The following is a 230,686-nucleotide window of genomic DNA, read 5'->3' on the forward strand; positions in this document are numbered from 1 at the left end:
TGGCCACCCCATCGCGATACAATGACCCCTCGCCACCCATGCCCAAATGATCATAGTGCGCCCCGATGATTACGGTTTTGTCAGCTTGATTATCAAGATACCCCATAACATTCGTACCGGTAATCGTGCTATCGCCAGCAGTATATTTAACCTCTTGATGCGGGTCATTTTTGGGTTTGAAGCTGAACGTTTGAAAGTATGTGCCGGCCTTGCCCTTTGGTTGAAGCCCGACAACATGCATTCTTTCTTGAAGGTATCCAGCCGCCATTAGTTCTTGTGCTGTTCCCGTTTCTCGGCCCAAGAGACTGTCATTGGCCAAAAAACCGACATCCTCCGCGATAGAAAAGGATTGTGGTTTTTCTGTTTTACAGGATAAAAAAATGAAGGTGACTATGTATAAGAAAGTTCTATTCATGATATTTGTAATCTTTTTAGCAAAGATAATATATAAGCATCCCATGAAGAAAATCTTAATTCTGGCCGCAATAATAGCATTTATCGGTTGTAAGACGGAAACTAAAAAAGTGGAAGAAACCATAGAAGAGACCACTTCGCTTATGGCAGGTTCGGACACGTTGATTTACGAAGGAGAAAAACATTTCAAGTCAATTCGCCAAATAACATTCGGCGGGGACAACGCGGAAGCCTATTGGAGTTGGGATGACAAGCAAATGATCTTTCAATCAAATTATAAAGATTGGGGATTGAATTGTGACCAAATGTTCTTGATGAACATCGAAGAAAATTTCAAGGATAAAAAACCGCCCTTGGTCAGTACGGGCATGGGGCGTACGACCTGTGCCTATTTTCTGCCGGGTAACAAACACTTTGTATATGGGTCTACGCATTTGGTGGATAAGGAATGCCCCGAGGTACCATTACGCAAAAACGGAAACTATGTTTGGCCGGTATACGATTCGTTCGACATTTTTGTAGCCGATATGGAAGGAAATATCACAGCGCAATTGACCGATGAAAAAGGATATGACGCCGAAGCCACCGTTTCACCCAAAGGGGATAAAATTGTTTTTACCTCGGATCGGAGTGGCGATTTGGAATTGTACACGATGAATTTGGATGGTTCTGACGTGAAACAGGTTACCGATGAGCTGGGTTATGATGGTGGAGCATTTTTCTCGCCCGACGGAACCAAATTGATATTCCGAGCTTCACGTCCAAAAACACCAGAAGAAATCAAGAAATACAAAGACCTGCTCGCCGAAGGTCTTGTAGAACCCACCGAAATGGAACTTTTTATTTGCAATGCCGATGGCAGCGATTTGAAGCAATTGACCTTTTTGGGCAATGCGAATTGGAGTCCATTTTTTCATCCTTCAGGAGAAAAAATTCTCTTTTCGAGTAATTTCGAGGCCGAAAAAGGCTTTCCGTTCAATCTTTATCTCATCGATTTGGATGGCAAGAACCTTGAGCGGGTAACGCATGGGGAGACTTTCGATGCCTTTCCGGTTTTTTCAAATGATGGGAAATACTTGGCGTTTTCGAGCAATCGGAACAATAGTGGTACCCGTGATACCAATTTATTCATTGCCGAATGGCAGGATTAATGAACTACCTCTAGGCAGAGCCTTGGGGTATTCTATTGACTAAATTCTATTCCGTTCGTCGACGCGTTTCGACTTTTTGTTGTCCCTAATTTTGGTATTTCCGAATTTATATCGGAAACCAAATGTAAACAAACGATTTTCAGGACGGAATGAAGAGGTATTGTTCTGATTTAGAAAATTCCGCGACTCGAAAAGGTTGGCTTGTTTAAATACATCGGCTACACCCATTGAGATACTTGCCTTTTTGTTCCATAAGGTCTTTCGAAGCGAGAGATCGAGTTTGTTCCACGATCTACGAACGGCATTACCATCTACAATAGGTGAATAATAGATAAAATCTACGTCTACCGCCAAACTTTTGTCTTTCAACAGAGAAAACGAATTATTCGCCCGAGCAAACCATGACCAACGGCCGTTCTCGACCAATTGCCCTGAATCAAAATCGGAAAATTGATCTTCCCGATAATACCCGGCAAAAAAGATATAGGTATACCAAAAGTTCGTAATATCCTTATTGACCCAAATATCGATTCCGTAGGAAATATCCTGAATCAGGTTTCTGTTTAGAAAGCGCAAAAGGTTAGATTCATTGTCTTGAAAAACCAATTCTTGATTCTGGTTTTTTTGATTTTTGTAAAAGAATTCTAAAGTGTAGGTACGATCGAAAGTATATCCGGCGGCTATATAGTTACGTGTTGCGGGCAATAGATTCGGATTGCCCTCAATTACCGAATTATTGCTTTGAAAAATCTGAAAGGGATTGATACTATTGTACCTCGGCCGTTCGATTCTTCGGTAATAGTAAAGATTGTACTGATGTTTTTTGCTAGGTGTATAGTCCAAAGAAAACGACGGAAAAACTTCTAAATAGTTGTTTTCGCTAGGTTCAAGGGCAATGTCAAGATCTCCTAAAGTTTCGGTGTATTCGGCTCGAAGGCCCGATTTGAACCTCCATTTGTCCCATTTTGAATCCATGCTCACATAGGCGGCATAAATACTTTCATCGTATTTGAAAATTCCCGCTTCGGTAGGGTCGATTCCGGGCTGGGTACGGTCGAAACCCTGTTGTGTTATACTACTTTCCGAATCGATGCCTGCATATCGGAGTCCGGTTTCAAAACGGGATGATTTTCCTATTGGGGTGATATAATCAAATTGTACATTATAAAGATCAATTCGTTGCATGGATCGGGTGGTAAAGTCGTTTTCACCGGTGACCGTTCCGTTGCTATCTAAAAAATCGGTTTTCGAGATCTTGGCCACGATTAGAATCGTAATAGGTGTAGTGTGCATTGGTCGACAGCTCGGCTCCTTCTTTCTTCAATTTGTGCGTCCAGTCCAAATAAAAAGAACTATTGACCAAATCTTGATCCGATTCGTTGGTAGTCACAAAACTGGTCGGCAATGTTCCGTTGACTTCTTCGATTACGGTTTCGGTATCGTAAAAACGATTTATATCAGGGTTGAACATATTAATAGTCGAAAGGCCCAAATGGTTTCTTTCGTCGATTTCGTAGTCAAAAAAAGCGCTCAGATTATGTCTTTTTTGACGTCTCGTATATTCTTGTTCGGCGGTCCAGATACTTGATGAATTCGCATCATCCAAAAAGGTGGTCGCGTCGGTATATCTCGTCAGGTCCTTACTTCTATTAAATGTATAATTTACTGAAAAATCAGCTTTTTTACCTTTGAAATAATGATCGGTGCCGACCGAGTGTTTGGCGAAAACACCCTGCTCGTAACGATTGAAAATGGCACCGTTATATCCCGAGATCAAATTTCGGTTCATTTTTATATTGATGAGCATGCCGCCTTCGGCACTGTATTTCGCAGGTGGGTTGGTAATTACCTCAACGGACTCCACATTACTTGCCGAAGTACCTGACAACAAATTGATGATATCTTCCTGTGGCAAGTTTACCATTCGATCATTGATCATGACCCCGATATTCTTGCTCCCTTTGATAGAGAGTTCGTTACCAATGACCACAACACTTGGGGTTCGCTTTAGCACATTCCAGATATCAATATCGGCCAAGGATGTATTGGCGATACTAAAGACCAGCCGGTCAACTTTCCGTTCCAATTTTGGTTTTTGGGAAATTACAACGACCTCGTCCAACGCCTGTGATTCTTCATTATACTGCACATCACCGAGATCGACATCTGCTGAAATGTCAACAGAAGTAAGTGGCGACCGGTTGCCTAAATAGCTAATCGTTAGAAAATAGTTTCCTTGCGCTACCGAAGTAATTTTAAATTTGCCCAATTCATCGGAAGAAGTACCCTTTAGCACAGTGGAATCTTTACTTTTTAGAAGTAACACATTGGCATAAGGCAGGGGGGTATCTTCAGAATTTTTTACGACTCCTGTAATTTGGTATTCCTGGGAAAGAACGCTGTGGGCTGCAAACAGGGCAAAAAGTGACAGAAAAAGGCTGTTCTTCACAATACGGTTAGGTTAAGTTCCAAATTTAACCAAATTTTTACGTAGAATCCTACAAAAACTACTCCTCGATTATTAAAATTTTGAATTGCTAAGACTCAGATTCAAATAGAATGAATTTTACCCTTGGCCCACTATCATAGACTACCTCGAGCGTTGGGGTCTTATCGATTACCCGAACATTTTGATGCCTGGCCTGACCGAAATAACCGATCCAAATGAAATTTTTGATAAATATGTTTCGGTTAATGACCATGGCGATTATCGTAAAATCAAAATGATAATCTTCGGAAAGTTTCAATCGATGATCTGTGCATAGTACAAGATGAATACCTTTATAAAGAAGTCCCCAATTTTGGACCTGCGACAAGAAAAAATTGAATTTTGTATCTGGTTTTAACATAGGGGACATGTAATACCATTTAAAATTCCATTAATTTTCACAAGACAAGAAATCGAATCCGTTACGAAAACGGTAATCGTAACTAAGTCAATGGTTCAAAGCGTTGCCCTATGCTTTTAGATATCCTCATCTTTACAGGAATCCTATTTTCATTTTTGACCGCATTTCTTATATGGTTTCGGTTTACGCCAACGACCTTCAATACACATTTAATAGCCAGTTATCTTTTTCTCAACGCCCTATGTACAAGTTTTTATCTTCTGATTGTTTACGGCATCATCAATTACTTTCCTTTCCTATATAAAATACCTGCCCCTATAAGTTTTTTAATTCCTCCTATTTCCTACATCTATGTACGGGCCGTGTTGTACAATCAACACCGCTTTAAAAAGGTGGATTTCGTTCATTTGATTCCTTTCATGTTTTTCACAATAAACTATTTACCCTTTTATATGATGGACATGGCTGAAAAAAGTCGGTTGGTTCTAAAGGTTACCCAAGATTTCGAACTCACCTATATAATACAAAATGGACTGCTTCCCGAATGGGTCAATATTGTGGCTCGGTCATCTTTGGCTTTTTTATATATAGGCCTACAATGGAAATTGATTTATTCATTCTTCAAAAAACATCGAAAAGCCAATTCGAAACAATTTAACGCAGTAAAGAAATGGGTCTATGATTTGAGTATCATGCAGACCTTGTATCTTTTTGCTCTACTTGTCGTATATATGGCTAATGCATTTCTCGTGGTCTATTCCACGCCTATTGATGATTTTATTCGTATTTCAGCAGGTTTTTTGGTCGGGGCTACCTTGTTGTGTATTTCAGGTTATCTCTTATGGAACCCTAAACTATTAATGGGGATGCCAAACTTGGCTATACGTGATAATGAAGTTTCAAAACCTCCAAGAGAAATACCTTCCGGTTTTGATTTTGAAGCTTTGCACCAGTATTTGGAAGAACATCACCTTTTTTTGAATGCGGACCTTAAAATTCATTTGCTTTCGGAAACAGTCGGTATATCGGCAAGAAAAATATCGTACGTCATCGGGGAATCGGAATATAACAACTTCAATGATTACATCAACCACCTTAGAATCGACTATGCCACTTCTAGGATACAGAACGATTATTTGACCCATTATTCCGTAGAGGCGTTATCGGAAGTTTCTGGGTTCAATTCAAAAAATGCCTTCTATCGTGCTTTTAAAAAGGTACATGGGCTTACCCCGGGGCAATATCAGTCAAAAAAATAAACTGTCTTTTAATTGATATTTAATTTAAATAATTAATTCTAGAGCAATTCTTCCAATTTATTTTTTCAGCAAAGTCCTGATTCTCGACAAGAGCTTGTCAACAACAAAAGGTTTGGCAATAACATCAGCAACGCCAATGCGCATCGCTTCATCTATAGTCTGTTCCACCTGACCCAAAGCAGACAGTACTATAATCGGAATTTCCTTATATTTCTTTTTAGCAATAGATATAACTTCCATACCAGATTTGTAGGGAAGCATAATATCCATAAGTATCAAATCGGGTTTAATATTTTGCACCGCCTCTGCACCTTTGTTACCATCTCTAGCTACAACCAATTGAAAGCCTTCTTTTTCCAATAGGATTTTAAGAAGCGTTATGACCATTTCGTCATCTTCGACAATCAGAATTCTTTTTTTTGCCCTCATAGTTTATATTGTAACGACATAAAAACATCGAATTGATTTTGCTTCTTACCTACCACATATTCTTGACGGTTAAAAATCAGCTGGAGGCCTAGTATGAAATGGTCGCTAAAAAGTTTATTGTAGGCCATGCCAAATCTGTAGGAGTCCAATGACGCGCGCTCATCGAATTGAATGATGTTCGCACTTTCATCGGGTGAACTTCCATATCCTGATAGAAGGGCCAAATAATCATATTTGGTGTTAAAATAATATCTGAAAATTCCGTTAATAGCTGGATATGTTTGCCCATTGTCGAAGAATAAAAACGACTGTAGGTACAACCACGAGGAACCAAAATATTTACCTATGCCAAGTGCCGATACATAAATATCAGTGTCAACACTTGTTTTGATATAACGACCCCCAAGATCGGCCTCCCAACCAGAATCGAAGTAATAAAAATAAGAGGCCGAGAGCAGTAATTCTGGAAATAAAACATCACTACTATGATAGGCGGCCAAATAGGAAATTCCTTTTTTGCCGGTCTTAATGTACGATTCCAGGCCGTATTGATAACCTGACCTTAGGCTTTCGCCTTGCGAGCGTCTATCGGAATAATTTATTCTTCCTATCAAGGTCAATGGCTTACGTTCATGAATGTATTGGAGCCCTGTCAAATGCCAAGGGCCAACCCCGTCTCTATTAAAAATGGAATAGCTATGATCTATGCCTATCCGTTCTGAGGAATGTTTAGACTTTTCATCCCTTAATAATTTTTGTAATCTACCGTCTGAAGGATACTTTTCGACCAACTGTTCTAGATAGGCCGTTAAAGCCTCATCATCTTCCTTAAGCTGTAGCACCTTTAGTTTGCTCGAGTAAAATTCTTTATCACCAGGGTACTTTTCCATGGCCTCTTGAATGGTTTGCAAAGCATCTTCATAGTTTTCAGCCTCTATTTCCAATTTGATGGAATTGGTAAAGGCATCTTTGTAGACCGGAGCATTTTCGATAACCTGCTTAAAATAATATTGGGCACTTTCTATCTTCTTCGTCTTTGTAAAGACACGGCCTAGCAACATATGAAAATCATAGTAGTCGGGCGAAAGCTTAATACCCAGCCTTCCTTGTTCGATAGCCTTTTCATACTCCTGCGACTTTAGGCTTTTCGTCGCCTCTATTAAGAGGCTATCGGTATTGATTTTTTGCCCGAAAGAAGACAAAGTAAAAGAACTGCTTAGGATTAATAATACGATGTATTTCTGCATAATTATTTAACAGTTTTAAATCCTTTACGAACCATGACGCCCCATTTCTGTTTTTTGTTCACTAGATAGTGTATGTATCCCTTAATGGAGGCAAAAACGTTCAGGGGATGGTATACTATTGGTTCAATGAAAACGGTGAGAATCAAAGACAGCATTTCTTTGACGCTTGCATAGTGTTTATAAAAAAGTTGGTCCACCAAGACAGAGAGCAAGGTTATCGATGCATAGAATAAATAGACTGCAAGTGCAACGTACATCATGGTTCCAAAATCTATATCAAAATAGAATATGTTTATTACAAGCACAATGATTCCAAGCATCTCGATAATAGGTACGGCTAATTCAAAGAATACGAAATATGGGAAAGCGATACTGCCAGTTCTACCATATTTGGGGTTGAACATGATGTGTTTGTGAATATTCAAAGTCTGGATCAAACCACGGCCCCATCTTGTGCGCTGCCTTATAAAAACTGGCAAGGTACTGGGCACTTCTGTCCAGCATAAGGTCTCAGGTACATATTTAACAAGGAATTCTTCATTTTTGAGATGCATCAATTGGCGCATGCGCAAAATCAAATCCAAGTCCTCCCCTAAAGATTTATGCCAATATCCTCCGGCCTCTATTGCAGTTTCTGTATGGAACATTCCAAGGCCGCCCGATACCAATAAAAGGCTGTTGATTTGAGTCCATGCCATTCTTCCATATAAATAAGATCTTATGTATTCAAGCTCTTGAAAACGGGCAAAAAAATTTGTCGGAAAATGTGATTTATACAACATGCCATCCTTGAACTCACAAGCATTTGATATGCGAATCATTGCACCGCTGGCAATTACTTTCTCCGTATTTTCAATAAATGGTTTGACTAGTGTTGAAATGGTGTCTTTTCTCAAAATACAATCAACATCGGTACAAATGAAAATCGGGTACTTTGCCGAATTTATTCCTGCATTGGAACCATCTGCCTTACTACCCCCATTTTTCTTATCGACTACCAACAATTTTGAATACACCGGGTTGGTCGACCGGTAATGCCCTTTTACCGGTTGTGTAACTATTTTTTCCTGATAAAAAAAGTTAACCTTTACCAGACTAAATTCTATTATGAGTTTTTGAAGGGTATCATCGGTACTTCCGTCATTAATTATTACCACTTCGAATTTCGGGTATTCCTGCGAAAGTAACGATTTTACGTTATAGACAATCGTTGTGGACTCATTGTACGCCGGTGCGACAATCGACACGCCCACGGTATGGTTTGATTTTATCAAAACCTTTTTGTTCAAAAAATACTTCGATCGGTAATACTTCTTAATGGCCTGATAGGCCAGTATGCCAAGTATAAGGTATACGGTGATATAGGCCGATGCATAAAATACCCCGAAGATTTCAAACCCGTTGATTATTTTCTCTAGTAAGTTCAAATCAAATATAGGTCTTTAACGTGTTTCACCATGCCCTCTATGGTCTTGTCGTTCGGGATTTTTGGCTCTAATGAACGTTCAAAAAAGTCAGGGTCCAGGGCATTGATGCTACCGACCATTTCAAATTTAATGTCCGAATCTTGCTCTTGTTTCAAAAGGGACTTCAAAAAGTTCGCCGCTTCTTGGTTACCGATATTTTTAAGGCTTTTTAAAATATTGACCTTTACAGCCTTGTTCTGTTCGATACTGTACTGGGTAATCAATAATTCGTTCGCTTCCGTCATATTAAGTTTCCCTACAGCCTTTATAGCTTCACCTCTTACTCTAAAATTCGAGAACCATATCAACTTGCATATTTGTTTCAAAGAAAGTTTTGCTTTGTAGAGCACCAAAAGCTTTATGCCCAGCACCACAATCGACGTGTTTTTGCTCTTAAGAAGTTTCTCGGTGTTCTTTGGCATTTCAGGGCGGCTTTGGTAAATAATGTCTAGAATTTTCATTTCATCGGCCTTGGTCAAGGGCTCGTCAAAATCCCGTAACGCCGCGAATTTCTCTGGTGCCAAGGTTACCAAGGCAATCAATGCATTTGATTTGAGTTCGGGGTTGTCGTCATGTAAGAAAGTTCTTATTTGTTTTCTTTTAGAACGATCCATCATTCGCTGTAGTCGATAAATACCCAATGATTTGTAATGCCATTTTTTATGCCTAAGCAATTGGTAGCTGACTTTATCGAACCCGAACAATCTGAAAATTTCGCGATGCTGTTCACTGTCGACCTGAAAAATCAGGTTCATATCAAGGATTTTGGTCAACATATAGTCATTGCACCATTTTTTATGAAAGGGAATCAGGTGTTTGAATTCTTCTATTTTCTCTTTCATTTGACTTTTACTTGTCGTGGAAAAAATAAGCTCCATCAGAAGTGTGTTCGTGGCATCTTCAATACTCTTCTTCCTTTTTTCAAGTTCAATACCCAGATATTGATTGCGGAGTAAAAGCAGTACGGCAACGATCGTCAATACCAATAAAAAGGGAACGATTATGAATTTTACTATGGCAATGGGCAAGTCGTTTTCATCAAATGATGCAGGTAAATATAGACTGACGACCGATACAGAGTTCGACGAAAAGCCCAACCAATAATTAGATTCCGAAAAGAATTCAAGAATCAGAAGTAGTTTAAAAAACGGCTGGTAAAATACGAATGGAATGCAAGCTATCTTCACGCAACATAGGGTTCAATTACTTTGACTTTGATGCTTTAGAAGGGGGAAAGCGGCTGCAAAGATAAGATATATAATTTATCTTTGAATGTTTGGAACCAAAGGAAAACGGTATTTCATCGAAATATGAATATCCAATGAATCGGTAATTTTCCTTTTGATTAGATTTTGTGAATGACATAACTAATTGGTCCGCCTCAAATTAGTGTATCTTTGCAGGCTTAAATACTGTTTTTTTGCTATGAAGAACATTCGAAATTTCTGTATCATTGCCCATATCGATCATGGTAAAAGTACCTTGGCCGATCGCTTGCTGGATTTTACGGGATCGGTAACCGAACGTGAAAAAAGAACAATTATTGGACAGTATGGATCTTGAGCGTGAGCGTGGTATTACGATCAAGAGCCACGCCATTCAAATGGACTATACCTATCAGGGCGAGCAATATATCCTAAACCTAATCGACACGCCAGGGCACGTAGATTTTTCCTACGAAGTTTCGCGATCTATAGCGGCCTGTGAGGGGGCTTTGCTAGTTGTAGATGCGGCCCAAAGCATTCAGGCCCAGACCATTTCAAATTTATATTTGGCTCTTGAAAACGACCTAGAGATCATTCCTGTTTTGAATAAAGTGGATTTACCAAGCGCGAGTCCTGAGGAAGTTACAGATGACATTGTCGATCTTTTGGGGTGTAAGCCTGAAGAGGTAATCCCGGCCAGTGCCAAGACGGGTATCGGTATCGAAGAAATACTGACTGCGATTATTGAACGTATTCCAGCACCAAAAGGAAATCTTGATGAGTCGCTACAGGCTTTGGTTTTCGATTCGGTCTATAATCCGTTTCGCGGTGTGGAAACTTATTTTAGGGTCATCAACGGAGAAATCAAAAAAGGACAGAAAATAAAATTTGTCGCCACAGATAAAAGTTATTTCGCCGATGAGGTCGGTACTTTAAAACTCGTGCAACATCCAAAGCAAAGTATCAAGGCGGGTGATGTAGGCTATCTGATTACAGGAATAAAGGATGCCCGCGAAGTAAAAGTAGGCGATACGATTACCGATTCTGCAAACCCTACAAAAAACCCGATCGAAGGTTTTGAGGATGTAAAACCCATGGTATTTGCCGGAATCTACCCCGTAGATACTGAAGATTTCGAAGAGCTTCGTTCCTCCATGGAAAAATTACAGTTGAACGATGCCTCGCTGGTTTTTACACCTGAAAGTAGTGCCGCGTTGGGCTTTGGATTTCGTTGTGGTTTCCTAGGAATGCTACATATGGAAATCATTCAAGAACGTTTGGAACGCGAATTTGACATGACCGTCATCACCACGGTGCCCAACGTAAGCTATCATGCCTATACGAGAAAAGATCCCGAGACACCGCTTATAGTGAACAATCCCTCAGATCTTCCAGACCCATCGACTGTCGACCGGGTAGAGGAACCTTACATTAAGGCCACCATTATTACCAAATCTGATTTCGTTGGCAATGTAATGTCTTTGTGTATCGATAAACGAGGCTTGATTACGAATCAAACTTATTTAACTACCGATAGGGTGGAGCTGACTTTTGATATGCCCTTGGCGGAAATCGTTTTCGACTTCTACGATCGATTGAAAACTGTTTCAAAAGGATATGCGTCGTTCGATTATACCCCCATCGGAATGCGTGTTTCTAAACTCGTACGTGTGGATATCCTCTTAAACTCGCAACCCGTGGATGCCCTTTCGGCTTTGATACACTTTGATAATGCCGTGAATATCGGTAAAAAAATGTGCGAGAAGTTAAAGGAGCTTATTCCTAGGCAGCAATTCGATATACCAATACAGGCGGCTATAGGCGCCAAAATTATTTCGCGTGAAACAATAAAGGCCTTGCGAAAAGATGTGACCGCCAAGTGTTACGGTGGCGATATTTCACGTAAGCGAAAACTGCTCGAAAAACAGAAAAAAGGAAAGAAACGTATGCGTCAGGTGGGCAATGTGGAGATTCCGCAGCAGGCGTTTATGGCAGTACTGAAGTTGAATGATTAATTTCAATACCATATTCAATATGAGGATTTTTGTTTTCATACTCGTTGCCATATTGAGTTGGACCGTTCCCGCTCATGCACAAAATAAAAATCAATCTTTTCAGAATGACATTACGAATGAGATGGATGGATGGACTTTAATTTGGGAGGATAGTTTTGATAAAAAGCGTTTAGACCGATCCAAATGGAATATCATTGAGCGCAATAAGGCTGATTGGGGCAATTATATGTCCAGCAAAAAAGGGCTCATTCGCATAAGAGACGAGAAATTACACTTGCGTGGTATTGTCAATAAAAAGAGAAAGCATGATACGGTGCCCTTCTTGACCGGGGGAATAGACAGTAAAGGCAAATTTGCCTTCCAATATGGAAAAATAGAGATTCACGCTAAACTAGAACAGGCACAAGGCGCTTGGCCTGCTCTATGGATGTTAGCGAATAAACCAAAATATGGGGAATATCCGAGAAATGGGGAAATAGACTTGATGGAGCACTTGAATTTCGAAAACAAGATATATCAAACTGTTCATTCATACTATACCCTCGAATTGAACGGAGAGGGTAATCCTCCAAATTCAGCTACTCCAGAGGCAAATACTGCCAAGTTCAATACGTATGGCATGGAATGGTATCCAGATAAATTGGTCTTTACATTAAATGGTAAGGAAACCTTTACCTATCCGAAGTTAGAAAATGTTAACGCTGCACAATGGCCCTTCGACCAGCCTTTTTATATCATGATGGATATGCAACTTGGTGGAAAATGGGTAGGTCAAGTTGAACCCAAAGACTTACCTGTTCAGATGATAATTGATTGGGTGAAGGTCTACAAGCAAAAATAGGAAGTTGAAATTTTTTCCTACATTTTTTATAGTCCGATACAATTTTTAAGCCCGGTTCCAGTTTTAAATAGGTAGTATTTAGTTCCCAAATCAATGACAACCTATATTGCCCAATTTGTTGCTAGGCATCGCCTGATTCAAATCGAACAGAATTCCATTTTTACGTGGAGACAAGAAGGAGGAGAAATCGATGAATCACTTCTTGTGGAAAAAATCAAAAGGGAGTCTTCCCTCTTTTTCTATCAACTTGTTGCCGGAAAAAATTATGAAATATCATGGGAAGATATTTCGATTACCGTCTGGAAAACCCAACCCTTTCTAGGGTAGTAATCTCAATACCTACCTATTTTATATTTATATTCATCCTCTAAATCAAGAGGATGAAATCATTTCTTATCGGACTTGTTCTATACATATTTCCCATGGAGATTTTGGGTCAAAATAAGGTGCCCCCTATTCAACAATGGATGGTACACGAGATTACGTTGACGGCCGAGAAAACCTATGGGAATCCGTATACCGAAATCGATGTTTGGGCCTTATTCACTAATGAAAAGGGAGATAGTTTGAAAAGACCTGCCTTTTGGGACGGGGGTAACACATGGAAAATCCGTTTTGTACCAATCGATACCGACGGTCAATGGCAATGGGTAACCTATTCGTCGAACGAAAAAGACACCGGACTTCACAAAAAAACCGGGCATTTTAATTCAATCCCGAATGTCGGATCGAACCGGCTGCTCAAAAACGGCTTGTTAAAAATGTCTGCCAAAGCTCGAAATGTGGTACACCATTCGGGAAAATCGTTCCTCATGGTAGCCGATACTCCATGGGCGTTACCGTTTCGGGCGACAAAAGAGCAGGTCGCTATCTATGCTAAAGACCGTCAAGAAAAAGGCTTCAACACCGCCTTAATGATGACGGTACAGCCCGACATGAAGGCGGAAGGTCCCAATGATCGAAATACCGAGCAAGGTTTTAAGCGTGCCTTTAAGGATTTATCGAGTGGCCATCTCAATCAAATGAACGTCGATTATTTTCAGTACTACGATGCGTTAGTGTTACTGTTACTCGACCATGAAATCGTTCCGGTTTTTCAACCTATTTTTCATGGCTATGGATGGAAGGGCCTTGAAGCACTGGGAAGAACCATCGAACCCAAAGAATATGTTCGTTATTGCAAATATCTCTTGGCGCGATATGGTGCGCAACCGGCTTTTTGGCTGTTGGGAGGCGACCATAATGGAAAAGACCCTGGTATTCTCGAAAGTGGAATGATGCTTCAAGAATGGGATGCATATGCCCAGCCTACCGGTATACATTACAACCCATGTGACGATTATTTAGCGTCATGGGCCAATGGTGAACGCGAACATTGCTTTCATGAAAATAAGACATATCAAGATGAAGAATGGCTTGATTTTCAATGGGCGCAGACCGGCCATGATAGTGAACATCTCTACCATAAAGTAGCGCGCATGTATGAAAACCTGCCTACAAAGGCCGTAGCAAACGGCGAGCCTACCTATGAAGGAATGAACAACGGTAAAAACGGACTCGGTTGGTGGCAAGGAGAAGAGGCTTGGATGCAATTGATGAACGGTGGAACGATGGGGGTGGTTTACGGGGCGGCCACTTTGTGGCAATGGAAAATCAGTACGACCGAAGAAGGTTGGCCAAGCTGGACAGATCAACAGACTTCTTGGTATGAGGCCATGCATATGAAAGGTTCAAAATATGTAGGCCTCATCGGGAAAATATTGGGCGGGCTGAATATTGCAGACATAGAAAAACACTGGGATTTGGCCAACGGAAAACCACTTTTGGCAATAAAAGGCAAGCTCTACATTTCCTTTTTGAACGAAGGCGGAGAAATAACCATTCGAAACCTGCCCGATAACTTGAACTATTGCTGGATAGATCCGAAAACGGGAATACCTCAACAGATAGGAAAGGTTACTGTGGATACATTCAAAGCTCCGAACAAAAATCCGTGGGTACTTTTATTAAACTGATAGCTTTTTAGACTTCGGCAGTTTCCTCGTCAACGTTCGTAACATCGCCTTCAAAACTTTTCCCTAAATAAACCAATCGGTATCCTTCTGTGATGTCGTTGAACTCCGTACTGAAGGAAGAAATAATCTTTAGGTCCCCGTCCAATGATTTGAGAAAAAGCGGGATAATATTCTCATCGGCCTTGGTAATCTCTATCAGGCCTTCGTATTGTTCTTTATCTTTAAGTGTTGTCTCGTGAATGGCAGGGTATTTCCGTACCGTCTCGGTCAACTTTATAAAATCGTCAGTATGCGAAAACAGGCCTTCCTTAGGATTGTTCTCCGGGTCGTTCATTTCATCTGAATTTACCAATCGAAACGACCCGTTTTCCCCAAACTCTTTTCCGAATTTCTCGACTGCATAGTTATTGATATCTGAGTTTCCCGTTAGTGCCATTAAATATCCCACATCATTCAATTCAATGTGATCCGAGAGCGCATCGGAATATACATTGGCCGTAAACGCTTCAAGTCCTATTTTTTTTGCTTTGTTCACATTAGCCTGGTTGTTGTCTATCAATACAACGTGGCGATTGTTCTTATGCAAATACTCGGCGATAAGTCGAGATACCTTTGAAGCCCCGATGATTAAAATACCTTCGGAGTTTCTTAAAAATACTCCGACGATTTTAGCAAAAAAGCGTGCTGTCGTGGCATTGAGTAATACCGACCCAAGAACGATCACGAAGACCAAAGGAGTTATATATTCTGCACCCGGTTCACCTCTAGAAACCAATTTTGAACCAAAAAGGGAAGCAATACCTGCCGCGACTATACCCCTTGGTCCGACCCAACCAATAAATAACTTTTCGTTTAATTTAAGATTAGAACCGGCCGCACTTAAAAATACTCCCAAAGGCCGAATCAGAAAAACGATGGTTGCAAAAAGAATAGCCGTCTTCCAATTGAAAATCAAATCAAGATCTGTAATATTGATATTTGCCGCCAAGAGTATAAAAAGAATGGAAATCAACAACACACTCAACGATTCCTTGAAATACAATAGCTCTTTCAGATTGGGCAAATCGGTGTTACCCATGACCATGCCCATGACCACTACGGCCAATAAACCTGATTCATGCGCAAATAAGTCTGATTCCACAAAAACCAATAACACCACAGACAAAGAGACCACATTCAATAAATAGTGGGGAATAAAATTCTTTTTTATCGCAAAGGCCAATCCGTGGGCAAAAGTGAAACCAAAAGTAAACCCGAAGAGTAATATTTTTCCGAATTCGATAAGCGCGGTCAATGTATAGCCTTGCCCCTCACCTACACTAATAAATTCAAAGACCAAAACCGCGGCCAGGGCCCCAATAGGGTCAATAAGAATACCTTCCCACTTCAGTACCGTGGAGACATCTTTTTTTAAGGGAATGTTCCTTAATATAGGTGTTATCACGGTTGGCCCAGTTACAATTATCAAGGCCGAAAAAAGAAACGAAATCTGCCAGCTTAGGCCGAAAATGAAATGTGCCGCGATACCGGCACCGAAAAAAGTGACCAAACTTCCCAACGTTATCAATTTGGTAATGACGGGTCCCACATTTCTTATTTCCGAACGTTTTAATGTGAGCCCCCCTTCAAAAAGAATGATACTTATAGCTAACGAGACAAAATAGTATAGCCCTTCACCAGGAAATAATCCTTTTGTTCCGTTCCAAATTGGTTCTATTAATTTCGACCCATCCTCGGTATATAATGTAGAGATGGGTCCGACCAACAATCCGATTAGAATCAGGGGTAAAATTGCAGGCAGCTTTAGGCGCCATGCGACCCATTGGGCTATGATCCCCAAAATGATGATTCCAGCAAGTTCGACCATGCATTTGATTTTGAGCTAAAATAACACATTTAATGCGAGTATCATCTTAAATCCAAGGTCATGATAATTCGGAAAGTGATATTTCCAATAAGCTATTGTATGAAGAAACATTTACTTAATTTTGAAGTATGCAGCTTCACCCTGTAGAAACGGGAAACTTTAAATTGGACGGCGGTGCCATGTTCGGTGTCGTGCCCAAGACCATTTGGCAAAAAACCAATCCAGCGGATACCAATAACCTCATCGACATCGGAGCGAGAAGCTTGCTTATTGAAGATGGTAAACGCTTGATTCTTATAGACACTGGGCTTGGCAACAAGCAATCGGACAAGTTCTTCGGATATTACCATCGCTGGGGAGATCATACCTTGGATGGATCCTTGGCAAAACTGGGATTTCATCGTGACGACATTACCGATGTTTTTATGACCCACCTGCATTTTGACCATTGTGGCGGAAGCATTCAATGGAACAAAAATCGCACGGGACATGAACCGGCATTTAAAAACGCCCTTTTTTGGACAAATGAGAACCATTGGGAGTGGGCTACAAAACCTAACGCCCGCGAAAAGGCCTCTTTCTTATATGAGAATCTTTTGCCCATGCAAGAAAGTGGGCAGCTTCAGTTTATTCAAAGAGACGATACAGCATTTCTTGAGGAATCTGAGTTAGGATTTGGCATTCTATTTGTTGATGGACATACCGAAAAACAAATGATTCCCCATATCAAATACAAAAATAAAACCTTGGTGTATACCGCTGACCTAATTCCGACGGTCGGTCATATTCCCCTTCCGTATGTCATTGGGTACGATACGCGTCCCTTACTGACATTATCCGAAAAAGAAGTATTTTTGAACACGGCCGTGGAAAACGAACATTATTTGTTTTTTGAACATGACGCCCACAATGAGATATGTACGCTACAGCATACCGAGAAGGGTGTGCGGCTCAATGAAATATATACCTTCGATGAACTTTTTTCCTAAGATTTTCAAAACTATACTTTTCGGTATTTTCAATTGTTTTGTTCTGATTTCCTGCAAAGCACAAAAAATTGCGAGTACTGATTTTGTCGAAGAATTCGCGTTTACCAAGGGCATCGAAGGTCCGGCGGTCGATGCAGCGGGCAATCTTTATGCGGTCAATTTTAAGGAAGACGGTACTATTGGTATCGTAGATTCAAAGGGCAATACAGAAATTTTTCTAAGGCTTCCCGGTAAAAGTATTGGCAACGGTATTCGATTCGATCAAACTGGAAATATGTTCATCGCAGATTATGTGGGTCATAATGTGTATCGGGTGGAAAAAGGTGAGGGGACTCCAGAAGTCTTTGCCCATAATCCTGAGATGAGCCAACCAAACGACCTGGCCATTGCACCGAATGGAACGATTTACCTCAGCGACCCCAATTGGGCCGAAAACTCCGGTCGAATCTGGAGGGTCGGTAAAGACCAGAAAATCACCCTTCTAGAAGAAAATATGGGCACTACCAATGGCATAGAAGTGAGTCCTGATGGAAAAACTCTTTATGTCAACGAATCCGTACAACGCAATGTCTGGAAATATGAAATCAATGCCGATGGAAGCCTTTCCAACAAAACCAAATTCATGGAATTCAAAGATTTCGGCATGGACGGAATGCGGTGCGATGCAAAGGGCAATCTATATATTACCCGATACGACAAGGGAACCGTGGTCATTGCATCTCCGGAAGGTAAAATCATAAAAGAAGTTAAATTAAAAGGTAAAAAGCCATCGAATATTACCTTTGGTGGCCGAAACGGAAAAACCTGTTTCGTGACCATGGCCGATCGAGGTTGTTTTGAATCCTTTACGGCCTTGAACGAAGGAAATTATTATAATCAAGTACACTAACGTAAAGCAATATTATGAAATGAGCCATAACAAATCTTGATGATAACTCAGATATTGATGGGCGAATTACATATGACCTATTAAAAACAAATCACAGAAACTTATGAATTTCAAATTCAAGAATTCCCTCTTTGCCCTTTCGGCAACGGTACTACTAATGGGTTGTGGAGCGACCGCCCTGGTAAGCACACCTATTGAGAATATTGACACAACTCCCTTAAAGATTTCCGATCTCACTGAGGCGGAAAAAAAGAATTGGGGTCATCTAGATCTGGTGTCCGACACCATTCCCGGTATGAGCGTCGATAAGGTCTACCAAGAACTTATTGGCAACAAAAAAGGCCAAAAAGTAATCGTTGCAGTTTTGGATTCAGGTGTCGACCTGAAGCATGAAGACCTCGATGACGTACTCTGGACGAACAAAGACGAAAAACCCGGAAACGGCAAAGACGATGATAACAACGGGTATGTAGATGACATTCATGGATATAACTTTTTGGGCGATTCGTACAACGAGCAGTTGGAAGCGGCCCGCATCGTAAAACTCAAATTAGGTGATGCGGCGATACAGGCGAAGGCGAAGGCGAAGGTTGATGAGGGCTACAACAAAGCGGTTCAGAACAAACAACAATACGAACAGATTCTACAAGCCGTGAAAAATGCGGATGCCGCCGTGAAAAAGCATCTGGGCAAGAACAACTACGCCAAAAAAGACGTGGCCGGTATCAAACCATCGGACGAGACGATGCAACAACATGTTGGGGTCTTGATGCAGATGTATACCTTCAAGGATACCATTCCGGAGGTAATCGAAGAATTAGGCGAGGGCATCAAATATTTTGCAGATCAAGCCAATTATAACTACAACGTAAATTTTGATGGAAGAAAAGTCGTTGGAGACAAACCATACGACATCAATAGCAAGGGGTATGGCGACGGCAACCCGCAAAGCCGCTCGGAAGACGAGAGCCATGGCACCCATGTGGCCGGTATTATCGCTGCGGAACGGAATAATGGAAAAGGTGCGAACGGCGTAGCGAACAATGTGGAAATCATGAGTATTCGTGCCGTACCCAACGGCGATGAGTATGACAAGGATATCGCCCAAGGCATTCGCTATGGGGTCGACAACGGTGCCAAAATCATCAATTGCAGTTTCGGAAAATCATTCTCACCTAATGCAGAATGGGTCTATGATGCGATTAAGTATGCCGCCAAAAACGATGTATTGATTGTTCATGCCGCCGGCAACGAAGGCGATAATATCGATGATACAGGCAATCCGAATTTCCCGAACGACCATATGCAAAAAAATACTCCAGAAATTTCGGACAACGTCATTACGGTCGGTGCATTAGCACCTAAATATGGATCCGAGATGGTCGCCGTGTTTTCGAACTATGGTAAAATAAACGTCGATATCTATGCCCCTGGCGATGAAATCTATTCGACCATGCCAGGTAGCAAATACGATTATCAAGGCGGGACCTCGATGGCGGCTCCCGCCGTTGCTGGATTGGCGGCTTTGATCCGTTCTCATTATCCTAAATTAACGGCTCCGCAGGTAAAGCATATTATCATGGAATCGGGTCTTGCGCCGAAGGCCAAAGTAATTTTGGGAGGCGATGCCTCAAAATCGGACAGTCTAGACAAAATTTCCGTTTCAGGAAAAATGGCAAATGCCTATAATGCCCTGATCATGGCCGATCAGGTAAATAATGGTAAATTAAAAATATAGTTTTATGCGATTCAATTCCGTTTCCCTATTCAAGACTTTTATGTTCTTTTTGGTGGCATCTACCTTGGTAAGTGCCCAAAATACCTCCTATTGGCAGCAACATGTCGATTATGCAATGGAAGTCGATATGAATGTCGAGAACTTTCAATATACCGGCACTCAAAAATTGGTCTATACCAACAATTCCCCTAATGAGCTGATACGGGTATATTACCATTTGTATTTCAACGCTTTTCAGCCCGGTAGCGAAATGGATATGCGTTTGAACAGCATCGCAGATCCAGATGGTAGAATGTGGGTCGATGGTAAAAGTAGAATCTCACAACTCTCGGAAAGCGAAATCGGATATCTGCATCCCACAAGCCTTGCACAAGATGGAAATCCTGTCAATTATTCTGAGGAAGGCACCGTACTCGTTGTAGAACTCGCAAAACCAATACCTCCCGGAGGAAAGACTACTTTTCAAATGGAATTCAAGGGTCAGGTGCCCGTTCAAATCCGTCGGTCTGGCCGAAATAATAAAGATGGCGTGGCATTATCCATGAGTCAATGGTATCCAAAATTGGCGGAGTATGATTTTGAGGGCTGGCATGCCGATCCCTATATCGCTCGGGAATTCCACGGAGTCTGGGGCGATTTTGATGTAAAGTTGACCATTGACAAAAACTATACGGTTGGTGGTACCGGGTATTTACAGAATCCGAACGAAATCGGACATGGGTACGAAGCGCCAGGTACAAAAGTTCCCAAGGTCAAGGGCAAGACCTTGACTTGGCATTTTAAGGCCCCTATGGTACATGATTTTATGTGGGCAGCCGACCCCGAATATGTACATGATTCACTTCAAATGGAAGATGGCCCGACGCTTCACTTCCTATATAAAGACGACCCCAAGTTCAAGGATACTTGGACCAAAGTGCAGCCCCTGACCGAAAAGGCCATGCGGTTTTTCAATAAAAATATCGGGGAATATCCCTACGAACAATATTCGGTCATACAGGGTGGCGACGGAGGTATGGAATATGCCATGGCCACCTTGATTACTGGCGGTGATAAAGAGGGTAGCGTCATCGGTACCATGATTCATGAGCTCGCGCACTCGTGGTTTCAACATGTGCTCGGTACGAACGAGGCCAAACACGAATGGATGGACGAAGGATTTACTTCGTTCGTTTCGGCACTTTGTAGCAATGAAATTAGGGAACAGAACAAAGCGAATCCGTTCGAGAATTCATATAACGGCTATTACCATTTGGTCAAATCGGGTCAAGAAATGCCGCAGGCTGCCCATGCCGATCGCTATGTGAACAATATGGCGTATGGCATTTCGGCCTATAGTAAAGGTGCGGTATTTCTATCGCAATTGGGCTATGTGATAGGTCAAGAGAAATTGATGGAGACACTTCGTAAGTATTATGAAGATTTCAAGTTCAAGCATCCCGTGCCGAACGATATCAAAAGAACGGCCGAAAAAGTTTCGGGCATGGAACTCGATTGGTATCTAACGGATTGGACACAAACCACCAATACCATTGATTATAGTATCAAGGAGGTTGCCGCCGATGGCGCAAAAACCAAGGTCTTCCTAGAACGTATCGGTTTGATGCCGATGCCGCTCGATATTCTTATAGTCTATAACGATGGTGCCCAAGAAACGCTTTACGCCCCATTACGAATGATGCGTGGCGAGAAAGAAAATCCGTATCCCCAATTAAAAAGAACGGTACTTGAAGACTGGCCTTGGGCCTCACAAAACTATGGTTTTACCATAGACAAGCCCTTGGAAAGCATAAAGGCGATTATGATCGACCCCTCACAACTGATGGCCGATGTGAATCAAGAGAACAACGTCTGGCGGGCCGAGACGTTAGAAACAATGCCGAAGGATTAGGAGATAGCCTGAATTTGTCCAGATTTTTTTGATTAGCGTTTTTAGAACCACCATTCATTGGTATACATCGAGTTCTTCGCTTTGCGCTCTCGATTTTGCATAATGATATGGTTTTTATCAATGGCGTGGTTACGATACCCTAAAAGGTGGAATATTGCTTTTGCATAAAATCGTGCGATTTTTACGTTTACCTCCAAACTCTCTTTTTTACTATCCTTCCAACGAATACCGGGCAAAAGTGTTAAAAAATTATCGAACCTCATTCTTCGAAGGAATTTCGATAATTTCAAGGCCCAAATTGGAATCTGTTTTATCAAGAAAAACCCCTCTTCGCCTTGTTTTTGGTACAAGGGCATGAAAAGCATACTATCTTTTTCTGTACTAATTTTCTTTTTATTATGCCGCGCTAATAAAGTGCCTTTCTCTATTTCTTTAAAGCTCTCAAATCCGGGGAGCATTTGAAAATTATCCGATTCTTCTAGCGCATGGCGATGTAACACTTCATAAAAGTCCGATATGCCTTGAGCCGCATTTTTTAGTTGTTCGAAATATACCTTTTTAAAAGAATGGTCAATCGGCACTACTACTCCGGTATAGGTCAAAACCAACCAAATAAAGGCCACGGCATTATCTATCGCACTCTCTTCGACATGTTGACCCGATTCAAAGCCAAGTGAGACATACCCCTCTTGGTTCATATGGCTCAATAACGGACCTTCCAAGTATTCTTCGATGCCCAAGACAATAGGAACTGGAAAGAGGCTAGAGAAACTACGATTAATCATTGCATCGTTTATAGTAATAAAAGGTAAGGTCTTACTTGATGTGGTGTGCAGATCAATGAAATAAAAAGGAGGTGAATGCGTTTCAACACAGTTTGAAACCAGTTGGTATATTTCAAAAAGTTCCTTTTCTTCAGCGTTTTGGGTCGATGTTTGCTTTGAAAGAATTTCGGCTATATTTTTTTTCGTCCACATGCGGTTTAGGTCTTGGTCTATGAACCTTTTTCCTTGTATTTGTGCAGGTAGATTCCCGCGAATGCCAAGCATATTGCCTTGAATAGAAACGGTTTCGGTACCTAATTGTTCAAAAACAAGGTCCAAAGCCTTGACCCCGGCCATTTCATTACCATGAATACCCCCAAAAAAGAATACGGTGGGACCCTCTTTCTTATCTCCTATTTTCCCGATTAACCGGTCTAGCTGTTTGGTCCTGGGCACTTCAATAGTTTTGGAAAGCATTCAAATATCTTTTGAAGTAATAATTCCCCTAAGTTTCGTTCCACTAACAACGGGAAGGCAATTTATTTGATGTGCCTCCATTAAATCTCGTGCTTCTTCTAACGAGGTATCCGCCGATATTGTAATTAGGTGGGTTCTCATAATACTTTTGATACTTTTGTTCATCGCTTTGGCCTCGTTCAAATACGTTTCGATATCGGTCCAAGTAAGCAATCCGACCAAATTATAGTGTATGTCAATTACGGGTACATGATGGATGTTTTTCCACAACATCATTTTTAAGACCAGTTCTGCGCTATCGTTCTCCTGTGCCGATATTATTTTTGTGTTCATGTGTTGACGCACCGTTTCGGTAGCGCTTTTCATGGGTTGTTCATCACCCCGAACCAGCTCCCAGGCGTCAACGGCATATCCCTTCTGTTCCCGCTCGTACATGGCGGCGTTTAAAATTTTCAACGCTTCCGGAGTTTTATTATGCTTTTTCAGCTTGCGATAGCTCGCGACCATCCATTGTGCGCCATCCCTATTCTTGATACGGTTCTCTATGATGGTCAAATAATGTTCAACATCTTTTGGGTCAACGTTCATGTCGTAGAGACCTCGATATGCTAAGGGTAGTAGGTAATCAAGCAGTAATTCCTTGGAAGGCACCAAACCGCCGTCCCAATAAAATTGTGCGGCCGCGCCATATCGAGCGGCATTATAGAAATTACTTTTGGCGTCCTTAAAGTCCATTTTAGTGTGTATGGCCTCGAATCTTTTTGGTTTTCCCCGCATTACCCCCACCCAAAACATCAAATTGGCGATTTCATCTTGGGTCGTTGGGCCTGAAGGCATATATCGGTTTTCAATACGTATGTGAGGTTTTCCCTCGGTTACTCCATAACAGACCCTGTTCCACTTATAGACCGTGCCATTATGAAGGCCAAGGGCCTTTAATTTGGGAATATTTCCGTTTTTCAGTTCGTTCAGGCTATCCTTTTCGAATTCTGCCGTCAACAGACTTCTGAAACTGATGATATGATCCTTGAAATAATCAACGGCCGAACCTTGTGCCCAAGCACTTCCAAAACCAACGCGCGCCTCACGCTCATTAAGGTAAAAAGTACTTGCCCGGGTATCGACACTTTGAGTAAAAAGCGCAATACGCGTCTCTTGCCAAAGTTCACGGCCCATTAAAAGTGGCGAGTTGGTACAGCACGATAGAACCGGACCCGCAATGGCCTGCGCCCAATTATAACTATCGGCAAAGTCTTCGATATCGATCTGCAAGTGCGATTGAAAACTCGTATTGCAGCCCTCAAAAAGTATAGAATCATGGTGTAGGTTTATTTCATCAACACCCTTGATATGCAATTCGAGGTCGGTACCGCGCAAATCACGAATCGTTTGATCCAATATCGCATACCTATTTACGGGTGTCATGTACGACAACTTTAAATGCCTTGAGTCGATGGTCGGTAAAATTCCTGTTAGCAATACTTTCAGGTCTAGTTCGTCAGCGGCGGCCCTCGCTTTTGTTAGGAGATCATCCAATTGTCGGTGCATGGTCGAAAAGCAATCTCCTGTCAGTACCAAAGGGTCTAAATTGGTTTCGAGGTTGTATAATGCCAATTCGTTGGTAAAATAGGGGTCGTTCAGGGCTTTTAAGACTTCCATCGCCTTATCTGAAGGGTTCCAGTCGGCATCGACCAAGCAGAATTCTTGCTCCGCCCCGATTCGAATCGGACTTTTTTCGAACATACTCTCTTCGTACATTTCTTCCAAAGCCTGGATATCGTTCAATAACTGCCTGATATATCTTGCTTTCTTTTTACCTCCTTTTAATTGTTCAACCTTTAATTCGCCCATGGTACTAAAATATCGGTCCGGCCTGTAAACAGGTAAATTGTGATGGTTCAATGTATAATCTTTCAAGGGGGTGAACAATGACAAATATCATAATCGGCAACTGTCGTTTTTATTTTACTTTTACGTTTAAATGAGTTCGATGCCAAATACCTTCCCAAAAAAAGAAAAGCTAAAAAGCAGAAAACGTATCGATCGCTTGTTTTTAGAAGGGAAGAGCATTTCTAAATATCCGCTTAAGTTGATTTACCTTAAAACTGCTCTTTTGGAAGATGTAAAAATTCAAGCGGGAGTGGCGGTTCCAAAAAAACTTCAAAAGCGCCGTAAAAAGAAACCGCATTAAACGCTTGCTTCGGGAAGCCTACCGATTGAACAAACACCTCGTTTTTAACAATAGTGAGGGTGAGTTTGCGTTTCTATTTTTATACCTTGGGAAGGAAATGCCCACGTCTTCGGATGTGGAAAAGAGCATGAAAAAAATTCTTCAAAAATTTATCGAAAAGATAGCCCATGAAAAAGATGATTAGAAAACAAGTTTTGATTCCTGTGCTAGCGATTACTTTTTTGGTGGTCGGAAGCAGTTTTAAAAGTGATTTCTTCGAAATCGCAAAACAAATCGAAATCTTCACGACCCTGTTCAAAGAACTGAACATGAATTATGTCGACGAGACCAACCCCGCCGAATTGATGGATACGGCCATCAAAAATATGTTGGACGACCTCGATCCCTACACCAAGTTCTTGAACGAACAAGACGTTGAGGCCTATAAAATCAACAATGCAGGCGAATACTCCGGTATCGGAGCCTTAGTTCGTTCGTACAATGACCGACTGGTCGTTATCGAGCCTTATAAAGATTACCCCGCAGACAAAGCCGGACTCAAAGCGGGTGATGAAATTATCAAAATCGGTGATATCAATGTCTCCGATTATGACGACAATGCTACCGAACTTTTAAAAGGAGCCAACAAAACATCTGTTGACGTAACCTATAAAAGACAGGGAGATACCAAAACAACCACCATAAGTCGAGCCGGGGTCGAAGTCGATGCCGTACCTTTTTACAACATGGTCGATGATAAGACCGGGTATATCGTATTGGCAAAATTCAATGCCAAAGCATCGGAACAGACCAAGGCAGCCTTAATCGATTTGAAAGGCAAGGGGGCAGAAAAAATAATATTAGACCTACGGGGCAACCCTGGCGGTCTACTTTCAGAGGCCATCAACGTTACCAATCTTTTTGTGGACAAAGGCGAGCTCATCGTGACAACCAAATCAAAGGTCAAAAAGTTCAACCAAGAATATAAGACCAAGAACAAAGCGGTGGACACCGAAATTCCATTGGTAGTTTTGGTCAATGGTAGCAGTGCTTCTGCGAGTGAAATCGTCTCCGGAAGTTTGCAAGACCTCGACCGTGCCGTCGTCATGGGTGCCCGAAGTTTCGGAAAAGGACTCGTACAACGCCCTTTGCGATTGACGTATGGTACACAACTCAAAGTGACCATTTCGCGTTATTACACGCCCTCGGGAAGGTGCATACAATCGCTCGATTATTGGAACCGCGATGAAGATGGCAATGCCGTTCGCAATGCGACCTATAGCGATTTTAAGACCCGAAACGGCCGTAAGGTACAAGATGGTGGCGGGGTTTTGCCAGATATCGAAATCGCAGCGTTAAAATCCAACGAATTGACAACGGCCCTGTTGAACAACCATGTCATCTTTGATTTTGCGACGGACTACTATTACAATAACCAAGTAGCCGACCCTAATAGTTTCAAATTCTCAGAAAGCGATTATAATAACTTTAAAAACCACGTGTCAAAAAGCGATTTCTCTTTTGAGACCAAAACCGAAAAAGTATTGAAGCAAGCGTTGACCGACCGCGAAGAGGTCATTTTCAACGATGCCATCGAAAAAGACTTTACCACCCTATTGGCCGATATCAACAAAAGCAAAATGGCGGCTTTGGACTCTTACCAAAAAGAGATCCGCAAAAACCTAGAAGATGAAATCATCAAGCGATACTTCTATCGTGAAGGGCTTTTCGAATACTACCTGACCCATGACGAGGCGATTTTGGCTGCTACGGAGTTGTTAGGGAATAGTCAGAAATATCAGGGGATATTACAATAATCCTTGTTTGAAAAAACATAGGCATGACCACCAAAATTGTGCTAAATCGAATTATCTCATGCTCCCGCTAGTCTGTGACTAGTAGCCAAAATGAGTGGGCATGTCGAAAATCAAATTTACTACCACAATAAAGCTCTGCGCCCACCAATTGCAAACTGACAAAAGCAATAAAACAATCCTTTATTCAATCTTGAACAATTTAAAGCGTATTATTCTTAGAATATCCCGGAGGTTGAATACCGTTCATTCGCAAATACCCGATTGCTTGTGCCCTGTGATGTGCCGTATGGCTTTCGCTCCGTAGAATAAGATCCAAGTTGGAATGACCTTCTAGATACCAAGGTTTCTCCTTGTTTTCTCCTCTCGCTAACATTTCATCACTTAGGTTGGCTAGACTTGAAATCACATAATCGAAAGTGTCTGCCACATATTTCGATACCAAAGCTTTGTTTTCTTTTGCATCCCTTATCTGGAGGTTGTCCGGTTGAAATAGGTTGATGGGGTCAGGGCGCTCAAGAAAGAAATTTGCTTCCATAAGCGCCTCAAAATCGGGATAGGTTTTGGAATCCATCAATATCCCTATAAAAGCATTGTTCGTAAAGCCAATATGCATAAATTGTTGGGCAAAACTCATTTGTTCTTTGGTGGGTTGGAACTCCAAATCATCCTCAGGCATTGCTTCGAGAACGATCATAGTATACTCCTTGGACTTTTTCCATCTTTTGATAAGAATGTTTATAATCGGGTTATTAGCTGGTATTTTAGAAGAAATCAGTGCTAACGGGCTGAGTCCGATCAAACCTAATAGTAGCCTTCGATTCATATCATTTTTTTAGGGTTACATGCTTCATAAATGTATCCAATAAAAGACGAAACAGGAAGAATGCCTGAGCGAAATAGCACTAAAGTCTTAAAAATCAAACGGGACTAGTACCTTTTTTGAGCCAATATTTAAAATATCATAACCCGTTCGTAAGGGCTGACATGAGTGTCCCGGTCGTACTTTTTACCATCACCTTCAAGAGTTTTCCAAAATTCCGTACTTTCATCCTCCTGCTATTGTAAACAACACCATTGAAATATTTAAAGCACCTCATAGTCCTACTTACCCTCTACAGTTGTAATGAACATGCAAACTCAAAAATAGTAGCACAAAATACCATCGTAGAAAATTTTAGAGAGCAGCATGTGTTGGGTACAGATATACTGAAATATATCGAATACGATGAAAAAGTCATTGCATTGACCCATGCCGCGATTATCGATGGCACAGGAAGTACAATAAAGGAAAATCAGACCGTTCTTGTGGTCAATGGACAATTTTACGACATCGGGGAGGAGGACGAAATTACAATTCCAAAAGATGCGGTTAAAATTGATTGTAAGGATAAGACCATTATACCTGGTATTATTGGTATGCATAACCATCTTCATATTCCCCAAGTTCCGTTTACGGGTGAGGTCGCGGCAAAATTATATTTAGCCTCGGGCGTTACGACCATTCAAACCTGTGGTTCGGTATCCACCGAAAAAGAAATCCAATTGTCAAAAAAATTGAAGAAGGGATCTTAATAGGCCCTGTTATCGTTACCAGTGGCCCCTATTTTAACGGAGCGGGAGGCAATCCGAACATGGTTATCCCACGCGATGACAAGCAAATTCGGGATACTATTGCGTATTGGATCAAAAGAGGGGTACGCTGGTTCAAGGTATATCGCGACACTTCTCCAAAAGACTTAGAAACCATCATATTTGAAGCGCATAGGCACAATGCCAAGGTAACTGGGCATCTGTGTTCAATTACATTTGAAGAGGCAGCCAATATGGGCATCGATGGTATCGAACATGGTCTGAACAGTACAAGTGATTTTAGAAATGACAAAACCTACGGCATTTGCAACGGGTCTAGGGAATATATTGACACGCTCGATATAACGCGCGAAACAGTTAAAGATTTGATTCGCCTTATGGTCGAAAAAAATGTTTTTATGACATCGACCTTGGCCATTTATGAATCGAGCATTTCAGGAAGGGCCTTGGCCGATCAAAGAACTTTGGATGCCATGGCTCCCTTTCTTGTCGATCAATATAAAGAGAGAAGAGCCCAGTTTAATAGTCTTACCTCAAATGATACTATTCGAGAGAATCGACTTAAGCGAATCATGGCCTTCGAACGTCGATTTTTCAAAATGGGCGGAACCTTAACGGCAGGTGTCGATCCAGGAAGACATGTACTCCCTGGTTATGGTGACCAAAGAAATTTCGAACTGCTCATTGAAGCCGGTTTTACTGCCGAGGAAGCCATAAAAATTATGACAAAAAATGGGGCGGATGTACTTTCAAAAACAACTATTGGGTCAATAGCCCAAGGAAAGCGTGCCGACTTTATTATTCTGAACGGAAATCTGAAAGAGAATCCAACTGTTATCAGAAATGTTGACATGGTTTTCAAAAAAGGGTATGGGTATGATCCAAAGTCCATTTTAGAAGAGGTCAGAGGAAAGTTCGGAGAGCGATAAGCTAACTCCGGTGGCTTTTTTACTGTTTGTCTTGTTATTTCGGATTTTCAAATTTCATTATCTTCCAGCTGAATTAAAATCATGTCAACTATCAAAACCAATAAGGCCCAATTATTATATAATGCCAACGCCATCTTGGGCGAAGGCCCGATATGGGATTGGAAAATGCAACAGCTTTTCTGGGTCGATATCGAAGGGTGCGAATTGTATCAACACGACCCATCCACAGGAAAAAACAAAAGTTGGTCATTTAATGAAATGATCGGTGCTGCTTTATCCATGCAAAACGGCAATCTACTTCTGGCAATGGAAAAGGGCCTGGCATCTTTTGATTTAGAAACCGAGCAATTGACGAAACTCGAGGTTCTGGAGAATTCTAATCCAAAAATCCGTTTTAATGACGGAAAAGTAGGTCCGAACGGAAATTTCTGGATTGGCACGATGCACAAGGAATTCGAACCACAAACAGGCAGTCTTTATCGGGTTACTAAAAATTTAAAAACTTCAATAGCAGTTCCAAAAACAACGATTTCCAACGGTATGGCGTGGTCTTCAGACCGAAAAAGATTCTTTTATATCGATAGTCCAACTTTTTCGGTTCAGGTTTTTGATTTTGATGCGGAAAATGGTTCCCTTTCTAAAGGAAAAATACTTTTTAAAATTCCTGAGGAATATGGGAGTCCTGATGGCATGAGCATCGATACCGAAGATAGGCTTTGGATTGCCCACTGGGGCGGCCATTGCGTACGTAGATGGAATCCTGAAACGGGCGAGGTCTTGGAAAAAATAGAAGTCGACGCACCACACGTAACTTCCTGTTGTTTTGGTGGAAAAGATTTAAAAACGATGTATATTACTTCGGCAAGAAGCGGACTGACCCATGAGCAATTAGAGAAATTTCCGCAAAGCGGCGGACTTTTTGTTCATAAAACCACAGTTCAAGGAACCCCAATACGTTATTTCTTATGCAATACACCGGAATAAAAAATAAAACAGCTCTAGTGACCGGTGCCGGAGAAGGTATTGGACTCGCCATTTGCGAATTATTGCTCAAGGCCGGAGCGAACGTAGTACTTAATGATGTTGATGAAGAACTGGCCAAAAAAGCATCTTCGAAATTGGATGCCATGCATACCGGAACCTGTCTTTCTTTTTTCGGGGATGCCGGAAATATCGAAACCATTAACAAAATGGTCGATTTCACGCTTGAAAAGTTCAGCAAAATCGATTTTGTGGTGCCCAATGCCGGAATCACGCTCTTCGGGGATTTTTTGGAGTTCACGCCCGATTCCTTTCAGAAAGTCATACAATTGAATTTACAAGGAGCTTTTTTCTTGGCACAAAGAGCGGCCAAAGAGATGATTCGGCAAGGAATTGGCGGTAGAATGGTCTTAATGTCTTCCCAAGTTGGCCTTCGGGCCTATCATAACTTGACAGCCTACGGTATGACGAAGGCGGCCCTGCAATTTATGGGTCAAAATTTGGCATATGGTCTGGGCGAACACGGCATTACGGTCAATACCATTGCCCCAGGGGCCACTTTGACCGAACGAACCGAAAAAGAGCAGCCTGATTACGAAGGTACATGGAGCAAATTGAACCCCAATAAACGTGTTGGGAGACCCGAAGACATTGCAAATACCTGTCTTTTTCTACTTTCCGATGAAGCTTCCCATATCAACGGACAGGTGATACCTGTAGATGGAGGTTGGACTACTGCGGGCAAATATCCTGAGGATTTATAATCATTTAACTTTTTAGCATGCACTTAAACAGTATCCATCATATTGCCATCATCTGTTCCAATTATCAAAAATCAAAGACTTTTTATACGGAAGTGCTAGGCCTGACCATTATAAAAGAAACGTACCGAGCGGAACGGGAATCCTATAAATTGGATCTCGCCTTGAACGGAGCATATGTCATTGAACTCTTTTCTTTCCCGAATCCACCAAAACGTCCATCAAGGCCTGAATCATGTGGTATGCGTCATCTTGCTTTTGAGGTAGATAATATCGAAAAATGCATTTCAGAACTCAATTCCAAAGATATTTGGCCCGAACCGATTCGCATCGATGAGATGACCCAGAAAAAGTTTACCTTTTTCAGCGATCCTGACGATCTTCCTATAGAACTTTACGAAATGTGAATCATCTAAAAACGGACTCCGTGGTCGGTATGGTGGTATCTTGTCGAGAATGAAGCTAAATATGGCCTTTTTATCGATGTTTTTTGGCTTTAAATCTTTTAATAATCCGGTTTTCAGGCCCATAATCAAAAGGGATTACCAACTAGGCAGTCGGTTTGATGCATTGAGACATCCATCCATTTATACCTTGAAATACACCTTCTTTTGGTCCAAAAAGTAGGTGATGTACCAAAAGATAAAGAGTACAAATAGGGCGTTGATGACCATGATCCAATCTTCCGGAACGCCCAAAGGAGCCAGTAATCCTTCCGTCCAAATTTGACCGAATCCCCTGAACCATTGAGCCCCGACGGTTTCAGCAAATAGGTAGATGAAAATGGAGTTCGTGCCTACCACGGAAAATATTTTTAGCCATTTCTTTTTGTATCCCTTTACATCGATAACCCAATAGAAAAGGGCCAAGGTCAGTACGGCAAACCCGCCAGAGGCCAACGTAAATGAAGAGGTCGCGATACGCTTTATAATGGGGGTGATGTTAAGCAAATCCATGGCAAACCCCAATATCAGTATGGCAGCTCCCCAAACAAGAAAAGGCTTTAATTTCTCTTGTGCCGATTTTCCGGAGAGTAAAACTTGCCCACAGATGACACCCCAAATCGTATGCGCCGCGGTCGGAATAAAATTGACAAACACCCAATATCCTCCATTAACCTTACCCATGGTCAACATATCGAACCATGCACCGAAGCTTTCGTGACCCTGAGCATAGGGTGCCTCGGGGTTATAAGCGCGATACAGTATTTCTGTCAAAACCAACAATCCGATCGAAATGCCGATTTGGGCTTTGTGTGATAGATTCATGATGGCATAGGCAATCAAAATGGTAAAGGCCAACTGTACCAAAACGTTCCAAAGTTCCCAGACTAAAGCGTGTTCATAAACACAATGTAACAAGACCCCAAAAGCGAAAAGTAGAAAACAGCGCCTCAGAATATGTCGTGTAGCGGCGACTCGGCTGCCCGTAGCTAAGCGTTTTTTCAGTGAAAAAGGCATGGCGACCCCAACGATGAACATGAAGAAAGGTTGTATCAGGTCCCAAAACCGAAGTCCGTTCCAAGGATGGTGGTGTAATTGGTGTGCTAGGCCTGAAAACGCCGTTCCGTCGGTCAGTTCGGTAAAGTTATGGTGAAAGCCCGCTGCTTCGGCTACAAGAAGAAACATGGTAAGTCCTCGGAAGACATCCAAGGAAAAAAGACGTTTTGAAACGGTATCGGCTAGTTGTGACATGTGAAAGAGGTTTCAAATTTTTAGGTTACAGGACTTATTTCCAAGGATTGGCTTGAAATAAAACCGTGCATGCCCAAAAATTATGGTTGATTATTCCCCTAATGTAGAAAAAATATTGTCATTCTGTTTGTCACTGATAAATCTTCCAAAACTGCCCTTTTATATATATCTTAGTTTTTATGATTTTTCGTAGCAGTACCATTTCGATATTAGTTTTAGTAATATTCTTAACATATTTCGATTCGCTATCATCACAATCGGCAAATACACTATGGTACGACCGTCCCGCGGAACATTTTGAAGAAACCTTGGTCTTGGGCAATGGCAGAATGGGCGCTTCTGTTTTTGGGGGAATCGAAACGGATTCAATTTACCTCAACGATATCACACTTTGGTCCGGTGAACCCGTGGATCCCAATATGAATCCTGATGCGCACACCTATATTCCAACGATTCGGGAGGCCCTGAAAAATGAGAACTATGCCCTAGCGGATTCGTTACAGCTAAAGATTCAGGGTTCTTTTTCACAATCGTACATGCCATTAGGTACTATGAAGCTCCACTTTGAGCATGAGGGAAGTCCTTCGAACTATCGGCGCGAACTGAGTCTGGAAAATGCAATCTCAAAAATTTCCTATTCCATAAATGGGGTTGAATTTACCCGCGAGTATTTCGTTTCGCATCCCGACAAGGTAATGGTCATCCGGTTGAAAAGCGCTCAAAAAGGAAAACTTTCATTCCAGATCGATTTCAACAGTTTATTGAAATACGAGGTGGCAATCGATGAAAACATTTTAGAAGCTTCAGGTTATGCACCCTATCATGTCGAACCGAATTATCGTGGCGACATGCCCAATGCCGTGCGCTTTGACCCTGAAAGAGGAACTCGCTTTTCGGCTTTGTTCCATATTAAAAACACAGATGGGGAAGTGACCGTTACCGACAACTCCGTCGGATTGGAAAACGGTACGGAGGCCTTGATCTTCATTTCTATTGCCACAAGTTTTAACGGTTATGACAAAAATCCTGCAACGCAAGGTCTGGACCATCAAAGCATTGCCAAGAATCAATTGACCGGAGCTCTGGACAAATCATTCGTAAAACTTCGCGCCCTACACCTTCTTGACTATCAAAACTTTTTTCAAAGGGTACATTTGAATCTAGGTCAAACTTCAGCTCCCGACCTGCCGACAGATGCCCGTTTGAAGAGCTATGCAAAGGGAGAGGAGGACAAAAATCTCGAAGTACTCTATTTTCAATATGGGCGCTATTTGTTGATTTCCAGTTCCCGAACCCCAAAAGTTCCTGCCAATCTTCAGGGTATTTGGAACCCCTATCTAAGACCTCCGTGGAGCAGCAATTACACGACGAATATAAACCTGCAGGAAAACTATTGGTTGGCCGAAAACGCCAATCTTACCGAAATGCACATTCCACTGTTATCCTTCATAGAAAACTTGTCCAAAACAGGAGCGGTAACCGCCAAGAATTTCTATAATACGGATGGATGGGCGGCCTGTCATAATTCGGACATTTGGGCTATGAGCAACCCCGTAGGTGATTTCGGCGAGGGAGACCCCAAATGGGCGAATTGGAATATGGGGGGTGTTTGGCTCAGTACCCACTTATGGGAGCATTATGAGTTCACACGATACAAAGAATTCTTAGGAAAATTCGGGTATCGTCATTTAAAAGGTGCAGCGCAATTTAGTCTCAATATGTTGGTGGAGGATGAGAATGGTTATTTAATTACTTCACCCTCGACTTCTCCGGAAGCAGCATATATTACATCAGATGGGTACGAAGGGCAGACCCTTTACGGGGCAACAGCGGACCTTGCCATGATTCGGGAATGTTTTGAACAGACCATTGCCGCCTCCAAGATTATGGGAATCGATACCGATTTTCGCGCACAATTGGAAAAAGCACTTGAGCGGTTATATCCCTATCAAATCGGGAAAAAGGGGAATTTACAGGAATGGTATCACGATTGGGAAGATGCATATCCCAAACATCGGCACCAGACCCATTTGTACGGCCTTTACCCCGGCCATCACATCACACCGGAAAAAACGCCGGAACTTGCAGAAGCTTGTCGTGTTTCCCTTGAAATAAAAGGAGATGACACCACAGGGTGGTCAAAAGGATGGCGCATCAATCTCTGGGCACGACTTTGGGACGGTAATCGGGCCTATAAAATGTATCGTGAACTGTTGCGCTACGTCGAGCCCGATGGGGTAAAAACAACCTACGCTCGTGGTGGCGGTACTTATCCCAATTTGTTCGATGCGCATCCGCCATTTCAAATCGATGGAAATTTCGGCGGTGCCGCAGCAGTTATAGAAATGTTGATGCAGTCTACGGTGGATGAAATCCGTTTGTTGCCGGCACTTCCCGATGCTTGGCCAGAAGGTAACATAAAGGGAGTTATGGCCCGTGGGGCTTTCGAAATGGATTTAGAATGGAAGGATAAAAAACCGGTGAAAATAGTGGTCAGATCACCAAAAGGGGGAACTACAACCCTAATCCATCAAAACAAACGAAAAACCATTACCGTCAAGCCTAAGGAAAAAGTTGAAATAAACTGGTAAAATCTATAACAACAAGACATGAAAATGAACAATAAAATAGTGCTTTTCACTTTACTTTTATGCGCCCTGACAATAAAGGCACAGGACGATAAAGAGAAAAAAACCGTAAAACCAATTCCAAAACCAAAATCATTTATAACCAGCCATCAAGGTGTTTTCGGCGGTAAAACAATCAACTATACGGCTACGGCAGAAGAGACCTTTTTAACGAATAAGGAGGGTGACTCGATTGCTACATTTTGGTCCGTCTCCTATACCAAAAACCCTGAGGGCGATGTTACCAAAAGGCCGGTGACCTTTGTTTTCAACGGTGGGCCGGGTTCCGCATCAATGTGGTTGCACATGGGGTTTTTCGGGCCCAAAGTGGTAATGGTAGATTCCGATGCGAAGCAAGACGATGGCGCAGCGCCCTATAACTTGGGCAAGAATGAACACGGACTACTAGATTTAACAGATTTGGTATTCATTGACCCAGTGGGCACCGGCTATAGTCGACTTGTTGGAAAAGGAAAGGGAAAGGATTTTTATGGTCTAAAAGAGGATGTGGATTCTTTTGCGCAATTCATACGTAAGTGGGTGACCGAAAAAGAACGTTGGTTCTCGCCCAAATACCTCGCCGGTGAGAGTTACGGAACCACCCGTGCTGCCTATTTGGGAAAAGCTTTGGAGGGTTCAGGCCAGAATATGGCTTTGAACGGCATGATCTTGATTTCCCAAGCTTTGGACTATGCCGGGTCTACCTCGGTGCACCACAATATGACCTCCTACATTACCTATTTGCCCAGTATGGCGGCCACGGCATGGTACCATAAAAAGGCGGGTGTGGGAAAGGCTTTGGTAGACTTTGTGGAAGAATGTAGGCAATTCACATACGATACCTATACACCCGCACTGTACAAGGGAAATCTTTTAAGCAAAACGGAAAAAGATGCTATTGCGGATAAATTGGCCTATTTCACCGGCTTGGACAAAAAGTATATCCTTCATTCCAATCTTCGCATACTTATGGGGCGTTTTCAAAAGAAACTATTGGAAGATGAAGGGCTGGCTGTGGGTCGTTTGGATGGACGGTTTATGGGCGATGAAGTCGATAAGGTTTCAGAGCGCCCACATTTAGGTGATCCCGCAAGCTATCAAATCAGCTCGGCCTACACCGCTGCTTTAAACCACTATTTTGCTTCTGAGTTGAAAGTCAAAATGGATAGGCCCTATATTACTTCTGGTGGAGGTAGTAGCTGGCGATGGAGAACGGTACCCGACGGTCAGTATTGGGAACCCATGCCCGTAAACACTGCTCCTCACTTGGGTGAGACTATGAGACGAAACCCCGCAATGAAAGTAATGGTTGCCAGCGGTTATTATGATTTGATCACCCCCTTTTTCGATGCGGAATACACCTTTGCCCGTAACGGTATCGCGACTAAGCGCGTTGAAATGACTTATTATGAAGCGGGTCATATGATGTATACACATCAACCTGATTTAATAAAATTGTCAATGGATATTCGCGCTTTTCTCACAAAGTAATAAGTAGTTCCGGTTTGAAAAAATATAGCATATTCATTTTCTCTCTTGCAACAAGCTTTTTTTCTTGTGGTCAAGCCTCCGAGAATAACGGAAAAAGCCATTCAAATACAACAACTACATCTAAAGTTGCTTTGGTAATTTTAGGTACGGCACAGGATGCAGGTTCTCCCCATATCGCTTGTGAAAAAACTTGTTGCGCAAACTTGTTTGAAAATCCAGATTATAACAGAAAGGTAGTTTCTCTTGGGATTATAGATTCAGAAGCCAAAAAAACATTCCTCTTTGAGGCTACGCCTGATATGACCGAACAACTAAAAACATTGAAGAAGTCTGCGCTTTGGAATGCCACAGAAATACCGAACGGTATATTTTTAACCCACGCCCACATCGGGCATTATACGGGGTTAATGTATTTGGGCAAGGAAGCAACAAATGCCGATAAGGTTCCTGTGTATGTTATGCCCAAAATGAAATCCTTCTTGGAAAAAAATGGGCCTTGGTCCCAACTGGTTTCCAATAAAAACATAGACATCAAATCTCTAGAAGATGGGCGAGAAATAAACCTTACCCCGCAAATAAAAGTGATTCCGTTTACAGTGCCGCACCGCGACGAATATTCAGAAACCGTAGGCTATAAAATTATAGGGCCGAACAGAAGTGTGCTTTTCATTCCGGATATCGATAAATGGCAGAAGTGGTCCGCGAGTATCGTTTCCGAAATCGAAAAGGTAGATTTCGCTTTCTTGGATGCCACCTTCTATGATGCAGCGGAAATCAACAATCGGGATATTTCCGAGATTCCACATCCATTTGTAATTGAGAGTATAGAACTTTTTGAAAACCTCCCTACATCCGAAAAGAAAAAAATACATTTTATACATTTTAACCATACCAATCCGTTATTGAATAGTGAAAGCGAGCAATCAAAGGAAGTTTTGGAAAAAGGATTCAACATTGCTCGTACCTTTCAAAAAATTCAGCTTTAAATGAAACTATTTCCTCTTATTGTCGGCCTATTGATGACGACTGCTTTGGTTGCCCAGAAAAGCTCTATGAGCGATATCCTTTGGACGGAGGCCGGCGGATACATTGATATCAATAAAGACAACGGTGGAAGCTATGATATCGTAGACGAAACTAAAAATGGTTATTTAAAAATCGCCTTTACCGAACAAGGTTGTGGCTGCTATTACGAGACCACTATTGGTGCTTATAAAAACTCCATTGGTAATTTCACCACATTGAAAATGGATTGGGATGGCTGCGGATCGCGCAAAACATTATCCTCTAACAAAGGCCTGACCCCAATATTGCCGGAAGATTTTGGTTTACAAACGTTTTTGCCTAAATCGAAAGAAACGGAGTATCAGATTACCTCAGCGGTATTTTATCTAGAGGCTGAAATCCCTAGAAAGGGAACCGATACACGACTCAACCTATCATATATCCCCTTTGGAATTCAGATGGCTCCCAAGAATAATATATTGGCCTATGAATACAAACAGATAAGCGAACACGGCAGAACCAATTTTCTCTATTCATATGCTTTGAAATCTATGTTGCGGAAAATATCGGATGAAAATACGGCACAATGTATTCTTGAACGATCGATCGATGATATAGTCCCCGAGGACAAGAAATTAGTTGAGAAACTTTATGGGGAAAACAAACCCTTCCGCGGAATAGACGAATTGGCGGCACAAATACACCAATTAAAGACCATCTACGAAATAGCTAAAGATATTGAATACGAATCCGTGATTCTGGGATGGGATCGTGACAAGGCCCGTTTCTACATCAGAGAAAAAATAAAGAACGAAGCGTCAGAACTTTCCTTTTTAGAATTTGTTAGGCAACTCCCTTTTTTAATGGCGGTTTGCTGAGTAAATTTATGATATGGACAAAGATCTAAAAGCCCATATCGAATACTTGCTATGTATTAAAATTGAACAAGTCCAACCGGTTTCCGGCGGAGATATCTCAAAGGCGTATTTGTTAAAAACCGAGAGCGAACGTTTCTTTTGCAAAGTCAATCAGGGGAAAGATGCCCATAAAATGTTCTTGGCAGAAAAGAGGGGTTTGGAAGCCATCGCCCAAACCAAATCGATAGCCGTGCCGAAAGTCTTACTCTGCGAAAAGCAGGAAGTAAGTGGTCTTTTACTCATGGAGTACATTGAATCTAAAAATGCTTCCCAAAAAGAAATGGAGTTATTGGGGCATCAACTGGCCGCTCTACATAGGTTTTCGGCCTCGAAAAACTTCGGATGGGAAACCGATAATTTCATAGGAAGCCTTCCGCAATCGAATAAAGAACATTCTTATTGGACGAAATTTTATGTGGAAGAGCGGTTGTTGCCACAATTGAAATTGGCACGCGATTCAGGAAAGTTGAATACCGGCGAAATCCCATCTGAAGAACGGATTATTAAATCCTGTGAAAACCTATTTCCTGATATCAAACCCGCTCTTTTACATGGTGATCTATGGAGTGGCAATTATCTCATTTCAGAAAAAGGGGAACCCTTTCTTATTGATCCAGCCACATATTATGGTCATTTTGAAGTCGATTTAGCGATGACACGATTGTTCGGGGGTTTGGCAGTTTATTTTTTGAAGCACATTCGGAACATTTTCCAAAAATCGGTGGCGAGACAGCTCGGATTGAAATCTACCAGCTTTATTATTTATTGGTACATTTAAATTTATTCGGAAGTTCATATAAAGGAGCTGTTACGATTATTTTGAATAGGTATTTTTAAGTACTTTTAAGAATCACATCTCTTCTAACTATGGTTTCTTGCAAGTACACTTATGTATTACTGATTTTATCTTTGGCCATTTTAGGCTGTAGCCCTTCCGAAGAAAAAAACTCCAAAAAAGAATATGTTACATGGTCGACCTATTTGGGTGATCCGGGTCGAAGCCACTACTCTACCCTATCACAAATTACTCATGAAAATGTCAAAGACCTAAAAGTTGCTTGGTCTTATGAAGCGGCCGATTGGGGACAAATGCAAATGAATCCCTTAGTTGTCGATAGTATTTTGTACGGAGTGACCGCCGCGCTTCGGGTAGTCGCGCTGAACGCCGAAACCGGAAAAGAAATCTGGCAATTCGGAGATTCCGTCAAAGTGTGGCACTCAACTTCCCGAGGCCTGTCTTTTTGGAAAAAGGAAAAGGACAAACGTATTTTAGTAACACGCGGCCCCTATCTTTTTGCTTTGGATGCCCTTACGGGAAAACCGATTACGACCTTTGGCAATAATGGAAAAATTGACATGCGTTCCGGAATGCCCGAATCCGCCAAGGAAAAATTCGTGATTTCCAACACCCCCGGAACAATATACAAAGACATCATTGTGATGCCACTCCGTCTCTCGGAAGGAGCCGGGGCGGCACCGGGAGATATTATGGCATTCAATGTCATCACAGGAAAAGTGGAATGGGTATTTCATACGATACCGCATCCCGTAGAAGAAGGCTATGATACTTGGGAAAATAAAGAAGCATATAAAGACGACCTCGTTGGCGCCGCAAATAATTGGGCCGGAATGGCGGTTGACGAAGAAGCAGGTATCATCTATATTCCGACTGGTTCCGCTGCACCGGATTTTTATGGGGGAAACCGTCTAGGAAGCAATCTCTTTTCGAATTGTCTATTGGCACTTGATGCAAATACGGGAAAACGAATTTGGCATTTTCAACTGACCCATCATGACCTTTGGGACCGCGATCCTCCAGCCCCATCTAATCTTTTGATGGTCGAGCGCGAAGGGAAAAAGATTCCCGCAGTGGCCCAAGTGACCAAGCAAGGCTATGTTTATGTTTTTGATAGAATGACAGGCGAACCACTTTTTGATATTGAAGAAGTGCTCGTACCTTCTTCTTCCTTAGATGGAGAAAAGGCCTGGCCCACACAACCCATTCCTGTCAAACCGAAACCCTTTGCCCGACAATCGCAAGATTTGACGGAAGCGGATATTAGTCCGTTTGCAGAAAACCAAGACGAGCTATTGGCGTTTTTCAAATCTGCTGACAAAAGGCAATACGCACCGCCCAACTTGACTCCTAATTTTTTGTTCCCAGGCTACGACGGAGCTGCTGAATGGGGCGGAGCGGCCGCAGATCCCGAAGATGGAATTCTATATGTCAACGCCAACGAAATGGCCTGGAACCTTCAAGTAGTGCCGGAGGATGAAACCTCTGAAAGCACGCCTATTGGCGAAGCCAGTTATCAAAAATATTGCGCAAGTTGCCATCAAGCCGATAGAAAAGGGTTGGCGGCAAGCGGATTTCCATCCTTGATTGATTTAAAATTACGTATGGAAAGTTCGGAAGCGGCAAGTATCATCACTCAGGGCAAAGGCATGATGACGGGTTTTCCACAATTAAAAAAGGAAGAAAAAGAGGCACTTCTAAAATTCTTATGGGGACAGGAAATACAACACAACGTTGTTGAAAAAGGCATAAAAAAAGAGGAAGACAATAAGGGCTACAAACATACGGGATACAACAAATTCCTAGATAATAAAGGACTTCCGGGTATTTCTCCACCGTGGGGCACCATGCATGCCATCGATTTAAATACCGGAGAGTATATTTGGTCGATTCCTTTTGGGGATACACCTGAATTAGGAGGAAAAGGTAAAGGCACGGGCACCGAAAATTATGGTGGCCCCGTAGTGACTGAAAACGGACTCCTATTCATCGGTGCGACCCGCGACGGTTATTTTAGGGTTTTCGACAAACATACAGGAGAAAAACTATGGGAATATAAACTCCCGGCTGCTGCATTTGCAACGCCTGCCATGTATGAGGTCAATGGTAAACAATACATCGCTATTGCCTGTGGTGGCGAAAAATTGGGTACCGAAAAAGGGAATCAGATTATCGCCTTTTCTTTACCGTAAGAACAAACGACTATAAAATTACTTGCTTGGACCTCTTGAAGCCAACATTGCGATTTGGCCCATGTGATTGGCTTGATGCTCCATTACATGAAACCAGGCCCAGTGATGATTCATGTGCTCGTTCATGGTTGATGCAAACCATTCATCGTCCTTTGTTTTTAAAGTGGCAAGGGTTTTCTCTCGTACCTCATCCCATAAATCTAAATAGTATTTTATAGGTTTTCCTTTAAGCTCTTCCCTGGCTTTATCCCCGAGATTTAATGCCGTATTCCATTTTTCTTCCTCCTCTTTGTTAAACTCGCTGCCTTCAAAAGATAACTTTTGATAGATAGCCTCAGTAGCGGCCAAGTGCATAATCATGGCTCCGACCCGATTCGCCTTATCATCTAGGAGAAAGTCAGTTTGTTCTTGATTTGCATTTTGAACCCTTTTGGTAACACGGTTTTTTAAGTCGTCAAGCATGTTGACCATAATGCCAATATTAGGGGTATATCCTTCCCTTGAGTTGATTGTGTTTTGCGCGAAAGTCAGCATACTGGTAAACAGAACGGAAAGAATTACAAGCTTTTTCATATTCGTGTTTTACAAAATTGTTTGTCTAAAAATAGTCATTTCGCCCTTAGATTTATAATTTTAATGCTCTCTTGTCAAAAACATCAAATGAAAACTAAAATCTTAGTCGTCGGCTGCGGAAATATGGGTACATCGCACGCCCGTGCATATCACCAATTGGAAGGTTTTGAAATCGTAGGTCTTGTAAGTCGAAAGGCCGAAGGCCGAGAAAGACTATCGCAAGAACTGGGTGGCTACCCCACTTTTGGTAATTATGAAACCGCTTTGACCGAAACGAAGCCTGATACCGTTTCCATTAATACTTACCCCGATACACATGCCGATTATATTCGAAAAGCTTTGAACGCCAATGCCCATGTTTTTGTGGAAAAACCATTGGCCCTGACCGTTGAAGATGCCCAAAGTCTAGTTGATTTGGCCAAAGCAAAAAACAAAAAAATGGTAGTGGGCTATATTCTTCGGGTACATCCGGCATGGGCCAAATTTGTCGAAGTGGCACGCACACTTGGTAAACCCTTGGTCATGCGAATGAACCTCAACCAACAGAGTTCTGGCGATAATTGGTATACCCACAAACAGTTGATGAATTCCATGTCGCCCATTGTGGACTGTGGCGTACATTACGTTGATGTAATGTGCTTGATGACCCAATCGATGCCTGTCAGTGTAAGTGCCATAGGGGCACGACTTTCCGATGAAATAGATTCGAAAATGTACAATTACGGACAGTTGCAAGTCCGTTTCAAGGATGGTTCCGTTGGATGGTACGAGGCTGGCTGGGGTCCTATGATGAGTGAAACCGCATTTTTTGTAAAGGATGTTATAGGGCCAAAAGGTTGTGTTTCGATCGTTGATGAGGCAAAAGGAGATTCCGATAGTGTGGACGATCATTCCAAAACCGGCGCCTTGAAATTACACCACAGCGCCACCGATGAAAATGGAAATTTCATGAAATCTGATGAAATTATCGACACCTCCGACGAACCCGATCACGACGGACTCTGCCTTTTGGAGCAGGAGTATTTTCTAAAAGCCATTTTAGAAGATTTGGACTTGAGCGACCATTTACGAGATGCCGTCAATAGTTTGAGAATCGTTCTGGCCGCGGATGAATCTTTCAGAACTGGTAAAACGGTTGAATTGTAGCATCCATGATTCAACTCTTAGAAAGATCCAAAAATTTCAAAGACCGAACGGCATTAGTTTCCAACGGAAAATCATATTCCTACGATCTACTTTCAGAGGCTTCCCAAAATGTTGCGGCTAATCTTCTGAACGGAAAAGCGGACCTCAACGAAGATCGGATTACTTTTTTGGTGCCACAGTCTTTTGAATATACTGCGGTGCAATGGGGAATTTGGGCTGCGGGCGGAATTGCAGTTCCTTTATGTGTTTTGCATCCGTTGCCCTCTATTCAATATGTTTTGGAAGATACGCAGGCTGAAATAGTTATTGCGCATTCCGATTATTTTGAATTCTTAAATCCTTTGGAGGTAGCAATTGATATTTCTGTAATTCCTTTGGAATCCATTCTCCAAGAAAATACTTCTGTATTGCCGGAAGTCGATTCCACCAGGCGGGCCATGATCTTATATACCAGCGGAACGACAAGCAGGCCCAAAGGGGTAGTTACGACACATGACAATATCGAAGCTCAAGTAACAACACTCGTAAATGCCTGGGAATGGGAAAAAGACGATCATATTCTCAATATTCTACCCTTGCATCATGTGCACGGTATCATCAATGTGATGAGCTGCGCACTTTGGTGCGGTGCTTGCTGCGAATTCTTGCCCAAGTTCGAGGCCGAGAAAGTTTGGGAAATCATCAGGTCGGGTAGGCTCACTCTATTTATGGCGGTACCGACCATTTATTATAAACTGATTTCTTATTGGGAGAACGCTAATTCCGAAAAACAAAAAAAATTATCTGGTGCTGCCTCGAAATTGAGATTAATGGTTTCAGGCTCCGCAGCCTTGCCGGTTCCCGTACTTGAAAAATGGAAAGAAATCACTGGTCAAACCTTGTTAGAACGATATGGCATGACCGAAATCGGCATGGGACTTTCAAACTCCTATCGAGGAGAACGAAGACCCGGCCATGTAGGATTGCCGTTACCGGGGGTCGAAATGCGGTTGGTAGATTCTGAAAACAATCCCGTCAAAGAAAACGAACCCGGGGAATTCCAAATCAAAGGACCAAGTGTTTTTAAGGAGTACTGGCAAAAACCGGAGGCCACCCAAAAGGCATTTACCCATAATGGGTGGTTTATTACTGGGGATATCGGAATGTTAAATAATGGTCTTTACAAAATTTTAGGCCGCGATAGTGTTGACATCATTAAATCCGGCGGCTATAAAATCTCCGCTTTGGAAATCGAAGATGTGCTCAGAAAACATGAACTTGTAGATGACTGTGCAGTGGTCGGGCTACCCGATGAGGAATGGGGCGAAGTGGTTTCGGCCTGTGTTGTTTCCTCTCAAACTGTAATTGACACGGATTCCATTTCCGATTGGTTGAAAGAACAACTGCCAGTATACAAGGTTCCGAGAAATTATATCGTGCGAAAAGAACTGCCCCGAAATGTTTTAGGGAAAGTGACGAAGAATGAGTTGAAGAAAATGTTTTGAATCCTTTTGGCACCTCCCCTCAGCTAAGGGGAGGTGGATTCCCGCCTCAGCGGGAAGACGGAAGGGTTTGAAATAAAAAAAGTACACGCCCCCTTAACCTGCCTGCAGACAGGTCCCCTCTTTTTATAGGGGAAACTGATACGAAAACACTATTTTGAGCTATGGATTTCCTAACCCTCATCCCCTACATCGGTATCATCGTTTTGGTGGTCATCAATGCGTTATTGGTCGTCAAACGTGATATCACAGTCGATGGCAACGGCCATAATCCCGAACATTGATGGAATATTTCGGCGAACATTATGTTACACTTATTCTTACCACCATTTATGTGGGAGGATGTCTTTATATCGGATGGTATTTTAAAAAGAAGGCTTCCGAAGGAGTCGAAGGGTATTATGTGGCAAAAAGGGAAATCCCCGGATGGGTTATTTCTTTGGCATTTTTCTCTACCTCAGCCAGCACCAACACCTATATCGGTCAAGCCGGAAAATCATTTCAATACGGACTCTCTTGGGCATGGATGGGTTTGATTTGGACCATTTTCTGCATTATTTCATGGCAGCTCTTAGGTCCGAAAATGCGCTTTCAAACAGCTCGCTTGAAGTCATTTACCATTCCCGATTATTTTCACTTGAGATACAAGAGCAATCTAGCGAAAAGTATACGGGTGCTTTCTGCTGTGATTATTTTGTTTGCTACCCTTTGGTATATGATCGGTATTGCGAAAGGGTGCGCCCATGTATTGACCTCGGTTTTGGATATTCCTTATGAATACGGGGCCTTTGCCATTATCGCGATTACTTGTGCCTATACCATTTGGGGCGGTATGTACAGTGTGCTTTGGACAGATGCTGTTCAAGGCATTATCATGTTCTTTGTTGCGATTTTGATGCTGGCTATTCCGTTTATGTTTGTTGGTGGTGCCGATAACCTCATGGAGGCTATCAGTAATACCGACCACTTAGCGAAATCTGGAGAACCTATTAAATCTGGCTTGGTCACTTTCGGAGAGCTGGTCTCATTTCTATATATATTGGGAATAGGACTTTCCATTGGGATGAAACAAATATCGGAACCGAAAAACCTTATCCGGTTTTATTCCATTGACAATGCAAAAAGTATGCGCTTCGCCATGATTTGGACACCTGTCTTTCTAGGAATTTCACTCGTTTGCGTGATGGGTCTGGGCGCTTTGGTTCATGGAATGGCCACTCCTGAAGAGGCAAATTATCTTATCAACAATACTGATGAGGTTATCGGTTTTATGCTCGATAAATTTGACAACAAATTCGTTAGCGGAATTTGTATTGCCGGACTTTTCGCAGCGGGAATGTCATCTTTGGCATCGGTCATCATTATCATCGGGACCGCTTTTGTCAAGGATATTTGGCATGTTGCCAAGCCAATGCCAGAAAAGAAAATCATTCCGAGAACAAAATGGTTTATGGCTATTTACTGCGTCATCGTGTATGTGATGACACTTTACCCTATGGCCGGTATTGTGGAACTGACCGCTTTTGCCGGGGCAGTTTTTGCGGCTAGTTTCTTTCCTGCGATTTTTGGGGGGCTGTATCTGAAATGGGGAACGGATTTAGGAGCCATGGCCTCCATGGTCGTAGGAATGTTGGTCAATATCATTTGGCGTTTTGCCTTCCGCTTCGAATATGAGGCCTTGAAAGATATTCACGAGATTATTCCCGCCTTTTTGATTTCGATGTTGACCTATGTCGCGGTTAGTTTGGCAAATAGAAATCGTGCTCCGAACGAAGAGCATTTGGATGTCGTTTTTGGGAGGAATAAAAGATGATTTTTGTCATTCCGACGCAGGAGGAACCTCTTACTCGTAAGCACCTTATAATAGTTGCGTTGGATTCCTAGTTCCTCGGAATGACATAACGGTCAATCCTTAAAAAAACGCGTCTGCGTCAAATCAATCAGCCCTTTACCTTTTTGTTTAAAAACACGTTTGGTTCGCAAGTAGCGGTTCAAATTATACTCGTCATAGTTTTTAGAACCCTTGTTCATACTACTAACGCTTACTTTTCCTGAGGAATGAATAAATTCGTTATTGCCAATCCACATACCTACATGGACCACTTTTTCGGCAGTGGAATCCGTTGCTTTTCTTCCGAAGAACAATAAATCACCTTTTTGAAGATTTTCAAAATTCCGTGTCGAATCAATTGGTTTGCCCGTATGTACTTGTTGGGAAGCATCGCGGGGAATAACCATTCCATTTAGAAAATAGACAGTTTTGGTAAAGCCACTGCAATCCACTCCTTTCGCCGAGGTTCCGCCCCATAAATATGGAACCCCCATAAGCCGTTGCGCAGTGGAAACCAATGTTTCGTTGGATGCGTTCAGGTTTTGTAACCATTCGTTATATGGCATTGCTTCATTTCTCCGAACATAGGCATTCCGCCCATCAGGAAATCTCACGATAAAATTTTCAGCTTCTGATTTAACGATGGTCAATAGATTACCTGCCGTTAAATCAGAAACAATCGAGGCATCGTCATATGGGCCAAGATAGGCATGACCGTAGGTTTGGGTGTAAATCATTTTTTCATCACTGTTCCAATTTTCAGCTTTTTGGCTATCGGCCAATTCGATTCCCCCATCGTCTACCCAAGCCAAATAGTCGTCAGGCGTTTGAACATAGTACCAGTTATCCTCTTTTTTATAAACATTTACAATTGTACCCAAAGTCGCCTGGGTCGCCAATTCAGAGGAATGACCAGGATTGCTTCTTAAATTCGCTACGGAAATATTAATGATCGCCTTAGTGTTTTTACCAAGATAATCAGCCGGCAATACCTGAACACTATCAATAAAAGGTATGCTGTCAACGGCCAAGCTTCGCTTCAGGGCGCTAAGTGCATCTGGTAAATTTGTTTCGCCCTTTAAAATATACTTTTCAGTATTTTTTGTGGCGGCCACATCGAATAGCGCCACTCGCTTATCTGGGGCGAACTCATTTTTGATTTCGGCCAGCTTTATCTCAATAGGGTCTTTGGCCTTGTTCGGGTCGTCTTTGCAACTTGTTATAATCAAAAGGCCCAGCGCGATTGTGCAAATGCCAGATAATGATTTCATTTGTTCGAAATTTTTTGTAAAAGTAGTCATATTCGCTTATCAACACCTTCATCATCCCGACGAAAAGGGCGGGATGCCACGAGGCTGCCTAAAAAAGTCTGTTCTCCTGTCTTTTCGAGCGGAGTCGGGGTACTCTCGATGTGACAGAGAGATAACTCTCGTGCTTTTTAGTCAGCTTCAAGAAATTGCGCTTTTATTTTACCTTTTTGATTAAATTCGTCATCGATGAAAAAACTTAAGGTCTTAGAACTTTTTGCGGGTGTTGGTGGTTTTCGTCTTGGTCTTGAAAATACGGGAGATTATGAAATCGTTTGGAGCAATCAATGGGAGCCTTCGACCAAAACGCAACATGCTTCAATGGTCTATGAAGCCCGTTTTGGGAGTGCTAACCATACTAATGAAGATATTTCAGAGGTTCCAACTTCCGATATTCCCGATGCGGATGTATTAGTGGGCGGATTTCCATGTCAGGATTATTCTGTGGCGACTACACTTCAAAATTCGAAAGGCCTCATCGGCAAAAAAGGGGTGTTGTGGTGGAGCATCCATCGCATACTTTCTGAAAAGGCAATTCCCCCAAAATATCTTTTTTTAGAGAATGTAGATCGATTGTTAAAATCTCCATCGAACCAACGCGGACGTGATTTTGCCATCATGCTCAAAAGTTTGGATAATCTAGGGTATGCGGTGGAGTGGCGCGTTATCAATGCCGCCGATTATGGTATGCCGCAGCGGCGCAGGCGCATTTTCTTTTTAGGATATCATAAATCGACTTCCATTTATAAAGATTTACAGCAAACAATTCCGACCGAATGGATGAGCAAAAAAGGAATTATCGCCGAGGCATTTTCGGTTAAAAAGGATACAAAAGATGCAAAAACCGTCGAAATTGAAGGAAATTTGGTGGAAATCTCTGAAAAATTCAACAAAAATGGCAGATTATCGCCTTTTGAAAATACAGGCATTTTTATCAATGGAACCGCTTATACGGTCAAAACTGGTCCTGATTTTGATGGAAAGCGAACGGTTTTGGCCGATGTACTGCAAAATGGCGAAATGACCGATGATTTTTTTATCGATTCGAAAGATTATCCGAAATGGGAATACCTCAAAGGTGCAAAAAAGGAACTCCGTACCGCAAAAAACGGATTTACCTATAACTACAGCGAAGGCGGTATGATTTTTCCTGATGCGCTAGACAATGCCTCGCGCACCATCATTACGGGCGAAGGCGGTAAAAGTCCGTCGCGTTTCAAACACGTAGTACAAACTTCGAAGGGATTGCGCAGATTGACCCCTGTTGAATTGGAGCGATTGAATATGTTCCCTGACAACCATACTGCACTTGATGGAATTTCAGATGCCAAACGTGCCTTTTTTATGGGGAATGCATTGGTAGTAGGCGTTGTAGATCAAATAGGAAATGCATTGGCAAAAAAATACACTCCTAAAGTGTCTCTACAAAGCTTCTTTCAATCAGATCTTGAAAAAGAACAAAAACTTGCAGCTTTTTTGGACAAATACTATAAAAAGCATTTAGTGTACTATGAGTTTGAGCGCATTTCGGACAAAAATCTTCAAATGCAGGGTATTGACCTTGTTTTTACCCATACTCGTTCTGGGGGAAAGTTCTTTGTTGATGAAAAAGCACAGCTTGATTATATCAACGAAGAACTGCCCACGTTCGCTTTTGAGTTGTGCTACCTAAAAAATGGACGGCAAAAAAAGGGCTGGTTCTTCGATACGGATAAAAAAACCCATTTCTATGCGCTGGTCACTTCCATTTTTTCCGATCAGCCCGATACTTTTACTTCCTGCAAGATTACGTTCGTCAATCGGGAAAAGTTGATCACCTTTCTGGCTTCTAAAAATATAACTGAAAAAGTGCTCGGTTCAAAAATTCTGGAACATCCCCAAAAGAAAAACAAATTGGAAATAGCAGAGTTGCATCCTCGAAAAGAAGGTTATCTATATTTTTCCTCTCAAAATAAAGCCGAAAAACCGGTTAACCTCATTCTTAAACTTGATTTCTTGATTAAAAACGGTTTGGCCAAACGTTTTGTATAGATCGATTGACAAACTATTTGGTCGGTATTCTCTCAACTACTTGATTTGTTTCGGAAAATTGAGTACTTCAACGACTTGGGTTGTTTTTTGTCTACACTATTCTATACCAAATTGATCCTTAAATTTTGTCAACCGACCAAGTGGTTTGTTGTCTTTTAGGGAATGCCAAAATTTTTAAAACCTATTCATCCTTGATTTACGTATATTTAAGAAAAAAATCTTGTGATGAAAAAGTACCTGTTCTTACTATTTTCTTTCGTAATGATACTATCATGCGGAAGCGACGACAATCAGGTTCCTCCCAATACTCCGAACCCAGAATCCCAAGAGCCCAAAACCCCTGTGCCGGCCATCGAAGAAAACAGTGAAAACCTTCTTTTACAACTTGACGGTGCCCAATTGGTCGATGCCAACAAAAACCCGATGTACCTACAAGGGGTCGCCTTTGGTAATTTTGTATGGCAAAATACTACATCACCGCCCGAACATCACACCGAAGAAGATTATAAAAGGGTCAGTGATATGGGCATGAACGCCATTCGTTTTTATATGAACTATTCCTATTTTGAAGATGAAACCAATGCATATGCCTACAAACAAAGCGGTTGGGATTGGCTAGATCAAAATATCGCCTGGGCAGAAAAATATGGAATCTATTTAATATTGAACATGCATGTGCCACAAGGTGGCTATCAATCGCAGGGCGAAGGCGATGCCTTGTGGGACAATGTCGAAAATCAAAACCGTTTGGCCGCACTTTGGAAAGAGATAGCAAGGCGCTACGTGAACCAAGTGCAGATTGCGGGGTTCGGCCTGTTAAACGAGCCTGTCCCCAATACTTCCATAAATCAGTGGAGCCAACTGGCACAAAGACTTATCAACGATATTAGATCAGCAAACAAGAATCATTTAATCTTTGTGGAAAAGGCCATCTATGTCAAAGGAAGGGAGCCCGATGAAAATTTGGATTTTCCCTCGGTTACCGGCACTAACTTGGTCTATGAGTTTCATGGATACGACCCTTATTTCTACACACATCAACTACTGGATTTTGCGCGTTTGGGCGATGGTGGAAGGTATCCTGATGAAAATGTCATCGAAACGGGCAATACGGAATGGTATACGGCTACTTTTGACAACCCTAGTCTTGCTTCGGGCACGACCGACTGGACATTTTTTGAGGGAATTCCTTTTATCGTGAACGACCCTGAGATAAAGTTGGCCCTACCTGCCCTTGTTGCAGATAATGTTGGGGGAAAAGTGTATTTCGACGACATCACTGTCAAGGAGTACGACGAAAACGGCAACTTTGTACGCGATGTTTACGAGGCAAACCTCGATGCCTTGGCAAGTTGGCTTTTTTGGAGCAGAAACGAAAGTGGTGCCAACGGCCTTTCAATTTCCGAGGGCCATAACGACTCGAGCAGTCTTTTTATCGAGAATACTACCGATGATAGCAACATGAGCAATTATGGGCAGCTTTTTGAGGTACGGCAAGGTTATTCGTATCAAATCAGCGGTTGGATGAAAGGAGAAAACGTAGCCAATGGTACCGGCACTAAAATACGGCTTGACTTTTTGACCACCGATTTTCCTGTGTTTAAAAGAAACAAGGATTATATGGCATCTGTGACACAACAAATCGTCGATTGGGCCCAAACTAAAAATACCGTGTTGTATATGGGCGAGTTCGGTGTCGGAAATCCATGCTTTGAAAATGATAAAGGAGGATTACAATGGGTTACAGACATGGTCGACATTCTAAAAGAGAACGATATTCATTTTACCTATCATACCTATCATGAAGATGCCTTTGGTCTGTACTTAGGAAACGGGCAGCCCGACCCCAATAATGTAAACCAGCCTTTGATAGACCTTTTTACGGAGCTGTTGAACTAGCCCATTAATTCCTTAAACTGGTGTTAATCAATCCTGAAAATTAGGATATCTCAGAAATTCTGCTATCTTATCGTTTATGGTAAAAATAGACAAGTCAGAAAACACAGCTTTTTTAGAGAAATCGATTCAACATTTAGAAGCCACAGGGTTTGAAAATATCAGGGCCGATATTGAGGGCTATGATACGCCAAAATCATACATACGAAAAGTCAAGGGGGGCGATACAAAGATAACCCCGGACATCGTAGCCATAAAAAACGGCAAGAAATATTATTTTGAAATTAGCCTGAAATCCGAGAAGCCTAGATTACTGAAGACAAAATGGCTTTTCTTAGACACATTGAGTCGAATGAATTCCGATGCCTTTCGTATAATTACGACAAAGGGCCACTACAAGTTTACCGATACCATGTTGGAGGATATCAACCTAACAAACAAGACCCCAATAAAAATATAAGCCCGAAACCGTTTAAATATTATCAAAGGTGCGTTACGAACGCACCTTTTTAGTTCCTGACCATAGCAATATGCGGAATGCCATCTTCTAAATACGTTTTCCCTATTTCCGTAAAGCCCAGTGAATTATAGAATTTCTTCAAGTACGTCTGAGCCGAAAGATGAATACAGGTTTCTTCGAAATGCGTATTAACCGCTTCAATCGACGCGTTCATAATATCGTAACCATAACCGAAATGTCGTTGGTCTTGCTGTACTACCACCCTACCGATACTGGCTTTGTCAAAATAATCTCCAGGACCAAAAATACGGGTATAGGCAACAATCTGCCCGCCTTTGCTTCCTATGACATGTAGTGCCATAGCATCTTTCCCGTCCAAATCTTGATAGACACAATCCTGTTCCACTATAAAGACCTCGCTCCGTAGTTGCAATATTGCATAAAGCTCATCTATAGAAAGTTCTTTGAATTGTTTGACAATAATTTTCAACATTAGTCCTGAACAATAACGTGCTTACTATCGCACTTGCCGAATTCCGGCTGAATATTTACATGGTTGATTCCATGGTTGTGATAAACTTCTTCTTCGATCTGTTCTAAAATAGTATCGAATTCTGAAAGTTTGATATCCTCATTAAAATCGATATGGGCCTCGAGATGTACCTCATCTTCGTTGAGTTGCCAAATATGAACATGATGAACGTTCTTGATGGGTTTGATTTTTCCTATGGCTTCTACAATCTGCTGAACTTGAATGGTGTTCGGGGTGAAAAGCATCAAAACCCTTGTTGAATCTTTCAACAGATCAAATCCCATGTAAATCAAATACAATGCAATGGCCAAAGTTAATGCGGGGTCTACCCAATACATCTGATAGAACTTCATCAACAGCCCACCAATCAATACTGCAACGGAAGCCATCATATCGGTCAACAAATGGAGGTACGCAGATTTCATGTTCATATTACTGTCAGCATCTTTTTTAAGCAATAGCACACTAAAACCATTTGCGGCTATGCCTAATAACGCTAACCAAATGACCAAATCGGATTCTATTTCTTGAGGGTCAAAAAATCGTTCTATGGCCTCTTTGATCAAAATGATAGCTACTATCATCAATGTGGCCGCATTCACAAATGCCGCAATAATCTCTGCTCGTTTATAGCCAAAAGTTTTGTTGGTCGAGGCCTTTTTCTTGGACAGTAAGTTTGCCATATAACTTACGATAAGCGATAATACATCGCTAAAATTATGCAGCGCATCCGATAGTAGGGAAAGGCTCCCAGAAATCAATCCCCCAATAACTTGGGAAATCGTAATAAGTATATTGAGGAGGATGGAAATAATGAGGTTTCTCCCCTTTAAATCAGGGTGCGAATACCCATGTGAGTGAGAATGATTGTGATGGGAATGAGCCATGTATAAGGTTCAAGATTTAAGGTTTAAAGTCTTTGTTGTAAAGTTAATGAAAACTTGAACTTTAAACTTTGTAGAAAGACAAGCGGGGGTATTTATATACACGGAATTTTTTCAATACGCCGCTCATGCCGACCCCCGGCAAAATCGGTTTTAAGAAAAACCCGAACCATTTCCAAAGCCTGGGGCAACGAAATAAAGCGTGCCGGTAGACTTAAAATATTGGCGTCGTTATGTTCTCTTCCCAATGCTACGATTTCCTTGTTCCAACATAGGGCACAACGTATTTTTTGGTGTTTGTTGGCCGTCATCGATGCGCCATTACCACTACCGCAGATTATAATGCCGTAATCTACCTTTCCTTCCTCTACATCTTTTGCCACGGGGTGTACAAAATCAGGGTAATCTACGCTATCAGTGCCGTCTGTACCATAGTTATTCACTTCGATATGCATAGATTTCAATAGTCCTATAACAGCAAGCTTATACTCCGTACCCGCATGGTCGTTTCCTATAGCTATTTTCATGTCTGAAGATAATGGTTTGTACTACAAATGTACAACAGATAAGCGTACACAACAACATTGGTACAGTTCACTTCATTTTGTGAAAAATTAATAAAAAAGGTTGTTGATTTGTATCGGATTCAAAGGAATATATTGTTCATAAAGTGCCAACAAAAAAAGGTCTAAAGATTTGACTTTTCCATTTTAAAAGTGCTTTACTAAACTTCATCGTCAATCCATAATTTACTTCTCATAAAATAGAAAAAAGATATAAAACCCTTTTTCCAAGAAGTTAACAATGATTTTATTTTTATTTATTCCATTATACCTGTTGATAGAGGTTATCAATAATGGTTGATAAAATTCTTAACCCATTGACCTTTACATCAATCATATCCATTTAAATTGTCAATAAACTTACAAACCAGTTGAAAGCAAGTATTCTTTACTTTTTTTATCGCCACTATTAACAAGCTATCATAACCATCATTTTATTTTAAAAATTAGAAAGAAAAATATAATATATGATTATATGTTCATAAGTGAACAAGACGTGTTATGCATAACCCTGAAAAGACGGGTAATGGATTATAATTCGTAATTTTCCCACCAAATTGAAAGAATTAATGTCGAAGCAGAAGAAGAAAGTAAGAAACCATAGAAAGAACGAAATTACAAGAGGTATTTTTACCGTACTTGAAAAAGAACCCAAAAAAAGTTTTAACTACAAACAAATAGCGGCCAAAATTGGGGTTATAGATGCCCATGACCGAAATTTGTTGATTAAAAGATTGGCACAGTTAAAAGAAGATAAACGAATAGTTGAAGAAGGTCGCGGTAATTACAAAGTGACCCCTTCGACTAAAATATATCATACCGGAACAGTGGATATTACTGGCCGAGGTAATGCCTACATAGTTATTGAAGGCATAGATGACGATGTTTTTGTACCTTTTAATAAGCTAAAGAAAGCGTTCCATAGAGATACGGTAGAAGTCTATATCTTTCCAAGAAGAAACGGAAAAAAGCTTGAGGGAGAAATTACAAAAGTCGTTGAAAGAAACAAGATGACTTTTGTTGGTATTGTTGATATGCAACCGAATTTTGCCTTTATCCGTCCCACGGATTTTAGGATGTATACAGATATTTTTGTAGGAAAAGATAAAATAGGTAGTGCCAAAGACGGTGATAAGGTTTTAGTGGAAATCACGGAATGGCCGGATGATGCAGATTCACCATTTGGAAAAGTTACCGAGGTGTTAGGTAAACCAGGTGAGCATGATACGGAAATCCATTCCATTTTGGCGGAATACGGACTGCCTTATACATTTCCTGTTGAGGTGGAGCGTTTTGCCGAAACCCTTGATACCAGTATTAAACCGGAAGAAATTAATAGACGAAGGGATATGCGCGATGTATTGACCTTTACTATCGATCCAAAAGATGCCAAAGATTTTGATGATGCGCTCTCTTTTAAAGTTTTAGAAAACGGTAATTACGAAATAGGTATTCATATAGCCGATGTTTCCCATTATTTGGAAATCGATACAGTTTTGGATGATGAAGCATATGAACGGGCCACTTCGGTATATTTGGTAGATCGAGTGGTACCCATGTTACCGGAAATATTATCGAACAATGCTTGTTCCTTACGTCCCAATGAAGAAAAATATACGTTTTCGGCCATTTTTGAACTGGATGAAAATGCAGGAATCAAAAACCAATGGTTCGGAAGAACGGTAATCGATTCGAACGAGCGTTTTGCCTATGAGGAAGCGCAATATATCATTGAGAATAAGAACGGCAATATTCCTAAAGATATTTCAATTCGGAAAGATGGGTATTCCGTATCTCAGGAAGTTGTAGAGGCTACCTTGACAATGGATCGGTTGGCCAAAATAATGAGGAGTAGACGCATGGATCAAGGTGCTATTTCCTTCGATAAGGTAGAGGTTCGCTTCAATCTGAATGAAAAAAGCGAACCAGAAGGGGTCTATTTCAAAGAATCAAAAGATGCCAACAAATTGATTGAGGAATTTATGTTATTGGCCAATCGTAAAGTAGCCGAATACATTGGAAAACAAAAACCAACAAAAACATTTGTATATCGAATTCACGATGACCCCGATGAAGACAAATTAATTGCCCTAAACGGGATTATATCCCGTTTTGGACATAAGTTGGTGTTCAAGGATAAAAAATCCATCAGCGCCTCACTAAATAAGCTTCTTGAGGATGTCAAGGGCAGAAAAGAACAGAATTTGGTAGATACATTGGCTATTCGAAGTATGAGCAAGGCTATTTATACGACCGACAATATCGGGCACTATGGTCTGGCATTTGATTATTACACCCATTTTACCTCTCCTATACGTAGATATCCTGACGTTATGGTCCATCGTCTTTTACAACATTATTTAGACGGCGGAAATTCGGCAAAGGCGGAAGTCTACGAGCAAAAATGCAAGCATTCCTCAGATATGGAATATCTGGCCTCAAGTGCCGAACGCGATTCCATCAAGTATATGCAGATAAAATTCATGCAGGATAATCAGGACCAAGAGTTTGTAGGGGTTATTTCCGGGGTTACAGAATGGGGCATGTATGTCGAGATTATCGAGAACAAATGTGAGGGCATGGTTCGTATTCGGGATATCAAAGGCGATTATTATATCTTTGATGAAAAGAATTATGCCATAGTGGGCGAACGCACCAAAAAAACCTATACTCTTGGGGATGAGGTGGTGGTTATGGTAAAAAATACCGATTTAATAAAGCGCCACCTTGATTTCGCCTTGATAGGAAAGAATGAATAGTACAATTTTTTGGAATGGAATTTGTTTAAAGAAGGTAGCAACCTGCTAAAAACTGATATGATACAAAAAATAGGATTTCTTCTTGTGCTGCTATTTGGCCTACAAGTCGCAAATGCCCAAGATGAAAAAATAACCAAGAACCTGGAGACTTTTAAAGAAATAAAGGCTTTCGATGGTTTGTCGGTCAAACTTATCAAGTCCGATGTTAACAAGGCCGTAATTTCGGGCGAAAATATAGATAAGGTCGCCATCGTAAATAATGATGGGGTATTAAAGCTGCGCATGCAAATTGGCAAGATATTCAGCGGATATAAAACCTTTGTCGACGTGTATTATTCCGATAAGATAATTATCATCGATGTGAACGAAGATGCTAGAATCTCTTCCGCTGACATTATAAAACAAGACGTACTTGAGCTAAAGGCGCAAGAAGGCGGTGAATTGGATATTAATGCAGAAGTTGAACAGATGCTGATAAAGACCGTGACTGGCGGGGTCATTGAGACTTCAGGTTCTTCAGACCTGCAAGACGTGGCGATAAATACCGGAGGTGTTTATGAGGGCAAGGCCTTCAAAACTAAATTTTCAACGGTAAACGTAAATGCGGGATCAAAAGCAGAAATATATGCATCCGACTATGTGAAAGCCACAGTAAAAGCCGGTGGTGAGGTTCTTGTCTACGGGGATCCCGCAAAAATGGATGAAAAAACAGTATTTGGAGGAAAGATTACCCGAATGTAACCCAGTTATTTAATTTAAAAATCGAGCACCCAATATGTGGGATGATATACAGGCAGCGATTCCCTTGGGCTTTTTTTTAAGCTTTATGATCGGACCTGTATTCTTCGTATTGCTCGAAACTAGTGCAATCAAAGGTTTTAGGGCCGCCCTGGTTTTTGATTTGGGCGTGATTCTAGCCGATATTCTTTTTATTACAGCTGCCTATTTCAGCAGTTTTCAACTTTTGGAAAACTTGAGCAATCAACCTGGGCTTTACGTTTTTGGTGGGGTTATTCTTTTGGTATATGGCATCACGACGATTGTAAAGAAAGAAGGCAAGGCCAAAGTGGCAAAGGGAGCTGAAAAAACAGCAGTAAAAGTAAATAAGGGCTATCCAGGGCTTTTTCTTAAGGGTTTTTTACTCAATTTTATCAATATAGGGGTGCTGGTCTTTTGGTTAGGTGTTATTATTGTGGTGGGCCCCAGTCTGGACAATGACTCCAACCGCATTATCACTTTTTTCAGCACTATGGTCATCGCCTATTTTGTAACGGATATTCTAAAAATTCTTTTGGCAAAACAATTGAAGCGTAAACTTACCGTGAGACGCATACGATTGATAAAAAAAGGTTTGGGAATTATTCTAATGATATGTGGAGTGGTGCTTATTGTCAAGGGGTTTTTGCCCAAAGACCGGTTTAATATAGAAAAAGGCATCGAACGCATCGAACATATTAGGGAATGACCTCGGCACCATCATAAGGACTAGCCAGTTTTTCGAGAGGCATCGAGCGCCCCGAGACTTCGGGGGCACCGCTGTACAATATCCTAAATAAAAAAGCCCCCCAAGTCTAGGAGGCTTTTGGGAGGCATCGAGCGGATTCGAACCGCTGTACAAGCTTTTGCAGAGCTGTGCCTAGCCACTCGGCCACGATGCCATTTTAAGCTGCAAAGGTAATGTGTTTTTAAATATTGAAAAACTTAAGCCGTTCTTTTTTCTTTTAGGATAACGGTGACGTTTTCTACGTCGCCGCCAATAGGAGGGTTTATTTTCGATACCGATACCTTGGCTTTGGAAACTTCTCGTAGCTCAGAAAAAATGCGATGTAAGATTCTTTTTGCCACATGTTCCAAAAGTTTCGAGGCTATTTTCATTTCTTCCTTGACAATGCGGTTCAGATGAACGTAGTCGACCGTGTCTATCAAGCTATCGGAAAGTGAAGCTTTCTTCAGGGGCGCATTGACGGAAATGTTTACCAAGTATTCGCTTCCTATAATAGCCTCTTCCTTTAAACATCCATGATGTGCATAGATTTTAATATTCCTGACCTTTATTTTACCCATGCCGAATAATATTTGGGCAAACTTAAACCAATCTGATGAAAAATCACCAATAGCGAACTATCCGATAAACTGGTCGAAGGAAAAAAGCTCAATAACCTTAGTAAGACTGTATTGACATACAATGAACAAGAAGTAAGTAAATTTTTTCTAACGTCTAACAGCGAAGCGGTCTAACATCTTTTTAATAAGTACACCTACAATTACTAATACCTTGAAAGAGATCAACACCAATGGTAATGACATGCGTTCCAGTACTATAGCCCAATATTTCGTTCAAAATGATTTGATAACTGTATCCAAAGTAGAAATTACTCTTTTTAAGTCCTGCCAAGGGCGCAACATAAAGCGGCGAACCTATTTGATCGTTCAGAAAACGATAGTTGACCCCAAAGTAATAGTAGTCCTCGAACTCATAGACACGAAATTTCAGGTTTAGGTCCGTTTCGGAGCGTCCATCACTTTCGAACAGTTTGAAAAGAATGGAAGGTTCAATCTCTAAACGGCTATTCTTATTTTTCATGTAGCGATATCCCGTGTAGACATAATAATTCCTTAGCTCGTTCGGTTCATCGATATTGAAGGTCAAGCTTCTAGGATCTTTGTTGATGAGGTTGGATGCATTTAAACTAAGGTAGAACTTATCATACCGATAAAGCGCCCCAACATCAAAGTTATGGTTCGTGGTCTGTCGATTGTTTACGATACCACCGTCAGGAAAGTTGATCAAATCAAACTTGTCGATATCGATGCGAAACTGGTTAAAATTATAGGACAGCCCGAACGAAAGAAACTCATCCTCATAACGGTCAAGTGTCAAGTGATGTGCAAAAGAAATGCGCGCCCCCTGTTGTTTTGTGTATCCGTTACTGTCGTTATAAAGAAACAGACCCACACCAGATTTTTCACCTAATCGCATATCTGCTGCCAATGACTGGGTTCTAGGCGCATCTTTAATACCGACCCATTGTGCAAGTCCGTTCAACCGTATTTTGATATGATCACCGATACCGGCATAGGTAGGCGACAGAACAAAAGGGTTGTCGGCTAGATATTGTGAGAGTTGGGGCGAGTTAAGCTCTTGACCCCAAGAAAAGAAAGTACAAACAAACAACGTTAAGGTCAATACTATTTTACGCATGCTTTTTAGGTTAAGTTTTAACGATAAAGGGTAAAATGTCCTACAAATTCTCTGTCATCTTCCTCTCCTTTGAGTTTTATTACGTACCAATAATCTCCAGAAGGCAATTCTTTGCCTTGGTAGATACCGTTCCATCCTTGGTCGTTGTAGCCCAATCTGTAAACCTCTCTACCATAACGATCAAATATGATGGTTAGTATTTCTGGAAAGGCTTCCATGTTTTTCGGTTTCCAAGTATCGTTTAGGCCGTCACCATCGGAAGGCGTAAAGAAATTCGGAATTTCGATGTCGATGAATTCCATATATATACTGGTTATGGCCTCACAATCGTTTTCATCGACGACCCGTACCTCGTACGTATCGCTTCTACGGATTCTGAACGTATTGTCCGCACCATTGTTCTCATCATCGAAATAGAACGTATATCCTTCTTTTCCACCCGAGGCCGTTGCCGTTATTTCATTAAGATTTAGCTGCTCGGCAGTGACGGTCAAAGGCTCGAAATTCTCGATTTCAAAAGGAATGGTAAGGATACACCCATTGGCATGTGCAATGACAATATAATGGCTGCCCGGTGCAATATCCCTAAAATCAGGATTCAATTGCATATCGGCTGTATCTTCTGAATCCAAAGCATATAGCACATCACCGATTACGGATTCGTCTTCAAGGGTAATGTTCACATAATTGTTCGGAGTATCGCCTGTACATTCGTAAACGGGTTCCACAAATGCATTTAGGTTAACACCTTCTTCAACCTCTACCACAATATTCGTTTGGCAATCGTTTGCATCCCTAACAAATAGTACGTGATTGCCTGCTGGCAAACCAGGAAATTCGATTTGGTCCAGCGTAACAGGCACAAAGTCAGTTGCCGTATTTGAGTTGAATGCAGCGCGATACGGTGCGGTACCACCAAGTATCGTCAATGTTATGGTGCCGTCCTCGCTTCCTGCGCAGATTTCGGGTGTTGCCACTGCACTAACGGTCAAAACTTCTGGAGCGCCTATTGTTTCCGTAAACGATTCGAAACAGCCATTTTGGTCTTGGGCGATGATTGTATAAGTTCCAGGTGCCAAATCGTCAAACACGTTGTTCGTATCGAATTGGTTGAGGTTGGGTGAAATAGCATAGATATATCCACCCGCACCACCGGAAGGAGTTACCGTAATACTTCCATTTTCATCCCCAAAACACAATACATCAACTACATCTCTTGTAAAGGCCAGGGGTTCTGGCTGACCAATTACGACCTGCTCCGCGCCTGTGGTACAATCCTCACTAATGACGGTCACATAATATGTTCCGGCCAGTAAGCCTCCGAATTCGCCCGTAGGTTGAGCCGAACCGGTAACGCTGTTGGTCAATGCCGCATCCGTGAAGAGCTCGAACATATAGTTGCCCATACCAAATTCGGCACTAGCATAAATAATCCCTGTGCTATCACCATTACAATTGACGGATACAATTTGGTCAACAGTCAACACCAATGGAATAATCTCATTTTCGGTAATGGCGTTCGAAGCTACCGATTCACACAAGTTGACCGCATCACGCACATAATACTGATGTGTACCTGCTCCCAAAGTGCCGGAAGCCGGCAAAGGCATTGGATTACTCGTCATCGGAGACCAATTGGTATTGTCTACACTATAATCATAAGATCCACTTCTACCGCCTGTAGCAGTTAGCTCAAACTCAACTCCTGTTGCACAGGTCAATGGATCTGTACGGATCAATGAAGCCGAAACCTTACTAGGCTCATCGATGATGACCTGATTGGTTTCCACATCGCAATTCCACCCATCGGAAACGGTAATGCTATAGATTCCACCAGCAAGACCTGTAAAAGTGTTATTGGATTGTGGCCCGGAACTGAAATCGATTGTAGTGCCTGCGGCATCATAATAGTTTAATTGATATTGATAGGTACCACTACCACCACCGGCAACATTGGCAGTTACAGTTCCGGTGGTATCGCCGAAACATGCCAGATCGGTAGTCAACGGTGTCGCATTGGCCACTATTTGTGAAGGTTCGACTAGAATTTCGGTATCAGTTATGACACAACCCGGTGTACGGGCACTATCTGTTATCGATACCGTATAGTTTTCTGCTGAAAGCCCCGTGAACACAAAACTCAATACATCATCAGCGGTATAGACCTGACCAGTATCCGTATTGGTCAACACGATATCATAGGGCGCAACTCCACCACTAGGATCGACAAGAATCTCGCCTTGATCGTTGGTACAAGTTACATTCGCTAACGGATCAACGATTGCGGTCAACGGCATATCGGGTGAAATAATGGTAATTACATTCGAATCGTCCGAGCAGCGTGTACTGGTAGGGTCGGTTTCGACTACGATTACATAGTAATTTCCTCCAGAAAGTCCATTTATCGTCAATGGATTTGTTGCCGTGTTCCCAGAACCTGTTTGTGCACTTGTTCCGGCTTGGGTAAACACTTCAAAATCGTAATCTCCAGAACTGCCGGTCAATCCGGTCACATTGATTTCCAAAGAACCATTATTATCACCAAAACAGATTACGGGATCTATGGCAGTAGCCGTTACTTCGATTAGGTCGTACAGCGCGATCGTATAAGTAGCCGTATCTACATAACATCCTGTTGTGGTATCGGTAATACGGAAGGAATAATTACCCACATCGGTCAAGTCGAATGTTGCAGTATTGCCCGTACTGGCCGTCTGTGTTCCGTTTGGATTGCCTAATGGTAACAATTCATACGTATAGGTATGGGGATTGCCATCATCGGTAACGGCAATGACCACTTCTTCGCGACCATTTACACAGGTTATCGCATCTGAAAGCGCAACTGCAGCGGTGAAAACGTTCAATGGGTCGATAACCTGTGTAGGTATCGTAAACAAACAACCGTTGGCATCACGAATAACGATATCATAATTACCCGCAGTATTCACAGTATGAGTAAACACATCTCCGCCGGTTGGCAAGAATGAACCTCCGTTAACACTATAGAAATAATTCGGAGTTCCTGTTCCAGTTGTAATGGTAACTTCAATTGTGGCCGATTGTTCCGCATTATTCATATCACAAGCAAAGGGCACTACATTCGTTATGGCCGCTGCCAAAGCAATTGGTTCACCAATAGTCACTTGGTCGACAGCAACACAATTTCTATTCGACATTACGGTAATATCCCATGTACCGGCCGTTAATCCAGTAAATAGATTGATATTGGTTTGGGTAAACGTGGATGTGCCATCGGTAATCTCAAAGATATATGGTGGGTTATCGTTCACCCCGGCACTTGGCGCTTCCAAATTAACGGTAATCGAACCATCGGAAGCTCCGGCACAACTTACATCCGTTTTGCTCGGAGTCAACAAGGTAACTGGAGTTGGTTCCTCCAGGGAAATTGGCGCGTCGGCAAAACAATTGGGCGTGCCCAAGGTGTTGTCCGTAATCCGCACAATATAATCTCCGAAGGCGACTCCTGTGAATTGGTTGCCAATTGGAGCAATTCCAGTTGGAGTCAAGTCGGATCTCAACAATTCGGAGGTATATGCCCCTGAACCACCCACAACCGTGAATTCGATGACTCCATCATCGGCCGCACAAGTGGGTTGTGTCAATACAACAGTACTTGCCAAAAGCTCAGGTTCGATGGTAATATTTTCGGGATCTTCACAGCCGTTAGCATCACGAATTGTTATCGTATGCCCCCCTGCATTCAATCCGGTATAGGTATAAGGGAAACTCACAATACTTTGAAAAGTCCCTCCGTCGATACTCATAGTATACGGAGCAATGCCAGTATTTACGGCATCCAAGGAAACGGTAACTCCGAAACTTCCTTCATCGGCACATTCGTCATCGATGGCCAATGTAATATCGGGAGTCGTATCGGTATCAATCGCAACCGCATAGGGTACAACAATGATACATCCGTTGACATCCTGTACATAGATGTCCCAGTTTGGGTTGACCGATGGATTTAATTCAACGGTGTTGTCGAATGGGAAGGATCCTGGCACTCCAGCTCCGCTTTGAGAAGCTCCATAAGTATAGGGCCCTGTTCCACCGGTAGCTTGAATGGTTACTATCGCATCTGTCACAGTACAATTGGCATTCACATTATCCACCAATTGCAAGGCCAAAGGCTCTGGTGCATCAATGGTAACATTGTTCGAAACCGAAGTACATTCTGGAAATGCAGTTTCGGTAATTTCAACTGAATAGGTTCCGGCCGCAAGTGTTGTAGAAACATTGAATGTATATGGATCAGTTGTCGCATTATTGGAAGCCGATGTTCCGACGACCAGGGCTCCGGTATTGTCCAATATTTGATAATCAAACGTTCCGGTATAGCCGGTTATGGTCACTTCAATGACTCCATCAGCACTATCGCTACAGGTCGCATCGGTCGTTACGACGGCGGTTACATCTATTAGGTCGTATGGTAAAATAGTATGCTCGACGGTTACCTTACAATTGGTAATGGTATCAAGTATTTCATAAACATAGGTGCCCGGAAGGGTCAAAATGATATTGGTCGGATCGGCCACTATGGCGCCACCTGGTAGTGCTGTGTACGTATAAGTTCCGGATCCGTTGGAAGCCACAATCTCGATAATTTCCTCCCCGTTACTACAATCGATAGCCTGTAACCTATTGATTACAGCCATTACTCCTTGTCTTGCGGGAATAGGCACAACAACCGCATCCGTACAATGATTAGCATCCTTCACGACAACATTGACATCTGGTGAACCAAAAGGCACGTCATAGGTATTACCTGGCTGATAGTTTAATCCGTTATCAAAGCTATACACGAACGGCCCTGTTCCAGAAGGATTACCAGGGGTGGCATCGTTCACGGTTACGGTAATCGTGCTAGCGGCATCGTCACAGCTAAACGCTGAAGCGGTTGCTGAAACATCCAATACCGTCGGTTCGTCGACATCGATGGATTGCGTGTCCATGCATCCCTTGTCAGAAATCACGGTTACATTATAGGTACCCTGTGTCAATCCTGGGAATACATTCGTTGGCTGCCTCGTGGTACCACCATCCAAACTATATTCGTAAGGGATATCGCTGTTGCCCGCAAGTAGATTTACCGTAACAGAACCATCGCTCCCACCATTGCAGCTGACATCAACGGCATCTAAGGTAAACGCTGGAATAGCCGGTGCAGGCAAGGTAATTGTTACTTGCTCCGTGCAATTGGTCGTTGTATCCTCTACTTCAAAAGTATAGGCCACGGAGTGTGTCAAACCTGTAAAAATTCCGGTTCCGTTGGATGGACCAGCTGGTACGGTTTGTGTATAGCTATACGCACCCGAACCTCCATTTGCGGTAACGGTAACCTCTCCGGCATTGGCGGGCACACAAGTTTCATCTGCTGAAATATTGGCCACAATGCTTACCGGAGGATAAATCATAATATTTTCGGTCTCGCCACATCCGTTGTTATCTAAAATCTCGATAGAATGCGCGCCAGAACTCAAATTCGTAAGCGTCATTACATCGCTGGCATTGACTAAACCGTTGGCCGGTTGTGGCGCACCTCCATCAACACGGATGGTGTGTGGCGTAATCCCGGCAACATCCAAAGTAATGTCTATAGAGAACCCCCCTCATCCGAAGTACATTGATCTGTAGTTGCCAAACTGATTTCCGGAGAAGGATCGGTAGGAACGTTCGCAGTATCAAAACGGATACAATTATTGGCATCCTTGATATATACGATATAGTTTCCGCCTTCTACGTTAAATACATTGGCCGTACTGCCCGCCCACGTCAATGCTGTCGGAGCAGGATCGGTCGAAAGCGCAATTTGATATTGGTAAGGCGCAGTACCGAACTGGCCTATGGCGGAAACTTGTCCCGCATTTAGGTTACAGTTGTCATTTTTATCAACGGTCGCGGTAACGGCTAAGGTATTGGTCGATTCGGTGATGGTGAACTGAGCCGAGGCAACTGTACACCCATTGTATGTTGTGCCGCCGTTTTCGGTAAACAGAATATAGTACACACCTGGAGATAATGGACCTAAGTTGGAAACGGAAACCCCGGTTCCAACAGCAGGTGGATTCACGGCTGAAGAGCCGCCGATACCCGTTGTTACATTTGATTGTGAATTGAATATTTCATAGTCAACGCTTGTCGCATCCCCTTCATAATTATCAAATGAAAAGCTCACATTACCATCATTGCTACCCGTACAGGTTACGTTGTTGATTGCATCCAAAGAGGAGGTCAGGCTTGAGGGCGAATCTATAGGAGTATCCGCTGTTTCAAAATAGTAACAATTGGTGGTCAAATCATGAACCACGAAAGTATAGGTAATCCCCGGAGTGAGTCCCGTAAATGTGGCCGTATCACCTCCAGGAGCATCGGCAAGAACATAAGATGAGGAATACGGAGATATATATGTTTCCAATATCGCAAACTCATAATTTCCACTACCTACGATAGACGCAACGGTAATGATCGCTGTACCTCCAGTAGTACAATCCGGGGTAGCTGTAGAGACGTCGATATCCAAATCGTTTGGAGGGGAAGCGATGATATTGGTAGTTCGAACCGAACAACCGTTCGAATCGATCACATCTACCTCATAGATGCCGAATTCCAAGATGGCAAAAGTATGGTCTTCACCACCAGTGGTAGTGGTATATGTTGAGCTATATCCGTTATTTCCTGTCAAATGATACGTGAATTCTGCAATTCCGCCGGCAACATTTTCGACCGTAATCGAACCAGGGTCGGTACCTGTGGCCGCATTACAAGTTATCGGAACCAAGTTTACATCATAGGTAATGGCTACAGGTTCTCCAATGACAATCGTCTCCATGTCGGTACACGATTTCGCATCGGTTACGGTGACCTCGTAGCTGCCAGCCGGAAGCCCCGAAGTCTGAGTTCCATAATTTGTTACGGTCGTAGTATTGACTACGGATATAGTAAAAGGAGCCAATCCCTGTGTGTTGTCTAGATTGACCTGAATCGTCGCTCCGGCATCCCCATTACAAAGAATGGAAACCGTCTCGATCAATGATGTTATATCGGGGTTGGTAATCGGGTCGACTACCGCCCGAGCTATTACCTGACATCCTTGATTATCAGTAATCCTGAAATCGTATGTTCCGGCCGTGGAAGCCGAGTAGGAAAACGTATTTCCCACTATGGACGTAGTTGCCGACCACGTGGTTCCGCCATTGGTGCTGACCTCATATGTCGTATAAGGCAAATAGCCGTTATTGATGGTCACATCGATGACCGCATCCGGAGAGACGGTACAGTCAAGTGATTTTGTAACTATGGCGGATGCCGTAAGCTGCGGTTCGATGGTCACACTTGACAATACATTCGAAACACATCCAAAGGCATCGGTAACCTGAATATCATACGTACCCGGAATCAAATTAGAAATCGTAAAAGGATTCCCCACTACAGCGGTTTGCCCACCTCCATTGATACTATAGGTGTATGGTGCAATACCATCCGTAATGTTGATAACCAATGAAGCCTGATCTGTGCCGTCAAAGCAATAGTCCGAAGTTGCATCGATCGCAATCGATGGGGCTTGGGCCGGATTTATGGTAATTGGCCTTATGACAACGCAATTACCGGCATCTCGAATATAGATATCGTATGTGCCTGCAGGGACATTCGCAAATGTATTCGCACTTTGGTACGCATATACTATAGCGGGTCCAGCAGTGTTTTCCAACTGATATTCATAGCTGCCCCAACCACCTATCGGTGTAACTGTAATCGTGGAATTTTCGGCACAGGTAACCGGGGTGTTGGTAAAGGTAAAATCCAACGCCGCAGGTGGGTTCTCAATCGTCATCGAAGTTGTAGCGGTACAATTCGTGGTATCGTCGGTGATAGTAACGGTATAGGTTTCTGCCGCTAATCCTGTTACTGTAATCGGTGTTGCTGTATTGATGTTATTCTGTGATTGCACAACAGCCGCGACACTGTTCGTCACGGCATAGCTATAGGTTGAGGCAAAATCACTTACTGTGAACGAGAACGCACCATCGGAAGCTCCAAAACAGCTAACATTATTGGTCAATTGTGCCAGTACGGCAACACGATCTATATCGGTTACAGTATAGGTTCTTTGAATCGTACACTCTTTGTCATCGGTAATTTCGAATGTATAGGTGCCTGGTGCCAGGCCTGTAAATACATTGCTTGACCCGTTATCGATTACACTCCCTGCTGGAGCTGTAATCTCATAGTTAAAAGGAGCCGTTCCACCGCTTACCGTAACGGTCACATCGGATACAATGGACGGACAGGTAGGTGCAGTCTGGGCAAACGACAATTCGGTAGGAGGATCGCGCGGGTCAATGATAATAGCCGGAGTTTCTTCCGTACAGTCATTCGCATCTTTTACCGTGATGGCGTATGTGCCCGCGGTGATTCCCGTATTGAATGTATCGGCACCTTGAAAATTGACTCCATCAAGACTAAAGGTATAGCCTGGAGTTCCTCCAGAATAGCCGGTTACCTGAATTGTTGCCGAAGTATTATCGCAACGATAATCGGTTACTACAGTTATTGTTCCTGGATTAATCACCGAAGGAGCGGTCAAAGTCACATTATCCGCGAATACACATCCTTTGGAGTCGGTTACGGTGTAGTTGTAGGTTCCATCTGCAAGTCCCGGATAGGTCGTTTGAGCCGAAGACGCACTACCGTCAAATACGATTTGGTAAGGCGGTAAACCACCTGAAATTTGCAATTCGGCGATACCGTCGGCACTTGTATTACAAAGTGGTTCGGTGATAACTTCCACCACGGTTGGAGGACTATTGTCAGATACAATTATTTGATTGGTCGTTACCGTACAACTTTCAGTATCGGTAATTACGAATTCGTAGGTTCCGGCCGTGTCAGTGAAATACGAAAACGGTATACTGGGTACAGGTGTACTAGCCTGAAAGGATGCTCCATTTAGGAACACCTCATAGCTAAAGGTAGGATTGCCGCCAGCAATGTTGATGCTGATTTCAGCATCGGGGGTAGCAGTACAATCCAAGTCTTTAACCAGGGCTGCTGATGCGGTAAGGGTCGGGAATACATCGATACTCGCTGTGCCCATACAATTTTTGCTGTCGATTACTTCTAAAGCATAACTTCCTGGGCCCAATCCGGTAAAAGTTGCGTTGGTCTGGTAAGCACCGCCGTTCAAACGATATTGAAAAGGACCCACTCCACCAGCGGTTACGTTGGCCGTCAAGGTCAATCCGGTTGTGCTGTCATAGCACAGGCTATTTGCGCTCACTTCCAAGGTTGGAGCGACGGTCGAGGTCAATGAAAAAGTATCGGTTATTACACATCCTCCGGCATCGCGAACTGTCACTTCATAATTTCCTGAAGTGTCGGTAAGCCCTGTAAACGAAGTGGTCGATTGTGGACCTCCAACTAAGGTTCCGGATGGGTCACGAAGCTCGTATTCGTAACTTCCCCATCCGTCCGAGGCAGTGATCACCACAGATCCCGGTACCGTTCCACTTGTGGAACAGCTAAGATCTGTTACATCCAAATCAGAAATGATCAAGGCGGCAGGTGGTGCGGCGATGGTAACATCGACAGTGGCCGTACAGTTTGTATCGTTGTCCGTTACGGTAATCGTATAGGTGCCTGCCGCCAAACCTGTCAGCGGTATCGCATTGGCTGTTTGCGCAGTTCCCGAGAAAGGCGCTGGACCTGTTATCGAATAGTCGTACGAGGCACCATAATCGGAAACGTTGAAAGTAGCCCCTCCATCGGAAAGACCAAAACAAGTAATATTATTATCTAATTGACTAGTGACACCAATCTGGTCAACGGGGTCAATTCTGAAATCTTCGGTATATACACATCCTTTATCATCGGTTACCCTGAAGGTATAAGTATTCGGGGCCAGTCCATTAAAATCGGCGGAACTTCCCGAAGTAGAGGTGGCCGCAATGGGCGATGGCGCCATGATATCGAAGGTAAACGGTGTATTTCCGTTGGTTACCGTTACGGTAACATCAGAAGTTAGTGAAGGACAGTTTGGCGCACTCGCCACAAAAGTAAGATCACTAGGTTCATTTAGGGGGTCAAAAATAACGGCGTTTGTCGTAAATGTACAATCATTGGCATCACGTATGGTAATCGTGTAGGTGCCGTCAGTAAGGTTGGAAAAAGTTTCTGCTCCTACCCCACTGAAAAAATTGACTCCGTCGATACTATATTCGTATGGCGCGGTACCGCCAGTAACATTTTGGGCTTGAATACTTCCGTTTTGGTCACAGGTGTAGTCCAATAAAATGGCGGCTGTACCACTCACCCCTTCTGTTGGTCCGGCAATGGTAAATGTTTCCTCAATTTGACAAAGAACAGTGCTACTGGTCTGAACGATAGCCAGTGTGTAATCGCCTTGTGGGAGATTTGTAAAAGTTCCAGAAGTATTACTGTCCGTTGTGGTATCCGGATAGGTCAAAAGATAGGATAGTGAGAAGCCTGCGTTATCGGTCACATTTACCGAAATCGATCCGTCGGCCGCACCAAAACAAGTTTCGTCGGTAAAACTTGTAGTATAGGCGATGGTAGGTTCCATTATCGTAACGGTGTTGGAAATATAGGAACAATTGTTTTCGTCGACCACTACAAAACTATATTCTCCAGGAACCGTAATGTTGAAATCGGTATTGGTTTGGTATTCTCCGGGGGGAATGGAAGTTACATCCGGGTAGGAGGTAATTGTGGTCCCGCCCTCATCCACAAAGGTCCAAATGGCATAGGTATAATCAGGTTGACCCCCATTCGGCTGCATGTCTATGATACCATTTCCACAGATGATCGGTTGCGTAACATTGGCGGTGAGGCGTAAATCGTCGTTATCGACAATGATTACCGATTCGACATGGATACATCCATCGGCAGTCTTGGCAATCGCAAAATAGTCACCCGGTATTAGATCACTGAATGTAAAATTATTGTCTGGTTGGGCCGTTTCGCTATCCACCAAAGTTCCGCCTGGATGTTGCCCATAATAAGGGTCGTTTGGCGGCGGTGGAGGTGGTGGAGTACCATCATCCAATCGGATTTCATACTCATAATCAGGGTCCACACCACTTACTTGAAGGTTTATTGTTCCCAAGGCGATACAGGTTGTCGGGGTAACGGTAACCGAAGTAGACATGTCACGCTCCAAAATACCTATCGCATTGGTGCTAAAAATACAAGCGTTGGGTATGGGCTGACCAGAACCGTCCAATTGAGTTACCTCTACGCGATAGCCACCATTTTCACCGGTTGCAAAATCGAAAGTATTGTTGGTTGAGAAAGGAACAATTACATTTCCGGTCGCATCATCGACCAATCGATATCCGTAGCCCGTGGTCGGATTGGTAACGGTGATGTTACCGGGCGTACCGCAAATAATGTCTCGCTTGTTTGCCTGTACATCGAGGGTATTTTGAAAAACATTGAAATAGAAGCGGCTGGTACAACCGTTTTGATAGGTAACCTGCAATCGGTACTTTCCAGCGCTATCAACTGTATAATTATTTCCTATACCTACTTGGTTCCATGTACAGGTTAGATTTTTATTGGCGCAGTTATCCCCTAGTTGAGTACAACTTCCTTCATCCAATTGTTCCCAAACAATATTCTGGGCGTCTAGAATATCGACCTGTATACCCCTTGTGTCGTTCAATCCGCAAAGAAATAGTTTTGGCAAAGGAGTACCGTCATTACAATCGGGAACAATCTCTCCGGCCAAATCATTGGTAGGGTCCGTATCGGCGTTAACGGAATTAAAATATTCGATGACCGGATTAGGAATCGTTCCAGAACCGTAAGGCACTACATGAATGATTTCCTTGAACCCTTTACAAGGGTCGGCAACGATTTTATCCACAATATAGGTTCCTACTGTGGTAACTTGAATCGTACTTGGGTCGTTATCGGGATCGCCATCGTTAATGGTGGTATCACTTGCATCGAAAACACCATTGTCATTGTCATCCCTTTTCCAAATATATTCATCGAATCCATCCCCGGCATCCAAAATCGCGGAAGCACCACAAAGCTCTACGGTGCGTTCGAAATTACAATCGGAAAGGTCATCCAAAAGAAAGTTTGTTGCCCCGGGAATTACAAATCCGCAGGCATCAAAGTCGGTAACACTTTCATCATTGGAAATCAAGGCACTGTTCTCGACACCCCGATAACTTGAAAAGGCCAAGTTTTGGATAAGGTCAGAACATGCATCGATAAAGTCAAAACAATTTTCGGCAACGTCGACTCGCATGCGAATCGAATATGCGGGATCATTTTCATTGACAAGGTCGTCGGGCACATAGAAGTATATGGTATGTGTGGCAACATCGTAGCTGTACTCAACCCCGGCCGGCAGGGTAAGATCCGCTGCGGTAAAATCGTTTCCGTTGGGTGGGTGTACATTTACAGGAAGTACGTCGCGAATGGTATACCAAGCCCCAGTTTGTGGCCCATTTCCTGGCCCCGGTCCGGTGGCATCATCGTTACCTATATTTTGGAAAGTCAACACATAGTCCAAGGTTTGCCCAAGATTTACGCCTAGACCTGTGATATCGGTCCCTCCGATATCTTCGACACGCTTTTCGAGCACCACATTGGGGGCAATAATCTCTACGTCAAAAGCCGTAAAGAAAATATCATATTTATCCTGCGACGAACTTGCTCTGAGTATGGCACTTGTTGCGTCATTGGGAATGACATTGTTAAAGTTGTTTACAACGGGAAATAAGTCGGTATCCCACCCCAAAGTGTTCACACTGTTCGGGTTTCTTGCGGTAAGAATATTGGGATCAATCGAGATGTTCGAGTTAAAGAAGTTGTTGGCAGGGTTTACCGTACTGCTTAATGGGGTAAAAGGATTCCCTCCGGAACTTATCGAGAGGCCGTCACCCGGAATGTTATTATCACCTTCAAGAGCGGCGACAGCGATGTTTGCATTAACATTGAAAGGTGCAGGGAGGGTGGTAAATCCGCTAATCGGAATATCAGTAGTTTCACCGGATTTAATTCCTGCATAGCCGTCAAAAGTAGTGATGTATTTACTTCCGGGAAGATTTGGATTTTCATAAACGACGACCATAGTCCATCCTCCTGATATACCTCCCTGTATTCCCCCGCCTAGGCTGGCCCTAACGTTGGCTACAAAATAGTCTCCGTCAGGATTCGGAAGTGCCGTCAATATTGAAGTTACGTCCTTATAACAGGCATACGGACTGTAATTGCCGAAATCGGCATCTCCATCGCCGTCGAAGAGAATTTCATCCGCTGTAATATCCTGATAGGCCCCGCCGGGCACTTGAAACTTGATCTGGTCGATGTTGCTTCGATCCGGATTTACGTAAACGGCGCCCCAATAGAGACCTGCATAGCGGATTAATGAACAGCTTTCATCGGGCACATCTAAAGTGGCGCTACTGGAACTAAATGTAGTGGCATCACCGTCAATGTCGATGTACTGCATGTTAAGATTGTCATTGTACTGAGAGGCGCCCCCTGTTGCGTTATAGGGATCATTGGGGCTTGCTGCCGGGTAGTTCACCCAGCGTCGTCTCCACCTGTTCCCATTCCAGTACCACTCCCATCCAGAAAAAGCATCTTGCTGCCTATTTACTATGTTGTTGGCAATAAAGGTGAGTTCACCTCTAATATCCGCCGAATAGCGAACATCAAAGTCGTTTTTTACCTGTGAAAAGACGGAAGAAAGCCCCATAAAGAAGATAAGGGCCAATAAAAACTTTGTGGTTGACTTTATAAACATCAGGTCGGTTAAGTTTAGTTTTACCAATAGACAGCCTATTTGTACTTTAATTTGGTCACGATAGTCTTCCTAGTGACAAAACATGGCAATGGAAAGCTATCAACAACAAATATTAGTCATAATATTGAGAGCTTGAATTTAATGTTGTAGCCTATTGGTATTATGTTGTGAAATGCGAATTAAGCAAGGTGTATAGATTTGTAAATCACCCATTTTGCCAAGCCTAGTCGTTGGTCAAAGGGAATATGGCTTTAGTCGAGAAAAGGGTATTTTGAGAAGGAAACGGCCGATTGATTCTTCTAGGAAATATTCGAATTAGCGATAATTGGCCTAAATCGTTTTATAAAAATCAAGTCATACAATGCTTCTAACAGAGCATATTCTATCACTTTGATTTTGGATTTCTTCATGGATTAAAAAATTCAATTAGGTTCGCGTTCAATGAGCTGGTTACAGATTAGGGAACTGGCTGGGACAACTTTTTCTTCGAGCAGTTTCCTTTTTTAGAGGCGAAGTGTCCTGAGTATGTTGGGACAGGAAATTGAGTTTGTGACCTGGATTGAAATTCACGACCAATTGAACATGACACTAATATACTGGTAACCTCCGCCTCTGAAGAAGGATTATGCCACGTAATAAAAAAAGGTAGATTTTTTTGTTCTCTTTCGCTCTGAAAATACCAAATAAAGGAAAGAAAGTAAAGGTTAGTTATCGGAAAAAGCGTATCCTGTTTAAAAAAGTTTAGTCAAATACAATGTTAACCAAATTAGTATTCTATTTTCGAAATTTGGCATCTGCCTACCTACAGGTTTAGAATTTTGTGCCTAAAAAGATCTGGCCAGCTTGTCCCCAAAATAGCGATTAGTTACCTGGTTAAGCCATATTATTAGGCGATACCCGCATGATCCACATTTTATCGTCATACGCGTCGTTTAGTTTTGAGTAGTAAGAAATAAGGGCATTGTTCCATGATTCGTGGCGCTTTAGGTAGACGTATCTCCAGTTGTTTTCCGGGTTTACGAAGTAACTGGCGCTTAGCCCATAGGAATTTAAAAGTTCGATGAAACGTGTGGCGTTTTTAGGGTTGGCGAATACATTGGCAATAATATAATAGCCCGAGCCTACCCCATCGATTTTGAACGTTCTCGGGTCGGCCCCATTGTTCTCAATCTCATCGTTTACTATCACGTTTTTCTGTAGCACATCGGTACCATACTTTTCAGATTTTTCTTTGATTTTATTAGCGTTGCTCGCGTACCGTTCGTTGCTGTAACGGTTGTCAACGTTCATGATCCATAGATCACCGTCATAGGTGCCATCGACCTTTGATTCATGGGCGGCAACGGCTTCGTCCCAGGTATCATAGCGTTGTAGGTATACATATTTTAGACCGTTGTTCGGGTTGTCGATATAGTCGGCCGAAATACCTTTTTGGCCGAGGTCATCGATAAACTTATCCAAATAATGTCCGCCTTTGTAAACGTTGGCCACGACATAGTAACCATCTTGTACACCTTCTAGATTTCGGAACTTTCTGCTTTTTACCGGACTTTGCTGTGCAACGTCTTGGGCGTTCGCTATATTTTGTGGATTCGTATTGTCTTGTGCCGACGCGCGCTCCACTCTTGTGGCCAAGCCATCCTCTGTTTTTCGGCTGGCATTTTGATTTTGGCTTATACCGCCATCATTGGTATCGTTTCTTTGGGCAACTTCAGGTTTGTCCTCGCCGGTTAGAAAGAGTTCTTCCGCCCTTTTTTCAAGGTCCGGACGTTCGCCCTTGGTTTCGCTTTTGACCATTTTCATGACCATTTCAAAGCGACGCTCCAAATCCTTTTGGCGATTGGCCTCCAGCGAATCTTGACGGAACATTAATTCGGCCAAGATGGCGTCATTCTCGGCAAGTTTCTTTTTGAGTTCTTCGATTTCGTCGCTTGATGCCAGGTCATCTTGGGTCAGCTCTTCATTTTTTACAAGTTCCTCTCCGTTTTCTTCAAGCATTACCCGGTCCTCCGTCAAGTTTGGCGTAAAGGCGTACGCAAAGGAAATCTCGTGTGTGACACCAAGATTGATAAGGTCGGAGGCATACCCTTTTTCCATGGTGTACCCTAAAGACAATCTTTTATTTAGATTGAAACCAACTCCGGCCGAGGCACCATAGAAACTATCGTAGCCTCCTTGTAACCATCCCAATTTCGGTAGGTCGAGAATCAAACTTCCTCCGAGGGTCAAGTCATCTTGATTTCCCAAGACCGGACTATCCTTGGCATTCATACGTACACGGGCCAAAGGCATCAAACGTGCATTTTCCATAATACCGGAACCATTTTCAAACCGATGGGTATATTGCAAATGACCGGCATAAGACTTATCCTTGAATTCGGTAAGTTGTTGACTGGTCTTTAGATTGTAATCAAATAAGTTTTCGGCATAGGCCCCGAAGTCGAAATTGCCAAAGGACAAGTTGAAACCCGGTTGAAAAGATAGAATGTTGCTGTCAACTGTTCCAAACAAAGTTTGGTCGTTCGGATCTAACGGGTTGGCATTATTTCTGTCAAAACCGGTATTGTAGTACGCAAGGTTCGCACCGAACGTAAAATTGCTTTTGTCGCTTAACTTGACCCCATACGCATAATTCGCCATCACCCCGATATTGGACACAAGGCCTACACGCTGAGAATATACACTGAGACCCAATCCGCTGCGGTCCCCTATTCTACCGCTATAGCTCAAGAAATAGGTCTGATCGTTATTATCAAATTGTACCGATTGGTTTCGGTGTAAAAAATTAATATATGATTTGTCTTCTTGAACCGTAGAGAAGGTCGGGTTAATCAAGAACCTATTGTACTTCAATAAATTTTGAGGTGCTACCTTAAGGGGCAATATAGGATCTTCGTTTTGGGCATTGACCGACGTCATTGCCAAAAAGGCGACCAAGCATAGCGATATGATTTTGGTAAGTTTCATGGTTGTTATCGGATAACGGTTATGGTTCCTTGTTTTAGGGTTTCGTTGGCGTTCTTTATGACATAGTAGAAAACCATATTCTGTGAGGGAAAGGTCATCGATGATTCCGGCCAGTTGTTCCTGTAGTCCGTAACGTTCAATAATTCGATACCCTTATCATTATATATGATTACGTTCACGTCGGTTTTGTTCGAATACGAATTGGGCAGTACCCATTGGTCGTTCGAGCCATCTCCATTAGGTGTTATTACATTGGGCACTTTGAAAGTATCAAGGTATTCAACGTTGACTTGTCTTGTGATTTCACAGTTGTCGATATTGGCGATGAGGGTATACGTGCCCTCTTCGGTAAAGGTCACAGAATCAGATATGCTGATTTCAACGTTATTGGCGTCGTACCACCTATAAGATGTACCACCACTAGCGGTAACAGTTCTTGAAGTTCCTTCAGGAAAAATAATATCGCCAATAGGGTCCATCGTAATCAAGTCAGGGTTCAACGGAGTGATATTGATTTCATTTGAAATAAGGTCGCATCCATTTTTGTCCACAACCAATCTATAGGTGCCGAGTTCGGTCACGTTCAATGTGGTATCTGTCGAATTGATATCCGTACCATCACGTTGCCAAGCAAAAGTTTCACCTGTTAGATCTGTGGTAGTACTGATGGTAACCGTATCTGTCGAGTTGCAATAGATGGTACTTGTACTGCTGATCGTTACTGTTTCGTTGGTCAAGAGTTGTACGGGCAGTGTGTTTGATGTAGTGTTATAGGTGCTCAAAACACCTTCGACGGCATAATCACCATTTTCCGTAGTCGCGGTCAAACTGATACTGGAGGAGGTGGCACCTGCTACGTTCGATCCGGTTCTTGTCCATTGATAGGTAAAACTTGAAGCAACATCGGTAGTCACATCGACGGTACTGTTGTCTGAAAGCACCGCATTGATCGTTTGTACTTCGAGTACGATATCGGTATTGGTACATGCCGTGTAGGCGGAGGCATAGTCTGCTATGAATTCAAAGGAAGCCGGAACGACCACCTCGGTCGTTTCCGAGTTTTTGATGGTGCCGGGGCAGGTACCTCCGCTTTGGGTCACTACTGCATAATAGGTTCCTGCTTGAGAGGCATCATAAGAAGTTCCTGTAGCCCCCACAATTTCTGTCCCGTTTCGATACCACTTATAGGTCGGTCCTATCGCATTGGTGGAAATACTTAATGTTTTTGTTTCTGAGGGAAGTAATACCATATTGGCATCGTTGACCCGTGTCACTGTAAAGTTATCGGCATTCGTAATGGCTATTGCGGCAGAACGTTCGGTACAAATAGAGGGGCTTGAAATCTCCACTTGGTAATCGCCTTCAAAACCAGGTACCGAAGCATCAACGGTATAGGTTGATGTTGTAGCGCCAACCATTTGGTTTCCGTCTCGATACCATTTATAGGTCCAACTCGGATCCGTTGTATTTATACTGAGCACTTCGGTGTCGCCCGAACATAGTGCGGTCTGCGTCGGTGGGTTGATAAAAATACCTTGACCCGTCGAACCAATGGTCACATCGACGAAATTGGAATCGGTGTTGCCCGAACCGGTACAGTCGTTGCCGTAAAAAATAAATGCTTGATAAATCCCGCTCTGGGAGACCGTTAAGGTGTGTGCATTTTCTCCACCTAATGGAGAGCCACTGCGATACCAAATATATTGATAAGTTTCCGGGTTGGGTATATTGTCGACTTGTAAAGTTATCGCCCCTACAGAGCAAATACTTCCAGGGGGCACACCATTACCGAGTTCGCTAATGTTGAGGTTCGTGGTAACATCCATATAGTACATGGGATAGGCTGGAGATTCATCCCCGATTTTGGCTGGATTGGTACTTCGCACTCTCATTTTATAACCGTTGCCACGAACGTCGGTCGTGATGGCAAAGTTTATATCGAAGTCGGTATTTCCATTTTGATCGTCCACTCGCGCAAGCTCGACGGCATTCGCGAAACTTCCGATATTGTCCGATAGTTCAAGAATGAATTCATTCCCACCATTTGCCGTACCAAACCAAGTCACGTTTACGAAATAGTCGTTGAACGTATCCGAGGCGCAGATAGCTGTCCAAGGGTCTGTACTACCGTTGTTCGTGTTGCCCGTGGGTTGTGGCGCATTGATAAATATTGCCTGTGCCGAGGCACCGATAGTTCCGAGCATTAAAAATGCCAAGGTTAAAAATCGTATAAAGGCGAATCGCTTTGGTTTCATAAGTAGTTGTAGTTTTGGGTGACTACACAGTTTGAATTTGGGCGAAAACCGATTTGGTCTTTCGTTGTTGGTATTTGCAACCTTCACTGTAACTATTCAAGTGAATCATTGCAGCATACAACCCAACAACAAATATGTTATTTAATTATAGGGTGATGAATTTAATGTTGTAGCCGTAATTAAATATGTTGTGAAAAGGGTTTATTGTGGAGTGAGCGGGTTTTGAAGACGACTATTACGGCATTTTCCCTACTTTTGTGCTTCCTAAAATATTGTGCGATGAGCGAGGAAACTAAATCGTTGAATTTTATCGAGCATATTGTCGAAGAAGACCTGGCCAATGGGTTTTCCAAACAAGACTTGCGTTTTCGTTTTCCACCCGAGCCTAATGGTTATTTACATATTGGCCATGCCAGTTCCATTTGCCTGAATTTTGGCTTGGGCCTGCGTTATGGCGCACCCGTAAATCTGCGATTTGACGACACCAATCCCGTGAAAGAGGAGCAAGAGTTCGTAGATGCCATAAAAAAGGACGTTGAATGGTTGGGATATAAATGGAATACCGAACGGTATGCTTCAGATTATTTTCAGCAATTGTACGATTGGGCGGTAGCATTGATTAAAGAAGGAAAGGCCTATGTAGATAGTCAGTCCTCTGAGGAAATGGCAGATCAAAAAGGCACCCCTAAGGAACCGGGAAGGAATAGTCCGTTTCGTAATCGCTCCATTGAAGAAAACCTAGTACTATTCGAAGGCATGAAACGAGGAGATTTTGAGGAGGGCCAACATGTACTCCGTGCGAAAATCGATATGGCTTCCCCAAATATGTTAATGCGAGATCCCATTATGTATCGAGTGCTGCACAAAGCACATCACCGAACAAATACCGATTGGTGTATTTATCCGATGTACGATTGGACGCATGGCGAGAGCGATTATATTGAACAAGTGTCCCACTCATTATGTACGTTAGAGTTTTTGCCGCACCGAGAGTTATACGATTGGTTTTTGAATCAAGTATATGATGCCGACAAGGTACGCCCGAAACAGCGTGAATTCGCAAGACGAAATCTGAGCCACACCGTTGTGAGCAAACGTAAGTTGATGCGTTTGGTTGAAGAAGGTGTAGTCAACAGTTGGGACGATCCCCGGATGCCGACCATTTCCGGATTGAGAAGAAGGGGTATACCCCTGAGTCCATTCGTAATTTTGCTGAAACTATCGGTATTGCGAAACGTGATAACCTAATTGATGTCTCTTTGTTGGAGTTTCATGTTCGGGAACACCTCAACAAAATAGCGCCTAGGGTGATGGGGGTTTTAAATCCGATAAAGGTGGTCATTACGAATTATCCGGAAGGAAAGGAGGAGTGGTTGGAAGCCGAGAACAATCCAGAGGATGAATCTGCGGGGTCAAGAGAAGTGCCGTTTTCAGGGGAAATCTATATTGAACAGGATGATTTCAGGGAAGAAGCGAACCGAAAATTCTTTAGACTGAAGTTGGGAGGGGAGGTGCGTTTGAAAAACGCCTATATCATCAAGGCGGAGTCTTGCACAAAAGACACCGAGGGAAATGTTATCGAAATACAATGTACCTACGACCCCAAAAGTAGAAGTGGCAGCGGTACGGAGGAAAGTTTAAGGAAAGTAAAGGGCACCCTACACTGGGTATCCATCGAACATGCCATCGAAGCCGAAATTCGACTTTATGATCGCTTGTTTACGGATGAAAGTCCTGATACGCATAAGGATAAAGATTTTATGGAATTTATAAACCCCGAATCCTTAAAGGTTATCACCGGATATCTGGAGTCAAGTCTGAAAGACGCAAAAGTTGGAGATCAAGTACAATTTCAACGATTGGGATATTTTTGTGTGGATCCCGATTCGACTTCCGAGAAATTGGTTTTCAATCGAACGGTGGGGTTGAGGGATACTTGGGCGAAAATTCAGCAGGAAGATTGATATAGAAAATACTTATCCCATTAAATATATCAATCGGTATTTTTTATGAAAAACGCTTTGTTTTAAAGCCTTCTGCGGGCTTTTTGAAAGTTTACAAATAGTTTCCCTGTTAAAACGAAAAATAGCTGTTCAAAAGGCTCGTTTGGGTTTTTCTATGATGTTCACTTCTATCGGAGCACCAATTTAGTTTCCCGTTTCGATTCCTTCACCTAGCGAGATAAGAAACTACGGTTATTATGATTACTATCTTTGCCTTTAGCTAAACATATATAATCAGATTAGGACTAACACAAAAACTACGAAGCAATGTTTCGAATTAGTGTATCAATTCGAAAGATTGCTTCGTAGTTTAAAATTTTCCCCATTGAGAAACTTATGCCTTGTACTTCTCGAAGACGTCTTAAAATTTACTCGATAATCGAGATTTGAATGCTCCGACGCTTGCGTCGAAATTAAACGTGAATTTCCTTTCAATGCCTCGTGGGCTTGCCCCCGAAGTAGTTTACTCCTTTTTCTTGACGTTAGTTTTTTTCATCGACTCCCCGATCATATTACTGGCTGTAAACGAGGCGACCATATTGTTCAACATGTCACTACCCGCTTGCGGAGAGTTCGGTAGTAAAATAAGATTGGTATTAGTTTCTTCGCCTATCGATTGTAACGTATCGTAATGCTGGGTAACTACAATGAGCGCTGAGGCCTCCTGTGAATTGATGCCTACTTTATTAAGAACTTCTACCGATTCTTCGAGTCCACGTGCAATTTCTCGACGTTGGTCTGCGATACCCTGACCCTGTAACCGTTTGCTTTCGGCTTCGGCCTTGGCTTTTTCAACGATGAGAATACGTGCGGCATCACCTTCGAATTGGGCCGCTATTTTTTCGCGTTCCGATGCATTGATACGGTTCATGGCCGCTTTTACCTGTGCATCTGGATCGATATCGGTGACAAGAGTCTTGATGATGTCGTAACCATAGTCAAGCATGGCATCCTGAAGTTCAGATTTTACAGCGATGGCGATATCATCCTTTTTGACAAAAACATCGTCCAATTTCATTTTAGGCACCTCGGCTCGTACAACATCAAACACATAAGAAGTAATCTGGTCATGCGGATATTCCAACTTATAAAAAGCCTCATATACTTTTTCTTTGATGACTACATACTGAACCGAAACTTTCAATTTAACAAAGACATCATCTAAAGTTTTTGTCTCAACGATAACATCCAACTGTTGAATTTTAAGCCCCAGCCGTGCAGCAATGCGATCAATAAGCGGAATTTTCATTTGCAGTCCCGACTGGCGAATGCTATGAAATCTACCGAATCGCTCAACAATTACCGCAGTCTGTTGCTTGACTATAAAAAAAGATGAAAAAAGAATGATTAGGCCGAAAAAAATCAGCGGAATAAAAATAAAATTTCCCATAGCGTTTAAATTTTAGTTAATGGTATCAATTTACGAAACTAGTTCTAGATGAGTAGGTATTTCGACAGATTTGTTACAATGGCAGGCTGATGCCTGCAAATTCTAATGGACAAATTCCAAATCCCGAGAATGTACCTATAAATATCCCCTTGAGGGGGTTATACGGGTATTGGTGGATTAAAACCAAGAATTTTTTATAAGGTATTCAGTGCTTTTTGAATTCTCGTAATACTTTCCTCCTTACCAATCAAAGACATAATGTCAAATAAATGCGGCCCTTTCATATCACCAACAATAACCAATCGTAAGGGCGGCATCACCCTGCCAAATGAGAGTTCTTGAGCGGCAATCCAAGTTTTTACTTGGGTTTCCACGACTTCGGATGAAAAATCGTCAATATCTTTAAGTGCTGATACCAATTGGTTCATTATCTCTGAGGTGCCTTCTTTCCACTGTTTTTTAACGGCTTTGTCATTATACGAGGAGGGGGCTATAAAAAAGTAACTCGATAGCTCCCAAAAATCGGAAACGTATGTCGCACGTTCTTTAATGAGGGAAACTACTTTCTCGACGTAATTTTCATTGCAAGCATCACGAGGAATTCCTTTATCAGCCAGCACCGAATTATATAACTTGGCCAATTCCCCATCACTTTTCGCTTGCAAATAATGATGATTGTACCACTTAGTCTTATCAGGGTCGAAACGAGCTCCTGATTTATTGACTCGTTCAAGACTAAAGGTCTGAACAAGTTCTTCTAAACTGAAAATTTCCTTTTCGGTGCCTGGGTTCCAACCCAAAAGGGCCAAAAAGTTGACGACGGCTTCAGGGAAATATCCAGCTTCTCGATACCCGATGGATTCCTTCCAGCTCAATGGAAAAATGGGAAACCCCATTTTCTCACCATCGCGTTTGCTTAATTTTCCCTTTCCTACGGGTTTCATAATCAATGGCAAATGGGCGAATAGCGGTGCTTTCCATCCAAAGGCATCGTATAGTTGCTGGTGTAATGCCAGAGAAGGTAACCATTCCTCTCCGCGGATGACATGGGTTATTTCCATCAAATGGTCGTCCACGATATTAGCCAGATGATAAGTCGGCATTCCGTCACTTTTAAAAAGCACTTTGTCATCGAGTATGTTGGTGTCGATTTCGATTTCTCCACGAATAATATCGCTGAGTTTCAACTTTTCGTCCTGAGGCGTCATAAAACGGATAACATAATCTGCTCCGGAATCTAAATGTGCCTTTACTTCTTCAGGACTTCTCGAAAGAGAATTGTCCAGCTTTAGACGATTGTGCCAGTTGTAAATAAAAGTCTTTCCTTTCGCCTCGTGATCTATACGGTGAAAGTCAAGTTTCTCGGAAGTATCAAAAGCATAATATGCGTTGCCGGTCGCAATCAGCTCATCTGCATATTTCTTGTACAAATGTTTGCGCTCGCTCTGTCGGTATGGGCCGAATCCTGAATCTTTGTTAGGTCCTTCATCATAGGGGATACCACACCAATTTAGGGCCTCAATAATGTATTGTTCAGCACCTTCAACATAGCGATTCTGGTCGGTATCCTCGATGCGTAATACAAAGTCGCCCCCATGCTTTTTTGCAAAGAGGTAGTTGAACAATGCTGTGCGAACACCGCCTATATGTAATGGCCCTGTAGGGCTTGGGGCAAAACGAACACGTACTTTCTCGGACATGATAAAATTTTAAGGGGTAAAGATACATCAAAGCAAGGCACGTGCAAATAGTAAGGTCATGGTCTTTTCGGGGTTTATAGGCTGTAATCGTAATTTCGTCTTAAAGTTTTCCGAGAAATGGCGCAAGCTTAATTTTTACCTTATCTTGGTAGGAAAAACTGCATAAATTGCAAAAATACTACAACATATTAGTAAAACTTAACCGCTTTACGAAGCGCTATTATACCAAAATGCTGGTCAAAGGCACTTTGTTGTTTTTGGTGTTTGGGCTGTTGTTTTTTTTCATCGCTTTGGGAGTAGAATATTTTCTATGGCTCAACTCAACAGGCCGCTTTTTGCTTTTGATGGCCTTTGTCGTTATCGAAGTTTATCTTCTCTTCCGATATATTTTGACCCCTGCGTTCTATTTGTTCAAAATCAAGAAAGGCATAAGCAAGAAACAGGCATCTGTAATGATTGGCATGCATTTTCCAGAAGTGGGCGATAAGCTTTTGAACTTGTTGGATCTCGCCGAAGATCAACGGCAAACAGAACTGTTGCTGGCAAGTATTGAACAACGCTCGGAGAACCTGGATCCGATACCATTTGTAAAAGCTGTCGATTTCAAAGAGAGCTGGAAATATTCTAAATATCTGGTGATACCGGCATTGATTTTAGGGTTGATATGGTTTTCCGGCAATATTCATACCTTTTTCGGTTCTTATGAGCGGGTGGTGAATTATGATATAGCTTACGAACCGCCCGCTCCTTTTAGGTTTACCTTATTGTCGCCAAAGTTGGATGTTTTGGAAAGCGAACCCTATACGGCTCAAGTCGTTACCGAGGGCGAGGTTAGGCCCGAGGATGTTTATATTGTTGTCGATGGACAGGAATTTTTATTGCAGGAACAAAGTGGAATGTATCAACACGTGTTTTCTCCGCCTTTAAAAAACGTCAACTTCCATTTTAGGGCGAACGGTATAAAATCAAAGGAGTATCGCTTGAATGTGTTAAAGGCCCCCTCAATCCAGGATTTTAAATTAGTTTTAGAATATCCGGGATATATCAATAAGCGAAGCGAAACCTTGAAAAGTACCGGAAATGCTACGTTTCCCGAGGGCACGAAGGTCACTTGGCAAATTGAGGGGCAACATACCGATGGGGTAGATTTGATTACCAAGGACACTACGGTGGCCTTTGAGAAGGATGCTGGAGAATTCGGGTTGTCGAAACGCATTTATGCCAACTTCGCGTATCAAATAGCAACATCGAACCAGAATGTAACCAATTATGAGAAACTTGAATATCAGTTTAGCGTTATCAAAGATGCATACCCTTCCATCAAGGCTAACCAAGTTTTGGATTCGTTGAATCCTAATGTTTCCTATTATGTAGGTGAGGCCTCCGATGATTACAAACTGTCCAAAATTCGACTTGTATGTTTTTCTAACTCAGTCGATGAGGATAAACAAACCATTGAATTGGCGGCACCCAATACTAATTTTGATCAATTCTATTACACATTTCCATCTGGACTCCAACTAGAGGAGGGGAAACAGTATAGTTTCTATTTCGAGGCTGTTGATAATGATGCAATGCATAAGGGGAAATCCTCCAAAAGCCAAGTGTTTACTACACAGTTGCTGAACGAAGACCAATTGCGCAATAAAGAACTCGAGTCGCAACAATCGATAATCAATAATATGGATAAGTCTCTAGAGAAGTTCAAGGAACAGAAAGAGACTCTGGAAGAAATTAATGCGGAACAGAAGGAAAAGAGTCAATTAAACTTCAATGACCAGAACCAGATTAAGGATTTTCTCAAGAAACAGCAGCAACAAGAAAACCTGATGCAGAAGTTCAGCAAGCAGCTCAAAGAGAATTTGGACAAAGAAAATACGGATGACAAGCTCAACCAATTATTGAAAGAACGTTTAGAGCGTCAGGAACTCGAAGCGAAGAAGAACGAAAAGCTATTAGAAGAATTGAATAAGATTGCTGACAAAATTGACAAGGAAGAATTGGCCAAACGCCTGGAAGAATTAGCTAAGAAACAGCAGAATAGCGAACGCAGTTTAGAGCAATTGTTAGAACTGACCAAACGGTATTATGTGACAGAAAAAGCATCGCAATTAGCCAAAGATTTGGAAAAATTGGCCAAAAACCAGGATGTTTTGTCAGAATTAAAGCTGGGTGAGGAGTTTTCCAACAAAGAACAGGAAAAACTGAACAATGAATTCGAAAATATAGCCGAAGAACTCGAAGAATTAAAAGAAGATAACAAAAATTTGAAAAAACCATTGGATTTGGAAGTTGATGAACCCAAGACCGAAAGCATCAAAAAGGATCAACAAGAGGCTTTAGAGGAAATTAACAAGCATCAGGGAGCGGAAGAATCGTCGCAATCGTCCGAAAAGCAAGAAAGTGCCAATAAGGCCAAGCAAAAGCAAAAGTCGGCAGCACAAAAAATGAAGGAAATGAGCGAACAGTTGGGCGCAACATCTTCATCGAGTGGCGGCGGTTCTACAACAGAGGAGGATGCTGAAATGTTACGCCAGGTATTGGACAATTTGATAACCTTCTCGTTTAAACAAGAAAATCTTTTCGAGAGCATAGAAACAGAAGACCGAGAGATCTCTCAATTTTCAGGAACAGTGCGCAAGCAGCAAGAACTGCGTGATTTGTTCGAGCATGTAGACGATAGTCTTTTTGCTCTATCGTTACGGCGTGCCGAACTGAGTGAATTTGTTAACGAGCAGATTACCGAGGTGTATTACAATATTGATAAATCACTTGAAAGTTTGGCCGAAAGTCAAATTTACCAGGGAGTTTCATATCAGAAGTACGTATTGAATGCATCGAATAGTTTGGCAGATTTTTTGGCCAAAATATTGGATAATATGCAGCAGAATATGCAAATGGGCCAAGGTGAGGGTGAAGGGCAAGATTTCCAATTACCGGACATCATCAAGGGCCAAGGCGAAGTGAAGGAGAAGATGGAGGGCATGGGCAAGTCAGGTGAGGGCAAGCCGCAGCAAGGCGAGGGAGAACCTAAACCTGGAGAGGGAAATCAACCAGGGGAAGGAGAAAAGCCGGGTGAGGGACAGAAAGGCGAGTCGGGTCAAGATGGACAAAAGGGAAACAATGGCAAGGATGGAAAGAACGGCAATGGCCAAACTGGGGGTCAAGATGGGCAGTCTGGAGGTCAGGGGGGTGAACAACCTAGCGAAGAAGAGTTGAAGGAAATCTATGAGATTTACAAAACACAACAAATGCTGCGCCAACAGTTGGAACAACAACTGCAGGATATGATCAATACCGGCGACCGAAAGTTAGGAGAAAAGTTGATTCGGCAAATGGAGGATTTTGAGAACGATCTGCTGGAAAACGGAGTGACCCAACGAAGTCTTAGTAAGATCAATAATATTCAATACGAACTTCTGAAGCTTGAAAATGCTGCTTTGAAACAAGGCAAGAAGAATGAGAGGGAGAGCAACACCAATGAAAATCGCTTTCAGAATCCGATTACTACGAAACCCTCATTGCTAGAGAACTATCGTAATGAAATAGAGATTTTAAATCGACAAGCCCTACCTTTGCGCCAAAATTTTCAGACCAAGGTCAAGGAGTATTTTAAGAGGGATGATTGATTTTAATTATGAGACAGATTTTAGCATTTCCAGCGAAACACATTATGCCGATTGGATTGGTAGGGTAGTTGCTTCTGAGGAAAGTATTGTAGGGCGGTTAGAATATATTTTCTGTGATGACGACTACCTGCTCAAAATCAATCAAAAGTATTTGAATCATGACGCTTATACCGATATAATTTCCTTCGATTATTCAACCGTGCAGGAGATTTCCGGCGACATATTTATTTCGGTTGACAGACTAAAGGACAATGCACGAAAGTATAGAACCAATTTTGACGAAGAGCTTCTCAGGGTGATGGCACATGGCGTACTGCATTTTCTTGGCTATAAGGATAAGTCGCACAAAGAAAAGGCTATCATGAGAAGCAAGGAAGAAGAAAAAATTAAAATGTTCCACGTGGAACAATAGAAGTTATGTTTGCAGAAGAGTATGACGTAATAGTCGTAGGAGGAGGTCACGCTGGTGCGGAAGCCGCCGCCGCCGCCGCCAATATGGGATCAAAGACTTTGTTGATTACCATGAACCTACAGACCATAGGGCAAATGTCATGTAATCCCGCAATGGGGGGAATTGCGAAGGGCCAAATCGTTCGTGAGATTGATGCGCTTGGGGGGTATAGTGGAATCGTTACCGACAAGTCCGCCATACAATTTAAGATGTTGAATAAGTCTAAAGGTCCTGCCATGTGGAGTCCACGTGCGCAGAATGATCGAATGCGGTTCGCCGAAGAATGGCGTTTGATGTTGGAGAATACCCCTAACTGTGATTTCTATCAAGAGATGGTTAAGGGCTTGTTGGTAGAGGGAGATAAAGTGGTCGGTGTGCGCACTTCTTTGGGCATAGATGTAAAAGGTCGTTCCGTTGTATTGACGAACGGTACTTTTTTAAACGGACTAATTCATATAGGTGACAAACAGTTTGGTGGCGGCAGAGCAGGCGAGAAGGCAGCCACTGGAATTACAGAGCAGCTTGCCGATATTGGTTTTGAAAGTGGAAGAATGAAGACCGGAACTCCGCCTAGGGTGGATGGCCGTTCGTTGGATTATTCCAAGATGATCGTTCAGCCAGGAGATGAACGACCTGAAAAGTTTTCCTATTTGGAGACTCAGTTTTTGACCAAACAACGAGATTGTCACATGAGCCATACCAGTAAGGTGGTGCATGATTTATTAAGAGAAGGCTTCGACCGTTCCCCAATGTTCAATGGCCGTATCAAAAGTATCGGCCCCCGATATTGTCCTTCCATCGAAGATAAAATAAATCGTTTCGCGGATAAGGATAGCCATCAACTTTTTGTAGAGCCGGAGGGCTGGGATACCGTGGAAGTCTATGTGAACGGTTTCTCTACCTCTTTGCCTGAAGATGTTCAATTCAAGGCATTGTGTTCTGTCAAAGGTTTTGAGAAAGTGAAGTTTTTTAGACCAGGCTACGCCATTGAATATGACTATTTCCCGCCGACACAGTTGAAGCATACCCTTGAAACCAAGTTGATAAACAACCTATATTTTGCGGGTCAAATAAATGGAACTACGGGTTATGAGGAAGCAGCATCCCAAGGACTCATGGCGGGAATCAATGCTCATTTAAAGTTAAACGAAAAGGATCCATTTATTCTAAAGCGAGATGAAGCGTACATTGGTGTTTTGATTGATGACTTGATAACAAAAGGCACGGAAGAACCGTATAGAATGTTTACCTCCCGTGCGGAGTACCGTACCTTGTTGCGACAGGATAATGCAGATTTAAGGCTGACGCCTAAAGGATTTGACATCGGATTGGCAAATGAGGAACGCCTAAAGCGTATGGAAACTAAGAAAAGGAATTCCGACGCTTTCGTCAATTTCTTCAGGGAAACAAGCATACTCCCAGAAGATATTAATCCAATATTGGAAAGTCTGGAATCTGCTCGGGTCAAACAATCGGATAAAATGTTCAAAGTATTTTCCAGGCCCAAAGTGACCATGGACCACATGCTTCAATTAGAGTCTGTTTCTAGCTTTGTCAAAGAACATGACCTTGATAGGGAGGTTTTGGAGCAAACAGAAGTTCAGGTAAAATATTCTGGATATATTGCAAAGGAAAAAACGAATGCCGACAAGTTACATCGTTTGGAAAATGTGAAAATCCCTGAGAATTTCGACTATTCAAAATTGAAATCCCTTTCTTTTGAAGCGCGCGAAAAGCTTAAGGCTATCCAGCCTGTTACAATTTCCCAGGCGTCCCGTATAAGCGGTGTTTCCCCTTCTGATATTAGTGTTTTGTTGGTGTTTCTCGGAAGATAAACCTACAATGTTCCACGTGGAACATTCATTTTCTCTAAATGTCACTCCGAGTGTGGCGAGGAATCTTCCATAGATTAAACTTTCATTTTGAACATGTTTTTATTGGCGTAATTTTTGATATGCACAATACCATATCAAATGGCCAACTTTATGAATAGAATAGTACTCGTAACCTTAATGCTTCTTCTTTTTCAATCTTGTATTCCCTTACGTATTGCTCCTGATATTGATGACTATAAAGTCACCAAGGGAAAGAAGTTCAAAAGAAGTCTTCCGAAGCGGCACATGTTCGTTTTCGAAGACACAAAGGATGCCGACCAGTTCTACCAATATGTCAATATCAAATTCGCCCTGAACGATGAAAATGTGTTTGACGATATTCCTTTTCGATTGAAGGGAGCACAATACTTCTTTTCTTTTTACGAGGTAGAGATACCCGATAAGACCCTGAATCTTTTTCCAGTATTATTCAGTGCAACTTTAAATGCCGCTTTGGGTAATGAAGATGAAGATATTTCAGAACCCACCGAAATACGCCGAGATAATTTTTATATCGCCATTGAAGTGTACAGCGATTTGGAAAACGATTGCCTCGGCATAGAATCACTTTCAAGGGAAGCCGTTTTAAAGTATCTTCGTACTTTAAAGAACGAATACCTGACCACCCACAATTACAATGAAGTCGTATTTAAGAACTAAAGACCATTCCGTTTCGCAGGAAGAGTTCGAACTGCTGTACGATGAAAATTCGGAGATGTTGGTCACGCGACCCATACCCGATAATCTCGAAGACTATTACAAAAGCGAAAGCTATATTTCGCATACCGATTCACGAAAGACCATGGTCGACAAAATGTACCATGCCATCAAAAGTTTTAGTTTGTGGAGAAAATTAAGTCTTATCGATAGGTATGCCCTGGGCACAAAAAAGATATTAGATGTTGGTGCTGGTACAGGGGACTTTTTGATGGCAGCAAAAAAAAGGGGTGGGAAATCTTTGGAGTTGAACCGAACCAAGACGCGAGAATGCGTGCTAGGGAAAAGCGGGTAGAGTTGCTGCCCAATATGGAATCGTTACCTGGTGGCGAGAAGTTTCAGATCATTACACTTTGGCATGTATTGGAACATCTGCCCGATCTTGAAAACCAAATCTTGAAATTGATTTGGCACTTAGAAGAAGGAGGAACTCTTTTCATTGCAGTGCCAAATTTTAATTCTTTTGACGCAAAACACTATCAAGAGTTTTGGGCGGCCTATGATGTGCCGAGACATCTTTGGCATTTTTCTAGAAAGTCAATGGACAGATTATTCTCGAAACACGGTTTTCAAGTTGTGAAATCCAAGCCGTTGGTTTTTGATTCGTTTTATGTATCCCTCTTGTCGGAAAAATATAAAACAGGAAAGCAGAATTTTTATAAGGCCTTTTCCATTGGGTTGCGTTCCAATATTAGCGCATGGACGACCAAGGAGTATTCTTCTGTACTATACATCCTTCAAAAGGATTAAAATTCATTTTAAAGCGATTTCCCGAGTTTTTGTACAAGTACCCAACCAAAACCATTTGAAGAAGAAAACAAAGTCATTTCGATAGATTTTACAAGGCCGTTTATGATAGTCAGAGGCTATAGCGACTACCAATAAATATAATTATTGTCTATTTGGCGTTTTTTGCATTGAATTTGAGATTTGGCACCTTATATGTTTTATCCTGGTAATTCATTTCGACCAGTTTGATGTCTCAACGTACAAAAAGAAAAATTGCGCGATAAGTTTAGAAAAGCTTTGTTACTTTTGCCCAACTTTTAAAGACCTAACGAACAAGAAACAAGAGGGTTTCTTTTCTATGGAAATAAAAATGGGAGTGATATGAAAAATGTATTATGGTTCGTGGTGATTTTGCTGATGGCATCCTGCGAACAACAAAAAATCGGATTCGTCGACAACGTAAAGTTGATGGACGAGTATCAAGAAAAAATCGATGTCGAGGCAAAATTCAAGACCAAGGCAGATGCGCTGACCAAGAAAAGAGATAGTATCTCACAAGCTTTTCAGATAGAAGCTCAGGCATTTCAGACCAAAGCCCAAAACATGTCTCAGACCAAAGCTCAGGAAGAATACAATCTGATGCAGCAAAAAGGTCAGTTTATAGGCCAACAGTTACAACAAGAGGATCAACAACTTCAGGCGTCTGGTCAAACTGAAATGGACAGTATCGTAAGCAAGGTTAAAAAAGAGATCAAGGCGTACGGAAAGACCAATGGCTACACCTACATCCTAGGCGGTGGAGACGGCGGCAGCGTTCTTTATGGTACGGACGCGAACGACCTCACCGATGAAATCATAAAAATCTTGAACGACAAATACAAAAAGTAAAATCGTTCCTCACAATGATACAAAGCCCCAACTCTCGTTGGGGCTTTTTTTACGACTGCAATAGAAAGACTAAAAATACGGCGGGTATAAAATAAATAACTATTGTTTTTGCCCCTTCGTAATCCTTCGCCATACGTTGACCGAATAAAAGCATTAAGAGCGAAATACAAGACGCAATCGCACCGTACAAGGCCATGTTACCTCCGCCGTCAAAAATAATTTGATACAGCCCGATTAAACAAAGTAAGCCGGCTAGTCCCTCTGCCAACAATACCGTAACGAGCATGCCCGGCACGATACCTTTCATTGGGGACTTCGAAAAATGATCCGTCAACCATGATACATTTCCCTTCCAATCCAAAATCTTGTCGATTCCGCTTTGAAGAAAGGTAATGACCAAAAAGAGAAGCAGAAGAATTTCGGCGGAATTTTCAATTAGGGTTTCCATAGTGTCTTGTTTTTCCGGTTTATGAATTCTATTAATGTCTCTTTTCTAACTTCCTTCTAAGGAAGCCTGTAAGACGGGCTTTTTATGAAGCAATCGCGTTAATTTTATGGAAAGGTCGGTCAATACCAACTTAGAGTTTCCGTTTCGCTCTATATGATAGATGGCATCCTCGATTTCATTGACAATATCCAATATATTGTTTTCGTGGACAAAAGGAGCAAACTTATCCAATTGAAATCCATCTACGTGAATCTTCATATAGGCCAAGTCCTTCGCGTTATAATTGATAAGTAATGCCTGACGCATCACCATTAGACAGTATTTTAAAAATTTCTTTTGCGTCTCGCGTCCGGTTTTCGCCACCTCCTCGCTCCATAGGATCAAATCGTGTATGGCCGCCTTATTGCCTTTCGCCTTAAAAGCGCTCCTTACCCATTGTACGAACCATTTTTCAAAGACCAAATCTTCGGAATCATTGTTCAATAGATCCAAGGCTTTATTGAAATTTCCGTTGGCTTCATGGGCAAGTTTGAGGGCTTCTTCACGCGAGCATCCTTTTTCGACCAATGCGCTGGAAATAGACTCTTCGGCCAATGCAGGAAAATGCAATACTTGGCATCGTGATCGAATGGTTTGGATGATTTGTTCCTCGTCCTCGGCAAGTAATAAGAAAATGGTCTTTTCAGGGGGCTCCTCAATAAGTTTTAATAGTTTGTTGGCAGCTGAGGTGTTCATTTTTTCAGCCATCCAGATTAGCATCACCTTATAACCCCCTTCATATGATTTCAAGGATAGTTTTTTGACGATGTCCTGTGCTTCGTCAACACCTATTTGACCTTGTTTTTTTTCGATTCCGATGAGGCGGTACCAATCGAACAGATTTCCATAGGGCTGCTCTTTGACAAACTGTCGCCATTCACTCATGTAATGGTTACTGACCGCATGACTTTTCACTTTGTCGGAATTAGCCACCGGAAAAGCAAAATGCAGGTCGGGGTGCGACAGGGTATTGAATTTAATATTACAGACCGCATTGCCGTCTACATTCTCAGCATTTCGGTTAGAACAAACAAGATATTGGGCATAGGCCAAGGCCATGGGCAATGTTCCCGAACCTTCGGGGCCGACGAACAATTGTGCGTGTGGAATACGTCCGGCATTGGCACTGGAAGCCAAGTGATTTTTGATGTAGGAAAGCCCTAAAATGTCTTTGAACAACATGATTCAAATATAGACTATTCAAACTTATTTTCAGCACGAATGGGAAATGGGAAAAATAGGCAAATCCTACTTTTTAAAAACAGACCCATTAGTCGGAAAACGATGTTTTTCCTCTTGAACGACTTATATATAGGCACTTTCGTCAATTTAGTCAGGAACGAAAATCTTTCGAATGTATAATTTGTCATATCTGCAATAAGATAGAACCGACCAAGAGGTCGGTTTTTTTGCGCCACATGGAAACAAGTAATATGGAAACCTCTTTATATGAAGCGCATAAATCTTTACATTTGGAATTCCAAAAAAATAGACCTGAATGAGAACGATAGAGCATTTCAATTTTGATAATAAAAAAGCATTGATCCGGGTTGATTTCAATGTGCCACAAGACGAAAATTTCGACGTAACCGATACCAGTCGGATCGAAGCCGCAAAACCTACGATCATCAAAGTTTTGGAAGATGGGGGAAGCGCCGTTTTGATGAGCCACTTGGGAAGGCCGAAAGGGCAGCGTAACGACGAAATGTCGTTACGACATATTTGCAAAACGGTTTCCGATGTTTTAGGAGTTCAGGTGAAGTTCGTTCCCGATTGCGTGGGCGAGGCTGCTGAAAAAGCTGTTGCCGAAATGGAAATGGGCGAAGTGATCCTGTTGGAAAACCTACGCTTTCATGCAGAGGAAGAAAAAGGAGACGAAAACTTTGCCGAACAACTTTCAAAATTAGGAGACATTTACATCAATGATGCTTTCGGAACGGCCCACAGGGCACATGCATCTACTACCATCGTGGCGAAGTTCTTCCCTGAAAGAAAATGCTTCGGCTATTTATTGGCCCAAGAAATCGAGGCGATTGAAAAAGTTATGCGAACTGGTGAAAAACCGGTGCTGGCCATTTTGGGCGGGGCCAAGGTCTCTTCGAAGATAACGATCATTGAAAATATTCTGGACAAAGTCGACCATCTCATCATTGGAGGGGGCATGACATTTACCTTTGTCAAGGCCCAAGGAGGCAAGGTGGGTGATTCTATTTGTGAGGATGACAAAATGGAACTTGCCCTTGATATTCTAAAACAGGCCAAAGAAAAAGGGGTCGAGGTACACATTCCTGTGGATGTCTTGGCAGCGAATGCCTTCGCCAACGATGCCGACACAAAGGTTGTCGATGTCAGCCAAATTCCTGACGGATGGCAAGGACTTGATGCCGGACCCAAAACCTTGGAAAACTTTAAAGAGGTTATTTTAAAATCGAGAACCATATTGTGGAACGGCCCCGTGGGCGTCTTTGAAATAGAATCTTTTGCGAAGGGAACCATTGCTGTAGGAAACTATATTGACGAGGCTACAAAAAACGGAGCATTTTCACTTGTTGGAGGAGGTGATTCCGTTTCCGCAGTGAAGCAATTCGGCTTTGAACACAAAGTGAGTTACGTTTCTACTGGAGGCGGCGCCATGTTAGAAAGTTTGGAGGGAAAAACACTTCCGGGAATCGCTGCAATAATGCAGGATTAAAGACGTTATCGATAAACGGGCACTCATCTTTTTTTATAGCTTTTCAACACGATTATTTTACGGTTTCCAAAAAAAAGACGATTTTAGTTGTCCGCGTTTAAAAATTGATAAGTCCCATGAAATCCATAACAAATAGGTTCTTTCCATTCTTCATTTTTATTTTCGTCGTCGTGCCAATATTCGGACAGCAGAACGATTCTATTCCCGTATCCATTATCAAGAAAAAGACCTCGCGATTACCACTTCACAAATCGATACGACCGAAATGGACATGAAGGGTGTGGAGCAGATGGAACTCATGGATGCCGAATCAGACTTGGAAGACAACCCTTTAGTATTTTCCGCAAAAGACAGTAAAGCCGAATATAATCTGAAGGATCATCCCTTGGCCGCAAAATATGATAGCCTTTGGATGAAAGAATTATATGAGGCCGCGGCATTGTACGATGAAATGTACGACGAGGTCACGACCCTTGATCCTGAAAAAGAACTGAAAGACGATGAAGACTATGTGTACGACCTACCTGTCGACACTTTGAAGGCAAGGCTTGCGAAATTGAACCAGAAAACACCATTCAATATTGCTTATAATCCTTCTTTGGAAAATGTAATCAAATCATTTTTGACACGTAAGAGGGGTTTAATGGAGCGTATGTTGACCATAAGCCAGTTTTATTTTCCGCTATTTGAGCAGACCCTTGATAATCATGACATTCCTTTGGAAATGAAATACCTGTCCATTGTGGAGTCTGCTTTGAATCCTAAAGCTCGCTCTCGGGTCGGTGCCACCGGCCTTTGGCAATTTATGTACGGTACGGGCCGTGAATTGAAATTGGAAATCAACAGTTATGTAGATGAACGCAGTGACCCGATAAAGTCGACCGAGGCCGCCAGTAAATACCTCAATCGATTATATGGAATTTACGAGGATTGGGATTTGGCCCTAGCTGCCTACAATTCAGGCCCGGGCAATGTTAACAAGGCGATACGAAGGTCGGGAGGATACAAGAACTACTGGAATATTCGTCGAAATCTACCTAGGGAGACAGCTGGATACGTGCCTGCTTTTTTCGCCACCATGTATTTGTTCGAATATGCCGAAGAACACGATTTGAAAGGTAAAAAAGTGGACCGCCCTTTCTTTGAGACCGATACGATCCATGTAAAAAGCTTGATTACTTTCGACCAAATTTCAAAACTTGCCGGAATCAGCGTGGAAGAATTAAAGGTGTTGAACCCATCCTATAAATTGAACGTAATACCTTTTGTGGAAGGCAAACCACATACTTTGAGACTTCCAAAGGATGTCATGGGGAAATTTGTTGCCAACGAAGTTCAAATTTATGCATTCGTCAAAAAAGAGTTGGAAAGTAAAGAAAGTCCGTTGCCGCAATTGGTAAAACAGGCTGAGGCGGAGCGAATTCGTTATCGGGTACGAAGCGGTGATTTCCTGGGTAAAATAGCTGCGCGATACGGAGTTCGGGTAAGCCAAATCAAACAATGGAATGGTCTACGCAGTAACAATCTTCGTATTGGGCAACGGTTGACCATATATCCTAGAAACCGTGGCGGTGGCACTAGCGTGGCAAAAACAAAAGTGTCTTCAACCCCAGTTAAACAGACCTTTTCGAAGGATGCCAAGATACATACGGTACAGAGTGGAGACTCACTTTGGACGATTTCTAGAAAATATCCAGGAATTACTGTCGATAATTTACGAGAATGGAACGGTATTAGTGGTAGTAAGCTACAGCCGGGTACAAAATTAAAGTTGTGCGACTGTTCATCGTAAAAGACTAAAACCATATGAAATCGAGACACTTAAGAACACTTTCATTTTTGCTTTTCTTAGCAATACTCTTTACAACTTGTAAGGACGGAAAAAAAGTAAATTATAAACCTACCTCCATCGGTGCGGTAAATTCACTGGCCGTTGTTATGGACAACGAGCTCTGGAAGGGCAAAGTTGGCGATAAGGTCAGGGAACATTTTGCGGCTACAGTAGTAGGTCTAACATGGGAAGAACCCTTATTTTCCATAAATCATATGCCTACCCAGGTTTTTCAGGATCGATCCAGAAACACAAGAAATATTTTGTACGTTCAGAAAGATTCTGTGGATGTCGCGCACATTAAGACAGACATGTACGCCCTACCTCAAAAAGTCGGGGTAATAAAAGGTAGGACCGAAGAGGAAATCATCGAAAATGTAGAGTCCAAGGCGGATGAATTTATTAATGCCTTTAAAAATTTGGAACTAACAGTTACCCAAAAAAACTTTTTGAAGTCATTGAACAAAGAAACGGTATTGCAAGAAAAGTTCGGCATTTCATTGAACCTGCCTTCGATTTATAGAATCGATGTTCAAAAAGATAATTTCGTTTGGATCGAGCGTCAGATTCAAAAAGGCACTGCCAGTATCATTGCGTACGAAATGGCAGGAGACTATTTCAAGAACGATTCTACCCTAGTAAAAGATATCGTCAGAATGCGCGATTCGATCGGGGCAACCTATGTCCCCGGACCGGATGTACCGAACAAGACTACCCACATGCGCACCGAACCTGCTTTTTCGCCTTCAGTCTTTCCTACGGAAATCGACGGAAAGGAAGCAATCGAGGTAAAAGGCATTTGGGACATCAAGAACTACCCCATGGCAGGCCCTTTCTTGACCTACATTATCAAGGATAAGGAAAATGACAGAATATTGGTTCTCGAAGGCTTTGTATTTGCCCCAGCAACGAATAAACGCGACGATATTTTTCAACTTGAGGCGATTATGAAGACAGTTAGGTTCAGCGCTACAAAAAGGCAACAATTTAATTAGTAATCTATTCAATGTAAAAAAGCATCCCATTTTTATGGGATGCTTTTCATATTCAGAGCTTATTTCTTATCAATCGAATGCGAAACCTGTCGATATTCGAAATACGAGTGCGTATAACGCAATCGCCAATAGGAAAAAACAAAACCAAGAGAACGCCTTAAAATATTTTTTAAGAAAGAGATTCCCTAAGTTTTTAAATGCTTCAAAATAGATTTCTTTTACGAGTAGTATTTTCTTCATACGTTCAACATTTTAATAGTTAAGGTACAAAGTTGACAGAATAAAACTAGATGGTATAATTAATCGGGCGAACTGTGTATAATATAGATTAGTGAATGCACGTCTTTTTATTACTCTTTCAATAGCACACTAATCCGTTAAAAAACAACATAAAAGTAATACTTGGATAATGGCAAAGAGAATCTGGCTCTTTTGCAAATAAAAACGCCTTAAGAGTACTCTTAAGGCGTTTCGTTGGTAAGGCCGGTTGTTTCTTTTTAATCAAAGGCAAAGCCCGTGGCAAGTCTAAAAATGAAGGCATACAGCACGATTAAAAAAGCTGTGAAGCAGAACCAAGAAAATGCCTTGAAATAAGACTTTATAAGATAGTGACCAAGGTTTCTGAAAGCCTCTAGGTAGATTTCTTTGATAAGTAGGGTTGTTTTCATGATTTGGGATTTTTAATTAAACACGTCTACTATATTAAACGTGTAATCGGATAAACAGGTATTTCTCCGACCGTCTTTGTTGTGTAAGGGCCTTACGGTGTTGTGGAATGTTATTTTTTGTTGTCAAAACAAATAGTTTCTTACAATTGTAGGATAAATTTACACTCGAGGTAAGCCCACCCAAACAAAAAACCGCTGTCCTTAAAAAGACAGCGGTTTCGCAAGTTGGTTTGTTTACTTCTGGTCTACATCTTCACAATGATGAATTCAGAGCGTCGGTTGAGATAATGTTTTTGTTCCGTACAGGCCACTGTGCCATCACATTCATTCAACAATCGTTCTTCCCCGTACCCAGTGGCGCTTTCGATACGTTCCGGGGCAATACCCTGTTTAATAATATAGTCACGAGTAGACTTGGCCCTGCTATCAGACAGGTAGCGGTTATAGGCTTTTTTACCTCGTGAATCGGTATGTGATTCGATTTTAATGACCATATCAGGATATTCGTTCATCACTTTTACCAGCTTATCGAGTTCTTCGGCCGCATCCGTTCTTATATTATACTTGTCAAAATCGAAATGAATCATTTCCGTTTTCAGCTTCTTGATTCCATCCTCTATGGCGATCATTTCTTCAAGACGTTTCATAGAAATATCGATAGTGGTTGTATCGTTTTGGGTGGTGATCACCTCTTGTAGGTTGTCAAAGAATTTGTCTTTAACGGTTTTAATAGTATATTTTGTATCATCGTCTAGATCCTCGAAGATGAAATTTCCATCATCATCGGTTACAACCTCTTTCAATTTGATGTTGTTTTTATCCAACAATTGAACAAGAGCTTGGGGCATTATATCGCCTGTAATCAATTCGGTCACGACCCCAGCTATGGCATTCATGTTTGTTGGAACTTCCTCTACAACCAATCTTTTGAACGAATAAATATCATCATCCCCTTTACCGCCTGCCCTATTGGAGGCAAAAATCCCTTTTGGGTCTCTTCGTCTACGATATATGAAAAATCGTCCAAATTACTATTGACGGGTCGGCCTACGTTGACTACCTCTTGGAAACCCTCTTCATCATCATAAGCTACTTCAAAAACATCCAATCCGCCAAGACCTGTGTGTCCGTTTGAAGAGAAATATAACTTCTTATCATTTATAAAGGGAAACATTTCCTTTTTTTCGGTATTGATTTCGGGGCCTAAATTTCTGGCTTCTGAGAAAGAGCCACCTTCAAGCACATCGACGACAAAAATATCGGTCTCGCCAATGCTTCCCGGCATATCGGAAACAAAATAAAGTTGTTTGCCGTCAGGGCTCAGGGCAGGATGTCCTGTTGAATAATCATCGCTATTGAAGGGTACTTCCTCCGCCTCTGACCATTCTCCATCAACTTTCGTAGATCGATATATTTTGAGGTGGTTCACACCATTTTTGTCCCTTTTCAATTTCTTGCCATAATTGTTTCTCGTGAAATACATGGTGCTATTATCGGGAGAAAACGTTACCGAAGCCTCATGGTACTTGGTGTTTATTTTTTTAGAGAACTTCAATGCATCTTTCAGGTCTTGCGATTCTTCGTTGATTTTGGCAACATAAAGATCCAAGTAGGGTTGATCGTTCCATTTATACCGCCTGGTATTAAAAAAGGAAGAATCTCTTGCCGAAGCGAATACTACTTGATTTGAATCTAAGAACATCGGCGAGAAATCAGAATATTCGGTGTTGACAGCCATGTTCTTGATATCGAAGTTCTTCTCGGTACTCAAAATATTATCCAGTACCATTTCGGTAGCGGTTGCGTCATTATCGTCGATATTGCTGACATCTCCGTTTTTTGTTTTACGATTGTACAAGCGCATCAATCGCTTGGCCCGGGCATATTTGCCAGTTCCTTTTAAGGTGTGGGCATATTTGAAGACATTGTCGGCCGACATGTCCTTTCCGTATTTATCGTATAAAATATCATACCATTGGTACGCCTTTTCCATATTGGTATTGAAATAATGGGCATCACCAACCTTTTGGATTATCTCATAGGAATAATTTTTTTCGTTTTTTTGCAGTGCCTGCTCATAGAGTTCGGCGGCTTCTGCATACCACATTTTGTCAAAGTAATGGTCGGCTTTTTGAACCAACTTACTTTTGCTGGCAGTATCGCTAATGGTAACGATCGATGTAGTCTCTTTGTCAAGGTCGTCCATGACGTCATAGGTGGTTTTATCCTTAACCTTGTTTTCAGAAACTATATCTTCTGAAAGATTTGGGGAATCGGAAGCCCTAGTCGGGTCTTCGAATTCTTGATCCATATTGCCCACTTTCAAAATCCAGACATCTTCCTCATAATTTCCATCAAGATCTGATATACAGGCGTCGATTGCCGCTCTCCATCCTTTACTATGTTTTAGATAGAGGTAGTTTAAGCCGTTATCCGGCTTGTTGATTACTCCGGAATCAAAGCCTTTCTTCTTAAATTTTTTGACAGTTTTGTCCAGACGTTTTCCACCTTTGCTATAGACTCCGGCGATAACATAGTATCCGCTATCGGCTCCTTCGAATGTCTCAAACGAACGATTGGGGATGTTGTTGGCCTTGGCCTCTTCTTCGAAGGTCTTATCTTTTTCAACGAATTCTTGTGTACTGTAGTTCGTTACGATTGTATTTGAAGAATCGGTTATATCATCGTTCACGAAACTATTGCCATCGTCTTGTGCCTGCATTGCAAAAAGACCCATCGAGAGCAATAGTGCGTAAGTTGTGATGCGTTTTTTCATTTGGATTATAGAATAGAAATCTTGGGTTTTGTTCATAAAAAACAAGATTTACATGATGGATAACTATAGGTTATTTACACCTTACAAACGTCGAAAATACTTCAACCGGTGCGATCCAAATATTATTTGTTGTGAAAAAGGCTATTTATGTCGTGTAGGTCTATTTTAAAGGGGTAAGATTCAATAGACGGTGGGAGATATTTGACAGTTCAGAAGAAATTTTTGATCTGAAAGGCAGATAATAAACAGAAAGACCAAACGGTACTAAAACTTGAAGATTTAAAAAAAGTCCGTATTTACGGACTTTGAGTAATTTATAAATTGGACTTTTTTAATCTTTCTTCTCTTCGATTTTCTCATCCTCTTTAGAGGCATCCTTAAATTCTTTGATACCGCTGCCAAGACCGCGCATAAGTTCAGGAATTTTTTTACCTCCGAACAAGAGAAGTACGACCATTACGACAATGGCAATCTGCCAAGGCCCTATTGCTAAAAATGTATGTAAAATTGCCATAGTTTATATTTTAATGGATAACAAATGTACTAAAAAAGTAATTACCATCCTGTTAATAGTAACGTAAGGTCTTTATTTTAATTGCTTGGGGCAAAGATTGTTTACATAGTGTTTTGCCCTTTACCACAATTAGTTAAGGCCATTATAAATTTTACAAGAAGGGTATCATAATTCAATAGCATGTTTATCTTTGTTTATTATGGCCAAAAAGGTAAAGAAAAGGAAGGAAATCAAAAGGAAACTTTTGCACAAGTATCGCTTGGTCATTCTCAATGAAAGTACTTTTGAAGAGAAGATTTCCTTTAAGTTGAGCCGTCTGAATGTTTTTGTGACAGGTTCATTATGCATTATCGGCCTTATCGGCCTTACCATTCTTTTGATAGCTTTTACCCCACTTCGCGAGTACATACCGGGATATTCATCAACAAAATTAAAAAGACAGGCTACGGAACTTACTTATAAAACGGATTCTTTGGTAAGGACTTTGGATTATACCAATCGTTACTTAGATAATATTCGTATGGTACTTCGGGGCGATATCGAGAACAATACCGTAAATCGTGATTCGCTTTTCGAACAGTACAAATTAGATCCTTCGACAGTAGACCTAACTCCTATCAAAGAGGATTCTTTGCTCAGGGCCGAGGTAGCTCTTGAAGACAAGTATAATCTCTTCGAACGTAATTTGGAGAAGGCCGAGGTTGTGTTCTTTCCCCCAGTCAGTGGTATCATCACACAGAATTATGATGCGGATAAACGCCATTATGCCGTTGACGTGGTCGCACCTAAGGATACTCCCGTAAAGGCCGCGGCAAACGGCATGGTAATTTTTTCCGAATGGACTTCGGAAACGGGATATGTCATCATCTTAAAACACAAAGATGGCCTGCTCAGCGCGTATAAACACAACGGCTCTTTGAACAAAGAACAAGGCGATATCGTTAGGGCCGGCGAGGTCATCGCTTCTGTCGGAAACACGGGAGAGCTGACGACAGGCCCGCATCTACATTTTGAACTTTGGGATAATGGCACCCCTGTGAATCCACTTGATTTCATCGATTTTAAATAGACCGTATGTCCCTAAAATCTTTTGCGGCCAGAATTTTTGCACGGCAAATTTCAAAAAAGACCGCAAAATGGGTCAAAGACCCCATAAGAACGCAAGAGCGGGTCTTTCAAAACTTGGTACACTCGGCCATCCATACGCAATTTGGGAAAGATCATAATTTCGAAGGGATAAGAACATATTCCGATTTTATAAAAAACGTTCCCGTGCGAGATTATGAAGAGCTCAAAATCTATGTGGAGAAGGTCGTCGAAGGAAATGAGAATGTGCTCTGGCCTGGGAAACCTCTTTATTTTGCAAAAACTTCGGGAACTACCTCTGGGGCCAAATACATTCCTATAACCGAAGAATCCATAAAACATCAGGTCGAGGCTTCTCGAAATGCGATTTTGAACTACATCCATGAGACGGGCAATGCCGATTTTGTGGACGGGAAGATGATTTTTTTGCAGGGAAGTCCTGAAATGCAGGAAAAAAACGGAATCAAATTAGGAAGGCTCTCGGGTATCTCTGCGCATTATGTTCCTAACTATTTACAAAAAAATAGACTCCCGAGTTGGGAGACCAACTGTATTGAAGATTGGGAAACCAAAGTGGATTCGATCGTCGATGAAACAATGAACGAGAACATGACGGTTATTGCCGGTATACCTTCATGGGTGCAGATGTATTTTGAAAAATTAACCGCTAGGACCGACAAAAAGGTTGGCGAATTGTTCCCAAAATTCCAATTGTTCATCTACGGCGGGGTCAATTATGAACCTTATCGCGAGAAATTCGAGCGACTGATCGGCCGAAAAGTGGCTAGTATCGAACTGTTTCCGGCTAGCGAAGGCTTTTTTGCCTATCAAGACTCCCAAAAAGAAAAGGGAATGCTCTTGCTTTTGGATTCAGGAGTATTCTACGAATTCATAAAAGCCGATGAATTCTTTGAGGAAGCACCGAATCGCCTGACGATTAAAGATGTAGAAATTGGCGTGAACTACGTGATGATTATCTCCACCAACGCTGGACTATGGGCCTATAATTTAGGAGATACCGTTCAGTTTATTTCTGTAAATCCCTTTAAAATAATTGTTTCCGGTAGGATCAAACATTTTATTTCCGCCTTTGGCGAACATGTAATCGCCAAAGAGGTCGAGTCGGCCATGCAAGAAGCCATTATTCAAACAGATGCGCAGGTCAACGAATTTACCGTTGCGCCACAAATAACTCCCGAAAACAATGAATTGCCCTATCATGAATGGCTTATAGAGTTTGAAAAGCAACCGACCGATATGTCAAAGTTCATCCAAACGTTGGATGAAACATTACAACAGCAGAATAGTTACTATTTCGACCTTATCGATGGCAAAATACTTCAAACGCTAAAAGTGACTCCCATCAAGGTGGGCGGCTTCCAAGAGTATATGAAATCGATAGGAAAATTGGGAGGTCAAAATAAGGTACAGCGTTTGGCCAACGACCGAAAGGTCGCCGATGTTCTCGCTAACTTCAAGAATAAATAATTTTAGTCGTAATTTTGTAGGAAACCACTAATGGGTAAAACAACCACTACAACAAGGGCGCAAGAATCTACCAATGCTATCGAACGGCTGTACATCACCATGCGCCATTTGTTCAATCGCGGATTCTATAAGCCTACCGGGGTCTCCGGAGAATCCATAAAAAATGCCCTCCTGCAACTACGCCCTGAAATCTATGGCTCGATTGCTGAAGAAAAATCGGAATTGAACGGATTGATATATGTTTTGGAACGCCTGCCCGAAGGTATCGAACAATGCCGATATATTAATCTAACCTCCGATGAAGGGTATAGCAAATCACATTTTCAGCCCATTATTCCTCCAAAACGAAGAAGAAACTGCTATCGCATTGACGACGAGCAGATGAATATTGAAATTACAAGAGGACGATCGGACATTTACGATATCTTGACGCATTTGACATTTCTCTTTGTCGAATCTCAAAAAATATGTAAAAAAGTACTGATAGAAGATACCGACAAGACCATTCGCGATTGGACGAAGTTGGAGGCCGCCGTAAAGAAAACAAAGCTCACCCAGGCGGAGAAAGAGGTTGCCTTGATCCATACCGCAAATATTTTAGGCAGGTCGTTCGAAGAGATTATCGAGGTGTATGGAAAATTCGCAACAAAAAAGAATCCTGATCGGTTTCTTCAAGTGATTTATTGGCTTGGCAAATTGGCCATAGAAGAAGAGGTTACCGGCGAAAAACGCGTAATAACTTTCAGTGCCGTACTTCGCGAACGTTTGGGCCATCATATTCATGGCGAAAGGTGGGCGAACACCATTAAAGAAATGCTAGTGAAACGAGGCCTATTAAAGCGACCTATTCATATCATAAGTGCCAATATGCACAGTGTAATGAATTCCCTTTTTGCGAAAAATGCGCTGAGTAAGGAATTTCCTGAAAATGGAAATCTTGAAATATATGAAGCGTTAAGCTCCAACAGCAATATGAGCCTGCGGCAGAAGGTAATCACGGTCGCCAAAAAGAACGGTATGATTGCCATCGATGATAAATCGGGTACGAATATCGATGTGCAGTTGTTCGATTTAGCCAAAATGGGTGATGATGCTTGTTGTTATGAACTTCCACCCGACCTTCGTGATGATGAAAAACCTGTTATCTTTGTGATGGACTATGCATTTGGCGAACAGGCGTACGAGACGATCGACGAATTTTTAAAACCTTATAAAGTCAAGAAAAACAAGGATGTTTTTCTCAATATAGCATCCATATCCATTATGGGAAAGGCAGGAATTTTGGAAGGCGGTAAAGGCGATTTGATGATTCCATCCGCCCATATTTTCGAGGGCACGGCCGATAATTATCCTTTTACCAACGAACTCTGTGCTGCCGATTTCGAAGGGCATGGTTTACAAGTCTTCGAAGGAACCATGGTATCGGTTTTGGGCACCTCTTTACAGAACAAGGATATTCTGAAATTTTTCCATCAATCGACCTGGAATGTCATCGGGCTCGAAATGGAAGGCGTTCATTACCAAAAGGCCATTCAATCGGCTTCCAAAATACGCAAGAGCATCAGTGAAGATGTAAAAGTACGGTATGCCTATTATGCTTCTGATAATCCGCTGGAAACAGGGAGTACTTTGGCATCTGGCGGCTTAGGCACCACCGGAGTAAAGCCAACATATCTGATTACCGATAAAATATTGGATCAAATTTTCAAATCATAACTATGGACAACCAACCGCAGAAACCATCCCAAACATCGGAAGAAATCGATTTGGGACAATTGTTCCAAATGTTCAGAAGAGGGCTGAACCGCATTTTCAGGGGTATTTTGCGTATTTTTCTATACCTCAAGAAAAATGCCCTCATCTTGGGATCTTTGATACTTTTGGGTCTGGCTATAGGGTATCTTCTGAACGTATTCGTCGACAAAAAGCTTAAAAGCGAGGTTATTGTAATGCCCAATTTCGAAAGCAAGGATTATTTGTACGATGTTGTCGAAGAAATACAGTCGAATATTCAAAATAAAGACACCCTATTTTTCAACACAATGGATATTGACATTAACGGACTTCGAGCCTTCGAAATAACTATCGAACCCATCGATGATGAAGAGGAGGATCAAGAAAAAATAAAGATGGCCAATGACTATTTGGAAATCTTAAAAGATTTCGAGGATAATGATTTTGTGCTCGACGTAGTCAAAACCGAACTTTTGAAGAAGACGATACTTACCCATCGCATTACATTTTCACATAAAAACCCCGTCATGGGTGAGGAATACGTTTCGAAAATTTTGGAATATATCAATGACAACCCTTATTTTAAGGAATTCAAGAAAGTCGCAATTCAAAACGCCAAGCTCCGAATCGATAAAAACACCGAACTTATTCGACAGGTAGACGACATCGTCATGAACTTCAATAAAAAACTGGCGACCAGTGGCGATTCGGGAAGTCGTGATGGCATTATCTTGCTGGAAACCGAAAGAGGGCTGAACCTACCTGCTTTATTGCAATTAAAGAACGAACTGACCAAAGAGATAGAACAAAAACAATTAGAGCTGGTAGAGCACAAAGATGCCATCAACATCGTCAACCAAGGAAAGACGCAGATTGTTAAAAAACAATTTTTGAACAAAAGTCTTTTGTGGCTTCCCGCCATATTCGTAGGCTTGTTTTTCGCATGGTCACTAGTACTTTTCTTAAACCGAAAGGCGAAAGAAATTATCTAAAATACCGATTGGAACATAAATAGAAATGTATACCACATGAACATTTTAATTACGGGGGGTGCTGGTTTTATTGGTTCTCATGTTGTTCGTAGATTTGTAACAAACTATCCAGGGTACTATATTTACAATTTGGACGCCTTGACCTATGCGGGCAATCTAGAGAATCTAAGGGATGTCGAAGATGCACCGAACTATACGTTTATAAAGGGTGATATCGTTGATGCTAATTTTGTCAATTCGCTTTTCGATAAACATAAATTCGAAGGGGTCATCCATTTGGCGGCAGAATCGCACGTAGACCGTTCGATTACGGATCCCTTGGCATTTGTTCGTACGAACATCATCGGCACGGTAAATTTACTGAACGCCGCGCGCGATCTTTGGAAAGACAATGCGGATTCCAAACGTTTTTATCATATTAGTACCGATGAGGTCTATGGCTCATTGGGTGCCGAAGGTCTTTTTACCGAAACGACTTCGTACGACCCTAATTCTCCGTACTCAGCTTCCAAAGCAAGTTCAGATCATTTTGTAAGGGCATACGGAGAAACTTATGGTCTTCCGTACGTGCTAACGAATTGTTCTAACAATTATGGTCCGAACCACTTTCCTGAAAAATTGATTCCCTTATTTATAAACAACATTATTGAAAACAAGCCCTTGCCGGTGTATGGCGATGGAAAATATACTCGCGATTGGCTCTTTGTGGAAGACCATGCCTTAGCGATAGATTTGGTCTTCCATAAGGGGAAAAACCACGAGACCTATAACATCGGTGGTTTTAATGAGTGGCAGAATATCGATCTGGTAAAATTGTTATGTGATTTGATGGATAAAAAATTAGGAAGGGATAAAGGAACCTCCGAGAAACTTATAATCTATGTGAAAGATCGCCCAGGGCATGATTTACGATACGCTATCGACGCAAGTAAAATAAATAAGGAGCTTGGCTGGAAACCATCGGTAACTTTTGAGCAAGGCTTGGAACTAACTATCGATTGGTATCTATCAAATGAAGAATGGCTCAAGAATGTCACATCGGGAGATTATCAGGCGTATTACGAAAAAATGTATAATTGACCACGTCAGGGCGAGCCACCAAGCAATCTGTTGAATATACCTAAAAGTTGAACAGATGGGATTACAAACACTCGCAATGACACATAAAAACAAGTCATGAAAGGAATTATACTTGCAGGAGGCTCTGGAACGCGCTTACACCCTTTGACCCTTTCGGTCAGTAAACAACTGATGCCGATTTACGACAAACCTATGATTTACTATCCCCTGTCAACCCTAATGTATGCAGGCATACGTGAAATATTGATCATATCCACTCCGAAAGACCTTCCCTTGTTCAAAGATTTATTAGGTGATGGCGCTAAATTTGGTTGTTCATTTTCGTACGCCGTACAAGAAGCACCCAATGGACTCGCTGAGGCTTTTATCATCGGTGCGGATTTTATTGGAGAGGATAAAGTGGCCCTGATTTTAGGGGATAATATTTTTTATGGTTCTGGGTTGGCGAAATTGCTTCAATCCAATAATGACCCAGATGGCGGGGTGATTTATGCGTATCGTGTCCATGACCCTGAACGTTATGGTGTGGTCGAATTTAATGAAGATGGAAAAGCTATTAGCATCGAAGAGAAACCGGTAGAACCAAAATCGAATTATGCGGTGCCGGGTATCTATTTTTATGATAACGATGTGGTCGGGATTGCCCAAAATATTAAGCCCAGTCATAGGGGAGAATTAGAAATCACCGATGTCAATAAGGTTTATCTTGAAAAAGGAAAACTCAGCGTCAGTATTCTAGATCGTGGAACCGCTTGGTTAGATACCGGTACATTTCAGTCCCTCATGCAAGCCTCGCAATTTGTTGAGGTTATTGAAGAGCGTCAAGGACTTAAAATCGGGGCCATCGAAGCTGCCGCTTATGAAATGGGTTATATTGATAAAGATGAATTCAAGAAGTTGGCCGAACCCTTGATGAAAAGCGGGTATGGTAAAAACCTACTTGGAATTTTAAACAAACATCAATGACCGAAACGGAAACGCAACTTAAGGGTTGCTTTGTTTTAGAGCCAACTATCTTTTCCGATGAGCGGGGCTATTTCATGGAGTCGTTCAATGCAGCAAGATTTAATAAATTAGTCGGTCAGGATGTTCATTTTGTACAAGACAACCAGTCTCTATCTTCAAAAGGGGTATTGCGTGGGCTCCATTACCAAGTGGGTGAACATGCACAGGCCAAGTTGGTCCGGGTCCTGCGCGGTAAGGTGCTCGATGTCGCCGTAGACCTTCGTAAAGACTCGCCCACCCATGGCCAATATGAGGCCATAGAATTAAGTGCTGATAACAAAAAACAACTTTTTATACCAAAAGGTTTTGCCCATGGATTTGTAGTGCTCAGCGAAACGGCCGAGTTCTTCTACAAATGCGATAATTATTATAACAAGGAGGCAGAAGGCGGAATTATCTATAACGACCCCATCTTGAATATCGACTGGAAACTAGCAGAAGAACAGTTAATCGTTTCCGAAAAAGACCGCATTTTGCCCACTTTCGAAAATGCGAGAGGATGAAAAAAGTTTTGGTAACCGGCGGAAACGGGCAATTGGCCTCTTGTATTAAAGACATTGATAAGACAGCCGAGGCGTATGAATTTATCTATGTCGACCTTCCTGAACTGGATATTACGGACAATGCGCAAGTCCGAGGCTTTTTCAATGCAAATGAACTATCCTACTGTGTAAACTGCGCCGCCTATACCGCTGTCGATAATGCCGAATCGGAACAACAGTTAGCGACATCGGTGAACGTATTGGGAGCAAAAAACTTGGCAGAGGCGTGCAAAGCATATGGTGCGGTCATGTTTCAGATTTCCACCGATTTTGTGTTCGATGGAAGACAGGGGCAAGTATATGCCGAGAACGACCCTACAAACCCACTTGGGGTATACGGACTGACCAAATTACAAGGAGAACAGGCGGTAGCCGATACCTTGAAAGCACATTTTATTTTACGAACGTCGTGGTTGTATTCCGAACACGGGCATAATTTCGTAAAGACGATGCTGCGGTTAGGGGCTGAGCGTGATACCCTGAATGTGGTGGGCGACCAAATTGGTACACCTACCTATGCAGGTGACTTGGCGCATTTGATTTTGCAACTCATTAGCCAAGAAAGCGATGGGTATGGCACGTACCATTACAGTAATGAAGGTGTCGCTAGTTGGTACGATTTTGCCAAGGCTATTTTCGATTTAGCAAAATTGGATTGTAACGTGTTGCCCATTCTTACAGAAGCCTATCCCACCCCAGCCAAAAGGCCTGCGTTTAGTGTGATGGATAAATCGAAGATCAAAGATAAATACAGAGTGCAAATCCCATATTGGCGCGAAAGCCTCGGCCGGGTTATCCAAAAATTAATATAGTCTAAACCAACCAAACGGATGAAATTAAGCGAATTAAAATATGATGAAAAAAGTCGGGTTTATATAAATCCTGAAAAGGTTATCGACTATAGTGATGGAGAAGAAAATGAGCAATATGTTCTAGATTGCCTTCGAAGTGCCGAGGATACTTCCATATTTTCTAAAGATCTTTTAAAGTCTATCAAAGACTGGCCAAGTGAATACCATTTCACAACGTATAGGCCGAATATTGTAAGACCTTTCAAAATTAAAAAAGGCCAAAAGGTATTGGAAATTGGCGCTGGCACAGGTGCGATAACACGATATTTGGGTGAAACCGGGGCCGATATCATCGCCGTTGAAGGGGGTTGCCACGGGCCAAGTGTATCGCCGAAAGATGTCGAGATTTGCAGAACGTCAAGGTTGTCTGCAGTAATGTTGAAGATGTTGAATTCGAGGAAAAATTTGACATAATCACACTAATCGGAGTTTTTGAATATACCGCCAAATATTCAAGCCACAAAAATCCCTTTCACGATGCATTAAAGAATTATGGGGATTTGCTAAAGCCTAATGGATCGCTGATCATTGCAATAGAGAACAAATTGGGATTAAAATATTTTTCAGGATATAACGAAGATCATTTTGGCCAACCTTATTTTGGCATTGAAGATAGATATGGCGCCAAGGATATTACAACCTTCGGTTATGAAGAAATCAAGGAAATGTTGGGTAACAGTGGTTATAAATCGGTTAAATTCCTTTTTCCATTCCCTGATTATAAAATACCTAAGGCGGTAATTACGGATAAAGGCGTTGAGAATAAGAAATTCAATGAGTCTGATTTAATACGGCTTACGAAGGAAAGACATTATGGAACTCGGCCTAAGGCCAATCTTCTAAATGAGTATCTTGCTTGGAAAGTGATTGCTGAAAATAAGTTGGTAAAAGACGTATCCAATTCATTTCTGATAGTGGCATGTAAAAATGGAGAAACCGAATTGATTAGCGATTCGGTTTTGGCGGAGTTTTATACTTGCGCTCGTTTCGAACCTTACAATACGGCTACTACATTCGAAGAAATTGAGCTCGAAAATATTGTAGTAAAAAAGAATACTCTTGGTAATAAAGAACAGCCTGAAAACAGAAACGATCTTGTACACAAATTCAAAAGTGAAACTGATTATATATCAGGACAGAACTTACATCACATAATTACGGAGACACTACTCAAAAATCGGTTTACGGAATATGAAAACCTAATGAAGCAATGGGCCACTTATATAACAACAAATACAGTGTTGAGCAAAGGGGACGGTTTGGTAAAACCAGAATATTTTGATGCACTTCCACGTAATTTTATAGTAGATAAGAACAATAACCTGCATCTCTTTGATCAAGAATGGACAATAAACCGACCATTTGATGTTACATTTTTATTGGTAAGATATTTGAGTGAGTATCGAAGAAAGAAGGGTATGTACTCAGGTTATGCTTCTAACTTTCTGGGTTTCGTGAATAAAACTCTAAATACATGTGGCTTAAGTCCGGTTTCCGGAAAAAGGCTGAATGAGATAATGAAGGAGGATGAAGAAATAAGGAGTAAAATACATCGACCGGGCGGTATTGCATCAAGGAAGGTTTTAAAGTCGTTTATTCAATTGTTTCTGAAGATGGCGAAGGATGTGAAAAGCTATATTTACTATGATATGTTTGCTCAGCGTTAGTAAAGCTTTGAGAATTTGGGAGCTTCCTGTCCTTCACCCCGAATGGATTAAATGTATTGCAAATGCACAGTTTTCCTCCCCAAAACAATATGCTCACGGCTTTCACAAGTCTGCAACACCTTGATATTAAAATGTTCCATCATTTGCGTCAAAAGACCGACATCAAAAACATGATGGTGCAGGGCCCTATTTTCAGGGTTTTTTAAAGACCGTTCCTTAAACTGTTCGGGTGTACCGGCCGGGGGATCTAGGCTGAGGTCATGAAGTTTTAAAATCTCATCGAGATGGGTCATATCGTCCTCGCCCATATTGCTTTTATAATCCTCCAAAAGATGTGAAAATGTTGTCACAGGGCGATAATGGTCAAAATTATAGGCCTTGTTGGGCAAGGCGAGCAATAAGAGTCCGCCTTTATTGACGACACGTACCCATTCTTCCAAAGCTTTCATCGGGTTGGCCACATGTTCGAGGCAATTCGAGGAAATGACGAAATCGTACTTGCCATCTGGAATTTCATTCAGATCGGTCGCTTCCGAAATGTACTGAATACCGGTTTTGCCTTTATGCCACGTATAGCTTTCCCCATCTTCGATAGTGCCTTCCCAAAGGGTCGTATTGGAGAAGTTGCAGCCATCAAGTCCGTAGATGACTTTGTACAAAGGCACAAAACCATCGTTCCGGAAAAGACCACTGGGGCCGCCGATTTCGAGTCCGGTTTTGCCTGAAAAAAGTTGATGAGTGTTTTCCAAGTTGGGTATGCGTTGGGGATTCATTTTAGAAACCCCTTTTTTAACGACATAGCCTACTCCTTTTCCTGTAAGACCTTGATGAGTTTACCCAGTGTTGACATCGTGTTTGTACATATTGGTTGGCGCAAAGATACAATTGCAAGTTTATTTTAAGGGTTTTCAAACCAGCCTTTTCTATTGTAGATGGAAAGTACTACGGGTAGCTTTGTGTATCTTTGAATAGTATTGGATAGAATATGGCTTTGATAATGATGGATAGTAAAAAAACGCCCTTGAGGATGGCGTCATGTTCTCGGAATTCCGTTAATCCTGTTGTTTTTCTTTTTCTTCTCCTTCTATTTTCATGTTCGAATTCAGAAACTGAACGGTCTTCCCTAAAAATCAAAAACTTTCCCGAACGAACCCACGACTTTTCGCTATGGCAATTGGAACCTTTTTATGAAGAGGTTCAAATGGCCTACATTCTTAAAACCGATGATGAAAATATTGTGGTCATCGATGGGGGCGGCATCATCAGTGCACCTATTTTGGAGCGGTATCTAGAAGAGTTGGGTGGCACAGTACACACGTGGATTTTATCACACCCTCATTTGGATCATATCGGAGCGTTCTTGGAGATTCTCAAAAACGACGAAATTCAAATAGACCAGGTCGTCCATGTGCCTTTGCCCGAAGATTGGGTGCAGCAAAATGAAGCGGTAAATTATGATTTGGTGAGGGAATACAATAGGACCGTACATGCGTCAAATACGCAGATAGCCTCCATGAAAGTGGGCGATACACTATTTTTAGGGGACGGGGTAAAAATGAACGTATTGGGTGCTTTTAATGAGCAAATCAAGCAAAATGCAATAAACAATTCATCACTGGTGTTTACCATAAAAAGTGCCTCTAAATCAATATTGTTTTTGGGCGACCTCGGACTCCAAGGAGGAAAATTCATACTAAAGGAAACTGAACCAACGGCATTGAAAGCTGACTACGTACAAATGGCACACCACGGCCAGCATGGAGTAGACAAGACATTTTATGAAGCTGTAAATGCCGATTACGCCCTGTGGCCCACCCCGAAATGGCTTTGGGAAAACCGGGCCGATGGGCGCGACTATAATACCGGAAATTTTATGACCTTTGAAACACGCCTCTGGATGGAAGAACTTGGAATCAAGACCAACTATGTATCCGGTCTAGATGGCACCGTGCAGATTGATTGAATTCTTGTGAGGCCAGAGAAGTTTAGGAGAAAAGTTTATAGTTTATGAGTTTATTAAATAGGGGTAGTTCAGGTTTGCAGTGGGTAGTAAAGAAGTATAGTGAATAAGTTCAGCCGCAAAGAACACCCATAACCTCGTACTTCTAATTTCGCATTTCGTACTTTTCAGACCACAAATCAAGAACCTATCACACTGAGCGCAGTCGAAGTGCAAAACCAAAACCCATAAATGCCAACCGTATCAAAGAACATCTTCTGGTCTACCCTTACTTCGGCCCTCCAGCTCTACACCGGAAGCGTCGTTTTTATCGTCTTGGCCAAGCTGATGGATTTAGAGGAATTCGGAATCCTTAGTTTTGGATTTTCATTGGCCGCACTGGTCGCCATCGCCGCCGATTTTGGGTTTTCCCTGATGATTATGAAAGATTATCCCCAACAGAAAATCGGGGAGCACAACAGCTATATCTCGAACAGCTTGATGGCTAAACTGGTGTTGTCGCTAGGCAGTGCCGTTCTATTCTTTATTTATCTCTTCCTTTTTTATGATGGTGATTGGCTTTTGGTCGGGTGTATCTACACCTTTATTGCGATCGCTCAATCGTTTGTCAGTTATCTTCAGGCACTTTTACGGGTCGAAAACCGGTTTCACAAATACACTGAGACGGTCGGCATCTATGCTTTTGTAGTTACCCTTTGTGTTTTGGCCTATTGGCAATTCGAAATGCAGCTTTTACAGCTTGTTTGGTACTTGTTGGCCTGTCGGATGGTACAGTTGGGGTGGACGCTTTATTTGAACCGTGTGACGCTAAAAGGGTTTTCTTTCAACAAAAAGAAGATAGCAAAGCTTTTGGGCAACAGTTGGTCTTTCGGTTTGCATATGCTTTTGGGTATTTTTTATTTTATGGTAGACACCCAAATTATTTCATTGTATTTGGGTGCCGAGGAAGTTGCACTGTACCAATCGGTATTTCGAATTATATTGATTCTATTGATGTTTTCCGATATAGTCTCCAGCGTTTTGTTGCCGTACCTTTCCTTTAAATATCATAAACAGGAGGATATCTCCCAACATGTATCGAAAATCTTTTTGTACCTCTTGATTATCGGGTGTTCTTTGTTCTTGCTTTTTACTTCTTTTGATAGTGAGATTCTTGAAATACTGTATACGCCTGAATATGTAAGTGCGGCAATTTTGGTATTGCCTTTTTCGATTGTCATCATCTTAAGGACAGTTTCCTCATTATTGGGCAATATTTTGACCATTTCGAACAAGCAGGCCTATCGAGTACTTACCGTCGGGGTTTCTTTGATTGTTAGCCTTGTACTCAACCTCATTTTAATCCCCAAATACGGAATAGAATCCGCCGCTTGGGTCAGTGTCATCGTACATCTGGTACTTTTTGGCATGTATTTTTACTATAGTAAACAAGAAATACCCGCCATCGGCCTTTTTGAAGTGAACACACTTCTCGTTTTATCCGCCTCCATATTACTGTATTTTGCGGTACGATACGGTACTGCCGGAAATCTCGCCCTAATTCTTGGGTGTGCCGTTGTATGGCTCGCATTCGTGTTTTGGATTATGAAGCGTAACGGGAATCTTGCGTTTTTACAACAGATACTTCGTGAGAAGGGGGTTGGATAAGTTTTGTAGATATCACAACATAAATATTGGAAAGATTTAAAGCTCCCCTCCTGGAATCAGGAGGGGAATCTAAAATCATTTTTTATTTTGGATCAAAAACCCAATCATCGGCGTACATGCCGTACACCATACCGATTTCATTTTCCAGAACATATTTTTCGTCCTTGCCAGGTTCCACATTAACTTGATATACATAGACCTTGATACCATTTCCCCCAAAATATCGAACAGGGCCTTTTGAGCGGGAATATTGGCTCTTGGCACGGCCACTCCGGCGACATTATGTTTTTTTAGGTACTCAAGCTTATCCCCTTTTATCTTGCTTAAAGGCAGCGCCGAGATCAAGGTGCCGATGTCAGCTTTTGAAGCTTCTTCGACCGCTTCCAACGTGAACAATTCCATGAGTACTCGTTCCTTGTTTACAAATTGTTTAGAAAATGCGGTGGGTTTATTGACTTTGTCCGTTATCAAGATAGCATCTAGGTGTTCTTTGAACCACGTATTAATATCGTCCATAGCCATAGGTGTATATTTTCCATAGATCTTATGGGACAGGAATTCGGCTCGGGTAACAGGCAGTTCTCCTTTATAGTTGGTCTGCGTCGCCCAATGTTTCCAATCATGGGTAGCTACAAAATGACCATCTTTCGTTTCACTGATATCCAATTCGAACAAACGGAATCCCTTCTTATAATTAAAATCCAAGGCCTCTTTTGAATTGGTATATTTGAGGTTGTCGATGCTTCCTCCGGCGTGGGCTATAAAACGATCATTATCCTTTAGGTACTCCGAAGTCGGTTTTGAAAAATAAGTCGTGTTATTCGAAATATTTTTTGGATAAGCCATATCCACAGCAATCGAAAGGTCATCGGTCTTTTCGATAGGCTCCTCTTGAAGATTATGAAATATGTATGCTTCGCGGTTTTCCAGATTGCTCAATTCGGAAAACCCCATATCCTCAAGTTTATCGGAAAAGGCTTCCAATGCCTTATGGGCCGAATCGTGTGCAAAAATAATATACTGAACATTATTTTTTTTCAACTCCTTGAGTAAGGTAACAAATTCATCAGTTTCAACGGCATTTCCGTAGGTATCGAAAGTTTTTAATTCATACTTCTTGTGCGTATTTAGTACCACAACAGTAAGTCCTCTTTGTGAAATTTTCACGGTGTTTTCCCCGATACTGAAACTACTTTGGCTTTTAGCATTGTAACTATTGCTGACCACGCGGATAAAATCCTCTTGTTGGGTCAAGGCTATTTCTTGTAGCAGGTCCATGTCTACTCTTTCAAAACTGACTTTGGAACCCCCTTTTTTGTAATTCCGAAATTAGGTTTGGTCTTTAAGGAAGCATAGATAGCTCCTGTCGAAGTAAAAATATCAAGATAAGGCGATTCAGGAAGGTCTTTCAAGATGTCCTCGAAAGCTACTGGAAGATGATCGAACGGTCGCATCTGATCGTCGAATAAAATTCGATGGCAATTTGGTCCTGAAGGAAGTTTACCTGTTGCAACAGATATACCGTCATTGTTTTTAGCTATGAAAGAATTTGAGGCTTTATCAATTTCCACTGTAATTCCATCCTTGCAATTGAAAGTTTTTAAAGCCGCATCGTTCAAGCGTAAGATATCGGCATTGTGCTTGTTTAAAAAAGCGTTTTTATCCCCTTCAGGAATGAAATCCGTCAAAAATTTGACATTATGTTGAATCTGTGCTCCTTCTAAAACGGTTTTGGCCAAGTCTATTTGCGTAATCGGTTTGTCCTCTGGGTTCGAAATAGTTTTTGGATCCGCATTGGTCAATAAAAAGAGTGAACGTTCGTCAAAGTTTGAAATGACAGGAGAAGTATTACCCATTAAAAGATGATCCGGGAAAATATAGAAAATGGTATTGGAAAGCATACCTTCACTTTCTAAAAAAGCAACTAAATCGCCCACAAAATAATCTGTAGCCGAAGCCATAAATTCCAGATTGGTAGTTTGTGGGGGCAAGACTTCTTCCAATCGTTTATCTAGCACCCCATTCGGAAAATGTGTCGAAATCGAGGATAAGAATAAAGCAAATGGTCGGTCTGAACCCTTTTTCTTTTTCAATTCTTTCTTGAACTCTTCAAAAAGGTCTTTGTCATGAATGCCCCAGACCAATTTTTCGTACGGAGTCTCAAAATCCTTTTCCGATTTTACCGAAAAGCCAAATGTTTTTAACATGTCTTCTATGCCGGAGTATTCCTTGTTCCCTATAAAATATTGGATATCATAGTCGGCACTTTTTAAAACATCCGCCAAGGTCGTAAGCTTGTTCTCATAATTGTTCTGGAACACGCTGTTGCCATGAAGCCCGAAAAATGCAGGTACACCTGAGATAAAAGTATACAAAGAAGCAGAAGTCCAACCACCTGCTGGGGACTGTAGCATATCGTACAATGCCCCCTCGTTTGCCAGACGTGTCATATTGGGTGTAAGATGGCCAAGCTTTTTCCCTAAGTATCCTTTTTCAAAAGATTCTAGTGATAATACCACGATATTTTTTCCTGGACTGGCCTTGATCTCGCTTTTTGAGACATAATCGTCTGGGTCGATTTCCAAGGCGGAAAGTGCATCTTCGAAGGTAGCGCTCCCCGCAAATTTTAACCGTAACGTATCATAGGCGTTGTTAATGATCCCCCCATTGAAACTCATGGCGATCAAACCTATTGCGAACGCTGCAAGAGGTATGATTTTCATGGAAAACCTGCTTTGTATCACTTTTGATACCACATGAATCGTCAACGTAGAAAGTAGCAAGGCCAAAATAATGTATAACAACTCAGCACCAAAAAACTCGGAAACCGATGTGGCATCGGTCAGACTGAAATTCTCATAGAATCGGTAATCGGCAACATTCCCTGTAAGGATTACAGAACTGAATTGTACAGCAAAGAGTATCCCAAAAACGGCTGAAATAGCAAAAGCAAGAATTTTATTGGCAATAGGGATAAGAGTCCTTACGGCAATAAGTACGGCCAACAAACAAGCCAATTGAAAAATAGCCATAACAAAGAATAGAAATTATTTTATTAATCGATATTTAAGATTTAAATGCTCCAAGACCTGCCCGATTTCGTCATTCAGGCGGGCTTGTCCCGAGGTAATTTACTTCCCCCAAACTACTCGATTTATATAATCCACATACGACAAGATGATGCGTACAACTTTCTTGCTTACGTTGGGCATGGCATAATCGGCAACAAGTCGAAACGAACGTTCTGGGTCTCTTTTTTGAGCTTCCAGGGCCACCAAACCTTGTAAAATACGTTCAGGATTCATGCCGACCATCATGACGGATGCCTCTTCCATAGCTTCGGGCCGTTCGTGTGCTTCTCGGATATTCAAGGCCCTAAAGTTCAGTATCGATGATTCTTCGGAAATGGTGCCACTATCGGAGAGTACGGCGAAAGAATGGAGCTGCAGGGCATTGTAATCGGTAAAACCCATAGGTTTCATAAACTGGATCAATTCATGGGTCTTCAACCCTTTTGAGTCCAACATTTTTTGCGTGCGCGGGTGGGTCGAAACGATTATGGGGTACTTGTATTTTTCCGCGATTTGATTCAGGGAGGTAATGAGTCCCTTAAAGTTTTTCGGGTCGCTGATATTTTCTTCACGATGGGAGGAGACCACAAAATATTCCTCACTTTTCAAGTTGAGGTCTTCGAGAATGGTAGACTTTTTTATTTTTTCCTTGAATTGGCCCAATACTTCGAACATTGGGCTTCCGGTTTTGATGATACGGTCGGCAGGTAGACCTTCGCGAAGTAGATATTCACGGGCGATGTCGCTGTAAGTGAGATTGACATCTGAAATATGGTCTACGATTTTTCGGTTGGTCTCTTCGGGCACCCGCTGGTCAAAACAACGATTCCCCGCTTCCATATGAAAAATCGGGATTTTCCTCTTCTTGGCAGGAATAGCGCAAAGGCATGAATTGGTATCTCCCAAGACCAAAAATGCATCCGGATTTATTTCCTCCAGCAGTGGATCAATTTTTATCAGGATGTTCCCCACCGTCTCGGTGGCATTTTTGCCCGCTGCATTTAGAAAATGGTCAGGCTTACGAATGCCCAGGTCATCAAAGAATATTTCATTGAGTTCATAGTCATAGTTCTGACCGGTATGTACCAAAGTATGGTCGATGGCATCGTTTTTGTCCAGAGCGTTCAAAACGCAGGCAAGCCGAATGATCTCGGGCCTTGTGCCTACAACGGTCATTACTTTTAGTTTTTTCAAAATATAATCGTTATTAGGTTTTGATAGGCAAAATTACGTTTTTCCAACATCACACATCCTCAAAGTACGTATCCGCATCCTCTGGATCATACGGTTCATTGATCCAAAACAGGGTAATCAATTCGTCCTCCCCGATATTTTTAATATTATGCGTATACCAAATCGGCATGTCGACATAAGCGGGTTCGGTTCCATCGAGATAATAATTGATAACTTCTTCCGTACCGATTTTTCGTAATTGAATCAGTGCTTTTCCGCTGATAACGGCAAAACGCTCCGCTTTTCGGGTATGATAGTGATTGCCTCGAGTAATCCCCGAAACGGTTGTCGAAAAAGAGAACTGTCCACTGGTTTGGGTACGTGCGATTTCAACAAAACTTCCCCTAGGGTCGGTATGCTTGGTATATTTTACAGGATAATGTGATTCGGGAACATAACACCGAAAGGTATTGAACAAAGCCTTTCCGAAGGCGTCTTCCAAGTTCGGAAAAACTCCGTTCTCCATATAATCGGATTTATAGGATTTCAATAGCTCTAGAATCTCCGATACTTTTTTATGATGGTTCGGAGGAATATCCAATTGATAACTATTTTTTCCAATCGGTTCAACCGCAGCCTCTCCTTGATAATGTCAATGAACAATTGTACCAGTTCATTCACATAGATCAACCCGACTTCGCCATCGTTAATAATGGTCGGTTCCTCATTTCTTGCAATTTTATGGCAAAATGTTGCCACCACGGAATTGTAGTTCGGTTTTCCGAATGGACCAAACACATTCGGAATGGTCAGCGACGTAAACCGACCGCCATTGGAATCCGCCCATGCCATCAATTTTTCCTTCCCTTCTTTTTTAGATTTGCCGTACAGGTTGTCTTTTTCTTCTTGGGTTGACGAAGAAAAAAGAATATGCGGTGTAACACTTCGTTTTTCACAGGCCGAAATCAATTTCGAGACCAGCTCGATATTGGTTTTGTAGATGATGTTTTGGTCTTCATGCCGATTCATGGCGGCAAGATGCACTATGATATCACATTTTGATACAAATTCTTCCAAAAGCGTGACATTTTCAAAGGCAGACCGGTCAAAAGGGATGAGTTCGAAACCCTGGTCGAGCGCCAAGGTTCGATATAAATGGTTGCCTACAAATCCGTTTTGCCCTGTAATCCCTATTTTTTGCATATATGCTAACCTTGTTTTAACTTGAATAATGGATAAGCAAACAATCGGAATTTTTCTTTTCCCCTGCCCTGAAGGGAGAAAAATTCTTCGTGAAAAAACCAAATCTAGAAAATCCTTACCCTTTAGGGGTAGGGCAAGAGGATTTTCGGCCTTAAATTGCTTATCCATTATTCACTATCTTATACTTTACCAATCTGCCGACCACTGTTCCAAAGGATATCTATAATCGTCTTGTTGCGATCGAGCCACAGAAAAATTGGAGAAGACGATTAATTGGGCTCCTTTCGAAACCGCCTTGAACCCGTTGGCAAAGCCTCCCGGAACCTCTAAAATGTTGGGTTCTTCGCCGTTCAGTATAAATCGTTCCGCTTTCAATGTTTTTGAAGGGTTCTCGAAATCATCAATTTCAATGAGGTTGATGACGACCCTTCCCGAAGGGCAGTAGAACCACTTTTTTCTTCCTTGTGACCTTGCCACGCACGGATAACATCCACGGAACGGGGTGTAATTTCGTACATGCGAACGATTTCCTTCATATCGAAGGTATTGAAAAATTTCAGTTTTCCTCGCTCATCCATATGGCTTGAACCCTCAAAAAACATCGTTCCGTTCATCTAAAGTTCCTCCTTGATATAATCCAAATTATTCAACAATGACTTGATGCCGTCTCCTGAAAGGCGTAAGGTATTATGAGAATGATAATCCTCGATTTCACTGATGTCCGTCTCTCCTTCGGAATAATACCGGCTGTAATTCAGATCGCGATTATCCGCAGGAATACGATAGAACTCGCCCATATCCTCGGCCTTTTGCATTTCTTCGCGAGTGCAAAGGGTTTCATAGAGCTTTTCACCATGACGGGTACCGATGATCTTGATTTCATTATCGCTTTTGAAAATATCCTTTAGGGCAACGGCAAGGTCACCAATGGTACTGGCCGGGGCTTTATTCACAAAAAGGTCGCCTTGGTTTCCATGCTCAAAGGCGAAAAGTACTAGGTCGACGGCATCTTCCAACGACATTAAAAACCGGGTCATCTTCGGGTCGGTAATGGTCAGTGGCGTTCCATCTTTGATCTGTTTGACAAAAAGAGGAATCACGGATCCCCGCGAGGCCATCACATTTCCATAACGTGTCAAGCAGACGGTCGTGCTGTCTTCCGGAATGTTGCGAGAGGCCGCAACGGCTACCTTTTCCATCAAGGCCTTGCTGATGCCCATGGCATTTATCGGGTAGGCTGCCTTGTCAGTACTTAGGCAAATGATTTTTTCAACCTTGTGCGCCACGGCGGCATCGATGGTATTTTGAGTACCAAAAACGTTGGTCTTGGTCGCCTCAAGTGGGAAGAACTCACAAGACGGCACTTGTTTCAGGGCTGCGGCATGAAAAACATAATCCACCCCGCTCATGGCCCTGGAGATGCTATCATAATCGCGGACATCGCCTATATAGAACTTGACCTTTTTGTTCTTAAGTTGTGTACGCATATCGTCCTGCTTTTTTTCATCGCGGCTAAAAATGCGTATTTCTTTGATTTCGGTCTGTAAAAAGCGGTTGAGAACGGCATTTCCGAAAGATCCAGTACCGCCCGTTATCAAAAGGGTCTTATCTTTGAACATGTTTAGGGAATTATTGATCGCCCTAAAATTAACACAATAAATGGGGAACACCAGCTTTCGATTCCTGGTATTTGATGCAATACTTCAAGTGAGCTGAACCAACATGCCTTGTTTTCCATTAATTTTGGACACGGTAAAAACTAAACTACCCACAGTGTAACAGCACATGGAGCATTCTGGAAATCATCGCTTGACGGCACTGAGGGATAAGCTACCCTATTTTCTTCTCATCGTACTTTGCTTCTTTCCGATAATGCGTTTCGGAATGATTTCGGTGGCCATTATCGCATTTGCCTTGGGCTGTTTGCTATGCAATTACGGGTCTTTTGATCAATATCTAAAGCGTCGAGGTTGGCTGCCGTTCATTGCCAATGTCGCTTTCTTTCTTTTGTTGGCTATTACCTTGCTGTATTCCGCGAATCTAAAAAATGGGTTGGTACAATTGGAAAAAGGGCTTCCATTCTTAGTTTTTCCGTTGGTGTTTCTCTATTTCCCACCTCGAATCGACCAAAAAAGATTGCAAACTTTGTTTTGGGCCTTTATCATTGCGAACCTCTGTTTTCTGGTTTATTTGTTCCAGTACTTGGTCAACAACGCAAGCGACTTTGCGGTAACCACAAGCCCTGGGCTGATTCTCTTTGAAGGCTTAAAGGATAAAAGTTTAGTGGAACAATTAAAAAGTCTTTGGAACGGTACTTTTTACGAGGCTTTATACTATGCCCGCCAGACTGTAGAAAATAAGCTCTATGTGCATAAAACCTACGCTTCCCAGAATTTATTGTGGGGTGTTCTACTGGGGAGCGCTATGCTTTTCAGTAGAAATACCAATAAGTATAAAAAAAGCGTCCTGATTTTTATTTTAATCCTATTTGCGATTGCCCTAGTCTATCTTTTTTCCTTGACGAACCTGTTTTTGATAGTTCTTTTGGTTCCAATACTTATTCTTCTAACATTGAAGTCAATTCAGCAAAAGATGATTTTTGTCGTGATGGTAGTTTTGGTTGTCATCGCGACTTTTATCAAACTTAAATCTGGTGAACCTATGGAAACCTATGAAAAAGGAACCTATGAGGAATATGTTACGTATGAGAATCCCCAGTATATAATCCACAATCTCTTCAAGATGCTCAAAAACGATGATAGGAACAATATCAACAAATGCAACCAAAATCTCATATCCGAATCTACCTTTTTCGGTTATGGAATTGGCGATGTACAAGATAAATTAGATGCCTGCTATGCCGGTCTCACCGCTAAAGGAAAGCAGCAACTCGATACGGTAAATCAACAGCTAAATACGCACAACTATTACGCTTTTTTATGGATAGCGGGCGGTATCATCGTTCTGCTCGCTTTTCTGAGCCTTCTTATTTTCAATGGTCGTATCGCGTTCAAGAACAAAGATTACTTGTATCTTGTCTTTATTATGCTAGTCGTTATCAACATGTTGGCTGAAAGTACGTTAAGCAGGGCACATGGCATTTTGTTCTTCGTATTTTTCAACGGCCTTCTACTTCATAAAAATCTCTTGAAAAGTGAGTGAGGTACCACCTGACCATCATTATTCGTATCGTGATTTTTTAGTCACTTTAGTGTTGTACCGCACGGTACTGGAAGACAGTACTTCTTTCAGAACACTGACCATGGGCGATTCAGGTAGTGAACTCATCGATTTGGTAGTGCACGACAATACTCCAGAGTCTCAAAACCGTCCGGAATTTTTTGAGAGTAATGGCTTCAAAGTCCAATATATAAGCGATGTAACAAACCCTGGTATTGGCAAGGCATATAATCGTGCAGTGGAAATTGCCAAGGCCAAAAACAAAAAATGGATTCTGTTTCTAGACCAAGATACTCAAATAGCAAAAGACATGCTTTCGCTCTTTTTAGAACATGTCAACCAAGAACATGGAATGCACGTTTTTTCGACCACCCTGTTCGGTTCGGATGATCGATTGATATCCCCATCAAAATATCGCTTCAAAAGAGGATTTCGAATGCATTATGTTCCAAGCGGTGTAATCGATTTGGCCCGAATACGCCCTATCAACAGCCTATTACTGCTTTCCATTGAGGTTTTTCGTAAAGTAGGGGGATACAATGAAAAAATCAAACTAGATTTTAGTGATCACGAATTTTTGGGGAGAGTCCAGAAGGTTTATAAGGAAATGTTCGTCATACCAGCGGACAATCGGCACAGTCTTTCTTCAAGCGATGATACGAATCTAGAAAGCATCAAGACGCGGTTCAAGATTTTTTGCGAAGGGGCGCATATTGCCGGAAGCGGTAGTTTTCTTTCGGGCATTCAGTATTTCATCGTTTGCAAACTGCGGGCCATAAAGTTAAGTTTGCAGTTCAGAACCCTCTTTTTTGTAAAAGTGTTGCTTAAGGAATGGACAAGGTCAGTATGAAAATACCGCTAAAGATACGACTAGGAAGCACCTCGCTATCCGGAATATTCTTTACGATATTCTTGCTGGAACTTTTTTGGGCGGTGCGGGCAGATTGACCACTTTCGGCCCCCTTACGTTACGAATGTACCTATTTCTTCTAGGCCTTTTAGGCCTTGGATTGTTACTGATTGCAGGGAAAAGACTAATGAAGACTACGATCGCCCTCATGTTGATCTTTCTTTGTGTCTTTACGCTGGCTATTGTACGGGGTATTTTTAACAGTGAAGATTATTCCAGAATTTTCGATGATGTCAAGATGGTTTCCTTTTTTTTCATCTTGCCCTTTTTTGACATTATGATCAGTAATTATCGTATTGCGAATAAAGTAGTACGGCTTCTTAAGTTCGCAGCCATCTTCATGGCTCTTGCCTACCTTATATTTTTTGTAGTCCTAAACCTAAAGCTGATTCCCTACTTGACAATTTATCAGGCCATGTCGAAACCCGAGTACTTTGCCGAATTTGGATTTCGTGGGGAAATCGCCATGATCTACAAGGGCTTTGTCTACGTGGCCATCGGCTATTTCTTCTACTTTTTTGCCCCGAGGAGCAAATGGAATACCTTGAAGATTATACTGATTTTCGTGGCCATCATGCTTACCTTGGTTAGGGCGTATATGCTGTTGATTTTCGGAATGACCTTCTTCTACATCGTATATCGTTTTTTGGTCGCGCGTCAAAATCGGGTATTGAATATCGTGGTAATATCGGCTATTGTCATTACGGCCTTGGCCTTTGTTCCTGCCGCCCTCGAACAACTGGGTAACAAGAACATATCCGACAGCATTCGCTTTACCCAAATACAGCAGGTAGTCGAACGGGTGGATCCGATCAGTTTTTTAATCGGGCATGGCTACGGGGTAGGCGTACCTATCCGTCCAGGCCACATGGAAATCATGTATTTGGAACTCTTTCATAAACAAGGTATTTTGGGGCTTGCCTCTTGGGGTTTCCTCTTGGTCTATGTTTTCTTTAAAGCACGTAATTATAACGTCTACCGAGGAAAAATTAAAGATGAAACATTCATAGACACCAGGCCTTTTTTGTTCGGCATTTCTTTTGTGTATCTGCAATCTGTTTTTAATCCCTATTTGACAAATTCGATGGGCATGACCTTTTTGTTCATTACACTTGTTATTTTTGAAAAACTAAAAAAGTTCCATGAGCAGAAAAATCTCGGTCTGCATGGCGACCTATAAGGGTGCCTTGTTCATAAAGGAACAACTTGAGTCCATTTTGGTCTGCTTGGGTACGGATGACGAAGTGATTATTTCCGACGATTATTCGCCCGATGATACCTTGGCCATTGCCCGATCTTTCGATGACCCCAGAATTAAAATATTCATGAACGAGCCCAAGAACAAAGGGCATATCGGTAATTTTGGCAACGCCATGTCCAAAGCTACGGGAGATTTGATTTTTTTGGCCGATCAAGATGACGTTTGGCATCCTGAAAGGGTTTCGACAGTGTCAAAGGCGTTACAAGAGCATGAGCTTGTAGTCTGTGACTGTTGGGTGGTCGATGGCAAACTGAACGTAATCAACGATTCGTTCTATAGCATCATCAATGCCGGAAGTGGACTTACAAAGAACTGGGTCAAGAACACTTATTTGGGATGTTGTATGGCCTTTCATAAGAGAATTGTTGAAAAAGCACTCCCATTTCCCAAAAACATTGCGAGCCATGACAACTGGATGGGCCTTATGGGCGAAATCTATGGTTCGACGGTTTTTATTCCTGAAAAATTACATTATTTCAGAAGACATGGAACCAATTTTTCCCAAAACGACGAAGGCGATGCAATGTCGGAACAGACAAGTCCGTATACCTTTATGCAGAAAATGAAAATACGATGGGTATTGGCTATTGAACTTTTGAAAAGGGTGATTCGAAATGGATGACCCAAGGCCGATGAACATATTGATCGTTTCACAATACTTCTGGCCCGAAGACTTTAAGGTCAATGATATCGCTTTTGATCTGGTCGAAAAAGGGCATAGAGTGACCGTGCTTACCGCGAAGCCCAATTACCCCAAAGGGAAGTTTTATGAGGGATACGGTATGTTTTCTAAGCGAAAGGAAGTTCATAGGGGTGTGAACATTATCCGTTGTCCGATTGTGCCCAGGGAAAAGGGTGGAGCCATGCTACTGGTGCTGAACTATGTTTCCTTTATTTTTTTTGCATACCTAAGCTCGCTATTTCGACTAAAAAAGGGATATGATATTATTTTTTCACATCTCACATCTCCCATAACATCGGCCTTGCCCGCAATTTGGCTAAAGAAAAGATGGAATATACCGTTGGTTATCTGGATATTGGACCTTTGGCCTGAAAGTGTCGCCGCAACTACAAATATTAAGAACAAACAGGTTTACGCATTTCTCAATCGCGTTGTCAGGTATATTTATCGTAAGTCGGATAAGATTTTGGTCAGTTCCCGATCGTTTAGAGGTTCAATAGAAGAGAAGATTCAAGAAAGTGAAAAAATCGAGTACTTCCCGAATTGGGCAGAGGACACCTTTATTTCGGAAGTTAAAATAGATTATGAAGTTCCTGAATTCCCAGAGGGGTTCAACATCATGTTCGCCGGAAATATTGGTGATGCCCAAGACTTTGAATCCATCGTGCTCGCTGCGGAGTTGGTGCAAGAAGAACATATTGATTTTATCATTGTAGGCGACGGGCGAAAGTTCGCTTGGCTAGAAGCCGAGATTTCAAATAAGGGGCTAAAAAACATTCATTTGATGGGGCGCCATCCTTTGGCCGCTATGCCCTTGTTCTTCGCAAAGGCCGATGCCATGCTGGTATCCCTAAAGGATGAGCCCATTTTTAGATTGACCGTTCCGGCAAAAATTCAAGCATATATGGCTTCCCGGAAAATTATTCTCGGGATGATCAATGGGGAGGCCAATACAATGATCAACGAAAGTGGTTGTGGATATGCGGTAGCGGCAGGGGATTATGAATCACTGGCGCAAAGGGCCGTAGCCTTGAAAAATATAACTTCCACAGAAAGGGAACAAATGCAAAACAACGCGACTTCGTACTATCGCTCGAACTTTGAAAAGGCGACGTTGCTCCACAATTTAGAAGTGTTGTTGATGAAGTTCGCTTCAAAAAAAGACTAATCAGCATATTTTATAAATTGCAGTATTTGTTTTGATTATTAGGTAGATAGGCGCAAGCGTCTTAAATTTACTTTTAGAATATGTCGGGCTATGGCCAATCTTGCTAAAGCCAAAAGGATAGAGATATTTTTTACAAACAACCAAAGGAATATGAACTTCTTAGAAACCGCGGTCTCGATTTTTATTGGGTCTTTTCTCTTGGTGTATTTGACGATTCCGAAAATCATTGGCGTGGTGGAATATCGCCGCCTAATGGACAGTCCCAACCATAGAAGCTCTCACAAGAGCCGAACGCCCACCTTGGGCGGTGTGGCTTTTTTCTATACGCTGATATTTGCCTTTTTTTTCATCAAAGGATGGACGACGCTTGCCGAAGGCATGTATATAATACCGGGCCTCACCATACTTTTTATAGTAGGCCTCAAAGATGATTTGGTCGTCATATCGCCTGGGGCGAAGCTTATGGCGCAGGTCTTGGCCATAGCTTTTATATTGGCCAATCCGAGTTTTACGATTCATTCGCTCAACGGGTTTTTGAACATCAATGAGATTCCGTACTACCTATTTTTGATTATTGGCGGTTTTATGATGCTCACTATCATCAATTCGTACAATCTAATAGATGGTATTGACGGACTCGCATCGGTCGTTGGCATTGTGATCATGGTCATTTTTACCACGATTTTTTACTTGACCAAAGAGTATTTCTTTGCTTTGGTAAGTATCACAATGAACGCCTGTTTAATGGCTTTTTTAGGGTTTAATTTATCTTCCGACAAAAAGATTTTCATGGGCGATACCGGGTCTTTGATCGTGGGCTTCGTAATCAGTATTTTAACGCTTAAATTCCTTGCGTTGCGTCCACATGTCTATACTGAATTACCTTTTCTTCTAGAGAATGCACCTTTGATTGCCATAAGTATTCTAATCGTACCTCTGTTCGATACGGCAAGAGTTTTTGCCATCCGAATTGCGAACAAAAAGGCTCCATTTTCTCCTGATCGGAATCATACTCATCATGTACTTATAGACTATTGGGGACTTTCCCATAAGCAGGCCAGCTTTATTATTGGGTGTTTCAATTTGCTTTTTGTTATGCTTTTCATTGTATTGGGCAGTACGGCAAAAAACCTGGGTATGGTCATTATGCTTGTTACCGTGGTGGTGGCTCTCGGCTATATTTTCTTTAAGTACAATTACAGTTTTGCTACGCTAAAGCAAAAAATTATGCTGCGTAGAAAAGTGAACAAGATAAAGGCAAAGGTGGAAGATTCGAACGGGAAGAAAAAGAAACGGCGAAATATGGATGTGGAATCAAGAAAAGAGGAAGAAATTCAATGAAGAAAGTATTGATAACGGGCGCGGCCGGTTTTTTGGGCTCCCATTTATGTGATAGGTTTATAAAGGAAGGGTTTCATGTTATCGGAATGGACAACCTTATTACGGGTGATTTAAAGAATATTGAGCATCTTTTTCCGCTAGAACATTTTGAGTTCCATCACCATGATGTTACGACTTTTGTTCATCTGCCGGGAAAACTAGATTATATCTTGCATTTCGCTTCGCCAGCAAGCCCAATAGATTATCTGAAAATACCAATTGAGACATTAAAGGTAGGTTCGTTAGGCACATTGAATCTATTAGGGTTGGCCAAAGAAAAGAATGCCACTATTTTGGTAGCTTCTACTTCGGAAGTATATGGTGACCCCTTGGTTCACCCTCAAAATGAGGACTACTACGGTAATGTAAGCCCCGTTGGTCCTAGAGGCGTATATGATGAGGCCAAACGGTTTATGGAGTCGATAACTATGGCATATCATCGTTTTCACGGTCTCGATACGCGAATAGTGCGTATTTTCAATACGTACGGATCTCGCATGCGTCTTAACGATGGTCGAGTAGTACCGGCCTTTATGGGGCAGGCACTTCGTGGAGAAGATTTGACGGTATTCGGTGATGGTTCGCAAACGCGCTCTTTCTGTTATATCGATGATCAAGTAGAGGGTATCTACAGATTGTTGTTTAGCGATTACACAGATCCTATTAATATTGGAAATCCACATGAAACGACTATAAAAGAGTTCGCCGAGGAGATAATAAAGCTTACCGGAACCAATCAAAAGATAGTTTATAAGCCCTTGCCCAAAGATGACCCACTACAAAGACAACCTGATATCGCCAGGGCAAAGGAAATTCTGGGCTGGGAGCCAAAAGTAGAACGCTCACAAGGACTTAAAATCGTATACGATTATTTTAAGTCATTGTCTTTGAAAGAGTTGCAACAAAAAGAGCATCGACAATTTTTTTAGGTCAATCGTCATTAACTTGCGAAAATGAACGACTTAAAAGTCGAAATCCTAAGCTGGTTTTTCTAAAAATTTTAGCTGACTTGACACCAAGTCTTGGCTAAGGTCTTGTTCATTGGGCTTTAAGGAAGACTTAGCTTTTTACTTCTACCAAAAATCGGTTTCCATTTTGTAAAAGTATGGTCATCGGAATGCGCGAAATTAGCGTGTAGGTACGTAAAACATTGGTGTTACGTGAGATTTTTCTCAAAATTGAAAATAAAATCGTATACGATTTATCAAGGATGCCCATAAACACTACGTTACATCCGATTAATACAACGGGTTATCGACGAAACGCACAAAGGTCATCATAGATTGTTGGAAATGTGCCCAGCCACCTTTTAGCAATCAAATACCCTGCAAGAATTACCTGCAGGCTTTCGTTCTTAGCTAATTGCTTCTTTACTGATTCCATTGGTCCATGATTCCTTAGTGGATTGATACATTGTTTCCCGAGCATGTATCCTTTGAATACCATTGGGGTTGTTTTTGCGCATAACATGTTTACTTTTGCCAAAAACTGAGTGAAATGAATATTCTGATTCTAGGTGCTGGAGGGCGTGAGCATACTTTGGCATGGAAGTTAAATCAAAGCCCAAAAGTGAAAAATCTTTTTGTGGCCCCTGGTAATGCCGGGACTGCCTTAATAGCCAAAAACATACCGATTGGTGTAAATGACTTCCATGCGATTAAGAGCGCGGTTCTCGAGAATGATATTCAGTTGGTGGTCGTCGGGCCGGAGGATCCCTTGGTCAATGGGGTACATGATTTCTTCCTCCAGGATAGTGCGTTGAAAACTGTTTCGGTGATCGGGCCACAAAAGGCCGCGGCAACATTGGAAGGAAGTAAGGAGTTTGCCAAGGAGTTTATGATGCGGCACAATATTCCCACGGCTGCCTATCAAAGCTTTACTTCCGAAACCCTTGAAGAGGGATATGCTTTCTTGGAAAACTTGACCCCGCCATACGTATTGAAAGCCGACGGTCTTGCAGCGGGTAAAGGTGTATTGATCCTGAACGATCTTCAAGAAGCCAAAGACGAACTGAAAACGATGCTGGTCGATGCGAAGTTCGGCAGTGCAAGTACAACGGTGGTCATAGAAGAGTTTCTGTCAGGTATTGAACTTAGTGTTTTCGTACTTACTGACGGTAAAGGTTACAAGGTTTTACCCACGGCAAAAGATTATAAACGCATCGGCGAGGGTGACACCGGACTCAATACAGGCGGCATGGGGGCTATTTCTCCCGTTCCTTTCGCTGATAATGTGTTTATGGATAAGATACACGAGAGAATCGTCAAACCGACCGTAGAAGGGCTTAAAATGGACCACCTTCCTTACAAAGGTTTTATTTTCATAGGATTGATTAAAGTTGGCGATGATCCCTATGTCATAGAATATAACGTTCGTCTAGGGGATCCGGAGACCGAGGTCGTATTACCAAGAATTCAGAACGACCTATTGAATGTCCTTGAAGCAGTCGCGAATCAACGGTTGGACGAAATCGATTTGATCATCGATAAACGAACGGTCGCCACGGTTATGATGGTTTCAGGAGGCTATCCTGAAGCCTACGAAAAGGGAAAAGAAATTTCAGGGCTGGAAAAGGTCAAGGAATCAATGGTCTTTCACGCGGGCACGCGACTTGAAAACGAAAAAGTCTTCACCAACGGAGGCAGGGTCATGGCTATTTCATCTTATGGTTCTCATTTCAAGGACGCCCTTGAAAAATCCTATGAATCCATTGAAAAACTACATTTCGAGGGGATGAACTATCGTCGTGATATCGGGTTCGACCTTTGAAAATTCGAGGTGCTTTAAAAACCCATCCTCTTAAGACGGTTAGGAGAGATTCCTACAAATAAGAATGTGAGGTAATACTTTTGTCCTCTTCCCCCTTGTCGTTATATTGTTTGAGCTGCAACATCCAGTAGATAAATGCTGCAAAACCGATGATCGCTAAAATCCAGTTTATTGCATTTGCACCCCACCAACTGTCCATGAACCTAAAAAAATCAAAAGGTGCAAAAAGCACGTCTACGAATAAATCTTCAATACCTTCGAAAAAAGAACGCCACATAATTTTGTTTTTAAACAAGTTCCTAAATTGTGAAATGGCAATCAAGGAACTTCAGCTATGAACAACTTAGCTATATTTGTGCAACAAAAGTATAAAATATTAGGGACTGTTTGGAAATTTGTCATTGGAATTTTTATAGATCATTTTTGATGCGGAATGAGGCAATTTTTTTCAACATATCAGGGCTACGGTTAAAAATTTTAACGAAATGACGCGCAAAAAGGAGCGTAAAAAAACAATGTTCAAACTTCCAAACAGTCTCTCAAGATGATTTCCAGCATTTTTGGTAAAACAAAACCCATAAATCACATCATTGTTCTCACTTTTTTGTTCTTGCTGTATTGGATAGTGCACTTTTTTGTTTCAGATAGCACGAACACCAATGAACAGCTTCTTCTAAAAACATTGGTTTTAACGGTTTTATTGTTCAGTGTTTTCGTGGTCAACTTTATCGTCAAACGCAATAAAATGACGGGCCCTAATTCTTTTGCCATGTTATTTTACGCCATGCTCATGTTGGTGTTTCCTGAAACTTTGGCCGACAACAACGCAATTCTATGTAGCTTTTTTTTATTGTTGGCGACTCGAAGGCTGATAAGCGTTCGATCATTGAAAAACATAAAGCTGAAGATTTTTGATGCAACGTTATGGGTATTGATTTCTAGCCTTTTTTATGAATGGGCCTTAATATTTTTCCTTCTCGTTTTTGCGGCGATATATATTTACGAGCCAAAGAATATTAGAAATTGGATGGTGCCCTTTACCGGAATCTTTGCATTTTTCGTGATAACGTATTGCATTTTGATATTGGCCAATAACACCTCTTTTTTACTAGAACACTATGCTTTCGACCTCAAATTCAATGTTTCCTATTTTTTGGATTGGGGCAATAGCTCTAAATTCATCATCTATATTTTCATCGTCCTTTTTACGACTGTTTTTTCGTTTCTGAAATTAGGAAAAACCGGCCTTGGCAAAATAGTGACGATGCGATTGGTTGTTTTGTCTTTTATTTTAGGTATTCTTTTAAAAACATTGGTATCGACACCTGGCGCGGATCCCCTGATGGTCACCTTTTTCCCAGCTGTCATTTTTATAACGAACTATGTAGAATCGATACAACGCGCCAATATCACGGAGGTAGTGCTCATTGCAAGTATTTTTATTCCGTTTTTGGTCTTTGTTTCCAGTCTGTTACTAAAGTAAATAAAGGGGTATCTTTGTTTAAATTTCGCACCTATGTTCAGCAAGTTCGCTTTTGACATTTTTGAGGAAAGTATATCCAAATATCATGAGAAAGACGATGTCTATCAATCCTTTTCGAACCCGTATCCAAAGGGGGAAATTGATCATTTGCTCTATCGAAAAAATTGGATAGATACCGTACAATGGCATTATGAAGACATTATTCGAGACCCGAATATCAATGCGCAGGATGCCTTGGTTCTAAAGCGTAAAATCGATGCCAGTAATCAAGATAGAACCGATTTGGTCGAATATATCGATAGCTATTTTCTGAATAAATACCAATCGGTAGAAATTTTGGAGGATGCAACGATCAATACTGAAAGTCCGGCTTGGGCTATCGACCGTCTGTCGATTTTGGCACTCAAAATTTATCATATGCAAGAAGAGGTCAATAGAACCGACGCATCGGCAACGCATATCGAAAAGTGTACCCATAAGTTGAACATACTTCTTGAGCAGCGTAAAGATCTGTCAACGGCGATCGACCAATTGTTGACCGATATCGGGGCCGGAAGAAAGTACATGAAAGTCTACAAACAAATGAAGATGTACAATGACGAGGAATTAAACCCCGTACTGCGTGGCACCAAGTGATAGATCTCCAATACATATCTTAGTCATTCGTTTTTCGGCCCTGGGAGACGTGGCCATGACCGTGCCGGTACTCCGCGCCCTTTTGCAACAGCATCCTGAAGTTCATATAACAGTGCTAACTAGAGGTTTTTTTAAACCTTTATTCAGTCAACTGGAAAATGTTACGGTCTTTGAAGCGGACCTGAAAGGAAAACACAAAGGGCCCTTCGGACTTTGGAAATTATACACTGAACTGAAGGCGCGCGGGTTGGATGGAGTCGCTGATTTACACAACGTATTGCGTACCAATGTACTGAGGTATTATTTTCAGTTAGGAGGAATTCCTTTTTTTCAGTTGGATAAGGCTAGAAGGGATAAAAAAGTACTTACCGCTTTAAAAAATAAGGTGTTCAAGCCCTTGAAATCAACGCATCAAAGATATGCCGACGTTTTTGCTGAAATGGATTTGCCGTTGGACCTTTCTAAAGTTTCTTTGTACTCCAAAGAAAAATTGTTCGACTCCATTTTGAAACACATCGGTCGTGAACCAAAAAAATGGGTCGGGATCGCTCCTTTCGCGGCACATGAAGGAAAGATGTACCCTTTGGCGTTGATGAAAAAAGTAATTGAGCTATTGGGGAGCACGCAGCGCTATAAACTTTTGCTTTTTGGGGGAGGTAAAAAAGAACAAGCGGCGCTAGAGAACCTAGCGGAAACGGATTCAAACTGTATCGTAATTGCCGAAAAACTTTCATTACACGAAGAACTGGCGCTAATTTCCAATCTCGACCTCATGCTTTCCATGGATAGTGCCAATGGTCATCTTGCGGCCATGTACGATATTCCGGTAGTCACTTTATGGGGCGTTACACATCCGTACGCAGGGTTCGCTCCATTCGGGCAAGATCTCAATAACTCCTTACTGGCCGATAGAACAAAATATCCATTAATCCCGACTTCCATTTACGGCAATAAAATACCCCGTGGCTATGAAACGGTCATGGAAACTATTTCTGCCGAGGCCGTTGTGACAAAAATAAAGGAAGTTCTAGGCGATTAAAAAAGACAATCATACCGAAGAATGTTTGGCCTCGATAGATTTGAAATATTGACGCAATTGCGCCATAAACCTATATTTTCTGGCACTTGGGGCACTTTCTACCATTAGCGTCCGAATTCCGATAAATGAACTCATCAAGTAGACGGCAGCTCCTTCACTATCAACATGCCTATCGATATGCCCATTGAACTTACCGCGTTGAATGGCCGATACCAAGTTGACCTCCCATACCTTTAGAATATCGTTCAAGGGTTCCATAATCCTTGGATTTCTACCATTGAACTCGTTCAAAAAATTACTTAAGAGAAAGCCATAATCCATTTCATTGTGCACAGCGGTTTCCAGGGCCTCTTCAAAACAGTTTGTAATCAGTTCCAACGGATTCTCATGCCCTTCGATGGGCTCGATCAGCATGCTGTAAATTTTACGGACCAAAAGGTTTTGAATGATCTGAATAAAGAAATCCTCTTTCGAATCATAATGATAATAGAAGGCACCTTTGGAGAGTGAAAGTTCTTTCAAGATATCATCTACACTGGTGCTGTGATATCCTTTGGCGTAGAATAGTTCGAGGCCTTTGATTTCCATGCGCTGCATGGTAGCTAGTCGTTTTAGGTTTTTTTCCATGAGATTTAGGGGATTGAGTTAATAAAGACCATGCGGTCTGTTATAGTAACTCCATGAAACCCTATTTGTTGAGTTGAATACGATATTTAGTGGTATTTTTCGATGAAATGCATCAAACGCACTACTTTTCTTACCGAATATGATCGTTTACCGACGTATTGGTCGGTTGTCATCAAATAAATGAGTGGTCAAAAAAATATAATAGCGCTATTTGTCCTTTAAATTATGGACTATGTTACCACACCTTGACAACTACTTCCGGCACCTGCCGTACAACCATAGCAATGCTGAGAGATGATGATATTCCTATCGTTTAAAATATCCTCATTATAATCCTTGATGTGCTTGATTTTACTTGCTACTTTCAAATCCAACATCTGATTAAAATCGCAGTCGTATAACCACCCGTCCCAACTGATGGAAATGGTATTCGTACACATCACATTTTCCACCGCAGCAGGATTATAGGCTTCTACCAAAGCATACATATAGTCCTCATAATTTTCCGAAGCTATGAGATAATCTAAAAATCTTGCAATAGGCAAGTTCGTAATCGCAAATAGATTATGGAATTCAATATTGAAATCCTCTTTCAACGCTTTTTTAAAATCACGCTCCATGGCCGACTGGTCTCCTGGCAGATAGGCTCCGGAGGGGTTATAGACCAAATCTAATCGCAACGGACTATCTGGCCTTCCATAACCCACTTCATTTAATTCTTGCAATGCTTTGATGGATTTATCAAAAACCCCATCGCCACGTTGCTTGTCCGTTTTGCCTCGGGTATAATGCGGCATGGATGAGATTACGTGCACATTATGCTTTTTGAAAAACTCTGGAAGGTCGTGGTATTTTTTATTTGCTCGGATGATGGTCAAATTCGAACGCACTATAAAATCTTGTATTCCAGCTTTTGCCGCTTCTTCAACGAACCAACGAAAATCGGGGTTCAGCTCAGGAGCACCTCCCGTAAGGTCCAATGTATGTGCCTTGGTATTTTTGATGACTTCCAAACAGAGTTGCATGGTCTCGCGGGTCATAATCTCCTTCCTGTCCGGTCCGGCATCGACATGGCAGTGTTCGCAGACCTGGTTACACATATAGCCCACGTTAATCTGTAAGATTTCCAATTTTTTCGGTCGTAAAGGGAATTGTCCGATGTTAGCGATCTTATCCTTGAAAAAGGGCAGTTCGCCATCAGCGAAGATTCCCCCGTTGAGGATTTCGAGTTGCCTATTATTCTTGACAAGTTCGTTATGCCTTGCTTTTAATGATTTTGTAGCCATGTTTTAGTTGTTCGTTGCTGGTTATTCGTTACTGGTTGCCACACTTTTAACTGACAACCAACAACTATTAACCGTCAACTATATTACATACTCAACTTATTATACTTGTTCATCATCTGAACTCCATGTACCAAGGTCGCACCACTTTCGATAGCTGCTCCGGCATGTACGGCTTCCATCATTTCTTCTTTGGTGATGCCTTTTTCGAGTCCGTCTTTGGTGTAGGCATCAATGCAGTAGGGGCATTTGACCACATGGGCTACAGCTAGGGCGATCAATGATTTTTCCCTTGCTGAAAGTGCGCCTTCCTCAAAGACTTTGCCGTAGTATTCAAAGAATTTATTGCCGAGCTCTTCGCTCCATTCCGTGATTTTGCCGAATTTGCGCAGATCGGCCGCGTCGTAATATGGGTTTGCCATGATATAGTGTTTAAAGTTATTTAGTACGCCAAGCGTCTCTAAACCTCATTTATATTGAAATCCTTAAGAAATTGAAAAGAGATAATTAGGAAAAAGAGCGGATAGGCGAGCCCTTATTAAAGTGAATCTGGGAGTGAACCGAGGAAACCAATGAAAATTTGGGAATTTCCAATTTGTTGCTGAGCGAAGTCATCGAGCGTATCAGCCGCAATATATTTTGGCTAAGTCCGGAAGCATATTTTGCGATTAGTTTGACGTCAAAAAACGTGTCGATATCAAAAAGTGTGTGAAGTAGATGAATTTTCTCAGAGGAAAGCGATAATAAATCGAGGACTTCTTTGCGAATACGTGATGTTTGCCAAGACAGCAACTCAAAATCGGACTTTTCAAAGTCCGAGCGATGTAAACCCATCAAGTAAAACCCCCCATCCGCCGAAGGGCCGATTACCGACCTGCTCTGTTCTAAGTGAGAAATTGCATGTAGTATATGTGCTTTGGTCAAATGCGGACTGTCATTGCCAACTGTAATGACATTTTCAAACCCTTGGTCGAAAACATATTGTATGGCATTTGTAAAACGTTCACCGAAGGAATCTCCTTTTTGCTCAACCTCCGTAAGGTGAAAAAATGGAATTTTGGTCTTTTTGACCGTTTTTAAGGTTTGTTGGGTCAGGGAATCAAAAAGCTGTTCTCCACATGCAATTTTTTTGTGCTGCATTTCCTCGATTGAAGAATTGGCGAAAACTAAAATCGCTGTTGAATGTTGTTTTGATACCTGCATAATAGAGTGCTCTGTAAACTTACGATAAAAAGAAGTTATGGGTTTTGTCGATGGCACACTTTTTTAATTACACTAAGTTTTGAACAAAACGCTTTAAGCATATTACTTTTGTCTTTTAAATAGTTGGGTATGAACTTGAAATCCGAATCTGTTGGATTAGTGCTTTCTGGAGGCGGGGTCAGGGGCATGGCACATATTGGGGTAATTCGCGCTTTGGAAGAACATGCTGTATCCGCAAAAATTGTCTCCGGCAGTAGTGTCGGCGCTCTTGTTGGCGCCTTATACGCGAATGGCACGTCGGTAGCCGATATGTTGTCGTTCTTCAAGGAAACTCCGTTGTTTAAATATAATTTCTTTACAATAATGAAGCCCGGTCTCGTTGATACCGAACGGTATTTCGAAGTCTTTCAGCGCTATTTTCCCGAATATTTCGAAGAGCTGAAAAGAGAGTTGTATGTGGTGGCCACCAATATGCAGAAGGGCGAGGAGGAGTTTTTTTCATCAGGAGAATTGGTGCGGCCTCTTTTGGCTTCGGCCGCTTTGCCTCCCGTATTTAGTCCCTTGGAAATCAATAATTGTTTTTATGCCGATGGCGGTATTATGAACAACTTCCCTTTGGAACCGCTAAAAAACAAAGTTGATTACATTATCGGAAGTAATGTTTCTGTCATCAAACAGGTCGAAAAAAAGACATTAATTCGTCGTTACAGCTCGCAAATCGAACGACTTCATTGATGATCTATGCCATCAATCGACAAAAAATCAGACAATGCGATTTGGTTTTCGAACCCTTGGAACTTGAAAAAATAGGAGTCTTGGATAAAAAAGGTATTGAAAAAGCTTATTTTATCGGGTATGAACATGCTTCCCGTAAGCTAGAGGAACTATCCCGTGAAACCTAAATCATAGAAAATACTCTTTCCGGTTATACATTATCGTAGTCTACCTTCAATGTCGGCGTAATTGGATGCGACTGGCAAGTGAGTACAAGGCCTTCGGCAATTTCGCCGTCGGTCAGGATCCGGTTTTTGACCATTTCCACCTTTCCTTCGGTAATGCGAGCGATACAACTACTACAGACTCCTCCTTGGCACGAATAAGGCGCGTCGATGTTCTGTTTCAGAACGGCATCGAGAACGAGTTCATTTTTGTTCATGGAAAGACTAAACTCTTCATCGTCCAAAACAATGGTAACCTCGGTCTTGCCATCGGCCTTTTCGGGGAGTTCGTCCAAAATTTCCGTGGTGGTGAAGAGCTCAAAATGTATTTTTTCCTTAGGAATATCATTCTCCTGTAAAGTTTCTGAAACCAGATTGATCATTGCCTCTGGCCCGCATAGGTAATACGCATCGAAATCAGTGTCTTTGTGTTTGTTTTTGAGGGCATAGTTTACCGTTGAGATATCGATTCGTCCAAAAAGTGAATCACTTTCTTGGGTTTGGCTATTCGTGAAATAAATGAAGAACCGATTGGGATGGTCAAGTTCCAAGTTCACCAAATCGGTATAGAACATGGTCTCTTTCGTCGATTTGTTGCCAAAGACCAACACGAATTTATTAACGGGGTTGCTGGCCAAAACACTCCGCGCTATACTCATTATCGGGGTAATTCCGCTTCCGGCAGCAAATGCGATGATATTTTTCGGGTTGGGGTTCGGGCTGAAAACGAAGCGACCTTCTGGGGGCATGACCTCAAGAATATCGCCTACGGCCAGTTTGGTGTTGGCGTAATCCGAGAATCCGCCTTTATCCACTTTTTTAACACCTATGGTGATACTGTCCTTTTTAGGGGAGGAGCTAATAGAATACGCCCTACGTAATTCTTTGCCCTTAATTTCCTTTTTGATGGTAATGTACTGTCCTGGAATAAAATCGAAAGTCTGGATTAAAGCTCCTGGAATTTCAAAAGTAATAGCAACAGAACTTGGAGTAAGCGATTTTATGTGCTTAACCTTGAGGTGATGGAAATCGGCCATGTTTTTTAAGTAAAGGAATTAAAAAGCTAAAGAGTCAAAAGTACCTGTATTGAAACTGCCTACTGTTACTGCCGACCGCTTACTTTTTATTTATGGATTGCAAAATTAAGCAATGGAAATACCATAGTAAAATGGAAACAGGAAAAAATAGCTTTGGTTTGTAACAAATTTTATATTTACTGCACTAACCAAAAAACCTCCAACCAATGTTCAAACATTTTGTCAGCTTGCAATGGAAGTCTTTTTTTAGATCGTCTTCCTTCGGAAAAGGACTTGCAGTACGCATTTTGATGATTTTTCTCGCCATCTACATGCTGGTCTCTTTGGTCGGTCTTGGATCAGGCCTTTATTTTATATTGGAGGAGGTTTTCCCTGGAGTGGACCCCATGCTCAAAGTAAGCGAATATGTTATCTATTGGATACTCATCGAACTATTCTTCCGATACTTTATGCAGAAGCTTCCAGTGATGGATGTAAAGCCATTGCTCATGTTACCCGTCAAAAAAAGTAGTATAACACATTACATTCTGGGTCGTTCGAGCGTTTCATTTTATAACATTCTCTCGTTATTTTTATTTGTTCCGTTTGTGATTGTGTTGTTGATAAAAGGGTATCCGGCACTCAACGTGTTGGTATGGCTCTTTTCTTTGATCTGTATCATCTTGGTCATCAATTATCTGAACTTCATAATCAATAAAAGTGATAAAGTGCTTATTGCTTTGGGAATATTGATTGTCGGATTATATGGCCTTGAGCGTTTTGGGATATTTCCCGTTACGGAATATTCCGGTAAGCTGTTTTATGCATTGTATCAGAATCCCGCTTTGGCGCTGGTGCCCCTATTGACGGTTATTGGGCTGTACTATGTAAACTATAAGTTTTTACGGAATCGAATCTTTTTGGACGCGTCCCTAAAAAAGAAAACCAAGGAAGCTATCACCTCCGATTTGGCATGGACCAAGCGTTTTGGTAGCATAGCGCCCTTCTTACAGCTCGATATGAAGCTCATTTGGCGCAACAAGCGAACCAAAATGCAGTTCTTTATTTCGATGGCAATGATTTTCTACGGATTGATATTCTATAGTTTGGATACCTATGGAAGCACATCGACCATCTATCTGTTCGTCGGGATATTTATGACCGGTATGTTCCTTTCGAATTTCGGGCAGTTCATACCCGCGTGGGACAGTGAATATTATAGCATGATGATGGCGCAGAACATTCCTCTACGCAGTTATCTAGAATCAAAGGCGGGACTTATTTCGGTCAGTGTGGTCTTTATGTTCTTGCTCTCCATTCCCTATGTATATTTCGGTTGGCAGGCCTTGGCCATTAATTTTGCCTGTGCGATTTATAATCTCGGCGTGAACATACCTGTAATATTGTATTTCGGTTCCTTTAACAAAAAACGTATTGACCTGACCAAAAGTGCCATGGGCAATATGCAGGGCACCAGCGCGACCCAATTTTTGGTCTTGCTGCCCTTGATGGTCGTACCAAGTATTATCTATTTTGTTTTAAAGACCTTCGTTTCCTTTGAGGTAGCATTGCTAACGTTGGGCACACTGGGGGTTATCGGCTTCGCTTTTCGCAAGCAATTATTGGATAAAATAACAGATGCCTACCGAAAGAAAAAATACGCCATGATTGCCGGATTTAAAGAAAAGAACAGTTAAATAATGTGACAGGAGGACAAAATTTGAATTATGATAACAACACAAAATCTGACCAAAAAATACGGAAGCCAAATCGTGCTGAACATTGAGCATCTTGAAATACCCAAAGGCCAAAGTTTCGGCCTAGTAGGTAACAATGGTGCGGGAAAGACTACTTTTTTCAGTCTTTTGCTCGACTTGATTCAGCCCACAACGGGCCACATCGTTAATAATGAAGTCCAGGTAGATAAGAGCGAGGCTTGGAAACCCTTTACCTCCTCCTTTATTGATGAGACCTTTTTGATCGGATATTTGACTCCCGAAGAATATTTCTACTTCATTGGGGAACTTCGCAATCAGAACAAGGCGGATGTCAATGCGCTGCTTTCCAATTTTCAGGATTTTTTCCATGGGGAAATCCTAGGGCAAAAAAAATATCTGCGCGACCTTTCAAAGGGAAACCAGAAAAAAGCGGGTATTGTGGCTTCCTTTATCGGCAATCCTGAAGTAGTGATTTTAGATGAACCTTTTGCCAATCTAGATCCTACAACGCAAATCCGATTAAAGGGAATTATCAAAGACCTGGCAGCGAAACAAGGGGTGACCGTTTTGGTCTCGAGCCATGATCTAATCCATGTAACGGAAGTCTGTGAACGGATCGTTGTCTTGAACAAGGGCGAAATCGTACGGGACATTGAGACCTCTACGGAAACGCTTCGAGAACTGGAAAGCTTTTTTGCTGGATAAAAATGGGTTTCCCTTTAGTAGTTTAGGGAAACCCAATTAAGGTTAAGATTGGTTCTTTATGTTAGCCCTGAGGCGGTGTAGGGGTATAGAAAAACTCCTCTTTGACGATTTTCCCATCGGCTACCTGATAAAGGCATATTTCTTCCATGGCCTGTCGGCCTCCTTCTTTAAAAGTGGCATCCATTTTCATACGGCACGAAAAATAATTATCGGCGACCAAGGGGTCAGAGACCTCGTTGCCATGGAATTCGGCTACCATATTATTAAAGTATTCCGCTTTTTGCATGACGGCCTCGTAGCCTTCGGCTCTTTCCATTGGGGCACCTTTTGGCTCAATGCTAACGATGTTTTTTCCGTACAGTTCTTGCATGGCGTTGTCGAATTGTCCGGTTCTGCAATAGCCGACCAATTTGTCGGCAACTTCTTGTGTAGTCATAATCTTCTGTTTTTAATTGATGGATAAACTATGTTGATTTATATAAAAGCATTGTTCAAATACGTGTTCAGCGGATTGATTTGTTCAAAATGGTCCAATATTTCTTGATTCAACGATTCCGAGTCGTAATAAGGAGCCAAGGGAAATTCCGCAAAAGCATAAAATTGTTTGTTGTAGATCGATCCGTTTTTTCGGCAACGGGCAAAAAACTTTTATCAATCCTTTTTGCCTTATCCCCTTTAAGTTTTCCGAAGTTGTGGGTAAAATCTTTTTCCGTGATTATCGACACTAATTTTTCTGGATTCTTGGCGATATGCTCCCGTACTTTTTTCAATTCAGGAGGGCGGATCATAAAAAGTCCGCCACAGACATGAATATTTTCGCCATCGATGCCCAAATAGTATCCCGGGTAAATGGATTTCTTCCCTTCTGCGGAAAATCCCGCCTTCATAATCGTGTTATAAGGTGATTTATCCTTTGCAAAGCGAATGTCCCGATTGATTCGAAAAACAGCTTTTTTGGGGTTGGGTAGAATTCTGTCGTCCCATTCCCGAAGCGGAGGAAGCAAATCTTCAAGTAATTGCATAAAGGGTTCCTTAACATCTATTTCGTACCTTTTTTTGTTGGCTTGGAACCATTCTTTGTGGTTGTTTTTTGAGAGTTCTTTGAAGAATGAGGAATAGGCTTTCGTAATCATAACATTATTTTTAAAACTATTCGCTATCCTGAAGACGAATCCATTCCTTGATTATGGACGCTAATGCTTCCTTTTTTTCTTCAATATCTTCCAAATTCTTAAAACGAGCTACTCGCGCCTCTTTTCCATCGCCTTCCAGCAAGCTGTGAGTATCCTTTATCAATGCCCCCTTATGAAACATAAGACTTACGAATTTCTTGGCGTTCATAAAAAAGGAGGCAATGTTTCCCTTGTACATAAAAGTAGGACTCTTCCATTTAATGGCCTCCTCTATTTTGGGGTTTACTTGAAGGATAATTTCGCGAACACGCCGTATTTCTTTGTCCATCGGATGCTTTTTCTCTTTTAAGAAAGTGTCTACTTCTGCATTCTTGTTCATAATTGTAAATCCGTTACATATGCTTTATTTTAAACCAGCTATGGATTTTTCAGCCCAATCCAAGAGCTTTTCCGAATCCGCTAAAATGTCTTCCGGAATAGAATAATAAGGCATTTTGCCATGTTTTTGCGACCCGTTTTGCTCGAATTCAGCTTTGTTATTTTCACTTGCCTTAAGAAAGGCCTGTCCCTTTGAATCAACCATTCCGAATATCTTGCCGTTATGAAAAACACCATGTCCACCGAACATTTTTTTGGTCGAAATACTTCCAATGCGCTCGAGTTTCTCTAGTAGTAATTCGACCATTAGAACCGAATCGTTTGTCATTTTGCTTCCTTTTTCGCCCATAGCTTCTTTCTAATTCAATTGGGATGATTTCTCAAAGCTACGAAAGGAACATTCAGATCAAAAAGGGCAAATCAGACACTTTTAGGGGTTGATTGTGCCAAAAAAGCGTTCTATTTTTATAGAAAATATAGTAAGGATGAAACATGTAAGTATTTTGGTGCCAAAGAACAACGTAATTTTGAGCAATGTAGTGGGGCCTTTCAAAGTCTTCTCGGCTGCCAATGAGTTTTTGAAACAAACCGGTCAAAACCAGGTGAATTTCTTTGATATACATCTGGTGGGTTTGGAGAAGGATACCGTTCTCTATAATGGGGCCTTTAGCATACACTGCGATACGACTATTGATGAGGTTCAAAAAACTGACCTTATTTTGATACCTGCGGTAAAACCTGATAGTTTACTTGAAAGTTTGGAAGAAAATACTGGATTCATACCGTGGATCAGAAGACAACGAAGCCAAAACAATGCAGAAATCGGTAGCATGTGTATGGGTGCCTTTACACTTGCTCAAACCGGTTTGGTCGACGGAAAACAATGTTCTACACATTGGGCGGGTATGGAACTATTTAGACAGTTGTACCCACAGGTCAATTTGATTTCGAACAAAATAGTTACTGACGAAGACGGAATCTATACCAGTGGTGGGGCCTACTCTTTTCTGAATCTCATATTACATTTAACGGAAAAGTACTGCGGGCGTGAGGTCGCTATTTACCTTTCAAAACTTTTCGAGATAGAGATTGATCGAGAGGACCAAAATCAATTTGCAATTTTTAAGGGGCAAAAGAACCATGAAGACGATGCCATTAAAGAAGCACAGGTGTTTATTGAGGACAATGTTTCCAAGAAGATATCAGTAGAAAAACTGGCTCAAAAGTATGCGATAAGTAGAAGAAATTTTGTTCGGCGCTTTAAAAAGGCCACTCAGAATACCCCATTGGAATACATTCAACGCGTCAAGATCGAAGCGGCCAAAAAGAATTTGGAATCGACGCAGCAAAACATCAACGAAATTATGTACAAAGTTGGGTATGCCGATCAAAAGGCTTTTCGGCTACTTTTCAAAAAGTATGTCGGGCTTTCTCCTATTGCATATAAGAGTAAGTATAACAGAAGTATATCAACTATTGAGAAAACCACGGTCTGGTAGTTTGCAGTACTTCTTGAGAAAATGTAGGTCCGACCAACTTTTTAAGAAATAGACCGTGTGGTCGGGGGCTTACTTTTCTATAAAGAAATAACCACGACGTTCTTCGATTTTAAGCCTAAAATCATCCTTGAACTACCCAAAAACAAAGCATGTTCCCGATGAAATGTTGGGGCCATAGACTGCTCGGTCTGTAAATTAGGGAGACTTGTTGCGTTGTCTCATTGTTACTATTTTAGTTTTTCCCGACCAAATGCATAATATTCCCGTTGTTTTTTAGTTTAGATTACGTACGTATATATACAATTTTGCAACTACGATTTAAACTTATCATATTCGCCGTTCTGGGGGGCATCGTTTTCAACGCTTGTTCTACAAAAAAAGACGCCTTTCTGAACCGTAATTGGCATGCCTTGAACACCAAGTACAATGTGCTGTATAATGGCAATCTTGCCTTTGACGAAGGCCGGGAAGAACTTAACGCAAACTATAAGGACGATTATTGGGAAATACTTCCTATTGAACGATTGCAGGTAACCGAAGATTTAAAGCTCGACTCGGAAGACAATAATCCGAATTTTATCCGAGGCGAAGAAAAGGCGACCAAGGCCATACAAAAACACAGTATGGATATCAAGGATGAGGAGCGTAACCCACAGACCGATGAGGCTTTTTTGCTATTGGGCAAGGCACGCTATTTTGACCAACGATATATTCCTGCACTCGAGGCGTTTAACTATATTATCAAGAAATATACGTATAGCGATAAATTGAACGAGGCCCATATTTGGCGTGAAAAGGTCAACATCCGATTGGAAAATGAAGATTTGGCCATCAAGAACCTAAAGCGTCTGATGAAATATGAAAACCTGAAAGATCAAGAATATGCCGATGCGCGTGCGATGATGGCACAGGCCTATATCAACGAACAGGTATTGGACACGGCGATCCAGCAACTGAAGGTCGCCTCGCATTACTCCAAAAAGAATCCTGAAAAAGGCCGATATTACTATATCATTGGGCAGCTCTACAATCAGCTTGGGCATAAAGACAGTGCCAACTATGCTTTTGACAAGGTGATTGATTTGAACAGAAAGTCGCCCCGGGTGTATATGATTAATGCAGAAATCCAGAAACTTCGCAATACCGAAATAATCGACGAAAATCAGGAAGAACATTTGGAGTACCTGACCGATTTGGAAGAAAATCGCGAAAACCGTCCATTTTTGGATAAAATTTACCGTCAGGTGGCAGAGTTTCATTTAAACCGAAGCTCCGATAGCTTGGCACTGGTCTATTTCAATAAATCGCTTAGGGCCACTCAAAATGAACCAAAATTGAATGCGCTGAACTACGAGAACTTGGCCGAATACAATTTTGACGAAAACGAATACAAGACTGCGGGGGCCTATTATGATAGTGTGCTGACCAATCTTCCGGAGAATACTAAAAAATTCAGGGCGACCAAGAAGAAATTGGACAACCTAGAAGATGTCATCAAATACGAAGACATCGCGCAACACGCCGATAGCGTGATTACCCTCTACAATATGTCTCCCGACGAGCGGGTCGCCTATTTCGAGGAGTTTATTGCGGAAATAAAAAAGGCCGATGAAGAAGCGGCCAAAAAAGCCGAAGAGAAGATTACGGCTAGTTTTGCCTCGTTTGCCGACTCAAAAGGAGGCAAGGAAAATAAAGGCAAATTCTATTTCTACAACTTGCAGAGCCTAGGATACGGCAAAAACGATTTCACCAACAAATGGGGCAACCGTGAACTTGAAGACGATTGGCGTTGGAGCAATAAAAGTATCATTGCCGCCTCGAACGAAGAGACGGCCATAGCTCAGGTTGATAGCTTGGATCGCGAACCGTCGTTGGACGAAAAGTATTCATTGGACTTTTATATAGATAGAATTCCGACAGAAGTTTCGGTCATCGATAGCCTGCACACCGAACGCAACTTTGCCAATTATCAATTGGGATTGATTTATAAGGAAAAATTCAAGGAAAACCTTTTGGCGGCCGGAAAATTGGAAGATGTTCTAAAATCAGATCCTGAGGAGCGGTTGATACTTCCTTCCAAATACAACTTATATAAGATCTATGAAGAAGAGGGCAGTCCGCTGGCCATTTCGATGAAAGATGACATCATCAAAAATCATGGAGATTCTCGTTATGCGGAAATATTGTTAAACCCACAGGCCGTTTTGGCGGATAGTTCCGATAGTCCTGATGTGCGTTATGGTGAACTCTTCAAATTGTTCCGAGATCAGCAATTTCTTAGGGTAATTACCGAGGCCGAGGAAAATATAAATAAATATACAGGTGACCCTATAGTACCAAAGTTTGAAATGTTGAAAGCGAATGCCATAGGTCGATTGAACGGTTACGAACCCTTCAAAGAGGCGTTGAACTATGTGGCATTGACCTATCCGAATAATCCTGAAGGCAAAAAAGCCGAACAGATGATTGCCGAACAATTGCCCAAATTGGAGCCCAAGGAATTTTCAACGGAAGTAGGCGTAACCGGTACCGGAAATTGGAAGGTCGTTTTCCCTTTCAAACGTCAAGAGAACGAAAAGGCTTTGGAATTGAAAGAGAAATTGGAAAAATCGATAAAAGATTTAAAATATAAGAACACAGTTTCAAAAGATATTTATACCTTGGAAGACCAATTTGTTGTCGTACACGGGTTTAAGTCAAAAGATTTTGCCCTCGGGTACGTAGAATTGCTCCAAAAAAACAAAGACTATAAGATAAAAAATGAAAATTTCGTAATATTATCATCCAACTATAAAACAATACAGGTGCATAAAAACCTACAAGATTATAAGAATATGCTTTTAACCCCAAAACCTTAACGAATGTTTTCAGACAGACAAAAACCTAGAACTATGAACGAAATCGGAGGACAACCCAACAGAATCGAAAAGAACACGAAAATCAAAGGAGAGATCATCTCGGAAGCAGATTTTCGAATTGACGGAAAATTGGACGGCAACGTCAAGACGTCCGGTAAAGTGGTCATCGGAAAAGATGGCTATATCCACGGAAAAGTAGAATGTGTCAATGCCGACATTGAAGGAAGCTTCAATGGCGAGCTATTGGTCTCTGACCTACTCTCCTTAAAAGCATCGGCCGTAATCGAAGGTACCGTAGTAGTATCGAAATTGGCGGTTGAGCCAGGGGCGACCTTTAACGCTTCCTGTAATATGAAAGGCAAAGGTGGTTCGATAAGTAGTAGTTCGAGCAGCAGTTCGGCTTCTAGCTCAAGTTCAAGTTCAAGCCCGAATACAGGATCTTCATCCGGATTCAAATCGGCCCTTTCTAGCAGTTCAAGTTCTAAACCGGGCAGTGAAGCAGCAAAAGCCTCGTAAACCAAAAAGTAATTTCAAGAACTTTGCGGTACTTTCGGGTATTGCCTTCGAAATGGGCGCTATAATCTTTTTAGCGGCTAAAGGAGGTCTTTGGCTCGATGACCATAACCAAAATGACAAGAAGATATATACGGCGATTGCCACACTATTAGGTGTGGCAATTTCATTATATGTAGTTTTGCAACAGTTAAAAAGGCTTAAGAATTGAAACATAATAGAGGTGTGATTATAAGGTTTCTTTTATGGTTGATAGGTTCCTTGGTTTTGTTTTTCTTTATTCATACCAAACTACTATCTATTTATGATTATTTGCCCTATGATAATTTAATCGTTCGTTCGTATTGGATCAATGCCCTTCTTGCAGCGGTTATTTTCATTGTACTGTTTCTATTTCGATATCGGCTCAAGAATTATATCGGCTTTCTTTTCATTGCAGGTAGTTTTATAAAATTCACTTTGTTTTTTATCATCTTCTATCCGGTATACCGTGCCGATGGCGAAATGGATACATTGGAGTTCGCGGCTTTCTTTGTTCCATATCTGATTAGCCTCCTCATAGAGACTATTTTTACCGCCAAAATGCTCAAAAAATTGGATGACAAAACCACTTGAAATAAAGAGTGGTTTTGCTTTTTTCTTTTTGAAAGAATGCCGTACATTTGCACCGATTTTTAGAGACCGATATTTTTTGAGCTTTATGCATATCAACTACTTTACCAAGTTTCTTTTTATTGGATTACTCTTTTTTAGCGGCACGATTTTCGCCCAAGGCGTCGAACATCATATCGACGTTCCGGAAGGCGCCAACAATGCGGGAATGGAAGAGGAAATAGACGAAGATATCGAGCACCATATCCAAGACTCATATTCGTTTACCTTTTTTTCCGACTCTGAGACTGGTAAACATTATGGTTTTCCGCTTCCAGTTATACTTTGGGACGATGGATTGCATGTATTTTCTTCCTCGAAGTTCCATCACGGCGAGACTGTTGCCGAAAGCAATGGCAACCATTATAAGTTGTATCATAACAAGGTGTACAAGACCGATGCGGCGGGAACTATCAATTATGATGAAGAACATCATCCAACAAATGCCAAACCTTTGGATTTTTCGATTACCAAGAACGTAGTCATGATGTTCGTAACCGGATTACTGATGTTCTTGCTTTTCGCTGGTTTGGCTAAGTCATTCAAAAAAGGCCCTATCGCAACAGGTGCGGGCAGATTCTTCGAGCCGATAGTCCTATACATTCGAGACGATATTGCCAAACCGAACATAGGCCCCAAGTATAAAAAGTTCATGCCCTATCTGCTGACCGTATTCTTTTTTATATGGTTTTTGAACCTTTTTGGGCTAACTCCATTAGGAGTCAATGTTACTGGTAATATTGCCGTAACCTTTGCTTTGGCAATTATAACATTCATCATCACTCAATTTTCGGGGAACAAGAATTATTGGAAACATATTTTTTGGATGCCAGGGGTGCCTGTACCTATGAAGTTTATTTTGGCACCTATTGAATTATTGGGTGTTTTCATTAAGCCTTTCGCTCTGATGATTCGATTGTATGCGAACATTATGGCTGGGCACGTAGTATTGATGAGCATTATTGCTTTGGTATTTTTTGTTCAGAATTGGATAGGGGGTGGCCTTTCGTTGGTCCTTGCCTTTTTCCTTTCGATAATCGAGTTGTTGGTGGCAGCGTTGCAAGCGTACATATTTACCTTGTTATCAGCATTGTATTTCGGATTTGCTGTTGAGGAGCATGACCATGAGGAGGCACATTAATCACGGTTGCAGAATGTAGCCGAAGTAAAATTGAATGTTTAATTCTTAATTATATATTTATGGAGATTCCAGGTATTGTAGGTGGAGGTTTGATTGTTATCGGTGTAGGTATCGGTATTGGTAGAATCGGTGGTTCAGCGATGGACGCTATTGCCCGTCAGCCAGAGGCTACTGGTAAAATTCAAACAGCGATGTTGATTGCAGCGGCGCTTATTGAAGGTATTGGGTTTGCGGCATTGTTCGTAAGCTAGGAGTATCAATAACGGCGGTAACGGTTGGTTACTGCCGTTGTTTTTATTGAAGTTTTAAACAAATTGAATTATGGATAAGTTAATCAACGATTTTTCATTCGGACTATTTTTCTGGCAAATATTGCTGTTCGTCCTTCTACTTCTTCTTTTGAGGAAATTTGCATGGAAACCCATTTTGAATGCCGTCAACGAACGTGAAGATGGGATAAAAAATGCACTTGCCGCCGCAGAGGAAGCAAAAAAGGAAATGCAGAACGTCACTGCTGACAGCGAAAAGTTGTTGAAGGAAGCAAGGGCAGAGCGGGAAGCAATGTTGAAAGAAGCACGTGAATTAAAGGAAAAAATGATTTCCGATTCAAAAGAACTGGCAAGAGTAGAGGGTGATAAGATGATAAAGCAGGCACAGGCCACCATTGAAAGTGAAAAGAAGGCGGCCGTTGCCGATATCAAGAGCCAAGTGGCCAACCTTTCCGTGGAAATTGCGGAAAAGGTCATCAAAGAACAACTCTCGAACAAAGACAAACAATTAAAGTTGGTCGAGGATATGTTGGGTGATATCAAATTGAACTAAGAAATAAGCATGAGCGATTCTAGAGCGGCCATACGATATGCCAAAGCGATTCTTGACCTTGCGGTAGAGAACAAAGCTACTGATGCTTTGGAAAAGGATATGCGGTCAATATCCAGCACTGTTTCTGAAAGCAAGGAACTTCGTGAAATGTTGGCAAGTCCGGTAATTCCTGGCGCAAATAAGAAAAAGGCTTTGAACGCAATATTTAAAGGAAGCCATTCGATTACAGGAGGTTTGCTCGATATGTTGGTAGATAACAAACGTATCGGCATGTTGAATGAAGTTGCTTTGAAATATACGATTCTAAACGAACAGTTAAAGGGAGAAGGTGTCGCATTTGTAATGACTGCTGTGCCTTTGACCGCTGAATTGGAAAAGAAGGTACTAAAGCAAATAGGAAAGTTCACAGCAGATAAAGTTACTATCGAGAATAAAATCGATGAGAGCATCATTGGCGGATTCATCCTACGTGTGGGGGATTTGCAATATGATGCTAGCATCGCGAACAAGTTGAACAATTTGAAGCGAGAATTCGCAAGTAGTCTATAATAATAACTAAGGACAAGATGTCTAACGTCTAACGTCTAAAGTCTAACGTCTGAATAAAATGGCAGGAGTAAAAGCCGCTGAGGTATCAGCAATTTTAAAGAAACAATTATCAGGATTCGATGCAACCGCTACTTTAGACGAAGTAGGAACCGTATTACAGGTAGGTGATGGTATCGCAAGGGTCTACGGACTTGAGAACGCACAATACGGCGAATTGGTCGAGTTTGAAGGCGGACTCGAAGGTATCGTTTTGAACCTTGAGGAAGACAATGTAGGGGTCGTATTATTGGGGCCTTCCAGACAGGTAGGCGAAGGAGATACCGTTAAACGTACCCAACGAATTGCTTCTATCAATGTGGGTGAAGGTATTGTTGGCCGTGTGGTTGATACCTTAGGAATCCCAATCGATGGTAAAGGTCCTATCACAGGGAAAACCTATGAAATGCCTTTGGAGCGTAAGGCCCCTGGGGTAATCTTCCGTGAGCCTGTTACCGAACCCTTACAGTCAGGTATCAAAGCCATCGATGCGATGATCCCTGTTGGACGTGGACAAAGGAATTGGTAATCGGTGACCGTCAGACTGGTAAGACTACGGTTTGTATCGATACCATCTTGAACCAAAAAGAATTTTATGATGCTGGTGAACCAGTTTATTGTATCTATGTCGCAATAGGTCAAAAAGCTTCTACCGTCGCGGGAATCGCCCAAGTGTTAGAAGACAGAGGAGCACTCGCTTATACGACAATTGTCGCAGCAAATGCTTCCGATCCAGCACCGATGCAGGTTTATGCTCCGTTCGCTGGTGCGTCTATTGGGGAATATTTCCGTGATACAGGCCGTCCGGCTTTGATTATCTATGATGACCTTTCAAAACAAGCTGTAGCCTATCGTGAAGTATCGTTGTTGTTACGTAGGCCTCCGGGACGTGAAGCCTACCCAGGAGACGTTTTCTATTTGCACTCCCGCTTATTGGAGCGAGCTGCGAAAGTCATCAACGATGACGAAATCGCAAAGAATATGAACGATTTGCCAGATGTCTTGAAACCAATGGTAAAAGGTGGTGGGTCATTGACTGCATTGCCGATTATCGAAACACAAGCGGGTGACGTTTCGGCTTATATCCCGACGAATGTGATCTCCATTACTGACGGACAGATTTTCTTGGAGCAAGATTTGTTCAATCAAGGGGTTCGTCCTGCGATTAACGTGGGTATTTCGGTATCGCGCGTTGGAGGTAACGCCCAAATCAAGTCCATGAAAAAAGTTGCTGGTACCTTGAAATTAGATCAGGCACAGTTCCGTGAATTGGAGGCCTTTGCCAAATTCGGTTCCGATTTGGATGCGGCTACTTTGAATGTTATCGAAAAAGGACGTCGTAATGTTGAAATCCTGAAGCAAGCACAGAACGATCCATTTACCGTTGAAGATCAAGTAGCTATCATTTATGCAGGTTCAAAGAACTTGTTGCGTGATGTTCCTGTCGAGAAAGTAAAAGAATTTGAAAGGGATTACCTAGAATTCTTGAACGCCAAACATAGAGATGTTTTGGATACGTTGAAAGCGGGCAAATTGACCGATGAGGTTATCGACACGTTGACTGCTGTCGCCAAGGATCTTTCCGGAAAGTACAGAGCTTAGTCAAGTCACCATAACAACGAGAAATGGCGAACTTAAAAGAAATACGAAACAGAATAGCATCGGTATCTTCGACCATGCAGATAACCAGTGCCATGAAAATGGTATCGGCTGCAAAGTTAAAGAAAGCCCAAGATGCTATTACCGCCATGCGGCCTTACGCCAATAAACTAACCGAGCTACTACAAAGTTTGAGCGGAAGTCTTGAGGCTGGAAATAAATATTCGGATAACCGTGAGATAAATAGGGTCTTATTGGTTGCCATAACATCGAATAGAGGTCTTTGTGGTGCTTTCAACTCAAATATCATAAAGCAAGGCTACTTATTGGCAGAAGAGACCTATGCTGGCAAGCAGGTCGATATTATGGCCATTGGAAAAAAGAGCAATGATATTTTGGGTAAAAAGTTCAATGTAATCGCAAATCATAGTAAGGTCTTTGACGATTTGACTTTTGAAAATGTCTCGGCCATTGCTGAAGATTTGATGGAACATTTTACCACTGGTGATTACGATCGTATTGATATTGTATACAACAAGTTCAAGAATGCCGCTACTCAGATTATCATGACGGAGCAATTTTTGCCAATCGTTCCTATGGAAGGAAGCGAGAATTCCGCTGCTGACTACATCTTTGAGCCCTCAAAAGTCGAAATCGTTGAACAATTGATTCCGAAATCCTTAAAGACACAATTGTATAAAGGAATTCGCGATTCGTTTGCCAGTGAACACGGTGCCCGTATGACGGCGATGCACAAGGCGACCGACAACGCGACCGAAATGCGAGATCAGTTGAAACTGACCTATAATAAAGCAAGACAGGCGGCTATTACCAATGAAATACTTGAAATCGTTGGTGGAGCGGAAGCGTTGAACAATTAGGTGTAGCGATAGCGGAGCCAAATTTATAAACTGCCGAAGCCCTGAACAATTAGAATGATGTCATTGCGACCCAGATAGCTATGGGGGAAGCAATCCCTTAATCACGAAGACCGTCCATAATAAAGATACCCTGAACAAAAACCTCACATTCCGTGAGGTTTTTTGATTTTTATCAGTTTGCTGTTTTTATTCCTTTTTTAGAAACAAAATCTGTCTTTTTTATCCGATTTTTGCCGCTCCTATGCAAACCAACAAGACGGCTTTACTTTTCATATTTATAACGATTTTGGTCGATGTCATCGGCATCGGTATCATTCTTCCCATCATACCGGATTTGATTATGGAACTAACAGGGGAAGGCATTGATATGGCGGTCATTTATGGCATGTGGTTGACAACTGCCTTTGCAGGCATGCAGTTTTTGTTTTCGCCTGTTTTGGGAGAGATTTCGGATCAATATGGTCGCCGCCCAATTTTGTTGATTGCCTTGCTCGGATTAAGTGTTGATTATCTTATCCATGCGTGGGCCCCTACAATAATGTGGTTGTTCGTTGGCCGGTTCCTTGCAGGGATTACGGGGGCCAGCTTTACGGTTGCCTCCGCTTATATTGCCGATATCAGTACCAAAGAGAACAAGGCAAAGAATTTTGGTTTGATCGGGGCCGCCTTTGGGTTGGGATTTATCATTGGACCAGGAATCGGCGGATTTTTTGGTGAAATCAATATTCGTCTTCCCTTTTATATCGCAGCGGGATTGACGTTTGCCAATTTTCTTTTCGGATTATTTTTCGTTCCGGAATCATTGGTACCTGAAAATCGGCGACCAATCAATTTTTTGAAAATGATTCCCGGGGTTTCTTTGGTCAGTCTTCGGAATTACAAGGGAGTCCTATTGTTTATTTTTGCCTTCTTTTTGGCGAATCTGGCGGGCCAGGCCTTGCCTTCCACTTGGTCGTATTATGGTATTGAGCGTTATGATTGGAGTCCGAAGGAAATCGGAATTTCACTAATGGTAGTAGGCCTACTGGTGGCCATTGTCCAAGGATTTCTGGTAGGCGTGTTTACCAGGAAATTTGGTAGAAGAAAGGTCATTATAATCGGATTTCTTTTGTGGACCGTTGGCATGTTCCTATTTTCCATAGCGACAGAACCTTGGATGTTGTACGCCTTTTTGATTCCGTATGCGCTGGGCGGAATTGCCGGGCCAACCGTGCAGAGTGTTATCTCAAATGAGGTATCGGAAAAAGAACAAGGCAATCTGCAAGGTGCGATTACCGGACTTGTAAGCGTTACCGCTATTCTGGGACAATTGATTTTCTCTCCAGTATTTTATTATTTCATTCGGCCCAAGGGAGCAATCTACTATCCCGGTGCACCTTATACCTTAGCCGCAATATTCCTGCTTATGGCCTTTATTTTTGCTATGTTGGCGATGAAGAAAATGAAATTGACCTAAGCTGAATCCACTGCTTTTTATGGGCTAGCCACTTTATTAGAAGAAATTCCGCTCGCGCATGTAACATTTTTATTGAAATGTATCTAAAAGGAAAATAACACAAAACAATCCTTATGAATACATTAAAAAAAGTAATTATCAGCCTGATGCTTGTCACAGCGATTGGAGCACAGGCACAAAACCGACCTTTTGAAGTGGTTGTTCAAGGTGAGGGACAACCCATACTTCTTTTCCCAGGATTTACCTGTACCGCCGATGTTTGGAACGAAACGGTAAACGAACTTTCGAAAAACTACGAATGCCATATATTTACTTTTGCTGGCTTCGGGGAGGTTCCGCCCATTGAAAAACCTTGGCTTCCAGAAATAAAGGAGGGTATTGAAGCTTATGTAGAGAGTTTAAACCTCCAAAACCCTGTGATTATAGGCCATAGTTTAGGCGGAGCGCTGGCACTATGGTTGGCTTCCGAAGAGAATAGTCCCTATCAAAAATTGATTATCGTTGACGCGCTTCCGGCGACCGGAGCTTTGATGATGCCCAATTTCAAAAGTGAAAATATTGTCTATGATAATCCATATAACCAGCAATTGTTGGAAATGGATGAAGATTCATTCGGACAAATGGCTTCCCAAATGGCAGCGGGAATGACCTTGAACAAAGAAAAACAAGCTCAAATCAAGGATTGGATGATACAGTCCGATCGCGAGACCTATGTTTACGGGTATACCGATTTGTTGAAATTGGACTTGAGGGAAGACCTATCGAAGATTACTATTCCCGTGATGATTTTGGCGGCAACAGATCCTATGGAAAAGAAATGGCCCAAAAAACGTATGATGAGCAATATAAGAACCTGAAAGACTACGACCTGGAATTCGCCGATGGCGCTGCCCATTTCATCATGTACGACAGACCCGAATGGTTTTTAGAAAAGCTAACCGAAAATTTAAAGTAGGAGAATGACCGAAAAGGCCTCTCAATTTGAAGCGATTTACCGAGCAAATTATCATAAGGTAGTTCGTATCTGTGAGGGCTACGTCAATGGTGATGGACCACTTGCCAACGACTTGACCCAAGAGGTCTTTATAAAGGTCTGGGAGCATCTGCATACGTTTCGAAATGAATCGAATATTTCAACTTGGGTCTATCGTATCACAGTCAACACTTGTCTGCTCGAATTAAGGAAAAAAAAGTACACGAAAGCCTCGGCCCATTTGGAACGGATTGCCGAAGCCGAAGAAGACCTTACATCAACCAAGGAGAATCAATTACAGCGCATGCACAATTGCATTAACAAACTTCCGAAAGAAAGCAGAAGTATTATTCTATTGGAACTTGAGGGCCTTCCTCAAATTGAAATAGCGAAGATTATAGGGGTTTCCCATGAAGCCATTCGCGTTCGTGTACATCGTATAAAACAAGGTTTAACCAAATGTGTGCAGCATGAAAACATTCGATGAGTTAAAAAAGGATTGGCAAGGCCAATCCCAACCGGAAGTCCCACAGGACGGGCCAAATAGGATTATTGAAAAAATAACGTTCCTAAAAATGGGACAACGGATTACAAATATCATTCTATCGATAACGGCCCTCTTACTCATCGGATTTTTCTTTTATGTAGCGGCGTACAATTACCGAACGGTTACCATGGGTCTGTTTTTGATGGTTGGGGCATTGACCGTTCGAATAGTCTTGGAAGCGATAAGCATCAGGAACATTAAAAAAATGGATGTTACCGAAGACGCCGTTGTTTTTAGGCAACGTTTGCTTTCGTATTATAAGCAGCGTCAGAAGGTCCATTATTTGGTTACGCCGATTGTGATTCTGGCGTATTGTATTGGTTTTCTAATGCTCTTGCCCTCCTTTAAAGCGAGCTTGTCCGCTGGTTTTTATACCTATATCGTCGTTTCTTCGATGGTTCTGTTACTGGTTTTGGGTCTTTTCATCATAAAGCAAATACGTAAAGAACTTTCGTTACTTCGAGAACTGAAAGATTAGGTCACCGACAAGGTCGCGAGTGCAACAAAACTTTGTTGCAAGGGTATAAATGTCTAATTTTAGCCCTTAACCTCAGCATTATTGAATCCGCTCAAAAAACTCTTTAAGCAAACGGCCATCTACGGTCTGGCAACGGTGCTGCCCCGAATGCTGTCATTTCTGTTAGTCCCAGTATATACGGCCGTCATGGCACCAGGACTGTATGGAGAAGTGAGTATCATCTTTGCTTGGTTCGCAATCTTCAACGTGCTCCTGGCCTATGGAATGGAAACCGCTTTTTTCGGTTTTATAACGGTACGGACGACAAGGAAAAAGTGGTTTCGACGTCATTAATATCGATTTTGATGACTTCCTTGGGATTCGCTTTTATTGCCCTTCTATTTCAAAATTCAATAGCTTCAGTTACCGACATCGAGGTCAGATACATTCGCTATGTAGTCTACATTTTGGCACTGGATGCCTTGGTAATCATCCCTTTTGCATGGCTTCGGGCCACTGAAAAGCCTATGAACTATGCTGTGGTCAAGATCTTGAATGTTGTTGTGAATCTAGGATTGAATCTCTTCTTTCTTTTACTATTGCCTAAAATGGTCAGTGAGAATCCTGATTCCATATTTGGATGGATGTACCGCCCCGATTTCGAAATCTCTTATATTTTTATTTCGAACCTGATTGCCAGTGCCATTACCTTATTGCTGATGCTGAAATTATATCTCCGCACAAAGTACGTTTTTGATAAAGCCCTATGGAAGCGGATGATGAAATATGGTTGGCCCGTACTCGTGGCCGGTATTGCGTTTACCATAAACGAAGTATTTGATCGCATTTTGTTGGAAAAGCTACTTCCTGAAGCGATTGCCGAGAGCGAGGTCGGAAAATATTCGGCCTGCTATAAACTGGGCCTTTTTATGACCCTTTTCGCGACGGCTTTCCGTATGGGAATAGAACCTTTTTCTTCAGCCATGCCGGCACTGAGAATCCTCAGAAGGCGTATGCCCAGATTACCAATTATTTCGTGATTTTAGGAAGTATTATTTTCCTGTCCGTCGTCGTTTTTGCCGATGTCCTTAAAGTACTTTTTGTCCGTGACGAAGCCTATTGGGATGCTATGGACATCGTCCCCCTAATTGTTCTTGCCAGCTTTTTTCTAGGCATCTATCACAACCTTTCGGTTTGGTACAAAGTTACCGACAAAACCCGCTTCGGGGCTTTTATATCGGTCGTCGGAGCGATTATAACTATCGGTATAAATTATATGTTTATCCCTAAAATCGGTTATATGGCTTCGGCCATTGCAACGGTCTTGGCGTATGGTAGCATGATGATGTTATCATACTATCTGGGAAGGTCGCGTTATCCTGTACCTTATAATTTTAGAAAAATCGTTTTTTATCTTGGGATATCCATTTTTTTCTCCGCCCTGTCATTTTATGTTTTTGATAGGAATTTAATTATCGGAATCGTATTACTTTTAATGTTTCTCGGAATGGTGTACAAACTTGAAAGCGACATGCTGAAAAGGATATTTTTAAAGCGAAAGGGTTAAATTGGGATGGAAGTGGGGTGTTGGATGCTTAATGTCTCCCCGCTTCGAGAATCCATTATCCAACCAAATAAAGAACTATGAACATCAAGATCATCAACAAATCATCGCACCTATTGCCACACTATGAGACGAACGCCTCAGCGGGAATGGATCTGCGCGCCAATATATCGGAATCCGTTACGTTACAACCTTTAGGGCGGGCCATCATTAAAACCGGACTTTTTATTGAGCTTCCAGTGGGTTTTGAGGCCCAAGTACGACCACGTAGTGGCCTTGCCGCCAAAAAAGGAATTACGGTACTCAATGCCCCGGGCACCATCGATGCCGATTATAGAGGAGAGATTGGTGTGATTCTTGTGAACCTGTCCAATGAAGCGTTTACGATTGAAAACGGGGAACGGGTAGCCCAATTGGTAATTGCCAAGCACGAAAGGGCCGAATGGATCGAGGTGGAAGAGTTGTCGGAAACCTCTAGGGGCGAAGGTGGTTTCGGGAGTACGGGAACGAAGTAAAAATTATGAAGAAAATAGGGCATATAATTCTAATTGTTTTTGGAGTATTATTGTTCCAGATTCACACCTATGCCCAAGAAGATCAACCAGAAATCAGTCTAGAACCCAGTGCCGAAGTCTTCTTAGAGGATTATTCCGATGAATTTCAAGAAAAATTTTTCGAGGCCTTGAAACAAAAAGGAATCGAAAACCATGACAAGGCCATCAATTTGTTGTTGGAATGCAAGCAGTTGGATGATGCAAACAGTGTGGTTGATCATGAACTTGCTAAAGCCTATTTTGAGGATAATCAATTCATTTCGGCCCAAGGCCATGCCGTTGAAGCCGTACTTTCCGAGCCAGCAAACCTATGGTATTTAAACACTTTGGTGAACATATTGCAAAACCAGGGCAGTTCTATTGAAGACGTGAAATCAAAAATCCCTATGGATAATGTCAAGCTTCAAGAAAATCTGGCTTTAATCTATTTTAAGAAAAGCAATTATGAGGAGGCTTTGAAAGTATTGAAAGGTATAAAAGGCTCTTCGTTTACAAAAGAACTTTCCTCAAAGATCAATGACTCCATCGAAAATAGAGAACAAGAAGAAAAAAGCCGATCGGTCAGTTTCTCTGTTACGAATGAGGGCTCTTCGAATCCATTAGATGATTACAAAGTGAGAATTGAAGGTTTTATAAGAGGCAATAACCTTGGCATTTTAGATCAACTGTCTGCTGAAGCTTTGGAGATTTATCCCTCGCTGCCTTTTTTCTATTATGCGCGGGGCTATGCATTGAACAAAAAGAAAAAGCATAAAGAGGCCATTGAAGTTCTTGAGGCAGCTCTGGATTATCTGTTGGATGACCCGTCATTAGCCAATAAAATCTATCAACAACTCGCTGATGCCTACACGGCGACAAATAATACTTCGAAGGCAAATATGTATCTTCGTAAGGTCAAACCCGGATTTTAGCTATGATGAACGTACCTCGATTTGCACTGCGCTTTCTGGTTCTCGGTGCTTTTTTGTTTTTGGCCTCTTCATGTAAATCGAAGAAAATTATTTCCGATGGCACGCTCGATGCCAATATCTCCGCCAAGAACCTGATTAAAACCCACTATCAAAATCAACTTGACTTCAAGACTATAACTGGCAAAATTAAAATTGAGTATTCAGATGGAGATGACGCACAATCTGTTGGGGTTAGTCTTCGCATGAAAAAAGACGAGGCAATCTGGATGAGCGCTCCCTTAGGCATTGTTAAGGCCTATATTACTCCTGATAGAGTATCCTTTTACAACAAACTCGAGAACACCTATTTCGATGGTGATTTTACATACCTTACCCAACTCTTGGGTACCGAACTCGATTTTAAAAAAGTACAGAATTTGCTGTTAGGTGAGGCACTATTCGATTTACGCAAGGCAAAATATTCGGTTACCTCAACAGGTGAGACCTATCTTTTGAAGCCAAAAGTACCTATTGAACTTTTCAAGATACTTTTCGAAATCGAACCTAAGAACTTTAAAATGGCTTCCCAACAGTTGTCACAGCCCTCTCAAAAGAGATTGTTGAATATCAACTATAAAAACTACCAGAAAATCAATAAATGGATCCTGCCGAACGAAGTATATATTTTAGCGACCGAAGGAACGAACAGAAATACAATCAACTTAGAGTATCGAAATATGCAGTTTGATGAACCGGTAAACTTTCCTTACAAGATTCCCAATGGCTACGACGAAATTGTTTTGAGCAAGAATGATATTTAAGAAAACATATCAAAGCCGATGGTTATTGATTTTAGCCCTTCTGATGGTTCAGGCTGTTTTTGCCCAGACTGATGAACAAAAGGCACTCGAAGCAAAACGAGAACGACTCCAATCAGAAATACGGGACATCAATAGATTGCTTTTTGCGCAGGAAAAAGAAAAAGGCAATGTTTTGGATCAAATGGAAGCTCTTGATCAAAAAATAAACGTACGCCAACAATTGATTCGCGTCACCAACCAACAATCGAATCTTTTGAACCGGCAGATCAATGCGAACATACGTAACATTTCCAAACTGCGGGAAGATTTGGAGACCTTGAAGAAAGAGTACGGCAATATGATCCAAAAGTCGTATCAGAACAAGTCGAAGCAAAGTCGGCTGATGTTCTTATTATCCTCCGAAAATTTTTATCAAGCTTTTAAAAGGCTTCAGTATATGAAGCAATATACCAAGTTCAGAAAAAAACAGGGGGAGCAGATTATGGAAAAGACCGATGATCTGGCCCGTTTGAACAAAAACCTGACCGAAGAACGCAAGGTTAAGGAAGTTTTGATAGTACAGAACAAAAAAGCCAAGGCGGAGCTGATGGAGGAAATCAAGAGCCAGAAAGATTTATTGGTAACCATTAGAAAAAACGAAAGCGATTATGCGTCCGCCATTGAAAAAAAGGAACGCGAGGCCAAAGAAATTGACAAACAGCTTGAAAAATTGATCCGAGAGGCCATAGCTGCCGCGAACAAAGAATCCGACAAGACAAATACGAGTGATACGTCCAGGTTCTTTTTGACTCCCGAAGCGACCATTGTCGCCAACAACTTTTCGGCAAATAAGGGTAAGCTGATCTGGCCCGTGGAAAAAGGTATCAAAAGCCAAGGTTTTGGAATTTATAGGGACGCCGTTTATCCTGGAATAAAACATGAAAGTAACGGAGTCATCATAGCTACGGATGAAGGCGCAAAGGCCAGGGCGATTTTTAAAGGAGAGGTATTGGCCATAATTTCCGTTCCGGGTGGAAACAAGGCCGTTCAGTTAAAGCATGGAAATTTCATAAGCACCTATTATAACTTGTCGAATATCTACGTCAAAAAGGGAGATATCGTGGAGGCCAAAACCGAATTGGGTGATATTTATACCAATCGGTCTAATGGTCAGACGCGCCTAAAGTTCTACCTTCATCAAAATACCGATAAGCTGAACCCTGAGGAATGGGTCTATCAATTATAAGGAATAGTATGGACAAGATTTCAGATATCAAAGGCACATTTACACTCCATAACGGAATCCAAATGCCTTATTTGGGGCTCGGAACCTATCAATCCGATAATGATCAAGAAGTGATTGATGCCGTTAAATACGCCTTGGAAATAGGGTATCGTCATATCGATACGGCTTCGGTATATGGTAACGAAAAGGGTGTGGGAAAAGGAATCAACGAAAGTAGTGTAGCTCGTGAGGCTATTTTTTTGGTAAGTAAGGTTTGGAATGATGATCAAGGTTATGAAAGTACGTTGAAGGCATTTGAAGCGAGCTTAAAACGACTTAATACAGACTATTTAGATCTTTACCTAATTCATTGGCCAGTACCCGGAAAATACAAGGGCACATGGCGAGCGCTTGAAAAATTATATCATGAAAAACGTATTCGTGCCATAGGGGTCAGCAATTTCATGCGGCACCACCTTGAAGATGTTCTAGAAGTTGCTAAAATTGTTCCTATGGTCAACCAAATGGAATTCCACCCTTATGTTGTGCAACAAGGTCTTATTGATTTTTGCGAAAGTAAAAACATACAATATGAAGCTTGGTCACCTTTTATGCAAGGAAAACTTTTCACATTGGATATTTGTGATGAGTTAGCACGAAACTATGGTAAAACACCCGCGCAAATCATACTCCGTTGGAATTTGCAAAAGGGGATAGTTACTATACCCAAGTCTACCAAGGCTGATAGAATTAATTCTAATGCCGATATCTTTGATTTTGAATTATCGAATAAAGAGGTAGCCTATCTCGATAGTTTTGATAGAGGGGAACGTATTGGGCCTGACCCCAATAACTTTGAGTTTTAGTAACCTATAACCTAGCCCATAAATAAAGCTCGTAGTTCCGTAGCTGCGCTTGGTTTCATTTTGCCCGCAAGTACAAGACTTAGCTGTTTTCTTCTCAAGGCACCAGCAAAGCGCTCTTTTTCAAGTTCGGTTTCGGGCTGAAGTGAAGGTACTTCGGTAGGTTTTCCAGTTTCGTCAACGGCGACGAAAGTATATATGGCTTCATTGGCTTTGGTCCGTTTGCCATTGTAGCGATCTTCCATCCAAACATCGATATATACTTCCATTGAAGTATTGAAGGCTCTTGAAACAGCTGCTTCTACAGTAACTACACTGCCTAACGGAACTGCTTGATTGAAGGCAACATGGTTAACCGATGCGGTAACCGTAATGCGCCGGCTATGACGGCGTGCCGCAATGCTGGCCGCACGATCCATTCGTGCTAAAAGTTCTCCCCCGAAAAGGTTATTCAAGGGGTTGGTCTCGCTTGGGAGTACCATATCGGTCATTACAGTTCTTGAGTCTTTGGGATTTTTGGCTTCCATATCGCAAATTTTCGGCAAAGATACGAGCAATATATAAGGAGAAAAGCCGGATGCGCTTTTATTTTTTTGAAAGCAGCCAAGCATCCTTCGACTGCGTAATCTTGATTTTACGTAGTTCTCGTAGCGCTTTTTGGGCATCTGTATAGCGGCTGTAGGTCACCACATGAAGACCATGATCATTGGTGCCCAAATATTCGGCTTCGAAGCCTCGTCGTTTTAACTGACCGATTTTCTTATCGGCATTTTTCCTGAAGCGAAATGCTCCTGCCACGATATGGTGGGTGGCGACATGCTTCTTTTTGGTAATGACATCCAAATTGACCGTGGGCAGTTCTATGGGTTTTGCATCAAAGAAGGTTGCCTCCTGAATATGTTCCGAAACTTTTTGTTGAGCCTCCTCTTGAGCGAGTTGTTGGGCATTTACGGTTTCGTTGTAAAAGCGTAGTCCTGTTAATCCCGTAGAAACGGCCAAAAGAAAAATAGCCGCATATTTTAGATAGGGCCGAAGTGTAAATTCAGAATGCTCTTTTTGTTCCGGTGTTATGATGAACGGAATACGTTCTTCCATCGCCAAAACTTCTTCTTTCAATACTTCCCGCATTACAGGGGCCGACACAAACGATGGAAGTCCGAACGAAGAGGTCAAATAGTTCACCTTGTCCGAAGGTTGAAATACGATTTTAGCATCGCTGTTCAAAAAAAGCTTCCCGATATTGGCTAATGTCAAATGCTCTCCTTGAATCAGTTGCCCTTTCCAAGTTTTGACAAAGTCGTTCAGTTTGGCCAACATCTCCTCATAAGATACTTTTTCCGCCTCTGCCATATAAGACACCAATAGGCCATCATTCGAGGTCAATTGAGCGTTGAACGAAAGCGATTTAGATGGAGGATAAAAAGTATTGGCATTGGTATCGATGACCGCAGATTTGGTTTGCGTCAAAAAAGCACCAAAATCGGGGACGACCACACAGTTGTAACGATACAATAATTCGGCGATATAGTGTTCTAAGGCCATATCGACAAATATTGGAAAAAATCGGACGGTTCAAAACCCCGAACGTAACTTTTTATTAACATTAAATTTTATGTATTTTGTGGATAACTATGAGCGATTCACAACTCTCTGAAGACGAATTGATTGCCCTTCTGCGACTGCAGAACATTCCTAATATCGGCGATGTGATCGCTAAAAAATTGATTTCGCACTGCGGTGGGCCGATGGCTGTTTTTAAGGATAAACGGCAGCAACTGCTAAAAATTGACGGGATAGGTACTTATACCCTTCACGGGCTTTACGATACCGAACATCTAGAGGCCGCTCAACAGGAGTATGAGTACATTCAGAGGAATAACCTAGGCTATTCCTATTTTATGGAAGAAGATTATCCTGCTTATTTGAAACATTGTATCGATAGTCCTACTTTACTTTTTAGAAGAGGTAATATAGATTTAACCGGCCGTAGAATCATCAGTCTTGTTGGAACGCGTAATATCACAAGTTATGGTATGGCCTTTTGCGAACGCTTTATTGAAGAAATAGCCCCTTTAGATCCCATTATAGTTAGCGGTTTTGCCTATGGCGTCGATATCTGTGCCCAAAAAGCTGCTATTAAGCATGGGCTTCAAACTATAGGATGTCTTGCACATGGGTTGAATCAGATATATCCAAAAGTTCATGCGAAATATGTTTCGGATGTTGAAAGGAATGGAGGTTTTTTGACCGAATTTTGGAGCACCAGCAATCCCGACCGCGAAAATTTCTTAAAGCGCAATCGCATTATTGCCGGAATGAGCGAAGCGACCGTCGTTATAGAATCCGCCGAAAGAGGTGGAAGTCTGGTTACCGCAGATATTGCCAATAGCTACAATCGAGATGTGTTTGCCGTTCCGGGAAGGGCGGAGGACAAATTCAGTGCGGGATGCAACAACCTTATCAAACAACAAAAAGCCCAGATGCTGACCTCGGCTGCCGACTTGGTCTATCTTTTGGGATGGGAAGTTGAGAAAGCGGAATCCAAAACACTGCAGAAGCAACTCTTTATAGAATTGGACGATACCGAACAATCAATTTACTCCTATTTACAAAAAGATGGGAAACAATTGTTGGATAGTATCGCTCTTGAATGTAAACTACCGATTTTCAGGGTTTCGTCTACCCTGCTTAATATGGAAATGAAGGGAGTAATTCGTCCATTGCCGGGGAAATTGTTCGAGGCGATCTGATAATTTTCAGACCAATTGGTCGGTAGTATTGTGGCAATGCTTCCAAAAGCCTTGCGAATAGTTGTTCATCGATAAAATGTTTCAATTAAAGGAGATATCTTATTGCTAAAACAGCAGGTGGAATAATCGAACCAACCGAATAGTCTTTTTCATAAAAAAAGAGCAAATTATCGTTGAGGTTGGTTTTCAGCACCAAAAGTTTCCAAATACGTTCCCGGGATCCCGTTTTCCGATAGGCCCTCTATCGACACCTGTATTTCTATTGCCGTATCTGAATTGAAAAATTCGACTTTGGCGTTCCCGTTTTCGTCGGTTATGATATTGGGGTTCCAGTACAAGGTTGCCCGATAGTCTGGAGCTTTATGTCTGTCATCCTCCACATCATATTTGGGCGAATAGAATTCTTTGGCAAAGGCATGTCCCGCAATCGAAAATTCAGGTGAAAGTACAGGGTTATAGGTTCGGCCCTCTCCTTTTTTGGTGTAAACGAGAATAACCCCACCAGCACCCCGTGCCCCCCAGATAGCCGACCTAGGTGGCTTTAAAATTTCCAGGCGCTCAACATCAAAGATGAGCATGTTCTCGATTATGGCAGGTACTGCCCCACCCATACCGACTTCTCCAAAGCCTCCGGAGCCAGAGTTCGATATGGCTACACCGTTCAATACCCAAAGCGGCGCACCTCCACTCATAATCGTCACTATCCTCCTTCTATTATCTCCCATAACTATTACTCCAGGGAATAACTGGACCATTTGTAAAACGGTCTGCATAGCAATATGGTCTTCTGAATACAGGGTATAATCGGGTTCCATCCCAAAAACGGGTTCCGTTTGTCTTCTGCTTTTTCCTTTTTCATTTCGGTCACTACTACCTCGTCAAGCTTGGTGACCTTATTGGTTTCGTAAAGGGCTTCCATTCTGCTACGGGCCACGGAGTGGGTTCCATAACCTTCCAATTCATCCGTTTGTTTTAAGATGGGGCTCTTGAACCGGGCAGACGGCACTTCTATTTTCTGCGGGTCTAGATTAACTTTAACATCCACAGCGTTATCCTTATAATCAAGGGCATTAAAAACCACTTCAGTTTCCCCGTTGTAATTAAAATCGGGAATCGAAAACCTACCATCAAGATCGGTCTTGGCCGAGAACATGCCCAATTTCTCCCCTGCTTTGGCCATGACATTCAAGGTCGCGTTCGGCATGGGTTTCTCTTTGGTATTGAAAGCCTTTCCTGATACGGTAAGCCCTTCGGCGAACGGAAATTCCTTGGTCGGTTTTACATCTTTCCAAACTTCCGGCCAATGGTATTTTCGCCATCCGTTCGTGAGCATAGCGAGGTCGATTTTGGTCTTTGAAAAGAAGTCCCGGATCAACGATATTGCCCTTAATATCGGACTCCAATAAGAAATGGCTCAAAATGGTACTAGAACCTCGATCTTTTTTTACCTGTCCAGCATCGGTAGTTGCCAACGATAGGTTTGTGGCAATGGGTTTTCCTTCGTGATCGGTCACATTGATGCCAAGTGTTACCTTCCCCCTTTTACAAATTTATTGGTGTTTATCTTGGTGCTTATGACCAATTCTTCTTGATGGTTAATGAAGATGGGCCTTTCGCACCAAGGTTTATTATAAAGATCAAAAAGGGTCAGGGTCAAAACACCTGCAGGCATGTCGGCCTTTGGGACTTCGAGCTTCAATGTTTGGTCTCGGTCAAATTCGAACTTGCTAGTGAAGTAGTTTCTTTGACGCAAATACCCCACGATATAAAAAGGCTTGTTGCGCAATTGCTCGCTTGCCTGAACGAATACTCTTATCGCTTTTTCGTTCAGGTTGTTGACCGAGATAGTGTAGCCCATATCAAGAATCTCAGGCAACGAATATTGTGTGCCGTCATCGAGCTCTGCTAAATAGCGTTCGTCTTTTTTTGGAGTCAATTGAAAGAAGCCCGAACCACGGTCGAAAGTACCCAAAGTCGCTACCGTAACCCCTGCTGAATTCAATATTTTGCCGCTTACCTTTCTTGGCAGGCCATCGCTTCCGATAGCCTTGAAAGAGACCTTGCTGGGTAGATCGGCCACCATATGACCGCCTTCTGGAAAGAACTGCAGGTCGATTCTATCCTCCATCACCAGCGTGACATCTTGATTGTTTTGCGTATTTACAATGCTCAATTCTTTGGTAAAGAAAAAATCCGCATCGTAATTTCGCATCCATTGGGTATACGATCGCAATTGACAATCGCCTTCTGACAAATACTTTGGTATTTTAAGAGCGCCCGAGCTTTTTCCATTAACTAACTGATGGGTCTGTGATACTGCGATTTCTCCATCTGGGCCTATCAAGTCTACATGCACTACCTTGCTGGAATAGGTGTATCGATGAAGAGGCCCGGTGACCACATATGCGCTGTACCAAACAGTTTCCCCCGACGCAAACATATTTTTATCGGTATGGAGGAATACCTTTTCAATTGGGTTGTATTGGTTGTGACGGCTCGTTTTGCTATTGAGTCGGTTTATAAAAGGATCTTTCGAAGTCTTAGATGGTAATATGGGGTCTTGTTCTTGGTAAAAACTCAATACGGTCGATTCTGCCGGGGTGTTCGAAGTAATTCCATGCATAGGAATACAAATCAAGACCAAAAGAAAAAATAAGCCACCTTCGAATATCCACATGTACCTAATTTACAAAGAAAACATTGAAATAGGACGTAGCTAAATTGTTAAAATCAAACAGATTTTAGTTGCCAAAGGTCTCCAAATAACTTCCCGGAATACCAGACTGTGACAACCCCTCAATGGATACCTGAATTTCTTTTGCGGCATCCGAATTAAAAAACTCAACTTTGGCATTGCCATTTTCATCAGTGTTAATGCTCGGGTTCCAATATAAAGTGGCTCGATAGTCAGGGGCTTCATGGCGGTCTAATTTCACATCATATTTTGGAGCGTAAAACGTTTTTGCCGCTGCATGCCCCAAAACAGTTACCTGAGGCAAAGTAATTTTCTCGGGCGTGGAGTAATATCCTTGTTTCGTATAAATCAAGATTATGCCGCTCTGACCTTGTAGCGCAGAGATCATGGCAGCCGTACCTCCTTTCAAGACTTCGATACGTTCAATAGACCGAACATCCAAACTAAGAACAGAACCTGGTATCGGTGATTCTGCTGTTGCTATGCCTGAACCGCTAAGCCCACTTCGAGGTTGTTCTCCCAATCCCCCGCTTTGTAGCGCCGGGACCGACGTGGGCATTTGGGCCGATGTGGCCTCAAATTGTTGTACTCCGTCTATTAGCCACAATGGATTACCTCCGTTCCTTATACTGATTCTCCTATCCATTCCAGTGCCGGAGACGCGAATTCCCGCAATCCCACTTAAAAGTTGGAAAATATCATTTAAAGGTTCTTTGTCTTCAGAATAAATTGTGACGTCAGGTAGAATACCGGCAACCGAAGGCAATGGCGCCGTGGCCTTATCGATTCTATCGGCTGCTACTGTGACCTCATCTAACATTGTGGTATTATCAAATGAGAACAGTGAGTCCATTTTCGACCGTGCGGCAGCGAATTCTAAAAAGGTATCGTCTTCTTGGGCTTCAAAAGGCATCAGGGTTTTGAATTCGGGTTTCGGGGCTTTATATGTTCTTTCATCCAGTTCAACGGCAATTTCAATGGGTTTCGCTTTTTCGTTTTGAGCATTGAATACAAGCTTTACACTATCCTTTAGGTTTAGATTCTCAATAAGAAACTTTCCTTTTTCATCAGTCGTCGTCGTATAAAGTTTCGTTTCTTCGCTAGATTTGGTAAAAACGGAAAGAACACTATTGACCAAAGGTCGATTCTTTGCCTTATAGGCAGTACCTGAGATCTTTAGCCCTTGTGAAAATGAAAATTCTTTTTGGGCCATATCTTCTTGCCAAAGCTCTGGCCAAACGAACTTGCGCCAACCGTGGGTCATCATCACAAGATCCAATCGGTTCAACGTACTTCTCGTTTGGTCTTTAAAAAGCAATCCCGGATTTTCGATATGGCCCTTTACTTCGGATTCCAACAACAGATGGGTCAGAATATTCGAAGAAGTCGAACTTTTTAAGGATTGTTCGGTATCGGTAACAGCTACCGACATTTCGGTCGAAATCGGTCGGCCATCGGTATCGGTGACATTAACGTTAAGGGTGATTTTACCCCTTTTCTCAAGTTTTGATGGTGTAATTTTGGCGCGAATCACCAACTCATCTTGGTTATTGATGAAAAGTGCACGTTCGCACCAAGGTTTTCTTTCTTCGTCAAAAAGCGTAAGGGTCAAAACACCGCTTGGAATTTTAGTTTTGGGAATGTCAAAAGAAAGGGTCGGGCGAATGCCAAATTCAAATTTTCCCTGATAGTATTTCTTATTTCGAAGACTTCCAATAATATAGAATGCCTTGTTTTTTAAATTTTCGCTAGCGGAGACAGTAACCTTTATACTGTTTTCACTTGAATTGTTAATGGATAAGGAATATCCCTCATCCAAAACTTTCGGTAATGGAAATTGTCGACCATCATCAAGTACTGCGGTATATTGTTCCCCTTTTTTTGGAAGTAATTGGAAAAAGCCAGCCCCGTTTTCCAAAGTATTGAATTGGTTCAAAACTTTTCCCTGCGAGTCTTCGATATGGCCTTTTATATCTTTACCAAGACCATTACTTCCAACCGCCTTAAAAGCCATTTTTATGGGAAGGTTCGCAACAGCATATCCTCCTTCGGGGAAAAACTGAAGGTCTATACTATTCGTGGCTTCAAGCCCAGTTTGTTTCCCTGAATCTCCGGTGACCTTGATTATTTTCGTGTAGAAGAAATCAGGGTCAAAGTTTTGCATCCAATCAGTATAGGCTCGTAGTTGATAATTGCCTTTTGGGATGTTTTTAGGAATTTTTAATGATCCGTATGACCTTCCGTTGACCAATTCATGGGTCTGAGATTTTAAAATGGCTTTATTTGACCCAATTAGGTCTACATGAAGTACTTTGCTGGCCGGATTATATTCCAAGAAGCTTCCTAGGGTTGAGTAGGCGCTATACCACAGTTCTTCCCCTTCTATAAAAATATCTCTGTCTGTATGTAGGTATACCTTTTCAAGGACATTACGTTGGTTGTAGCGATTCATTTTTTCCGACAATTCCTGAATGAACCTATCCTGTGAAATATCCGAGTCCATCACCCCGATGTTTTCGGCACTGTTCAAAAAAATCGAGTTGAAGGCCATGTCCTTTTCAAAAGAGGAGATGATTTCTTCTTCTATCGGGGTTCGTTTGACGATTGGGTTGTTGGCCCAGAATTCTTGATTGTATCCAATGTCGTCCAGTTTATCCCAATCGCTCTGGTTCCTTTTGAGTCTGCCGCCTAACTTTTTGCGTGAAGTTGGGGTGTAATGTTCGAAGAAAACCAAAGATGAAGTCGTGGCGGTGTGATATTGCAAACTGTCGTTTCTATAGTAATCAAAAGCTTGATCTACTTTGATATAATCTAAAATTGAGGCACTATCTTTTTTATAGATGATTTCATAGGCAATTTCGTAGTCTTTCCAAGAACCGTTCTCCGTGGTTAGTCGAGTTAACTTCAAATCGTCCCTCGAGAGTTTCGCTTTTATTTTTAGGATATCATGACTTTCAGTATCGATAAAGACCTCTCCTTCGAAAGTAGGCGTTGCATTTGCCTGTAAGGGTTTGAAGTTGATAATAGCAATTTTGTTCTCACCAGATTGAATAAAATCAATGATTGAGAGATTAAAAAAAATTTCAAAATCATCTCGCAAGAGGAAGATAAGTTCATCGGTATCGGGCTGCAAGGGTGTTAAGAGTCGCGATAAAATGGTATAGTTTCGGTTAAACACGGCACTTTCCTTGAGCGCATAGCGACCTTCGAGGATACTCCAGTCCTTAATGCCATCTGTACCGTATCGAATATCATAGAAAATTTCCGAAAACTCCGAATAACTATTTCCATTTTTGGACTTTTGACGGTAAAATGCTTTTCCGTAGTTATTTGCGTTGGATTTCTCTTTTGCTTTTTGAAATGCCTTTGTAACAAGTTCTTGTGTGTAGTCGTCCTTTTTAGAAGCAATTATGGTTATCTCGTCTAGCAGATTTTCCGAAGGGGTCATCTCAATAGTTATATCAGCATTTCTGGAGACCTCAACTATACTAGTATTATAATTCAAATGAGAAAATATCATTGAAGCCGGCAATGTTTCGACAGATATTACGAACTCGCCTTGTTCGTTGGTCGCTGTGCCCGTTGAAGATGATCCTAGCGCTATGTTACAATATGGAACAGGCTCGCCGGTCTTTTTGTCAATAACCTTTCCGTTTATCCGATTTTGTGAAACGACAAAATTTACAGAGGCAAACAAACAAAGAAAACAAAAAATGATTTTGCCGGACTTTTTTTCATACACCTCTTTTAAAGCAAAAAGTAATTTAGTGAAATTAAACCTTGGTGATAGCCCTTCTACTCTGTCTCTCCAAAAGTCTGTAAAAATACTCCAGGCCTACCATCTTGAGAGAGTCCTTCTAACTCCACTTGAATCTGTTCGGCAACATCTGAATTAAAAAATTCGATGGTCGCATTTCCATTAATATCAGTGAAAATAGATGGATTCCAATACAAGGTGGCCCGATAGTCGGGCGCTTTATGTCTTTCTAGCTTTACGTCGTATTTGGGAGCGTAAAACTCCCTGGTTTCGGAATGTCCTGAAATGGTAAAATCAGGAGAAATAATTGGGGGTGTACCTTCGCCTTTTTTGGTATATAGCAGAATGACCCCATTGCCCCCTCTTGAACCGTAGATAGCCGCGGATGCTCCTCTTAGAATTTCTACCCTTTCTATGGTGAAGGTATCCATGGTTTCTATAAAGGTAGGAACAGGAACTGGTGCTACCGCTTGGTCGATTCTATATACCAGTTGGGGATTGGGATTGTCAGAATTTCGAGCAGCACGCTGCGCTTCTCGCGCCCTCGTCAACGCCGAAGGGTTATCATTATATACGGGAATTCCATCAAGAACCCATAAAGGAGTACCTCTATTTCTAATACTGACCGTATTTCCATTGACCGATACCCCTGCAAAAAGACCTATTAATTGAAGTACTGTTTGTATCGCAGGATGTTCCGATGTGTATAAGGTAGCATCAGGGGTTTGACCATATGTCGAGGGCGTTTGATTTCTGTTTTTTTCTTTATTCTTCTCGGTAACGACCACTTCATCCAACTTCGTGACATTCTCGAAATCATACAAAGATTCGAATCTTCTACGGGTATTCGAAATGTCGACATATGTTTCGGTATTTTTGGTTTCTTCCACAGAAACGGCACTTTCAAATTGCGACTGGGGCAATTCTGTTTTGATTTCATCCAGAGTCACTTTAACGTCGATAGGCCTATCTTTGATATCGATAGCATTGAACACAATTTGTGTGCTGCCGCTAAAATCAAAATCAGGTACTGAAAACCTTCCATTCAAAGCAGTTTTTGACGTAAACATTCTCATTTGTTCTCCTGATTTGGCAATGATATTCAATGTAGCATTGGGCAATGGTTTGCCAAAAGGTGTTTCCGCAATTCCGGATATTGGCAGTCCTTCTGCAAAATCGAATTTTTGGAAAAATTCGATTCCGCTTTTATTTCCTGCCATGGAAACTTTCTCCAACCATGGGTCAGCATAACAAGATCTAAACGCTGCACCGTTGCATTTTCTTGGTCTTTAAAAAGAAGTCCTGGATTGCTGATATGGCCTTTTAGGTCTGATTGCAACAATAGGTGGGTCAGAATATTCCCTGCACCTTTGTTTTTTTCCACTTGATTGGCATCAGTTACGGCCATTGAGAGTTCCGTGGCAATGGGATTTCCAAAAACATCGGTCACATGTATGCCGACGGTAACCTTATCTCTTTTAATAAAGGCTTTCTTATCGACTCTTGTAGTAATCACCAATTCTTCCTGATTATTCACAAATAGGGCGCGTTCACACCAAGGCTTTTTATACTGATCGAATAGGGTAAGTGTCATTACACCACTGGGAATTCCGTTTTTCGGTATTTCAAAATCGACAAATTCTTTGTCGCTAAATTCGAATTTTCCTTTATAGTATTTCCTATTATTGATATGGCCGACTACATAAAAGGCCTGCCGTCTTAATTCATCACTCCCCTGCACTTTGACACGAACACTTTTTTCACTTGTATTATTGACCGTCATCGAATAGCCTATCTCCATCGCTTTGGGCAATGGGTATTGAACGCCGTTATCCAGTACGGCCATATACTGTTCGCCTTTTTCAGGGACTAGTTGAAAGAAACCCGCACCTCTGTCGAGCGTGTTCAATGGGGCGACCGATTTACCTTTGCTGTTTACCACTTTCCCTTTTATGTCTTTGTCAAGACCATCATTTCCAATGGCCTTAAAAGCTATTTTTCCGGCAAGGCCTGCTACGGAATAACCTCCCTCCGGGAAAAACTGCAAATCGATTTCCACTTCGGAATTCGAAGAAATAGGTGTTTTTGATGCTCCATTGAGTATTGTAATCTTTTTGGTGAAAAAGAAATCATGGTCAAAGTTCCGCATCCATTGGGTGTAGGCGCGAAGCTTGTAATTTCCTGAAGGAAGGTTCTTGGGAATGTCAATGGAACCTGAACTTCTACCTTGACCTATTGCATGGGTTTGTGAAACCAGTATTCTATTTTTTGGATTTATCAAATCGACATGTAGTACACCGCTTGCCAATGAATATTGGTGAAATGCACCCAATACCGTGTAGCCGCTGTACCAAATGGTTTCACCGACGGAGAACAAATCTTTATCGGTATGTAGGTATACCTTTTCAACGGGATTGTAATTGTTATAATCGATTACGGCCGTGTTAAGGTCTTTTATCAGAGGATCATTGACTAGGTCTGATTGCTGAAATGTAATTTGTTCGCGACTATTAAGGAATATAGATCCAAAGGCTTTGTCTTTTTCAAAGGATGATATGACCTCATTTTCTACGGGCGTTCTTTTTACGATAGGATTGTCTTCCCAGAATTTTTCATTGTACCCTATTTCATCCAAAAGTTGCCAATCGCTCTTTCTTTTTTTTGAAATTGCCTCCAAGTTTTTTCCAAGATAAAGGCACGTAGTATTCGAAAAAAACGAGATTTGATGTCGAGGAAACCGGATATTGCAAGCCATCATCTTTATAATAGTCAAAGCTATGGTCGACCTTTATAAAATCGATGATGGAGCCCATGGTACTGTCAATTTTATAACTTATCTCGTACGCTATCTTATAATTTTTCCAAGAACTATTCTTTTCCTTAAGACGCACTAATTTTAAATCGTCTTCTTCCAAATTCCCCGTAATCTTCAAAATATCGTAGGTATCCGCATTAATATAGACTTCGCCCTCGAAAGTTGTTTTAGGTGCTTGCTCGGTAGGTTTGAACCATACAACCATGATTTTTCCGGCATCAGATTCGATAACATCGACGACCCTAATATTATAGTAGGCTTCCATGTTCTTGCTTAGCGGGAAAAAAAGTTCATCGGTCTCTGGCTGCAATGGTGTCAACCAACGTGACAAAAGAGTATAATTTTTATTGTTGACGAATTCATCCTTTAGGGCGTATCTTCCTTCAAGGATGTTCCAATCTTCAATACCTTTTGTAGTGTAGCGGATGTCATATATAATTTCCGAAAACTCCGAATAATTATCACCGTTCTTCGACTTCTGTCGATAGAACCCTTTGCCGTACTTACGTTGACTAGATTGCCGATTAGCCTTTTGATAAGCTTTTTGTGCGAGTTCTAGGGCATAGAAATCCTTTTTGTTGGCTATCACGGTGACCTCATCAAGATTGTTGGTGAATGGTTGGAGTTCAACAACGTTATCGGAGTTTTGGGAAATCTCAAAAATCTTTTCCCCATAACTGATATGTGAGAAAACCAGTTTTATAGGCAAGGAATCTACCTCGATTATGAACTCCCCGAGTTCGTTGCTTACCGTACCTATTAGGGAAGCTTCTACAGAAATATTGCAATAGGGAATGATTTCACCGTTTTTTCCATCAATGACTTTGCCATAGATTTTTTCTTGCGCATGAATAAATTGGGTGAGCGCACTTAGAAAAACAAGAGACAATAGAATGTTGCCCACAAAATGCTTCATCTTGCTTATGGTTGAAGTAAGAATGTACGAAGTAAAAATCAAAAATAAAAGGAGGTCGAATATAAAAATCTTAATAACCGACTTTAGTGCGAACCCGCTCTAAAACCACATCCGCCACTTTTTTGGCTTTATCGGCACCAAGTGACAGGGCGTGATCGATTTCATCCAAGTGGGTCATGTAGTAGTTGAACCGTTCTTGGGCATGACCGAATTTTTCTATGACAACTTCGAACAAGGCTTGCTTGGCATGGCCATAACCATAATTTCCTCCCAAATAATTTTGGTGCATTTCGGCAATTTGTTCGGGTGAGGCTAAAATCTTATACAGCGCGAAGACATTGTCATCATCTGGATTTTTGGGCGCTTCCATAGGTATAGAATCGGTCTGAATGCCCATAATCTGCTTTCGAAGCTGTTTGTGCGGCTGAAATATATTGATGAGGTTGCCTTTGCTTTTGCTCATTTTTTCGCCATCGGTACCAGGTACGTACTTTGTCTTTTCTTGCACTTTTGCTTCCGGAAGCACAAAGGTTTCCCCTAACTGCGCATGGAATCTTGAAGCGACATCACGGGTCATTTCCAAATGTTGTAATTGGTCTTTCCCCACGGGAACCATATTCGCATCGTACAAGAGAATATCCGCGGCCATGAGCATGGGGTAGTTGAACAGGCCTGCATTCACATCTTCCAACCGGTCCGCCTTATCCTTGAACGAAGTTGCGAGCGTCAAACGTTGGTACGGAAAAAAACAGCTCAGGTACCAGGCCAATTCTGTAACCTGTGGCACATCGCTTTGACGATAAAAAACGGTTTTGTTGATATCGAGACCGAAGGCAAGCCAAGCTGCAGCGGTTGCGTAGGTATTGTTTCTTAATTCTTCCCCATTTTTTATCTGGGTCAACGAGTGCATATCGGCAATAAACAGAAAGGATTCGTTTTTGGGGTCCGACGCCATTTCGATGGCGGGAATGATGGCCCCCAAAATATTTCCTAAATGTGGAGTTCCCGTACTTTGTATTCCTGTTAATATTCTTGCCATCCAATTAAATTCTAAGAGCGACAAAGGTAAAACAAATCGCAAAAATCCTAGTACTTTTGGAGCAATGCTTCAACTAGTAAGAAATATAGGCCATGCACTATATCGGATTTGGTTTTACGTGTTGGTCGCCGTGCCAATAGTGGTCTTTTTTCCATTTCTTTTGTTGTTCACGGTATCGGAAAAATGGTACCCCCAATTTTTTTGGATGGCCCGTAATTTATGGGCGACACCCATTCTATATGGTATGGGATGTCCTCCAAACATTACAAGGGAGCAGAAAATGCAAAGACGGAAAAGTTACATGCTGGTTGCAAACCATACCAGCATGTTGGATATCATGTTGATGCTGTATGCAAGTAGAAATCCCTTCGTCTTTGTCGGGAAGAAAGAATTGGTAAAAATTCCACTCTTCGGATTTTTTTATAAACGTGTTTGCATTCTGGTCGACCGTGAGGATTCAAAGAGTCGAACGGGAGTCTATCGAAGGGCGCAACGCCGATTAAACCAAGGATTGAGTATTTGTATTTTCCCAGAGGGCGGAGTCCCCGAGGAAAATATCATTTTAGATGAGTTTAAAGACGGAGCTTTTAAGATGGCCATTGCTCATGATATTCCGATTATACCCATGACGTTTTTGGATAATAAAAAAAGATTTCCATTTACTTTTTTTAGCGGTGGTCCAGGCGTAACTAGGGTCACAGTACATTGTTTTTTTGAAACCGGGCTCTTGGCCGAAGAAGATAAATCTATGCTACGGGAAGAAGTTCGAGCGGTCATTTTGGCGGCATTGACCAAGACAAAAAACTAAAAAGCGCCCCGACACGTGCCGGGGCGCTTTAGGGGTCATCTTTTAGAGGATGACCTACCTAACCAACTTCTTTATAAGCTCAAGCTCAAATATGTTCGTTTACAACTTTACCCTTGTATTTCCATTCACTTACTTCTTCTTAAAATTTAAAACTCAATCCGCTATATACTCCTAACGAATAAGGCTGAAAAGTACCTTGGGTATTCGAAAAAGTGTTCAATTGATATTTAAAGACAGGTTCAATGTTGAGCCGTACCTTGGGCGTAAATTTATAGTTGATCCCGAGTCCGAGATTACCACTAAAGTTTACTGAATTTAGATTGTTCGCCTCGCCCATTTCCGTAGTAAGGTCTCCCGAGCTAAGCGATACCGAATTATCCACCAAGAATAATGAGCTTACACCACCGATGACATTGATGCCGAACCGTTTGTCCACCAATGCGTAATCCAATTCTACGGGCACTTCGACATAGCCGAACTCTTGGGCCATAACTCCGTCACGGGCGGTACTTTTGCCTGCCACGTCACTTGACAAACTTTCTTTTTGTGGCAGGGCCACCGCCCCGACCTTACTTGTGACGACAAGGTTTTGTGATTGGGCGGTATAACTGATATTATCGATTTGCCCAGTAGACCTGTCCGTCAAGGCATTAGAGGCGGTCAAAGCCGAGGTAAACTCAATTTCATTGGTATCGTAACCATAATCCACTTTATTGATACCGGTACGAATACTTAACTTTTTGCTAAGTGCATACCCGACCGAGAGCCCATAACTCATATTTATATCTCCCGATTTTGAATTGGGCACAAAAGCGGAATGTATCGGTGAACCTTCGCCGAACGAATTGAAATAAACCGGCGCAACATTCGCACCGACGGACCAACGCCCATTTTTGTTTTCGGCAATCCCAGCCTCTTCTGGATTTTCTATTTCATCAAAAATGGATTTCTTTTCAATGTTCTCTTCCAGATTTTTAGGAGTTTCTTTTTCCGTTTGGGCTATTCCATCATCTTGTTGTTTTTCTAGAGCCCCTTCTGAAGATTTTCTTGAATCGGATCGTACAACGGCATCTTCCTTGTCTTGAGTTTCGCCAAGAGCATCGTCTTTTTTCAGAACCGCTACTGCTTCTTGCTCATTCTGAGTAACCTCTTGAATCGGTTTATACTCGAGCAAACCCTCATGTTCGAGATGATTTTTTTCACGTTCGCTAACAACAACGCGCGTCTCTTGTTTTTTAGTACTAATGGCTTTCCCATCATCACTATTCCTTAAATTGGATTTAATCGGATTATCGTTTTCTTCCAGGGCGTCTCCAGTAGCGTTGCTATTTTCCAATTCGTCTTTAGAGTCGGATGTTACAACTGCCTCTTCGGCATCTTGTATATCCAAAACCTTTTCTACCTCGTCCTTCGAAGCTGCCGGATCTACATCTTGCGGTTTTTCCACATCGGTGACAGTAGGCTTGCCTTCAGTGGTATCTGCGAACGGATTAATGGCATAAATCAATATTGCCAAAACCGCAGCGATACCCCCAGCTTCCACCAAATCGGAATGACCCTACGCCTGTTTTTTTTATCCAAGGAAGCCGATATATTTTCCCAAACTTTTTCGTCGGGAATCTCCGAGAAATCCTTGAATTTCTCTTGAAATAATTTGTCTAAGTTCTTTTTGCTCATTTTACAATGACTTTGTGTTTGCACACCATGAATATTAGGGTCATAGCATGCTACCAAATACAATAATCAGTATGCAGATGATGGATCTGGTAATTTTGGTTTCAATTTTTTCTTTTAAAATAAGCCTTGCCCGGGCAAGGTTTGATTTTGATGTACCGGCCGAAGTTCCCAAGCGCTCTGCAATTTCTTTATGGGAATATCCATCCAAAACATACATATTAAAGGTTGTACGATATTTATTGGGAAGTTCTTGAATGAAACTTAATATGGTATGAAGCTCGATTCCGTTATCGGTCTCGACTTCGACCTCACTTTCCGTATTTTCGGAAACCACTTCTAAATACTCTTCTTTTCTGAATTTTTGAAGTATGGTATTTACCGTGATCCGTTTCATCCAACCCTCGAAAGAACCTTTTGCCCCAAATTGCCCGATCTTGTCGAAAATGGTCATAAAACTGTCATGAAGGTTATCTTCCGCCTCCATTTTATTGTGCGAGTATTTGAGACAGATACCGAACAGTATATGGGAATATTGCCTATATAATTGCTCTTGCGCCTGTCTATCTCCTTTTTTGCACTTGTTTATGAGTTCTTCCAGACTCAAATTGTTGGTTAGGTATTTTATGACGATCTTGAAAACTTTTTAGTATTCAATACCATCGCTATTGTTCTAATTTACTGGAACCTCTACCTCTAAAAATTGCGCTTCACCGGCTTCGTCCTTTCCAGTATAGAACCGGAAAATATAAGGTTCGTTGTACAGCACCTCAAATTGAAAAGTGTCCTGCACTTCTTGATCGACAGGCTGACAGTCCGGTTTCTCAAGAATGGCACCGACAGCGACCACGTTTCTTACGGTAACGTCAGAACTGGTGACATCAAATCCCTCAATCAAGGTACAATCGTCCGGCCGGATCATATTGACTTTTATCGTGTAAATCTGATATTGATTAAAGGACTCAGGTACCTCTACTGATGTAATCTGTAAAGGTTCGTAATGAAAATTTACACCATCATCATCCAAACTACAAGAACCGACTAAAAGAAATAGGGTTACTGCTAAGAAAGTTAAATATAACCGTCTCATAATAAAACAATTTTTACTTAAGATGTAAGGAAAGTGCGAAGGTTGCGTTAAAATCGGTTAAATTGAATGGAACAGGCCAAAACTATTTGAGCGCATTGATAGCATCTCTGATTTTTCCATCGAGTTCTTCGAAAAGTTCGGGATTGTCATTGAGCAATGATTTCACGGCATCTCGACCTTGGCCTAGTTTGGTATCACCATAGGCGAACCAAGATCCACTTTTTTTGATAATCTCATATTCCACACCAAGATCGATAATTTCACCGACCTTAGAAATACCCTCGCCATACATAATGTCGAATTCAGCCATCTTGAACGGTGGAGCTACTTTGTTCTTTACAACTTTGACCCGGGTTTTGTTACCCTGAACTGCTCCGTCGGTATTTTTGATTTGTGTAGACCTACGAATATCCAATCTAACAGATGCATAGAATTTCAGTGCGTTACCTCCAGTAGTAGTTTCAGGATTTCCGAACATGACCCCGATTTTCTCGCGCAATTGGTTAATGAAGATTACCGTGCAATGGGTCTTGCTAATTGATCCTGTCAATTTACGAAGGGCCTGCGACATCAATCGTGCATGAAGTCCCATTTTAGAATCGCCCATTTCGCCCTCGATTTCACTTTTCGGGGTCAAGGCCGCAACGGAATCGATTACCACAATATCGATAGCACCGGAACGGATTAAATTATCGGCGATTTCAAGACCTTGTTCACCGTTATCAGGCTGCGAAATAATTAGATTATCAATATCTACCCCAAGTTTTTCGGCATAAAAACGATCAAAGGCATGCTCTGCATCGATAAAGGCCGCAATACCCCCATTTTTTTGGGCTTCCGCAATAGCATGCAAAGTCAACGTGGTTTTACCCGAAGATTCAGGGCCGTATATTTCGATGACCCTTCCACGGGGATACCCCCCGACACCCAATGCAATATCCAAGCCCAAAGAACCGGACGGAATTACTTCAACATCTTCTACCACACTATCGCCCATTTTCATGACGGCACCTTTGCCATAGGTCTTGTCCAATTTATCTAAAGTCAGTTTTAAGGCCTTTAATTTCGCGTCTTTTTCCGAACTCATTTTTTTAGTTTCTTAGGTTTTTCTTCCACAAGGATAACCATCTGTCCTTTGGAATTTGGAATTTGATTTTTTTGGGATTTTATGCCCGTAGGGCATGTACTTTAGGGTCGCTAAATTAGTGTTTCTTTTTGCATATAACAACCGCGACGCAACCTTTTTAAAAAACTCGCATCTACTAAAAAAGAATACATACTAACTCAATGTATAATCCCCTTTTTTAGTGTTAGGGGCAACGGTGGCCACTTCCCTTTTTTGCATTTCAAAGAGTGCTATGAAAAAGAAAAAATGGAATGGCCGATAAAGAGTCTTGACCGAACGTTGAGACTCTTTTTTATTAGTTCAACCCCATTTTGACAAGCATGCGATGCGCCAGCTATATGGAAGGTTGAAGAGACCCTTACTTTTCGTCGGAGTATGTTGAATCTGAATGGCTAACATAATTTCTACTTTTCCTATCTTTGCACTCTTATAAAACATTCTTTTTCACCTTAAAATATTCGTATAGCATGCAACTGTACAATACCTTAAGTGCAAAAGAAAGAGCGGCCTTGATCGAAGAAGCCGGGCAAGAACGCCTGACCATCTCTTTCTACAAATATGCACATATCGGCAATACGTCGATTTTCAGAAACCACCTATTCATCCATTGGAACGAGCTTGATGTACTTGGCCGTATTTATGTTGCCAATGAGGGTATCAATGCACAGTTATCAGTTCCTGCCGAAAACTTTGAAGCCTTCAAAAAACATTTGGACAGTATTTCTTTTTTGGAAAACGTATGCCTGAACATTGCGATTGAACAAGACAATAAATCGTTTCTCAAATTAAAGGTCAAAGTGCGTAAGAAAATTGTAGCCGACGGTCTAAACGATTCAACATTCGATGTAACTAATAAAGGCATCCATGTAGGGGCCGAACAGTTCAACGAGCTTATCGAAGACCCCGATACCATTTTGGTGGATATGCGTAATCATTACGAAAGTGAAATCGGCCATTTTAAAAATGCCATAACGCCAGATGTAGATACGTTTCGCGATTCTTTGGATATCATTGAACAAGACTTGGCTGACCATAAAGAGGATAAAAAACTGGTTATGTATTGCACCGGTGGCATCCGTTGTGAAAAGGCCAGTGCATATTACAGGCACAAAGGATTTAAACAGGTATATCAACTTGAAGGTGGGATCATTGATTACGCCCGTCAGGTCGAAAAGAAAAAATTGGAGAACAAATTTTTGGGCAAAAACTTTGTTTTTGATCATCGACGCGGAGAACGTATCAGCGACGACGTAATCGCCCAATGTCATCAATGTGGAAAACCATGTGATACCCATGTGAATTGTGCAAACGAAGCCTGTCATTTGCTTTTTATTCAATGTGGGGAGTGTGCCGAAAAAATGAACGAATGTTGCTCCGACCATTGCAAAGAGGTTCATGCGCTGCCCTATGAAGAACAGAAAAAAATTGAGAAAGGGAAAAGGGGCCAGTAATAAGATTTTTAAAAAGGGAAGATCAGAGGTGTTGAAATTTAAAAAATAAGTATTCAATTGGCCATGGCGGTCTGCAGTATAAACTTTGAGCCTGTACGGTCATAGGCTCACGTTTAAACGCTCGCCGGACCATCCTTCGAAAATACTGCTTACTGTTACCGTACTCTGCCAACTTTCTTTACATCACATTAAAATTTCACTACCTTTACCTTTGAGTTTAATATGAACCCTATTTGGCATATATCGAACGGATTTAGGCCAAACCAAGATATAAAATATGGGCTGTAGCAGTTGTTCGACCGGCAAGGACGGACAACCACGCGGATGCAAGAACAACGGAACTTGTGGTACCGATGGTTGTAATAAATTAACGGTTTTCGATTGGCTTTCCAACATGTCGCTCCCCAATGGGGAAAGACCATTTGATTGTGTGGAAGTCCGATTTAAAAATAGCAGAAAAGAATTCTTTAGAAACACAGAAATTCTCTCACTTTCCATTGGGGATATAGTCGCCACTCAGGCCCAATCAGGTCATGATGTAGGTATGGTTACCTTGGTTGGCGAACTGGTCAAAGTGCAGATGAAGCGTAAAAAGGTCGATAGTAAAGATCCTGAACTTCCCAAAGTATATCGAAAAGCCACGCAAAAAGATATCGACATTTGGCAAAAATGCCGAGATCGCGAAGAAGAAATCAAAAAACGTGCTCGTGAAATAGCGATCATCCTCAAACTTCAGATGAAAATCTCGGATGTCGAGTTTCAAGGCGATGGTTCGAAAGCCACTTTTTATTACACTGCCGAGGAGCGTGTTGACTTTAGGCAATTGATCAAAGACATGGCAAAAGCCTTCGGTATCCGCATCGAAATGCGCCAGATCGGGTATCGCCAAGAAGCACAGCGCTTGGGCGGAATCGGGTCTTGTGGCAGGGAACTTTGTTGCTCCACATGGCTTACCGACTTCAGGTCTGTAAGTACTTCTGCGGCCCGTTACCAACAACTGTCCTTAAATCCCCAAAAATTGGCAGGCCAATGTGGCAAATTGAAATGTTGTCTTAACTATGAGTTGGATGTATATCTTGATGCTTTAAAAGACTTCCCTTCCCCTGACACGAAACTTCAAACGGAAAAGGGAGTAGCCTTCTGTCAAAAGTCTGATATTTTCAAGTCGACCCTATGGTTTTCCTACAAGGAAGACCCGGCAAATTGGCACGCACTTTCTAAAGACCAGGTCAATGAGATTCTGGAAAAGTACAAAAAGAAGGAAAAAATTACCAGTTTAGAAGAATATGCCGTTGAAAATCTCGTTGAAGAAAAAGTGGTCTTTGAAAATGTTGTCGGGCAAGATAGTCTAACACGATTTGACAGGCCAAAAAAGTCAAGAGGCAGAAATAAGAACCGAAATCGAAATCGCAACAAGGTAAATAAGGGAACAAATGGTCCCACGAAAACTTCGAATAACAAGAACAATAATAATAAAAGAAGAAATTCCAGAAAAAAACCGCAGAATAATGCCTAAGAGTTGTATTGCCATAGTGTTGCTGATTGTTTTAATTTCATGCGACAAAGCCATGGTAAAGTCTGAATTCAGGGCTACTAACGATGGTTCTTGGAATAAGGACAGCATCATTGAATTTGCCTTTTCCGATTTGGACACCCTTCAGAAACACGACATGTTCATCAATCTTCGAAATGATGAAAGCTTTCCATACAACAATCTTTTTTTGATTGCAGAACTCATTTTTCCGTCAGGTGACGTGGTAACCGATACTTTGGAATATGAGATGGCATTGCCCGACGGACAATGGTTGGGCAAGGGCTACGGAAGCGTCAAGGAGAATAAGCTTTGGTACAAAGAAAACATCGTTTTCCCCGATTCTGGCGTATATACCCTAAGGTTATCGCATGCTATGCGAAAGAACGGCAATGTTGATGGTTTAGTAAGTTTGGAGGGCATAACCGATGTGGGATATGAAATTGTAAAACGTAACAAGTAGACCTATGGCAAAAAAAGCCGTGAAGAAAAAGGGGAGCAAAGGCTTTTTCAAATACATCAAATGGTTCTGGATCTTATTCGCTACCGGAATACTCTCGGTCGCTTTACTTTTTTTAATGGCTTCCTGGGGGTTTTTGGGTCCATTGCCCACGTATGAAAGTTTGGAAAATCCGCAGACCAATCTGGCCTCTCAGATTATATCTTCCGATGGCAGTTTATTGGGCAAGTTTTATTTGGATGATAACCGAACCGATGTTACCTACGATGATTTACCCGAAAACTTGGTGAACGCACTGATTGCCAGTGAAGATGTACGTTTTTATGACCACTCTGGCATAGATTGGTACGGAACGTTACGGGCAGTCGCATTTTTAGGAAAAAGAGGTGGGGCGAGTACCATTACACAACAGTTAGCACGGCAGATTTATGTAGGCCCGAGATCAAGAAGCGTATTTGAGACAATAAAGCAAAAGGCCAAAGAATGGGTTATTGCTACACAATTGGAAAGAAGATATACCAAAGAAGAAATCTTAAAAATGTATTTGAACATTTATGACTTTGGTAATAATGCCGATGGCATTCGCTCGGCCTCAAGAATTTATTTCGGAAAAGAGCCTAAAAATCTAAAAATCGAAGAATCGGCCATGTTGGTGGGGATGCTACAGAACTCTTCACTCTACAATCCGCTTCGGCGCGAAGAATTGACACTGAAAAAAAGGAATATTGTTTTGGGCCAGCTGGAAAAATATGAATACATCAGTGAAGCGGAAAGAGATTCTTTGCGAGCTTTGGAAATGAACCTCAATTACAATCCAGAATCACACCGTGATGGTATTGCTACCTACTTTCGCATGTACTTGCAGGGTTTTATGAACGATTGGATCAAAAAGAACCCAAAACCGGCCCTTGAGGGAGAGCGCGATAAATGGAATCTTTATTTGGACGGACTCCGCATCTACACCACTATAGATTCTCGCATGCAGCAGAATGCAGAAGAGGCAGTCTCGGAACATATGGAACGTTTGCAAGCTGAATTTTCTGCACAGAATACTCCAGAAAAAAATAAGACCGCTCCTTTTTTGGATTTGTCCAATAGCGATATAGATAAGATAATGGAAACAGCCATGAAGCGATCGGAGCGATGGAGGGTTATGAAGCAGGCAAACCGTTCGGAGAAGGATATTCGGGAATCTTTTACGAAAAAAATCGAAATGACCGTTTTCGACTGGAAAAGCGATACCCGGGAGAAAGACACTATCATGACACCGATGGATTCCATACGCTACTATAAATCCTTTTTGAAGACCGCCATGATGTCCATGGAACCTCAAACTGGTCATGTAAAAGCCTGGGTCGGAGGGGTAGATTACAAGCATTTCCAATACGATAACGTATTTCAAGGAGCTATTCAGGCGGGTTCTACATTCAAGCCCTTTGTTTATGCCGCCGCTATTGATCAACTTCGAATGTCCCCTTGTGATACTTTGCCCGACACACAATATTGCATAGAGGCAGGAAAGCATGGTAATGCAGAACGATGGTGCCCCAAAAATTCTGATGGTAAATACACCGGTAGATCATATACGCTAAAAAATGCCCTTGCAAATTCAGTAAATACGGTAACGGCCCAATTAATTGATAAAGTCGGCCCTAAGGCTGTTGTAAATATTACCAACAATTTGGGTTTCTCCAGGGAAGTTCTGCCGGTGCCTTCCATTGCCTTAGGTACCGCCGATGTAAATGTGTATGAAATGGTCGGGGCCTATGGGATGTTCGCGAACGAGGGAGTATATGTAAAACCTGTTATGGTCACTCGCATAGAGGATAAGAATGGAACGGTGCTATTTGAATATGTACCCGAAACTAAAGATGTTTTGAGTAAAGAGGTGGCCTATGCCATGGTCAATTTAATGGAGGGCGTAACCGAGTCAGGTTCTGGCGCAAGATTGAGACATTCCTTTGCGAAAAATCAAACGGCTTATAAAAAGATAATTACGGGCTACCCCTATGAACTTGAAAACCCTATTGCGGGAAAGACCGGAACTACCCAAAACCAAAGTGATGGCTGGTTTATGGGAATGGTCCCCAATCTAGTAACGGGGGTATGGGTCGGTGGCGAGGACAAACCCATTCATTTCGCATCAATAACATATGGTCAAGGTGCTTCCATGGCGTTACCGATTTGGGGCCTTTATATGAAGAAGAACTACGAGAATGAAGAGCTTGGTATTTCCGATGGCGCGTTTCCGAAACCTGATAATTTATCCATACAAGTAGATTGTAATAAAATAGCGGAAGAAGAGGCAAAAAAAGAGGATTCCGATGATGACCTTGAAGATTTGGACTTCTAATAAAAGCATTGCTTTGTTGAAAATTATTAAAATGCCATGGTTCTAAAAGCTGTGGCATTTTACTTTTTAAAATCGTAAATTAGTACAGTACTAATAACCTAAGGGATATGATTCAAAAGACAGTCGACGACGTAAGCGAGGCTTTACAGGGAGTTGAAGATGGAATGACCTTTATGTTGGGGGGCTTTGGTCTTTGCGGAATTCCTGAAAACGCTATTGCCGAACTGGTACATTTAGAGGTCAAAGATATTACCTGTATTTCAAACAATGCGGGCGTTGATGATTTTGGGCTTGGGCTTTTACTCCAGAAGCGACAGATCAAAAAAATGATTTCTTCTTATGTAGGTGAGAACGATGAATTCGAGCGTCAGATGTTGAGCGGTGAATTGGAGGTCGAACTTACGCCCCAAGGGACATTGGCAGAAAAATGTAGGGCCGCCAAAGCAGGTTTTCCAGCATTCTATACACCCGCCGGTTACGGAACCGAGGTTGCCGAAGGAAAAGAAACGCGAGAGTTCAACGGAAAAATGTACGTTCTTGAACATGCTTTTAAAGCTGATTACGCTTTTGTAAAAGCTTGGAAAGGAGATGAGGCAGGTAACTTGATTTTTAAGGGTACGGCCCGCAATTTCAACCCCTGTATGTGCGGTGCGGCCAAAATCACTGTTGCCGAGGTAGAAGAACTTGTCCCGGCCGGAGAATTGAATCCGAATGAAATACATATTCCAGGAATATTCGTACAGCGTATTTTTCAAGGAAAAAATTACGAGAAGCGAATAGAGCAGCGAACGGTAAGACAAAAAATATAAGAAACGATGAGATTACAGTACAATTGCTCTTCTTGTCGAAACACAAATTATTTTCGCCCCGTAATTGCGACCCGAGGAGATTTGCAAATGAAAATGGGCGATGAAGTCGAGGTTAAATGCAAATTCTGCAAAGAAATGCAGAAAAAACATATCAATAAGATTACGGCCGTTGCTGATAAAAGAATGCTTTTGATAGGAGGGGTCTTGGGTTTGGTTTCAGCGATTATCCTTTGGTTATCGTTTGGCGCAATAGGTGTCGTAACTGCTATTATTCCTATTTTAATCGGGGTCTACGAAAGCCATGCTGCAAATAGTTTTAATAAATATATGATTCGAAGGAAGTAACTATGCTCGACAAAAACGGAATCGCAAAACGTATTGCAAAAGAAGTCAAAGATGGTTATTATGTCAATCTCGGTATTGGCATTCCGACCTTGGTCGCCAATTTTGTGCGAGATGATATCAGTGTGGAATTTCAAAGTGAAAATGGGGTTTTGGGAATGGGGCCTTTCCCTTATGAAGGAGAAGAAGATGCGGATATTATCAATGCCGGAAAACAGACCATAACAACCTTGCCCGGGGCTTCCTTTTTTGACTCTGTAACCAGCTTTGGTATGATCAGGGGCCAACATGTTGACCTGACCATTCTAGGTGCCATGGAAGTTTCCGAGAATGGCGACATCGCCAACTGGAAAATTCCCGGAAAAATGGTCAAGGGTATGGGTGGCGCCATGGACCTTGTAGCATCGGCGGAAAACATAATCGTTGCCATGATGCATACAAATCGTGAAGGGGAATCCAAATTACTGAGGAAATGTACTTTGCCATTGACGGGAGTAGGATGCGTCAAAAAAATTGTCACCAACCTTGCCGTGCTTGAAGTTACCCCTGAAGGTTTTCGGCTTTTAGAACGAGCACCTGGTATCAGTATCGATGAAATCAAGAAAGCTACAGAAGGGACCCTAATTGTAAGAGGTGATATTCCTGAAATGGCAATTTAAAAAGACCAGGTTCTACATCTGGAAAGCCAATAATCAATCAGCGATCTGTCGCTTGGCTAAATTACTTTTCTAATTTTTTGAACCTGAACTTGAACTTGCATTTGAATACCATTCGTCGATGCACTTTATCGAAGAAATTTACCGTTCATATTTTTCACAACATTCTGCGCGTGCTTCACAACAATAATTTAGTTCGCGGAGAAGTTTGAAGTACATTTACAAAGTAATTGAAGGTTAGCCCCCAAACCTAACCGAAAAAACCTACAGTTATGGAAGCCCAAATGAACCAAGCGCCTGCGCAAAAAGAAATACAAGTTTATAAAAACGATTTCTTCAGCGGTATTGTTATGCTAACGCGAAAACTATTTATGCTATAGTTGCTAAGCAAGAATTTTAAGAAAGCCACGTTCCCCAAAGCGTGGCTTTTTTCTTTTTTCCTATTTTAGAGCATATTGACCTATAATATGCAACTACGATTACAAGAATTTTCTCTGGATGACTTGGACGAGCTTGTTGAAATCTCTAAAAAGACCTTTGTTGATGCATTTGAAAGAGACAACGACCCTGAAGATTTTAATGATTATATAAATTATGCGTTCAATAAGAAAAAACTGCGCACCGAACTTTTGAATAAAGATTCAGATTTTTATAAGGTGCATTGCGATGCCGTTTTGGCGGGATACATTAAGTTGAATCAAAACGACTCACAGACCGATGTCAATCTATCGGAGTCGATAGAACTGGAGCGTATATATGTGCTAAAAGACTTTCAAGGACGGAAAATAGGACAATGGATGCTCGATCAAGTCAAGGGAATGGCTTTCGCCAGACAAAAAGCGTTCTTGTGGTTGGGTGTATGGGAAAAAAATGAAAAGGCCATAGCCTTTTATGAAAGAAACGGCTTCTCGAAATTCGGGGTGCATCCCTACTATATAGGAAAAGATAAGCAAATGGATTGGTTGATGCGATATGATCTGTAATATATGGGTTCTACCCCAACTCCAGATTTTGACCTGATTTTTATCAATAATTTCATTAGCGATATCCATAAAAAAGGCTTTCTCAAAACGAGAAGGCCTTTTTTACTTGGGTCTTTGGAGATACCTACTCTTTCACAATCTTTAGGAATTCATTTTTACCTTGATCATTCGATAAGTTAAGAACATAATGTCCGTTTACCATATCTGAAACCCTTATGGGTAATGTCCTTTGATTATTGTCAATAGTACCATTCTTGATAAGCATGCCGTTGATGCTATAAATGGCATAGGCCGTCAATTCCGATTCTAAAGGAAGAGTCACTGTAATTTCGGTAGTACTTGGATTCGGAAATACGCTAATTGTATCCAATTCCTCATTTTGTGCAATACCTGAAAGGTCTAACGATGTCTTCAAAGAAGTTCCGTCTACTACTTTCCTGACGCTGAGGTTGTCGTACCTGGCGGATCCCGCGGAGCTGCTGTTGAAGTTGGAGTATATCCATATGTCGAGCGTTGCGATGCCCGACGGCACGGTGACGCGCTGGGTGTGCGTGGACCATCCGTTGCCGAAGTCATGGCCTATCTCCCAAGTGTTGGGCCTTGCGTTCTCGACGACCTCGATACGGGCCCTTCCCCCTGATCCGTTCCCGTCGATGCTGAACTCGAGTTCGTCGCCGGGCGATATGTCGTTGGCCGCCAGGTCGACCGTTATCTGGTACTTGGCCCATGGCTGCCCGCCGTCGTTGTTGACCAGCCTGATCGCGCAGGGCGACCCGTTGGCGTCGGTCGTGGTCTGGGCGGCGTCGAGCCCTGTGGCGAGGACCCCCCCGTTCAGGTCCACCGATGCGTCCTCGTTGTCGAGCCCGTTGTCGCAGGCCTCGTCGTCGATGGGCGGATCCGGTTCGTCATCGTCCCCGCCGGTTCCCTGTCCTGTCTTCCTGACGCTGAGGTTGTCGTACCTGGCGGATCCCGCGGAGCTGCTGTTGAAGTTGGAGTATATCCATATGTCGAGCGTTGCGATGCCCGACGGCACGGTGACGCGCTGGGTGTGCGTGGACCATCCGTTGCCGAAGTCATGGCCTATCTCCCAAGTGTTGGGCCTTGCGTTCTCGACGACCTCGATACGGGCCCTTCCCCCTGATCCGTTCCCGTCGATGCTGAACTCGAGTTCGTCGCCGGGCGATATGTCGTTGGCCGCCAGGTCGACCGTTATCTGGTACTTGGCCCATGGCTGCCCGCCGTCGTTGTTGACCAGCCTGATCGCGCAGGGCGACCCGTTGGCGTCGGTCGTGGTCTGGGCGGCGTCGAGCCCTGTGGCGAGGACCCCCCCGTTCAGGTCCACCGATGCGTCCTCGTTGTCGAGCCCGTTGTCGCAGGCCTCGTCGTCGATGGGCGGATGCTGGTTCGTCATCGTCCCCGCCGGTTCCCTGTCCTGTCTTCCTGACGCTGAGGTTGTCGTACCTGGCGGATCCCGCGGAGCTGCTGTTGAAGTTGGAGTATATCCATATGTCGAGCGTTGCGATGCCCGACGGCACGGTGACGCGCTGGGTGTGCGTGGACCATCCGTTGCCGAAGTCATGGCCTATCTCCCAAGTGTTGGGCCTTGCGTTCTCGACGACCTCGATACGGGCCCTTCCCCTGATCCGTTCCCGTCGATGCTGAACTCGAGTTCGTCGCCGGGCGATATGTCGTTGGCCGCCAGGTCGACCGTTATCTGGTACTTGGCCCATGGCTGCCCGCCGTCGTTGTTGACCAGCCTGATCGCGCAGGGCGACCCGTTGGCGTCGGTCGTGGTCTGGGCGGCGTCGAGCCCTGTGGCGAGGACCCCCCCGTTCAGGTCCACCGATGCGTCCTCGTTGTCGAGCCCGTTGTCGCAGGCCTCGTCGTCGATGGGCGGATCCGGTTCGTCATCGTCCCCGCCGGTTCCCTGTCCTGTCTTCCTGACGCTGAGGTTGTCGTACCTGGCGGATCCCGCGGAGCTGCTGTTGAAGTTGGAGTATATCCATATGTCGAGCGTTGCGATGCCCGACGGCACGGTGACGCGCTGGGTGTGCGTGGACCATCCGTTGCCGAAGTTATGGCCTATCTCCCAAGTGTTGGGCCTTGCGTTCTCGACGACCTCGATACGGGCCCTTCCCCCTGATCCGTTCCCGTCGATGCTGAACTCGAGTTCGTCGCCGGGCGATATGTCGTTGGCCGCCAGGTCGACCGTTATCTGGTACTTGGCCCATGGCTGCCCGCCGTCGTTGTTGACCAGCCTGATCGCGCAGGGCGACCCGTTGGCGTCGGTCGTGGTCTGGGCGGCGTCGAGCCCTGTGGCGAGGACCCCCCCGTTCAGGTCCACCGATGCGTCCTCGTTGTCGAGCCCGTTGTCGCAGGCCTCGTCGTCGATGGGCGGATCTGGTTTGTCATCGACGTCCGCCTCGGGGAATTTTGGTCCGTTTTCGTATAGTACAGCGGCGTTATATGCCGCAATACCGTAGGCCTCATTCCCATAGTACGCAGAGTTGTCATAACTGATTCCAACTTTAAAATAGTTTGATTCTATCCTGTTCTGAACAGAAGCATCGTATTGGCCCAAAGTGAGCCAGGCATGCATTCTTCCCTGCAGAAAATAACCTCCTGAACCATCAACAAACTCTCTATTTTTTTGGACATCTTCCGACCTCCATACCACATTTTTCAAGGTCGATAAAAATCGATTGATATCGGTTTGGTTCCAATATTCATTCTCCTTAAATCCATCGACAACCGTCTGAATTACCACATTTCCATGTGAGGTATCTTGAATATAAGAGTTGTTCCAATCCGTATTCCAAACATAAGCTGAATTATTGTTCGGGTTGAGACGGAGGTTACCTCGAAAACTGGCACCTCCCTGAGTTGACATTCCCTTATAACAAAAATTTTCATAGACCTCTTTATATTGTGCGGTCTGACCTGTTATTTTCCAAAGATGTAACCCAATTCTGGCCCAATGGGATGCCATGTGTGCATTAACTCTTTCGATGTGGCCAAGGCCTGCCTGATAGTAACGGTTCCAAATGTTTTCTTGAACCCAACTTAGTGTGGAATTGAACCAATTCTGAACTCCGCTGGTATTTTGTCTAAAATCCGGACTTTCATCAAGAACACGAAGTAGATAGGTTACCTCCCTTGCCCAAAAACTGTCCCATAACGCATAGCCGACATTAGATCCGCGGCCCGGCCAACCTTTTCTTCCGTTGCTTAAAGTGACAGTAGTGGCTATTGAATTATCGATAAGAAGTCGGGCCTCGTTAAAGTACTTGATATCACCAGTGGCCTGCCACATTTTAACGGCGCCATGAATATAATAACTAAGAAAATATTGCTGTTGATCGTAAAAGCCCGAATTGGAAAGACTACGAGCATGGGATTGACTGCTGCTGCCCTTACCGCTTGCATATTGTGCATCGTAATTCGCTTTCCACTGACTTACTGTTTTCTGTGCTTGGGTTTGTAGCATGGCAAACATAGCCAATACCACGATTGGGGTAAAAATTCTACTCATATGTGGGGTATTTGTGGGGTTTAGCCGATTCGTTTAAATGAATACAGCTTTTTAGCTACGGTGAAAATCAACACCTCAGACGTCGATGAAGTGTTAAAAAAATCCGATGATCGACGAAATGCACAATTTTTACTGGTTTTTCTACAAAAAACAAGACTAAATCTTACAAATAATTAATTATAATGATGTTCATGGCGTTCTATTCATGAAGATACCCTGCATAGATAGAATTCTTGGGTTACATTCGATTTTGCTAACTTCATCCAGCTAAAAAAAACGAAAATGAAAAAACAATTATTCACCATTATATTATTAGTTGCAGTTCATCTTGTTGAGGGACAAGAATATTTTTTTCCTGAAAGGAATGTGGAATGGGAACAGAAACAACCCAAAGATTTTAAGATTAACCCGGAAGAACTTCAGAAGGCCGTAGGATTTGCCGAAGCGAATGAGTACTCGGGCTCGCGCGACTTGCGCATTGCCATTCTTAAAGGTTTTGAACGCGAACCCTTTCATGAGATTCTTGGGCCGACCAAAAAACGTGGCGGGCCAGCCGGAATGATTTTAAAAAATGGTTATGTCATTGCCCAATGGGGCGATACGAAACGTGTAGATATGACCTTTAGCGTGACCAAAAGCTTTTTGAGTACCATGGCAGGTCTTGCGGAGGATAAAGGACTTATCGCAAATGTCAATGATAAGGTAGGCGGTTATATCTGGGACGGTACTTTTGATGGTGCTCATAATTCCAAAATAACTTGGGAACATCTATTACAACAGAATTCTGCTTGGTCGGGAGCACTATGGGGAGGTAAAGATTGGGCTGACAGACCTCCCAAGGAAGGAGGAATCGACGATTGGAAGTTCGAAAAACCTATGGAACCGGGAACTATCATGGAATACAATGATGTTCGTGTTAATGTACTGGCCTACGCTTTGACCTATGTTTGGCGCAAACCGATGCCCGTTGTTTTAAAAGAAAACATTATGGATAAAATCGGAGCATCGACCACATGGCGATGGCATGGATACGACCATGCTTGGACTGAGGTAGATGGCATCAAAATGAAATCGGTAACGGGTGGTGGCCATTCTGGAGCAGGACTCTTTATCAGCGCTGAAGATATGTCACGATTTGGGTTGCTATTTCTTAGCAACGGGAAATGGAAAGGCGAACAATTGATCAGCGAATCATGGATTCAAAAAGCTATCGAACCTTCAAAACCCAATGTCAATTATGGGTATATGTGGTGGCTAAATAGAAAAGGCGACCGACATTGGGAAGGCCTTTCCCAAAACATTTATTATGCAGCCGGTTTCGGAGGTAATTTTATCGTCATTGACAGAGAAAATGATTTGGTGGTGGTCACCCGTTGGTTGGAACCTAATAAAATAGGTGAATTTATGACCAAAGTAAATGCGGCTTTGAAGTAATAATCAGTTGAGCTTTAGTTTTTTTAAGAGCATCGATTTATATACTCGGCCCAGACGGATTTTTTCTCCACAGATAAAGACAAGGTTTCCGTTAATTTTTTCAATCTCAGCAAAATTGATGATGTACGATTTATGCACTTGAATAAAACTACTTTCGGGTAGTTTCTGAATCCAATTTTTTAAAGAATCCAAATAAGTAAACTTTCCGTTTTTGGTTGCTACGGTCACATAGTTTTTATCCGATTCCACATAAAGAATGTCATGAACATTGATTTTGTGCAGCGTTTTGTCTATGTTTAGAAATATTGATTCCATAGACCTTTCCTCGCTTCTTATATCTTCGGAAGATGGCCTTTCGGTTTTTTTTAGTTTATTGATGGCTTTCAGAAACCTCTCTAACGAAAAGGGCTTTACGAGATAATCACAAATTGTGTCCAGTTCGAAGCTGGCAACCGCATGTTCATGGTAGGCCGTGGTCATAATTATGGCCGGAGGATGCGCAAGCGTTTTTATGTACTGAATTCCTGAAATATCGGGAAGGTTGATATCCAAAAAAACCACATCCACATCTATTTTCCTTAAACTGGAATTCGCTTCCAAGGCGGATTGAAACTTGCCGATCAATTCCAAATCCGGAATCTTGGAGATATAATTCTCCAAGATCCTTTGCGCCGGAATTTCATCTTCAATTATGACGCATTTCATAATAATTCCAGTTTAAGCCTAACTTGAAAATATTCATTCTCTTCAATATTCAGTTCGTATTTGTTCTTATACAACAGCGATAAGCGTTTTCGAAGGTTTTTCAACCCTATTTTTGGGTTGTCGGATTCCGAATCGGATATTTTGATTTTATTTCGACAACTACATGTTAATATATCATTTTCAACTTTGATACTGACCTCGACATCGCTTTTTGAGCCACTGTGCTTAAAAGCATTCTCGATCAAGGTGATAAGGAGTAGTGGAGCAATGCTATGGTTCAATTCGTCAATATTCTTAGAATAGACAACTTTCTTTAGGTTCTCTGTTCGTATTTTTTGAAAGGCGATGTAGTTATCGATATACTCCAATTCTTTTTCCAGGGGCACTTTGGGCGCATTGCTCTCATAGAGCACGTGTTTCAAATTGTCGGAAAGCCTTAATATCAGATCAGGAGCTTCCTGAGGTTTTTCCAGAGCGTATGAATACACGGTGTTGAGGTTATTGAACAGGACATGAGGATTGATCTGCGCTTTCAACATTTGTAACTCCATTTCGGTGTGTTCTTTTCTAATAGCTTCCACTTCAGCCTGCTTTTCCAGAAAACGGAACAACATCCATATAAAGGAAAAGAAGACCAGTGGTACCAAGGTTTGCCAAAGATAATCCGACAGGCATTTCATGATGGAGCATCCACATTGTGCGAAGTAATTACAGTACAGTTGGGTGGCCAAAAAGGCGATACCACCAATAAGTAATACATAGAGCAGGTACATCTTCCGTCTCACGAAAATAGGAAGTAGCACAAAATCGTTGACATAGACGATTACCAAAAGAATAAAGAAATATTGAAGGAATGGATTTTCCTTCCAATGATATTCCGGAAAAACAAAAAGTGAGATAAACACAAAGAGTGCCCAAAACAATAGGTGGATCAATATCTTGGAAACACGATGGCTTAGAAAGTTCATTGGGTCAAATGAAAGTTGAAAAGTACCAATAATGTACAAGGTGGTAAAAATATGTGTACAAAAGGGAGTTTAGGCGATATGAACGACAAGAATCGGGGTCAAAGCCCGTCATATCAAATGTGTAGTCGTTTATATCTTCTTTTGAGTTGATGGCACATTTTATTTAGTTGTGCCCTGATGGTGGTTTAGGTTTGAGGAAACAATAATTTGAATACTATGCTAAAACAAGCTTTCTCAGTGATGGCCTTAGGGTTTTGCTTCCTCCAAGTCACAAATGCACAAACGATCAACCAAACGAAAGTCGATGCCAGAGGCCGCGAAATGCTGTTGGGCAAAATCGATAAAATAGGACTGACCGAAGGAGCCTATGCTCTTTGGTTCAACAACCAGCATGAAAGTTATAAGGCCGATACAGAACTCGTCAAATCAATCAAAAGCGAACTTGCAAAACATAAAATCACTTTGTTCATGGCCACCTGGTGTGGGGATAGCAAGCGGGAAGTCCCGCGATTCTTTAAAATCTTGGAAGCCGCCGATTATCCCATGGACCAATTAACGGTGGTGGCCGTTGATCATGAAAAAGACCAGTACAAGAAAAGTCCAGGTGGGGAGGAAAAGGGGCTGAACATCATCAAAGTGCCTACTTTTATTTTTTATAAGGATGGGAAAGCCGTTAACCGAATCGTGGAATCGCCAGTTGAATCTTTAGAGAAGGACATTAAGGTGATAATTACAGGAGGTACTTATGTGCCAAACCATAGTAATGTGCCTGTTTTACCTGTTGATTAAAGGCTGTTCAAAATATCGGTGGCTTTGGCCAAAGTTTCCTTTTTCTTGGCGAAACAGAAACGTAGCACACTATCTTGGCGATTGTCCGTATTGAAAGAAGAGATGGCAATGCTTGCCAATTTATGATCGATAATCAAACGTTTTGCGAAAACCTCATCTTCTTCACCCGTAATCGAGGTATAATCCAACAATTGAAAGTAGGTGCCTTGCGAGGGCGTAAATGAAAATTTGGAATGCTCCAGGCGAGACAAAAAGAAATCGCGTTTTTCTTGATAGAAATTATTGAGCCCCAAGTAGTGTTCTTCATTTTTTAAGTATTCTGCCAAAGCCCTTTGCACGGGATGGTCAACACAGAACACAGCAAATTGATGCACATTTATAAACTCTTTCATAAGTTCGGCCGGTGCCGCACAATAGCCCATCTTCCAGCCAGTAACGTGAAAGGTTTTTCCGAAGGAGGCACAGACAAAACTGCGAGAAGCTAAATCATCAAAACGTGAGGCACTTTGGTGTTCGGCCCCATCGAATATGATATGTTCGTAAACCTCATCACTGACCAAAATGATGTTGGTCGGCCGCAGAATTTCCTGAAGTTGCAGCATATCATCTTTGGTAAAGATTCTTCCACTGGGGTTATGTGGGGTATTGATGATGACCATACGGGTCTTAGGAGTAATCTTCTTCTTGAACTCATCCCAATCGACTTTGTAATCCCCGGCTTTTAATTGAATTGGTATGGCAATACCTCCGTTCACTTCGATAGCCGGTTCATAACAATCATAACAGGGTTTTAGTACGATTACCTCATCACCCGGATGGACAAATGCGGTCACAGCAGTAAATATAGCCTGAGTCGCACCCACCGTCACCGTTATTTCACTATCAGGATTATATTTTCTGCCATGTAGTCTTTCAATCTTTTTTGAGATAATTTCCCGAAGACCATAATAACCTTGCATGGACGCATATTGGTTATGGCCTTCGCGCATGGCCTTGGTAACCAAACCTATAAGTTCGGCGTCAGCCTCAAAGTTTGGAAACCCTTGTGAAAGGTCAATGGCGTCGTGTTTTCTGGCCAGATTGCCGACGGTGGTAAAGATGGTGGTTTTTACGTTCGGCAGTTTCGATAGGGAGGTATTTTTGAACACGGATTGAGCAATTAGAGGTAGTTTATAAAAGTAGTAAAACGATACCGTTTTTACCTAGACTGATTTTTCAAATGGGAAACAACATCGGCAAGGCATCGTTCTAGTTCCTTTTTCACTGCGCTTTCCCAAAACCGGAAGACTTTATATCCCAATCTTTCCAATTCCGCGTTTACTTCACGGTCACGTTGCATGTTGCGTTCGATTTTCGCGATCCAGAACTCACGGTTTGTCTTGATCTTTTGTTTTCGTTCTTTCCAATTATATCCGTGCCAATATTCGCCATCCACAAAGATTGCGGTCTTGTACTTTTTTAGAACGATATCGGGTCTGCCGATAAGTTTTCGGTAATCGATCCGGTAACGATAGCCCGCATGGTACAGTGCCTTTCGAAAGGCCAGTTCGGGTTTGGTGTTCTTGCCACGTATTTTGCCCATGATCTTTGAGCGCTCAGGTGTGGTATAGAACCCAGATTCCTCATTGAATCGGGGCACCTTGATACGTACTTCGGAATATTTTTTTGGCATGCTTAAATTTATGAAAAGGATATCTTAAGGAAAGAAATTCCATCAATTTAACAAATCTTGCTACATTTTAGTTTCGACAATATCTTTAAGGGGAATCTTCTAATTTTAGGAAGTCAACTAACACAAATGGAAAACAGGAACAAACAACAATTACTCTACATCAATCGCATTAACAAAGTGGTCGAACATATTGACGATAATCTTGATGCCGAACTTTCCTTGGAAAAATTGTCAGAGATTGCCTGTTTCTCGCCATTTCATTTCCATCGTATTTTTTGCGCTTTGCTAGACGAGACCCCCAATAATTATATTACGAGGCGTAGGATCGAGAAGATCGCGGGCCGTCTTTTCTTCATGCAAAAAGAAGATTCGCTTACCGACTTGGCATTGGGGTATGGATTCAAGAGCATCCATTCTTTTTCAAGGTCCTTTAGAAAATTCTATGGTATCAGCGCATCTGAATTTCAAAAAAGGAGCCAAAATGAGTTTAGCAAGATTGGTAAAATACAAAGCAAGAATGGTACAGAACATGTCTCCTTTGAAAAATACTTTTACACTATGGATAATTTAAAAATATGGTTACAAATGAAAACACAAGTAGAAGTAAAGGAAATGCCCGAATTGAGAATGGTACAAGTAAGACACCAAGGCCCTTACAAAGAAATCGGAAAAGCTTTTGATGCGTTGATGAAATGGGCGGGCCCTAGGGGGCTGCTCAATTTCCCGAAAACAAAAATGGCAGGTATCTATTACGATAGTCCCCGTGTTACCGACGAATCAAAGATGCAATCAAGTGCATGTATTACGATTATGGAGGATGTTGAAGTCTCAGGAGAAGTGTCTAAAATTACCATCCCAAAAGGAAAATTTGCGGTGGGAAGTTTCAAAATAAAGGTGGAGGAGTTTGAGAAGGCGTGGAATAGCATGTCTTTATGGATTCCGGAGAACAACTTTGAACTTCGAAAAGGGCACCATTACGAAGTTTACCACAATGATGCGGAACAGCATCCTGAAAATTTATGGTTTGTAGATATTTGCATTCCTGTCAAGTAGAAATCAAAAAACCCGAACTATCATTTATTCCCGCCAGTGGGTTTAATACCCCGAAGCCTGCCCGTGACGTTGAGGCGGGCTTGCTTCGAAATGATGAAGGTTATTTCCTTTTAACACCTTGAGGGCTTGCCCCGAGTTAGTTGATTATAGTTTGGGATTTTTCTTTTTGGAATTTAGAGAAAGAACCCAATTTGGCATAAAATCATTTATTTTAGGAGTTGATTGAATTAATTAAAACGATTCAGTGCACGAATTCATTAGAACATTAGAATCCGAATTTTCAACGAATGCCGATTCAAAGGTAGCTTTTGAACAGAAGGCTTACTTGAAAAATCAATTTGAGTTCTTTGGAATGAAAACCGAAGCAAGACGAATCATTCAAAAACCATTTTTGATAAAAAGTTTTTTGCCACCAAAAGGGGAAGCAAAGGAAATCATTAAAGAATTGTGGTTAAAACCTGAAAGGGAATATCAGTATTTTTCACAAGAGTTGGCACAGCGATATATCAAACAGTTTGAGAAAAGTGATATTGAACTTTTCGAATTTATGGTAGTCAATAAATCTTGGTGGGATACGGTCGATGTTATGGTCACAAAGCTCATAGGAGAATATTTTAAAACCTACCCAGAACAAAGAGAACGATATGTGCGAAAGTGGATCGACTCAAAAAATATTTGGCTACAGCGATCGGCCATTTTGTTTCAACTCATGTATAAGGAGAAATTGGACACTCAAATCTTGACGTTCGTAATCAATTCACTGCTTGGTTCAAAAGAGTTTTTTATCAATAAAGCCATTGGGTGGGTTTTAAGACAGTACAGCAGAACAAACCCAAATTGGGTCATTGATTTTGTAAACAAAACATCACTTGCCCCATTAAGTAGAAGGGAAGCGCTAAAGCTCATTTCTTAGACAAAAAAATCCCAAGTTCCATATATTGGAATTTAGGATTGATTTCTTGTATTGAAATTTTAAGTTTTTATCCTTTCACCGTAGCACTTAAATACTCGCGGTTCATTCGCGCAATATTCTCCAAAGAAATTCCTTTGGGGCATTCAACTTCACAGGCACCGGTATTGGTGCAATTTCCGAATCCCTCAAGATCCATTTGTCTCACCATATTTTGTACACGATCAACTGCTTCGACTTGCCCTTGCGGTAATAGCGCGAATTGGGAAACTTTAGCCGAAGTGAACAACATTGCACTCGCATTTTTGCAAGCTGCGACGCAGGCACCACAACCAATACAGGTGGCGGCGTCCATAGCTTCATCAGCAGTATGCTTGTCGATGGGAATCGCATTAGCATCAACGGTATTGCCAGAAGTGTTTACGGAGATATATCCACCAGCCTGCTGTATGCGGTCAAAGGCACTTCGGTCCACAATCAAATCTTTTATAACAGGAAATGCGGTCGCTCGAAAAGGTTCGATTACAATGGTATCACCATCGTTGAACTTACGCATGTGCAGTTGACAAGTGGTTATTAAACGGTCAGGACCATGAGGTTCTCCATTGATTTGTAGGGAGCAAGTACCACAGATACCCTCTCGACAATCATGATCGAATTCAACGGGCTCCTCACCCTTGTTGATTAACTCTTCATTGAGTACATCGAGCATTTCTAAAAAAGACATATCACCCTCAATACCCTTGATGGGATAATCTACCATTTGTCCTTTTGACTGGGCATCCTTTTGACGCCATATTTTTAGGGTCAGATTCATATTCCTCTATTTATAACTCCTAGTTTTCAGTTCGATATTTTCGTACTTCAAATCCTCTTTGTGCAAAACGGCATCTTTTGGCTCGCCTTTGAATTCCCAAGCGGCCACATATTTGAAGTTCTTGTCGTCTCTTAAAGCTTCGCCTTCTGGTGTCTGGTACTCCTCCCTAAAGTGACCTCCACATGATTCATTACGATGGAGTGCATCTTTGGCAAACAATTCGCCCAGTTCCAAGAAATCGGCAACTCTGCCAGCTTTCTCCAATTCTTGGTTCATGCCCTCCGCTTTTCCAGGAATTTTTACGTTATCCCAAAAATCGGCACGCAAAGCGGAAATCTCATCGATGGCTTCCTGCAATTCTTTTGCGTTTCTAGCCATTCCACATTTGTTCCACATGATTTTACCCAACTTTTTGTGGTAATAATCCACGGAATGCTCCCCGCTGCCATTCATTAATTTGTTCAAGCGCTCTTTGACAGCAGTTTCTGCCGCATCAAATTCTTTGGAGTCGGTCGGAATAGGTCCGGTTCTAATGTCGTTGGATAAATAATCGCCAATAGTATAGGACAATACGAAGTATCCGTCGGCAAGACCTTGCATTAAGGCCGAGGCTCCCAATCTATTGGCACCATGATCACTGAAATTAGCTTCCCCGGCGCAATAGCACCCTTCGATCGTGGTCTGTAAGTTGTAATCTACCCAAAGTCCGCCCATTGTGTAATGTACCGCTGGATATATCATCATTGGAGTTTCATACGGATTCTCATCTACAATTTTCTCGTACATCTGAAAGAGATTGCCATATTTGGCTTCGACTACTTTTCTACCCAGTTCTGTAATTTCTTTAGCATCTGCATTTTTGATGCCGTGTGTCAATGCTTCCTCTTTTCCATACCGTTGTATTGCGGCGGCGAAATCAAGATATACCGCTTCCCCAGTTTTATTTACGCCGAAACCGGCATCACAACGTTCCTTGGCAGCTCGTGAGGCAACATCTCTTGGAACCAAGTTTCCGAAGGCGGGATACCTTCTTTCCAAATAATAATCCCGTTCTTCCTCGCCCAGTTGCGTTGGCTTTAATTTTCCTTCACGAATCGCTTGGGCATCCTCTAAACGTTTTGGCACCCATATGCGGCCATCATTTCGCAGCGATTCTGACATCAGCGTCAATTTCGACTGATGGTCACCGGATACTGGAATACAGGTCGGATGTATCTGTGTAAAGCAGGGGTTGGCAAAAAAAGCACCTTTGCGGTGCGCCCGCCAAGCGGCGGTAACATTACTTCCCATGGCATTTGTGGAAAGGAAAAACACATTGCCATAACCTCCGGTCGCTAAAACCACTGCGTGGGCGGAATGGCGTTCGATTTCACCAGTGATTAAATCTCGAGCTATGATTCCCCGAGCTTTTCCGTCGACCAAAACCAAATCCATCATTTCATGACGGTTGAAAGGTTGGATCTTCCCACGATTGATCTGTCGGTTCATTGCCGAATAACAACCTAGCAACAACTGTTGCCCGGTCTGCCCTTTGGCATAAAATGTTCTTGATACCAATACGCCTCCGAAAGAACGGTTATCGAGCAATCCGCCATATTCGCGCGCAAAGGGAACCCCCTGTGCCACGCACTGGTCAATGATGTTTGCAGACTCTTCTGCCAAGCGATATACGTTGGCCTCACGAGAGCGATAATCTCCACCTTTTATAGTGTCATAAAAAAGTCGATAAGGACTGTCGCCATCGCCTTGATAATTCTTGGCGGCATTGATACCACCTTGCGCGGCGATCGAATGTGCCCGTCTTGGCGAATCTTGATAGCAAAAGGTTTTTACGTTATAGCCCAATTCGGCCAAAGTCGCTGCTGCAGCACCACCTGCTAGCCCTGTTCCTACAACTATGATATCGATATTCCGTTTGTTGGCCGGGTTTACTAGGTTGATATCGTTTTTATGTTTGGTCCATTTTTCGGCCAATGGCCCTGATGGAACTTTTGAATCCAATATGCCCATATTTAATGTGTTATTGGGTTAAAATGATGGTATAGTGCGATAAAGATGAATCCTAACGGAATCACTATCGCATAGATTTTGGTAAAGGTCTGAATCGCGGGGGAGTACTTATTGTTAACGCCCATGCTTTGAAATGATGAGGCGAAACCGTGCCATAGATGTAATGCTAAGAGCACAAAAGAAATCACATACAGAAGTGTACGCCATATTGGCTCAAATTTATGAATCGTTTCTTCCAAGTATCGAGTAGGATCCTCAGGGTTGCCGCTGATATATTTGTAATCCATTTCATGAATCCAGAAGTCGTACATGTGCAAACCTAAAAAGGCAAGTACCACTAGACCTGTTATAATCATGTTTCTGGACATCCAAGAGGCATTCGCCCCCCCATTATATTTTTTATATTTAATTGCTCGAGCTTTATTATTCTGAAGTTCAAGAACAATGCCCATCACGAAGTGTATGATGACCCCAGCAATAAGTATTGGTTGTAGAATGAATTGTACTAGGCCATTATAGCCCATAAAATGCGACCACGAGTTGAATGTGTCTGGTGCGATTACCGAAGTAACGTTAATTACGAAATGTTGTCCGAGGAAAAAGACCAAAAAAAGACCTGATAGGGCCATTACCACTTTTCGGGCTATCGAAGATTTTGTCAATCCGCTCATTATAGTGTTGGAATTTAGTTTAAGGCTGTCTACAAAATTACTCGATAGACCTGTCTTTAACAAACTTTACGGCCCATTCCTATTTTATTTAGAAGGATTTTAAAGTAGTGAATAAATTGTTTGACCTTAAGATGAAAAACAGAGGTATTTAGAAAGGGAAGTTGAACAAAAAGCTCGCGACACACCGAAGCTTTTATTATTCCTCCACCAACTCCAATTGAAAAGTAGGGCCGCCAATACAATTTTCAGCTTCACAAATAAAATCGGGATAATATTTACCTTAAAGTACTACTCATTGTTCAGTTTGGTCGATCGACCCTGCAAAGGGTTTTGGGTCTGCCACCTCTACATATTGAAACTCCCCATTGACCTCGTTGCCCTTCATGGTCCAACTTCCAAAAAAGGGAAGGGCCCGACCGGAATACCTTGAGAATCGTTGTTTTGCGTATGCCTCGAAAGTGCCCCGCCTTCCCTGAAATCACATTTCACTATATAATTTGAGCCACCCTCATTAACTCCATATACCATGGGCCCGGAAAATCTACCTACGAAGGGGTCTTCTATTGTAATGGGTATCATGGCAGTGCCCCTATTATTATAGACGATAATGACAAGGGAGTGGTTGCCGGGCGGCAACAACTTGCTCAACGAAAGGTGTCACTATGCCGTCTTTTATATTATTAAGGATTTAAAGGCAGCATCGGCCAGCCTACTCTCGCCAGTGTACCACTATGTCCTTGGTCGTGAAGTTGTCACTCCCCGTCCGCACAACCGTAATAGTGTTTATTCCCGTGCGGAGTAGCCCAGGTTGAATATGATCCATCCAGGTCTGCCAACCAGGGTTATTTATCGGAATGTCCCACCCAGGTAGCTCTTGACTGTTGATGGAGATCTGGTGACCTTGGGACGAAACATTATGCGCCGTGATGATTAGGTAGGCATCATCGAAAGGATTGAGATTCCCTTCGATTGGGAACTCCATAGTGAATGAAGGGTTGTTTGCGTTAAATTCGTGAGTAAAGGGTATCCAGTTAAAATCAGATCGAGCCATAATAGTTTCTTTTTATGAGTTAATATTAAATATATGTGCTGAATACAAAAACTATGAGTATTAAACTTATTTTACTCTTGAACAGTTCTAGCCGTTATCGGTCCAATACTTGAATCCTTTGATGGCCAGTGCCGAACCTAAAATGTGCCTCATTCGTATACAATATGATAGCCTCAATGGTGCAATGTTTTTTGGCACCTGTTTGTTTTTACGTCCTTTTGATGCTATCTAATTAGTGTGGCACCTTTGATATACAGAGTATTAATAAGATTAAAATCATTCAAATACCCAGACATCGTTTGCATACCATTCTAAATCTTCCCCCGCCTGCACACCGCCAATGATCCAGAGTTTGTTGTCATGAACTAGGGCTGAATGGCCGGATCTCGGCGGTAATGAATCCGTTACATCGACGGTCTTCCAATCGACACCATCTGTGGTATACCAAATCTCATTTGAATATCCACTATCGTCGATACCCCCAATGACCCATAGCTTATCGTCATACACTACTGTTGAATGACCCCTTCTCGGGGAAAAGGGTGCCTGCGCCAAGGCCTGGGTCCAGTTATTGCCGTCTTCGCTAAACCACACATCGTTTTTATTTTTTATGTTTTGTGCATAATCGAAACCTCCGATGACCCATATCTTATCATCAAAAACAACTGAGCCATGGGATAACCTGGGGCTAAATGTGAGGCCGTTCATTTCTACCTCTGACCAGTTACCATCGTACTGCCAAATATCGCTTTGAGCGTTTGTGCCGTCATATCCACCAATGATGTATATTTTGCCTTTGTGGATTACTGAGCTGTGCCCGGTACGAGCCGGAAAGAAATCGGTATACGAAGTATGGTTCGCCCAGGCGGCCCCGTCGGTACTCGACCAAACATCGTGGCTATAGATAATATTTAAGTCTTCATTTTCGGCGCGCCCGCCCAACATCCACATTTTGTTATCGTAGACTTCGGAGGTATGCCCGTATTTGGGTCGTATCAAAGCGTTTTCGCCAGCTTCCGACCAATTGATGCCATCCGTACTTTGCCAAACATCGTCATACCCATCTCCAAAGTATGAACCACCGAATACCCATAGCTTATCTTCAAAGGACAAGGAGGTATGGTTGGCCCTTCCCCCGTAGGGAGCTATGGCCAGAGGCTCATCGGAGATTCTGATATCGCGGATTGTAAATTTGTGGACGGGGCTTTGCGAACTCCGCCCATCGGTATCGGTTGCCACGACTTTCCAGTAGTAGTCGGTCGATAGGTTGAGTCGTTCCATTATTTCGTAGGAAGTTCCTGGGATATCAGTTTTAAATAAGGTCGTGGGATTTGTTTCCTTGCCCAGGTACAGGTCATAGGTAACATCGCCGCCCTTGGCGTTTTTTGCGGATTCCCAGTTTAATGTGGGCAAGATGTCAACATTGGTGGCTTTATCGGCCATATCGATAAGGTTGAAACTTAGGGGAGGTTCGTTTTGTAACTCGACTTCGGGCGGAACGGAATCGTCGTTTTTGTTGCAGCCCGAAGAAAAGACCAACACACAAAATCCAATAAAAGATATTATATTTTTCATATCATTTTTTTAAATCTTATTCCAAAATCCAGATATCGTTGGTGGCCATATCGTCTGGCCCGACACCCCCGATTATCCAAGGGACTTTCTTGAATATTATGGACACATGATCAACTCTTTCTGAAAATGGAGCTTTGCTTATTGCCTCAAACCAGTCGGTGCCATTGCTACTGAACCAAACATCGTTTAAAAAACCTTCTCCATTTGACAATCCTCCGGCCAGCCACATTTTGTCATCGAAAACAAAGCCGGTCTCAAAATTTCGGGCAGGAAATGAGGGATCATCAGTAGCCAATGTCCAGTTTGCCCCATCGGCGCTGTACCAAATGTCTTTATGAAATACAACTTGCTCAATACTTAGGGCAGCTCCTCCTATGACCCACAATTTATCATCAAAGACCATTGATGTATGATGAAGTCGTATACCAAAGGGTGTCTTGTTTAGGGCTTCTATCCAGTTGATACCATCTTCGCTGTACCAAACATCATCTATTGAAGTAGGCCCAGACCCACCCAATAGCCATATTTTTTCATCATGAACTACGGTACTATGTCCTGACCGCGTGGGAAATGCTGCACTCGCTGTTTCTTGAGTCCACGAAATGCCATTCGTAGTGGACCACACATCATTTAAATGAGCCCCATCTTCAATTGTTGCCCGACCACCTATGAGCCAGAGCTTACCTTCAAAAACGACCAAGGAGTGCTCACGTCTAGGGGAAAAAGGGAGGGGAGTTGTTATTTCCAACCAATTAATACCATTTTCACTGAACCAAACATCGTTTTTCAGTTCATTATTGACTAATCCACCAATTACCCACATCTTTTCATCATAAGCAGCGGATGCAAACCCGGTTCTTTTGGGAAAAGCGGCATTTGCGGTAACGGGTGTTTCGGGAAAATTAAGGTTTCGGGTCGAAAATTTATTGATACCACTTTGCGAAGTTTGCCCGGCCGAATCTTTGGCCACCACTTTCCAGTAATACTCGGTTATAAGGTTCAGCCGCTCCATAATCTCAAAAGAAGTTTGGGGGATATCACTTTGATAAAGTGTCGTGGGATTTATCTCCTTTCCCAAATAGAGGTCATAAGTTACCTCACCGCCTTTAGGATTTTTGGCCGATTCCCAACTTAAGGTAGGCAATACATCTACATTGGTCGAATTATCGGCAACATCGATCAGGTTGAAACTTAGGGGTGGTTCATTCCGTAGTTCCAATTCGTGCGAAACTGGATCATCATTTTTGCAACCAATTAGAATTATTGCAGTAAGGAAAAGGTATTTATATTTAGTTTTCATTTTGGTGTTTTTTATTCGAGGGCCCATATATCATCACTGGGTTCAAGGTCGTCTACGCTCAAGTACCCGCCGATTATCAATAATTTATTGTCATATGAAATTGCCGTATGCCGTGTTCTTGTGGGGAAATTTTCAGGCACGGGAAGTTCTGTCCATTCAACACCATCACTACTGTACCAGACATCATTCTTTAACCCGTCGCCACCACTACCACCAATCAACCACATTTTGCCATCATGAATAGTCAGGGTATGGCTTCTTCTTTTCGAAAAAGCAGCATTGAGGTTGGCCAATTCCCAATTCTTGCCATCTGAAGATGACCATACATCATTCAATAGCCCGTCATCATCCTGGCCGCCGACAATCCATATTTTATTATTAAAAACCGCGGAGGCGTGACCAGTTCTTCCTGAAAAGGAAGGCGAGACTATCGCTACTTCTGTCCAAGTTCTACCATTCGTACTAGACCAGATATCATCATATTTAAAGCCTTTGAAACTTGATCCCCCGATAATCCAAATCTTATTATCAAAAACCACGGAAGAATGATTGCCCCTTTCAGGAAACTCTTCATTGGGGGTAACGTCTTCCCAATCGACGCCGTTGTTACTTTGCCAAACATCGTCCAATATCAGAGGATTTTCATCGACAAACCCACCGATAATGTACATTTCATCTTGGAAAACTACAGCACTATGCCCACTTCTATCACAAAAGGGTTCGTTTTCGGCAGACTTCGTCCAATCAATGCCGTTTAGCCCAAACCAAGCATCATCTCTTGTCTCCTCTACATAGAACCCTCCGATTATCCAGAGTTTGTTATCAAAAAAAGTTGTGGTATGGTTTGATCTTGAACCAAAATTGGCATTGGCCACAAAAGGAGCATCGGGTATTGTAAGATTTCGTGTGGTAAACTCTTGAATGTTGCTTTGCGAAGAAGTGCCCTTAGTGTCGGTGGCCACGACCTTCCAGTAATACTTCGTAATCAGGCTTAGTCGCTCTTCAATTTGGAAAGAAGTTTCCGCAATATCGTTTTGGTAAATTGTTTTGGGATTTACCTCATTTCCCAAATACAGGTCATAGGTCACGTCGCTGCCTTCGGGGTTTTTTGCAGATTCCCAGCTCAGTGTCGGCAATACCCCAACATTGGTCGAATTATCGGCGACATCGATCAGGTTGAAACTTAGGGGCGGTTCGTTCTGAAGTTCGGGCAATTTGACCGCTGGGCCATCGTCGTTTTTGTTGCAGCCAAAAAAAGATAGGCAAGCAAATATTGTCAGAAAAAGATATTTTGTTTTCATCATTCAATGTTTTGAATAGGATCATTCCAAGACCCAAATATCATTCGTTTGCACACTTGGTACCTCTTTCATATCAAGCCCTGCAATTACCCAGAGTTTGTTTTTGAACGCGACTGCCGTATGGCCTCGACGTGGTAAAAAAGGAATATCTTCTTCGAACTGTACCCAATGCTCACCGTCTTTACTGTACATGGTCGGGGGAATATGCCCGAATGGCATCAGACCTCCGATGACCCAAAGGGTATCATCAAAAACTACCGCGGTATGTGACCATCTTGATGAAAAGAAATGTTCGGACGAATTGCTTTTCGTCCATGTCATGCCATCCTCGCTATACCAATCGGCACCTTCTTCGGTATGATCATTTCCGCCGATGACCCATAACTTATCATCGAAAACGGTAGCTGAATGTCCTGTTCTATTCGTAAAAGGAGCATTGTCGGTGGACTCGGTCCAATTTATACCGTCGGTGCTGAACCAAATGTCGTTTTTGCGTCCGCTTTCGGTTATTCCTCCTATAAGCCATAGGGTATCGTTGAAAACCGTGACCGTATGGCGTGTTCGGGCCGAAAATTGGGCGGCAGAGGTTGCCTGAACCCAATCACTGCCATTTTCACTATACCAGACATCGTTGGCCAGATGTGCTGAATTCTTTGTTATTGTCTCAAAACCCGTTTGTCCACCAATAACCCATATTTTGTCCTTAAAAACCACGGAGACATGGTTCATTCTTTTCGAAAAGTGTCCATCGACCGCCACTTGTTCCCAATGTAGACCATCGGTGCTTTGCCAGATATCATTCGATAAACTGCTATCGTAACCACCGATGACCCAAAGCTTATCTTCATGGGCCACGGTAGTTTGGCCAAGCCTTGCAGGGAAACTTGCATTGGCGACCACAGGCACTTCGGCAATGATGAGGTCCCTCGTGGTGAATTTATGAACCTGACTTTGCGAGCTCCGGCCTTCGGCATCGGTCGCTCTTACTTTCCAATAGTAGTTTGCCAGTAGATTGAGCCTTTTCGATATTTCGTAGGACGTGCCTGAAATATCACTTTTATATAATGTGGTGGGATCGGTTTCTTTGCCTAAATAGAGATCATAGGTGACCTCACCGCCCTTGGGGTTTTTTGCGGACTCCCAGCTTAATGTGGGCAATACGTCTACATCGGTCGCCATATCCGCGACATCGATTAGGTTGAAACTTAGGGGCGGCTCGTTCTGTAGTTCGGGCAATTCGGTTGTCGTAGTGTCATCATTTTTGTTGCAGTTCAGTACAGTGACCACTGTAATTATAAGTAGTATATATTTTGATTTCATAACCATGTTTTAAGAGTTTACTAGTCCAAGGCCCAGACATCGTTCAAGTATTGGTGCGAATTATTGATTCTCGTATCTCCGCCGATAATCCATAATTTATTATCAAAGACCACTATCGAATGACCAGCCCGACCATGAAAGGCTTTTTCTCCTTCTACCCGTTGCCAGTTGATCTCGGCAGAAGTGCAATAAATGTCATTTTGGCAACCATGGAAAAATCCACCAACATTGTATATTTTGTTATCAAAAACGGTACTTGCATGCAAAGATCTTAGCCTATATGAATTGGAACTAGAAGTCTTTGTCCAGGTCATGCCATCTTCTGAGTGCCAAACGTCACCTCGGGCAGTTGTTCCGCCAGAAGTTACTTCGTCGTTTCCTGCTATGACCCACATTTTATTGTCAAAAACGACAGATGTATGAGCGTATCTTTTAAACGGTAGTTCTGGAGCTTTGGTCCATTCGACACCGTCGGTGCTATACCATGCATAGTTTGAGACCGTAAGATTTTCTCCCTCTAGTCCGCCGCCGATTACCCAGATTTTATTATCAAAAACCAAACTGGTGTGAGCTGTTGTAGAAGGAAAATCTGCTGATTCGGTGGCCTCGATCCAGGTACTTCCGTCCGAAGTGTACCATACATCGTTGTAACGATTTGCCCCAAGCCGCCCTGCTATAACCCAGAGTTTGTCATCAAAAACGACAGAGGTATGACCCGACCTTGGAGCGAATCCGGCATTCGTGGTGCTGGCCGTCCAAGTCTCCCCATCTTCGCTGTACCAGATGTCATTTTTATAGCTCTCACCGTCGTAACCTCCGATTACCCAAATTTTGTTTTGGAAGACGACCGAGGTATGGCCGCTCCGTTTTGAAAACGGTGCATGCCATAAGATCGGGTCTTCGGGTAAATTAAGTCCTCGGGTGGTAAATTGATTTATGGCACTCTCGGTAATCCCACTTTTATTATCCTCGGCCGTAACCTTCCAATAGTAGTCTGATTTGAGGTTTAACCGCTCGGTTATGGCGAATTGGGTAGCGGCGATATCGGTAGCATAGGGTTTAATGGAATTGATTGTTTCCCCTAAAGAAAAGGTATAGTTTACGGCATCTCCATTAGGGTCAATAGAGGCCTCCCAGCTAAAAGCAGGAAGCACATCAACATCTGCTGCACCATCGGTAACCCCAATCAGGTCAAAGGCCAGGGGCGGTTCATTTTGCAACTCGATTTCCGGTGATACGGAATCGTCGTTTTTGTTGCAAGCCACGAAAAAGGTAGTCGCAACGATTCCAAATAATATCAAATAATTTTTCATAGCGTTTTTAGTTACTCCAATCTCCAAACATCGTTTTCGGTTAGTTCGCCAATACCGGCAATGATCCACATGGCTTTATCATAAACAACCGAGGCATGTGACCTTCTTTTAAACTTGCCATTATGGCTTACGGCGTTCCAATTCTTGCCATTTTTGCTGCACCAAACTTTGTTGTGGGCATTTAAGCTTGAGTCGTAACCACCTAGTACCCACATCTTATCGTCATAGACCAAAGAAGTGTGACCTTGAACTTTCCCAAAAGCCGGATTTTCGGTAGCTAGCGTCCAATTAATACCATTTTTGCTGTACCAGACTTCGTTGTTTGTCGCTGAAGTGAAGCCCGAAACGACCCACATATACCCATTGTACACGAATGCTGTTTCGAGGGTTACATACAAAGCTGGAGTGCTGGGGGTAACTTCCACCCAATCAATCCCATTTTTACTGTGCCAAACATCGGTTTTGGACCAACCGTCGTTGCCAATTCCTCCTATGACCCATAGGGCATTGTCGTAGACCAAGGTTGTATGGCTATGACGCGCAGGAAAGGGGGCCTTGCCCATCACTTTTTTCCAATTTTTGCCATCGCTGCTCTGCCAGATATCGTTATAGGGATTAAAAAACCCATCATCGCCCTCGGCACGTCCGCCAATGACCCATAGCTTGTTGTTGAACACCGTAGTACTATGTTCCATTCGTGGTGCAAAGTGACCTGTGGCCTTCACTTCTATCCATTTGTTTCCGTCCTTGCTTTGCCAAATGTCATTTTTTACCTGCGCGCCCGCATTGTGTATCAATGCCCTGCCGCCAATGACCCATATTTTGCCCTTAAAACTTGTTGCGGTATGATGGGTCCTTTTTTCGAAAGAGGCCCCTTTCGTGACCAATTTTGCTTTTAATGATTTCTTTTTTGTTTTTGGGATGGATTTGAAATCGGTTGCTCCGAAATCTGTGGACTCCATTTGTGGTTTTTCACAAGAGAAAGCAATCAACGCTAAAGCCAAAACCAGTATTTTTTTTATGATTCTCATATTCGAATTTTTTAAAAATGTTATGGGGAAACGTGTGTCTGCATTCTAGGTTTTACTCTGGGATATTAAAATGCGCAGTGATTTCTTCGTAGGTCATTTTGGTAAAATCAGTTTTCTTGCCCGACGAATCACTCCCTGAAGAATTGGCGATAACCACATATCGAAATTCAGCCTGGAAAGTAGATTTAAAGAAAATATTCGACAATGAGTCGGAATCTAAAGCCGTAACCCATATTCTTAAAAAGGCAGAGGCGACAACCTCATAGGCATAAGTTTGGCTTGGGTACGTCGGCTCATTTCGCATTGTCCAAGGTATACTGAAAACAGTATTGCGCCTAGCATAAACCAGAATAGCTCCATCTTCAATAATATCTCTGGCTTCTTGTGTTAGTGAAAATTGAAATTGTAGACTAGATTCCGTACTCGATGCTGGAAACTCAGAAGGTATCCAATCAGAAAAATACACATTGGCCGTACCGGGTTCGCCTTGGGCACCGTCTTGACCATCTTGTCCCGCTTCTCCTTGCGACCCTGTGGCACCTTGGGCACCGGTTTCTCCCTGTGGCCCGTCAGGGCCTGGCAGGCCTTGTTCACCCTTTTCACCCTGCGGCCCAATGGGTCCCTGATCGCCGTCTTTGGAGCAGGCCAGCAACAGGCTTGCCGCAAATAGGATCGTGAAAAATCTTCGTATGAATTTGGATTTTGTTTTCATAATGTTTTTTAAATCGTTGCCAATAATGCAGGCAAAATAATTGGAGGTATCTGGTTATCTAGGGATATTAAAATGCGCCACGATTTCTTCATAGGTCATTTTCCCATAATTTATAGAAGATGATTTTCCACTCGATTGAACCCCACCGGGAATAATCACATAGCGGTACTGCTCTAGAAAATCACCGTCTAGAACATTCTCTCCTTCTTCATTGGCCGCCACCGTAATTCGAAGATTGCCATTGGAAGCTTGATAATAGTATGATTGTTGTCTTGCAACCCCAAATACAATGGGCAGTTCATAGACCAGTAGCTCTGAGTTATTATTTATTCTTGAACCATAAACCAATAGGGTACCGAAATTCAAGATTTCATTATCGATTTCGGTTACAGGGATGTCGAATGATGCAGAGGCTTCGGTGATATTACTGCCAAATTCGGTATTGAACCAGTTTGAATAAATGACATTGGCCGTACCCGTTTCACCCTGCTCGCCTTGTTCACCTTGGGCACCTTGCGGGCCAGGCTCTCCTTGAATACCCTGTGCCCCTTGTGGGCCGACAGCTCCATCATTGCCATCTTTTGAGCAACCCAATGCAAGGGCAGCGATAAAGAGTAGCCTAAAAATTCTTGACGTAAATTTCATTTTTGTTTTCATGATTAAAAGGTTTAATAGTTATTATTTGAAAGGACGGCAGCCCACTATGCGTCTGACTCTCTTTCGATTGCATAAGTTCAGTCTAGCTGTTTAGATTAAAATAGTGGGCCACTTCCGCATAGGTCATTTTTTCAAAGTCTGGTGAATTAGCTGATTTGAAGCTCAGTAGTTTTTCGCCGGGTACGATAACAACCCTGAACTGGGCTTTGGCCGATGGTCTAAAAAAGATGTCTTGCAAAGGGCCGAGGTCTAGTGAGGTAACTCTTAGGCGAACTGTGGTACCCTTGACCCCTGGTAATAGCTCTACCATGTAACTTTCAGCATCTTGCGGCATCGTAATTGGTAGTGTAAAAATGTTATTTCTTCTACCGTAGACCATGACTAGGTCTTCGTCTAAATTCAAAAACTTATTCTGTATAAGAGGTAATTGAAAGAACTCTGAACTACTTTGACTACTATTCGGTAGTTGAGAGGGGAGCCAAGCTGAATAAAGCACGTTGTTCTTATTATTTTTTTCCGATGCCGTTTCGAATTTCAAAAACTCACCTTGTATCGATCCATCTAGAGTTGCATTTTCTTTTGTGCAACTCAAGACAAGGCTTGTAACAAAGAGAACGCAACACAACCACTGTGAAATCTTCATTAAATTTTTCATAACCATTGAGTTTAAAATGAATCACTAACCCAAATGTATATGAGAACAAAAAGAAAGGAATGGTGATATGTAACAAAGTGCTGACCGTATGTAACCTAGAATTTAATCTACTGATTATTAACAGATTGAAGATATTCTGAAGGTGTTTTTTTGAAGGTTTTCTTAAAACATTTCATAAAATAGGTAGGTGTACCGAAACCTACGGTGTAGGCTATTTCATTTATAGTGAGATCGGCCGTTTTAAGAAGGTTCAAAGCCTGCTTTAAACGTTGCGACCGGATAAAGGCAGTAGTGGATAAACCGGTATAGGCCATCAATTTTCTGTGCAGTTGCATACGGCTCATGTTGGCCAGTTTGCTGAAAGTTTCCGAACCGAAATCGGGATTCGAAAGATGCTTGTCAAGAATTTGTTGGATCTTGTTCAAAAAGAGTTCATCGTTTGGCGTAACGGCGATGTCTTTTGGTTTAATGATAAATTCCTGGCTGTAGCGATTTCGTAATGCTTTTCTTATTGCTATCTGGTTCGCAATACGTTGTTCAAGAACAGCAATTTTGAAGGGTTTTTTAATATAATCATCCGCACCCGAAACTAGGCCTTTAAGTTCGTCTTGCTCACCCATGCTGGCCGTCAAAAGTAGAATCGGAATATGACAGGTACGTTCATCGGTTTTAAGTGTATTGCACAGTTCGATGCCATTTTTAACGGGCATACGAATGTCTGACAAGATGATATCTGGAACCTCGGAAAAGGCGATTTCCATACCGATTTTTCCATTTTCAGCCTCAAGGATGCGATACTTTTTTTGCAGAGCCAATTTGACAAAAGTGCGAATTTCGTCGTGATCCTCGACGATAAGCATGATGGGTAAATCCTCTTTTTTGTCCTTTGACGAACCATTTTTGGTTTTCGAAATCCCAGGACTATTTTGAACAGGTTCTGGTTTTGGCGTGGGTTCGACAATTTCGTACCCTGCAAATGCAGTTCTTTCTATTGGGAGATTTACGGTGAAGCGTATTAAACCATCTGCGTCTAAAGTTGTATCAATTGAACCATGATAGGCATTGACCAATTCCTTGACCAAGGCAAGGCCGACCCCCGCGCCCTCTGAAAAAGTATCTTGCTGGTAAAATCTCGCAAACATTTTTTCTAATTCTATTTTTGAACCCGGTAATACCGTATTAGAGATGCTTATCAACACATTTCCGTAAAGTTTTTTAACCAGAAACTCACAGATTCCGTTTTTCGGGGCATACTTAAATGCATTGGAAAGTAGGTTTGTCGTTATTTTTTCGATCACGTCTGCATCGTACCAAACCTCATCAAGAGGTTCTATTTCTACGGAATAGGCGATATTTTTTTGCAGTGATTGGAACTCGAAGGATTGCGCGATGGTATGCAAGAAAAGGGAAAGATTTCCCTTTGCAATTTTCAGGTTCAACTTTCCATTTTCCAATTTCGCCAATTCCAACAATTGATCGACCAATGAGGTCATCCGGTTTGCATTTCGCTTGACCATGGAAAAATTGGCTTGGTCGAATTCCGAAAGATTTCCCTCGGAAAGCTTTTGTTCGATAGGCCCTGCAATCAAAGTCAACGGGGTTTTGAATTCATGGGCGATATCGGTGTAGAGATTCGATTTGAAATCGTTGAGTTTTTTTAGGCGTTGGGTTTCTTCCTCTTTCAACCTTAAATTGAGTTTCATCGACCAGCGCCATTTGAAATAGAAATAGATTCCCAAAATAATGCCACCTATAAGTAGCATATAGATGAACTTGGCCAAATGGCTGAGGTACCAAGGGGGTTTATATAGATGCTCAGGCAAGAGACGCCCTGTTCTTGAATTATACCATCATATAACGTTTGGACTTTCAGACGATGGTTTCCAAAGGGAACGTTTGTGAAATAGGCCGTCTGCAAATCGGCAATTTTGAAGGGCCCATCGTCAAGCGCATAAGCATACTGCAATTTTTCAGGATTGGTAAAGTCCAGCGCAGAAAAGCTGATGGAGAAATCATTCTGATCCGGGGCCAAGGATATGGTTTTTAGATGTGGGGCGCTGTAAGCGGGTATTGTCGATTTTCCATCAGTCGAGTTTACTTTGAAATGGGTGACTACAGGCGGAGCGATTTGTTTTTCTTCAAAAGGTTTTGAAAGATCGATCTGTTGAACCCCCTCGTCGGTTCCGAAATACATCATTTTTTCGGTATGATCATAGTATCCGGATCCAAAAAGAAAGGCATTTGAAATCAAGCCATCTGTTTTTGTAAAATGTCGAAAAGTCTTTTCCTCGAGATTATAAACATAGATGCCATCGTTGATGGTGGTAATCCAGAGATTGTCCGCTCCATCCTTTTTAAGGGTCATAATTTTTTTATCGAATAACTTCCCTTGATACCGCAGGCGATCAAAGTCGTCGGAACTTTCATTATAGCTGACGATACCAATATCCGAACCGAACCACATTTGGTTCTTATTATCCTCTTCATAATTCATTATGATATTTGACGTAAGGGATTTGGGGTTGCCGGCTTCCCTTTTATAGCTGATCATTTTATGCTGTATACCGCCGGGGTCCGATTCCAAGAAATTATCTATCTTATAAATCCCGTGGGCGGAAGTGGTAGTCCACAATCTATCTTTCGAATCAATGTGAAGATCTATAATCTTGGCATCGTCTTTTTCAGATAGATTTTTGAGAGAAACAAAAGCCAGTAATTCATCACTTTTATCAAGAACATAAATCCCCTTCCAAGAACCCACCCATGTTCGTTGTTTGCCATCGATAGCCAGCCCGTAACAAAGTGTCTTTTTACGGGGCGTTATAGGTAGGGAAATGGTTTTGTATAACTCTTCGTTGTAGAACTTATAGACCTTCCCGTTTTGCGCAGCTGCAAGAACGGTATCCCCATTCTTCACAAGACCGGTGACGAAGACCCCCTTGATCAAATGTTTGTATCGATTTTTGGTAATGCTATATAATCCGCCTCCTCCAGCAATATATAGTGTTCCTTTATGCTTTAGCAAGCGTCTGGCGTTTAGGGGTATTGCTTTGGAAAGAAATGCCTTTCTGCTACTTTTTCTTTATAAAGTCCTTTATTTGTGCCCACCCATAACGTACCCTGTCGATCTAAAAAAATGGTTTCAATCTCTAAATTGGCGTTATCAATGTCACTGATTATCCTGTCTAGTTTAAAGGTTAGGGGATTAAATCTAAATAGGCCGGAGGTCGATGCCAAAACATAATTTCCATTGCTGCCCGAAGTAAATGCTATCAGTTTCTCTGGGGTGATGATTTCTTTTTGGATACCATTCCCTTTGAACAAGATCAACTTATCGGACAGACTAACTAATAGACCTATATTTGGGATGTACTTCAATAATTGAACTGGTGAACCAAAAGTATATTTATGCTTCAGAGTTTTTGTTTCCTGATTGTAAAGTACTAACTGGTTTTCTTCACGTATTGTCCAAAGCAAACTCCCGCTAGAAGTCATTGTTTTGTTTAAGTTGGAGATATTAAGGGTCTCATGGGTGTTCGTGGCTATATTAAAAATCGAAAGCCCTTCGTCGGAAAGACTGGCAATATGCTCTGTGCCGAGTCTGGCAAGTTTGGATACATATTTACCGGCATATCTATTTTTGGAGGGTTTGGAAAAATTGATGAAATCAAAATCTTTTGGGGAAAACTTGGTAATTCCTCCGCCAGTGGTAGCCACCCAATAGTCGCCATTTGAATCGATGACAATATTCTGAATCCAATTGGCCGCCAATGATTGGGTGTCCTCAGGGAATTTCGCAGTACTTCGAAACGGTAACCGTCATAGCGGTGAAGTCCGTCTTGGGTGCCTATCCAAATAAAGCCTAACGAATCTTGTGTAATACTAGAAATCCAGTTATTGACCAACCCTTTCTCTATCTTTTGAAAATAGCGTTGGTCTTGCTTCTGGGCGTGAACAACGACTGCAATCAAAAAGCAAAAGCAGAAATATCGTATGACTAAAAGCCTGTTCCAATACATTAGAGCGAATTAATATGGTCTTCAGATAGGCAAAGCTAGGAAGGAACTATACCCCAGAATGCCACATATGTAACGTACTATGCAAGAAGTGTAACATGATTATATCAACACCCAGCTAAATATAAAAGATTTGCTTGCCTAATTATTTAGATTCTAAATGGTAGTTCATTGGTCTCGTAAGTTTTAATAGCGATGATTTGGTGGTGTTTAAACAAAAAGGACCAAGGTTTTCAGGCGCTTTTTTGCGAATAGACTTGAAGATTTAATCAAAACCCTATGTTATTCGGGTGTATTCAGATGAAACTTAAATTCAGAATAAAAAAATCCATTGTCTTCGAGGTTTGTTCCAAACCGCCCTTCGAGGTACGCTTCTGTTTTGGAATAGTTAATGGTCGCCTTTATAAATCGAGGGTTCACTTCAGGCGCACCTACAAAGGTGTATTCCGCAGTAATTATGTTTCCTTCCCTTTGCCAAGAACCCTCTATGGGGCTTGTATCAACAACGACACCGTTATCATCTTCCGCAATTAGGACACCTTCCAATTTATTGGACATGAAATTGAATTCCGCAAAAAATTTAGAACCAAGAACAATGAAACCACCAGGTTCGTAGCTGCCTTTGAATAGACCTTCAAATTTGTTTTCAATACCCATTTCGAGTACCGTATCTTCTCCGGCGTTATTGTATGCCAAAACATCTAGTTGATTTGCTCTTGCCGATCCTAGGGGTAGCGTTTTATCCCAGTTAATGATACCAGTTTCAGTATTTATAGAAACACCCTTGCGACTGTTAAGGAGCCCGAACCGCCCTTTATCCCCCTTCCAGTCAACGGTGGGCGCAACACTGCTGCCTGCTTTATAGAACGAAGTTTTGTATTGTGTTTGATCATAACTTATTTCCGGGGGACCAATGGGCACATCATCAGACTTTGAACACGAACAGATCATACATACTAGTAAGCCGATAATTTCAATATTGTTTTTCATGATTTTCTAATTTAATTCGATTTAGTCCATTGCCCAGACATCTTGTTTTGGTCCCTCAAGAGTTGTGCCTCCTATAACCCAAAGTCTTTCATCAAAAACCAGGGAATTATGTCGATATCTTTTAAAAATGAGACAGAAGTGTTTGATTCTTTCCATAAAACGCCGTCTTTACTGTACCAAATATCATCATTCACCTCTAAGATTGAAGAGTCGCCATGTGAGCTATAGCCACCAATGACCCATAGTTTATTGTCAAACATAGTGACCGTATTTTGCACTCTTTTTGAAAAAGAAGCAGCGGAGGTGGCTTGTATCCAGTTCATGCCATCATTGGAGTACCAAACATCATTTTCACCTGTTTGGGAAGTTTGGCCGCCGATGACCCACATCTTGTCATTAAAAACTAGTGCCATATGTAAGTTTCTTGCTGAAAAAGGTGCTTCCCCGGTTGCTTGGCTCCAGTTGGCACCATTCTCACTATACCAAATGTCGTTCATGTTCCCTACTTGCCCATAGCCACCTATAACCCAAATTTTGTTGTCAAAAACCACAGTGCTGTGGAATATTCTTTTGGAAATTCTGCTGAGAGGGTCGCTGCGACCCAATTACTACCATCGGTACTATACCAAACATCATTTTTATAATCAGGACTACTTTTAGAATAATTCTTGAGTTGCCTATCAGTCTTACCCATCGGATCATCATCGACATCCTCCTCCTCATACCCACCGATAACCCATAATTTGTTGTCGAAAACCGTAAAGGTAAACCCGGTTCTGGGTGAAAACATTGTGTTTTGGGTACTGAGTGTCCAATCCTTGCCATTTTCACTGGACCAAACTTGATTATCGTCGTTACTTCCAGAAGAACCAATTATCCATAATTTATCTTTATAAACTAACGAAGTATGTCTTGACAACAATGGAAAACTGTCGGCATCGCCTACTGGTTCTTCAGGAAAATTGAGGTTACGTGTTGTAAATTTATGAACGGCACTTTGCGAAGTTTTGCCATCCGAATCTTTCGCAACCACCTTCCAATAATAATCTGTCAATAAGTGAAGTTTGTTAACAAATTTGATCGAGGTACCATCAATGCCACTTTCAAAAAGGGTAGTCGGGTTTACCTCAGATCCCAAATAAAGATCATAGGTTACCTCGCCTCCTTTTGGGTTTTTAGCGGATTCCCAGCTTAGGGTCGGAGTCACATCAACATCTTCTGCACCGTCGGGCACGTTGATCAAGTCAAAACTCAGTGGCGGTTCGTTTTGAAGGGCGATTTCCATGGGAGCCTTATCATCATCTTTTTTGCAGCCCATGGAAAGACCCAACAAAAAAACTGTGATTATAAAAGTGTATTTTTTCATAGCTTTTCAATTTACCGTTGGCGATTAATCCATTGCCCAGATATCGTTCTTGAAATCTTCAGAATCGACACCGCCTACATTCCAAAGACGATCATTATAAATCACAGATGAGTGGGACATTCTTTTTGAAAATGGGGCATTATCGTCAGATTGGTTCCAGTGTAACCCATCGCTACTGTACCAAATATCGTTTTGTAAACCATCTACCCCATAGCTAACACGCCCGCCAATTACCCAAAGTTTACCTCTAAAAGGTATAAGTGCATGATTTTCTCGAGATGAAAAATTACTATTGGATGCCGCCTTCATCCAGTTAATTCCGTCCGAGCTATACCAAATATCGTTCTTCAATTTTTCAAAATAGCTCCCTCCGACTAGCCATATTTTTTTATCAAACACCATGGAAGCATGATTTGTTCTTTTGAGGAATGGATTTTCGGCCACTGCCACTATCCAATTTGTCCCGTCGGAACTATACCAGATATCGCTATCCTCATTGCCGCCGATGACCCAAATTTTATTATCAAAGACAACCGAACTGTGCCCATTTCTTTCGGAAAATTGGGCGGAAGAGGTAACTTCCATCCAATTGGCACCATCATCACTAGACCACACATCATTTTGTTGTGCTCCGTCATAACCTCCAATAACCCATATTTTATCATTGAATACTACGGATGTATGTCCGAAGCGACTTGAAAAACCGGCAGAAGAGGTGGCTTCCGTCCAGTTTAGACCATCATCACTGTGCCAAACGTCATTTAAATACCCTTCATCGCCAAAGCCGCCGATTACCCATATCTTATTTTTAAAGACAACCGTTGAATGCCTAAACCTTGCGGTAAAATTTGCGGCATAGGTAATTGCTTCCTCCGAAAAATTCAAGTTGCGAGTGCTAAACTTATGTACTGAACTTTGTGAAGTTTTTCCATCGGCATCTTTGGCAACAATTTTCCAATAATAGTCCGACAACAAGTACAACCTGTCTGTAATTTCAAAGGATGTATCATTAATGTCGCCTTGAAATAAGGTGGTCGGATTTACTTCCGATCCCAAATAAAGATCATAGGTTACCTCGCCTCCTTTTGGGTTTTTAGCAGATTCCCAACTCAGGGTCGGAGTTACATCAACATCTTCTGCACCGTCGGGCACGTTGATCAAGTCAAAACTCAGCGGCGGTTCGTTTTGAAGGGCGATTTCCATGGGTGCATTGTCATCGTTTTTTTTGCAGCCCATGGAAAGGCCCAATAAACATATTACCAGAAGTAGTTGTATATTTTTCATAACTATTGAATTAAATACTACTCGAGGGCCCAGACATCATTATTAGGGGCGTACTGGTCAACACCTCCAATAACCAAAAAATTGTGGTCAAATACGGTCGACGAATGGCCCCATCTTTTTGAAAATGGTGTGGAGGATGTTGCCTCTATCCAATTTAAACCATCACTACTATACCACACGTCGTTTTTTAAATCCGTATTTGCATATTCTCGGCCTCCAATGACCCAAAGCTTATTATCAAACACAGTTGTAGTATGGTTATACCTTCCCGAAAATGGAGCGGCCGGGGTAACCTCTGTCCAATTTAAACCATCACTGCTGTACCATACGTCATTTTTTCTTGTGTTAGAGTCCTTGCCACCGATTACCCAAATCTTATTGTCAAACACGGTGGCAGAATGCCCGAATCGCTTTAAGAAAGGTGCCTCCGATAAAACTTCCGTCCAGTTTATTCCGTCACTACTGTGCCAAGAAACATCATCTGGAAAACCAAGCCCCGCTCCTCCAAGGACCCAAATTTTACCATCAAATACTACCGAAGCGTGATTGGTGCGTGCTGAAAAAGGGGCGGCCGAGGTAGCCTTGGACCAACTGGCACCATCGTTGCTGTACCAAACTTCATTTTTGGAATCCTGAGAAAAAGCGAATGCCCTTAAACCCGCAATAGCCCAGATTTTGTCGTCATAAATTACCGTAGAATGCCCCCATCTCTTTGTAAATGGTGAATCTGTCATAACCTCCGTCCAGTTGACGCCATCGTTACTGTTCCATACATCGTTTTTTACTACGTTATCGGCCTCTCTACCCCCAAGAAGCCAGATTTTATTATTAAAAACGACGGTGGTGTGACCAAACCTTTCAGAGAAAGCCGTCGATGAGGTTAAGGGTTGGTCTTGAAACTTATAATAACGAGTTGTAAATTTGCTTATTGGGCTTTGCGAAGTTTTCCCTTCATTATCCCTAGCCACAACCCTCCAATAATAATCGGTTAATAGCTGTAACCTTTCTATAATTTCAAAGGAGGTGTCTTCAATACCGCTTTCAAATAGGATCGTCGGGTTTAGCTCGGTTCCCAAATAAAGATCATAGATGACATTTGCTCCATTAGGATTTTTGGCAGATTCCCAACTCAGGGTGGGAGTAAGATCGACTTCGGTTGCATTGAGAGGAACTTCTAAAAGATCAAAGCTGAGTGGGGGTCCGCCGACTTGGAGCATATCTGACGGGTTATCGTCCTTTTTGCAACCTATAAAACAAAGGGTCGCCACCATAAATGCATAGAATGTTTTCATACCTTTTTTTTAAAAATAACTTAATCAAGTGCCCAAACATCGTTCAAAAAGCCATCATCATTTTCGCCTCCTATAATCCAGATCTTGTTCTTGAAAACTTCGGTCGTATGGAAATAGCGTGAAAAGATGGACTGGTTGGATGAAGCGATGTTCCAATCGGCTCCGTTCTCCGAATACCAGGCATCGTTCTTTGGTTCGGCATCGTCCTTTCCTCCGAAAAGCCATAGCTTTTTATCAAATACAACTGCAGAAGCCCCCAATCTCTTTGAAAATGTCGATGTTGAGCTTTCTTGAACCCAATCTTCACCATCAGAACTATTCCAGATATCATTGAGCGGCATTCCTCGAGATCCTCCTAGAATCCACATTTGTTCATTGAATATAGAAGCTCCATGCGAAGCTCTTTCCTGAAAAGGGGAATTATCATTGGCTTCTGACCATGTGACACCATCCGTACTGTACCATACATCCTTAAAAACCACCCAAAGCGAAGCACCTCCTATAACCCACATTTTGTTATCAAAAACTAATGATTTATGCACTGCCCTTGGCAGAAATTCAGCATTTTCGACGGCCTTGATCCAGTTGGTACCGTCTTCACTATACCAGACATCGTTCTTCCATCCGACACTCTGAAATCCGCCGATGACCCACAGTTTGTTATCATACACCACGGTTGTATGGCCCCACCTTGGCGAAAAGGCCGCGGCGGCCGTAGCCTGCGACCAATCTTTACCATTGCTACTATACCAAACATCGTTGGCCCAGTCAATCGCACCTGTTCTGCCCCCGATGACCCATAGTTTATCATCGAATACCGCGGAAGTGTGGCTGGATCTGGGAAGAAATTCGGCATTGGGTGTTACAAGAGCGTCGGAGTAGTTAAGATTTCTGGTCGTAAACTTGTTCGTGGCACTTTGTGCTTTTCTGCCTTCGGTATCCGTTGCAACTACTTTCCAACGATATTCGGTAAGTAACGGTAAGGGCTCGTTTATTTGCATTGATGTATCTTCAAGATTACTTTTGTAGAGGGTAGCCGGAATTATTTCAGTATCTAAATAAACATCATAAACGACATCAGAACCCTTGGGATTTTTAGCGGATTCCCAACTGAGCGTTGGGGTTACATCAACATCTTCTGCACCGTCGGGCACGTCGATCAAATCAAAACCTAAGGGAGGTTCGTTTTGAAGGGCGATTTCCATGGGTGCGCTGTCATCGTTTTTTTTGCAGCCCATGGAAAAGCCCAACAATAGTATTGCGATTATTGAAGTGTACTTTTTCATAGCATTTTCATTTATATTAACAAATCAATCCATTGCCCAGACCTCGTTTTTTCTACCATCGGTACTCTCTCCCCCAACGATCCAAATGTTATCCTGAAAAACAACAGAGGTATGCCTGAACCATTCGATATAATCTGTTGTTGCCAGATCCCAGTTTGTTCCATCGATACTATACCAAACATCTTTTTTGTACCCGCCATTGGTTTCATCTTCATAGCCTCCAATAATCCATATCTTTCCATCATAGACCACCGACGCATGACCTGACCTTTCTTCAAAGGCTGCAATGGATGTTGCCTTTGTCCAATTGAGCCCATCACTACTAAACCATACGTCATTTTTATGCTCTCCCAGACCACTACCGGTACCCCCGATAACCCAGAGCTTATTGTCAAATATTACCGAGACATGACCAGATCTTTTTGAAAAGGGAGCGGAATCAGTAGCCAGTTCCCAATCGATCCCATCATGACTATACCATACATCGTTACTAAACACGCTCCCATTCCCTACACCTCCAATGACCCAGATTTTATTTTCAAATACCACAGCGGTATGACCGAATCTTGCTGAGAATTCGGCGGTGGCTGTCGCCATTTCCCAATCAACTCCATTCGCATTGAACCATACGTCATTTTTTGCACTGTTGTCGCTACCTCCGATTATCCATATCTTTCCATCAAATACTACCGATGCGTGACCTGCTCTTTCTTCAAAGGCTGCCACTGGGGTCGCTTCTGTCCAATTGACCCCATCATTGCTGTACCACACATCATTTTTCGAATCCATGTCATAACCACCAATTACCCACATCTTGTTATCAAAGACCACCGAGGCGTGACCACCTCTCGGCGAAAAGTCGGCTGCGGCCGTTACAGGTTCATTCGGTAAGGTTATATTACGTGTAGTGAACTTATGGATAGGGCTTTGCGAAATCTTGCCATCTGTATCTTTGGCAACGACCTTCCAATAATAGTCCGTCAACAAGTGCAATCTGTCAGTAATTTCAAAGGATGCATCATTACTATCGCCTTGAAATAAGGTGGTCGGGTTTACCTCGGTTCCCAAATAAAGATCATAGGTAACCTTGCTCCCCTTGGGGTTTTTAGCGGATTCCCAACTAAGCGTTGGGGTTACATCAACATCTTCTGCATTGTCGGGCACGTTGATCAAGTCAAAACTCAGCGGCGGCTCGTTTTGAAGGGCCATTTGCATGGGTGCGCTATCATCGTTTTTTTTGCAGCCCATGGAAAAGCCCGACAATAGTATTGCGATTATTAAAATGTATTTTTTCATAGCTTTTCAAATATTTAATACAGATTAA

General features: G+C 42.0%; 195 protein-coding genes, 1 tRNA gene and 9 pseudogenes (2 of these 205 only partly in view). 106 read left to right on the forward strand and 99 right to left on the reverse strand.

Going from position 1 to position 230,686, the window contains the following annotated elements; all coding sequences use genetic code 11:
• Nucleotides 1-415: the start of a M28 family peptidase gene (locus N8A86_RS08210; RefSeq protein ID WP_273568602.1), read on the reverse strand. 809 nt of this gene lie to the left of the window's left edge; 415 of the gene's 1,224 nt are visible here — the first part of the coding sequence; it begins with the start codon at nt 413-415; the stop codon falls past the left edge of the window.
• Nucleotides 416-458: 43 nt separating this feature from the next.
• On the opposite strand from N8A86_RS08210, the gene N8A86_RS08215 reads away from it, so the two are divergent.
• A complete protein-coding gene (locus tag N8A86_RS08215; RefSeq protein ID WP_273568603.1) occupies nt 459-1,565 on the forward strand; it encodes a TolB family protein in 1,107 nt (368 codons plus the stop codon).
• Between the two features lie 39 nt (nt 1,566-1,604).
• On the opposite strand, the gene N8A86_RS08220 is transcribed toward N8A86_RS08215, so the two are convergent.
• From N8A86_RS08220 to N8A86_RS08230, 3 genes are all read right to left on the reverse strand, one after another.
• Nucleotides 1,605-2,858, reverse strand: coding sequence for an outer membrane beta-barrel family protein (locus tag N8A86_RS08220; protein WP_273568604.1), 1,254 nt, complete (start codon nt 2,856-2,858; stop codon nt 1,605-1,607).
• Nucleotides 2,794-4,014 carry a carboxypeptidase-like regulatory domain-containing protein gene (locus tag N8A86_RS08225; protein ID WP_273568605.1) on the reverse strand — a complete coding sequence of 407 codons (1,221 nt, stop codon included), beginning with the start codon at nt 4,012-4,014 and terminating at the stop codon, nt 2,794-2,796. Before N8A86_RS08225 ends, N8A86_RS08220 begins: the two co-directional genes overlap by 65 nt.
• Before the next feature lie 88 nt (nt 4,015-4,102).
• Nucleotides 4,103-4,423: a hypothetical protein gene (locus N8A86_RS08230; RefSeq protein ID WP_273568606.1), complete on the reverse strand. Its 321-nt coding sequence runs from the start codon at nt 4,421-4,423 to the stop codon at nt 4,103-4,105.
• 101 nt (nt 4,424-4,524) lie between these two features.
• Between N8A86_RS08230 and N8A86_RS08235 the strand changes: the two genes are divergently transcribed.
• Nucleotides 4,525-5,673, forward strand: coding sequence for an AraC family transcriptional regulator (locus N8A86_RS08235; RefSeq protein WP_273568607.1), 1,149 nt, complete (start codon nt 4,525-4,527; stop codon nt 5,671-5,673).
• A 57-nt stretch (nt 5,674-5,730) separates the two neighbouring features.
• On the opposite strand, the gene N8A86_RS08240 is transcribed toward N8A86_RS08235, so the two are convergent.
• Genes N8A86_RS08240 through N8A86_RS08255 form a run of 4 tightly spaced genes read right to left on the reverse strand, consistent with a single transcriptional unit; the run spans nt 5,731 to nt 10,002 of the window.
• Complete coding sequence (locus tag N8A86_RS08240) at nt 5,731-6,102, reverse strand: response regulator transcription factor (protein WP_273568608.1); 372 nt, start codon at nt 6,100-6,102, stop codon at nt 5,731-5,733.
• Entirely contained in the window at nt 6,099-7,349 is a 1,251-nt protein-coding gene (locus N8A86_RS08245) for a YaiO family outer membrane beta-barrel protein (RefSeq protein WP_273568609.1), read from the reverse strand. Before N8A86_RS08245 ends, N8A86_RS08240 begins: the two co-directional genes overlap by 4 nt.
• Before the next feature lie 2 nt (nt 7,350-7,351).
• Nucleotides 7,352-8,776 (reverse strand): glycosyltransferase family 2 protein, encoded by a 1,425-nt coding sequence (locus N8A86_RS08250; protein WP_273568610.1) that lies wholly within the window; start codon nt 8,774-8,776, stop codon nt 7,352-7,354.
• Nucleotides 8,773-10,002: a HEAT repeat domain-containing protein gene (locus N8A86_RS08255; protein WP_273568611.1), complete on the reverse strand. Its 1,230-nt coding sequence runs from the start codon at nt 10,000-10,002 to the stop codon at nt 8,773-8,775. The genes N8A86_RS08250 and N8A86_RS08255 overlap by 4 nt, the downstream gene beginning before the upstream one ends.
• A gap of 238 nt (nt 10,003-10,240) precedes the next feature.
• Here N8A86_RS08255 and lepA point away from each other — a divergent pair.
• From lepA to N8A86_RS08275, 4 genes and pseudogenes are all read left to right on the forward strand, one after another.
• A pseudogene (gene lepA, locus N8A86_RS08260) lies at nt 10,241-12,035 on the forward strand (translation elongation factor 4).
• Nucleotides 12,036-12,054: 19 nt separating this feature from the next.
• Entirely contained in the window at nt 12,055-12,876 is an 822-nt protein-coding gene (locus N8A86_RS08265) for a glycoside hydrolase family 16 protein (protein ID WP_273568612.1), read from the forward strand.
• 93 nt (nt 12,877-12,969) lie between these two features.
• Entirely contained in the window at nt 12,970-13,203 is a 234-nt protein-coding gene (locus N8A86_RS08270) for a GTP-binding protein LepA (protein ID WP_273568613.1), read from the forward strand.
• A gap of 53 nt (nt 13,204-13,256) precedes the next feature.
• The gene (locus N8A86_RS08275) at nt 13,257-14,891 is read left to right on the forward strand and encodes a glycoside hydrolase family 140 protein (protein WP_273568614.1); all 1,635 of its coding nucleotides are present in this window, start codon (nt 13,257-13,259) and stop codon (nt 14,889-14,891) included.
• Nucleotides 14,892-14,898: 7 nt separating this feature from the next.
• Here the strand turns inward: N8A86_RS08275 and N8A86_RS08280 are convergent, their stop codons facing one another.
• Nucleotides 14,899-16,758 carry a cation:proton antiporter gene (locus N8A86_RS08280; RefSeq protein WP_273568615.1) on the reverse strand — a complete coding sequence of 620 codons (1,860 nt, stop codon included), beginning with the start codon at nt 16,756-16,758 and terminating at the stop codon, nt 14,899-14,901.
• A 128-nt stretch (nt 16,759-16,886) separates the two neighbouring features.
• Here N8A86_RS08280 and N8A86_RS08285 point away from each other — a divergent pair, with 128 nt between their 5' ends.
• The 4 genes from N8A86_RS08285 (at nt 16,887) to N8A86_RS08300 (ending at nt 22,265) form a co-directional block, all read left to right on the forward strand.
• Complete coding sequence (locus tag N8A86_RS08285) at nt 16,887-17,747, forward strand: MBL fold metallo-hydrolase (RefSeq protein WP_273568616.1); 861 nt, start codon at nt 16,887-16,889, stop codon at nt 17,745-17,747.
• On the forward strand, nt 17,731-18,636 hold the full coding sequence (locus N8A86_RS08290) for an SMP-30/gluconolactonase/LRE family protein (RefSeq protein WP_273568617.1): 906 nt from the start codon (nt 17,731-17,733) through the stop codon (nt 18,634-18,636). The genes N8A86_RS08285 and N8A86_RS08290 overlap by 17 nt, the downstream gene beginning before the upstream one ends.
• 103 nt (nt 18,637-18,739) lie before the next feature.
• Entirely contained in the window at nt 18,740-20,374 is a 1,635-nt protein-coding gene (locus N8A86_RS08295; RefSeq protein WP_273568618.1) for a S8 family peptidase, read from the forward strand.
• 40 nt (nt 20,375-20,414) lie between these two features.
• On the forward strand, nt 20,415-22,265 hold the full coding sequence (locus tag N8A86_RS08300; protein ID WP_273569047.1) for a M1 family metallopeptidase: 1,851 nt from the start codon (nt 20,415-20,417) through the stop codon (nt 22,263-22,265).
• A 41-nt stretch (nt 22,266-22,306) separates the two neighbouring features.
• On the opposite strand, the gene N8A86_RS08305 is transcribed toward N8A86_RS08300, so the two are convergent.
• Together N8A86_RS08305 and N8A86_RS08310 are read right to left on the reverse strand one after the other, a co-directional pair.
• The gene (locus tag N8A86_RS08305; protein WP_273568619.1) at nt 22,307-23,506 is read right to left on the reverse strand and encodes a succinylglutamate desuccinylase/aspartoacylase family protein; all 1,200 of its coding nucleotides are present in this window, start codon (nt 23,504-23,506) and stop codon (nt 22,307-22,309) included.
• Nucleotides 23,507-25,357 (reverse strand): CBS domain-containing protein, encoded by a 1,851-nt coding sequence (locus N8A86_RS08310; protein WP_273568620.1) that lies wholly within the window; start codon nt 25,355-25,357, stop codon nt 23,507-23,509.
• Between the two features lie 139 nt (nt 25,358-25,496).
• Between N8A86_RS08310 and rnpA the strand changes: the two are divergent.
• Both rnpA and N8A86_RS08320 read left to right on the forward strand, forming a co-directional pair.
• Nucleotides 25,497-25,881: pseudogene (gene rnpA, locus N8A86_RS08315) on the forward strand (ribonuclease P protein component).
• Entirely contained in the window at nt 25,865-27,493 is a 1,629-nt protein-coding gene (locus tag N8A86_RS08320; RefSeq protein ID WP_273568621.1) for a S41 family peptidase, read from the forward strand. Before rnpA ends, N8A86_RS08320 begins: the two are co-directional and overlap by 17 nt.
• A gap of 199 nt (nt 27,494-27,692) precedes the next feature.
• On the opposite strand, the gene N8A86_RS08325 is transcribed toward N8A86_RS08320, so the two are convergent.
• On the reverse strand, nt 27,693-28,316 hold the full coding sequence (locus N8A86_RS08325; protein ID WP_273568622.1) for a DinB family protein: 624 nt from the start codon (nt 28,314-28,316) through the stop codon (nt 27,693-27,695).
• A gap of 251 nt (nt 28,317-28,567) precedes the next feature.
• Here N8A86_RS08325 and N8A86_RS08330 point away from each other — a divergent pair, with 251 nt between their 5' ends.
• The 5 genes from N8A86_RS08330 to gloA2 all read left to right on the forward strand — a co-directional run bounded on the left by N8A86_RS08330 (nt 28,568) and on the right by gloA2 (nt 32,161).
• Nucleotides 28,568-29,065 carry an amidohydrolase family protein gene (locus tag N8A86_RS08330; protein ID WP_273568623.1) on the forward strand — a complete coding sequence of 166 codons (498 nt, stop codon included), beginning with the start codon at nt 28,568-28,570 and terminating at the stop codon, nt 29,063-29,065.
• A 59-nt stretch (nt 29,066-29,124) separates the two neighbouring features.
• Nucleotides 29,125-30,012 (forward strand): amidohydrolase family protein, encoded by an 888-nt coding sequence (locus N8A86_RS08335; protein ID WP_273568624.1) that lies wholly within the window; start codon nt 29,125-29,127, stop codon nt 30,010-30,012.
• Nucleotides 30,013-30,093: 81 nt separating this feature from the next.
• On the forward strand, nt 30,094-30,996 hold the full coding sequence (locus N8A86_RS08340; protein WP_273568625.1) for an SMP-30/gluconolactonase/LRE family protein: 903 nt from the start codon (nt 30,094-30,096) through the stop codon (nt 30,994-30,996).
• Nucleotides 30,978-31,757: an SDR family NAD(P)-dependent oxidoreductase gene (locus N8A86_RS08345; RefSeq protein ID WP_273568626.1), complete on the forward strand. Its 780-nt coding sequence runs from the start codon at nt 30,978-30,980 to the stop codon at nt 31,755-31,757. The genes N8A86_RS08340 and N8A86_RS08345 overlap by 19 nt, the downstream gene beginning before the upstream one ends.
• 17 nt (nt 31,758-31,774) lie before the next feature.
• Nucleotides 31,775-32,161 carry an SMU1112c/YaeR family gloxylase I-like metalloprotein gene (gene gloA2 / locus N8A86_RS08350; protein WP_273568627.1) on the forward strand — a complete coding sequence of 129 codons (387 nt, stop codon included), beginning with the start codon at nt 31,775-31,777 and terminating at the stop codon, nt 32,159-32,161.
• 180 nt (nt 32,162-32,341) lie between these two features.
• Here the strand turns inward: gloA2 and N8A86_RS08355 are convergent, their stop codons facing one another.
• Entirely contained in the window at nt 32,342-33,448 is a 1,107-nt protein-coding gene (locus N8A86_RS08355) for an acyltransferase family protein (protein ID WP_273568628.1), read from the reverse strand.
• Nucleotides 33,449-33,627: 179 nt separating this feature from the next.
• On the opposite strand from N8A86_RS08355, the gene N8A86_RS08360 reads away from it, so the two are divergent.
• The 6 genes and pseudogenes from N8A86_RS08360 (at nt 33,628) to N8A86_RS08385 (ending at nt 42,476) form a co-directional block, all read left to right on the forward strand.
• Nucleotides 33,628-36,039 (forward strand): glycoside hydrolase family 95 protein, encoded by a 2,412-nt coding sequence (locus tag N8A86_RS08360; protein WP_273568629.1) that lies wholly within the window; start codon nt 33,628-33,630, stop codon nt 36,037-36,039.
• 24 nt (nt 36,040-36,063) lie between these two features.
• Nucleotides 36,064-37,566: a S10 family peptidase gene (locus tag N8A86_RS08365; protein ID WP_273568630.1), complete on the forward strand. Its 1,503-nt coding sequence runs from the start codon at nt 36,064-36,066 to the stop codon at nt 37,564-37,566.
• A 14-nt stretch (nt 37,567-37,580) separates the two neighbouring features.
• Nucleotides 37,581-38,552, forward strand: a complete 972-nt coding sequence (locus N8A86_RS08370) for an MBL fold metallo-hydrolase (RefSeq protein ID WP_273568631.1) — start codon at nt 37,581-37,583, stop codon at nt 38,550-38,552.
• Entirely contained in the window at nt 38,553-39,449 is an 897-nt protein-coding gene (locus tag N8A86_RS08375; protein ID WP_273568632.1) for a hypothetical protein, read from the forward strand.
• A gap of 13 nt (nt 39,450-39,462) precedes the next feature.
• Nucleotides 39,463-40,325: pseudogene (locus tag N8A86_RS08380) on the forward strand (fructosamine kinase family protein).
• A gap of 30 nt (nt 40,326-40,355) precedes the next feature.
• Nucleotides 40,356-42,476 carry an outer membrane protein assembly factor BamB family protein gene (locus tag N8A86_RS08385; RefSeq protein ID WP_273568633.1) on the forward strand — a complete coding sequence of 707 codons (2,121 nt, stop codon included), beginning with the start codon at nt 40,356-40,358 and terminating at the stop codon, nt 42,474-42,476.
• Nucleotides 42,477-42,494: 18 nt separating this feature from the next.
• Here N8A86_RS08385 and N8A86_RS08390 read toward each other — a convergent pair whose 3' ends face one another.
• Entirely contained in the window at nt 42,495-43,049 is a 555-nt protein-coding gene (locus N8A86_RS08390; protein ID WP_273568634.1) for a DinB family protein, read from the reverse strand.
• A gap of 87 nt (nt 43,050-43,136) precedes the next feature.
• Between N8A86_RS08390 and N8A86_RS08395 the strand changes: the two genes are divergently transcribed.
• From N8A86_RS08395 to N8A86_RS08405, 3 genes are all read left to right on the forward strand, one after another.
• Nucleotides 43,137-44,195: a Gfo/Idh/MocA family protein gene (locus tag N8A86_RS08395; protein WP_273568635.1), complete on the forward strand. Its 1,059-nt coding sequence runs from the start codon at nt 43,137-43,139 to the stop codon at nt 44,193-44,195.
• 5 nt (nt 44,196-44,200) lie between these two features.
• The gene (locus N8A86_RS08400) at nt 44,201-45,679 is read left to right on the forward strand and encodes an acyl-CoA synthetase (RefSeq protein WP_273568636.1); all 1,479 of its coding nucleotides are present in this window, start codon (nt 44,201-44,203) and stop codon (nt 45,677-45,679) included.
• A 280-nt stretch (nt 45,680-45,959) separates the two neighbouring features.
• Nucleotides 45,960-47,489 carry a sodium:solute symporter family transporter gene (locus tag N8A86_RS08405; protein ID WP_273568637.1) on the forward strand — a complete coding sequence of 510 codons (1,530 nt, stop codon included), beginning with the start codon at nt 45,960-45,962 and terminating at the stop codon, nt 47,487-47,489.
• Nucleotides 47,490-47,581: 92 nt separating this feature from the next.
• Here N8A86_RS08405 and N8A86_RS08410 read toward each other — a convergent pair whose 3' ends face one another.
• Nucleotides 47,582-48,778, reverse strand: coding sequence for a C40 family peptidase (locus N8A86_RS08410; protein ID WP_273568638.1), 1,197 nt, complete (start codon nt 48,776-48,778; stop codon nt 47,582-47,584).
• 225 nt (nt 48,779-49,003) lie between these two features.
• On the opposite strand from N8A86_RS08410, the gene dcm reads away from it, so the two are divergent.
• From dcm to N8A86_RS08425, 3 genes are all read left to right on the forward strand, one after another.
• Entirely contained in the window at nt 49,004-50,845 is a 1,842-nt protein-coding gene (gene dcm, locus N8A86_RS21525; RefSeq protein ID WP_337251776.1) for a DNA (cytosine-5-)-methyltransferase, read from the forward strand.
• Between the two features lie 225 nt (nt 50,846-51,070).
• Nucleotides 51,071-52,744, forward strand: a complete 1,674-nt coding sequence (locus N8A86_RS08420; protein WP_273568639.1) for a glycoside hydrolase family 5 protein — start codon at nt 51,071-51,073, stop codon at nt 52,742-52,744.
• A 76-nt stretch (nt 52,745-52,820) separates the two neighbouring features.
• Nucleotides 52,821-53,201 (forward strand): hypothetical protein, encoded by a 381-nt coding sequence (locus N8A86_RS08425; protein WP_273568640.1) that lies wholly within the window; start codon nt 52,821-52,823, stop codon nt 53,199-53,201.
• Between the two features lie 49 nt (nt 53,202-53,250).
• Here the strand turns inward: N8A86_RS08425 and N8A86_RS08430 are convergent, their stop codons facing one another.
• The 3 genes from N8A86_RS08430 to N8A86_RS08440 form a co-directional block, all read right to left on the reverse strand.
• Nucleotides 53,251-53,694 carry a GNAT family N-acetyltransferase gene (locus N8A86_RS08430; RefSeq protein ID WP_273568641.1) on the reverse strand — a complete coding sequence of 148 codons (444 nt, stop codon included), beginning with the start codon at nt 53,692-53,694 and terminating at the stop codon, nt 53,251-53,253.
• A complete protein-coding gene (locus N8A86_RS08435) occupies nt 53,694-54,620 on the reverse strand; it encodes a cation diffusion facilitator family transporter (RefSeq protein WP_273568642.1) in 927 nt (308 codons plus the stop codon). Before N8A86_RS08435 ends, N8A86_RS08430 begins: the two co-directional genes overlap by 1 nt.
• Before the next feature lie 92 nt (nt 54,621-54,712).
• The gene (locus N8A86_RS08440; protein ID WP_273568643.1) at nt 54,713-55,144 is read right to left on the reverse strand and encodes an RpiB/LacA/LacB family sugar-phosphate isomerase; all 432 of its coding nucleotides are present in this window, start codon (nt 55,142-55,144) and stop codon (nt 54,713-54,715) included.
• Nucleotides 55,145-55,749: 605 nt separating this feature from the next.
• Between N8A86_RS08440 and rnr the strand changes: the two genes are divergently transcribed.
• Genes rnr through N8A86_RS08455 form a run of 3 tightly spaced genes read left to right on the forward strand, consistent with a single transcriptional unit; the run spans nt 55,750 to nt 59,404 of the window.
• Nucleotides 55,750-57,939: a ribonuclease R gene (gene rnr, locus N8A86_RS08445; RefSeq protein WP_273568644.1), complete on the forward strand. Its 2,190-nt coding sequence runs from the start codon at nt 55,750-55,752 to the stop codon at nt 57,937-57,939.
• 57 nt (nt 57,940-57,996) lie between these two features.
• A complete protein-coding gene (locus tag N8A86_RS08450) occupies nt 57,997-58,680 on the forward strand; it encodes a head GIN domain-containing protein (RefSeq protein ID WP_273568645.1) in 684 nt (227 codons plus the stop codon).
• Between the two features lie 34 nt (nt 58,681-58,714).
• Nucleotides 58,715-59,404 (forward strand): LysE family translocator, encoded by a 690-nt coding sequence (locus N8A86_RS08455; RefSeq protein WP_273568646.1) that lies wholly within the window; start codon nt 58,715-58,717, stop codon nt 59,402-59,404.
• 122 nt (nt 59,405-59,526) lie between these two features.
• On the opposite strand, the gene N8A86_RS08460 is transcribed toward N8A86_RS08455, so the two are convergent.
• The 7 genes from N8A86_RS08460 to N8A86_RS08490 all read right to left on the reverse strand — a co-directional run bounded on the left by N8A86_RS08460 (nt 59,527) and on the right by N8A86_RS08490 (nt 80,167).
• Nucleotides 59,527-59,597 (reverse strand) — tRNA-Cys (locus N8A86_RS08460).
• A 43-nt stretch (nt 59,598-59,640) separates the two neighbouring features.
• Nucleotides 59,641-60,003, reverse strand: coding sequence for a dihydroneopterin aldolase (gene folB / locus N8A86_RS08465; RefSeq protein ID WP_273568647.1), 363 nt, complete (start codon nt 60,001-60,003; stop codon nt 59,641-59,643).
• A 181-nt stretch (nt 60,004-60,184) separates the two neighbouring features.
• A complete protein-coding gene (locus N8A86_RS08470; RefSeq protein WP_273568648.1) occupies nt 60,185-61,141 on the reverse strand; it encodes a PorP/SprF family type IX secretion system membrane protein in 957 nt (318 codons plus the stop codon).
• 17 nt (nt 61,142-61,158) lie between these two features.
• Nucleotides 61,159-66,747 (reverse strand): T9SS type B sorting domain-containing protein, encoded by a 5,589-nt coding sequence (locus N8A86_RS08475; protein ID WP_273568649.1) that lies wholly within the window; start codon nt 66,745-66,747, stop codon nt 61,159-61,161.
• Between the two features lie 8 nt (nt 66,748-66,755).
• The gene (locus N8A86_RS08480; RefSeq protein WP_273568650.1) at nt 66,756-74,972 is read right to left on the reverse strand and encodes a beta strand repeat-containing protein; all 8,217 of its coding nucleotides are present in this window, start codon (nt 74,970-74,972) and stop codon (nt 66,756-66,758) included.
• Nucleotides 74,973-75,818: 846 nt separating this feature from the next.
• The gene (locus N8A86_RS08485) at nt 75,819-77,912 is read right to left on the reverse strand and encodes a PorP/SprF family type IX secretion system membrane protein (RefSeq protein WP_273568651.1); all 2,094 of its coding nucleotides are present in this window, start codon (nt 77,910-77,912) and stop codon (nt 75,819-75,821) included.
• Nucleotides 77,913-77,917: 5 nt separating this feature from the next.
• Nucleotides 77,918-80,167 (reverse strand): T9SS type B sorting domain-containing protein, encoded by a 2,250-nt coding sequence (locus tag N8A86_RS08490; RefSeq protein ID WP_273568652.1) that lies wholly within the window; start codon nt 80,165-80,167, stop codon nt 77,918-77,920.
• Between the two features lie 279 nt (nt 80,168-80,446).
• On the opposite strand from N8A86_RS08490, the pseudogene N8A86_RS08495 reads away from it, so the two are divergent.
• Nucleotides 80,447-82,131, forward strand: a pseudogene (locus N8A86_RS08495) (glutamine--tRNA ligase/YqeY domain fusion protein).
• A 502-nt stretch (nt 82,132-82,633) separates the two neighbouring features.
• Here the strand turns inward: N8A86_RS08495 and N8A86_RS08500 are convergent.
• Nucleotides 82,634-83,560 carry an SPFH domain-containing protein gene (locus N8A86_RS08500; RefSeq protein ID WP_273568653.1) on the reverse strand — a complete coding sequence of 309 codons (927 nt, stop codon included), beginning with the start codon at nt 83,558-83,560 and terminating at the stop codon, nt 82,634-82,636.
• A gap of 194 nt (nt 83,561-83,754) precedes the next feature.
• Nucleotides 83,755-85,260 (reverse strand): glutamate--tRNA ligase, encoded by a 1,506-nt coding sequence (gene gltX / locus N8A86_RS08505; protein ID WP_273568654.1) that lies wholly within the window; start codon nt 85,258-85,260, stop codon nt 83,755-83,757.
• 167 nt (nt 85,261-85,427) lie between these two features.
• Here gltX and N8A86_RS08510 point away from each other — a divergent pair, with 167 nt between their 5' ends.
• The 7 genes from N8A86_RS08510 (at nt 85,428) to N8A86_RS08535 (ending at nt 93,548) form a co-directional block, all read left to right on the forward strand.
• Nucleotides 85,428-88,889 (forward strand): coiled-coil domain-containing protein, encoded by a 3,462-nt coding sequence (locus N8A86_RS08510; protein WP_273568655.1) that lies wholly within the window; start codon nt 85,428-85,430, stop codon nt 88,887-88,889.
• Nucleotides 88,882-89,301, forward strand: coding sequence for an rRNA maturation RNase YbeY (gene ybeY, locus N8A86_RS08515; RefSeq protein ID WP_273568656.1), 420 nt, complete (start codon nt 88,882-88,884; stop codon nt 89,299-89,301). Before N8A86_RS08510 ends, ybeY begins: the two co-directional genes overlap by 8 nt.
• A 5-nt stretch (nt 89,302-89,306) precedes the next feature.
• The gene (gene mnmG, locus N8A86_RS08520; protein ID WP_273568657.1) at nt 89,307-91,175 is read left to right on the forward strand and encodes a tRNA uridine-5-carboxymethylaminomethyl(34) synthesis enzyme MnmG; all 1,869 of its coding nucleotides are present in this window, start codon (nt 89,307-89,309) and stop codon (nt 91,173-91,175) included.
• A 150-nt stretch (nt 91,176-91,325) separates the two neighbouring features.
• Nucleotides 91,326-91,874, forward strand: a complete 549-nt coding sequence (locus N8A86_RS08525) for a hypothetical protein (RefSeq protein ID WP_273568658.1) — start codon at nt 91,326-91,328, stop codon at nt 91,872-91,874.
• On the forward strand, nt 91,852-92,226 hold the full coding sequence (locus N8A86_RS21530) for a class I SAM-dependent methyltransferase (RefSeq protein ID WP_337251778.1): 375 nt from the start codon (nt 91,852-91,854) through the stop codon (nt 92,224-92,226). The genes N8A86_RS08525 and N8A86_RS21530 overlap by 23 nt, the downstream gene beginning before the upstream one ends.
• Nucleotides 92,202-92,681: a class I SAM-dependent methyltransferase gene (locus N8A86_RS21535; RefSeq protein WP_337251779.1), complete on the forward strand. Its 480-nt coding sequence runs from the start codon at nt 92,202-92,204 to the stop codon at nt 92,679-92,681. The genes N8A86_RS21530 and N8A86_RS21535 overlap by 25 nt, the downstream gene beginning before the upstream one ends.
• 360 nt (nt 92,682-93,041) lie before the next feature.
• The gene (locus N8A86_RS08535; RefSeq protein ID WP_273568659.1) at nt 93,042-93,548 is read left to right on the forward strand and encodes an OmpH/Skp family outer membrane protein; all 507 of its coding nucleotides are present in this window, start codon (nt 93,042-93,044) and stop codon (nt 93,546-93,548) included.
• A 49-nt stretch (nt 93,549-93,597) separates the two neighbouring features.
• Here the strand turns inward: N8A86_RS08535 and N8A86_RS08540 are convergent, their stop codons facing one another.
• Together N8A86_RS08540 and N8A86_RS08545 are read right to left on the reverse strand one after the other, a co-directional pair.
• The gene (locus N8A86_RS08540; RefSeq protein ID WP_273568660.1) at nt 93,598-93,996 is read right to left on the reverse strand and encodes a DoxX family protein; all 399 of its coding nucleotides are present in this window, start codon (nt 93,994-93,996) and stop codon (nt 93,598-93,600) included.
• A gap of 45 nt (nt 93,997-94,041) precedes the next feature.
• Nucleotides 94,042-95,217, reverse strand: a complete 1,176-nt coding sequence (locus tag N8A86_RS08545) for a DNA polymerase III subunit (RefSeq protein WP_273568661.1) — start codon at nt 95,215-95,217, stop codon at nt 94,042-94,044.
• 316 nt (nt 95,218-95,533) lie between these two features.
• Between N8A86_RS08545 and N8A86_RS08550 the strand changes: the two genes are divergently transcribed.
• From N8A86_RS08550 to N8A86_RS08565, 4 genes are all read left to right on the forward strand, one after another.
• Nucleotides 95,534-96,727: a phosphoglycerate kinase gene (locus N8A86_RS08550; RefSeq protein ID WP_273568662.1), complete on the forward strand. Its 1,194-nt coding sequence runs from the start codon at nt 95,534-95,536 to the stop codon at nt 96,725-96,727.
• 116 nt (nt 96,728-96,843) lie between these two features.
• On the forward strand, nt 96,844-97,002 hold the full coding sequence (locus N8A86_RS08555; RefSeq protein WP_273568663.1) for a hypothetical protein: 159 nt from the start codon (nt 96,844-96,846) through the stop codon (nt 97,000-97,002).
• Nucleotides 96,999-98,519 (forward strand): LysM peptidoglycan-binding domain-containing protein, encoded by a 1,521-nt coding sequence (locus N8A86_RS08560; RefSeq protein ID WP_430682197.1) that lies wholly within the window; start codon nt 96,999-97,001, stop codon nt 98,517-98,519. Before N8A86_RS08555 ends, N8A86_RS08560 begins: the two co-directional genes overlap by 4 nt.
• 14 nt (nt 98,520-98,533) lie before the next feature.
• Nucleotides 98,534-99,553 carry a DUF4837 family protein gene (locus N8A86_RS08565; protein ID WP_273568665.1) on the forward strand — a complete coding sequence of 340 codons (1,020 nt, stop codon included), beginning with the start codon at nt 98,534-98,536 and terminating at the stop codon, nt 99,551-99,553.
• Between the two features lie 69 nt (nt 99,554-99,622).
• Here the strand turns inward: N8A86_RS08565 and N8A86_RS21540 are convergent, their stop codons facing one another.
• The 5 genes from N8A86_RS21540 to N8A86_RS08585 all read right to left on the reverse strand — a co-directional run bounded on the left by N8A86_RS21540 (nt 99,623) and on the right by N8A86_RS08585 (nt 103,511).
• Complete coding sequence (locus N8A86_RS21540) at nt 99,623-99,793, reverse strand: DUF6747 family protein (RefSeq protein ID WP_337251780.1); 171 nt, start codon at nt 99,791-99,793, stop codon at nt 99,623-99,625.
• A gap of 257 nt (nt 99,794-100,050) precedes the next feature.
• Complete coding sequence (locus N8A86_RS08570) at nt 100,051-100,221, reverse strand: DUF6747 family protein (RefSeq protein WP_273568666.1); 171 nt, start codon at nt 100,219-100,221, stop codon at nt 100,051-100,053.
• A gap of 245 nt (nt 100,222-100,466) precedes the next feature.
• The gene (locus N8A86_RS08575) at nt 100,467-101,117 is read right to left on the reverse strand and encodes an OmpA family protein (RefSeq protein ID WP_273568667.1); all 651 of its coding nucleotides are present in this window, start codon (nt 101,115-101,117) and stop codon (nt 100,467-100,469) included.
• Nucleotides 101,118-101,134: 17 nt separating this feature from the next.
• Nucleotides 101,135-103,033 carry a TolB-like translocation protein gene (locus N8A86_RS08580; protein WP_273568668.1) on the reverse strand — a complete coding sequence of 633 codons (1,899 nt, stop codon included), beginning with the start codon at nt 103,031-103,033 and terminating at the stop codon, nt 101,135-101,137.
• A 295-nt stretch (nt 103,034-103,328) separates the two neighbouring features.
• Nucleotides 103,329-103,511 carry a Sec-independent protein translocase subunit TatA/TatB gene (locus N8A86_RS08585; protein WP_273568669.1) on the reverse strand — a complete coding sequence of 61 codons (183 nt, stop codon included), beginning with the start codon at nt 103,509-103,511 and terminating at the stop codon, nt 103,329-103,331.
• A 199-nt stretch (nt 103,512-103,710) separates the two neighbouring features.
• On the opposite strand from N8A86_RS08585, the gene N8A86_RS08590 reads away from it, so the two are divergent.
• The 10 genes from N8A86_RS08590 (at nt 103,711) to N8A86_RS08635 (ending at nt 113,956) form a co-directional block, all read left to right on the forward strand.
• Nucleotides 103,711-104,580 carry a M23 family metallopeptidase gene (locus tag N8A86_RS08590; RefSeq protein ID WP_273568670.1) on the forward strand — a complete coding sequence of 290 codons (870 nt, stop codon included), beginning with the start codon at nt 103,711-103,713 and terminating at the stop codon, nt 104,578-104,580.
• A gap of 5 nt (nt 104,581-104,585) precedes the next feature.
• Nucleotides 104,586-106,085 (forward strand): GH3 auxin-responsive promoter family protein, encoded by a 1,500-nt coding sequence (locus tag N8A86_RS08595; protein WP_273568671.1) that lies wholly within the window; start codon nt 104,586-104,588, stop codon nt 106,083-106,085.
• Between the two features lie 30 nt (nt 106,086-106,115).
• Complete coding sequence (locus N8A86_RS08600; RefSeq protein ID WP_273568672.1) at nt 106,116-107,801, forward strand: DUF6909 family protein; 1,686 nt, start codon at nt 106,116-106,118, stop codon at nt 107,799-107,801.
• A 2-nt stretch (nt 107,802-107,803) separates the two neighbouring features.
• On the forward strand, nt 107,804-108,811 hold the full coding sequence (locus tag N8A86_RS08605) for a GumC domain-containing protein (protein WP_273568673.1): 1,008 nt from the start codon (nt 107,804-107,806) through the stop codon (nt 108,809-108,811).
• A gap of 36 nt (nt 108,812-108,847) precedes the next feature.
• Complete coding sequence (gene rfbB, locus N8A86_RS08610; RefSeq protein ID WP_273568674.1) at nt 108,848-109,891, forward strand: dTDP-glucose 4,6-dehydratase; 1,044 nt, start codon at nt 108,848-108,850, stop codon at nt 109,889-109,891.
• Between the two features lie 96 nt (nt 109,892-109,987).
• Nucleotides 109,988-110,857 carry a glucose-1-phosphate thymidylyltransferase RfbA gene (rfbA, locus tag N8A86_RS08615; protein ID WP_273568675.1) on the forward strand — a complete coding sequence of 290 codons (870 nt, stop codon included), beginning with the start codon at nt 109,988-109,990 and terminating at the stop codon, nt 110,855-110,857.
• Entirely contained in the window at nt 110,854-111,399 is a 546-nt protein-coding gene (gene rfbC / locus N8A86_RS08620; protein ID WP_273568676.1) for a dTDP-4-dehydrorhamnose 3,5-epimerase, read from the forward strand. The genes rfbA and rfbC overlap by 4 nt, the downstream gene beginning before the upstream one ends.
• Complete coding sequence (gene rfbD, locus N8A86_RS08625; protein WP_273568677.1) at nt 111,396-112,250, forward strand: dTDP-4-dehydrorhamnose reductase; 855 nt, start codon at nt 111,396-111,398, stop codon at nt 112,248-112,250. Before rfbC ends, rfbD begins: the two co-directional genes overlap by 4 nt.
• 18 nt (nt 112,251-112,268) lie before the next feature.
• The gene (locus N8A86_RS08630; RefSeq protein WP_273568678.1) at nt 112,269-112,703 is read left to right on the forward strand and encodes a hypothetical protein; all 435 of its coding nucleotides are present in this window, start codon (nt 112,269-112,271) and stop codon (nt 112,701-112,703) included.
• Nucleotides 112,637-113,956 (forward strand): class I SAM-dependent methyltransferase, encoded by a 1,320-nt coding sequence (locus N8A86_RS08635; RefSeq protein ID WP_273568679.1) that lies wholly within the window; start codon nt 112,637-112,639, stop codon nt 113,954-113,956. The genes N8A86_RS08630 and N8A86_RS08635 overlap by 67 nt, the downstream gene beginning before the upstream one ends.
• A gap of 47 nt (nt 113,957-114,003) precedes the next feature.
• On the opposite strand, the gene N8A86_RS08640 is transcribed toward N8A86_RS08635, so the two are convergent.
• Nucleotides 114,004-114,729, reverse strand: coding sequence for a class I SAM-dependent methyltransferase (locus N8A86_RS08640; RefSeq protein WP_273568680.1), 726 nt, complete (start codon nt 114,727-114,729; stop codon nt 114,004-114,006).
• A gap of 254 nt (nt 114,730-114,983) precedes the next feature.
• Between N8A86_RS08640 and N8A86_RS08645 the strand changes: the two genes are divergently transcribed.
• Nucleotides 114,984-115,919 (forward strand): ComEC/Rec2 family competence protein, encoded by a 936-nt coding sequence (locus N8A86_RS08645; RefSeq protein WP_273568681.1) that lies wholly within the window; start codon nt 114,984-114,986, stop codon nt 115,917-115,919.
• A gap of 228 nt (nt 115,920-116,147) precedes the next feature.
• Nucleotides 116,148-117,563, forward strand: a complete 1,416-nt coding sequence (locus N8A86_RS08650; protein WP_273568682.1) for an oligosaccharide flippase family protein — start codon at nt 116,148-116,150, stop codon at nt 117,561-117,563.
• A gap of 75 nt (nt 117,564-117,638) precedes the next feature.
• Here N8A86_RS08650 and N8A86_RS08655 read toward each other — a convergent pair whose 3' ends face one another.
• The 7 genes and pseudogenes from N8A86_RS08655 to N8A86_RS08685 all read right to left on the reverse strand — a co-directional run bounded on the left by N8A86_RS08655 (nt 117,639) and on the right by N8A86_RS08685 (nt 124,629).
• Nucleotides 117,639-118,841 (reverse strand): interleukin-like EMT inducer domain-containing protein, encoded by a 1,203-nt coding sequence (locus tag N8A86_RS08655; RefSeq protein ID WP_273568683.1) that lies wholly within the window; start codon nt 118,839-118,841, stop codon nt 117,639-117,641.
• 2 nt (nt 118,842-118,843) lie between these two features.
• Complete coding sequence (locus N8A86_RS08660; RefSeq protein WP_273568684.1) at nt 118,844-120,595, reverse strand: LTA synthase family protein; 1,752 nt, start codon at nt 120,593-120,595, stop codon at nt 118,844-118,846.
• A 99-nt stretch (nt 120,596-120,694) separates the two neighbouring features.
• The gene (gene wecB / locus N8A86_RS08665; RefSeq protein WP_273568685.1) at nt 120,695-121,828 is read right to left on the reverse strand and encodes a non-hydrolyzing UDP-N-acetylglucosamine 2-epimerase; all 1,134 of its coding nucleotides are present in this window, start codon (nt 121,826-121,828) and stop codon (nt 120,695-120,697) included.
• A 49-nt stretch (nt 121,829-121,877) separates the two neighbouring features.
• Nucleotides 121,878-123,010 (reverse strand): annotated as a pseudogene (locus tag N8A86_RS21995) (polysaccharide biosynthesis C-terminal domain-containing protein).
• 186 nt (nt 123,011-123,196) lie between these two features.
• Nucleotides 123,197-123,385, reverse strand: a complete 189-nt coding sequence (locus tag N8A86_RS08675) for a hypothetical protein (protein ID WP_273568686.1) — start codon at nt 123,383-123,385, stop codon at nt 123,197-123,199.
• Nucleotides 123,382-123,624 carry a hypothetical protein gene (locus tag N8A86_RS08680; protein ID WP_273568687.1) on the reverse strand — a complete coding sequence of 81 codons (243 nt, stop codon included), beginning with the start codon at nt 123,622-123,624 and terminating at the stop codon, nt 123,382-123,384. Before N8A86_RS08680 ends, N8A86_RS08675 begins: the two co-directional genes overlap by 4 nt.
• On the reverse strand, nt 123,625-124,629 hold the full coding sequence (locus N8A86_RS08685) for a polysaccharide biosynthesis protein (RefSeq protein WP_273568688.1): 1,005 nt from the start codon (nt 124,627-124,629) through the stop codon (nt 123,625-123,627).
• Nucleotides 124,630-124,795: 166 nt separating this feature from the next.
• Here N8A86_RS08685 and N8A86_RS08690 point away from each other — a divergent pair, with 166 nt between their 5' ends.
• From N8A86_RS08690 to purD, 8 genes are all read left to right on the forward strand, one after another.
• Nucleotides 124,796-126,172, forward strand: coding sequence for an O-antigen ligase family protein (locus N8A86_RS08690; RefSeq protein ID WP_273568689.1), 1,377 nt, complete (start codon nt 124,796-124,798; stop codon nt 126,170-126,172).
• Complete coding sequence (locus tag N8A86_RS08695; protein ID WP_273568690.1) at nt 126,165-127,040, forward strand: glycosyltransferase; 876 nt, start codon at nt 126,165-126,167, stop codon at nt 127,038-127,040. Before N8A86_RS08690 ends, N8A86_RS08695 begins: the two co-directional genes overlap by 8 nt.
• 187 nt (nt 127,041-127,227) lie before the next feature.
• Nucleotides 127,228-128,280 carry a hypothetical protein gene (locus tag N8A86_RS08700; RefSeq protein ID WP_273568691.1) on the forward strand — a complete coding sequence of 351 codons (1,053 nt, stop codon included), beginning with the start codon at nt 127,228-127,230 and terminating at the stop codon, nt 128,278-128,280.
• Nucleotides 128,243-128,983 (forward strand): glycosyltransferase, encoded by a 741-nt coding sequence (locus tag N8A86_RS08705; RefSeq protein WP_273568692.1) that lies wholly within the window; start codon nt 128,243-128,245, stop codon nt 128,981-128,983. The genes N8A86_RS08700 and N8A86_RS08705 overlap by 38 nt, the downstream gene beginning before the upstream one ends.
• A complete protein-coding gene (locus tag N8A86_RS08710; RefSeq protein ID WP_273568693.1) occupies nt 128,976-130,211 on the forward strand; it encodes a glycosyltransferase family 4 protein in 1,236 nt (411 codons plus the stop codon). The genes N8A86_RS08705 and N8A86_RS08710 overlap by 8 nt, the downstream gene beginning before the upstream one ends.
• Nucleotides 130,212-130,361: 150 nt before the next feature.
• On the forward strand, nt 130,362-131,552 hold the full coding sequence (locus N8A86_RS08715) for a glycosyltransferase family 4 protein (RefSeq protein WP_273568694.1): 1,191 nt from the start codon (nt 130,362-130,364) through the stop codon (nt 131,550-131,552).
• Nucleotides 131,549-132,520, forward strand: coding sequence for a UDP-glucuronic acid decarboxylase family protein (locus N8A86_RS08720; RefSeq protein WP_273568695.1), 972 nt, complete (start codon nt 131,549-131,551; stop codon nt 132,518-132,520). Before N8A86_RS08715 ends, N8A86_RS08720 begins: the two co-directional genes overlap by 4 nt.
• Nucleotides 132,521-133,088: 568 nt before the next feature.
• Nucleotides 133,089-134,360 carry a phosphoribosylamine--glycine ligase gene (gene purD, locus N8A86_RS08725; protein WP_273568696.1) on the forward strand — a complete coding sequence of 424 codons (1,272 nt, stop codon included), beginning with the start codon at nt 133,089-133,091 and terminating at the stop codon, nt 134,358-134,360.
• Between the two features lie 52 nt (nt 134,361-134,412).
• On the opposite strand, the gene N8A86_RS08730 is transcribed toward purD, so the two are convergent.
• Nucleotides 134,413-134,637, reverse strand: a complete 225-nt coding sequence (locus tag N8A86_RS08730) for a DUF6341 family protein (RefSeq protein WP_273568697.1) — start codon at nt 134,635-134,637, stop codon at nt 134,413-134,415.
• Between the two features lie 267 nt (nt 134,638-134,904).
• Here N8A86_RS08730 and N8A86_RS08735 point away from each other — a divergent pair, with 267 nt between their 5' ends.
• Genes N8A86_RS08735 through N8A86_RS08745 form a run of 3 tightly spaced genes read left to right on the forward strand, consistent with a single transcriptional unit; the run spans nt 134,905 to nt 137,518 of the window.
• Nucleotides 134,905-135,843: a hypothetical protein gene (locus N8A86_RS08735; RefSeq protein ID WP_273568698.1), complete on the forward strand. Its 939-nt coding sequence runs from the start codon at nt 134,905-134,907 to the stop codon at nt 135,841-135,843.
• A gap of 33 nt (nt 135,844-135,876) precedes the next feature.
• Nucleotides 135,877-136,479 carry a DUF4254 domain-containing protein gene (locus N8A86_RS08740; protein ID WP_273568699.1) on the forward strand — a complete coding sequence of 201 codons (603 nt, stop codon included), beginning with the start codon at nt 135,877-135,879 and terminating at the stop codon, nt 136,477-136,479.
• Complete coding sequence (locus N8A86_RS08745; protein WP_273568700.1) at nt 136,466-137,518, forward strand: glycosyltransferase family 9 protein; 1,053 nt, start codon at nt 136,466-136,468, stop codon at nt 137,516-137,518. Before N8A86_RS08740 ends, N8A86_RS08745 begins: the two co-directional genes overlap by 14 nt.
• 9 nt (nt 137,519-137,527) lie before the next feature.
• Here the strand turns inward: N8A86_RS08745 and N8A86_RS08750 are convergent, their stop codons facing one another.
• The 4 genes from N8A86_RS08750 to N8A86_RS08765 all read right to left on the reverse strand — a co-directional run bounded on the left by N8A86_RS08750 (nt 137,528) and on the right by N8A86_RS08765 (nt 140,631).
• Nucleotides 137,528-138,145 carry a TetR/AcrR family transcriptional regulator gene (locus N8A86_RS08750; RefSeq protein ID WP_273568701.1) on the reverse strand — a complete coding sequence of 206 codons (618 nt, stop codon included), beginning with the start codon at nt 138,143-138,145 and terminating at the stop codon, nt 137,528-137,530.
• A gap of 230 nt (nt 138,146-138,375) precedes the next feature.
• Nucleotides 138,376-139,431, reverse strand: coding sequence for an arsenosugar biosynthesis radical SAM (seleno)protein ArsS (gene arsS, locus N8A86_RS08755; RefSeq protein ID WP_273568702.1), 1,056 nt, complete (start codon nt 139,429-139,431; stop codon nt 138,376-138,378).
• Between the two features lie 83 nt (nt 139,432-139,514).
• Entirely contained in the window at nt 139,515-139,850 is a 336-nt protein-coding gene (locus tag N8A86_RS08760) for an arsenosugar biosynthesis-associated peroxidase-like protein (protein WP_273568703.1), read from the reverse strand.
• An 85-nt stretch (nt 139,851-139,935) separates the two neighbouring features.
• The gene (locus N8A86_RS08765) at nt 139,936-140,631 is read right to left on the reverse strand and encodes a TIGR04282 family arsenosugar biosynthesis glycosyltransferase (RefSeq protein ID WP_273568704.1); all 696 of its coding nucleotides are present in this window, start codon (nt 140,629-140,631) and stop codon (nt 139,936-139,938) included.
• 129 nt (nt 140,632-140,760) lie between these two features.
• Between N8A86_RS08765 and N8A86_RS08770 the strand changes: the two genes are divergently transcribed.
• Nucleotides 140,761-141,366, forward strand: a complete 606-nt coding sequence (locus N8A86_RS08770) for a patatin-like phospholipase family protein (protein ID WP_337251783.1) — start codon at nt 140,761-140,763, stop codon at nt 141,364-141,366.
• A complete protein-coding gene (locus N8A86_RS21555) occupies nt 141,366-141,533 on the forward strand; it encodes a hypothetical protein (RefSeq protein ID WP_337251784.1) in 168 nt (55 codons plus the stop codon). The genes N8A86_RS08770 and N8A86_RS21555 overlap by 1 nt, the downstream gene beginning before the upstream one ends.
• Nucleotides 141,534-141,556: 23 nt before the next feature.
• Here the strand turns inward: N8A86_RS21555 and N8A86_RS08775 are convergent, their stop codons facing one another.
• Nucleotides 141,557-142,606, reverse strand: coding sequence for a ferredoxin--NADP reductase (locus tag N8A86_RS08775; protein ID WP_273568705.1), 1,050 nt, complete (start codon nt 142,604-142,606; stop codon nt 141,557-141,559).
• 206 nt (nt 142,607-142,812) lie between these two features.
• On the opposite strand from N8A86_RS08775, the gene N8A86_RS08780 reads away from it, so the two are divergent.
• On the forward strand, nt 142,813-144,282 hold the full coding sequence (locus N8A86_RS08780; protein ID WP_273568706.1) for a DUF5687 family protein: 1,470 nt from the start codon (nt 142,813-142,815) through the stop codon (nt 144,280-144,282).
• A 30-nt stretch (nt 144,283-144,312) separates the two neighbouring features.
• On the forward strand, nt 144,313-145,008 hold the full coding sequence (locus N8A86_RS08785; RefSeq protein ID WP_273568707.1) for an ABC transporter ATP-binding protein: 696 nt from the start codon (nt 144,313-144,315) through the stop codon (nt 145,006-145,008).
• Between the two features lie 61 nt (nt 145,009-145,069).
• Here the strand turns inward: N8A86_RS08785 and N8A86_RS08790 are convergent, their stop codons facing one another.
• The 4 genes from N8A86_RS08790 to N8A86_RS08805 all read right to left on the reverse strand — a co-directional run bounded on the left by N8A86_RS08790 (nt 145,070) and on the right by N8A86_RS08805 (nt 146,847).
• Complete coding sequence (locus tag N8A86_RS08790; RefSeq protein WP_273568708.1) at nt 145,070-145,444, reverse strand: SnoaL-like domain-containing protein; 375 nt, start codon at nt 145,442-145,444, stop codon at nt 145,070-145,072.
• A 109-nt stretch (nt 145,445-145,553) separates the two neighbouring features.
• Nucleotides 145,554-146,141, reverse strand: a complete 588-nt coding sequence (locus tag N8A86_RS08795) for a DUF2461 domain-containing protein (protein WP_273568709.1) — start codon at nt 146,139-146,141, stop codon at nt 145,554-145,556.
• 16 nt (nt 146,142-146,157) lie between these two features.
• A complete protein-coding gene (locus tag N8A86_RS08800; protein ID WP_273568710.1) occupies nt 146,158-146,520 on the reverse strand; it encodes a DUF1801 domain-containing protein in 363 nt (120 codons plus the stop codon).
• Nucleotides 146,521-146,544: 24 nt separating this feature from the next.
• A complete protein-coding gene (locus N8A86_RS08805) occupies nt 146,545-146,847 on the reverse strand; it encodes a TfoX/Sxy family protein (protein WP_273568711.1) in 303 nt (100 codons plus the stop codon).
• Between the two features lie 157 nt (nt 146,848-147,004).
• Between N8A86_RS08805 and N8A86_RS08810 the strand changes: the two genes are divergently transcribed.
• From N8A86_RS08810 to N8A86_RS08910, 21 genes and pseudogenes are all read left to right on the forward strand, one after another.
• Nucleotides 147,005-148,018, forward strand: a complete 1,014-nt coding sequence (locus N8A86_RS08810; protein WP_273568712.1) for a GlxA family transcriptional regulator — start codon at nt 147,005-147,007, stop codon at nt 148,016-148,018.
• A gap of 305 nt (nt 148,019-148,323) precedes the next feature.
• Complete coding sequence (porW, locus tag N8A86_RS08815; RefSeq protein WP_273568713.1) at nt 148,324-150,876, forward strand: type IX secretion system periplasmic lipoprotein PorW/SprE; 2,553 nt, start codon at nt 148,324-148,326, stop codon at nt 150,874-150,876.
• Between the two features lie 33 nt (nt 150,877-150,909).
• Nucleotides 150,910-151,392: a bactofilin family protein gene (locus N8A86_RS08820; RefSeq protein WP_337251785.1), complete on the forward strand. Its 483-nt coding sequence runs from the start codon at nt 150,910-150,912 to the stop codon at nt 151,390-151,392.
• Nucleotides 151,370-151,600, forward strand: a complete 231-nt coding sequence (locus tag N8A86_RS08825) for an AtpZ/AtpI family protein (RefSeq protein ID WP_273568715.1) — start codon at nt 151,370-151,372, stop codon at nt 151,598-151,600. The genes N8A86_RS08820 and N8A86_RS08825 overlap by 23 nt, the downstream gene beginning before the upstream one ends.
• Nucleotides 151,597-152,004 (forward strand): hypothetical protein, encoded by a 408-nt coding sequence (locus N8A86_RS08830; RefSeq protein WP_273568716.1) that lies wholly within the window; start codon nt 151,597-151,599, stop codon nt 152,002-152,004. The genes N8A86_RS08825 and N8A86_RS08830 overlap by 4 nt, the downstream gene beginning before the upstream one ends.
• A gap of 85 nt (nt 152,005-152,089) precedes the next feature.
• The gene (gene atpB / locus N8A86_RS08835) at nt 152,090-153,181 is read left to right on the forward strand and encodes a F0F1 ATP synthase subunit A (RefSeq protein WP_430682198.1); all 1,092 of its coding nucleotides are present in this window, start codon (nt 152,090-152,092) and stop codon (nt 153,179-153,181) included.
• Nucleotides 153,182-153,240: 59 nt separating this feature from the next.
• On the forward strand, nt 153,241-153,432 hold the full coding sequence (gene atpE / locus N8A86_RS08840; RefSeq protein ID WP_273568718.1) for an ATP synthase F0 subunit C: 192 nt from the start codon (nt 153,241-153,243) through the stop codon (nt 153,430-153,432).
• A 70-nt stretch (nt 153,433-153,502) separates the two neighbouring features.
• Nucleotides 153,503-154,003, forward strand: a complete 501-nt coding sequence (locus N8A86_RS08845) for a F0F1 ATP synthase subunit B (protein WP_273568719.1) — start codon at nt 153,503-153,505, stop codon at nt 154,001-154,003.
• Between the two features lie 9 nt (nt 154,004-154,012).
• Nucleotides 154,013-154,552 (forward strand): ATP synthase F1 subunit delta, encoded by a 540-nt coding sequence (gene atpH / locus N8A86_RS08850; protein WP_273568720.1) that lies wholly within the window; start codon nt 154,013-154,015, stop codon nt 154,550-154,552.
• Between the two features lie 58 nt (nt 154,553-154,610).
• Nucleotides 154,611-156,190 (forward strand): annotated as a pseudogene (gene atpA / locus N8A86_RS08855) (F0F1 ATP synthase subunit alpha).
• 23 nt (nt 156,191-156,213) lie between these two features.
• The gene (atpG, locus tag N8A86_RS08860) at nt 156,214-157,068 is read left to right on the forward strand and encodes an ATP synthase F1 subunit gamma (RefSeq protein WP_273568721.1); all 855 of its coding nucleotides are present in this window, start codon (nt 156,214-156,216) and stop codon (nt 157,066-157,068) included.
• 241 nt (nt 157,069-157,309) lie between these two features.
• On the forward strand, nt 157,310-158,524 hold the full coding sequence (locus N8A86_RS08865; protein WP_273568722.1) for a TCR/Tet family MFS transporter: 1,215 nt from the start codon (nt 157,310-157,312) through the stop codon (nt 158,522-158,524).
• A gap of 113 nt (nt 158,525-158,637) precedes the next feature.
• The gene (locus tag N8A86_RS08870) at nt 158,638-159,381 is read left to right on the forward strand and encodes an alpha/beta fold hydrolase (RefSeq protein WP_273568723.1); all 744 of its coding nucleotides are present in this window, start codon (nt 158,638-158,640) and stop codon (nt 159,379-159,381) included.
• Nucleotides 159,382-159,483: 102 nt separating this feature from the next.
• Nucleotides 159,484-159,984, forward strand: coding sequence for an RNA polymerase sigma factor (locus tag N8A86_RS08875; protein WP_273568724.1), 501 nt, complete (start codon nt 159,484-159,486; stop codon nt 159,982-159,984).
• Nucleotides 159,968-160,522 (forward strand): hypothetical protein, encoded by a 555-nt coding sequence (locus tag N8A86_RS08880; RefSeq protein WP_273568725.1) that lies wholly within the window; start codon nt 159,968-159,970, stop codon nt 160,520-160,522. The genes N8A86_RS08875 and N8A86_RS08880 overlap by 17 nt, the downstream gene beginning before the upstream one ends.
• 81 nt (nt 160,523-160,603) lie before the next feature.
• A pseudogene (locus tag N8A86_RS08885) lies at nt 160,604-162,068 on the forward strand (lipopolysaccharide biosynthesis protein).
• Nucleotides 162,069-162,145: 77 nt separating this feature from the next.
• The gene (gene dut, locus N8A86_RS08890) at nt 162,146-162,580 is read left to right on the forward strand and encodes a dUTP diphosphatase (protein ID WP_273568726.1); all 435 of its coding nucleotides are present in this window, start codon (nt 162,146-162,148) and stop codon (nt 162,578-162,580) included.
• 5 nt (nt 162,581-162,585) lie between these two features.
• Nucleotides 162,586-163,530, forward strand: coding sequence for a tetratricopeptide repeat protein (locus N8A86_RS08895; RefSeq protein ID WP_273568727.1), 945 nt, complete (start codon nt 162,586-162,588; stop codon nt 163,528-163,530).
• 5 nt (nt 163,531-163,535) lie between these two features.
• Nucleotides 163,536-164,330: a lipoprotein insertase outer membrane protein LolB1 gene (gene lolB1, locus N8A86_RS08900; protein WP_273569048.1), complete on the forward strand. Its 795-nt coding sequence runs from the start codon at nt 163,536-163,538 to the stop codon at nt 164,328-164,330.
• On the forward strand, nt 164,320-165,555 hold the full coding sequence (locus N8A86_RS08905) for a murein hydrolase activator EnvC family protein (protein ID WP_273568728.1): 1,236 nt from the start codon (nt 164,320-164,322) through the stop codon (nt 165,553-165,555). The genes lolB1 and N8A86_RS08905 overlap by 11 nt, the downstream gene beginning before the upstream one ends.
• A gap of 8 nt (nt 165,556-165,563) precedes the next feature.
• The gene (locus tag N8A86_RS08910) at nt 165,564-166,400 is read left to right on the forward strand and encodes an aldo/keto reductase (RefSeq protein WP_273568729.1); all 837 of its coding nucleotides are present in this window, start codon (nt 165,564-165,566) and stop codon (nt 166,398-166,400) included.
• Nucleotides 166,401-166,411: 11 nt separating this feature from the next.
• Here the strand turns inward: N8A86_RS08910 and N8A86_RS08915 are convergent, their stop codons facing one another.
• On the reverse strand, nt 166,412-166,924 hold the full coding sequence (locus tag N8A86_RS08915; protein WP_273568730.1) for an acyl-CoA thioesterase: 513 nt from the start codon (nt 166,922-166,924) through the stop codon (nt 166,412-166,414).
• A gap of 58 nt (nt 166,925-166,982) precedes the next feature.
• On the reverse strand, nt 166,983-167,939 hold the full coding sequence (locus N8A86_RS08920) for an HU domain-containing protein (protein WP_273568731.1): 957 nt from the start codon (nt 167,937-167,939) through the stop codon (nt 166,983-166,985).
• Nucleotides 167,940-168,028: 89 nt separating this feature from the next.
• On the opposite strand from N8A86_RS08920, the gene dprA reads away from it, so the two are divergent.
• Nucleotides 168,029-169,147, forward strand: a complete 1,119-nt coding sequence (gene dprA / locus N8A86_RS08925; protein ID WP_273568732.1) for a DNA-processing protein DprA — start codon at nt 168,029-168,031, stop codon at nt 169,145-169,147.
• Nucleotides 169,148-169,314: 167 nt separating this feature from the next.
• Here the strand turns inward: dprA and N8A86_RS08930 are convergent, their stop codons facing one another.
• The 8 genes from N8A86_RS08930 to trpS form a co-directional block, all read right to left on the reverse strand.
• Nucleotides 169,315-169,902, reverse strand: coding sequence for a TonB-dependent receptor (locus N8A86_RS08930; RefSeq protein ID WP_273568733.1), 588 nt, complete (start codon nt 169,900-169,902; stop codon nt 169,315-169,317).
• A complete protein-coding gene (locus N8A86_RS08935; protein WP_273568734.1) occupies nt 169,878-170,480 on the reverse strand; it encodes a carboxypeptidase-like regulatory domain-containing protein in 603 nt (200 codons plus the stop codon). The genes N8A86_RS08930 and N8A86_RS08935 overlap by 25 nt, the downstream gene beginning before the upstream one ends.
• Before the next feature lie 195 nt (nt 170,481-170,675).
• Nucleotides 170,676-171,824: a hypothetical protein gene (locus N8A86_RS08940; protein WP_273568735.1), complete on the reverse strand. Its 1,149-nt coding sequence runs from the start codon at nt 171,822-171,824 to the stop codon at nt 170,676-170,678.
• 64 nt (nt 171,825-171,888) lie between these two features.
• Nucleotides 171,889-175,584, reverse strand: a complete 3,696-nt coding sequence (locus tag N8A86_RS08945; protein ID WP_273568736.1) for a TonB-dependent receptor — start codon at nt 175,582-175,584, stop codon at nt 171,889-171,891.
• Between the two features lie 53 nt (nt 175,585-175,637).
• The gene (locus tag N8A86_RS08950) at nt 175,638-176,819 is read right to left on the reverse strand and encodes a TonB-dependent receptor (protein WP_273568737.1); all 1,182 of its coding nucleotides are present in this window, start codon (nt 176,817-176,819) and stop codon (nt 175,638-175,640) included.
• Complete coding sequence (locus tag N8A86_RS08955; RefSeq protein ID WP_273568738.1) at nt 176,702-178,276, reverse strand: hypothetical protein; 1,575 nt, start codon at nt 178,274-178,276, stop codon at nt 176,702-176,704. The genes N8A86_RS08950 and N8A86_RS08955 overlap by 118 nt, the downstream gene beginning before the upstream one ends.
• Nucleotides 178,227-179,330 (reverse strand): carboxypeptidase-like regulatory domain-containing protein, encoded by a 1,104-nt coding sequence (locus N8A86_RS08960; protein ID WP_273568739.1) that lies wholly within the window; start codon nt 179,328-179,330, stop codon nt 178,227-178,229. The genes N8A86_RS08955 and N8A86_RS08960 overlap by 50 nt, the downstream gene beginning before the upstream one ends.
• 70 nt (nt 179,331-179,400) lie before the next feature.
• Nucleotides 179,401-180,369 (reverse strand): tryptophan--tRNA ligase, encoded by a 969-nt coding sequence (gene trpS / locus N8A86_RS08965; protein ID WP_273568740.1) that lies wholly within the window; start codon nt 180,367-180,369, stop codon nt 179,401-179,403.
• A gap of 64 nt (nt 180,370-180,433) precedes the next feature.
• Here trpS and N8A86_RS08970 point away from each other — a divergent pair, with 64 nt between their 5' ends.
• Nucleotides 180,434-181,177 carry a lysophospholipid acyltransferase family protein gene (locus N8A86_RS08970; RefSeq protein ID WP_273568741.1) on the forward strand — a complete coding sequence of 248 codons (744 nt, stop codon included), beginning with the start codon at nt 180,434-180,436 and terminating at the stop codon, nt 181,175-181,177.
• A gap of 139 nt (nt 181,178-181,316) precedes the next feature.
• On the opposite strand, the gene N8A86_RS08975 is transcribed toward N8A86_RS08970, so the two are convergent.
• The 5 genes from N8A86_RS08975 to recA form a co-directional block, all read right to left on the reverse strand.
• Complete coding sequence (locus tag N8A86_RS08975; protein WP_273568742.1) at nt 181,317-182,720, reverse strand: outer membrane beta-barrel protein; 1,404 nt, start codon at nt 182,718-182,720, stop codon at nt 181,317-181,319.
• Nucleotides 182,681-182,854 carry a hypothetical protein gene (locus N8A86_RS08980; RefSeq protein ID WP_273568743.1) on the reverse strand — a complete coding sequence of 58 codons (174 nt, stop codon included), beginning with the start codon at nt 182,852-182,854 and terminating at the stop codon, nt 182,681-182,683. The genes N8A86_RS08975 and N8A86_RS08980 overlap by 40 nt, the downstream gene beginning before the upstream one ends.
• 40 nt (nt 182,855-182,894) lie before the next feature.
• Nucleotides 182,895-183,458, reverse strand: coding sequence for an RNA polymerase sigma factor (locus N8A86_RS08985; protein ID WP_273568744.1), 564 nt, complete (start codon nt 183,456-183,458; stop codon nt 182,895-182,897).
• Nucleotides 183,459-183,524: 66 nt separating this feature from the next.
• Nucleotides 183,525-183,941: a hypothetical protein gene (locus N8A86_RS08990; RefSeq protein WP_273568745.1), complete on the reverse strand. Its 417-nt coding sequence runs from the start codon at nt 183,939-183,941 to the stop codon at nt 183,525-183,527.
• A gap of 82 nt (nt 183,942-184,023) precedes the next feature.
• Nucleotides 184,024-185,028, reverse strand: coding sequence for a recombinase RecA (recA, locus tag N8A86_RS08995; protein ID WP_273568746.1), 1,005 nt, complete (start codon nt 185,026-185,028; stop codon nt 184,024-184,026).
• A gap of 506 nt (nt 185,029-185,534) precedes the next feature.
• On the opposite strand from recA, the pseudogene trhO reads away from it, so the two are divergent.
• The 8 genes and pseudogenes from trhO to N8A86_RS09035 all read left to right on the forward strand — a co-directional run bounded on the left by trhO (nt 185,535) and on the right by N8A86_RS09035 (nt 193,652).
• A pseudogene (gene trhO, locus N8A86_RS09000) lies at nt 185,535-186,567 on the forward strand (oxygen-dependent tRNA uridine(34) hydroxylase TrhO).
• Between the two features lie 228 nt (nt 186,568-186,795).
• Nucleotides 186,796-188,034, forward strand: a complete 1,239-nt coding sequence (locus N8A86_RS09005; RefSeq protein WP_273568747.1) for a PSP1 domain-containing protein — start codon at nt 186,796-186,798, stop codon at nt 188,032-188,034.
• On the forward strand, nt 188,027-188,512 hold the full coding sequence (locus tag N8A86_RS09010; RefSeq protein WP_273568748.1) for a gliding motility lipoprotein GldH: 486 nt from the start codon (nt 188,027-188,029) through the stop codon (nt 188,510-188,512). Before N8A86_RS09005 ends, N8A86_RS09010 begins: the two co-directional genes overlap by 8 nt.
• Before the next feature lie 4 nt (nt 188,513-188,516).
• The gene (locus tag N8A86_RS09015; protein WP_273568749.1) at nt 188,517-190,862 is read left to right on the forward strand and encodes a penicillin-binding protein 1A; all 2,346 of its coding nucleotides are present in this window, start codon (nt 188,517-188,519) and stop codon (nt 190,860-190,862) included.
• Between the two features lie 107 nt (nt 190,863-190,969).
• Nucleotides 190,970-191,671 carry a CoA transferase subunit A gene (locus tag N8A86_RS09020; protein WP_273568750.1) on the forward strand — a complete coding sequence of 234 codons (702 nt, stop codon included), beginning with the start codon at nt 190,970-190,972 and terminating at the stop codon, nt 191,669-191,671.
• Nucleotides 191,672-191,806: 135 nt separating this feature from the next.
• On the forward strand, nt 191,807-192,016 hold the full coding sequence (locus tag N8A86_RS09025; RefSeq protein ID WP_273568751.1) for a hypothetical protein: 210 nt from the start codon (nt 191,807-191,809) through the stop codon (nt 192,014-192,016).
• Between the two features lie 2 nt (nt 192,017-192,018).
• Entirely contained in the window at nt 192,019-192,672 is a 654-nt protein-coding gene (locus N8A86_RS09030) for a CoA transferase subunit B (RefSeq protein WP_273568752.1), read from the forward strand.
• Nucleotides 192,673-193,136: 464 nt separating this feature from the next.
• Nucleotides 193,137-193,652 carry a GNAT family N-acetyltransferase gene (locus N8A86_RS09035; protein WP_273568753.1) on the forward strand — a complete coding sequence of 172 codons (516 nt, stop codon included), beginning with the start codon at nt 193,137-193,139 and terminating at the stop codon, nt 193,650-193,652.
• A 124-nt stretch (nt 193,653-193,776) separates the two neighbouring features.
• Here the strand turns inward: N8A86_RS09035 and N8A86_RS09040 are convergent, their stop codons facing one another.
• Both N8A86_RS09040 and N8A86_RS09045 read right to left on the reverse strand, forming a co-directional pair.
• On the reverse strand, nt 193,777-195,063 hold the full coding sequence (locus N8A86_RS09040) for a T9SS type A sorting domain-containing protein (RefSeq protein WP_273568754.1): 1,287 nt from the start codon (nt 195,061-195,063) through the stop codon (nt 193,777-193,779).
• Nucleotides 195,064-195,234: 171 nt separating this feature from the next.
• Entirely contained in the window at nt 195,235-197,184 is a 1,950-nt protein-coding gene (locus N8A86_RS09045) for a hypothetical protein (protein WP_273568755.1), read from the reverse strand.
• Nucleotides 197,185-197,466: 282 nt separating this feature from the next.
• Between N8A86_RS09045 and N8A86_RS09050 the strand changes: the two genes are divergently transcribed.
• A complete protein-coding gene (locus N8A86_RS09050; protein WP_273568756.1) occupies nt 197,467-198,618 on the forward strand; it encodes a serine hydrolase domain-containing protein in 1,152 nt (383 codons plus the stop codon).
• Between the two features lie 3 nt (nt 198,619-198,621).
• Here the strand turns inward: N8A86_RS09050 and N8A86_RS09055 are convergent, their stop codons facing one another.
• Nucleotides 198,622-199,323 (reverse strand): LytR/AlgR family response regulator transcription factor, encoded by a 702-nt coding sequence (locus N8A86_RS09055; protein WP_273568757.1) that lies wholly within the window; start codon nt 199,321-199,323, stop codon nt 198,622-198,624.
• Complete coding sequence (locus N8A86_RS09060; protein ID WP_273568758.1) at nt 199,320-200,291, reverse strand: sensor histidine kinase; 972 nt, start codon at nt 200,289-200,291, stop codon at nt 199,320-199,322. The genes N8A86_RS09055 and N8A86_RS09060 overlap by 4 nt, the downstream gene beginning before the upstream one ends.
• Before the next feature lie 216 nt (nt 200,292-200,507).
• Here N8A86_RS09060 and N8A86_RS09065 point away from each other — a divergent pair, with 216 nt between their 5' ends.
• On the forward strand, nt 200,508-201,080 hold the full coding sequence (locus N8A86_RS09065; protein ID WP_273568759.1) for a thioredoxin family protein: 573 nt from the start codon (nt 200,508-200,510) through the stop codon (nt 201,078-201,080).
• Here the strand turns inward: N8A86_RS09065 and N8A86_RS09070 are convergent.
• The gene (locus N8A86_RS09070; protein WP_273568760.1) at nt 201,077-202,228 is read right to left on the reverse strand and encodes a methionine aminotransferase; all 1,152 of its coding nucleotides are present in this window, start codon (nt 202,226-202,228) and stop codon (nt 201,077-201,079) included. The genes N8A86_RS09065 and N8A86_RS09070 overlap by 4 nt on opposite strands.
• A 50-nt stretch (nt 202,229-202,278) precedes the next feature.
• On the reverse strand, nt 202,279-202,752 hold the full coding sequence (locus N8A86_RS09075) for a very short patch repair endonuclease (RefSeq protein ID WP_273568761.1): 474 nt from the start codon (nt 202,750-202,752) through the stop codon (nt 202,279-202,281).
• Nucleotides 202,753-202,878: 126 nt separating this feature from the next.
• Here N8A86_RS09075 and N8A86_RS09080 point away from each other — a divergent pair, with 126 nt between their 5' ends.
• The gene (locus tag N8A86_RS09080) at nt 202,879-203,805 is read left to right on the forward strand and encodes an AraC family transcriptional regulator (RefSeq protein ID WP_273568762.1); all 927 of its coding nucleotides are present in this window, start codon (nt 202,879-202,881) and stop codon (nt 203,803-203,805) included.
• Nucleotides 203,806-204,049: 244 nt separating this feature from the next.
• Entirely contained in the window at nt 204,050-204,718 is a 669-nt protein-coding gene (locus N8A86_RS09085) for a DNA alkylation repair protein (protein WP_273568763.1), read from the forward strand.
• Nucleotides 204,719-204,785: 67 nt separating this feature from the next.
• On the opposite strand, the gene N8A86_RS09090 is transcribed toward N8A86_RS09085, so the two are convergent.
• From N8A86_RS09090 to N8A86_RS09210, 26 genes and pseudogenes are all read right to left on the reverse strand, one after another.
• Entirely contained in the window at nt 204,786-205,532 is a 747-nt protein-coding gene (locus tag N8A86_RS09090) for a succinate dehydrogenase/fumarate reductase iron-sulfur subunit (RefSeq protein WP_273568764.1), read from the reverse strand.
• A 6-nt stretch (nt 205,533-205,538) separates the two neighbouring features.
• Nucleotides 205,539-207,542, reverse strand: coding sequence for a fumarate reductase/succinate dehydrogenase flavoprotein subunit (locus N8A86_RS09095; protein ID WP_273568765.1), 2,004 nt, complete (start codon nt 207,540-207,542; stop codon nt 205,539-205,541).
• Nucleotides 207,543-207,544: 2 nt separating this feature from the next.
• Nucleotides 207,545-208,213 (reverse strand): succinate dehydrogenase cytochrome b subunit, encoded by a 669-nt coding sequence (locus N8A86_RS09100; RefSeq protein ID WP_273568766.1) that lies wholly within the window; start codon nt 208,211-208,213, stop codon nt 207,545-207,547.
• Between the two features lie 381 nt (nt 208,214-208,594).
• On the reverse strand, nt 208,595-208,861 hold the full coding sequence (locus N8A86_RS09105; protein ID WP_273568767.1) for a hypothetical protein: 267 nt from the start codon (nt 208,859-208,861) through the stop codon (nt 208,595-208,597).
• A 61-nt stretch (nt 208,862-208,922) separates the two neighbouring features.
• On the reverse strand, nt 208,923-209,195 hold the full coding sequence (locus N8A86_RS09110) for a DUF7383 domain-containing protein (protein WP_273568768.1): 273 nt from the start codon (nt 209,193-209,195) through the stop codon (nt 208,923-208,925).
• A 345-nt stretch (nt 209,196-209,540) separates the two neighbouring features.
• The gene (locus N8A86_RS09115; RefSeq protein WP_273568769.1) at nt 209,541-210,839 is read right to left on the reverse strand and encodes a Kelch repeat-containing protein; all 1,299 of its coding nucleotides are present in this window, start codon (nt 210,837-210,839) and stop codon (nt 209,541-209,543) included.
• A gap of 16 nt (nt 210,840-210,855) precedes the next feature.
• Nucleotides 210,856-212,139, reverse strand: a complete 1,284-nt coding sequence (locus N8A86_RS09120; protein ID WP_273568770.1) for a Kelch repeat-containing protein — start codon at nt 212,137-212,139, stop codon at nt 210,856-210,858.
• Between the two features lie 11 nt (nt 212,140-212,150).
• A complete protein-coding gene (locus N8A86_RS09125; RefSeq protein ID WP_273568771.1) occupies nt 212,151-213,443 on the reverse strand; it encodes a Kelch repeat-containing protein in 1,293 nt (430 codons plus the stop codon).
• 18 nt (nt 213,444-213,461) lie between these two features.
• Nucleotides 213,462-214,760 (reverse strand): Kelch repeat-containing protein, encoded by a 1,299-nt coding sequence (locus N8A86_RS09130; protein WP_273568772.1) that lies wholly within the window; start codon nt 214,758-214,760, stop codon nt 213,462-213,464.
• 20 nt (nt 214,761-214,780) lie between these two features.
• A complete protein-coding gene (locus tag N8A86_RS09135) occupies nt 214,781-216,073 on the reverse strand; it encodes a Kelch repeat-containing protein (protein WP_273568773.1) in 1,293 nt (430 codons plus the stop codon).
• Nucleotides 216,074-216,084: 11 nt separating this feature from the next.
• Nucleotides 216,085-217,104 (reverse strand): Kelch repeat-containing protein, encoded by a 1,020-nt coding sequence (locus tag N8A86_RS09140; protein WP_273568774.1) that lies wholly within the window; start codon nt 217,102-217,104, stop codon nt 216,085-216,087.
• A gap of 52 nt (nt 217,105-217,156) precedes the next feature.
• Nucleotides 217,157-217,816, reverse strand: a complete 660-nt coding sequence (locus tag N8A86_RS09145; protein ID WP_273568775.1) for a collagen-like triple helix repeat-containing protein — start codon at nt 217,814-217,816, stop codon at nt 217,157-217,159.
• Between the two features lie 54 nt (nt 217,817-217,870).
• A complete protein-coding gene (locus N8A86_RS09150) occupies nt 217,871-218,473 on the reverse strand; it encodes a collagen-like triple helix repeat-containing protein (protein WP_273568776.1) in 603 nt (200 codons plus the stop codon).
• Nucleotides 218,474-218,555: 82 nt separating this feature from the next.
• Entirely contained in the window at nt 218,556-219,128 is a 573-nt protein-coding gene (locus N8A86_RS09155) for a hypothetical protein (protein WP_273568777.1), read from the reverse strand.
• A 107-nt stretch (nt 219,129-219,235) separates the two neighbouring features.
• Entirely contained in the window at nt 219,236-220,891 is a 1,656-nt protein-coding gene (locus N8A86_RS09160; RefSeq protein WP_273568778.1) for an ATP-binding response regulator, read from the reverse strand.
• Nucleotides 220,879-222,153 (reverse strand): hypothetical protein, encoded by a 1,275-nt coding sequence (locus N8A86_RS09165; RefSeq protein ID WP_273568779.1) that lies wholly within the window; start codon nt 222,151-222,153, stop codon nt 220,879-220,881. Before N8A86_RS09165 ends, N8A86_RS09160 begins: the two co-directional genes overlap by 13 nt.
• 11 nt (nt 222,154-222,164) lie before the next feature.
• Nucleotides 222,165-222,899: a two-component regulator propeller domain-containing protein gene (locus tag N8A86_RS09170; protein ID WP_273568780.1), complete on the reverse strand. Its 735-nt coding sequence runs from the start codon at nt 222,897-222,899 to the stop codon at nt 222,165-222,167.
• A 74-nt stretch (nt 222,900-222,973) separates the two neighbouring features.
• Nucleotides 222,974-223,147: pseudogene (locus tag N8A86_RS22000) on the reverse strand (two-component regulator propeller domain-containing protein); the annotation flags it as partial.
• A gap of 279 nt (nt 223,148-223,426) precedes the next feature.
• A complete protein-coding gene (locus tag N8A86_RS09175; protein ID WP_273568781.1) occupies nt 223,427-224,134 on the reverse strand; it encodes a hypothetical protein in 708 nt (235 codons plus the stop codon).
• A 71-nt stretch (nt 224,135-224,205) separates the two neighbouring features.
• Nucleotides 224,206-224,685: a Kelch repeat-containing protein gene (locus N8A86_RS09180; protein ID WP_430682187.1), complete on the reverse strand. Its 480-nt coding sequence runs from the start codon at nt 224,683-224,685 to the stop codon at nt 224,206-224,208.
• Nucleotides 224,655-225,500: a hypothetical protein gene (locus N8A86_RS09185; RefSeq protein ID WP_273568783.1), complete on the reverse strand. Its 846-nt coding sequence runs from the start codon at nt 225,498-225,500 to the stop codon at nt 224,655-224,657. Before N8A86_RS09185 ends, N8A86_RS09180 begins: the two co-directional genes overlap by 31 nt.
• 24 nt (nt 225,501-225,524) lie before the next feature.
• Nucleotides 225,525-226,784: a Kelch repeat-containing protein gene (locus N8A86_RS09190; protein ID WP_273568784.1), complete on the reverse strand. Its 1,260-nt coding sequence runs from the start codon at nt 226,782-226,784 to the stop codon at nt 225,525-225,527.
• Nucleotides 226,785-226,801: 17 nt separating this feature from the next.
• Nucleotides 226,802-228,076, reverse strand: coding sequence for a Kelch repeat-containing protein (locus tag N8A86_RS09195; RefSeq protein ID WP_273568785.1), 1,275 nt, complete (start codon nt 228,074-228,076; stop codon nt 226,802-226,804).
• Nucleotides 228,077-228,096: 20 nt separating this feature from the next.
• Nucleotides 228,097-229,362 (reverse strand): Kelch repeat-containing protein, encoded by a 1,266-nt coding sequence (locus N8A86_RS09200; RefSeq protein WP_273568786.1) that lies wholly within the window; start codon nt 229,360-229,362, stop codon nt 228,097-228,099.
• 24 nt (nt 229,363-229,386) lie between these two features.
• The gene (locus tag N8A86_RS09205) at nt 229,387-230,658 is read right to left on the reverse strand and encodes a Kelch repeat-containing protein (protein WP_273568787.1); all 1,272 of its coding nucleotides are present in this window, start codon (nt 230,656-230,658) and stop codon (nt 229,387-229,389) included.
• Between the two features lie 24 nt (nt 230,659-230,682).
• Nucleotides 230,683-230,686, reverse strand: partial view of a DUF6242 domain-containing protein gene (locus N8A86_RS09210; protein WP_273568788.1) — the end only. 293 nt of this gene lie beyond the right edge of the window; only the last 4 of its 297 coding nucleotides appear in the window; the start codon falls outside the window, past its right edge; the stop codon is at nt 230,683-230,685.

This window comes from Maribacter halichondriae, assembly GCF_027474825.1.
GTDB classification, from domain to species: Bacteria; Bacteroidota; Bacteroidia; order Flavobacteriales; family Flavobacteriaceae; genus Meishania; species Meishania halichondriae.

Coding starts and splice junctions, on each gene's coding strand:
- N8A86_RS09015 (WP_273568749.1), top strand. CDS start 188,517: ATGGCAAAAAAAGCCGTGAAGAAAAAGGGGAGCAAAGGCTTTTTCAAA.
- N8A86_RS08430 (WP_273568641.1), bottom strand. CDS start 53,694: ATGTTGAAAATTATTGTCAAACAATTCAAAGAACTTTCTATAGATGAG.
- N8A86_RS08325 (WP_273568622.1), bottom strand. CDS start 28,316: ATGAATCGAAGGCTACTATTAGGTTTGATCGGACTCAGCCCGTTAGCA.
- N8A86_RS09120 (WP_273568770.1), bottom strand. CDS start 212,139: ATGAAAACTAAATATAAATACCTTTTCCTTACTGCAATAATTCTAATT.
- N8A86_RS09055 (WP_273568757.1), bottom strand. CDS start 199,323: ATGAAATGCGTCATAATTGAAGATGAAATTCCGGCGCAAAGGATCTTG.
- N8A86_RS08880 (WP_273568725.1), top strand. CDS start 159,968: ATGAAAACATTCGATGAGTTAAAAAAGGATTGGCAAGGCCAATCCCAA.
- trpS (WP_273568740.1), bottom strand. CDS start 180,369: ATGGCAAGAATATTAACAGGAATACAAAGTACGGGAACTCCACATTTA.
- N8A86_RS08420 (WP_273568639.1), top strand. CDS start 51,071: ATGAAAAAGTACCTGTTCTTACTATTTTCTTTCGTAATGATACTATCA.
- N8A86_RS08560 (WP_430682197.1), top strand. CDS start 96,999: ATGAAGGGTGTGGAGCAGATGGAACTCATGGATGCCGAATCAGACTTG.
- atpE (WP_273568718.1), top strand. CDS start 153,241: ATGGAGATTCCAGGTATTGTAGGTGGAGGTTTGATTGTTATCGGTGTA.
- N8A86_RS08785 (WP_273568707.1), top strand. CDS start 144,313: ATGATAACAACACAAAATCTGACCAAAAAATACGGAAGCCAAATCGTG.
- N8A86_RS08455 (WP_273568646.1), top strand. CDS start 58,715: ATGTGGGATGATATACAGGCAGCGATTCCCTTGGGCTTTTTTTTAAGC.
- N8A86_RS08715 (WP_273568694.1), top strand. CDS start 130,362: ATGAACTTCTTAGAAACCGCGGTCTCGATTTTTATTGGGTCTTTTCTC.
- N8A86_RS08435 (WP_273568642.1), bottom strand. CDS start 54,620: ATGGCTCATTCCCATCACAATCATTCTCACTCACATGGGTATTCGCAC.
- folB (WP_273568647.1), bottom strand. CDS start 60,003: ATGGGTAAAATAAAGGTCAGGAATATTAAAATCTATGCACATCATGGA.
- N8A86_RS21540 (WP_337251780.1), bottom strand. CDS start 99,793: ATGAAGAAAATACTACTCGTAAAAGAAATCTATTTTGAAGCATTTAAA.
- N8A86_RS08930 (WP_273568733.1), bottom strand. CDS start 169,902: ATGGTCCAGTTATTCCCTGGAGTAATAGTTATGGGAGATAATAGAAGG.
- N8A86_RS08700 (WP_273568691.1), top strand. CDS start 127,228: ATGAAGACTACGATCGCCCTCATGTTGATCTTTCTTTGTGTCTTTACG.
- N8A86_RS09175 (WP_273568781.1), bottom strand. CDS start 224,134: ATGAAAAACAATATTGAAATTATCGGCTTACTAGTATGTATGATCTGT.
- purD (WP_273568696.1), top strand. CDS start 133,089: ATGAATATTCTGATTCTAGGTGCTGGAGGGCGTGAGCATACTTTGGCA.
- N8A86_RS08735 (WP_273568698.1), top strand. CDS start 134,905: ATGATTTCCAGCATTTTTGGTAAAACAAAACCCATAAATCACATCATT.
- N8A86_RS08310 (WP_273568620.1), bottom strand. CDS start 25,357: ATGGGCGAATTAAAGGTTGAACAATTAAAAGGAGGTAAAAAGAAAGCA.
- N8A86_RS09185 (WP_273568783.1), bottom strand. CDS start 225,500: ATGAAAAAATACACTTTTATAATCACAGTTTTTTTGTTGGGTCTTTCC.
- N8A86_RS08940 (WP_273568735.1), bottom strand. CDS start 171,824: ATGTGGATATTCGAAGGTGGCTTATTTTTTCTTTTGGTCTTGATTTGT.
- N8A86_RS08580 (WP_273568668.1), bottom strand. CDS start 103,033: ATGAACAAAACCCAAGATTTCTATTCTATAATCCAAATGAAAAAACGC.
- N8A86_RS08875 (WP_273568724.1), top strand. CDS start 159,484: ATGACCGAAAAGGCCTCTCAATTTGAAGCGATTTACCGAGCAAATTAT.
- N8A86_RS08790 (WP_273568708.1), bottom strand. CDS start 145,444: ATGACTACACAAGAAGTTGCCGACAAATTGGTCGGCTATTGCAGAACC.
- N8A86_RS08845 (WP_273568719.1), top strand. CDS start 153,503: ATGGATAAGTTAATCAACGATTTTTCATTCGGACTATTTTTCTGGCAA.
- N8A86_RS09135 (WP_273568773.1), bottom strand. CDS start 216,073: ATGAAAAATTATTTGATATTATTTGGAATCGTTGCGACTACCTTTTTC.
- N8A86_RS08595 (WP_273568671.1), top strand. CDS start 104,586: ATGTCCCTAAAATCTTTTGCGGCCAGAATTTTTGCACGGCAAATTTCA.
- N8A86_RS09100 (WP_273568766.1), bottom strand. CDS start 208,213: ATGAGCGGATTGACAAAATCTTCGATAGCCCGAAAAGTGGTAATGGCC.
- N8A86_RS09160 (WP_273568778.1), bottom strand. CDS start 220,891: ATGCTACTTATAGGTGGCATTATTTTGGGAATCTATTTCTATTTCAAA.
- N8A86_RS08795 (WP_273568709.1), bottom strand. CDS start 146,141: ATGATTACGAAAGCCTATTCCTCATTCTTCAAAGAACTCTCAAAAAAC.
- N8A86_RS08440 (WP_273568643.1), bottom strand. CDS start 55,144: ATGAAAATAGCTATAGGAAACGACCATGCGGGTACGGAGTATAAGCTT.
- arsS (WP_273568702.1), bottom strand. CDS start 139,431: ATGGCTACAAAATCATTAAAAGCAAGGCATAACGAACTTGTCAAGAAT.
- N8A86_RS08600 (WP_273568672.1), top strand. CDS start 106,116: ATGGGTAAAACAACCACTACAACAAGGGCGCAAGAATCTACCAATGCT.
- dcm (WP_337251776.1), top strand. CDS start 49,004: ATGAAAAAACTTAAGGTCTTAGAACTTTTTGCGGGTGTTGGTGGTTTT.
- N8A86_RS08525 (WP_273568658.1), top strand. CDS start 91,326: ATGAATAGAATAGTACTCGTAACCTTAATGCTTCTTCTTTTTCAATCT.
- N8A86_RS08275 (WP_273568614.1), top strand. CDS start 13,257: ATGAAATCATTTCTTATCGGACTTGTTCTATACATATTTCCCATGGAG.
- N8A86_RS08340 (WP_273568625.1), top strand. CDS start 30,094: ATGTCAACTATCAAAACCAATAAGGCCCAATTATTATATAATGCCAAC.
- N8A86_RS08220 (WP_273568604.1), bottom strand. CDS start 2,858: ATGCACACTACACCTATTACGATTCTAATCGTGGCCAAGATCTCGAAA.
- N8A86_RS08690 (WP_273568689.1), top strand. CDS start 124,796: ATGGAGCATTCTGGAAATCATCGCTTGACGGCACTGAGGGATAAGCTA.
- gltX (WP_273568654.1), bottom strand. CDS start 85,260: ATGTCCGAGAAAGTACGTGTTCGTTTTGCCCCAAGCCCTACAGGGCCA.
- N8A86_RS08805 (WP_273568711.1), bottom strand. CDS start 146,847: ATGACAAACGATTCGGTTCTAATGGTCGAATTACTACTAGAGAAACTC.
- N8A86_RS08810 (WP_273568712.1), top strand. CDS start 147,005: ATGAAACATGTAAGTATTTTGGTGCCAAAGAACAACGTAATTTTGAGC.
- rfbC (WP_273568676.1), top strand. CDS start 110,854: ATGACCGAAACGGAAACGCAACTTAAGGGTTGCTTTGTTTTAGAGCCA.
- N8A86_RS09155 (WP_273568777.1), bottom strand. CDS start 219,128: ATGAAAAATTTAATGAAGATTTCACAGTGGTTGTGTTGCGTTCTCTTT.
- N8A86_RS08575 (WP_273568667.1), bottom strand. CDS start 101,117: ATGAATGCCATAGCTGGGGTCGTGACCGAATTGATTACAGGCGATATA.
- N8A86_RS08565 (WP_273568665.1), top strand. CDS start 98,534: ATGAAATCGAGACACTTAAGAACACTTTCATTTTTGCTTTTCTTAGCA.
- N8A86_RS08590 (WP_273568670.1), top strand. CDS start 103,711: ATGGCCAAAAAGGTAAAGAAAAGGAAGGAAATCAAAAGGAAACTTTTG.
- N8A86_RS08720 (WP_273568695.1), top strand. CDS start 131,549: ATGAAGAAAGTATTGATAACGGGCGCGGCCGGTTTTTTGGGCTCCCAT.
- N8A86_RS08385 (WP_273568633.1), top strand. CDS start 40,356: ATGGTTTCTTGCAAGTACACTTATGTATTACTGATTTTATCTTTGGCC.
- N8A86_RS08395 (WP_273568635.1), top strand. CDS start 43,137: ATGAAAACTAAAATCTTAGTCGTCGGCTGCGGAAATATGGGTACATCG.
- atpH (WP_273568720.1), top strand. CDS start 154,013: ATGAGCGATTCTAGAGCGGCCATACGATATGCCAAAGCGATTCTTGAC.
- N8A86_RS21555 (WP_337251784.1), top strand. CDS start 141,366: ATGATCTATGCCATCAATCGACAAAAAATCAGACAATGCGATTTGGTT.
- N8A86_RS09060 (WP_273568758.1), bottom strand. CDS start 200,291: ATGAACTTTCTAAGCCATCGTGTTTCCAAGATATTGATCCACCTATTG.
- N8A86_RS21530 (WP_337251778.1), top strand. CDS start 91,852: ATGAAGTCGTATTTAAGAACTAAAGACCATTCCGTTTCGCAGGAAGAG.
- N8A86_RS09020 (WP_273568750.1), top strand. CDS start 190,970: ATGATTCAAAAGACAGTCGACGACGTAAGCGAGGCTTTACAGGGAGTT.
- N8A86_RS08290 (WP_273568617.1), top strand. CDS start 17,731: ATGAACTTTTTTCCTAAGATTTTCAAAACTATACTTTTCGGTATTTTC.
- N8A86_RS09030 (WP_273568752.1), top strand. CDS start 192,019: ATGCTCGACAAAAACGGAATCGCAAAACGTATTGCAAAAGAAGTCAAA.
- N8A86_RS08710 (WP_273568693.1), top strand. CDS start 128,976: ATGGATGACCCAAGGCCGATGAACATATTGATCGTTTCACAATACTTC.
- N8A86_RS08765 (WP_273568704.1), bottom strand. CDS start 140,631: ATGCAGGTATCAAAACAACATTCAACAGCGATTTTAGTTTTCGCCAAT.
- dprA (WP_273568732.1), top strand. CDS start 168,029: ATGAGCGATTCACAACTCTCTGAAGACGAATTGATTGCCCTTCTGCGA.
- N8A86_RS08705 (WP_273568692.1), top strand. CDS start 128,243: ATGAGCAGAAAAATCTCGGTCTGCATGGCGACCTATAAGGGTGCCTTG.
- N8A86_RS08910 (WP_273568729.1), top strand. CDS start 165,564: ATGGACAAGATTTCAGATATCAAAGGCACATTTACACTCCATAACGGA.
- N8A86_RS09130 (WP_273568772.1), bottom strand. CDS start 214,760: ATGAAATCAAAATATATACTACTTATAATTACAGTGGTCACTGTACTG.
- N8A86_RS08760 (WP_273568703.1), bottom strand. CDS start 139,850: ATGGCAAACCCATATTACGACGCGGCCGATCTGCGCAAATTCGGCAAA.
- N8A86_RS08230 (WP_273568606.1), bottom strand. CDS start 4,423: ATGTCCCCTATGTTAAAACCAGATACAAAATTCAATTTTTTCTTGTCG.
- N8A86_RS21535 (WP_337251779.1), top strand. CDS start 92,202: ATGCGTGCTAGGGAAAAGCGGGTAGAGTTGCTGCCCAATATGGAATCG.
- N8A86_RS08410 (WP_273568638.1), bottom strand. CDS start 48,778: ATGAAATCATTATCTGGCATTTGCACAATCGCGCTGGGCCTTTTGATT.
- rfbA (WP_273568675.1), top strand. CDS start 109,988: ATGAAAGGAATTATACTTGCAGGAGGCTCTGGAACGCGCTTACACCCT.
- N8A86_RS08425 (WP_273568640.1), top strand. CDS start 52,821: ATGGTAAAAATAGACAAGTCAGAAAACACAGCTTTTTTAGAGAAATCG.
- N8A86_RS08355 (WP_273568628.1), bottom strand. CDS start 33,448: ATGTCACAACTAGCCGATACCGTTTCAAAACGTCTTTTTTCCTTGGAT.
- N8A86_RS08300 (WP_273569047.1), top strand. CDS start 20,415: ATGTTCTTTTTGGTGGCATCTACCTTGGTAAGTGCCCAAAATACCTCC.
- mnmG (WP_273568657.1), top strand. CDS start 89,307: ATGTTTGCAGAAGAGTATGACGTAATAGTCGTAGGAGGAGGTCACGCT.
- N8A86_RS09035 (WP_273568753.1), top strand. CDS start 193,137: ATGCAACTACGATTACAAGAATTTTCTCTGGATGACTTGGACGAGCTT.
- N8A86_RS08405 (WP_273568637.1), top strand. CDS start 45,960: ATGGAATATTTCGGCGAACATTATGTTACACTTATTCTTACCACCATT.
- N8A86_RS09140 (WP_273568774.1), bottom strand. CDS start 217,104: ATGAGAATCATAAAAAAAATACTGGTTTTGGCTTTAGCGTTGATTGCT.
- N8A86_RS08645 (WP_273568681.1), top strand. CDS start 114,984: ATGGCGTCATGTTCTCGGAATTCCGTTAATCCTGTTGTTTTTCTTTTT.
- lolB1 (WP_273569048.1), top strand. CDS start 163,536: ATGAACGTACCTCGATTTGCACTGCGCTTTCTGGTTCTCGGTGCTTTT.
- N8A86_RS08820 (WP_337251785.1), top strand. CDS start 150,910: ATGAACGAAATCGGAGGACAACCCAACAGAATCGAAAAGAACACGAAA.
- N8A86_RS08660 (WP_273568684.1), bottom strand. CDS start 120,595: ATGGCTATTTTTCAATTGGCTTGTTTGTTGGCCGTACTTATTGCCGTA.
- N8A86_RS09150 (WP_273568776.1), bottom strand. CDS start 218,473: ATGAAAACAAAAATGAAATTTACGTCAAGAATTTTTAGGCTACTCTTT.
- N8A86_RS08235 (WP_273568607.1), top strand. CDS start 4,525: ATGCTTTTAGATATCCTCATCTTTACAGGAATCCTATTTTCATTTTTG.
- N8A86_RS08375 (WP_273568632.1), top strand. CDS start 38,553: ATGAAACTATTTCCTCTTATTGTCGGCCTATTGATGACGACTGCTTTG.
- N8A86_RS08335 (WP_273568624.1), top strand. CDS start 29,125: ATGGTTATCCCACGCGATGACAAGCAAATTCGGGATACTATTGCGTAT.
- N8A86_RS09080 (WP_273568762.1), top strand. CDS start 202,879: ATGGAAAACAGGAACAAACAACAATTACTCTACATCAATCGCATTAAC.
- N8A86_RS08950 (WP_273568737.1), bottom strand. CDS start 176,819: ATGGCAGGAAATAAAAGCGGAATCGAATTTTTCCAAAAATTCGATTTT.
- N8A86_RS08650 (WP_273568682.1), top strand. CDS start 116,148: ATGCCAACCGTATCAAAGAACATCTTCTGGTCTACCCTTACTTCGGCC.
- N8A86_RS08905 (WP_273568728.1), top strand. CDS start 164,320: ATGATATTTAAGAAAACATATCAAAGCCGATGGTTATTGATTTTAGCC.
- N8A86_RS08630 (WP_273568678.1), top strand. CDS start 112,269: ATGAAATTAAGCGAATTAAAATATGATGAAAAAAGTCGGGTTTATATA.
- atpB (WP_430682198.1), top strand. CDS start 152,090: ATGCATATCAACTACTTTACCAAGTTTCTTTTTATTGGATTACTCTTT.
- N8A86_RS08775 (WP_273568705.1), bottom strand. CDS start 142,606: ATGGCCGATTTCCATCACCTCAAGGTTAAGCACATAAAATCGCTTACT.
- N8A86_RS08970 (WP_273568741.1), top strand. CDS start 180,434: ATGCTTCAACTAGTAAGAAATATAGGCCATGCACTATATCGGATTTGG.
- N8A86_RS09045 (WP_273568755.1), bottom strand. CDS start 197,184: ATGAGTAGAATTTTTACCCCAATCGTGGTATTGGCTATGTTTGCCATG.
- gloA2 (WP_273568627.1), top strand. CDS start 31,775: ATGCACTTAAACAGTATCCATCATATTGCCATCATCTGTTCCAATTAT.
- N8A86_RS08915 (WP_273568730.1), bottom strand. CDS start 166,924: ATGGAAGCCAAAAATCCCAAAGACTCAAGAACTGTAATGACCGATATG.
- N8A86_RS09195 (WP_273568785.1), bottom strand. CDS start 228,076: ATGAAAACATTCTATGCATTTATGGTGGCGACCCTTTGTTTTATAGGT.
- N8A86_RS09190 (WP_273568784.1), bottom strand. CDS start 226,784: ATGAAAAATATACAACTACTTCTGGTAATATGTTTATTGGGCCTTTCC.
- N8A86_RS09200 (WP_273568786.1), bottom strand. CDS start 229,362: ATGAAAAAGTACACTTCAATAATCGCAATACTATTGTTGGGCTTTTCC.
- N8A86_RS08555 (WP_273568663.1), top strand. CDS start 96,844: ATGAAATCCATAACAAATAGGTTCTTTCCATTCTTCATTTTTATTTTC.
- N8A86_RS08305 (WP_273568619.1), bottom strand. CDS start 23,506: ATGCTTTCCAAAACTATTGAAGTGCCCAGGACCAAACAGCTAGACCGG.
- N8A86_RS09145 (WP_273568775.1), bottom strand. CDS start 217,816: ATGAAAACAAAATCCAAATTCATACGAAGATTTTTCACGATCCTATTT.
- N8A86_RS08450 (WP_273568645.1), top strand. CDS start 57,997: ATGATACAAAAAATAGGATTTCTTCTTGTGCTGCTATTTGGCCTACAA.
- N8A86_RS08605 (WP_273568673.1), top strand. CDS start 107,804: ATGGACAACCAACCGCAGAAACCATCCCAAACATCGGAAGAAATCGAT.
- N8A86_RS08570 (WP_273568666.1), bottom strand. CDS start 100,221: ATGAAAACAACCCTACTTATCAAAGAAATCTACCTAGAGGCTTTCAGA.
- N8A86_RS09005 (WP_273568747.1), top strand. CDS start 186,796: ATGGGCTGTAGCAGTTGTTCGACCGGCAAGGACGGACAACCACGCGGA.
- ybeY (WP_273568656.1), top strand. CDS start 88,882: ATGATTGATTTTAATTATGAGACAGATTTTAGCATTTCCAGCGAAACA.
- N8A86_RS08485 (WP_273568651.1), bottom strand. CDS start 77,912: ATGAAACTTACCAAAATCATATCGCTATGCTTGGTCGCCTTTTTGGCA.
- atpG (WP_273568721.1), top strand. CDS start 156,214: ATGGCGAACTTAAAAGAAATACGAAACAGAATAGCATCGGTATCTTCG.
- N8A86_RS09110 (WP_273568768.1), bottom strand. CDS start 209,195: ATGGAGTTCCCAATCGAAGGGAATCTCAATCCTTTCGATGATGCCTAC.
- N8A86_RS08280 (WP_273568615.1), bottom strand. CDS start 16,758: ATGGTCGAACTTGCTGGAATCATCATTTTGGGGATCATAGCCCAATGG.
- N8A86_RS08295 (WP_273568618.1), top strand. CDS start 18,740: ATGAATTTCAAATTCAAGAATTCCCTCTTTGCCCTTTCGGCAACGGTA.
- N8A86_RS08870 (WP_273568723.1), top strand. CDS start 158,638: ATGAATACATTAAAAAAAGTAATTATCAGCCTGATGCTTGTCACAGCG.
- N8A86_RS08270 (WP_273568613.1), top strand. CDS start 12,970: ATGACAACCTATATTGCCCAATTTGTTGCTAGGCATCGCCTGATTCAA.
- N8A86_RS08740 (WP_273568699.1), top strand. CDS start 135,877: ATGTTCAGCAAGTTCGCTTTTGACATTTTTGAGGAAAGTATATCCAAA.
- N8A86_RS08245 (WP_273568609.1), bottom strand. CDS start 7,349: ATGCAGAAATACATCGTATTATTAATCCTAAGCAGTTCTTTTACTTTG.
- N8A86_RS08770 (WP_337251783.1), top strand. CDS start 140,761: ATGAACTTGAAATCCGAATCTGTTGGATTAGTGCTTTCTGGAGGCGGG.
- N8A86_RS08585 (WP_273568669.1), bottom strand. CDS start 103,511: ATGGCAATTTTACATACATTTTTAGCAATAGGGCCTTGGCAGATTGCC.
- N8A86_RS09090 (WP_273568764.1), bottom strand. CDS start 205,532: ATGAATCTGACCCTAAAAATATGGCGTCAAAAGGATGCCCAGTCAAAA.
- N8A86_RS09025 (WP_273568751.1), top strand. CDS start 191,807: ATGCAGAAAAAACATATCAATAAGATTACGGCCGTTGCTGATAAAAGA.
- N8A86_RS09040 (WP_273568754.1), bottom strand. CDS start 195,063: ATGACGAACCAGCATCCGCCCATCGACGACGAGGCCTGCGACAACGGG.
- N8A86_RS08750 (WP_273568701.1), bottom strand. CDS start 138,145: ATGGAAAAAAACCTAAAACGACTAGCTACCATGCAGCGCATGGAAATC.
- recA (WP_273568746.1), bottom strand. CDS start 185,028: ATGAGTTCGGAAAAAGACGCGAAATTAAAGGCCTTAAAACTGACTTTA.
- N8A86_RS08470 (WP_273568648.1), bottom strand. CDS start 61,141: ATGCGTAAAATAGTATTGACCTTAACGTTGTTTGTTTGTACTTTCTTT.
- rfbB (WP_273568674.1), top strand. CDS start 108,848: ATGAACATTTTAATTACGGGGGGTGCTGGTTTTATTGGTTCTCATGTT.
- N8A86_RS08800 (WP_273568710.1), bottom strand. CDS start 146,520: ATGAACAAGAATGCAGAAGTAGACACTTTCTTAAAAGAGAAAAAGCAT.
- N8A86_RS08780 (WP_273568706.1), top strand. CDS start 142,813: ATGTTCAAACATTTTGTCAGCTTGCAATGGAAGTCTTTTTTTAGATCG.
- N8A86_RS08920 (WP_273568731.1), bottom strand. CDS start 167,939: ATGGCCTTAGAACACTATATCGCCGAATTATTGTATCGTTACAACTGT.
- N8A86_RS09010 (WP_273568748.1), top strand. CDS start 188,027: ATGCCTAAGAGTTGTATTGCCATAGTGTTGCTGATTGTTTTAATTTCA.
- N8A86_RS08545 (WP_273568661.1), bottom strand. CDS start 95,217: ATGTTGTTCAAAGACATTTTAGGGCTTTCCTACATCAAAAATCACTTG.
- N8A86_RS08730 (WP_273568697.1), bottom strand. CDS start 134,637: ATGTGGCGTTCTTTTTTCGAAGGTATTGAAGATTTATTCGTAGACGTG.
- N8A86_RS08990 (WP_273568745.1), bottom strand. CDS start 183,941: ATGAGACGGTTATATTTAACTTTCTTAGCAGTAACCCTATTTCTTTTA.
- N8A86_RS09115 (WP_273568769.1), bottom strand. CDS start 210,839: ATGAAAAATATAATATCTTTTATTGGATTTTGTGTGTTGGTCTTTTCT.
- N8A86_RS08550 (WP_273568662.1), top strand. CDS start 95,534: ATGAGAACGATAGAGCATTTCAATTTTGATAATAAAAAAGCATTGATC.
- N8A86_RS09095 (WP_273568765.1), bottom strand. CDS start 207,542: ATGGGCATATTGGATTCAAAAGTTCCATCAGGGCCATTGGCCGAAAAA.
- N8A86_RS09205 (WP_273568787.1), bottom strand. CDS start 230,658: ATGAAAAAATACATTTTAATAATCGCAATACTATTGTCGGGCTTTTCC.
- N8A86_RS08265 (WP_273568612.1), top strand. CDS start 12,055: ATGAGGATTTTTGTTTTCATACTCGTTGCCATATTGAGTTGGACCGTT.
- N8A86_RS09050 (WP_273568756.1), top strand. CDS start 197,467: ATGAAAAAACAATTATTCACCATTATATTATTAGTTGCAGTTCATCTT.
- N8A86_RS08215 (WP_273568603.1), top strand. CDS start 459: ATGAAGAAAATCTTAATTCTGGCCGCAATAATAGCATTTATCGGTTGT.
- N8A86_RS08365 (WP_273568630.1), top strand. CDS start 36,064: ATGAACAATAAAATAGTGCTTTTCACTTTACTTTTATGCGCCCTGACA.
- N8A86_RS08345 (WP_273568626.1), top strand. CDS start 30,978: ATGCAATACACCGGAATAAAAAATAAAACAGCTCTAGTGACCGGTGCC.
- N8A86_RS08535 (WP_273568659.1), top strand. CDS start 93,042: ATGAAAAATGTATTATGGTTCGTGGTGATTTTGCTGATGGCATCCTGC.
- N8A86_RS08895 (WP_273568727.1), top strand. CDS start 162,586: ATGAAGAAAATAGGGCATATAATTCTAATTGTTTTTGGAGTATTATTG.
- N8A86_RS09065 (WP_273568759.1), top strand. CDS start 200,508: ATGCTAAAACAAGCTTTCTCAGTGATGGCCTTAGGGTTTTGCTTCCTC.
- N8A86_RS08680 (WP_273568687.1), bottom strand. CDS start 123,624: ATGAACGGAACGATGTTTTTTGAGGGTTCAAGCCATATGGATGAGCGA.
- N8A86_RS08490 (WP_273568652.1), bottom strand. CDS start 80,167: ATGAAACCAAAGCGATTCGCCTTTATACGATTTTTAACCTTGGCATTT.
- N8A86_RS08360 (WP_273568629.1), top strand. CDS start 33,628: ATGATTTTTCGTAGCAGTACCATTTCGATATTAGTTTTAGTAATATTC.
- rnr (WP_273568644.1), top strand. CDS start 55,750: ATGTCGAAGCAGAAGAAGAAAGTAAGAAACCATAGAAAGAACGAAATT.
- N8A86_RS08540 (WP_273568660.1), bottom strand. CDS start 93,996: ATGGAAACCCTAATTGAAAATTCCGCCGAAATTCTTCTGCTTCTCTTT.
- N8A86_RS08285 (WP_273568616.1), top strand. CDS start 16,887: ATGCAGCTTCACCCTGTAGAAACGGGAAACTTTAAATTGGACGGCGGT.
- N8A86_RS08390 (WP_273568634.1), bottom strand. CDS start 43,049: ATGAAAAAGCTTGTAATTCTTTCCGTTCTGTTTACCAGTATGCTGACT.
- N8A86_RS08500 (WP_273568653.1), bottom strand. CDS start 83,560: ATGGGAAATTTTATTTTTATTCCGCTGATTTTTTTCGGCCTAATCATT.
- N8A86_RS09125 (WP_273568771.1), bottom strand. CDS start 213,443: ATGATGAAAACAAAATATCTTTTTCTGACAATATTTGCTTGCCTATCT.
- N8A86_RS08240 (WP_273568608.1), bottom strand. CDS start 6,102: ATGAGGGCAAAAAAAAGAATTCTGATTGTCGAAGATGACGAAATGGTC.
- N8A86_RS08400 (WP_273568636.1), top strand. CDS start 44,201: ATGATTCAACTCTTAGAAAGATCCAAAAATTTCAAAGACCGAACGGCA.
- rfbD (WP_273568677.1), top strand. CDS start 111,396: ATGAAAAAAGTTTTGGTAACCGGCGGAAACGGGCAATTGGCCTCTTGT.
- N8A86_RS08655 (WP_273568683.1), bottom strand. CDS start 118,841: ATGGACCTGCTACAAGAAATAGCCTTGACCCAACAAGAGGATTTTATC.
- N8A86_RS09075 (WP_273568761.1), bottom strand. CDS start 202,752: ATGCCAAAAAAATATTCCGAAGTACGTATCAAGGTGCCCCGATTCAAT.
- N8A86_RS08980 (WP_273568743.1), bottom strand. CDS start 182,854: ATGAGCAAAAAGAACTTAGACAAATTATTTCAAGAGAAATTCAAGGAT.
- N8A86_RS08935 (WP_273568734.1), bottom strand. CDS start 170,480: ATGCTCACGAACGGATGGCGAAAATACCATTGGCCGGAAGTTTGGAAA.
- N8A86_RS08960 (WP_273568739.1), bottom strand. CDS start 179,330: ATGAAGCATTTTGTGGGCAACATTCTATTGTCTCTTGTTTTTCTAAGT.
- N8A86_RS08685 (WP_273568688.1), bottom strand. CDS start 124,629: ATGTTCAAAGATAAGACCCTTTTGATAACGGGCGGTACTGGATCTTTC.
- N8A86_RS08640 (WP_273568680.1), bottom strand. CDS start 114,729: ATGAATCCCCAACGCATACCCAACTTGGAAAACACTCATCAACTTTTT.
- N8A86_RS08320 (WP_273568621.1), top strand. CDS start 25,865: ATGAAAAAGATGATTAGAAAACAAGTTTTGATTCCTGTGCTAGCGATT.
- N8A86_RS08865 (WP_273568722.1), top strand. CDS start 157,310: ATGCAAACCAACAAGACGGCTTTACTTTTCATATTTATAACGATTTTG.
- dut (WP_273568726.1), top strand. CDS start 162,146: ATGAACATCAAGATCATCAACAAATCATCGCACCTATTGCCACACTAT.